208 protein-coding genes, 5 tRNA genes, 1 other RNA gene and 3 pseudogenes (2 of these 217 cut by a window edge) are annotated in these 230686 nt (G+C 67.5%); 104 read left to right on the top strand and 113 right to left on the bottom strand.

Annotated elements, in window-relative coordinates; translation table 11 throughout:
• Positions 1–1291 carry the 3' portion of a SpoIIE family protein phosphatase gene (locus ACNQS7_RS22040; RefSeq protein WP_418014210.1) on the top strand. The gene continues 929 nt to the left of window position 1, outside the view, so the window shows 1291 of its 2220 coding nt (coding positions 930–2220); its start codon lies beyond the left edge, outside the window; it ends in the stop codon at positions 1289–1291.
• Positions 1292–1308: 17 nt separating this feature from the next.
• Positions 1309–2325, top strand: a complete 1017-nt coding sequence (locus tag ACNQS7_RS22035; protein ID WP_418014209.1) for an iron-containing redox enzyme family protein — start codon at positions 1309–1311, stop codon at positions 2323–2325.
• A gap of 38 nt (positions 2326–2363) precedes the next feature.
• Here ACNQS7_RS22035 and ACNQS7_RS22030 read toward each other — a convergent pair whose 3' ends face one another.
• The 7 genes from ACNQS7_RS22030 to ACNQS7_RS22000 all read right to left on the bottom strand — a co-directional run bounded on the left by ACNQS7_RS22030 (position 2364) and on the right by ACNQS7_RS22000 (position 8631).
• Positions 2364–2579, bottom strand: a complete 216-nt coding sequence (locus tag ACNQS7_RS22030) for a CDGSH iron-sulfur domain-containing protein (RefSeq protein WP_418014208.1) — start codon at positions 2577–2579, stop codon at positions 2364–2366.
• Positions 2576–3268 carry a HemK2/MTQ2 family protein methyltransferase gene (locus ACNQS7_RS22025; RefSeq protein ID WP_418014207.1) on the bottom strand — a complete coding sequence of 231 codons (693 nt, stop codon included), beginning with the start codon at positions 3266–3268 and terminating at the stop codon, positions 2576–2578. The genes ACNQS7_RS22030 and ACNQS7_RS22025 overlap by 4 nt, the downstream gene beginning before the upstream one ends.
• A gap of 105 nt (positions 3269–3373) precedes the next feature.
• The gene (locus tag ACNQS7_RS22020; protein ID WP_418014206.1) at positions 3374–3931 is read right to left on the bottom strand and encodes a type 1 glutamine amidotransferase domain-containing protein; all 558 of its coding nucleotides are present in this window, start codon (positions 3929–3931) and stop codon (positions 3374–3376) included.
• Positions 3932–3944: 13 nt separating this feature from the next.
• Positions 3945–5114 carry a zinc-dependent alcohol dehydrogenase gene (locus ACNQS7_RS22015; RefSeq protein ID WP_418014205.1) on the bottom strand — a complete coding sequence of 390 codons (1170 nt, stop codon included), beginning with the start codon at positions 5112–5114 and terminating at the stop codon, positions 3945–3947.
• Positions 5111–6046 carry an SRPBCC family protein gene (locus ACNQS7_RS22010; RefSeq protein WP_418014204.1) on the bottom strand — a complete coding sequence of 312 codons (936 nt, stop codon included), beginning with the start codon at positions 6044–6046 and terminating at the stop codon, positions 5111–5113. Before ACNQS7_RS22010 ends, ACNQS7_RS22015 begins: the two co-directional genes overlap by 4 nt.
• Positions 6047–6149: 103 nt before the next feature.
• Positions 6150–7136, bottom strand: coding sequence for an LLM class F420-dependent oxidoreductase (locus tag ACNQS7_RS22005; protein WP_418014203.1), 987 nt, complete (start codon positions 7134–7136; stop codon positions 6150–6152).
• A 46-nt stretch (positions 7137–7182) separates the two neighbouring features.
• Positions 7183–8631: an HNH endonuclease signature motif containing protein gene (locus tag ACNQS7_RS22000; protein WP_418016093.1), complete on the bottom strand. Its 1449-nt coding sequence runs from the start codon at positions 8629–8631 to the stop codon at positions 7183–7185.
• Between the two features lie 318 nt (positions 8632–8949).
• Here ACNQS7_RS22000 and ACNQS7_RS21995 point away from each other — a divergent pair, with 318 nt between their 5' ends.
• Positions 8950–9093: a hypothetical protein gene (locus ACNQS7_RS21995; protein WP_418014202.1), complete on the top strand. Its 144-nt coding sequence runs from the start codon at positions 8950–8952 to the stop codon at positions 9091–9093.
• Here the strand turns inward: ACNQS7_RS21995 and ACNQS7_RS21990 are convergent.
• Entirely contained in the window at positions 9090–9356 is a 267-nt protein-coding gene (locus tag ACNQS7_RS21990) for a hypothetical protein (RefSeq protein ID WP_418014201.1), read from the bottom strand. The genes ACNQS7_RS21995 and ACNQS7_RS21990 overlap by 4 nt on opposite strands.
• Positions 9357–9485: 129 nt before the next feature.
• Positions 9486–9950, bottom strand: a complete 465-nt coding sequence (locus ACNQS7_RS21985) for a GatB/YqeY domain-containing protein (RefSeq protein ID WP_055578195.1) — start codon at positions 9948–9950, stop codon at positions 9486–9488.
• Here ACNQS7_RS21985 and ACNQS7_RS21980 point away from each other — a divergent pair.
• Genes ACNQS7_RS21980 through ACNQS7_RS21960 form a run of 5 tightly spaced genes read left to right on the top strand, consistent with a single transcriptional unit; the run spans position 9949 to position 15428 of the window.
• Positions 9949–11358 carry a hypothetical protein gene (locus ACNQS7_RS21980; protein ID WP_418016092.1) on the top strand — a complete coding sequence of 470 codons (1410 nt, stop codon included), beginning with the start codon at positions 9949–9951 and terminating at the stop codon, positions 11356–11358. The genes ACNQS7_RS21985 and ACNQS7_RS21980 overlap by 2 nt on opposite strands.
• 8 nt (positions 11359–11366) lie before the next feature.
• The gene (locus tag ACNQS7_RS21975; RefSeq protein WP_418014200.1) at positions 11367–12017 is read left to right on the top strand and encodes a DUF4129 domain-containing protein; all 651 of its coding nucleotides are present in this window, start codon (positions 11367–11369) and stop codon (positions 12015–12017) included.
• On the top strand, positions 11999–13156 hold the full coding sequence (locus ACNQS7_RS21970; protein WP_418016091.1) for a DUF4350 domain-containing protein: 1158 nt from the start codon (positions 11999–12001) through the stop codon (positions 13154–13156). The genes ACNQS7_RS21975 and ACNQS7_RS21970 overlap by 19 nt, the downstream gene beginning before the upstream one ends.
• Positions 13153–14106, top strand: coding sequence for an AAA family ATPase (locus tag ACNQS7_RS21965; RefSeq protein ID WP_418014199.1), 954 nt, complete (start codon positions 13153–13155; stop codon positions 14104–14106). The genes ACNQS7_RS21970 and ACNQS7_RS21965 overlap by 4 nt, the downstream gene beginning before the upstream one ends.
• Entirely contained in the window at positions 14106–15428 is a 1323-nt protein-coding gene (locus tag ACNQS7_RS21960; RefSeq protein WP_418014198.1) for a DUF58 domain-containing protein, read from the top strand. The genes ACNQS7_RS21965 and ACNQS7_RS21960 overlap by 1 nt, the downstream gene beginning before the upstream one ends.
• On the opposite strand, the gene ACNQS7_RS21955 is transcribed toward ACNQS7_RS21960, so the two are convergent.
• Positions 15429–16421 carry a stage II sporulation protein M gene (locus tag ACNQS7_RS21955; protein WP_418014197.1) on the bottom strand — a complete coding sequence of 331 codons (993 nt, stop codon included), beginning with the start codon at positions 16419–16421 and terminating at the stop codon, positions 15429–15431.
• Positions 16422–16456: 35 nt separating this feature from the next.
• Between ACNQS7_RS21955 and ACNQS7_RS21950 the strand changes: the two genes are divergently transcribed.
• Positions 16457–17323 (top strand): RDD family protein, encoded by an 867-nt coding sequence (locus ACNQS7_RS21950; protein ID WP_418014196.1) that lies wholly within the window; start codon positions 16457–16459, stop codon positions 17321–17323.
• Here ACNQS7_RS21950 and ACNQS7_RS21945 read toward each other — a convergent pair.
• On the bottom strand, positions 17320–17706 hold the full coding sequence (locus ACNQS7_RS21945) for a hypothetical protein (protein ID WP_418014195.1): 387 nt from the start codon (positions 17704–17706) through the stop codon (positions 17320–17322). The genes ACNQS7_RS21950 and ACNQS7_RS21945 overlap by 4 nt on opposite strands.
• 264 nt (positions 17707–17970) lie before the next feature.
• Here ACNQS7_RS21945 and ACNQS7_RS21940 point away from each other — a divergent pair, with 264 nt between their 5' ends.
• On the top strand, positions 17971–18642 hold the full coding sequence (locus ACNQS7_RS21940) for a PadR family transcriptional regulator (protein ID WP_418014194.1): 672 nt from the start codon (positions 17971–17973) through the stop codon (positions 18640–18642).
• A 23-nt stretch (positions 18643–18665) separates the two neighbouring features.
• Here ACNQS7_RS21940 and glpK read toward each other — a convergent pair whose 3' ends face one another.
• Positions 18666–20222 carry a glycerol kinase GlpK gene (gene glpK / locus ACNQS7_RS21935; RefSeq protein WP_418014193.1) on the bottom strand — a complete coding sequence of 519 codons (1557 nt, stop codon included), beginning with the start codon at positions 20220–20222 and terminating at the stop codon, positions 18666–18668.
• Positions 20223–20291: 69 nt separating this feature from the next.
• Here glpK and ACNQS7_RS21930 point away from each other — a divergent pair, with 69 nt between their 5' ends.
• Positions 20292–21776 carry a glutamate--cysteine ligase gene (locus ACNQS7_RS21930; protein ID WP_418016090.1) on the top strand — a complete coding sequence of 495 codons (1485 nt, stop codon included), beginning with the start codon at positions 20292–20294 and terminating at the stop codon, positions 21774–21776.
• Here ACNQS7_RS21930 and ACNQS7_RS21925 read toward each other — a convergent pair.
• Positions 21773–22186 carry a VOC family protein gene (locus ACNQS7_RS21925; protein ID WP_418014192.1) on the bottom strand — a complete coding sequence of 138 codons (414 nt, stop codon included), beginning with the start codon at positions 22184–22186 and terminating at the stop codon, positions 21773–21775. The genes ACNQS7_RS21930 and ACNQS7_RS21925 overlap by 4 nt on opposite strands.
• Before the next feature lie 10 nt (positions 22187–22196).
• Positions 22197–22649 carry a helix-turn-helix transcriptional regulator gene (locus tag ACNQS7_RS21920; RefSeq protein WP_418014191.1) on the bottom strand — a complete coding sequence of 151 codons (453 nt, stop codon included), beginning with the start codon at positions 22647–22649 and terminating at the stop codon, positions 22197–22199.
• 35 nt (positions 22650–22684) lie between these two features.
• On the opposite strand from ACNQS7_RS21920, the gene ACNQS7_RS21915 reads away from it, so the two are divergent.
• Positions 22685–23368 (top strand): class I SAM-dependent methyltransferase, encoded by a 684-nt coding sequence (locus tag ACNQS7_RS21915; protein ID WP_418014190.1) that lies wholly within the window; start codon positions 22685–22687, stop codon positions 23366–23368.
• On the opposite strand, the gene ACNQS7_RS21910 is transcribed toward ACNQS7_RS21915, so the two are convergent.
• The 12 genes from ACNQS7_RS21910 to ACNQS7_RS21855 all read right to left on the bottom strand — a co-directional run bounded on the left by ACNQS7_RS21910 (position 23362) and on the right by ACNQS7_RS21855 (position 36382).
• Entirely contained in the window at positions 23362–26925 is a 3564-nt protein-coding gene (locus tag ACNQS7_RS21910; protein ID WP_418014189.1) for a PPE family protein, read from the bottom strand. The two genes, ACNQS7_RS21915 and ACNQS7_RS21910, sit on opposite strands and share 7 nt — an antisense overlap.
• Before the next feature lie 183 nt (positions 26926–27108).
• Positions 27109–28218 (bottom strand): ergothioneine biosynthesis PLP-dependent enzyme EgtE, encoded by a 1110-nt coding sequence (egtE, locus tag ACNQS7_RS21905; RefSeq protein WP_418014188.1) that lies wholly within the window; start codon positions 28216–28218, stop codon positions 27109–27111.
• Positions 28215–29180: an L-histidine N(alpha)-methyltransferase gene (gene egtD / locus ACNQS7_RS21900; RefSeq protein WP_418014187.1), complete on the bottom strand. Its 966-nt coding sequence runs from the start codon at positions 29178–29180 to the stop codon at positions 28215–28217. Before egtD ends, egtE begins: the two co-directional genes overlap by 4 nt.
• Positions 29180–29887: an ergothioneine biosynthesis protein EgtC gene (gene egtC, locus ACNQS7_RS21895; RefSeq protein ID WP_418014186.1), complete on the bottom strand. Its 708-nt coding sequence runs from the start codon at positions 29885–29887 to the stop codon at positions 29180–29182. The genes egtD and egtC overlap by 1 nt, the downstream gene beginning before the upstream one ends.
• Positions 29887–31158 (bottom strand): ergothioneine biosynthesis protein EgtB, encoded by a 1272-nt coding sequence (gene egtB / locus ACNQS7_RS21890; RefSeq protein WP_418014185.1) that lies wholly within the window; start codon positions 31156–31158, stop codon positions 29887–29889. Before egtB ends, egtC begins: the two co-directional genes overlap by 1 nt.
• Positions 31155–32450: an ergothioneine biosynthesis glutamate--cysteine ligase EgtA gene (gene egtA / locus ACNQS7_RS21885; RefSeq protein ID WP_418014184.1), complete on the bottom strand. Its 1296-nt coding sequence runs from the start codon at positions 32448–32450 to the stop codon at positions 31155–31157. Before egtA ends, egtB begins: the two co-directional genes overlap by 4 nt.
• A 137-nt stretch (positions 32451–32587) precedes the next feature.
• Positions 32588–33226, bottom strand: coding sequence for a sensor domain-containing protein (locus ACNQS7_RS21880; protein WP_418014183.1), 639 nt, complete (start codon positions 33224–33226; stop codon positions 32588–32590).
• Positions 33227–33231: 5 nt separating this feature from the next.
• Positions 33232–33660: an organic hydroperoxide resistance protein gene (locus ACNQS7_RS21875; RefSeq protein WP_418014182.1), complete on the bottom strand. Its 429-nt coding sequence runs from the start codon at positions 33658–33660 to the stop codon at positions 33232–33234.
• A gap of 28 nt (positions 33661–33688) precedes the next feature.
• Entirely contained in the window at positions 33689–35137 is a 1449-nt protein-coding gene (locus ACNQS7_RS21870) for a catalase (RefSeq protein ID WP_055581360.1), read from the bottom strand.
• 95 nt (positions 35138–35232) lie between these two features.
• Positions 35233–35646, bottom strand: a complete 414-nt coding sequence (locus ACNQS7_RS21865; RefSeq protein WP_418014181.1) for a hypothetical protein — start codon at positions 35644–35646, stop codon at positions 35233–35235.
• Between the two features lie 115 nt (positions 35647–35761).
• Positions 35762–36139: a hypothetical protein gene (locus ACNQS7_RS21860; RefSeq protein WP_418016089.1), complete on the bottom strand. Its 378-nt coding sequence runs from the start codon at positions 36137–36139 to the stop codon at positions 35762–35764.
• 69 nt (positions 36140–36208) lie between these two features.
• The gene (locus tag ACNQS7_RS21855; RefSeq protein ID WP_418014180.1) at positions 36209–36382 is read right to left on the bottom strand and encodes a hypothetical protein; all 174 of its coding nucleotides are present in this window, start codon (positions 36380–36382) and stop codon (positions 36209–36211) included.
• 243 nt (positions 36383–36625) lie between these two features.
• Between ACNQS7_RS21855 and ACNQS7_RS21850 the strand changes: the two genes are divergently transcribed.
• Complete coding sequence (locus ACNQS7_RS21850) at positions 36626–36874, top strand: hypothetical protein (protein WP_418014179.1); 249 nt, start codon at positions 36626–36628, stop codon at positions 36872–36874.
• Here ACNQS7_RS21850 and ACNQS7_RS21845 read toward each other — a convergent pair.
• The 4 genes from ACNQS7_RS21845 to ACNQS7_RS21830 all read right to left on the bottom strand — a co-directional run bounded on the left by ACNQS7_RS21845 (position 36871) and on the right by ACNQS7_RS21830 (position 40893).
• Positions 36871–38004 carry a DUF4185 domain-containing protein gene (locus tag ACNQS7_RS21845; protein ID WP_418014178.1) on the bottom strand — a complete coding sequence of 378 codons (1134 nt, stop codon included), beginning with the start codon at positions 38002–38004 and terminating at the stop codon, positions 36871–36873. The two genes, ACNQS7_RS21850 and ACNQS7_RS21845, sit on opposite strands and share 4 nt — an antisense overlap.
• Positions 38005–38011: 7 nt before the next feature.
• Positions 38012–39046, bottom strand: coding sequence for an aspartate-semialdehyde dehydrogenase (locus ACNQS7_RS21840; RefSeq protein ID WP_418014177.1), 1035 nt, complete (start codon positions 39044–39046; stop codon positions 38012–38014).
• A 2-nt stretch (positions 39047–39048) separates the two neighbouring features.
• Positions 39049–40314 carry an aspartate kinase gene (locus tag ACNQS7_RS21835; RefSeq protein ID WP_055580286.1) on the bottom strand — a complete coding sequence of 422 codons (1266 nt, stop codon included), beginning with the start codon at positions 40312–40314 and terminating at the stop codon, positions 39049–39051.
• An 87-nt stretch (positions 40315–40401) separates the two neighbouring features.
• A complete protein-coding gene (locus tag ACNQS7_RS21830) occupies positions 40402–40893 on the bottom strand; it encodes a hypothetical protein (RefSeq protein ID WP_418014176.1) in 492 nt (163 codons plus the stop codon).
• A gap of 166 nt (positions 40894–41059) precedes the next feature.
• On the opposite strand from ACNQS7_RS21830, the gene leuA reads away from it, so the two are divergent.
• A complete protein-coding gene (leuA, locus tag ACNQS7_RS21825; RefSeq protein ID WP_418014175.1) occupies positions 41060–42862 on the top strand; it encodes a 2-isopropylmalate synthase in 1803 nt (600 codons plus the stop codon).
• Positions 42863–42920: 58 nt separating this feature from the next.
• On the opposite strand, the gene ACNQS7_RS21820 is transcribed toward leuA, so the two are convergent.
• Both ACNQS7_RS21820 and ACNQS7_RS21815 read right to left on the bottom strand, forming a co-directional pair.
• Complete coding sequence (locus ACNQS7_RS21820) at positions 42921–43343, bottom strand: hypothetical protein (protein ID WP_418014174.1); 423 nt, start codon at positions 43341–43343, stop codon at positions 42921–42923.
• The gene (locus ACNQS7_RS21815) at positions 43340–43900 is read right to left on the bottom strand and encodes a hypothetical protein (protein WP_418014173.1); all 561 of its coding nucleotides are present in this window, start codon (positions 43898–43900) and stop codon (positions 43340–43342) included. The genes ACNQS7_RS21820 and ACNQS7_RS21815 overlap by 4 nt, the downstream gene beginning before the upstream one ends.
• Before the next feature lie 166 nt (positions 43901–44066).
• Between ACNQS7_RS21815 and ACNQS7_RS21810 the strand changes: the two genes are divergently transcribed.
• Complete coding sequence (locus ACNQS7_RS21810) at positions 44067–44735, top strand: LuxR C-terminal-related transcriptional regulator (RefSeq protein ID WP_418014172.1); 669 nt, start codon at positions 44067–44069, stop codon at positions 44733–44735.
• A 9-nt stretch (positions 44736–44744) separates the two neighbouring features.
• On the opposite strand, the gene ACNQS7_RS21805 is transcribed toward ACNQS7_RS21810, so the two are convergent.
• The gene (locus tag ACNQS7_RS21805) at positions 44745–45737 is read right to left on the bottom strand and encodes a DEDDh family exonuclease (protein ID WP_418014171.1); all 993 of its coding nucleotides are present in this window, start codon (positions 45735–45737) and stop codon (positions 44745–44747) included.
• A gap of 72 nt (positions 45738–45809) precedes the next feature.
• On the opposite strand from ACNQS7_RS21805, the gene ACNQS7_RS21800 reads away from it, so the two are divergent.
• Positions 45810–47039: a MurT ligase domain-containing protein gene (locus ACNQS7_RS21800; protein WP_418014170.1), complete on the top strand. Its 1230-nt coding sequence runs from the start codon at positions 45810–45812 to the stop codon at positions 47037–47039.
• Positions 47032–47733, top strand: a complete 702-nt coding sequence (locus ACNQS7_RS21795) for a type 1 glutamine amidotransferase (RefSeq protein ID WP_418014169.1) — start codon at positions 47032–47034, stop codon at positions 47731–47733. The genes ACNQS7_RS21800 and ACNQS7_RS21795 overlap by 8 nt, the downstream gene beginning before the upstream one ends.
• Here ACNQS7_RS21795 and ACNQS7_RS21790 read toward each other — a convergent pair.
• Positions 47730–48191 (bottom strand): PE family protein, encoded by a 462-nt coding sequence (locus tag ACNQS7_RS21790; protein ID WP_418014168.1) that lies wholly within the window; start codon positions 48189–48191, stop codon positions 47730–47732. The genes ACNQS7_RS21795 and ACNQS7_RS21790 overlap by 4 nt on opposite strands.
• Positions 48192–48323: 132 nt before the next feature.
• Between ACNQS7_RS21790 and ACNQS7_RS21785 the strand changes: the two genes are divergently transcribed.
• Positions 48324–48953 (top strand): C39 family peptidase, encoded by a 630-nt coding sequence (locus ACNQS7_RS21785; RefSeq protein WP_418014167.1) that lies wholly within the window; start codon positions 48324–48326, stop codon positions 48951–48953.
• A 6-nt stretch (positions 48954–48959) separates the two neighbouring features.
• On the opposite strand, the gene recR is transcribed toward ACNQS7_RS21785, so the two are convergent.
• Together recR and ACNQS7_RS21775 are read right to left on the bottom strand one after the other, a co-directional pair.
• Positions 48960–49571: a recombination mediator RecR gene (recR, locus tag ACNQS7_RS21780; protein ID WP_055580278.1), complete on the bottom strand. Its 612-nt coding sequence runs from the start codon at positions 49569–49571 to the stop codon at positions 48960–48962.
• Between the two features lie 8 nt (positions 49572–49579).
• The gene (locus tag ACNQS7_RS21775; protein ID WP_082658828.1) at positions 49580–49927 is read right to left on the bottom strand and encodes a YbaB/EbfC family nucleoid-associated protein; all 348 of its coding nucleotides are present in this window, start codon (positions 49925–49927) and stop codon (positions 49580–49582) included.
• 134 nt (positions 49928–50061) lie between these two features.
• Here ACNQS7_RS21775 and ACNQS7_RS21770 point away from each other — a divergent pair, with 134 nt between their 5' ends.
• Complete coding sequence (locus ACNQS7_RS21770) at positions 50062–50787, top strand: Rv3717 family N-acetylmuramoyl-L-alanine amidase (RefSeq protein ID WP_418016088.1); 726 nt, start codon at positions 50062–50064, stop codon at positions 50785–50787.
• Here ACNQS7_RS21770 and ACNQS7_RS21765 read toward each other — a convergent pair.
• From ACNQS7_RS21765 to ffs, 5 genes are all read right to left on the bottom strand, one after another.
• The gene (locus tag ACNQS7_RS21765) at positions 50784–51221 is read right to left on the bottom strand and encodes an SRPBCC family protein (protein WP_418014166.1); all 438 of its coding nucleotides are present in this window, start codon (positions 51219–51221) and stop codon (positions 50784–50786) included. The two genes, ACNQS7_RS21770 and ACNQS7_RS21765, sit on opposite strands and share 4 nt — an antisense overlap.
• A gap of 71 nt (positions 51222–51292) precedes the next feature.
• Complete coding sequence (locus tag ACNQS7_RS21760; RefSeq protein WP_418014165.1) at positions 51293–51622, bottom strand: hypothetical protein; 330 nt, start codon at positions 51620–51622, stop codon at positions 51293–51295.
• A 106-nt stretch (positions 51623–51728) separates the two neighbouring features.
• A complete protein-coding gene (locus ACNQS7_RS21755) occupies positions 51729–53546 on the bottom strand; it encodes a DNA polymerase III subunits gamma/tau (protein ID WP_418014164.1) in 1818 nt (605 codons plus the stop codon).
• 246 nt (positions 53547–53792) lie between these two features.
• Positions 53793–55061, bottom strand: a complete 1269-nt coding sequence (locus tag ACNQS7_RS21750) for an aminotransferase class I/II-fold pyridoxal phosphate-dependent enzyme (protein WP_418014163.1) — start codon at positions 55059–55061, stop codon at positions 53793–53795.
• Between the two features lie 39 nt (positions 55062–55100).
• Positions 55101–55197: signal recognition particle sRNA small type (ffs, locus tag ACNQS7_RS21745), an RNA gene on the bottom strand.
• Positions 55198–55276: 79 nt separating this feature from the next.
• On the opposite strand from ffs, the gene ACNQS7_RS21740 reads away from it, so the two are divergent.
• Together ACNQS7_RS21740 and ACNQS7_RS21735 are read left to right on the top strand one after the other, a co-directional pair.
• Positions 55277–55362, top strand: a tRNA-Ser gene (locus tag ACNQS7_RS21740).
• Between the two features lie 97 nt (positions 55363–55459).
• Positions 55460–56326 (top strand): hypothetical protein, encoded by an 867-nt coding sequence (locus ACNQS7_RS21735; protein ID WP_418014162.1) that lies wholly within the window; start codon positions 55460–55462, stop codon positions 56324–56326.
• A gap of 8 nt (positions 56327–56334) precedes the next feature.
• Here the strand turns inward: ACNQS7_RS21735 and ACNQS7_RS21730 are convergent, their stop codons facing one another.
• On the bottom strand, positions 56335–56703 hold the full coding sequence (locus ACNQS7_RS21730) for a hypothetical protein (RefSeq protein ID WP_418014161.1): 369 nt from the start codon (positions 56701–56703) through the stop codon (positions 56335–56337).
• A gap of 76 nt (positions 56704–56779) precedes the next feature.
• Between ACNQS7_RS21730 and ACNQS7_RS21725 the strand changes: the two genes are divergently transcribed.
• From ACNQS7_RS21725 to ACNQS7_RS21715, 3 genes are all read left to right on the top strand, one after another.
• A complete protein-coding gene (locus ACNQS7_RS21725) occupies positions 56780–57283 on the top strand; it encodes a lipoprotein LpqH (RefSeq protein ID WP_418016087.1) in 504 nt (167 codons plus the stop codon).
• 77 nt (positions 57284–57360) lie between these two features.
• Positions 57361–59106, top strand: coding sequence for a hypothetical protein (locus ACNQS7_RS21720; protein WP_418014160.1), 1746 nt, complete (start codon positions 57361–57363; stop codon positions 59104–59106).
• Positions 59103–60461, top strand: coding sequence for a CHAT domain-containing protein (locus tag ACNQS7_RS21715; protein WP_418014159.1), 1359 nt, complete (start codon positions 59103–59105; stop codon positions 60459–60461). Before ACNQS7_RS21720 ends, ACNQS7_RS21715 begins: the two co-directional genes overlap by 4 nt.
• A gap of 2 nt (positions 60462–60463) precedes the next feature.
• Here the strand turns inward: ACNQS7_RS21715 and ACNQS7_RS21710 are convergent, their stop codons facing one another.
• Complete coding sequence (locus tag ACNQS7_RS21710; protein WP_418014158.1) at positions 60464–60838, bottom strand: hypothetical protein; 375 nt, start codon at positions 60836–60838, stop codon at positions 60464–60466.
• Positions 60839–60922: 84 nt separating this feature from the next.
• Between ACNQS7_RS21710 and ACNQS7_RS21705 the strand changes: the two genes are divergently transcribed.
• The 6 genes from ACNQS7_RS21705 (at position 60923) to ACNQS7_RS21680 (ending at position 65723) form a co-directional block, all read left to right on the top strand.
• Entirely contained in the window at positions 60923–62251 is a 1329-nt protein-coding gene (locus ACNQS7_RS21705) for a hypothetical protein (protein WP_418014157.1), read from the top strand.
• Entirely contained in the window at positions 62248–63351 is a 1104-nt protein-coding gene (locus ACNQS7_RS21700; RefSeq protein ID WP_418014156.1) for a hypothetical protein, read from the top strand. The genes ACNQS7_RS21705 and ACNQS7_RS21700 overlap by 4 nt, the downstream gene beginning before the upstream one ends.
• Positions 63352–63381: 30 nt before the next feature.
• On the top strand, positions 63382–64440 hold the full coding sequence (locus tag ACNQS7_RS21695; RefSeq protein ID WP_418014155.1) for a dihydrodipicolinate reductase: 1059 nt from the start codon (positions 63382–63384) through the stop codon (positions 64438–64440).
• A gap of 35 nt (positions 64441–64475) precedes the next feature.
• On the top strand, positions 64476–64664 hold the full coding sequence (locus ACNQS7_RS21690; protein ID WP_418014154.1) for a CsbD family protein: 189 nt from the start codon (positions 64476–64478) through the stop codon (positions 64662–64664).
• A gap of 69 nt (positions 64665–64733) precedes the next feature.
• On the top strand, positions 64734–64907 hold the full coding sequence (locus tag ACNQS7_RS21685) for a CsbD family protein (protein WP_055580265.1): 174 nt from the start codon (positions 64734–64736) through the stop codon (positions 64905–64907).
• A 165-nt stretch (positions 64908–65072) separates the two neighbouring features.
• Entirely contained in the window at positions 65073–65723 is a 651-nt protein-coding gene (locus ACNQS7_RS21680) for a cutinase family protein (RefSeq protein WP_197419946.1), read from the top strand.
• Here ACNQS7_RS21680 and ACNQS7_RS21675 read toward each other — a convergent pair.
• Positions 65718–65867, bottom strand: a complete 150-nt coding sequence (locus ACNQS7_RS21675) for a hypothetical protein (RefSeq protein WP_418014153.1) — start codon at positions 65865–65867, stop codon at positions 65718–65720. The two genes, ACNQS7_RS21680 and ACNQS7_RS21675, sit on opposite strands and share 6 nt — an antisense overlap.
• An 18-nt stretch (positions 65868–65885) precedes the next feature.
• On the bottom strand, positions 65886–66272 hold the full coding sequence (locus ACNQS7_RS21670; RefSeq protein WP_418014152.1) for a PPOX class F420-dependent oxidoreductase: 387 nt from the start codon (positions 66270–66272) through the stop codon (positions 65886–65888).
• A 131-nt stretch (positions 66273–66403) separates the two neighbouring features.
• Here ACNQS7_RS21670 and ACNQS7_RS21665 point away from each other — a divergent pair, with 131 nt between their 5' ends.
• Positions 66404–67390: an SDR family NAD(P)-dependent oxidoreductase gene (locus ACNQS7_RS21665; protein ID WP_418014151.1), complete on the top strand. Its 987-nt coding sequence runs from the start codon at positions 66404–66406 to the stop codon at positions 67388–67390.
• Here the strand turns inward: ACNQS7_RS21665 and ACNQS7_RS21660 are convergent.
• From ACNQS7_RS21660 to ACNQS7_RS21650, 3 genes are all read right to left on the bottom strand, one after another.
• Positions 67387–68166: an SMP-30/gluconolactonase/LRE family protein gene (locus tag ACNQS7_RS21660; protein ID WP_418014150.1), complete on the bottom strand. Its 780-nt coding sequence runs from the start codon at positions 68164–68166 to the stop codon at positions 67387–67389. The genes ACNQS7_RS21665 and ACNQS7_RS21660 overlap by 4 nt on opposite strands.
• Positions 68163–71318, bottom strand: coding sequence for an adenylate/guanylate cyclase domain-containing protein (locus tag ACNQS7_RS21655; protein ID WP_418014149.1), 3156 nt, complete (start codon positions 71316–71318; stop codon positions 68163–68165). The genes ACNQS7_RS21660 and ACNQS7_RS21655 overlap by 4 nt, the downstream gene beginning before the upstream one ends.
• Before the next feature lie 202 nt (positions 71319–71520).
• A complete protein-coding gene (locus ACNQS7_RS21650) occupies positions 71521–73779 on the bottom strand; it encodes an acyltransferase family protein (protein WP_418014148.1) in 2259 nt (752 codons plus the stop codon).
• A gap of 139 nt (positions 73780–73918) precedes the next feature.
• On the opposite strand from ACNQS7_RS21650, the gene ACNQS7_RS21645 reads away from it, so the two are divergent.
• Entirely contained in the window at positions 73919–75319 is a 1401-nt protein-coding gene (locus tag ACNQS7_RS21645; protein WP_418014147.1) for a wax ester/triacylglycerol synthase family O-acyltransferase, read from the top strand.
• Here ACNQS7_RS21645 and ACNQS7_RS21640 read toward each other — a convergent pair.
• The gene (locus ACNQS7_RS21640) at positions 75283–76065 is read right to left on the bottom strand and encodes an SDR family NAD(P)-dependent oxidoreductase (RefSeq protein ID WP_418014146.1); all 783 of its coding nucleotides are present in this window, start codon (positions 76063–76065) and stop codon (positions 75283–75285) included. The genes ACNQS7_RS21645 and ACNQS7_RS21640 overlap by 37 nt on opposite strands.
• Positions 76066–76890: 825 nt before the next feature.
• Here ACNQS7_RS21640 and ACNQS7_RS21635 point away from each other — a divergent pair.
• Positions 76891–79437, top strand: a complete 2547-nt coding sequence (locus ACNQS7_RS21635; protein ID WP_418014145.1) for a PE family protein — start codon at positions 76891–76893, stop codon at positions 79435–79437.
• A gap of 501 nt (positions 79438–79938) precedes the next feature.
• On the opposite strand, the gene ligD is transcribed toward ACNQS7_RS21635, so the two are convergent.
• Positions 79939–80976: a non-homologous end-joining DNA ligase gene (gene ligD, locus ACNQS7_RS21630; protein ID WP_418014144.1), complete on the bottom strand. Its 1038-nt coding sequence runs from the start codon at positions 80974–80976 to the stop codon at positions 79939–79941.
• Positions 80977–81013: 37 nt separating this feature from the next.
• Between ligD and ACNQS7_RS21625 the strand changes: the two genes are divergently transcribed.
• From ACNQS7_RS21625 to ACNQS7_RS21610, 4 genes are read left to right on the top strand one after another with little or no spacing between them, the layout of a single operon-like run.
• On the top strand, positions 81014–82084 hold the full coding sequence (locus ACNQS7_RS21625) for an ATP-dependent DNA ligase (RefSeq protein ID WP_418014143.1): 1071 nt from the start codon (positions 81014–81016) through the stop codon (positions 82082–82084).
• 37 nt (positions 82085–82121) lie between these two features.
• On the top strand, positions 82122–82715 hold the full coding sequence (locus ACNQS7_RS21620; RefSeq protein WP_418014142.1) for a TetR-like C-terminal domain-containing protein: 594 nt from the start codon (positions 82122–82124) through the stop codon (positions 82713–82715).
• A gap of 35 nt (positions 82716–82750) precedes the next feature.
• Positions 82751–83206, top strand: coding sequence for a hypothetical protein (locus ACNQS7_RS21615; protein WP_418014141.1), 456 nt, complete (start codon positions 82751–82753; stop codon positions 83204–83206).
• Positions 83207–83242: 36 nt separating this feature from the next.
• Positions 83243–83662, top strand: a complete 420-nt coding sequence (locus ACNQS7_RS21610; protein ID WP_418014140.1) for a hypothetical protein — start codon at positions 83243–83245, stop codon at positions 83660–83662.
• A gap of 130 nt (positions 83663–83792) precedes the next feature.
• Here ACNQS7_RS21610 and ACNQS7_RS21605 read toward each other — a convergent pair whose 3' ends face one another.
• Both ACNQS7_RS21605 and ACNQS7_RS21600 read right to left on the bottom strand, forming a co-directional pair.
• Complete coding sequence (locus tag ACNQS7_RS21605; RefSeq protein WP_418014139.1) at positions 83793–84278, bottom strand: NUDIX domain-containing protein; 486 nt, start codon at positions 84276–84278, stop codon at positions 83793–83795.
• Positions 84279–84283: 5 nt separating this feature from the next.
• Positions 84284–85657, bottom strand: a complete 1374-nt coding sequence (locus tag ACNQS7_RS21600) for a WS/DGAT/MGAT family O-acyltransferase (RefSeq protein ID WP_418014138.1) — start codon at positions 85655–85657, stop codon at positions 84284–84286.
• 103 nt (positions 85658–85760) lie between these two features.
• Here ACNQS7_RS21600 and ACNQS7_RS21595 point away from each other — a divergent pair, with 103 nt between their 5' ends.
• Positions 85761–86801: an AraC family transcriptional regulator ligand-binding domain-containing protein gene (locus tag ACNQS7_RS21595; RefSeq protein WP_418014137.1), complete on the top strand. Its 1041-nt coding sequence runs from the start codon at positions 85761–85763 to the stop codon at positions 86799–86801.
• On the opposite strand, the gene ACNQS7_RS21590 is transcribed toward ACNQS7_RS21595, so the two are convergent.
• Together ACNQS7_RS21590 and ACNQS7_RS21585 are read right to left on the bottom strand one after the other, a co-directional pair.
• On the bottom strand, positions 86749–88098 hold the full coding sequence (locus ACNQS7_RS21590; RefSeq protein WP_418016086.1) for a WS/DGAT/MGAT family O-acyltransferase: 1350 nt from the start codon (positions 88096–88098) through the stop codon (positions 86749–86751). The two genes, ACNQS7_RS21595 and ACNQS7_RS21590, sit on opposite strands and share 53 nt — an antisense overlap.
• A gap of 116 nt (positions 88099–88214) precedes the next feature.
• Positions 88215–88643: a hypothetical protein gene (locus ACNQS7_RS21585; protein WP_418014136.1), complete on the bottom strand. Its 429-nt coding sequence runs from the start codon at positions 88641–88643 to the stop codon at positions 88215–88217.
• A gap of 139 nt (positions 88644–88782) precedes the next feature.
• Here ACNQS7_RS21585 and ACNQS7_RS21580 point away from each other — a divergent pair, with 139 nt between their 5' ends.
• The 4 genes from ACNQS7_RS21580 to ACNQS7_RS21565 are packed head-to-tail and all read left to right on the top strand — an operon-like array spanning position 88783 to position 91695.
• Positions 88783–89841, top strand: a complete 1059-nt coding sequence (locus ACNQS7_RS21580; RefSeq protein WP_418014135.1) for a dihydrodipicolinate reductase — start codon at positions 88783–88785, stop codon at positions 89839–89841.
• Entirely contained in the window at positions 89838–90332 is a 495-nt protein-coding gene (locus tag ACNQS7_RS21575) for a VOC family protein (protein ID WP_418014134.1), read from the top strand. Before ACNQS7_RS21580 ends, ACNQS7_RS21575 begins: the two co-directional genes overlap by 4 nt.
• Positions 90329–91114 carry an SDR family NAD(P)-dependent oxidoreductase gene (locus tag ACNQS7_RS21570; protein ID WP_418014133.1) on the top strand — a complete coding sequence of 262 codons (786 nt, stop codon included), beginning with the start codon at positions 90329–90331 and terminating at the stop codon, positions 91112–91114. Before ACNQS7_RS21575 ends, ACNQS7_RS21570 begins: the two co-directional genes overlap by 4 nt.
• The gene (locus tag ACNQS7_RS21565) at positions 91102–91695 is read left to right on the top strand and encodes a TetR/AcrR family transcriptional regulator (RefSeq protein ID WP_418016085.1); all 594 of its coding nucleotides are present in this window, start codon (positions 91102–91104) and stop codon (positions 91693–91695) included. Before ACNQS7_RS21570 ends, ACNQS7_RS21565 begins: the two co-directional genes overlap by 13 nt.
• Here the strand turns inward: ACNQS7_RS21565 and ACNQS7_RS21560 are convergent.
• Together ACNQS7_RS21560 and ACNQS7_RS21555 are read right to left on the bottom strand one after the other, a co-directional pair.
• Positions 91664–92659: a D-2-hydroxyacid dehydrogenase family protein gene (locus ACNQS7_RS21560; protein WP_418016084.1), complete on the bottom strand. Its 996-nt coding sequence runs from the start codon at positions 92657–92659 to the stop codon at positions 91664–91666. The two genes, ACNQS7_RS21565 and ACNQS7_RS21560, sit on opposite strands and share 32 nt — an antisense overlap.
• On the bottom strand, positions 92659–94197 hold the full coding sequence (locus ACNQS7_RS21555) for a carboxylesterase/lipase family protein (RefSeq protein ID WP_418014132.1): 1539 nt from the start codon (positions 94195–94197) through the stop codon (positions 92659–92661). The genes ACNQS7_RS21560 and ACNQS7_RS21555 overlap by 1 nt, the downstream gene beginning before the upstream one ends.
• Positions 94198–94287: 90 nt before the next feature.
• Between ACNQS7_RS21555 and ACNQS7_RS21550 the strand changes: the two genes are divergently transcribed.
• Entirely contained in the window at positions 94288–98193 is a 3906-nt protein-coding gene (locus ACNQS7_RS21550) for a Pls/PosA family non-ribosomal peptide synthetase (RefSeq protein WP_418014131.1), read from the top strand.
• Entirely contained in the window at positions 98190–99500 is a 1311-nt protein-coding gene (locus ACNQS7_RS21545; RefSeq protein WP_418014130.1) for a M1 family metallopeptidase, read from the top strand. Before ACNQS7_RS21550 ends, ACNQS7_RS21545 begins: the two co-directional genes overlap by 4 nt.
• A 1-nt stretch (position 99501) precedes the next feature.
• Here the strand turns inward: ACNQS7_RS21545 and ACNQS7_RS21540 are convergent, their stop codons facing one another.
• The gene (locus tag ACNQS7_RS21540; RefSeq protein WP_310777040.1) at positions 99502–99888 is read right to left on the bottom strand and encodes a DUF2237 domain-containing protein; all 387 of its coding nucleotides are present in this window, start codon (positions 99886–99888) and stop codon (positions 99502–99504) included.
• Between the two features lie 76 nt (positions 99889–99964).
• Here ACNQS7_RS21540 and ACNQS7_RS21535 point away from each other — a divergent pair, with 76 nt between their 5' ends.
• Entirely contained in the window at positions 99965–100360 is a 396-nt protein-coding gene (locus tag ACNQS7_RS21535; RefSeq protein ID WP_418014129.1) for a hypothetical protein, read from the top strand.
• A 313-nt stretch (positions 100361–100673) separates the two neighbouring features.
• Here the strand turns inward: ACNQS7_RS21535 and ACNQS7_RS21530 are convergent, their stop codons facing one another.
• The 5 genes from ACNQS7_RS21530 to ACNQS7_RS21510 are packed head-to-tail and all read right to left on the bottom strand — an operon-like array spanning position 100674 to position 105407.
• Positions 100674–101639: an LLM class flavin-dependent oxidoreductase gene (locus ACNQS7_RS21530; protein ID WP_418014128.1), complete on the bottom strand. Its 966-nt coding sequence runs from the start codon at positions 101637–101639 to the stop codon at positions 100674–100676.
• 6 nt (positions 101640–101645) lie between these two features.
• Entirely contained in the window at positions 101646–102113 is a 468-nt protein-coding gene (locus tag ACNQS7_RS21525) for a VOC family protein (RefSeq protein ID WP_418014127.1), read from the bottom strand.
• Between the two features lie 9 nt (positions 102114–102122).
• Positions 102123–102872, bottom strand: coding sequence for an SDR family NAD(P)-dependent oxidoreductase (locus tag ACNQS7_RS21520; protein ID WP_418014126.1), 750 nt, complete (start codon positions 102870–102872; stop codon positions 102123–102125).
• Positions 102869–104110, bottom strand: a complete 1242-nt coding sequence (locus tag ACNQS7_RS21515) for an MBL fold metallo-hydrolase (protein ID WP_418014125.1) — start codon at positions 104108–104110, stop codon at positions 102869–102871. The genes ACNQS7_RS21520 and ACNQS7_RS21515 overlap by 4 nt, the downstream gene beginning before the upstream one ends.
• A 25-nt stretch (positions 104111–104135) precedes the next feature.
• Entirely contained in the window at positions 104136–105407 is a 1272-nt protein-coding gene (locus ACNQS7_RS21510) for a sulfotransferase family protein (protein ID WP_418014124.1), read from the bottom strand.
• 55 nt (positions 105408–105462) lie between these two features.
• Here ACNQS7_RS21510 and ACNQS7_RS21505 point away from each other — a divergent pair, with 55 nt between their 5' ends.
• From ACNQS7_RS21505 to ACNQS7_RS21485, 5 genes are all read left to right on the top strand, one after another.
• On the top strand, positions 105463–106356 hold the full coding sequence (locus tag ACNQS7_RS21505; protein ID WP_418014123.1) for a helix-turn-helix domain-containing protein: 894 nt from the start codon (positions 105463–105465) through the stop codon (positions 106354–106356).
• 54 nt (positions 106357–106410) lie between these two features.
• Positions 106411–106797 carry a YbjQ family protein gene (locus ACNQS7_RS21500; protein ID WP_055581244.1) on the top strand — a complete coding sequence of 129 codons (387 nt, stop codon included), beginning with the start codon at positions 106411–106413 and terminating at the stop codon, positions 106795–106797.
• 53 nt (positions 106798–106850) lie between these two features.
• Positions 106851–107210 carry a hypothetical protein gene (locus tag ACNQS7_RS21495; RefSeq protein WP_418014122.1) on the top strand — a complete coding sequence of 120 codons (360 nt, stop codon included), beginning with the start codon at positions 106851–106853 and terminating at the stop codon, positions 107208–107210.
• Between the two features lie 9 nt (positions 107211–107219).
• Positions 107220–107672 (top strand): TM2 domain-containing protein, encoded by a 453-nt coding sequence (locus ACNQS7_RS21490; protein WP_418014121.1) that lies wholly within the window; start codon positions 107220–107222, stop codon positions 107670–107672.
• Positions 107673–107778: 106 nt separating this feature from the next.
• The gene (locus ACNQS7_RS21485) at positions 107779–108915 is read left to right on the top strand and encodes a 1,4-beta-xylanase (RefSeq protein ID WP_418014120.1); all 1137 of its coding nucleotides are present in this window, start codon (positions 107779–107781) and stop codon (positions 108913–108915) included.
• On the opposite strand, the gene ACNQS7_RS21480 is transcribed toward ACNQS7_RS21485, so the two are convergent.
• Positions 108916–109746 carry a PE-PPE domain-containing protein gene (locus ACNQS7_RS21480; protein ID WP_418016083.1) on the bottom strand — a complete coding sequence of 277 codons (831 nt, stop codon included), beginning with the start codon at positions 109744–109746 and terminating at the stop codon, positions 108916–108918.
• Positions 109747–109897: 151 nt separating this feature from the next.
• On the opposite strand from ACNQS7_RS21480, the gene ACNQS7_RS21475 reads away from it, so the two are divergent.
• A complete protein-coding gene (locus ACNQS7_RS21475) occupies positions 109898–110422 on the top strand; it encodes a hemerythrin domain-containing protein (protein ID WP_418014119.1) in 525 nt (174 codons plus the stop codon).
• Positions 110423–110471: 49 nt separating this feature from the next.
• On the opposite strand, the gene ACNQS7_RS21470 is transcribed toward ACNQS7_RS21475, so the two are convergent.
• From ACNQS7_RS21470 to ACNQS7_RS21455, 4 genes are all read right to left on the bottom strand, one after another.
• Positions 110472–111101 carry an MmpS family transport accessory protein gene (locus ACNQS7_RS21470; protein ID WP_418014118.1) on the bottom strand — a complete coding sequence of 210 codons (630 nt, stop codon included), beginning with the start codon at positions 111099–111101 and terminating at the stop codon, positions 110472–110474.
• Between the two features lie 234 nt (positions 111102–111335).
• Complete coding sequence (locus tag ACNQS7_RS21465) at positions 111336–113018, bottom strand: PecA family PE domain-processing aspartic protease (RefSeq protein ID WP_418014117.1); 1683 nt, start codon at positions 113016–113018, stop codon at positions 111336–111338.
• Between the two features lie 249 nt (positions 113019–113267).
• Entirely contained in the window at positions 113268–113663 is a 396-nt protein-coding gene (locus ACNQS7_RS21460) for a hypothetical protein (protein WP_418014116.1), read from the bottom strand.
• 118 nt (positions 113664–113781) lie between these two features.
• A complete protein-coding gene (locus ACNQS7_RS21455; RefSeq protein ID WP_418014115.1) occupies positions 113782–130467 on the bottom strand; it encodes a PE family protein in 16686 nt (5561 codons plus the stop codon).
• 572 nt (positions 130468–131039) lie between these two features.
• On the opposite strand from ACNQS7_RS21455, the gene ACNQS7_RS21450 reads away from it, so the two are divergent.
• Positions 131040–131270, top strand: coding sequence for a hypothetical protein (locus tag ACNQS7_RS21450; protein ID WP_418014114.1), 231 nt, complete (start codon positions 131040–131042; stop codon positions 131268–131270).
• Between the two features lie 116 nt (positions 131271–131386).
• On the opposite strand, the gene ACNQS7_RS21445 is transcribed toward ACNQS7_RS21450, so the two are convergent.
• The 3 genes from ACNQS7_RS21445 to ACNQS7_RS21435 all read right to left on the bottom strand — a co-directional run bounded on the left by ACNQS7_RS21445 (position 131387) and on the right by ACNQS7_RS21435 (position 132482).
• Positions 131387–131473: transfer RNA gene (locus ACNQS7_RS21445), tRNA-Ser, on the bottom strand.
• Positions 131474–131502: 29 nt separating this feature from the next.
• The gene (locus tag ACNQS7_RS21440; protein ID WP_418016082.1) at positions 131503–131961 is read right to left on the bottom strand and encodes a nucleoside deaminase; all 459 of its coding nucleotides are present in this window, start codon (positions 131959–131961) and stop codon (positions 131503–131505) included.
• Positions 131961–132482 carry a tRNA adenosine deaminase-associated protein gene (locus ACNQS7_RS21435; protein ID WP_055580798.1) on the bottom strand — a complete coding sequence of 174 codons (522 nt, stop codon included), beginning with the start codon at positions 132480–132482 and terminating at the stop codon, positions 131961–131963. The genes ACNQS7_RS21440 and ACNQS7_RS21435 overlap by 1 nt, the downstream gene beginning before the upstream one ends.
• Positions 132483–132589: 107 nt before the next feature.
• Between ACNQS7_RS21435 and ACNQS7_RS21430 the strand changes: the two are divergent.
• Positions 132590–133533, top strand: a pseudogene (locus ACNQS7_RS21430) (prephenate dehydrogenase).
• Here ACNQS7_RS21430 and ACNQS7_RS21425 read toward each other — a convergent pair.
• From ACNQS7_RS21425 to ACNQS7_RS21405, 5 genes are read right to left on the bottom strand one after another with little or no spacing between them, the layout of a single operon-like run.
• A complete protein-coding gene (locus tag ACNQS7_RS21425; protein WP_156770924.1) occupies positions 133496–134095 on the bottom strand; it encodes a putative glycolipid-binding domain-containing protein in 600 nt (199 codons plus the stop codon). The pseudogene ACNQS7_RS21430 and the gene ACNQS7_RS21425 overlap by 38 nt on opposite strands.
• Before the next feature lie 4 nt (positions 134096–134099).
• Positions 134100–134834, bottom strand: a complete 735-nt coding sequence (locus ACNQS7_RS21420) for an ABC transporter permease (RefSeq protein WP_418014113.1) — start codon at positions 134832–134834, stop codon at positions 134100–134102.
• Positions 134831–135499, bottom strand: a complete 669-nt coding sequence (locus tag ACNQS7_RS21415; RefSeq protein WP_418014112.1) for an ABC transporter permease — start codon at positions 135497–135499, stop codon at positions 134831–134833. Before ACNQS7_RS21415 ends, ACNQS7_RS21420 begins: the two co-directional genes overlap by 4 nt.
• Positions 135499–136593 (bottom strand): ABC transporter ATP-binding protein, encoded by a 1095-nt coding sequence (locus ACNQS7_RS21410; RefSeq protein ID WP_418016081.1) that lies wholly within the window; start codon positions 136591–136593, stop codon positions 135499–135501. The genes ACNQS7_RS21415 and ACNQS7_RS21410 overlap by 1 nt, the downstream gene beginning before the upstream one ends.
• Position 136594: 1 nt before the next feature.
• Positions 136595–137524 carry an ABC transporter substrate-binding protein gene (locus ACNQS7_RS21405; protein WP_418016080.1) on the bottom strand — a complete coding sequence of 310 codons (930 nt, stop codon included), beginning with the start codon at positions 137522–137524 and terminating at the stop codon, positions 136595–136597.
• 99 nt (positions 137525–137623) lie between these two features.
• On the opposite strand from ACNQS7_RS21405, the gene ACNQS7_RS21400 reads away from it, so the two are divergent.
• The gene (locus ACNQS7_RS21400) at positions 137624–137995 is read left to right on the top strand and encodes a LapA family protein (RefSeq protein ID WP_418014111.1); all 372 of its coding nucleotides are present in this window, start codon (positions 137624–137626) and stop codon (positions 137993–137995) included.
• On the opposite strand, the gene ACNQS7_RS21395 is transcribed toward ACNQS7_RS21400, so the two are convergent.
• Positions 137992–139035 (bottom strand): phosphotransferase family protein, encoded by a 1044-nt coding sequence (locus ACNQS7_RS21395; protein WP_418014110.1) that lies wholly within the window; start codon positions 139033–139035, stop codon positions 137992–137994. The genes ACNQS7_RS21400 and ACNQS7_RS21395 overlap by 4 nt on opposite strands.
• A gap of 34 nt (positions 139036–139069) precedes the next feature.
• Entirely contained in the window at positions 139070–139678 is a 609-nt protein-coding gene (locus tag ACNQS7_RS21390) for a histidine phosphatase family protein (protein ID WP_418014109.1), read from the bottom strand.
• 86 nt (positions 139679–139764) lie between these two features.
• Between ACNQS7_RS21390 and ACNQS7_RS21385 the strand changes: the two genes are divergently transcribed.
• Genes ACNQS7_RS21385 through ACNQS7_RS21365 form a run of 5 tightly spaced genes read left to right on the top strand, consistent with a single transcriptional unit; the run spans position 139765 to position 144450 of the window.
• Complete coding sequence (locus tag ACNQS7_RS21385) at positions 139765–140793, top strand: phosphotransferase family protein (protein ID WP_418014108.1); 1029 nt, start codon at positions 139765–139767, stop codon at positions 140791–140793.
• 1 nt (position 140794) lies between these two features.
• A complete protein-coding gene (locus tag ACNQS7_RS21380; protein WP_418014107.1) occupies positions 140795–141559 on the top strand; it encodes an SDR family NAD(P)-dependent oxidoreductase in 765 nt (254 codons plus the stop codon).
• 16 nt (positions 141560–141575) lie between these two features.
• Positions 141576–142883: an acyl-CoA dehydrogenase family protein gene (locus tag ACNQS7_RS21375; RefSeq protein WP_418014106.1), complete on the top strand. Its 1308-nt coding sequence runs from the start codon at positions 141576–141578 to the stop codon at positions 142881–142883.
• Positions 142880–143482, top strand: a complete 603-nt coding sequence (locus ACNQS7_RS21370) for a TetR/AcrR family transcriptional regulator (protein ID WP_418014105.1) — start codon at positions 142880–142882, stop codon at positions 143480–143482. The genes ACNQS7_RS21375 and ACNQS7_RS21370 overlap by 4 nt, the downstream gene beginning before the upstream one ends.
• Positions 143482–144450: an NADPH:quinone oxidoreductase family protein gene (locus ACNQS7_RS21365; RefSeq protein WP_418014104.1), complete on the top strand. Its 969-nt coding sequence runs from the start codon at positions 143482–143484 to the stop codon at positions 144448–144450. Before ACNQS7_RS21370 ends, ACNQS7_RS21365 begins: the two co-directional genes overlap by 1 nt.
• A 13-nt stretch (positions 144451–144463) precedes the next feature.
• On the opposite strand, the gene ACNQS7_RS21360 is transcribed toward ACNQS7_RS21365, so the two are convergent.
• Positions 144464–146338, bottom strand: a complete 1875-nt coding sequence (locus ACNQS7_RS21360; protein ID WP_418014103.1) for an alkyl/aryl-sulfatase — start codon at positions 146336–146338, stop codon at positions 144464–144466.
• A 152-nt stretch (positions 146339–146490) separates the two neighbouring features.
• Between ACNQS7_RS21360 and ACNQS7_RS21355 the strand changes: the two genes are divergently transcribed.
• Complete coding sequence (locus ACNQS7_RS21355) at positions 146491–146961, top strand: lipoprotein LpqH (protein ID WP_055580820.1); 471 nt, start codon at positions 146491–146493, stop codon at positions 146959–146961.
• Here the strand turns inward: ACNQS7_RS21355 and ACNQS7_RS21350 are convergent.
• The 5 genes from ACNQS7_RS21350 to ACNQS7_RS21330 form a co-directional block, all read right to left on the bottom strand.
• The gene (locus ACNQS7_RS21350) at positions 146958–148460 is read right to left on the bottom strand and encodes a sensor histidine kinase (RefSeq protein ID WP_418014102.1); all 1503 of its coding nucleotides are present in this window, start codon (positions 148458–148460) and stop codon (positions 146958–146960) included. The genes ACNQS7_RS21355 and ACNQS7_RS21350 overlap by 4 nt on opposite strands.
• On the bottom strand, positions 148438–149142 hold the full coding sequence (tcrX, locus tag ACNQS7_RS21345; protein WP_418016079.1) for a two-component system response regulator TcrX: 705 nt from the start codon (positions 149140–149142) through the stop codon (positions 148438–148440). Before tcrX ends, ACNQS7_RS21350 begins: the two co-directional genes overlap by 23 nt.
• A gap of 150 nt (positions 149143–149292) precedes the next feature.
• The gene (locus ACNQS7_RS21340; protein ID WP_167544975.1) at positions 149293–149448 is read right to left on the bottom strand and encodes a DUF6131 family protein; all 156 of its coding nucleotides are present in this window, start codon (positions 149446–149448) and stop codon (positions 149293–149295) included.
• Positions 149449–149460: 12 nt separating this feature from the next.
• On the bottom strand, positions 149461–149712 hold the full coding sequence (locus tag ACNQS7_RS21335) for a hypothetical protein (protein WP_418014101.1): 252 nt from the start codon (positions 149710–149712) through the stop codon (positions 149461–149463).
• A 97-nt stretch (positions 149713–149809) separates the two neighbouring features.
• A complete protein-coding gene (locus tag ACNQS7_RS21330; RefSeq protein WP_418014100.1) occupies positions 149810–150223 on the bottom strand; it encodes an MmcQ/YjbR family DNA-binding protein in 414 nt (137 codons plus the stop codon).
• A 90-nt stretch (positions 150224–150313) separates the two neighbouring features.
• On the opposite strand from ACNQS7_RS21330, the gene ACNQS7_RS21325 reads away from it, so the two are divergent.
• On the top strand, positions 150314–151132 hold the full coding sequence (locus ACNQS7_RS21325) for a hypothetical protein (protein WP_418014099.1): 819 nt from the start codon (positions 150314–150316) through the stop codon (positions 151130–151132).
• 14 nt (positions 151133–151146) lie between these two features.
• Here the strand turns inward: ACNQS7_RS21325 and ACNQS7_RS21320 are convergent, their stop codons facing one another.
• The 4 genes from ACNQS7_RS21320 to ACNQS7_RS21305 form a co-directional block, all read right to left on the bottom strand.
• Entirely contained in the window at positions 151147–153102 is a 1956-nt protein-coding gene (locus ACNQS7_RS21320; RefSeq protein WP_418014098.1) for a PE family protein, read from the bottom strand.
• A 111-nt stretch (positions 153103–153213) separates the two neighbouring features.
• The gene (locus tag ACNQS7_RS21315; protein WP_418014097.1) at positions 153214–154548 is read right to left on the bottom strand and encodes a PE family protein; all 1335 of its coding nucleotides are present in this window, start codon (positions 154546–154548) and stop codon (positions 153214–153216) included.
• Positions 154549–154617: 69 nt separating this feature from the next.
• A complete protein-coding gene (locus ACNQS7_RS21310) occupies positions 154618–156015 on the bottom strand; it encodes a PE family protein (protein ID WP_418014096.1) in 1398 nt (465 codons plus the stop codon).
• 52 nt (positions 156016–156067) lie between these two features.
• On the bottom strand, positions 156068–157003 hold the full coding sequence (locus ACNQS7_RS21305) for a class I SAM-dependent methyltransferase (protein WP_418014095.1): 936 nt from the start codon (positions 157001–157003) through the stop codon (positions 156068–156070).
• Positions 157004–157118: 115 nt separating this feature from the next.
• Between ACNQS7_RS21305 and ACNQS7_RS21300 the strand changes: the two genes are divergently transcribed.
• Together ACNQS7_RS21300 and ACNQS7_RS21295 are read left to right on the top strand one after the other, a co-directional pair.
• A complete protein-coding gene (locus ACNQS7_RS21300) occupies positions 157119–157466 on the top strand; it encodes a nuclear transport factor 2 family protein (protein WP_418014094.1) in 348 nt (115 codons plus the stop codon).
• 5 nt (positions 157467–157471) lie between these two features.
• On the top strand, positions 157472–158506 hold the full coding sequence (locus tag ACNQS7_RS21295) for a phosphotransferase family protein (protein ID WP_418016078.1): 1035 nt from the start codon (positions 157472–157474) through the stop codon (positions 158504–158506).
• Here ACNQS7_RS21295 and ACNQS7_RS21290 read toward each other — a convergent pair.
• The 3 genes from ACNQS7_RS21290 to ACNQS7_RS21280 form a co-directional block, all read right to left on the bottom strand.
• Positions 158503–159168 (bottom strand): PE family protein, encoded by a 666-nt coding sequence (locus tag ACNQS7_RS21290; protein ID WP_418014093.1) that lies wholly within the window; start codon positions 159166–159168, stop codon positions 158503–158505. The genes ACNQS7_RS21295 and ACNQS7_RS21290 overlap by 4 nt on opposite strands.
• 167 nt (positions 159169–159335) lie before the next feature.
• Positions 159336–159408 (bottom strand) — tRNA-Arg (locus tag ACNQS7_RS21285).
• Positions 159409–159440: 32 nt separating this feature from the next.
• A tRNA-Ser gene (locus ACNQS7_RS21280) sits at positions 159441–159532 on the bottom strand.
• 82 nt (positions 159533–159614) lie between these two features.
• Here ACNQS7_RS21280 and hisC point away from each other — a divergent pair.
• Entirely contained in the window at positions 159615–160664 is a 1050-nt protein-coding gene (hisC, locus tag ACNQS7_RS21275; protein WP_418014092.1) for a histidinol-phosphate transaminase, read from the top strand.
• A gap of 60 nt (positions 160665–160724) precedes the next feature.
• Here the strand turns inward: hisC and ACNQS7_RS21270 are convergent, their stop codons facing one another.
• Positions 160725–161306, bottom strand: a complete 582-nt coding sequence (locus ACNQS7_RS21270; RefSeq protein ID WP_418014091.1) for a TIGR03086 family metal-binding protein — start codon at positions 161304–161306, stop codon at positions 160725–160727.
• 23 nt (positions 161307–161329) lie between these two features.
• Here ACNQS7_RS21270 and ACNQS7_RS21265 point away from each other — a divergent pair, with 23 nt between their 5' ends.
• Positions 161330–162154, top strand: a complete 825-nt coding sequence (locus ACNQS7_RS21265; RefSeq protein ID WP_418014090.1) for a crotonase/enoyl-CoA hydratase family protein — start codon at positions 161330–161332, stop codon at positions 162152–162154.
• Here ACNQS7_RS21265 and ACNQS7_RS21260 read toward each other — a convergent pair.
• A complete protein-coding gene (locus tag ACNQS7_RS21260) occupies positions 162141–162524 on the bottom strand; it encodes a hypothetical protein (RefSeq protein ID WP_418014089.1) in 384 nt (127 codons plus the stop codon). The two genes, ACNQS7_RS21265 and ACNQS7_RS21260, sit on opposite strands and share 14 nt — an antisense overlap.
• A 24-nt stretch (positions 162525–162548) precedes the next feature.
• On the opposite strand from ACNQS7_RS21260, the gene lipE reads away from it, so the two are divergent.
• A complete protein-coding gene (gene lipE, locus ACNQS7_RS21255) occupies positions 162549–163790 on the top strand; it encodes a lipase LipE (protein ID WP_418014088.1) in 1242 nt (413 codons plus the stop codon).
• 36 nt (positions 163791–163826) lie between these two features.
• Entirely contained in the window at positions 163827–164933 is a 1107-nt protein-coding gene (locus tag ACNQS7_RS21250) for a hypothetical protein (RefSeq protein ID WP_418014087.1), read from the top strand.
• A gap of 18 nt (positions 164934–164951) precedes the next feature.
• Here ACNQS7_RS21250 and ACNQS7_RS21245 read toward each other — a convergent pair.
• A tRNA-Ser gene (locus ACNQS7_RS21245) sits at positions 164952–165038 on the bottom strand.
• A gap of 36 nt (positions 165039–165074) precedes the next feature.
• Here ACNQS7_RS21245 and ACNQS7_RS21240 point away from each other — a divergent pair.
• A complete protein-coding gene (locus ACNQS7_RS21240; protein WP_418014086.1) occupies positions 165075–166052 on the top strand; it encodes an NAD(P)H-quinone oxidoreductase in 978 nt (325 codons plus the stop codon).
• Here ACNQS7_RS21240 and ACNQS7_RS21235 read toward each other — a convergent pair.
• Positions 166049–167245 carry a cysteine desulfurase-like protein gene (locus tag ACNQS7_RS21235; RefSeq protein ID WP_055576955.1) on the bottom strand — a complete coding sequence of 399 codons (1197 nt, stop codon included), beginning with the start codon at positions 167243–167245 and terminating at the stop codon, positions 166049–166051. The two genes, ACNQS7_RS21240 and ACNQS7_RS21235, sit on opposite strands and share 4 nt — an antisense overlap.
• Before the next feature lie 120 nt (positions 167246–167365).
• On the opposite strand from ACNQS7_RS21235, the gene ACNQS7_RS21230 reads away from it, so the two are divergent.
• From ACNQS7_RS21230 to ACNQS7_RS21200, 7 genes are all read left to right on the top strand, one after another.
• Positions 167366–169333: a DUF6541 family protein gene (locus tag ACNQS7_RS21230; RefSeq protein WP_418014085.1), complete on the top strand. Its 1968-nt coding sequence runs from the start codon at positions 167366–167368 to the stop codon at positions 169331–169333.
• 100 nt (positions 169334–169433) lie between these two features.
• On the top strand, positions 169434–169889 hold the full coding sequence (locus tag ACNQS7_RS21225; protein ID WP_231752360.1) for a bacterial proteasome activator family protein: 456 nt from the start codon (positions 169434–169436) through the stop codon (positions 169887–169889).
• A 3-nt stretch (positions 169890–169892) separates the two neighbouring features.
• The gene (locus ACNQS7_RS21220) at positions 169893–170690 is read left to right on the top strand and encodes an ABC transporter ATP-binding protein (RefSeq protein ID WP_065046581.1); all 798 of its coding nucleotides are present in this window, start codon (positions 169893–169895) and stop codon (positions 170688–170690) included.
• Entirely contained in the window at positions 170683–171597 is a 915-nt protein-coding gene (locus tag ACNQS7_RS21215) for a glycosyltransferase family 2 protein (protein ID WP_278803223.1), read from the top strand. Before ACNQS7_RS21220 ends, ACNQS7_RS21215 begins: the two co-directional genes overlap by 8 nt.
• Entirely contained in the window at positions 171594–172424 is an 831-nt protein-coding gene (locus ACNQS7_RS21210) for an ABC transporter permease (RefSeq protein ID WP_055576951.1), read from the top strand. Before ACNQS7_RS21215 ends, ACNQS7_RS21210 begins: the two co-directional genes overlap by 4 nt.
• 145 nt (positions 172425–172569) lie before the next feature.
• Positions 172570–174372, top strand: a complete 1803-nt coding sequence (locus ACNQS7_RS21205) for a PE family protein (RefSeq protein WP_418014084.1) — start codon at positions 172570–172572, stop codon at positions 174370–174372.
• A 28-nt stretch (positions 174373–174400) separates the two neighbouring features.
• Entirely contained in the window at positions 174401–175240 is an 840-nt protein-coding gene (locus ACNQS7_RS21200) for a class I SAM-dependent methyltransferase (protein ID WP_418014083.1), read from the top strand.
• A gap of 3 nt (positions 175241–175243) precedes the next feature.
• Here the strand turns inward: ACNQS7_RS21200 and ACNQS7_RS21195 are convergent, their stop codons facing one another.
• On the bottom strand, positions 175244–175945 hold the full coding sequence (locus ACNQS7_RS21195) for a hypothetical protein (RefSeq protein WP_418014082.1): 702 nt from the start codon (positions 175943–175945) through the stop codon (positions 175244–175246).
• 226 nt (positions 175946–176171) lie between these two features.
• On the opposite strand from ACNQS7_RS21195, the gene ACNQS7_RS21190 reads away from it, so the two are divergent.
• From ACNQS7_RS21190 to ACNQS7_RS21140, 11 genes are all read left to right on the top strand, one after another.
• Positions 176172–176618, top strand: a complete 447-nt coding sequence (locus ACNQS7_RS21190) for a GTP cyclohydrolase I (RefSeq protein WP_310777215.1) — start codon at positions 176172–176174, stop codon at positions 176616–176618.
• Positions 176611–177141, top strand: a complete 531-nt coding sequence (locus ACNQS7_RS21185) for a 6-carboxytetrahydropterin synthase (protein WP_418014081.1) — start codon at positions 176611–176613, stop codon at positions 177139–177141. The genes ACNQS7_RS21190 and ACNQS7_RS21185 overlap by 8 nt, the downstream gene beginning before the upstream one ends.
• Positions 177138–177635, top strand: a complete 498-nt coding sequence (locus ACNQS7_RS21180; protein WP_418014080.1) for a hypothetical protein — start codon at positions 177138–177140, stop codon at positions 177633–177635. Before ACNQS7_RS21185 ends, ACNQS7_RS21180 begins: the two co-directional genes overlap by 4 nt.
• Before the next feature lie 25 nt (positions 177636–177660).
• Positions 177661–177879 (top strand): NfeD family protein, encoded by a 219-nt coding sequence (locus tag ACNQS7_RS21175; protein WP_055581339.1) that lies wholly within the window; start codon positions 177661–177663, stop codon positions 177877–177879.
• A 26-nt stretch (positions 177880–177905) separates the two neighbouring features.
• Entirely contained in the window at positions 177906–179009 is a 1104-nt protein-coding gene (locus ACNQS7_RS21170) for an SPFH domain-containing protein (RefSeq protein ID WP_055581328.1), read from the top strand.
• 96 nt (positions 179010–179105) lie between these two features.
• Positions 179106–179591: a GreA/GreB family elongation factor gene (locus ACNQS7_RS21165; protein WP_055581340.1), complete on the top strand. Its 486-nt coding sequence runs from the start codon at positions 179106–179108 to the stop codon at positions 179589–179591.
• 83 nt (positions 179592–179674) lie between these two features.
• Entirely contained in the window at positions 179675–180040 is a 366-nt protein-coding gene (locus ACNQS7_RS21160; protein WP_156452871.1) for a GtrA family protein, read from the top strand.
• 32 nt (positions 180041–180072) lie between these two features.
• Positions 180073–181455, top strand: coding sequence for an FAD-binding oxidoreductase (locus ACNQS7_RS21155; RefSeq protein WP_055581330.1), 1383 nt, complete (start codon positions 180073–180075; stop codon positions 181453–181455).
• Positions 181456–182220 carry a decaprenylphospho-beta-D-erythro-pentofuranosid-2-ulose 2-reductase gene (locus ACNQS7_RS21150; protein ID WP_310777231.1) on the top strand — a complete coding sequence of 255 codons (765 nt, stop codon included), beginning with the start codon at positions 181456–181458 and terminating at the stop codon, positions 182218–182220. It begins immediately after the preceding gene.
• A gap of 2 nt (positions 182221–182222) precedes the next feature.
• Positions 182223–184154, top strand: coding sequence for a galactan 5-O-arabinofuranosyltransferase (locus tag ACNQS7_RS21145; RefSeq protein ID WP_418014079.1), 1932 nt, complete (start codon positions 182223–182225; stop codon positions 184152–184154).
• On the top strand, positions 184154–187408 hold the full coding sequence (locus ACNQS7_RS21140; protein WP_418014078.1) for an arabinosyltransferase domain-containing protein: 3255 nt from the start codon (positions 184154–184156) through the stop codon (positions 187406–187408). The genes ACNQS7_RS21145 and ACNQS7_RS21140 overlap by 1 nt, the downstream gene beginning before the upstream one ends.
• A gap of 16 nt (positions 187409–187424) precedes the next feature.
• On the opposite strand, the pseudogene ACNQS7_RS21135 reads toward ACNQS7_RS21140, so the two are convergent.
• The 4 genes and pseudogenes from ACNQS7_RS21135 to ACNQS7_RS21120 all read right to left on the bottom strand — a co-directional run.
• Positions 187425–187784 (bottom strand): annotated as a pseudogene (locus ACNQS7_RS21135) (hypothetical protein); the annotation flags it as partial.
• A gap of 343 nt (positions 187785–188127) precedes the next feature.
• Complete coding sequence (locus tag ACNQS7_RS21130) at positions 188128–188769, bottom strand: SDR family oxidoreductase (RefSeq protein WP_016343728.1); 642 nt, start codon at positions 188767–188769, stop codon at positions 188128–188130.
• Between the two features lie 208 nt (positions 188770–188977).
• Positions 188978–189961 carry an MDR family oxidoreductase gene (locus ACNQS7_RS21125; RefSeq protein ID WP_041927776.1) on the bottom strand — a complete coding sequence of 328 codons (984 nt, stop codon included), beginning with the start codon at positions 189959–189961 and terminating at the stop codon, positions 188978–188980.
• A gap of 14 nt (positions 189962–189975) precedes the next feature.
• The gene (locus ACNQS7_RS21120) at positions 189976–190608 is read right to left on the bottom strand and encodes a TetR/AcrR family transcriptional regulator (RefSeq protein WP_016343726.1); all 633 of its coding nucleotides are present in this window, start codon (positions 190606–190608) and stop codon (positions 189976–189978) included.
• Between the two features lie 181 nt (positions 190609–190789).
• Between ACNQS7_RS21120 and ACNQS7_RS21115 the strand changes: the two genes are divergently transcribed.
• Positions 190790–191371: a TetR/AcrR family transcriptional regulator gene (locus tag ACNQS7_RS21115; protein ID WP_055576391.1), complete on the top strand. Its 582-nt coding sequence runs from the start codon at positions 190790–190792 to the stop codon at positions 191369–191371.
• Between the two features lie 143 nt (positions 191372–191514).
• A complete protein-coding gene (locus ACNQS7_RS21110) occupies positions 191515–192210 on the top strand; it encodes a cysteine hydrolase (RefSeq protein WP_226069240.1) in 696 nt (231 codons plus the stop codon).
• Positions 192211–192285: 75 nt separating this feature from the next.
• Here ACNQS7_RS21110 and ACNQS7_RS21105 read toward each other — a convergent pair whose 3' ends face one another.
• Positions 192286–192513, bottom strand: coding sequence for an anti-sigma factor family protein (locus tag ACNQS7_RS21105; protein WP_016343723.1), 228 nt, complete (start codon positions 192511–192513; stop codon positions 192286–192288).
• Between the two features lie 393 nt (positions 192514–192906).
• On the opposite strand from ACNQS7_RS21105, the gene istA reads away from it, so the two are divergent.
• Both istA and istB read left to right on the top strand, forming a co-directional pair.
• Positions 192907–194583, top strand: coding sequence for an IS21 family transposase (gene istA, locus ACNQS7_RS21100; protein ID WP_055578112.1), 1677 nt, complete (start codon positions 192907–192909; stop codon positions 194581–194583).
• Entirely contained in the window at positions 194580–195470 is an 891-nt protein-coding gene (gene istB, locus ACNQS7_RS21095) for an IS21-like element helper ATPase IstB (protein WP_082275278.1), read from the top strand. Before istA ends, istB begins: the two co-directional genes overlap by 4 nt.
• A 131-nt stretch (positions 195471–195601) precedes the next feature.
• Here the strand turns inward: istB and ACNQS7_RS21090 are convergent, their stop codons facing one another.
• Positions 195602–196084, bottom strand: coding sequence for a YkgB family protein (locus ACNQS7_RS21090; protein ID WP_041928033.1), 483 nt, complete (start codon positions 196082–196084; stop codon positions 195602–195604).
• A 1262-nt stretch (positions 196085–197346) separates the two neighbouring features.
• Here ACNQS7_RS21090 and ACNQS7_RS21085 point away from each other — a divergent pair.
• The 4 genes from ACNQS7_RS21085 (at position 197347) to ACNQS7_RS21070 (ending at position 201856) form a co-directional block, all read left to right on the top strand.
• Positions 197347–198831, top strand: coding sequence for an aldehyde dehydrogenase family protein (locus ACNQS7_RS21085; RefSeq protein ID WP_016343721.1), 1485 nt, complete (start codon positions 197347–197349; stop codon positions 198829–198831).
• A 61-nt stretch (positions 198832–198892) separates the two neighbouring features.
• On the top strand, positions 198893–200017 hold the full coding sequence (locus tag ACNQS7_RS21080; RefSeq protein ID WP_016343720.1) for an alkene reductase: 1125 nt from the start codon (positions 198893–198895) through the stop codon (positions 200015–200017).
• A gap of 389 nt (positions 200018–200406) precedes the next feature.
• Positions 200407–200754: an ArsR/SmtB family transcription factor gene (locus tag ACNQS7_RS21075; RefSeq protein ID WP_196760141.1), complete on the top strand. Its 348-nt coding sequence runs from the start codon at positions 200407–200409 to the stop codon at positions 200752–200754.
• 313 nt (positions 200755–201067) lie between these two features.
• Complete coding sequence (locus tag ACNQS7_RS21070; protein WP_016343718.1) at positions 201068–201856, top strand: HAD-IIA family hydrolase; 789 nt, start codon at positions 201068–201070, stop codon at positions 201854–201856.
• Positions 201857–203330: 1474 nt separating this feature from the next.
• On the opposite strand, the gene ACNQS7_RS21065 is transcribed toward ACNQS7_RS21070, so the two are convergent.
• Together ACNQS7_RS21065 and ACNQS7_RS21060 are read right to left on the bottom strand one after the other, a co-directional pair.
• Complete coding sequence (locus ACNQS7_RS21065) at positions 203331–204158, bottom strand: LLM class F420-dependent oxidoreductase (protein ID WP_016343717.1); 828 nt, start codon at positions 204156–204158, stop codon at positions 203331–203333.
• A 118-nt stretch (positions 204159–204276) separates the two neighbouring features.
• Positions 204277–205023, bottom strand: coding sequence for an SDR family NAD(P)-dependent oxidoreductase (locus ACNQS7_RS21060; protein WP_087139732.1), 747 nt, complete (start codon positions 205021–205023; stop codon positions 204277–204279).
• Between the two features lie 313 nt (positions 205024–205336).
• On the opposite strand from ACNQS7_RS21060, the gene ACNQS7_RS21055 reads away from it, so the two are divergent.
• Positions 205337–206590: a bifunctional alpha/beta hydrolase/OsmC family protein gene (locus ACNQS7_RS21055; protein WP_016343715.1), complete on the top strand. Its 1254-nt coding sequence runs from the start codon at positions 205337–205339 to the stop codon at positions 206588–206590.
• A gap of 296 nt (positions 206591–206886) precedes the next feature.
• Here ACNQS7_RS21055 and ACNQS7_RS21050 read toward each other — a convergent pair whose 3' ends face one another.
• The 5 genes from ACNQS7_RS21050 to ACNQS7_RS21030 all read right to left on the bottom strand — a co-directional run bounded on the left by ACNQS7_RS21050 (position 206887) and on the right by ACNQS7_RS21030 (position 210733).
• Positions 206887–207081 (bottom strand): hypothetical protein, encoded by a 195-nt coding sequence (locus tag ACNQS7_RS21050; protein WP_016343714.1) that lies wholly within the window; start codon positions 207079–207081, stop codon positions 206887–206889.
• 373 nt (positions 207082–207454) lie between these two features.
• Complete coding sequence (locus ACNQS7_RS21045) at positions 207455–207688, bottom strand: anti-sigma factor family protein (protein WP_016343713.1); 234 nt, start codon at positions 207686–207688, stop codon at positions 207455–207457.
• Positions 207685–208326, bottom strand: a complete 642-nt coding sequence (locus ACNQS7_RS21040; RefSeq protein WP_016343712.1) for an RNA polymerase sigma factor — start codon at positions 208324–208326, stop codon at positions 207685–207687. The genes ACNQS7_RS21045 and ACNQS7_RS21040 overlap by 4 nt, the downstream gene beginning before the upstream one ends.
• Positions 208327–208814: 488 nt before the next feature.
• The gene (locus tag ACNQS7_RS21035; RefSeq protein ID WP_024637276.1) at positions 208815–209534 is read right to left on the bottom strand and encodes a creatininase family protein; all 720 of its coding nucleotides are present in this window, start codon (positions 209532–209534) and stop codon (positions 208815–208817) included.
• On the bottom strand, positions 209531–210733 hold the full coding sequence (locus ACNQS7_RS21030; RefSeq protein ID WP_136245959.1) for a hypothetical protein: 1203 nt from the start codon (positions 210731–210733) through the stop codon (positions 209531–209533). The genes ACNQS7_RS21035 and ACNQS7_RS21030 overlap by 4 nt, the downstream gene beginning before the upstream one ends.
• A 164-nt stretch (positions 210734–210897) precedes the next feature.
• On the opposite strand from ACNQS7_RS21030, the gene ACNQS7_RS21025 reads away from it, so the two are divergent.
• The 4 genes from ACNQS7_RS21025 to ACNQS7_RS21010 all read left to right on the top strand — a co-directional run bounded on the left by ACNQS7_RS21025 (position 210898) and on the right by ACNQS7_RS21010 (position 214533).
• Positions 210898–211233, top strand: a complete 336-nt coding sequence (locus ACNQS7_RS21025; protein ID WP_024637274.1) for a hypothetical protein — start codon at positions 210898–210900, stop codon at positions 211231–211233.
• A gap of 101 nt (positions 211234–211334) precedes the next feature.
• Positions 211335–212735, top strand: a complete 1401-nt coding sequence (locus tag ACNQS7_RS21020; protein ID WP_346411260.1) for an FtsK/SpoIIIE domain-containing protein — start codon at positions 211335–211337, stop codon at positions 212733–212735.
• Between the two features lie 80 nt (positions 212736–212815).
• Entirely contained in the window at positions 212816–214366 is a 1551-nt protein-coding gene (locus ACNQS7_RS21015) for a replication initiator (RefSeq protein WP_346411297.1), read from the top strand.
• Entirely contained in the window at positions 214366–214533 is a 168-nt protein-coding gene (locus ACNQS7_RS21010; RefSeq protein WP_168710572.1) for a hypothetical protein, read from the top strand. The genes ACNQS7_RS21015 and ACNQS7_RS21010 overlap by 1 nt, the downstream gene beginning before the upstream one ends.
• 213 nt (positions 214534–214746) lie before the next feature.
• Here ACNQS7_RS21010 and ACNQS7_RS21005 read toward each other — a convergent pair whose 3' ends face one another.
• The 3 genes and pseudogenes from ACNQS7_RS21005 to ACNQS7_RS20995 all read right to left on the bottom strand — a co-directional run bounded on the left by ACNQS7_RS21005 (position 214747) and on the right by ACNQS7_RS20995 (position 218574).
• Entirely contained in the window at positions 214747–216186 is a 1440-nt protein-coding gene (locus ACNQS7_RS21005) for a recombinase family protein (RefSeq protein WP_136245962.1), read from the bottom strand.
• A 15-nt stretch (positions 216187–216201) separates the two neighbouring features.
• Positions 216202–217323 (bottom strand): annotated as a pseudogene (locus tag ACNQS7_RS21000) (HNH endonuclease signature motif containing protein); the annotation flags it as partial.
• A gap of 126 nt (positions 217324–217449) precedes the next feature.
• On the bottom strand, positions 217450–218574 hold the full coding sequence (locus tag ACNQS7_RS20995) for a BTAD domain-containing putative transcriptional regulator (protein WP_418016077.1): 1125 nt from the start codon (positions 218572–218574) through the stop codon (positions 217450–217452).
• Positions 218575–218756: 182 nt separating this feature from the next.
• Here ACNQS7_RS20995 and ACNQS7_RS20990 point away from each other — a divergent pair, with 182 nt between their 5' ends.
• Both ACNQS7_RS20990 and embB read left to right on the top strand, forming a co-directional pair.
• Positions 218757–222035 carry an arabinosyltransferase domain-containing protein gene (locus ACNQS7_RS20990; protein WP_418014077.1) on the top strand — a complete coding sequence of 1093 codons (3279 nt, stop codon included), beginning with the start codon at positions 218757–218759 and terminating at the stop codon, positions 222033–222035.
• Positions 222032–225301, top strand: a complete 3270-nt coding sequence (gene embB / locus ACNQS7_RS20985; protein ID WP_418014076.1) for an arabinosyltransferase EmbB — start codon at positions 222032–222034, stop codon at positions 225299–225301. The genes ACNQS7_RS20990 and embB overlap by 4 nt, the downstream gene beginning before the upstream one ends.
• A gap of 30 nt (positions 225302–225331) precedes the next feature.
• On the opposite strand, the gene ACNQS7_RS20980 is transcribed toward embB, so the two are convergent.
• Entirely contained in the window at positions 225332–227128 is a 1797-nt protein-coding gene (locus tag ACNQS7_RS20980; RefSeq protein ID WP_418014075.1) for a serine/threonine-protein kinase PknD, read from the bottom strand.
• Positions 227129–227149: 21 nt separating this feature from the next.
• On the bottom strand, positions 227150–227707 hold the full coding sequence (locus ACNQS7_RS20975) for a hypothetical protein (protein ID WP_418014074.1): 558 nt from the start codon (positions 227705–227707) through the stop codon (positions 227150–227152).
• Here ACNQS7_RS20975 and ACNQS7_RS20970 point away from each other — a divergent pair.
• From ACNQS7_RS20970 to ACNQS7_RS20960, 3 genes are all read left to right on the top strand, one after another.
• Complete coding sequence (locus ACNQS7_RS20970) at positions 227706–228578, top strand: SGNH/GDSL hydrolase family protein (RefSeq protein ID WP_418014073.1); 873 nt, start codon at positions 227706–227708, stop codon at positions 228576–228578. The genes ACNQS7_RS20975 and ACNQS7_RS20970 overlap by 2 nt on opposite strands.
• Before the next feature lie 58 nt (positions 228579–228636).
• Positions 228637–228759, top strand: a complete 123-nt coding sequence (locus tag ACNQS7_RS20965) for a hypothetical protein (RefSeq protein ID WP_418014072.1) — start codon at positions 228637–228639, stop codon at positions 228757–228759.
• 140 nt (positions 228760–228899) lie between these two features.
• Positions 228900–230686, top strand: the 5' portion of a protein-coding gene (locus tag ACNQS7_RS20960; RefSeq protein WP_418014071.1) for a PE family protein. 661 nt of this gene lie beyond the right edge of the window; the window shows 1787 of its 2448 coding nt (coding positions 1–1787); it begins with the start codon at positions 228900–228902; the stop codon falls past the right edge of the window.

Here is a 230686-nt window from a genome sequence, read left to right as displayed (position 1 = left end):
CAAGACGGTGGAGTGGGCGCAGGCTCCCGGCAAGGCCCGGGGGCTGGTCGCCATGCTGTCGGGTGCCGGCGACGTGGCCCTGTGGCTGGAACTCGCTTCACCACGCTGGGTCAGCGCCGAGGACAAGCTGCTGGTGACAATGCTGATCGGCCACCTGAGCCTGGCCATCCAGCACGTCCGGCAGTTCGAGGCCGCACGCGTGACGTCGCTGACGCTGCAGCGGGCGATGTTGCCGCCGATGCAGCCGCCCCCAGGCTTCGCGGTGCGGTACGAGCCGGCGGTCCCGCCCCTCGAGATCGGTGGTGACTGGTACGACGTACTGCCGATCGACGAAACCCGCATCGGGATCGTCGTCGGCGACTGCGTCGGCCGGGGATTGCCGGCCGCCGCGATCATGGGCCAGTTGCGCAGTTCCGCGCGGGCTCTGCTGCTGACCGGGGCCAGACCGGCGGTGCTGCTGGAGCAGCTCGACGCCGCCGCGTCGCTGATTCCGGACGCGTACTGCACGACCGTTTTCCTGGCGATCATCGACACCGAATCCGGCGTGCTCGAATACAGCAACGCCGGTCACATGCCGGCCGTGCTGGTCCGGACGGTGGCCGGGACGCCCACCGCGACGTTGCTGCTGACCGATGCCAGCTCGGTGCCACTTGCCGTGCGGCGCAATGAGACTCGGCCACAGGCGGCCGAGCAGCTGACCCCGGGGTCGATGCTGATGTGGTTCACCGATGGCCTGGTGGAGCGCCGGCACGAGTCAATCGACGACGGGCTCGCGCGGGTCGCCGACGTGCTGACGGACACCGTCGGACTGCCCATCAGTGCCGTCGCCGACGCGGTGCTCGACCAGCTGGCACCGGTGGGAGGTTACGACGACGACGTCGCGATGGTCGTGTACCGGCACCCGCTGGCCCCGCTGCACATCGAGACCAAGGCGACCGCGGAGAACCTGGCGCCTATCCGGCGGGCGCTGACCTCCTGGCTTCGGGATGCCGACGTCTCGGAGTTGCTTTCCGCCGACATCGTCCTGGTGATAAGCGAGGCGTGCACCAACTGCGTCGAGCACGCCTACGAAGGGCACGAGCTCGGCACCATGCGGCTCGAGATGGAGTTGGGTGACGGGGCGATTCACGCGCAAATCACCGACTCCGGATCGTGGAAACCGCCGGCCGTCAACCCCGGTAACGGCGGGCGCGGCCTGCCGCTGATGCGGGTGATGAGCGAGACGATGGACATCGAGAACCGCCCCGACGGCACCACCATCGACATCGTCTTTCGTTTGCCTGACCGCTAGCGGGGTAAAAGATCGTGGTGACTCACACGTCGATCACCGTTGAACCGGCCCTGCCGGCGGCACACGGTCCCCTGTCGACGGCTGTACGCCGCATTCTGACCACTCCGGCCTCGCGTGAACCGTCTGGCCGGATCGGAGCGTCGGTGCGAGACTCCGATCCCTACGGCCTGGACCTGCAGCTCGCGTTGTACATGTGCTACGAACTCCACTACCGCGGCTTTGCGTCGGTGGATCCCGGTTGGGAGTGGAATCCGGCCCTGTTGGGGCTGCGTGCGGAACTGGAGCGCGTCTTCCTGGCCGGCGTACGCCGCGACGTGGGACCCATCGATGGCGGCCACTCAGCGGCCGCGGAGATGGAAGCGCTGACGATCGAACCGCGCGATGGCTCCGGCCCGTCGTGGTACCTGCGGGACAGCGGGACCTGGGAGCAGATGCGTGAGTACTTCGCGCACCGGTCCCTTTATCACCTCAAAGAGGCGGACCCGCACGCATTCGCCATCCCCCGCTTACTCGGGACCGCCAAGGCGGCGTTCGTCGCGATCGAGTACGACGAGTACGGCGCCGGGCGGGGTCCGCACATGCACCAGCAACTGTTCGCCGACCTGCTGGACGCGGCGGGCCTGGATTCGACCTATCTGGCTTATCTCGGCGCGGTGCCGGCCGAGGCGCTGGCGGCGGTGAACCTGATGTCGCTGTTCGGCCTGCACCGGCGGCTGCGTGGCGCCGCGGTGGGGCACTTCGCGTCGACCGAGATCACGTCGCCGCCAGGATCACGGCGGATGGTCGACGCGCTGCGGCGGATGCAGGCGCCGGAGGCGTGCGTGGCTTTCTACCGCGAACACGTGGAAGCGGACGCGGTACACGAGCACATTGTGCGAATCGACGTGGTGGGCGATCTGCTGGCCCGTGAACCTCACCTGGACGCCGACGTGGTGTTCGGGATTCGCGCGCACGCGGCGGTCGAAGACCGGCTGGCCGATGTGCTCATGACGTCCTGGCAGCAGGGAAGGTCGTCGCTGCGGCGGCCGCTGTAGGTGTTATCAGATTTCGGCGGTATCAGCTTTCGGCGTTATCAGCTGTCGGCGTTGAGTAAGCGCTCGACTTTGGGGCCGCGACATCTGCGGTGACTGGTGTCGCACAGCGGGTAGTCCTGGCTGCGCCGACAGGTGCACACGGCCACCATGAAACGATCGGATTCCACCACGTCCCCGCCGGGTGTCTCGATCCGCGCCGGGCCGGAGACCAGCACCGGCCCGTTCGGTATCACCTGTACGCGAGTCGTGCTCACGGTTTGTCTGCCCGGATCACCACGATCTGCTCCCTCCGGCAACCGCGCCCGATGCGACCGGTTTCCTCCAGCCATTGTGCTCGCGCCGTCAAGACCGGACCGAATGGGATCAGCTGTGATGCAACGACATCGGCCCTAAGGCCGGTCTCCCGCAGGGTTTGCAACGTCTGATCGACACCGGCGAGGGCCGAGTGCACCAGCAGTAGGGACCCGCCGTCAGCCAGCAACTTCGACGCCGAACCGCACAACGGGTCCAGCACCAGCCGGCCGTCCGGTCCGGCGTTGTATGCGCGGGACGGACCCGCGATCGACGCGATCGCGCTCGTGTCATCGAGTGGCGGACTCGGGACGTAGGGCGGGTTCGAGACGACGATGTCGTAGGGTCCGTGGTCTAGGGCTTTGACCCAAGAACCCTGCCGCACATCGACATTCACGCCTGCGCCGGCAGCGTTGCCGCGCGAGTAACTGACGGCGGATGGGCAGATGTCATATGCGGTCACACTGGCACAGCCCATTTCTGCCGCCGCGATCGCGACGAATCCCGATCCGGTGCACAGGTCGAGCACCCGTCGCTGGGGGATGAGACCCGTTCGTCGCATCGTGTCGACCAACAGGTAGGAGTCGTATTGAGGCTGGTAAACCCTTTCGGCGACCAGTGTTTCGACTGGCGCGGGGTATGTGGTCGTCACGGCAAGCCTTTCTCGACCCGTCGGAGGATTACGCCGTGGCGATCACGGCTCGGCGTTTTTATGCCCTCAAAATGGGGCGTTGAAACCGATTTCAGGGGTTTGTCGTTAACTGGACGAATCGGCAGACGCCTGAGCGAATTGCTGCAGAATCGTTGAACAAAAGGCGGATAAATCTCTTGGTGAGCGACTGGTGATCAGGTTGCCGTCAACCACCACTTCCTCGTCGACCACATTCGCTCCCGCATTGCGCAGGTCGGTGCGGATGCTCGGGTACGACGTCAGTGTGCGCCCGGTCACCACGCCCGCTTCCACCAGCGTCCATGGGCCATGACATATTGCGGCAACGGGTTTCCCGGACTCGACGAAGTCACGCACGAACGAGACCGCGGACTCGTCCATTCGCAACTTGTCCGGGTTGACGGTGCCACCGGGCAGCACCAGTCCGTCGTATTCCGCCGGGGAAGAATCGGACACGGTGCGGTCGACTTTGATGGTTCCGGCGGGTTCGAGATCGTGATTGCGGGCTTGGATTTCACCATGTTTCAGCGACACGATGTCTATCTGCGCGCCAGCCTGTTGCAGTGCGTCGCGCGGTTGCTCGAGTTCGATTTTCTCTACCCCGTCGGCCGCCAGGATGGCAATTCTTTTGCCGTCCAGAGTCATCGGAATCAGCTCCTTATGGATTCAGGACTACCTTGGTGCAGTTGTCCTGCTTGTGTTTGAAGATCTCGTATCCCTGGGGCGCTTGGTTCAGCGGCATATGGTGGCTGATGATCACCGTCGGGTCGATTTCACCGTTGCGGATCCGCTCCAGCAGTGGACGCATGTAGCGCTGCACGTGGCATTGTCCGGTCTTGATGGTCAACGAGCGGTTCATCACCGCGCCGATCGGGAACTTGTCCATCATTCCGCCGTAGACGCCGACGATCGAAATGGTGCCACCGTTGCGGCAACTCATCGCCGCCTCCCGAAGTGCATGTGGCCGTTCGGTTTCCAGTCTCGCAGCCTGCTTGACCCGGTCGTATACGTCCACGACGGTCGTACCGCTGCGGGCCTCCATGCCCACCGCGTCGATACAGTGATCCGGACCGCGTCCGGCCGTCATTTCCCGGAGTTCTCCGAGCACCGACGTTTCGGCGAAGTTCAGCGGCGTCGCGCCCAGTCGTTCGGCCAACTCCAGCCGGTACGGCACCTCGTCGATGACGATCACCTGTGACGCGCCGAGCAGGTTGGCGCTCACCGCCGCGAACAGTCCGACTGGGCCGGCGCCCCACACGGCCACCACGTCACCAGGGGTGATGTCGCACATTTCGGCACCCATGTAACCCGTCGGCAGGATGTCGGAGAGAAACAGCGCCTGGTCGTCGGTCAGGTCGTCCGCGATCTTCAGCGGGCCGACGTCAGCGAACGGGACCCGCGCGTATTCGGCTTGCCCACCGGCGAATCCGCCCAGCATGTGGGAATAGCCGAAGAGTCCTGCCGGGGAGTGTCCCATCAACTTCTCGGCGATTCCCGCGTTGGGATTGGAATTCTCACACAGCGAATACAGGTCGCGGTCACAAGCCGAGCACGCCCCGCAGGCGATCGGAAACGGCACCACCACCCGGTCACCGACGGCGAGGTTGTCCACTCCCTTGCCGACTTCGACGACCTCACCCATGAATTCGTGTCCGAGGATGTCGCCCTGTTTGACGGTGGGGATGTAGCCGTCGTAGATATGGAGATCAGAGCCGCAGATCGCGGTCGAGGTGACCCGCACGATCGCATCCCGGTCGTTCAGGATCTTGGGATCCGGAACCGATTGCACCTCAACGCTATTACGTCCGGCCCAAATTGTAGCCTTCATCGTTGCACCACCTTGCCCGAGGGTTGGGCCGACTGCTGATGGAGTTGTCGCCGGGCGGCTGTGCCCTCCGGCGATCCGTCGGAACGCAGTATCTGACCTGTCTCCATGATCTGCTTGAAACGCCGTAGGTCGTCGTTGACCTGCTGCTCGGGGGACTCGCCCAGCAGCGTCGCCGCCGCCTTGCCCAGCGCGCCGCCAGGCATCTGGTGGGCGAGCGTGACGCGCACCTCGGTGCCCTTGCCCGAGTGGTCAGGCGTGAACTCGACGCATCCGCTGTTCTCAATTCCGGAGCCGGGCAACGATTGCCAGGCGATCTTCTTGCCGGGCAGGTCTTCGACGATCTGCGCGTCCCACTGCACGGGCTGTCCGATCGGGGAGTTGGCGATCCAGTGTGACTGCCCGTCATCGCCTGTGGTGACGGATTGCAGGTGATACATGAAGTCGGGCAGGTTTTCCAGGTTCCGCCAGAACCCGTAAACGTATTCTGGACTTCGCATTACGGTGACCGCGGCACGCAACGTGCGGTGCCGCTGGCCGCCCGAATGGCGGGCGGAGTCGGCGCGACTGGTCCGCAGCGCGGTATAGAGGTCCGCCCCGCCGATCGCGGTGAGCGCGGCGGCGGTGATGATGCCGCGCCGCCGCCGGCCGGGTCCACGGCGGATGACTCCCGCGCCCAGGAACGCGACGTCGATAACATCACCCGCGACACGTGTCCACACCAGCTTGTCGGGACCGGCCAACAGCGCTGCGCCGTGGCCACATTCGCGCATGCCGAGGGAGCGGATAATGGTGCGGGATCGAGAGGTTTCGTCTACGCCGGCCAGTGCGGCGATCTTTCCGGGTGCCAGAATTTCGGACAGGCCCAAGCCCAAGCTGGCGACTCCCAGCCTTTTCACCAATGCCGCGGTTTTACTCGCTGCGGGATCGTTCATCAGCCAAACTCCTTGTGTCGCCGCATCGTTCCGGCGGTCGTCGGGTGGTGTCCAGGTACCCCCGCATTAGTCGCCCAAACGTGGCCCCATACGTGACGGAGACTCAGCTGGAAGCGCTGCGTAGTGCGTCCAGCAGTGGTTCGGCGGCTTCCTTGAGGAACTGCTCCTGGGATTCGCCGCCGATCTGGATGAGCGCGATATCGGTGAATCCGGCTTCCCAGTAGGACTTTGCGGCCTCGACAATCGCGTCCAGGTTCGGGCCGCAGGGAATGCTGTCTGCGACATCGTCGGGCCGCACGAACTGCGTAGCCCCGGCGAATCCCGCCGGCGTCGGCAGGTCGGCATTGACCGTCCAGCCGCCGGCGAACCAGCGGAACTGGTCGTGCGCGCGGGCGACGGCCGCGTCGCGGTCGGGATCCCAGCACACCGGCAGTTGCCCTACCACCCGGCCGGCGCCGGGCCAGCCGCCACTCTGGCGTGCGGTGCGCCAGGCATCGACCAGGCCCTGGTCGGGTTCCACGGCGATGAGGTGATCGGCCAACTTGCCGAACTTCTCCACGCCCCTGGCGCCGGCCATTGCCACACCAATGCCAGGCGGCACCTCGGGCACGTCCCACAGGCGGGCGGAATCGACCTGGAAGTAGTCGCCGCGCCAGTCCACCAACTCGCCGCCGAACAGCTCGCGGATGATCTTGATGGCTTCGCGCAGCATGTCCTGACGGCGCTCGACCGTCGGCCAGCCCTTGCCGATGACGTGTTCGTTGAGATTCTCACCACTGCCCAGGCCGAGGGTGAACCTGCCATCGGAAAGGATCTGCACGGTGGCCGCCTGCTGCGCCACGATCGCGGGGTGGTAGCGCATCGTGGGGCAGGTCACGTACGAATACAGATCGACCCGTTCGGTGGCGTGCGCGACCGCCCCCAGCACCGCCCAGGCGTTGGGTGCATGGCCTTGTGAAGTCAGCCACGGCGAGAAGTGATCACTGCAGACCTCGAAGTCGAAGCCGCGCTGCTCCGCCGAAACAGCATCGCGCACAAGCTGTTTCGGGCCCGCTTGCTCCGTCATCAAGGTATAACCGAACCGCGCCATGCCTGACGGGTACCCGGAAGGCAGCTGCGCAAACGGCGCGGACCGCCTAGAAGGGTGGGGGTTCGTTGTCGGGTGGGCCGGTGGCGGTGGTGCGGGCTTGGTGGTTGGCGCGGCGTTCAGCGGTCACGCGGGCGGCGCGGGCCTGGGCGCGGGTGCGGCGGCGGGTGGGCATCATCGCGGTGCGCTCGGCGCAGTAATCGGTGGGTGGGGTCTGGGCTTCGGGGGCGGGCATGCCGCCCACCGCGTGACACAGGCTGGGAAACAGCAGCGCAGACCCAGGGGTGGTGACGTGGGTGTCCCCGCCGGGGCTGGTGAGGATCAGGGTGCCGTCGGCGAGTTGTTTCTCGGTCCAGCCCCAGAACGTTTTCATCAGATGATGGGTGCGGCAGTAGCACTTGATGTTGCCGGCGTGGGTGGGCCCGCCCTGGGCCCAGGGGATGGTGTGGTCGAGGTCGCAGTGGGTGGCCGGCACGTCGCAGCCGGGCCAGCGGCACGTCAGATCCCGGGCCCGCACGAAATCAGCCAACGCCGGCGAGGGGTGGTAGTGGGGTTCGGGTGCAGCGTAGCCGGGGTGGATCAACGGCACCTGCTTGGCCGTCAACGCCAACTCGGCCAGCAGGTCGGGGGTGATCAGGTCCTCCCCACCGAGCAGACACGCGGGGCTGTCGCTGCGCCCGGCCAGGGTGGCGGCTTCGGCGATCACATGGATCACCACCGGGCTGGCCGGCTTTTTCCCGGCGGCGGTGCAGTCCGGGCGCGCGCATTCACAGCCCAGCCGGGTGCCACCGGCGGCCAAGGCCCCCAGGGCATCGGCGCGGCGCTGGGCCAGGGTGCGTGGATCGTTGGGGCACACGGTGGCCGCCAGCGCCGAGAGCCGCGCATCGATGGCCTTAGCATCGGTGGCGCGCAGGCGTCCCTCGATCTGCGCCACCCCGTTCAGGGGCGGGCTGATCCACACCTCCCGCTCGGCCCGGGCCTCGGTGCGGCGCCGCAGCGCATCGGCATCAGCGCGGGCCACGATCGCATCGACCTTCTGCGACAACCTCCCCCGGCTTAACGAGGGCCAGCGCGTCACCCGCGCCGCGACCGTGGCATCGACGGCCGCCAGCACGTCACGGTCTTCGATCAGATCGGTGCGGAACACGATCGTCGTGAATGCCTCATAGTCGATGTCGCCGGCGCAGAACACCGCCGCCACCTCCGGTAGCCGCTCCCGCATCGCCCGGGCATAACGCACCTTGGTCTCCGCGCGGCCCTGGCTGATCCGCAGCCCCGCCGCCACCTCCCCGGCGACGGCCTTCATCGTGTCGATCGCCCAATCCTCGGTCTCTCCACCCCGAGCCAGTCGGTAGGCGAACAACGCCCCCACCGCCACCAACTCCGCCGCCGCACCCTGATTAACCACCCGCGCCGCCCCACACACCCGCGCCACCCACCCCAGCGACTGCGCGGTCTTGCCCAACAACCCCTCGCGATGCTCGAACACCTGCCCCATCAGTGCGTCGAACCGTTCCACCCGCTCGGCCGGAGACAACTCACTGAACGGCTTCCCCTCCCAGGAGGGGCGCGGCTCGGCGGCTTTGTCGAACATACGTTCGAGTATACGCGCTTATACTGACGCATACTTTTTGGCGGAGTCGCGACTTGTAGATAACTGCGGCCTCGGCCGGAAGGTTGTGGATATGTCTCGATCGCGCCGTACGAAGGTTCCGGCCGAGGAAAAGACCCGCCTGGTCCTGGCCGCGCTGGCCGGAGAGATGACCTGCGCGGAAACAGCGCGCCGCTGCGGTGTCACCACGGTGAGGATGACCAAATGGAAGCATCAGTTCCTCGCCGCCGGCAGCTGGAAAACGAGCAACTCAAGGTCGCGCTGGCCGAAGCGACCGTGCAGTTACGGATCTGGCAGCGCGGCGCCGCGCTGATCGATCAGGTCCCTTCCACGACCTCGAAGCCCTAAGAGAGGCGGCGGGGCTGCCGGTTTCGAGGTTCTGCGTGCTGGCCGACATCCCCGAACGCACCTACCGGCGGCATCTGGCCCGGCTGCGCGGCGGCGACGTCGCCAACGGCCCGTGGCCAGCACCGGTGGTCGATCGCATCGCCGCGGGGTCGTCCGTTGCCGACGTCGGTCACCCCGGGTGCGGGTCTTGTGTGGTCGATGAGGACTTCGCTGTCCGGATCGGCGACGGTGATCTTGTCGCCGTTGGTCGATGGGCTCCCCACACCTCAAAAGTGACGAAACGTCACCGAAGTCCTGACATAGAACTGTCACCCATGTCCTGAGACATCACACACCGACGGGGTTCGGTGAGCGTTGATCGCTACTGGGGTACAGGCACGACGCGGCCCATTTCAGAGCCGGTCTTTGACCGCCGCGGACAGCCGCGACCCGTCTGCCTTCCCTTCGGCTATCCCGGTCGCAACCTTCATCACCAGGCCCATCTCCTTCATCGAAGGCGCGTGGCCGAGCGTCTCGGCAACCTGGGCGATCGCGGTTTCGACGACGTCGACCACTTCCGCATCGGTCAGCGGCGTCGGCAGATACTCGTCGATGATGCGCGCCTCGGCATGCTCGTTGGCGGCCAGCTCACCGCGACCGTTCTGCGTGTATATCTCGGCGGCCTCACCGCGCTTGCGGGACTCCTTGGCGAGCACCTTGAGCACCTCGTCGTCGGAGAGCTCCTTGGCCTCCTTGCCCGAGACCTCTTCGGTCTGAATCGCGGCCAACAGCATGCGTAACGTCGCAGTGCGCAGCTTGTCCTGCGCTTTCATCGAGTCGGTCAGGTCGGCCCGCAGCCGGGATTTGAGTTCCGCCATTCCAGAGACGCTACGCGCTGCTCCGGGGACCTACATTGAGAAATGCACCAACCGCCGACAGGATGTACCCCATGACAACCGACGACAGCCGCCGCCTACGGTGAGCACGCTGCCGCCTGAATACCCGGGTGAGGCCGCACCGGGACCGGCATACGAAACGCCGCCGGCTTACGGACCGCCCCCCGCATACGGACCGCCACCGGCATACAGACCGCCACCGGCATACGGACCGGCCCCTGGATATGGCCCCGGCTACGGTCCCCCGCCCGGCTACGGCCAACCACCGCCGGGCTACGGCCAACCCCCGCCCGGCTACGGCCAACCACCGCCGGGCTACGGCCAACCACCGCCCGGCTACGGCCAACCACCGCCGGGCTACGGACCACCGCCGCCCGGCTACGGACCACCACCGGGCTATGGCCCCCCGCCATTGATTCCGGGTGCGGTCAAGCCCGGCATCATCCCACTGCGGCCGCTCACTCTGAGCGACATCTTCAACGGCGCGGTCGGCTACATCCGGGCCAATCCGAAGCCGACCCTGGGCATCACCGCCATGGTCGTCGTCGTCATGCAGGTGATCTCACTGCTGGCGACCATCGGCCCACTGGCCGCCGCGAACTCGGTGCAGACCAACAAGTCCGAGCCCAGCCTCGGAGCCCTCGGGGCGTGGACGGCGTCACTGGGCGGCAGCGCCCTGGTCAGCTGGCTGGGCAGCATGCTGCTCAGCGGGATGCTCACCGTCATCGTCGGGCGCGCGGTCTTCGGCTCGCCGATCACCATCGCCGAAGCGTGGGCCAAGGTCCGGGGCCGGTTACTGGCCCTGCTCGGCCTGGCACTGCTGGAGGCCGTCGGGCTGGCCGTGATCATCGGCCTGGTGGTGGTGATCCTGATCGGCGTGGGCGTGGCCGCCAACGCCGGTGCAGCCGTGCTGCTCGGATTCCCGTTGCTGTTACTGGTCCTTGTGCTGCTGGCCTACGCGTATACCGTGCTGTTGTTCGCGCCGGTGCTGATCGTGCTGGAGCGGTTGCCGGTATTCGACGCCATCACGAGGTCATTCCGTTTGGTGCGCAACGGCTTTTGGCGGGTACTGGGCATCCGCGTGCTGGCGGCCATGGTGGTCGGCATCGTCGGCGGTGCGATCTCGGCACCGTTCAGCATCGTCGGCCAGGTGCTACTGATGGGCGCGTCAAGCACTACAACGCTATTGGTGGGCACCGCCTTGTCGTCCATCGGAGGAGGAATCAGCCAGATCGTCACCACGCCGTTCGTCGCCGGTGTCGTCGTGCTGCTCTACACCGACCGCCGGATCCGTGCCGAGGCCTTCGACCTGGTGCTGCAAACCGGCGCCGCCGGCGGGCCGGCCGCCGTGGAATCCACCGACAACCTCTGGCTCACCCGGCCTTACTGAGGAGCACAGTGCCCGCCATCGACATCGACCGCGATGCCGCGCACGATGCTGCGCAGCGCGAGTTGAACAAGCCGATCTACCCCAGGCCGTCATTGACCGACGAAATCATGGACAAGATCAACGAATTCCTGCTCAAGCTCATCCTGAAGACTTCGCACGTATCCGGCGGATGGTTCACCGTCACCGTGCTGGTGATCCTGGCGGCCATCGCGATCTTCGTCGCGATACGTATCGCGCGGCGCACCATGCGCACCAACCGCGGCGGTGACTACGAACTCTTCGACGCCGGCCAATTGACTGCGGCCCAGCATCGCGCGACTGCGGAATCCTTTGCTGCCGAAGGTAATTGGGCGGCAGCGATCCGACATCGGTTGCGCGCGGTGGCCCGTGAGCTGGAGGAGACGGGCGTACTGACTCCGGTTCCCGGCCGCACCGCCAACGAGCTGGCCCACGACGCCGGCGAAGCACTACCCCGTCTGGCAGCGGAATTATCACAAGCGGCAACGGCTTTCAACGACGTCACCTACGGCGAGCGTCCCGGAACCCAGGCCGCCTACCAGATGATCGCCGACCTCGACGATCATCTGCGGTCGAGGTCCGCCACGTCTCCCGTCGCCGCGCAGGCCGCGGCACCGGACTCCTGGGCGAAGGTCCGGTGACGGCCACCCTTCCCGGTGCGCCGACCGGCACCGTGCAGCAACGCCGCCCCTGGCGCGGGGTGCTGCTCACGCTGGCGGCACTGGCGATCGTCGCGTCGATCACCACCTACCTGACGGCGCCGCGACCCGGCGGCACGATGGATCCCGAAGCCACCAGCCCGGCCGGCGCGCACGCTCTGGTAACACTGCTGCGCGAGGCCGGCGTCGACGTGGTGGTCGCCGACACCGTCGCCGAGGTCCAGCGCGCGGCGCGCGCGGACACGCTGCTGTTGGTGGCGCAGTCGCAGCACCTCACCGACAATTCGTTGCTGCACGACCTGGCCGACGTCCCGGGGGATCTGCTGCTGGTGGACCCGACGTCGCGCGCCCGCGCGGCACTGACACCAAAGTTGCGCGTCGGGGCCGCCAGCAATTTGGAAAACGAGCCGAATTGCCAGCTGCCGCAGGCTAATCGAGCCGGTGCGGTCAACCTCGGCTCCAGCGACGCGTACCGGCCAACCGGCGGACTCGACCTGGTCAGCTGCTACGGCGGGGCACTGGTCAGCTACCGCGACGGGGACCGCACCGTCACCGTGGTCGGCACCAGCCACTTCATGGAGAACGACGGCCTTCTGGAAGAAGGCAACGCGGCGCTGGCCATGAATCTCGCGGGCACCCGGTCCCGGCTGATCTGGTACGCCCCACAACGGGTCGAGGGACACACGTCGGCGCCGGGATCGCTCATGGACCTGATTCCGGAGAATGTGACGTGGATGGTCTGGCAGCTCTGGCTGGTGGTGATCCTGGTCGCGTTGTGGAAGGGCCGCCGGATCGGCCCGCTGGTCGCCGAAGAACTCCCCGTGGTGGTGCGCGCCTCCGAGACGGTGGAGGGCCGGGGCCGCCTCTACCGCTCACGGCGGGCCCGTGACCGCGCCGCGGAAGCACTGCGCACGGCGGCGCTGCAACGCCTGGCCCCCCGGCTCGGCCTGGGGCCCAACGCGGCGTCACCCGCGGTGGTGATGACGGTGGCACAGCGCAGTGGCGCCGACCCGGACTTCGTCCAGTACCACTTGTTCGGCCCCCCACCGGCCAATGACTCCGACCTACTCCACCTAGCCCGAGCGCTCGACGACATCGAAAGGCAGGTCACCCACTCGTGACAGAACCGGATTCCGCCCGCGAGGCATTGCTGGGATTGCGCGCCGAGATCGGCAAAGCGGTCGTCGGACAGGAAGGCGTCGTCAGCGGCCTGGTGATCGCCTTGTTGTGCCGCGGCCATGTGCTCCTGGAAGGCGTTCCCGGCGTGGCCAAGACGCTGATGATCCGCGCCATGGCCGCTGCGCTGCAGCTGGAGTTCAAGCGGGTCCAGTTCACCCCGGACCTGATGCCCGGTGACGTCACCGGATCGCTGGTCTACGACACCCACACCGCGGAGTTCGCCTTCCGGCCGGGCCCGGTGTTCACCAATCTGCTGCTGGCCGACGAGATCAACCGCACGCCACCCAAGACACAGGCGGCGCTGCTCGAAGCGATGGAGGAGCGCCAGGTCAGCGTGGACGGCGAGCCGAAACCGCTGCCCGATCCGTTCATCGTCGCCGCCACCCAGAACCCGATCGAGTACGAGGGCACCTATCAACTGCCCGAAGCCCAACTCGACCGCTTCCTGCTCAAACTGAATGTCACACTGCCGCCCCGCGATGCCGAGATCGCAATCCTCAGCCGGCACGCGCATGGTTTCGATCCGCGCGACCTGTCAGCGATCAAGCCCGTAGCGGGACCCGCCGAGCTGGCGGCCGGCCGCAAAGCGGTGCGTCAGGTGCTGATCGCCGACGAGGTGCTGGGCTACATCGTCGACATCGTCGGCGCTACCCGCTCCTCCCCCGCCCTGCAGCTGGGGGTCTCACCCCGCGGGGCCACCGCCCTACTCGGCACCGCCCGGTCCTGGGCCTGGCTGTCCGGACGCAACTACGTCACCCCCGACGACGTGAAGGCGATGGCCCGCCCGACGCTGCGGCACCGGGTCATGCTGCGTCCGGAAGCCGAGCTCGAGGGCGCCACCCCCGACGGCGTGCTGGACGGCATCCTGGCCTCGGTCCCGGTGCCACGCTAGTGATCCTCACCGGCCGCACCGGACTGCTCGCGCTCGTCTGCGTCCTGCCGATCGCGGTATCACCATGGCCGGCGAGGGCTTTCGTGATCCTTCTGGCTGTGTTGGCGATTCTGGTCAGCATTGACGTGGTGCTGGCCGCCAGTCCCCGCCGGCTGCGCTTCACCCGATTGCCGAACGGTTCGGTCCGGCTGGGTCAACCGGTGGACGCGGGTCTGGCTATCCACAACGACGGCCGCCGCCGCTTCCGCGGCCAGGTGCGCGATGCGTGGCCGCCCAGTGCCCGGGGCGAGCCGCGGACCCACCGTTTGAGCATCGCGTCCGGGCAGAGCCAGCAGGTGCACACGCACCTACGGCCGGTTCGGCGCGGCGACCAGCGCGCCGCGCTGGTGACGGCGCGCTCCATCGGGCCGCTGGGTTTCGCAGGCCGGCAGAGTTCGCAACCGGTCCCCGGCCAGGTGCGGGTGTTGCCGCCCTTCCTGTCCCGCAAGCATCTGCCGTCGCGACTGGCGAAGCTGCGGGAGATCGACGGACTGCTGCCGACGCTGATTCGGGGGCAGGGCACCGAATTCGATTCGCTGCGTGAGTATGTCGTCGGTGACGACGTCCGCTCGATCGACTGGCGGGCCAGCGCCCGGCGCAGCGACGTCATGGTCCGCACCTGGCGGCCCGAACGGGATCGGCGCGTGGTGATCGTGCTCGACACCGGACGGATGGCGGCCGGCCGCGTCGGTGTCGACCCCACGGCGGCCGACCCGGCCGGCTGGCCCCGGCTGGATTGGGCGATGGACGCCGCGCTGTTGTTGGCGGCGTTGGCATCTCGCGCCGGTGACCATGTCGACTTCCTGGCTCATGACCGGGTGAGCAGGGCGGCCGTTTTCGGTGCGTCGCGTACCGAACTGCTTGCCCAACTGGTCGACGCGATGGCCCCGCTGCAACCGGCGCTCATCGAATCCGACTGGCGGGCAATGGTTGCCGCGATTCTGCGGCGGACCCGGCGGCGGTCGCTGGTGGTGTTGCTCACCGACCTGAACTCGACCGCCCTCGACGAGGGCTTGCTGCCGATGATTCCGCAGTTGTCGGCCAAACACCATGTGCTGGTTGCCGCCGTGTCCGACCCACGCGTCGACGAACTCGCGGCCGGGCGCAGCGACGCGGCCGCGGTGTACGACGCGGCGGCGGCCGAACGGTCCCGCAACGAGCGGCGGGCCATCGCCTCGCGGCTGCGGCGCAGCGGGGTGGAAGTCGTCGACGCACCACCCACCGACATCGCACCCAGCCTCGCGGACCGCTATCTGGCCATGAAAGCGACCGGGCAGCTCTGACTACCCGGTGGGGACGTAGTCTGGGGCGTCCTCAATATCGCCGGTCTCACCGGCAGCGACGCCCCGACGTCCGAAGTAGACGATGTAGGCGAGGAACGCCGCCTCGGCAAGGACGCCGATGGCGATACGCGCGAACGTCGGCAACGGCGACGGCGTCACCATCGCTTCGATCAACCCCGACACGAGCAACACCCCCACCAGTCCCACGGCAACCGAGACCACGCCGCGGCCTTCCTCGGCCAGAACCTGGCCACGCGGCCGATCGCCGGGCGAAATCACCGACCACCCCAACCGCATCCCCACGGCGGCGGCCAGGAACACCGCGGTCAGCTCCAGCAGACCGTGCGGCAGCAGCAAACCCAGCAGCAAGCCACCCTTGCCCGCCGGGAACATCAGACCGGCGATGACCCCCACGTTGGCGGCGTTCTGGAACAGCACGAACGGTATCGGCACGCCGAGCACCACCGCCATCGCGATGCACTTGGCAGCCACCCACGAGTTGTTCACCCAGACCTGCAGGGCGAACGCCCCGGCGGGGTGCTCGCTGTAGTAGGACTCCACGTCGTGGTTGATGAGTTGGTCGATGTCAGCCGGCGTCCCGACGACCGACTGCACCTCGGGACTGCCTGCCACCCAGAACGCCATGACCACGACCACCGCGAGGAACGCCACGGCCGTCGCCGACCACCATCGCCAGGAACGGTAGGCGACCACCGGAAAGGACACTGTCCAGAAGCGGACAAAGGTACTGGTCAAGGGGGCATGGGCGCCGGTGACCGCGGACCGGGCGCGCGCCACCAGGCTGGACAGCCGGCCGGTGATCAGCGAATCCGACGACACCGACCGCAGGATCGACAGATGGGTGGACACCCGCTGATACAGCTCGACGAGTTCATCGATCTCGGCGCCCGTCAGCGAACGCCGCTTCTTGATCAACTGGTCGAGCCGGTCCCAGGTGCCTCGATGGGTGAGCAGGAACGCGTCGACGTCCACTTGGGCAGCCTACCCAGCCTGTAGCGTTTCGAGGTATGTCGGAGGTGGTGACCGGGGACGCCGTGGTGCTCGACGTCCAGATAGCCCAGCTACCGGTGCGCGCCATCAGCGCGATCATCGACCTCACCGTCGTCTTCATCGCCTACATCGTGGGAGTGATGCTGTGGGCGGCCTCCCTCTCCCAGTTCGACGAGGCCCTGACCGTTGCCTTCTTGATCATTTTCACGGTGCTGGCCATGGTCGGTTACCCGGTGGCCATCGAGATGGCGACCCGGGGTCGCTCGGTCGGCAAGATCGTGATGGGTCTGCGGGTCGTCTCCGACGACGGTGGCCCGGAACGGTTCCGGCAGGCCCTGTTCCGCGCACTGGCCGCGGTGGTGGAGATCTGGATGCTGCTCGGCAGCCCCGCGGTGATCTGCAGCGTGCTCTCCCCGAAAGCCAAGCGGGTCGGCGACATATTCGCCGGCACCGTCGTGGTCAGCGAACGCGGACCACGAATCAGTCCGCCGCCGGTGATGCCACCGGCACTGGCCGGGTGGGCGGCGTCATTGCAACTGTCCGGACTGACCACCGGCCAGGCCGAAGTGGCCCGGCAATTCCTGTCGCGGGCGCATCAACTCGACCCGGCGCTGCGCGATCAAATGGCTTATCGGATCGCCAGTGACGTGGTGTCGCACATCGCGCCGCCGCCTCCGCCGGGCGTACCGCCGCAGTTGGTCCTGGCCGCGGTGCTCGCCGAGCGGCACCGGCGGGAACTCGCTCGCCTGCGTCCGGCCCCCGCGCCGGGCTGGCCTCAGCAGCAGGCTTGGCCGAACTACCAGCCGCCGGCACCGGGCTGGACTCCCACTCCTGCGCCGCCCGCGCAGAACCCCGAACCCGGCGGCTTCTCCTTACCCAGTTAGTACTGGGCGACGGAGGCCGCCAGTATGGCTACGTCGGTCACCAATAAAGCCAGCCCGACCAGGGGTACCGCGATACCCCCGTGCCGCTTCGCGGTGAAGACCGAGGTGACGATCACCAGGACGGCGACCAGCGGCGGACCGTAGAAGAAGACGTCGAAGCTGATCCCGCCGCCGAGGCGCGGGCAACGGTTCTGGGCGCAGGAGTCGGTACTCATCACGGCGCCGAGTGCGAAAAGCATCACGATCGCGGCACCTGGCACGGTCAGCAAGGCCAACACCCAGTTGACCCGCGACCGGGCCTTCTCGCCGTCGTCACCGTGTTGCGTCGGATCGGTGGCGCTGCCGGGGCCGGTCACGGTCCGGAAGCGGTTATTGCCATTCACCCGTCAGGTGCTACCCGGCGTTCGGGGTGTGCAAACGGTCGAGATTCGCGGCGAGTGCCCGTGCCGCCGTCACCGACCCTGCAGATTTGGTGGCGCGTACTCGCACTTTCTCCGCGGACTTACAGGCTGGATGCGCGCGGGACGGTGGATGCCCCGGGCAACACCCCGGCCCCTTGCCATCCGATAGTTTGCGATATATCGTGATACATAGTGATACACCGGAGCGCCGCCGAGGCGCTTCCCCTGACTGAAGGAAACACAGACATGAACACCCTTTTCACCCCACCTACCGGGCCCTTCGGCCCACGCCCCGGCTTCGGCTTCGGCCCCGGCGCTCGGCGGCAGGCCCGTCGGGAATTCTTCGAGAACTTGCGCGAGCAGGCGGGCGAGCACGGCGGCCCGATGGGCTTCGGGCCCGGCTTCGGACCCGGTTTCGGTCCCGGTTTCGGTCCCGGCTTCGGCTTCGGCCCGGGTGGCCGCGGCGGACGCCGTGGCGGCCGGGGCCGGCGCGGTGACGTGCGCGCCGCCATCCTGGTGCTGCTGAACGAGCGGCCCATGCACGGCTACGAGATGATTCAGCAGATCGCGGAACGCAGCAACGGGATCTGGAAGCCGAGCCCCGGTTCGGTGTACCCGACCCTGCAGCTGCTGGACGACGAGGGGCTGATCACCGCCAGCGAGACAGACGGCAGCAAGAAGCTGTTCGAGCTGACCGACGACGGTCGCTCCGAGGCGGCAAAGGTCGAGACCCCGCCGTGGGACGAGATCGCCGAAGGCGTGGACCCGGGACACCTGAATCTCCGCAGCGCCGCCCGCCAGCTCTTCGGCGCCGTCGGGCAGTCAGCCCACGCGGCCAGTGCTGAGCAGCAGCAACGCATCGTCGACGTGCTCAACAACGCACGTCGGGAGATCTACGGCATCCTCGGCGAGGACTGAGGCCCGTCGCGGCGGACCCTGGATCAGGACACGTCGACCCAGTCCAGGGTCCGCTGCACCGCCTTGCGCCAGCCCGCGTATCCGGCGGCGCGCTGGTCGTCGTCCCAGTTGGGCGTCCAGCGCTTGTCCTCCTGCCAGTTGGCCCGCAGCTCGGACGGACCGTCCCAGAATCCGACGGCCAGGCCCGCCGCGTAGGCGGCACCGAGCGCGGTCGTCTCGGCGACCACCGGCCGCACCACATCCACACCCAGCACGTCGGCCTGAATCTGCATACACAACTCGTTGCTGGTGATTCCGCCGTCGACCTTCAAGACCTCGAGGCTTACTCCGGAGTCCGCCTGCATGGCGTCCACCACGTCGCGGCTCTGGTAACAGATCGCCTCCAGCGTCGCGCGCGCCAGGTGCGCGTTGGTGTTGAACCTGGACAGCCCCACGATCGCCCCGCGGGCGTCGGAGCGCCAGTAGGGCGCGAACAACCCCGAGAACGCCGGCACGAAGTACACCCCGCCGTTGTCGGCGACCTGACGCGCGAGCGACTCGCTCTGCGAGGCGCCGCTGATGATGCCCAACTGGTCGCGCAGCCACTGCACGGCGGAGCCCGTCACCGCGATCGAGCCCTCCAGTGCGTACACGGGCTTTGCGTCCCCGAACTGGTAACACACCGTGGTGAGCAGCCCGTTCTCGGACCGCACGATCGTCTCGCCGGTGTTCAGCAGCAGGAAGTTTCCGGTGCCGTAGGTGTTCTTCGCCTCGCCGGCGTCCAGGCAGACCTGGCCGACCATGGCCGCATGCTGGTCACCCAGGACACCGGTGATCGGCACCTCACCGCCGATGGGGCCGGTATCGGACGTCACGCCGTAGGGCTGCAGCGGCGACGACGGCTCGATCTTGGGCAGCATCTCCCGCGGGATGGAGAAGAAGGACAGCAATTCGTCGTCCCAGTCCAGCGTCTCCAGGTTCATCAGCATGGTCCGGCTGGCATTGGTCACATCGGTGACGTGCACGCCGCCGCGCGGGCCGCCGGTCAGATTCCACAACACCCAGGTGTCGGGGGTGCCGAACAGCGCGTCACCCTTTTCCGCGGCCGCGCGCACCCCATCGACGTTCTCCAGGATCCACTGCAGCTTGCCGCCGGAGAAGTAGGTGGCCGGCGGCAGACCTGCCTTGCGCCGGATCACGTCGCCGCGACCGTCCCGGTCCAGCGCGGACGCGATGCGATCGGTCCGGGTGTCCTGCCAGACGATCGCGTTGTAATAGGGTCTTCCGGTACGCCTATTCCATACCAGCGTCGTCTCGCGCTGGTTGGTGATCCCCAGTGCTGCAATATCTTTCGATGATATGTTGCTGGCGTTCAGCACGGACATCAGCACCGACGCGGTGCGCTCCCAAATCTCCACCGGGTTGTGTTCGACCCAGCCGGCCCGCGGCAGGATCTGATCGTGCTCGAGTTGATGACGGGCCACCTCGGCGCCGTCGTGATCGAAGATCATGCAGCGGGTACTGGTGGTGCCCTGGTCGATGGCTGCGATGAATTCCGGCGACTCAGCCAACTCGGCCTCTCCTAGGGTGGCGTTGGACACTGCAGGTACATGATGGCGCAGTGTCGGGCCGGGTTGCGCGCGGCCCGGGAAACCTGTTCCATCGGTCAGGTGGGCGAAGAGGTCAAGCGCACCACGTATGACCGCGCACATCGGCGGGAGTACCGGCGCAAAGTGCGGGTGTGTCTCGACGTCTTCGAGACGATGCTCTCGCGTACCAGCTTCGATTCGGAGCACCCGCTCACCGGCATGGAAATCGAATGCAACCTGGTCGACGCCGAATACCAGCCGGCGATGTCGAACCGGTACGTGCTGGACGCCATCGGCGATCCCGCATATCAGACCGAATTGGGCGCCTACAACATCGAATTCAATGTGCCGCCGCGCCCGCTACCCGGACACACCACGCTGGACCTGGAGAAGGACGTACGAGCCAGCCTCAACGACGCCGAACTCAAGGCCAACGCCAGCGGTTCGCACATCGTCATGATCGGCATCCTGCCCACCCTGATGCCCAAGCATCTATCGGAGGGCTGGATGAGCGAGTCGAACCGGTACGCAGCCCTCAACGAGTCGATCTTGGAGGGCCGCGGGGAGGACATCCCCATCAACATCGCCGGCCCCGAACCCCTGAGCTGGCAGGCCGCTTCCATCGCGCCCGAATCCGCTTGCACCAGCATGCAATTGCACCTGCAAGTGGCTCCGGAAGACTTCGCCGCCAACTGGAACGCGGCGCAGGCGCTGGCCGGCCCGCAACTGGCGCTGGCCGCGAACTCGCCCTTTTTCTTCGGCCACCACCTGTGGGCGGAGACCCGCATCGAACTGTTCGCCCAGTCCACCGACACCCGCCCCGAAGAACTGAAAACCCAGGGTGTCCGGCCGCGAGTCTGGTTCGGCGAGCGCTGGATCGCCTCGGCCGTCGACCTGTTCAAGGAGAACATCAAGTACTTCCCGTCACTGCTGCCGGAACTGTCCGATGAGGATCCTGTCGCGGAACTCACGGCCGGACGCACACCGCGCCTGGCCGAACTGCGCCTGCACAACGGCACCGTGTACCGGTGGAACCGGCCGGTGTACGACGTCTCCGACGGCCGCCCGCAGTTGCGCCTGGAGAACCGGGTACTGCCGGCCGGGCCGAGTGTCGTTGACATGCTTGCCAATTCAGCTTTCTATTACGGAATGCTGCGGACCATGTCCGAAGCCGAACAGCCGGTGTGGTCGCAGATGGGTTTTCCGGTGGCGCACCGGAATTTCCTGGACGCCGCTCAACAAGGCATCGACGCGCAGCAGCACTGGCCGGGTGTCGGCGAGGTGAGCACCCAGAAACTGGTGCTGGACACGCTGTTGCCGATGGCCCACGAGGGCTTGCGGCGCTGGGGCGTCGATGCCGAAGTCCGCGACCGCTTCCTGGGCGTCATCGAGGGCCGGGCCAGAACGGGGCGCAACGGAGCCAGTTGGCAGGTAGCCACCGTCCGCGCACTGGAGGACGCCGGCATGACCCGGCCCCGGGCCCTAGCCGAGATGCTGCGCCGGTACTGCGAGCACATGCACGCCAATGAACCGGTGCATACGTGGTCCGTTCTCAGGCCCGACTAGCCGGCCAATTGCGTCAACCGCACGCTGTTGCCGGACGGGTCGCGGAACCCGCAGTCGATGCCGTACGGCATCTCATGCGGTTCTTCAGTGAATTCCACTCCGCGGGACTTCATTTCGCGGTAGGTGGCCGCGCAGTCCTCGGTGGTGAGAAAGACCGTGCCGGCGAAACCCTTCGCCATCACCTCGGCGACCTGCTGATGGGTCGCCGCGTCCATCACCGGCTCACCCGGAATGGCCATCAGCACGATGGACACGTCGTCCTGGCCGGGAGGGCCTACGGTGAGCCACCGGAAACCCAGGTCGGGCAGCGAAACATCTTGCCGCACTTCCATACCCACCTTGTCAGTCCAGTACTTCAGGGCGACTTCCTGGTCGTGCACCCAGAGGTGGGCGCTGGCGATCTTGAGCATGGTCACAACGCTACGACCCGGCCGGCCCGTGCGTCTTCTCCCCGCGTGCTGTCTTGACCCTACTGTCGGCGGGTGGGCGGGTGTCGCGCGCGAGAATGCAACTCGGCACCCGCGCGTGCACCGACGCCGGCGGGAGGCTCGCCCGGTAGGCGGCCGGCGGCAGGCCGTAGACGCGGGCGAAACTCGTCGTGAACGAACCGACGCTGCGCAGACCCACCATGACGGCGATGTCGGCGACGGACCGATCGGTGTAACGCAGCAACGCCGCCGCCCGCTCGAGCCGGCGTGTCTGCAGGTACGAGCGCGGCGACTCACCGAAGGTGCGGGTGAACATCCGGCTGAAATGCGAACGGGACAAGCCTGCGGCCGCGGCCAGGTCGTCCACCGTGATCGGCTCGGCGTAGCGGGCGTCGGCGAAGTCCTTGGCGCGGAGCAGATAACGGGCCGGCGGCAGCTGCGGCATAAGTCCCAGTATGCGACGGGCGTACGTTGGGAGCCATGACGGATCAGGTGATGGACTGGGACGACGCCTACCAGGAGAAGGTCTTCCAGGCGCCGCCACCGTGGAACATCGGTGAACCGCAGCCTGACCTTGCCGCGCTGATCGCCGCCGGAAAGGTCCGCGGTGACGTGCTGGACGCCGGATGCGGGGTCGCGGAGTTGTCACTCGCGCTGGCGGCCGCTGGTTATACCGTTGTGGGTATTGACAATTCGCCTACCGCGATTGCTGAGGCGACGAGAGCCGCGCGCGAGCGCGGGCTCACCACGGCCACTTTTGCCGTGGCCGACATCACGAAGTTCTCCGGTTATGACGGCCGATTCGGAACGGTGATCGACAGCACGCTGTTTCATTCACTGCCGGTCGAGGACCGCGACGCCTACCTACAGGCGATTCACCGGGCTGCCGCACCCGGCGCCGGCTACTTCGCCCTGGTGTTCGCCAAAGGCGCTTTCCCGGCCGAGGCCCCGTACCGGCCCAACGAGGTCGACGAGCAGGAACTACGTTCCGCCGTAAGCAAATACTGGGAGATTGACGAAATTCGGCCCGCGGCGATACATGGGAACATACCGCAGCTGCCGGACATCCCTGAGCTTCCGGAAGGGTCCCCGCACCGCATCGACGACAAGGGCCGCGTGATGATGCCCGCCTATCTGCTGAGCGCGCACAAGGCGGATCAGTAGTTCTGCAGGAAGATCCCGGCCAGGTTCGAACCGATGCTCTGCAGGCCGGACACGAAGCTGCTGACGTTGGCCGGCAGGGTACCGATGTTTCCGATACCCGACACTCCGCTGCCCAGGACCGAAAGACCTGAGGAACCTTCGCCGAACACGTTGTAGCCCGAAGCGCCGATGAGTCCCAACGGGTTTCCGCTGAAGAACCCGGACACCCCGCTGCCGTTGTTGAAGAATCCCGAGCTGTTGCCGGCACCGGTGTTGAAGAAGCCCGACGTCGTGAAGATGTTGTCGGTGGTGTTGCCGTAGCCCGGCGTCGGCGGGATCTGGAACTCGAACAGCTTCTGGCTCGGCAGGTGGATGCTCGGAATGTAGATGTCCGGCAGGTTGAAGGCGCCGATACCGAGCGGCGGAATGACCAGCGGCGGCGTGACGAAGCCCGGGAAGTCGATCTGCGGCAGGATGAACTCGCCGATGGCGATATTGGGAATCCCGATCGATGGCAGGTCGAACGCGGAGGCGATGACCTGGGGCAGGTTGAACGCACCCAGCGCGATCGGCGGAATCCCGATCTCGGGCAGCGAGAACGCCTCCGAAGTGAGTTGCGGAAGCAGGAAGTCGCCAATGGAGATCGGCGGGATCGTCAACGCCGGAGTGGAGAACTCGGGCCAGCTGATCGGCGGCAGCACGATCTCGCCGAGGTCGATCGGCGGAATGGTCAGCGGCGGGGTGGTGAATTCCGGCCAGCTGACCTGCGGCAGATCGAAGGAGCCGAGATTTATCGGCGGAATGGTCAACGCCGGCGTCGAGAACTGCGGCCAACCCACCTGCGGCAGATCGAAGTCTCCGAGATTTATCGGCGGAATGGTCAACGCCGGCGTCGAGAACTGCGGCCAACCCACCTGCGGCAGATCGAAGTCCCCGAGCTGAATCTGCGGAATGGTCAACGCCGGCGTCGAGAACTGCGGCCAACCCACCTGCGGCAGATCGAAGTCCCCGAGCTGAATCTGCGGAATGGTCAACGCCGGCGTCGAGAACTGCGGCCAACCGATCTGCGGCAGCGTGAAGCCGCTGAACTGCACTGGGTTGAAAGTGATGGACGGGATGTTGAAACCGGAGAGCCCGATCGACGGAATGATGTAGTTGCCACCGGCATTGCTGATGTTGAGAGTCGGCAGCGTCATCGCACCGATCTGGATGCTGGGGAAGCTGAATTGCTCGATGTAGCCCTGCGTCGTGAAGCCCAGCGAAATCGCATTGATATTGAAGCTACCGAGGTCAATTCGGTAGGTGGGGGCCGCGATGAAGCTCGTGTCCAGGGTAATGAGCGTCTGGTTTCCGCCTGGGACGGAGATGTTCGGGAACTGTATACGCGGGATATTGATCTGCGGAACGGTGACCGAAGGCAGGTTCCAGCCCGTGACAGTTACGGTCGGCGTCTGGAAGGGCGGAATGATTACCTGCGGTAGATTTATCGGTGGTACCGCTATGGGCGGCGTAGTGACGGACGGCAGGTTAAACCCTCCCACCGTAAGCGCCGGCGACTGGTAGGCCGGAACCGTTACCGCGGGTATACCGATCTGGGGCAGACCAAAGCTACCGATATTGATATTCGCGGGCGTCGTGTACGCCGGAATAGTGATCGACGGAATACCGATCTGCGGCAGGGCGAAATTACCGATGTTAATATTCGCCGGCGTCGTGTACGCCGGAATAGTGATCGACGGAATACCGATCTCCGGCAGCCCGAAACTACCGATATTAATATTCGCCGGCGTCGTGTACGCCGGAATAGTGATCGCCGGAATACCGATCTCCGGCAGCCCGAAACTACCGATATTGATATTCGCCGGCGTCGTGTACGCCGGAATAGTGATCGCCGGAATGCCGATCTGCGGCAGGGCGAAACTGCCGATCGTGATGGTCGACGGCGTCGTGTACGCCGGAATGGTGATCGCCGGGATACCGATCGCCGGCGTCTCGAACGCACTCAGCGCGGCGATCGGTGACAGGAAGCCGCCGATGTTGATCGGCGGGACGGTGATCTCCGGCAGGCTGAACGCGGAGACCAGGACACTCTCGGGCGAGGTGAAGGGTCCGATGTTGATCGGCGGAATGTTGATCGTCGGCAGGTCGAACGGGAGGATGCGGATGTCCGACGGCGTCGTGAACGGCGGGATGGTGATGGGCGGGATGCTGATCTGCGGGGTGTTGAAGGCGCCGACCAGGATCTGCGAGATGTCGATCGGTGGAAGCTGGATGTCCGGGGTGGTGATGGCGACGACGACGCCGCCCTGTTGGTCACCGGTCCAGCCGATGCCGTTGTTCATGTTTCCGGTGTTGAGGGCACCGGTGTTGAAATTGCCCCAGTTGGAATAACCGGTATTGGTGTTGCCGATGTTGAAGCTGCCGGTGTTGTAGGAACCGGGGTTGACGTCGCCGGTGTTGAAGCTGCCGACATTATAGGTACCCGTATTGGCGAAGCCCGCGTTGAAGGCTCCCGTATTAAATGTGCCCGGGTTGAATAGGCCGGTGTTGACCGTACCCGAGTTTCCGATACCCGTGTTGAAGCTGCCCGAGTTGAAGAGTCCGTAGTTTCCGTGGCCCGAGTTGAAGAAGCCGATGTTTCCGGTGCCGGAGTTGAACAACCCGACGTTACCGCTGCCGGAATTGAGGTTGATTCCGAATTGGTTGTCGCCGGTCAGCCCAATACCGATGTTGTTATTGCCGGTATTGCCGAAACCGATGTTGAAGTTACCGCTGTTGGCAAGACCCTTATTGCCGATGCCGAAGTTTCCGAGACCGATGTTAGACGTTCCCAGGTTGCCGAAGCCGATGCTGAAATTGCCGATGTTCGCATCGCCCAGGTTGGAAATGCCGAAGTTGCCACTGCCGATGTTGCCACTGCCGACGTTGCCGAAGCCGAAGTTGCTGGCACCGACATTCGCCCACCCGAGCGTGAGTTGCAGCGTCTCCCCGGCGGCGCTCGGAAGTCCGGCGGCAGCCGCGGGCCCGGCGGCCAGCTGGGCCGGCAGACCGGCAAGGGCTTTCAGCGGCTCGGCGAACGGGGCGAGCGCGGCGGCCGCGGCAGAGGCACCGCTGTAGTAGCCGACCATCGCGGCCACATCCTGGGCCCACATCTCCTCGTAGACGGCTTCGGCCGCCGCGATGGCCGGTGCATTCTGTCCGAACAGGTTCGAGAGCACCAGTCGCACGAAGCCGGAACGGTTCGCCTGGACCGCAATCGGATGGACCGCCGCCGCCACCGCCGACTCGAATACCCCGACCACCGCCTTGGCCTGAACCGCCGCACCCGCAGCCTGCGTAGCCGCTGAATTCAACCAACCCGCGTACGGGAGCGCCGCCGTGGCCATCGCCGCAGCCGCCGGCCCCTGCCACGCCTGACTGGTCAGGCCGGCGGTGACCGACGTGAAAGATTCTGCAGCCGAATTCAATTCAGCGGCAAGGCCGTCCCAGGCCAACGCCGCATCCAGCAGCGGGCCGGGACCGGCGCCCGTGAAAAGCCGAAGCGAGTTGATCTCAGGTGGCAGCACTGAAAAATTCATCGGCGGAAGCACCCCTCATCACTGGATCGATCGCCAAGCGGCGAATCGCGCGAGCGTTAGGAAGCCCACCCCTAACGACCCGTTTGCATTCGAAGGCAGAAGTTACTCCACACATGACCAATATGCACGCGGTTCGTACGAAAAATTTTGTGTTACAGGCGGAGCAATGTCTCCGGTATGAGCTCAGGTCGAAGCGGTAGCAGCCGTCGCCTCGATAAGCGCTTCGGCGAAAGTTTCCAGGTCTTCCGCTGCCGTGTCAATATGCGGAGAGATCCGCAGCACCGGGCCGGTCAACTCCATCGGGGCACGTTGCACTCCCGCGTAGGTGGTCAGGATGCGGCGCTCGGCAAGCAACCACTCCCGCACCTCGTTCGGGTCGGCGCCCTCGGTGGGCGCCAAAGTGGTTATGGCGCTTGGCTCTTCGACCTCTTCGACCACCACCCAGCCGTCAACGTCGGCCAGCAGCCTGCGGGCGATGCCGCCCAACTCGGCCAGGCGCGCCCGGATCCGCTCCGGGCCGCACGCCAGATACTCGCCCACCGCTACCGAAAAGCCCACTCGCGCCGCCACATTCGCCTCACCGAAACCCAGTGGTACCCGCGGGATCAGCTGCTCCATCAGCTCGGGCCGCAACGCCAGCACCCCCACGCCCCGGGGCCCTGCCATCCATTTCCGCGACGACGAATACGTGGCGTCGGCTCCCACCGCGCAGTCGATCTGCCCCAGCGCCTGCGCGGCGTCCACCACCAACGGCACGCCGAGCTCGCGGCAGAGCTCGGCCATCATCGCCAGCGGCTGCACGGTGCCCCGGTGGCTGGCCACCGGTGTCAGGTGAACCAGGTCGGGCGGGTTGTCTTCCAGCTGGTACGCCGCATCGTCGATCGCCAGCCGGCCGTCGTCGAGGGCAGGAAGCTGCCGCACCTCGAATCCGTGCGCCTCCATCAACGCCAGGTTGGGCCCATACTCGCCGGGCAGGCAGGCCAACGTGCGCCTGTCCCGCGGCCAACTGCTCAACAACACGTCCAGCGCATTCAACGAGCCGGTGGTGTAAACCACCTCGGCATCGAGCAGGCCGCAGAGCTTCGCGACTGCCGCACGCCCCGCGTCCAGCACCGTGGCCGCCGCCTCGGCCGCCACGTATCCGCCGACCTCGGATTCGTGCAGCGCATGCTGGGCCGCGGCGTCGAGTGCCGCCAGGCTCTGTCGCGAGCAGGCCGCGTTATCCAGATGCAGCCCGGCAGCGGGCGGCCGGGACTGGCGCCACTGCTGGGCCAGCTGTTCTGGATGGCTCACTTGGCGGCCAGCGACAGGCCGAAATCACCCGCCTCGTCGGTCCACCAACGGATCCTCCGCAAACCTGCGGCGGACAGCTCGTCGCCCACCGCGTCCGGGCGGAACTTGCACGAGACCTCGGTAATCATTTCCTCGCCGGCGCCGAAGTCGACGGTCAGGTCCAGCGCGTCGACACGTACCCGCTGGGGACGGGTGGAGCGCAGCCACATTTCGATGCGCTCCTCGTCGCTGTTCCAGCGTGCTACGTGTTCGAACGAGTCGACGTCGAAATCCGCGTCGAGTTGCCGGTTGATCACCGCAAGCACGTTGAGGTTGAACCGCGCCGTCACGCCGGCCGCGTCGTCGTAGGCCCGTACCAGCCGGCCGGTGTCCTTCACCAGGTCGGTACCCAGCAGCAAACTGTCCCCGGGCTGCATCACCGCGGACAGCGAGGCGAGGAAGTCGGCGCGAGGCTCCGGCGTCAGATTCCCGATCGTCGAGCCCAGAAACACGAACAGCCGCCGCCCACCACTGGGTATTTCGGCCAGGTGCTCCTCGAAATCACCACAGACCGCGCTGATTTCGACACCTGGATACTCGTCCTGGATGGCACGGGCGGCTGCCGACAATACGCTGGCATCGACGTCGAACGGTACGAAGCTGCGCAACGACGCACGGTCGCGCAGTGCATCGAGCAGCAACCGGGTCTTTTCGGATGTCCCGCTGCCCAGCTCGACCAGGGTGTCGGCCTGGCTTGCCGCGGCGATCTCGGCGGAGCGGGCACGCAGGATCTCGGCCTCGGCGCGCGTCGGGTAGTACTCCGGCAGCCTGGTGATCTGGTCGAACAGGTCGCTGCCGGCCGCATCATAAAACCACTTGGGCGGCAACGATTTGGGCTGCTGTTGCAGGCCCACGAAGACGTCGCGGCGCAGTGCGTGCAACGCGGAGTCCTCGGCCAGATGGTTGGACAGCGTGAGCGTCATCAGGATCCTTTCGAGCGGTTCAACGCAGTCAACTCGACGCGATCGCCGGTGACTTCCACCAAGTGCCGGTCGGGTATGTCTTCCCAGTCCGGGTCGTCGTCGTAGGGTTCGCTGGCCAGCACCACGCCGTCAGCACGGCGCAGGATCGACAAGGTGTCCCCCCACGCCGTGGCAACCAGCCGAGAACCGTTGGCGGCCATGATGTTCAGCCGGGCCAGCGGATCGGCGGCACCCACCTCGACGATGGTGTCGCCCAATGCGTCCAACCCACGAGCGAAGATGGTGGCGGCCAGAACCGCACTGTCACAGACTGATTCGGCCGTGGCAGTGAGTGGTAAAACGGCACGGTCGACAACGCCGTTGTGCGACAACAACCACCCCCCGTCGGTGAACGGCGCGGTGGCGCTGGCTTCGAGCGGCATGCCCACGGTCGCGGAGCGCACCGCGGCGACCACGCAATGACTCCGCAACACCGGCGCAACCGACTCGAACGAGACGTCACCCCACAGCGGCGCGGGGCTGCGCCAGCGTCGCGGCGCGGGGTCCGGGCAGTCGTCAAAGAAGCCGACGCCCCAGCCGTCGGCGTTCATCAGGCCGTGCTTCTGCCGGCGCGGGGCGTATGACTGCACCCGCAGACCCTGCGGTGGGTCCAGGACCAGTGAGGAGACGCTGACCGGTGCACCGAGCCAGCCCAGATGACGACACATCAGGCGTCCCAGGCCAACCGGACACCCGAGAAGATCTGCCGACGATAGGGATGGTCCCAATTGCGGAAGCTGGGACGCAGGATGGACTGTTCGACCGCCCATGAGCCGCCGCGCAGCACCCGGTAGTCGCCGTCGAAGAAGGGCTGGGAGTAGCGCTCGTAGATCATCGGCACGAATCCCGGCCAGGGACGCAGCGGCGAGCTGGTCCATTCCCATACGTCGCCCAGCAGCTGCTCGACGCCGTACGCCGACGCGCCGGCCGGGTATGCGCCGACGGGCGCGGGCCGCAGCGCGGTGCCACCCAGATTGGCGCGCTCGGGCGTCGGCGGCTGGTCGCCCCAGGGGTAGCGCCTGCGGGAGTTGGCCGCCGGATCCCAGGCGCACGCCTTCTCCCACTCCACTTCGGTGGGCAGCCGGGCGCCCGCCCAGGCGGCGTAAGCCTCGGCCTCGAAATAGGAGACGTGCTGCACCGGCTCGTCGCCGGGGATGTCCTCGATGTACCCGAACCGGGCGCGGGTGCCGGCGTTCCAGAACTGCGGGCCGTTCAGGCCGGCCTGCTGTCGATGCTGCCACCCGCGTTCGGACCACCACCGCGGCTGCGCGTAACCCCCGTCGTCGATGAAGTCGCGCCATTCGGCGTTGGTGACGGGTACCCGTCCGATCCGGAAGCTGGGCACCTCAATGGTGTGGGCAGGCCGCTCGTTGTCCAGCGAGTAGGGCTCGGTGGCGGCGTCGACGCCCAGAACGAACGGCCCGCCGGGCACCAGCACCGACGTTCCTGCCAGGTCGGGCCGTCCGGCGGGGACCTCCGAGGTCTCCTGTAACAGCGGCGCGCCGGTACGCAGGTTCAATGCCTGAAGCATGGTCTCGCCGTGCTGATTTTCGTGGCTGATGACCAGTCCGAACTGGAAGTCTCCCGCGTCCGCCGGCAGAGCGTCCAACGCGTCCAGTGCGGCATCGCGGACCGTGCGGCAGAACGACCGCGCCTGGGCCGGCGACAGCAGCGGAAGGTCCACTCGGCTGGCGCGCGAGTGCACGAACGCGTCGTAGAGTCCTTCGATCTCCGGAGGCAGCATGCCCGGCCGATCCGGGTTGCCGCCGCGCAGCAACCACAGGTCTTCCTGTTGACCGATATGCGCCAGGTCCCACACGAGTGGGCTCATCAGCGGGTCGTACTGCCGGCGAAGTTCGTCGTCGTCGAAATCCACCAGCCGCAACGTCCGCGCGCGGGCCCGCTCCAGATCGCCGGCCAACTGCTCTCGTGCTGTCACTGCTCCCCTTGCGCCGCGCGGGCGGCCTGCGCGACCGTGGCGGCGATTCCATGTTCGATGACGCGGTCGGAGAAGTCGTCGGCCGGACATCGCCCGGTTTCGACGTTGAGCATCAATTGCTGCATCGTGTCGGCGAGTTCGGCCGGAGCCCGCTCGGCGGCGATGGACAGGCACCGGTTGGCGGCCGCGTACAGCCGCCGATCGCGCAGTCCCAGCCGCGCTGCGGTGTCCCAGGAGGTGGCGACCGGTTCGACGGCCTCGGCGGCCAGGTCAGCGGCGGCCGGATCGTCGAGCAGGGTCGTCAGCGTGAAGACCAGCGCGGGCCAGACCGCGTCGGGAACGCTGTCGAGGTAGCGGATCTCCAACCACTGCCTCGGCCGCACCGGAGGGAACAGCGTGGTCAGGTGATATTCCAGGTCGGCGATGGTGGGGTGGCGGTCGCCGAGCAGCACCCGGCCATCCACCCAGTCGGTGAACGGCACGTAATACGTGACCGCCGTCGCGTCCGGAGCATGGACCATCATCACGGGCGCCTTCAGCGCGTACCGGGCCCAGTCGGTGCCGGGATCGTCCCCGCTGACGCCCAGCACGGGGCCGCAGCGCGCGGAGTCCATCTGGCCCCACACCCACTGCCGGGTGGACTGCCAACCGGAGAACTCGCCGGCCAGCATCGGGGAGTTGGCCGCGATGGCGATCATCGTCGGACCCAGCGCGTGCGCCAGGCGCACGCGATCGGCCCAGCCCGCCTGCGGTCCGGCGTCCAGGTTGAGCTGGATCGACGCCGTCGAAGTCATCATCGCCGCGCCGGCCGCTCCACTGTCGCTGGCGGCGAAGAACTGTTCCATGGCGCGATACCGGGCACCCGGGTTGATCCGCTCCGGCGACCGCAGCGGGTCGGCGCCCAAGAAGACCAAACCCAGACCAGCCTCGGCCAGCGCGCTCCTCAGCACTGCCTGGTCGCGGGCCATCGCATCGATAGCGGGCAGCACGCCGTCGGCGGGCGGACCCGAGAGTTCGACGGCGCCGCCCGGCTCCACGGTGACGGCGCTGCCGCCCGGGAGCGGTTTGAGCCACTTCAGCACGGCGCTGATCTCGTCCCAGCTCGGCCGGCGCAGCGGATCGGCCGGATCGAAGCAGTGCGCTTCCAGTTCCAGACCCACGCGTCCCACCGGTCCATCGACAAGACAGCCTTCGGAGATGTGCTCCGCGACGGCGGCCGAGCTGGTCAGCTCGGCGTTGGCCACATCGATGTCGTCCAGCTGCGGACCCGCGGTAGCGGCGATGCGCGTCATTTCACGATCCCTCCGGGGCAGCTGGATGCGCAGCTATCGAAACGATAACCACCACCACTTCATCTTCCAGAGAGCACCGACATATTCCCGACCTTTTCAGCTGCACGAGGGAGATGGATACCCAATTCTCGCCTCGGCTACTGGCCCAGCGCGTTCTGCATCGCCCCGGCCAACACGTTGACTGCCGGGCCGGCGTTGCCAGATTGGCAGACCTTGGCCTGGAGCAACACGTTTTCACGCAGCCGGGTTTGAACGAAGCACCGGCGATCGGTTCCCGCCTCCTGCTTGGTCCAATTCGCGTCGGTGGCCCCGGCCGGGCCGCCGGAGAACGACCACACCTGGGTGGTGCCGTTGTCGAGATGCATCGCGGTGGTCTGACCCGAGCAGCCCACCGTGCGATCGACGACGCGGTGGAAAGCCCGGTCGGCCGCGCCGTTGGTGGCGAAGACTCCGACCGCCTGCTTGACGAGGTGATTCTGGTCGCTGGCCGACGTCTGCGCGGTGGCCCCGTTGAACGCTGCCAGGTCGGGGTCGTTGTACACCTCGGGCAGTCCGATCTCCGCCCAGTTGTTACAGACCGGCAGATCCACCGAGTAGGCCTGGAACGGCTCGGTGAACACTGCTTCCCACCCCATCGGGGCGCCGACGATGTTGCCGACCGATCCTTTGCCGAGCACGGCGTAGGACACCACTCCCGGTTCCGACGGATGGGCCGCAGCGCTGGCCGCGCCGCCGATGGCCAGGCCGATGCCCACCGCTGTGACGGCAAGCCGCATCCGGCTTAGACCCGGGCCGAGACGGTGACGTCGACGTTGCCCTTGGTGGCCTTGGAGTACGGGCACACCTGGTGGGCCTGGTGGACCAGGTCGTCGGCCGTGCCCTGCTCGAGCCCCGGCAGGTGGCCGACGATCGCGCCGGTGAGCCCGAACCCTCCGTCGGAGTCCTTGCCGAACCCGATCTCGACCGTGACGTCGGTGGCGTCATCGAGCTTGACCTTCGCCTTGCCCGCCACCAACCTCAGCGCACCCAGGAAACAGGCGGCGTAGCCGGCGGCGAACAACTGCTCGGGGTTGGTGCCCTCGCCGTTGCCACCCATCGCCTTCGGTGGGCGGGTGTCCAGGTCGACGCGACCGTCGTCCGACTTGACGTGGCCGTCGCGGCCGCCGCCCGTCGCCGTGGCTGCCGTGGTGTAAACGACTTCGATGCTCATGGGCTCGATCATGCCAGCCGCGACCGTGTCAGCCGAGGTTCGCCCGGACCCCCTCTTCGACCTTCTTACCCAGATCGGGGTCCACATTGCGCCAGTACTCGAAGACCCGGGACAGCACCGGCTCCTTCACACCCTTGGACACATGTCCAATGATGTTGTGAGCCAACCTATCCCGCGCTTCGTCGTCGAGAACCTCGCGGACCAGCGTGCCGGCCTGGCTCCAGTCGTCATCGTCGGGACGCAACGTGTAGGCCGCACGGATCATTTCGCCGTCGGCCTGCCAGCGCACCTCGGCAGCACGCGCCGGATCTGCGTGCGGGCCGCCGAAAGAGTTGGGCGCGTACACCGGATCGGTCGCGTTCTTGATCCGCATGGCCCCGTCTTTGGAGTAGCTGTTGACCTCCACCTTCGGCGTATTGACCGGAATCTGTTTGTAATTCGTGCCGAGCCGGGCCCGGTGTGCATCGGAGTAGGAGAAGCCGCGCGCGAGCAACATCTTGTCGGGGCTCAGGCCGGTGCCGGGGACGATGTTGTTCGGTTCGAAGGCCGCCTGCTCGATTTCGGTGTGATAGTCGGTGACGTTGCGAGTCAGCGTCAGCTTGCCGACGTCGATCAGCGGGTAGTCGCCGTGCGGCCACACCTTGGTGAGGTCAAAGGGGTTGTAGCGGTATGTCTTTGCCTCCTCGAACGGCATGATCTGCATCTTGAGCGTCCAACTCGGGAAGTCGCCGCCTTCGATGGTTTCGTACAGATCGCGCTGGTGGTAGTCGCCGTCCTCGCCGGCCAACCGGTCGGCGTCCTCCTGGGTCAGGTAATCGACCCCCTGGTCGCTGATGAAGTGGTACTTCACCCAGAAGATCTCGCCGGCGGCGTTGATCCAGCTGTAGGTGTGGCTGCTGTAGCCGTTCATGTGGCGCCAGGTCTTGGGGATCCCGCGGTCGCCCATCAGCCAGGTCACCTGGTGCGCCGATTCCGGCACCAGAGTCCAGAAGTCCCACTGCATCGTGTGGTCGCGCAGATTGGTTGCCTGCATCCGCTTTTGGGAGCGGATGAAGTGCTGGAACTTCATCGGATCGCGGATGAAGAACACCGGCGTGTTGTTGCCGACCATGTCGAAGTTGCCCTCCGACGTGTAGAACTTCAGCGCGAAGCCCCGCGGGTCGCGCCAGGTGTCTGGGCTGCCCCGCTCGCCCGCCACCGTGGAGAACCTGATCAGGGTGTCGGTCTTGGTGCCAGGCTGAAACACCGCTGCCCTGGTGTACTTGCTGACGTCATTAGTGACCTCGAAGTGGCCGAAGGCGCCGCCGCCCTTGGCATGCGGTTGGCGCTCCGGGATGCGTTCCCGGTTGAACTGCGCCATCTGCTCAATGAGGTAGTGGTCCTGCAGCAGAATCGGGCCGTCGGGACCCAGGGTCAGCGACTGCTCGTCGCTCGGGGCGGGGCTGCCGCCGTCTGTGGTGGTGTAGCGTTCCGTCATTTTTCGCAATCTCCTCTACCTGAACAGTCGAAAAACCAAGCGTCTGCGGAAAACTCGATTCACTCGCTGGTTCCCCGCTACGCGCCGAGGCGAAACTAGGGACGACTGGGCGCGGTGCTGGGCGCCGGCGGTGCGGAGGTAGGCGTTTGACCGGGGCTCGCACCGGGTGCGCCGGGACCACCCGGACCGCCGGGGAAGCCTGGGGCCATCCCCGGTGGCGGCGGGCCACCCGGGTACCGGAACTGCCAGCCAGGACCGCCATATCCGCCGGGACCGTCGGGGTGGAACATGCCATGGTGGTGGTGACGGTGGTAGTAGCCATGTCCGCCGCCGAAGATCATGGCAGCGGTGAACAGCAGGGTGGATGCGATGAATACGATCCCCGCGACGATCACTACCCAGGCGGCGACCACGTAAAGGCGCGGCGGCTTCTCCCGGTACACCGGTCTGGGCGGCGGCGCGGTGTCGACCGAAGCCGGTCGGGCTGTGGGTTCGGGTGTATCACTCATACCTTCGAATATGGTCCAGCCCAGCAGCAGCGTAAAGGGGCGCGGTCACAAAGTTGCCGTGAATTGATGAAGCCCGGCGCTCGCGGTTGAGCGCCGGGCTGTCAGTGGAGTGCGTTCAGCGACCAGGTGTGGGTGAAGGCGTGACGGACGGGCTGACCGAGGACGGAATCTGGGCAGGTCCGCCAGGTCCGGTGCCCGGGCCGACCTGCTGCTGGCCACCATTGGTCGGGAATCCCGAGCGGTGCATCATCGCCGGGTGGTGCTTGTGGTGCCGGTGGTGTCCCCCGCCGTGCCCGGCGGCCAGGCCCAGCCGGAACCCGGTGAAGAAGATGACCGAGACGATGAAGACGATCCCGGCGACGATGGCCACCCACGCCGCGGCCTTGAAGACCTTGGGTGTCCGGTGTTCAACCCGCTCAGCGGGCGGTGGGGGTGCTACTGCGGTCGAAGTCCGCGCAGTGGGGGTGTCAGAAATTTCGCTCATGCCACGAATGATCAGTGCCGAACAGTAGTGACCGCTATGCGCCGGTTATGTACCAGCTGTGAGCATCGAAACCACGTCTCACCTGGCCGAACCCGGAAAGCTGGACAGCGCCTTGGCCGCGACGGCACCGTCTCGCCACGACGATGGATGCCGGCGGATCGCCGCGTCAACCTCGACTGCCCGCCGTCGTGCGGCACGCCACCTGTGATGAGACTGCAGGGGGATGACGTTCGTCTCCGGAGTTACCGCCATGGTTCTGATCCCTTCGCAGGTGTTGCACTTCCATTCGAACAAGCAGTGGGGCGAGCCGATAGGGACCGAAGTCCTCACTGTCACTGAAACGAAATCTCTTCTCGACATTCAGGCAATCAGGAGACAATCGGCCTGATTGACGGGTTCTACCTGCGGGTATAGCCCGATATGTACGCCGCGAAATTGCACACGCGCCAGTCCCCTGCCACACACCATTTCCGGACGCTCGCAGCTGCCGCGGGAATGAGCGTGGCAGCGTGGTGCGGCACCGGGATCGCCCACGCGGACGACAACCACGAGCGTGAAGCCTGCGCGCTGATGGATGACAGCGCCACCGCCGTCCATCTCGGATACGGCGAATCGACCCTGCAGTACGCATATGCGGTGCTCTCCACCAAGATGCCGGCTGACGCCGCGGCGCACGTCCTGTACACGGCAACTCGCAACCAGTGCCCCAACCACGCGGCCGACCTGCCGCCCGGCTGGCGCTAGCCCTTGAAGGGATTGACCGCGTACTGAATCACCCGGTAAGGGGCCTCCCGGCGCGCGTCGGTGTCCCACTGGCTGACGAAGATCCGCAGTTCATCGAGGGTGGAACCGGGTGAGATGTAGCCGCCGTAGGGCTGCGAGAGCCGGTTGTCGTACGGCGGCGGGAGACTTTCGGGCGGATCGGGCCATTCGTCGTCGTGTTGGACGACCGTGGTCACCGGGGCCGAACCCAACGCGGTGGGATCGGCGGCCACCCGGACTTCCATATCGCCGGTGGTGGCATTGAAGTACGACAGCACTGTCATGCCGTCGATCTGTTTGATGCTCATCTCGCCGACCAAGTCGGGCCACAGCGGTGTCGGCGTCTTGTTCCACCCGCCGCCCGGCCCGGCCGCCCAGCCCTGCCAGCGGGACCGGTCGGTGAACGCCTCCGGGGTGGCCCGATACAGCACCACCGGCTGGCGGCGCGTGAAGCTGTTGGCCACGATGTACACCCACCCGGTCGGTGAGTCCGGCCGGGGAATCGGGTCGTAGTAACCGCTGATCTGCGTCTGCCGGCCGCCCTGGTAGGGCGCGGTGCGCACCGAACCGGGAACGGTCTCCCAGCCGCCCAGGGCGGGGTCGACCCGGACCAGCCGCGAGTTCAACGGGTCCAGGTTTTTCGTCGTAGCCACCATCAGGTAGTTGCGCCGGTTGATCTGCACCACTCCGGCGGGCAGCTGCGATGCCCCGGGCGGTGTGGGGTCGGCGAGCAACGGTCGGCTGATGCCGGTCACGCCCGTGTAGCGAACGCCGTCGGGGTCGTCGACGGACGCAGTGTCGACCCGTAAGGCCACCGGCGCATACCAGCCGCCGTATCCCACACCCTGCCCGGCGAAGCTGTCGCCGCACACCTGCAGTAGCTGGCTGGGGAATTCGACGAACTCACACAGGTCGGTCGCGCCGATGCCGTAATCGGCGGTGGGCGTTCCGGTGCCGGCCGCCGGACCCATCCGCAACACCTGACCAGGCGCCAGCGGCTGCAGCACCGGCTGCGGGGCCGGGGCCGGCGGGTCGGCGCGCGCGGGCCAAAAGCCTTGCGAGGCAATGCAACACAAAACCAGAGCGCACCGCGCGAGCAGGGCGGAGCGCACCCGTCGTCTACAGCTCGGCGGCCAGCAGCTCGGCGATCTGGATCGTGTTGAGCGCCGCCCCCTTGCGCAGGTTGTCGCCCGAGACGAACAGCGCCAGGCCGCGCCCGTCGGGCACTCCCGGGTCCTGCCTGATGCGGCCGACCAACGATTCGTCGACGCCGGCGGCGGCCAGCGGCGTCGGGACGTCGACCAGCTTCACACCGGGCGCAACGGCCAACAGCTCGCGGGCCCGCTCCGGCGAGAGCGGCCGGGCGAATTCGGCGTTGATGGACAGCGAGTGGCCGGTGAACACCGGAACCCGCACGCAGGTACCGCTGACCAGCAGGTCCGGAATGCCGAGAATCTTGCGGCTCTCCGAGCGCAACTTCTGGTCCTCGTCCGTCTCACCCGAGCCGTCGTCGACCAACGACCCGGCCAGCGGCACCACGTTGAACGCGATCGGCGCCACGTACTTGCTGGGCGGTGGAAAGTCGATGGCACTGCCGTCGTGCACGAGTTGCTCGGCGTTGTCGATGACCGCGCGTGCCTGCGTCGCCAGCTCCTCGACACCGGCCAGGCCGCTGCCCGACACCGCCTGATAGGACGAGGCGATGAAGCGGGTCAGGCCCGCCTCCTCGTGCAGCACCTTGAGCACCGGCATCGCCGCCATGGTGGTGCAGTTCGGGTTGGCGATGATGCCTTTGGGCCGCCGGTGCGCGTCCCGGGTGAAGTTGACCTCGGAGACCACCAGCGGCACGTCCGGGTCCTTGCGCCACGCCGACGAGTTGTCGATCACCGTCACGCCGGCGGCGGCGAACCGCGGCGCCTGCACCTTCGACATCGCTCCCCCGGCGGAGAACAACGCGATGTCCAGCCCGGTCGGATCGGCCGTCTCGGCGTCCTCGACCTCGATCTCCTGGCCGCGGAACGCCAGCTTGCGGCCCTGCGAGCGGGCCGAGGCGAAGAACCGGACGCTGGTAGCCGGGAAGTCGCGCTCGTCGAGCAACGTGCGCATCACCTGGCCCACCTGGCCGGTGGCACCGACAACACCTACGGCAACCATCGCTACCGACCCGTCCCTGCGTACACCGTCGCCTCCTCGTCGCCGCCGAGCCCGAACGCTTCGTGCAACGCAACGACGGCCTTATCTAGTTCGGTGTCGCGGCAGAGGACCGAGATGCGGATCTCGGATGTGGAGATCAGCTCGATGTTGACGCCGACCGCGGCCAGCGCCTCACAGAAGGTGGCCGTGACGCCGGGGTGGCTGCGCATGCCGGCGCCGATCAGCGAGACCTTGCCGATGTGGTCGTCATACAGCAGTTGCAGGAAGCCGATCTCTTCTTTGAGCGAGTCCAGCTTGGCCACCGCGACCGGTCCGCTGTCGCGCGAACAGGTGAAGGTGATGTCGGTCTTGCCGTCCTCGACCTTCGACACGTTCTGCAGCACCATGTCGATGTTCACGTCGGCGTCGGCAACCGCCCGGAACACCTTGGCGGCGTATCCGGGGATGTCGGGGATCCCGACGATGGTCACCTTCGCCTCGCTGCGGTCGTGGGCAACGCCGGTCAGGATGGGGTCTTCCATGGCTATGTCCTTGATCGATCCGACGACGACGGTGCCCGGCTTGTCCGAGTAGGAGGACCGTACGTGCACGGGAAGGTTGTAGCGGCGGGCGTATTCGACGCAGCGCAGCATCAACACCTTGGCTCCGCAGGCCGCCATCTCGAGCATTTCCTCGAAAGTGACCGTGTCCAGCTTGCGGGCGTTGGGCACGATGCGCGGGTCGGCACTGAAGATGCCGTCGACGTCGGTGTAGATCTCGCACACGTCGGCGCCCAGCGCGGAGGCCAGCGCGACGGCGGTGGTGTCCGAGCCGCCGCGGCCCAAGGTAGTGACATCGCGGGTGTCCTGGCTGACCCCTTGGAACCCGGCGACCAGCACGATCCGGCCCTCGTCGAGGGCGGCCTGCAGCCGGCCCGGGGTCACCTCGATGATCTTCGCGTTGCCGTGCGTGCCGGTGGTGATGACGCCGGCCTGGGAGCCGGTGAACGACCGGGCCTGGGCGCCCAACGATTCGATCGCCATGGCGACCAGCGCGTTGGAGATGCGCTCGCCGGCGGTCAGCAGCATGTCGAGTTCCCGCGGCGGCGGCACCGGGCACACCTGTTGGGCCAGGTCCAGCAGTTCGTCGGTGGTGTCGCCCATCGCCGAGACCACGACCACGACGTCGTTGCCCTGCTTCTTGGTCTCCACGATCCGCTCGGCAACTCGGCGGATCCGGTCGGCGTCGGACACCGAGGATCCGCCGTACTTCTGCACGACGAGCGCCACTGAAATCTTTTCCTGTCTGGGACGGGCCTGCATTAAGTCCACAACAGAATACGTGGCGGCGCATCTTGATTTACGCGGCGCCGAGGATCACAACCACCCTGCCCCGTCGTCGTCCTCGAGGCCCCTGGCGAATCGAACCAACCGCTGGAACCACCCCGGACGCCGGTCCAGCCAGGGGTCGAACCATTCCCCCGAGGCGAACTTCGCGACGCCGACCGCGGTAATCACGGCGAACAGGAGCCCGAAGCCGGCATAGATCACGCCGGAGAACACCACGAACGCCTTGTCCTGATGGACGCGGATATCGATGCTCGAGCCCTGTTCGTGGCGGTGAGCGGCCGTCCCCTGCAACTTCTCGACGTGAGACCGTCCCGCCGCGTCCCAGGTGACCGCGCACGCGAAACCCACCCGCTCGTTGACGCACGAAACGACCTGCGCCTGCCTCGGTGTGCCGACGACGTAGGAGTAGTAGTCGTAGGCGGCCACGCCGAAGAACCCCAGCGTCACCGCCACTCCCCCGGCGGCGAACAGTCGCGCTACATAGCTGCGAAGGCGGGCCAACGGCACGCGGGGGTACATGGCTCACATTTTGGCCGATGGGCCGGGCGCGGTAGAGTTCACACCGTGCAGCGGGTGCTCCTTCTCGGACGCCGCGACGGGGTCTGATCCAGACCGGCTTCCCGTCGCGGGTGTTCGCGATGCGCCGGTCTGAGGTTCCTTCTCAAACATCCCTGGAGCAACGACCGTGACCAATCCCGATTCACCCGACGCTTACGTTTCAGCGCGCACCATCCACAAACCCGCCGGCCCGCCCAGGCCCGGCCAGCCGGCGTGGAATCCGCAACGCGGTACCGCGATGCCGGTCCACCGGTACCGCCCGTTCGCCGACGAGGTCGAGCCCATCCGGGTGGCCGACCGCACCTGGCCCGACCGCGTCATCGAGAACGCACCGCTGTGGTGCGCGGTCGACCTGCGCGACGGCAACCAGGCACTGATCGACCCGATGAGCCCTGCGCGCAAGCGCCGCATGTTCGACCTGCTGGTCCGCATGGGCTACAAGGAGATCGAGGTCGGATTCCCCTCGGCCAGCCAGACCGACTTCGACTTCGTCCGTGACATCATCACCGACGGTGCCATTCCGGACGACGTCACCATCCAGGTGCTGACCCAGTGCCGGCCCGAGTTGATCGAGCGCACCTTCCTGGCGTGTGAGGGCGCGGCGAACGTCATCGTGCACTTCTACAACTCCACCTCGATCCTGCAGCGTCGCGTCGTCTTTCGCGCCGACCGGGCCGCCGTGCAGGAGATCGCCACCGCCGGCGCACGCAAGTGTGTCGAGGAGGCGGCGAAGTACCCGGGCACCCGCTGGCGGTTCGAGTACTCGCCGGAGTCCTACACCGGGACCGAACTGGAGTACGCCAAGCAGGTGTGCGACGCCGTCGGTGAGGTGATCCAGCCGACTCCGGACAACCCGATCATCTTCAACCTGCCGGCCACCGTCGAGATGGCCACACCCAACGTCTATGCCGACTCGATCGAGTGGATGAGCCGCAACCTGGCGCGCCGCGACTCCGTCATTTTGAGCCTGCACCCGCACAATGACCGCGGAACGGCGGTTGCCGCGGCCGAATTGGGCTATCAGGCCGGCGCCGACCGGATCGAGGGCTGCCTGTTCGGCAACGGTGAGCGCACCGGCAACGTCTGCCTGGTCACACTGGGGCTCAACCTGTTCTCCCGCGGCGTCGACCCGCAGATCGACTTCTCCAACATCGACGAGATCCGTCGCACGGTCGAGTACTGCAACCAGCTGCCGGTCCACGAGCGTCACCCCTACGGCGGCGACCTGGTGTACACCGCGTTCTCCGGCAGCCACCAGGACGCCATCAACAAGGGTCTGGACCAGATGAAGTTCGACGCCGATGCGGCCGACAGCGATGTCGAAGACATGCTGTGGCAGGTGCCGTATCTGCCGATCGACCCCAAGGACGTCGGGCGCACCTATGAAGCGGTGATCCGGGTCAACTCCCAGTCCGGCAAGGGCGGGGTGGCCTACATCATGAAGGCTGACCACGGACTGGCCCTGCCGCGCCGGTTGCAGATCGAGTTCTCGCAGGTCATCCAGAAAATGGCAGACGGCGAGGGCGGTGAGGTGTCGCCCAAGGAGATGTGGGAGGCATTCTCCGAGGAGTACCTGGCCCCGATCCTGCCGCTGGAACGCATCAAGCAGCGGGTAGACGCGTCGGAGGAAGACACCGGCACCACCAGCATCGCCGCCACCGTGAAGATCGACGGGACGGAGACCGAGATCAGCGGCACCGGCAACGGCCCGCTGGCCGCGTTCGTCGACGCGCTGGGCACGGTCGGGTTCGACGTCGCGGTGCTGGACTACTCCGAGCACGCGATGAGCGCCGGCGACGACGCGCAGGCGGCTGCCTATGTGGAGGCTTCGGTGGCCGGCAGGACCGTCTGGGGAGTCGGCATCGCGCCGTCGATCACCACCGCGTCGCTGCGGGCCGTGGTGTCGGCCGTCAACCGGGCGTCGCGCTAGCGACAGGGGCGGGCCCGGCCCCGCCGGGGCAGGGAGGCCGGGCCCGTGCTTTGAGGGGTCAGACGGCGAGCAGTCGCTCGAAGAACTCGCGGTAGTGCATGAGCGCGAGACGCAGATCTTCGGTTGACGCCTCCTCACCGCGTGACCACTGTTCCTCCAGCCGCGAACGCGCATGAGCGAATCCGGTGGTGAGCTGGTCGACCAGATCGGAGACCAACACGTCGGCCTTCTGCACGCAGTCTTTGGGATCGTCGACGAAGGCCGCCTGTACGCCGGCCCAGCGCGCCCGCAGATCCGCGAGGTCCGCGTCTCCGAAAAGTGTTTCCTCCGTTGATGATCGGCTGGTCTCGTGACCAGCCTCGGGCGACTGTGGCTCCGGCGCCGCGGGTGCCTGCTGCGGCGGCTGGGTGTCGTCGTATGCAGCCCGCTGGGTGTCGTCGTATGCGCCGCTGGTGTCGGTTCGCTGATCGTGCGTAGTCATTTCTTTGCCTCCTGTGATGTTGTCTCCAAAAGCTTTTCGAACAGCGCCCGGTAATGGACGAACGCTTCTCGCTGCTGTTCGGTGCTGACCTCGCCGTGCTGTTGCGAAAGATGAACAGCATGCGCGGCGCGGTAGTTGTCGACGATCTGCGGATGGTCCACCGAAATGTCCGCCGCGCGCTGGTCGAAATCGTCTACGGGATAGCCCCTTTCACGCATCACATCGGTAACCAGCCGATCCGCGACGCCGACGGCGGCGGTGGGGTTGTCGACGAACGCCGTCTGCACCTGATTCCAGCGGGTGGTGAAATTCGACCGCGCGGCAGGAGGCAACGGGACAATGTCGAGCATCTCGTGCTTGTGTTCCCGCGCGATCAGCTCCTTCTCCGCTGCTTTCTGGCCTCCGGTCTCCGACACCAGGCGCTCGTATTCAGGGCCGTAGTGCTGTCTCAGTCGCTGTGTCCTGCGACGATTCATGGCGTAGCCGACCGCGCCGATCAGTAAGGCGACGGCGATTACGGCGAAGACCGCAATCAAAATCGTTTCCCAAGTGGGCATTTCGCGCTCCTCTCGTACATGTGTTGAATAGCCGTCTGTCCCGGGGCTAAACGTCGATCGCGAAATCAGAAGTAATGCCGGGCAGCCACGTTGGGGCAGTGACTAATTCAGTCGACCACCCTTACGGGGGGTACCAATACACCCCTAAGGGGGTAATCTCCCCGGCATGCCGCCAGCATCCGGCACACCGATCACCATTGCTCTCGTCGACGACTACGACGTCGTCGTCAAGGGCGTGGCCAACATGCTCGACCCGTACCGCGACCGGATCGTGATCGCTGAACTCGACGCCTCCATGCCCCTCGAGGACACGGTGGACATCGTCCTGTACGACTCATTCGCTCAGCCGGAATCCGATCACGAGGAGATCGCGCACCTGGTCGCCAACCCTCGGGCACGTCGAGTTGTGGTGTACACCTGGAACTTTCACCCCGATCTCGTCGAAAGTGCACGACAGCACGGGGCGCACGGCTATCTGTCGAAGACCCTGCCGGCACGCGAACTCGTTGCCGCCCTGGAGGCCGTGCATTCCGGTGACGTCGTGATCAGTGAGGTGGCGATGCGGGCCCGGAGCGCACCCGGTCTCGACTGGCCCGGCCGCTGCGAAGGACTCAGCGACCGCGAGGCGGAGATCCTGGCGCTGATCACCCAGGGCAAAAGCAACGCCGACGTCGCGCGGCTGACCTACCTGAGCCCCAACACGGTGAAGTCCTACATCCGCACGATCTACCGGAAGATCGGAGTCGAAAGCCGCACGCAGGCCGTGCTGTGGGGCGTCGACCACGGGTTCACCCCGGACCACCACCGCATCGACCACTGGCGCGGCGGACCCTAGCAACCGGCGTCAGAACAGCGCGAACTGCTCGTCGACCATCGCGGTGTCCGTGAACTCCTCCATGCTGCGACCGCCCACCACCGCGCCGACACCGTCCATGAACTGCACGTCGGAGACCACCGGCACACCCAGCTGCAGGGCGTGATAGCCCTTGCCCTGTTCGGGCGCGGGTTCGTTGCACACCACCAGGGAGGTCTCCCGGTCGACGTCGTCGCTGTAGGCCAGCCCGGCGTACAGCATGCGTTCGACGAGTTCCTCGTGGGTCCGTCGCACCTCGGCTGCCAGCGCCACCCGCATGCCCTGGACCAGGGGCCTGCCCCGGACGAAGCGGCCGGGGTTGAGAAACGGGCAGGGCATCCGGGCGGCCAGCGCCTTCAACGGCCGCAGCTCGTCATGCGTCACCCGGCCGTTGGGCCAGCGGTGCCGGGTCACCGGCCGCACCGGCAGCCAGATGTCGCGGTCCCGCGCCCGTTGCAACGCCGGAGCCAGGATTCCGGTCAACACCATCGCGTCGTCGAAGGCGTCGTGCGGCCGTTCCTGGGTGACTCCCCAGTGCGCGGCCAGCGTCTCCAGCCGAAGATTGTCGACGCCGAGTTCCAGGCGCCGGGCCAGTTCGACCGTGCACATCACGGAATCGACCGGTAGTTCCGCCTCGGCGATCTCGGCTTCGGCGGCCAGGAACGAGTAGTCGAAGGCGACGTTGTGCGCCACCAGCGTGCGGCCGCGCAGCACGTCAACCAGGTCGTCGACGATCTCGGTGAACTGTGGCTGATCTTCGAGCATCGCGGAGGTGAGCCCGTGCACGTGGGTGGGACCGGGATCCACGCCCGGGTTGAGCAAGCTCACAAATGACTGTTCGACGCGGCCGTCGGCGTCCAGGCCCAGCGCCGCGACGCTGATGATCCTGGCCTGACCCGGGCGAAAGCCCGAGGTCTCGACGTCGATGACGGCCCATCCCGCGTCCGGCTCACGCGCCGGGCGACCCCAGGACATCCGGTTCATGCCATGAGAATGGCACGTCCGACCGACATCGCTGGGTCGCTGCCGCGTCGTGTCGGCGGTTAACCTGCACGCATGATCACGACTCGCGCACGTCTGGCTCTTGCCGCCGGGGCAAGCGCGCGGTGGGCGTCGCGCGTCACCGGCCGCGGGGCCGGCGCCATGATCGGCGGGCTGGTGGCGATGACTCTGGACCGGTCGATCCTGCGGCAGCTCGGGGTGGGCCGTCGCACCGTCATCATCACCGGCACCAACGGCAAGTCGACGACCACCCGGATGACCGCGGCGGCCCTGGGCACGCTGGGGGCCGTGGCCACCAACGCGGAGGGCGCCAATATGGACGCCGGGCTGGTGGCGGCCCTGGCGGCGGATCGCCGGGCCGGATTGGCGGCTTTGGAAGTCGACGAGATGCACGTGCCGCACGTGTCGGACGCGGTCGAGCCGACCGCCGTCGTGTTGCTCAACCTGTCGCGCGACCAACTGGACCGGGTCGGCGAGATCAACGTCATCGAACGAACCCTGCGAGCCGGCCTGGCCCGCCATCCCAATGCCGTCGTAGTGGCCAATTGTGACGACGTGCTGATGACCTCGGCCGCCTACGACTGCCCCAACGTGGTGTGGGTGGCCGCGGGCGGCTCCTGGTCGAACGACTCGGTGAGCTGCCCGCGCAGCGGTGAGGTGATCGTGCGCGAGCAGGGCCATTGGTACTCCACCGGCGCCGACTTCAAACGGCCCAGCCCGCAGTGGTGGTTCGACGAGCAGACGCTGTACGGACCCGAGGGCCTCGCCGTCCCGATGCGGCTGGCACTGCCGGGAGCGGTGAACCGCGGCAACGCAGCACAAGCGGTCGCGGCCGCTGTCGCGCTGGGCGCCGACCCGCGCAAGGCGGTGGCGGCCGTCTGCATGGTCGACGAAGTCGCCGGGCGGTACCGGACCGTCCGGGTCGGTACGCATGACGCGCGGATCCTGCTGGCCAAGAACCCGGCCGGGTGGCAGGAAGCGCTGTCGATGGTGGACAAGCACGCCGACGGCGTGGTGATCGCGGTCAACGGGCAGGTTCCCGACGGCGAAGACCTGTCGTGGTTGTGGGATGTGCGCTTCGAACACTTCGAAGAGACCCGGGTGGTGGCCGCCGGCGAACGCGGCACCGACCTCGCGGTGCGACTCGGGTACGCCGGCGTCGAGCACACCCTGGTGCACGACACGGTGGCGGCCATCGAGTCCTGCCCACCCGGGCGGGTCGAGGTGGTCGCCAATTACACCGCCTTTCTGCAGCTGAACCGGAGGTTGGCGCGGCGTGGCTGAAACTGTGCGGATTGGGCTCGTCCTGCCCGACGTCATGGGCACCTATGGTGACGGCGGCAACGCCGTGGTGCTGCGCCAGCGGTTGCTGCTGCGGGGCATCCCCGCCGAGATCGTCGACATCACGCTGGCCGATCCGGTGCCCGACTCGCTGGACCTCTACACACTCGGCGGCGCGGAAGACTACGCCCAGCGATTGGCCACCCGGCATCTGCTGCGGTACCCGGGTCTGCAGCGGGCGGCAGAGCGTGGTGCCCCGGTGTTGGCGATCTGCGCCGCGGTCCAGGTGCTCGGCCACTGGTATGAGACGTCGTCGGGTGAGCGGGTGGACGGCGTCGGCATGCTGGACGCGACGACGTCGCCGCAGGAAAAACGGACCATCGGCGAGCTGGTGTCCAAGCCGCTGCTGCCCGGTTTGACGCAGCGCTTGACCGGTTTCGAGAACCACCGCGGGGGGACGGTGCTGGGACCGGCCGCGTCGCCGCTGGCCGCGGTCACCAGGGGCGCGGGCAACCGGGCCGGCGACGGTTTCGACGGCGTGGTGCAGGGCAGCGTGGTGGCGACGTACATGCACGGGCCGTGCCTGGCGCGCAATCCGGAGCTTGCCGACCATCTGCTCAGCCAGGTGGTGGGCGAGCTGCCGCCCCTGGAGCTACCCGAGGTGGACCTGCTGCGCCGGGAGCGGCTGGGGGCCTAGAGCGCTTGGAGCCAGTCGCCCAGGCCCTCGAACGCGGGGCTATTGGCCAGTGCCGCATACAGGGGCGTGTCTGCCGCCACCGCATGGCCGACCGCCGGGGTGATCTGCGCCTCCGCCGCCACGGGCCCGCCTGTGCCGCCGCCGCTCACTACGGTCTCGGCCTGCAACGCCGCCTGGTTGGCGGCGTCCACGGTGGAGTAGGACTGCGCGCCAGACCTCAGCAGCTGCACGAACTGGTCATGGAAGACCGCGGCCTGCGCGCTCAGTTGCTGGTACGCCTGGCCGTGCCAGCCGAACATCGCCGATAGCGCCGCCGACACCCCGTCGGCACCCGGTGCCGGCACGGCGGTCGTCGGCGCCGCCACCGCGGCGCTGGTCGCCGCAAGGTTGGATCCGATCCCCGCCAGGTCCGCCGATGCCGCCTCAAGCAATTCCGGTCTTGCGCTTACGAACGACATCGCCATCCCTTCTGCCGCCGACGGGGTTCGACGCGGCGGCTCAGTAATGCATGTCGTCCGTCGTGCCCGAAGCGTTATCAGAAGGGCGCGACGGATTTAGAATTCACCCGGGGGCTGAAGAAACGGATCGCCATGGCCCCTGGTTTCAAGACGAGCGCTGCCGCAGCGGTCGCTCTCGCGGCCGTGGCCTGCTCGCTGCTCGGATTCCCCGGCACGGCCCGGGCCGATCCGAGCACCGGCGGGATGCACGGTGACCCGGGCGCCGCCGCACCCTACTGGCGCTACCAGAAGCAGGACCGCGACTGCGGGGAGATGGCCGTGGCCGACGTCATCGGTCAGATCACCGGCAACCAGATCTCCGAGGAGGAGATCGACAACGCGGCCGGGAACATCCCCAGCACAGCCCATGCCGGACCGATCTACACACCGGGGAACAGGACCAGCAACCGGGACCTCCCGGTCCTGCTGGCGCATTACGGCATCCCGTCCGACGAGACCAGAAGCGACACGGCCGCCCTGGAACGTGCCCTGGACCAGGGCCGCAAGGTGATCGCCGGGGTCAACAACAGAATCCTGTGGGACGAGGGCGGCGACCGCAGCCGGGAGAACCACTTCGTGGTCGTCACCGGGATAGACACCCGAACCGGGGTGGTGCACGTCAACGACAGCGGGATCAAGGCCGGGCGCGACGAACAGATTTCGCTCGCCACCTTCGAGGCGGCATGGGCCACCAGCGGCAACTTCGCCGTAGTGACCAGGTGACCCGGCTCAGACCATGGCGCGGCGACCGGTGAGTGCGCGACCCAGCGTCAGCTCGTCGGCGAACTCCAAGTCACCGCCCATCGGCAACCCGGACGCGATGCGCGTCACGGTCAAACCGGGGATGTCGCGCAGCATCCGCACCAGGTAGGTGGCGGTCGCCTCGCCCTCGGTGTTGGGGTCGGTGGCGATGATCACCTCGGCGATGTCGACGTCGTCGACGCGCTGACCGATGCGGGTGAGCAACTCACGGATTCGCAACTGCTCGGGCCCGATTCCCGACAACGGATCCAGCGCACCGCCCAGAACGTGATACCGACCGCGGAACTCGCGGGTGCGCTCGACGGCCTGAATGTCTTTCGGCTCCTCGACCACGCACACCAGCGAGCCGTCGCGGCGTGGATCGGCACAGATCCGGCACCGCTCGTCGTCGGACACATTGCCGCAGACGGCGCAGAACCGGACGCCGTCGCGGACCTTGCCCAGCACCGCGGTCAACCGATCGATGTCCGGCGGCTCCACCGACAACAGATGGAAAGCGATGCGTTGCGCGCTCTTGGGTCCGATGCCCGGCAGCTTGCCGAGCTCGTCGATCAGATCCTGAACCGGTCCCTCAAACATTCCGCAGTTCAGACCCCCGGCACACCGGGCGGCGGTCCCGGAGGGGCGGGCGGCCGCATGCCACCGGCCAGGGCACCCAGGCGCTCCTGCGCCATCGTGGTGACCTGCCGGGACGCGTCGCCCATCGCGCCGACGATCAGGTCCTGCAGAGTCTCGATGTCGTCGGGGTTGACGACCTTCGGGTCGATCGTCACGCCGACCACCTCACCGCTGCCTTTCACGACGACCTTGACCAGACCCCCACCGGCCTGACCGTGCACCTCGGAGTTCGCCAGCTGCTGTTGGGCTTCCAATAGTTTCTGCTGCATCTGCTGCGCCTGCGCCAGCAGCTGCGACATATCGCCTCCGGGTTGCATGACAGTCCCCTCGCATCTTGGTCTCGAGTTGGTTTCGCCTGCGGTTGTCGGGCGATTTGAAACATTCAGCGTAGTCCGCGCCGCGTTACCTTGGCGCAGTGGACGTACCTGTAAGCCTGCGTGTCGGTTTGGCCATGTTCGTCGGGGTGCTCGTCGCCGCCGTCATGCCGCTCATGCCCAAAGCCGCCGCGGCGCCAGGCAGCCTGGCCGGCATGGTGGTGTTCATCGATCCCGGCCACAACGGCGCAAACGACGCGTCCATCGGACGTCAGGTACCCACGGGCCGGGGCGGCACCAAGGACTGCCAGGCCAGCGGAACGTCGACCAACAGCGGATATCCCGAGCACACCTTCACCTGGGACACCGCGCTGCGCCTGCGCGCCGCGCTCAACGCGCTGGGGGTGCGCACCGCGATGTCACGCGGCAACGACAACGCGCTGGGCCCGTGCGTCGACGAACGCGCCAACATGGCCAACGCGCTGCACCCCAATGCGATCGTCAGCCTGCACGGCGACGGCGGCCCGGCGTCCGGCCGCGGTTTCCACGTCAACTACTCGGCCCCGCCGCTGAACGCCGCGCAGGCGGGGCCGTCGGTGCAGTTCGCCCGCGTCATGCGGGACCAGCTGCAGGCGTCGGGCATTCCGCCGGCCAACTACATCGGCCAGGGCGGCCTGTACGGGCGAGCGGATCTGGCCGGACTCAACCTGGCCCAGTACCCGTCGGTCCTGGTGGAGCTGGGCAACATGAAGAATCCCGCGGACTCGGCGCTGATGGAGTCCGCGGAGGGCCGGCAGAAGTACGCCGACGCGCTGGTGCGCGGCGTCGCGGGATTCCTGGCAACCCAGGGGCAGGCTCGCTAGCTCTCGAGTTCCTTCTTCAGGTTGTCCAGCACCTCGCCCTGGATCTTCTTCAGCCCAAGCGGTGCGAACGTCTTCTCGAAGAAACCTTTGACACCGCCGGCACCCGTCCAGGTGGTCGTCACGGTGACGCTGGAACCTGGCCCGGCCGGCGCCACCGTCCAGTTGATGACCATGGACGAATTGGTGTCCTTTTCGATGACGGTGTGACCCGCGACGTCGACGTTCACCTGCACGTCGCGCACCCGGGACTTGGTCGCCTGCAGCCGCCACTTGGCGACCGTGCTTTTCCCCTGGCCGCCCTCGAGCACCTCGTAATCGCTGTACTGCGGCGAGAGGATCTTCGGGCGGACAGTTTTATAGTCGGCAACCGCGTCGAGCACCTTCGCGGGCTCCGCCTGGATCAAGACGGTGCTGGTTGCTTTCACCTGTCCCATCAGGTGTCACTCCTCTGCTGAGTAGCCGTTGTCGTGGACCACCATACGTAGGGCGGCGCTGCGGGACTGCATCAATTGCCCTCCATCAAGGCGTACAGCCACGTGAAAAGCGCGAAACCGATCAGCGCAAGGACCCCCAGCGCGATCCCAGCCATGAGCGCAGCGCAACCCAGCACGATCCCAGCGATCGCGAAGCGGCTACCGCTGGCCTCGCCGCGCCGGCCACGGCTCAGGGCAGCACCCCCGACCACCACCGCCACGGCGCCCGCGATCGCCCCACCGAAAATCGGCCAGGGCTTTCCCAACAGAAACGCCGTTAAGTCCACCGCCCAGGCGATGACCGCGATCACCAACGCAGCCGTCCCGAGACCGTTCTTCGGGCGGTGCGCGGATTCGGTCATCGTTGTGACTCCATGGACCGCTCTCGTTCAGGTCGACTGTCGGAAATATTGCGCTACCTCGACGGCACCGGAAAAGGGTCTTTCGGCCTCGGGTCGGGTGACGCCGTCAGCCCTCGATGCGGCGGGCGCCCAACTCGCTCTGCAGCAACTCAAGGGCGACCTCCTCGGGGTCGCGGCGCGGCTGGGACGGGTCGCTGCGGCCGGCTTCGGCGAGCATGCTTTCCTCGTCATCGCGGTCATCGCGCGCAGCGAAATCCGGCTCGGGCGCGGGCTCCTCGACCTTGGCCGGCGCCGCGCTGATATCGGCCGCGGCGGGCGGACCGGTTTCGCAGCGCACCCGCCAGTTCACCCCGAGGGCGTCTTTGAGTGCCTCGACGATGACGTCGGCGTTGCGTTGTTCGGAGAGCCTCCTGGCCAGCGGCGCCGCCTCGTGGGTGAGCACGAGCGTGTTGTCCTCGACGGCGAGAACCGTTGCGCCAGATAGCATGACGGCGGTGGTGCGGCTGCGCTCGCGGACCTTGTCGCGCACCGTCGGCCACATACTGCGTACCGCCGCCGCGTTCAGTTCGCCGGGGGCCGGGGCTGAGGCGGCCGGCGCGGGCGCCGGTGGTGGTGTGGGTGTGGGTGGCGGCGGTTCCGGCTTGGGCTCCGGCGCCGGGGCGGGTTCGGGGGGCGGCGCGGTTGGCCGCTGGACCGAGCGGCGCACCGGCGCGGGACGGGCCGGGGGCGCAGCGGCGGCGGCTGGTTCGGCATCGGTGGCCGGGATAGACATGGCCAGCCGTGTCTCGATGCGTTCGACACGTTGCAGCAACGCCGACTCGGCGTCGCTGGCCGAGGGCAGCAGCAGCCGCGCGCACACCACTTCCAGCAGCAGCCGCGGCGCCGTCGCGCCGCGCATCTCACCCAGGCCCGCCTGGACCACCTCGGCGTACCGGGTCAGGGTGGCCGGGCCGATGCGGGCCGCCTGCTCGCGCATCCGATCCAGAATGTCCTCGGGCGCATCGACCACACCGCGGGCTACCGCGTCGGGCACCGCCTGAAGCACGATGAGGTCGCGGAAGCGCTCCAGCAGATCGGTGGCGAAACGCCGCGGATCGTGGCCCGCATCGATCACCGACTCGACGGCCCCGAACAACGCCGCGGCGTCGCCCGCGCCCAGGGCGTCGACGGCATCGTCGATCAACGCCACGTCGGTGGCGCCGAGCAGGCCCAGGGCCCGCTGGTAGTGCACCCGGCCGCCGTCGGATCCGGCCACCAGCTGATCGAGTACCGACAGGGTGTCCCGGGGTGACCCGCCACCGGCCCGGATGACGAGCGGATACACCGCCTCGTCGACGATTACGCCTTCCTGCTCGCAGATGCGGCCGATCAGCGCCCGCATCGTGCGCGGCGGCAGCAGCCGGAAGGGGTAGTGGTGGGTGCGCGACCGGATGGTCGGCAGCACCTTCTCCGGTTCGGTGGTGGCGAAGATGAAGATGAGGTGTTCGGGCGGCTCCTCGACGATCTTGAGCAGCGCGTTGAAACCGGCGGTGGTGACCATGTGCGCTTCGTCGACGATGAAGACCCGGTACCGAGACTGGGCCGGGGCGTAGAAGGCGCGGTCGCGCAGTTCGCGGGTGTCGTCGACGCCGCCGTGGCTGGCCGCGTCGAGTTCGACAACGTCGATGCTGCCGGGTGCGTTGGGCGCCAGCGCCTGGCAGGAGTCGCAGACGCCACACGGAGTCGGCGTCGGGCCCTGCTCACAGTTCAGCGATCGCGCCAGGATGCGCGCCGAGGATGTCTTCCCGCAGCCGCGCGGGCCGGAGAACAGGTAAGCGTGGTTGATCCGGCCCGCCTGCAGGGCGACGGACAACGGCTCGGTGACGTGCTCCTGCCCCACCACCTCGGCGAAGGTTGCCGGTCGGTACTTGCGGTAGAGAGCCACGTGAGCAGGCTACCGACGCCCGGTGACGATGCGCGCCCCGGAGGGCGTGAGGAGGAGGCGGGCCATTGAGGCGCGCCGGTGACGATGCGCGCCCCGGAGGGCGCTCTCCTGTGCACTCCCGCGATGAGTGTGCGCGTACCGCGATACCCGTCGGCGTGTCGCCACAGTGGACGCACACGCGATGCGGAGGATGCACACTCAAGCCCCGCCCGGTGACGATGCGCGCCGTGGGCGCAGAGCCAACAACTAGAGCAGCGACTCCGTCGCCGCCAGCAGGGCACAGGTCGACAGCCCGTCGACCGCGTCGCGGAGGTCCGTCAGCGACGGGAACGACGGCGCGATCCGGATGTTCTTGTCCTCCGGATCCTTGCGATACGGAAAGGACGCGCCCGCTTCGGTGACCGCGATGCCGGCGTCCTTGGCCAGCGCGACGGTGCGGCGCGCCGTGCCGGGCAGGACGTCGAGACTGACGAAGTAGCCGCCTTTGGGGTCGGTCCAGGAGGCGATCTTGGAGTCACCGAGGCGCTCAGACAGGATCTCGGCCACCAGAGCGAACTTCGGCGCCAGGATCTGCTGGTGGCGCTGCATATGCAGCCGCACCCCGTCGGCATCGCCGAAGAAGCGCAGATGCCGCAGCTGGTTGACCTTGTCCGGACCGATCGACCTTTTCGCGGCGTACTGCAGGTACCAAGCGATATTGCCCAGCGAGCCGCCGAAGAAGGCCACCCCGGCACCGGCGAAGGTGATCTTCGAGGTGGAGGCGAAGATGTACGGCCGGTTGGGGTTGCCGGCCTTAGTGGCCAGGCCCAGCACGTCCACCTGGCGGACGAAGTCGTGCGTCAGGGTGTGCACCGCGTAGGCGTTGTCCCAGAACAGCCGGAAGTCCGGCGCCGCCGTGCGCATCTGCACCAGCCGTCGCACGGTCTCCCACGAATAGGTGATGCCGGTGGGGTTGCCGAACACCGGAACCGTCCACATTCCCTTGATCGCGGGGTCGGCCGCGACCAGTTCTTCGATCAGGTCGACGTCCGGGCCGTCCTCGACCATCGGAACGGGAATCATCTCGATCCCCATCGTCTCGGTGATGGAGAAATGGCGGTCGTAACCGGGAACCGGGCACAGGAATTTGACGGCCGGCTCGTCCTTCCAGGGCCGCGGCGAGTCCACACCGCCATGCAGCATGGAGAAGACGACGGCGTCGTGCATGAATTCCAGGCTGGCGTTGTTGCCCGCAATCAGGTTCTGCACGGGCAGGCCGAGCAGTTCGGCGAAGATCTCGCGCAGCCCGGGCAGCCCGTGCAGGCCGCCGTAGTTACGGGTGTCGGTTCCCTCCGCATCGCGGAAGTCGTCCCCGGGCAGCGTCAACAACCGGTTGGACAGGTCGAGCTGCTCCGGTGAGGGCTTTCCGCGCGTCAGGTCCAAAGACAATTTCTTGGCCTGCAGGTCCGCGTACTCCTGCTGGTGGCGCGCGTGCAGAGCCGAGAGCTCTTCAGGGCTGAGGGACTCGAACGACACCAGGGACCCTTCCCATCGAAACCGCATGTCAAGCGTGGGCATAAGGGGACCCCGCGCACCCGACAGAGCCCATTGACCCTTGCTGCCTTCCGGCCCTGGGGGAGTTCACAGGATAGACGCCGCGCGGGGTCCAACGGCGAGTGTAGTACCTGGCTTTCTCGGCGCGGCGGCGGCCGCGAGAACACCCGGCTCGCATCAGCAGCTACCATGACCACGGAGGATTCGCCTAGTGGCCTATGGCGCTCGCCTGGAACGCGGGTTGGGTTAACAGCCCTCGCGGGTTCAAATCCCGCATCCTCCGCTGTACGGTCTGCCGTTTGACCAGGACCGATACCGGAACCGGCTGTCGGGCCCGGTCAATTTTCGGCGGCTTGGGTTCACCAGCTTGAGGGAGTGGTATGGGGCGCAAGGTCGCCATCCTGTGGCACGCATTGTTCACGATCGGCGCCGGCGTCCTCTACTTCTATTTCGTCCTGCCGCGGTGGCTCGAGCTGATGGGCGACATCAGCAGTGGCGCGGGGATGACGCTGCGCATCGTGACCGGTGCGCTGCTCGGCCTGGCCGCTTTGCCGGTGGTGTTCACGCTGTTGCGCACCCGCAAGCCGGAATTGGCCGTGCCTCAGCTGGCGCTGACCATCAGAACCTGCTCGATCGTCGCGCATGTGCTGGCCGGGGTGCTGATCATCGGCACCGCGATCAGTGAGCACTGGTTCAGCCTCGATACCGCCGGCCAGTGGTTGTTCGCGATCTACGGTGCCGCCGCGGCGATCGGGGTGCTCGGGTTCTTCGCGTTTTATCTGTCGTTCGTCGCTGAGCTGCCGCCCCCGCCGCCGAAACCGATCAAGCCGAAGAAGGTCAAGGAACGCCGGATCCGCGGGAAGAAGCGCGGGAAGGCCGGCGTGGCGGTGGCCGAGGACGACGAAGACGAGGACGAGGACGCCGAAGACGAGGACGCCGAAGACGACGACACCGGGGACACCGGGGACGCCGAGGACACCGAAGAGACCTCGGACCAGGAAGAGGACACGGAGACCGTCACCGCCGAAACCGAAGACGAGGCTGCCGCCGAAACCGTCGAAGCGCCCGCCCCGGTACTGAGCGAGGAATCGGCGCCGGATGAGGCGGCCGCGGAGACCGTCGAAGCGCCGGCTCCGGCGTCTGAGAAGACGGTCGAGTCGTCCGCGCGGTTACGTAACCGCCGCCCCACCGGCAAGACCTCGCACCGCCGCCGGCGCACCCGGGGCGGCGTCGCCGTCGAGGAATAGTTCCTGCGCTACACCAGAACCACCGGGATGTCGGTGTTCTCGTCGGTGTGATAGCTCGCGCACACCCGGTGGTAGCCGTCCGCGATCTGCAACGGGACACCGGTCGCATAGTTCCCGCGGATCAGCAGAATGGGCGACAGCGGTTGCCCCTTCTTGATCTTGGCCAGGTCCGCGGCGACATGGGGGTTGTCCGCGTCGAGCAACCTCAACTGGGCGGCCCGGAGTATGTCCTTGGCTTTCTTGTGCACAACGTCACCGGCCCGGAGTTGTGCGGTCAACTCGTTGACGGTGTGCGCGTCGGCCACCAGTGCCAGATAGTCGGCGGCGGCCGGAAAGTCGTGACTCTCCGGCTTTTCCAGCCACTTCACGCTTGCCACGCCGCAACCATAATTGGGATCGGTAGCGGCAGCGGCGATCTGTACTACTCCCATGACGACGCCATCGGGGCGGCGCATGACGGAAGGAAGTCCAGTGAAGCGTGTTATCGCGGTGGCGATCGGAACCCTTGGCTGCGCGTCGGCGCTGGTCGGATGTTCCAGCGGCGGCCACAGTGCCACCCCGGCGTCGAACGGCCCGGCGAGCGTGGCCACCAACGGCGGCGCGGGAACCGAGGTCAAGGTCGGCGGCTCGGACCTGCCGGGCCTGAACCCCTCCTCGGTGACCTGCGTCAAGCAGGGCGGCAAGATCAACATCGGCAGCGGTTCGACCGGCGGCCAGCAGGCGCTGGCGGTGGTGATGGCCGACGGCAACCCGCCCACTGTCGAGTCGCTGGCCATGGTCGTCGACGGCAACGCCCTGTCGGTCGCCGACAACATGGGTTCCAAGGTCGGCTCGGCCAAGGTGTCGGTGGACGGCAAGACCTACACGATCACCGGTCAGGCTCAGGGCGCTGACCTGAAGAACCCGATGGCCGGAATGATCACCAAGGACTTCAACATCAAGGTCTCGTGCGGCTGACGAGGGACGGTTCGGAGCGGCGGACGTGCACTGCACGTCCGCCGTTCCGGACTGGACGCAGGACTTATGATGCAGCCGTGTCGATCTCCGACGACATCGAGCGTGCGCTCGAGCAGGCCCACAGCCTGGCGTTTGCGGCCGACGAGGCCGCGGCCCGGGAGCTGCTGCTGTCGCTGATGCCGCGGATCGAGCAGGAGGATCGCGACGATCTGCTGCTGGAGGTCTTTGCTCAGCTCGGCGCCGTGTACCTGGTACGGGGAGCCAATGACGGTGTGCGCGAATGCATTCAGCGCATCCGGGAGCCCCTGGCGATCTATCGGGGCATTCGGGCCGGCGCGCTGCCGGAGGCGGCCGAGAAGGTGCGCATGTCGCAATCCGAGATCGACCGGATGATTTGCCGCTACTCGCGACGGGCGCAGTTCCTGCAGACCGGGTTGGCCGCGGCCGAGGGCGACCATGAGCAGGGCCTGGCTGCCCTGGATCTGCTGAGCGAACCCGGCCCCGATCTGGCCGATCTGGCCGACGAACACGCGAACCTGATCACCCACGCCCGGGTCCTGTGCGCGACGGCATTGTGTGACGATGACCTGCACCTGCAGTCCGCTCCGATGTGGGAACAGGTGCTCGAAGTCCTGGACCGGTCCACCGCCGGCACCGAATATGCCGAGTACATATGGGTTCTGGCGGCCACCGGGTACGGACGATTCTGCATCGAGACCGGGCGTCTACCGGAAGCCGAGCCCTGGTTGCGTCGCGCGGGAGCGCGTGCCGAGGCCAGAGGATGGCAACTGGCCGACGCACGAACGAAATTGGAGCGGGCGGCGGCCTGCTGGTCGGTCGGCGACCACGTCATGACCGAGCAATTGGCCTCGGAGGCTTATCAGGTGATCAGCGGATACGCACGGGCACACGACGTGTCCCGCTGCTGGCTCTACCTCGGCCTCACCCGTCTCGGCAGCGGCGCCCTCGAAGAAGCCGACCGGTGCTGGGAACAGGCCGAACAGCATTGGCGTGAACTGGGCAAGCCCCTGTACCTACACCGCATCCTGCTGCAGCGCAGCTGGATTGCGATTTTCTGGGGACGGTTCGCCGAGGCTGTCGAGCTGATCGCCCAGGCCCGCGAGCTGCTCGACTCCTCCCCGCGCAGCAGCTGGCTGCAGTACGCACTGCTCGACAACCACCTCGGCACGGTGTGGCGGGCCGATGCGTTGTCGGACATGGGATTCGACGGATCGGGCGACCCGGAGGAATCGTTGCAGGAAACCGAGGCACGACAGGCCGAGTCGCTGGGAATCCTGCGTGGCGAAGTAGGCACCCCCGAGTATTGGCGCGCGATGAAGAAGCTGGAACAGGCCGCCGAACTCAAGGTGCCCGCCGCACTGGCCGTCGACTCGGTGCGTTATTCGATCGCAGACGCCGATGCACGATCACGCTGGGCGGCACGCATTTCGGCACCCGTGCTGGCAAGCGCCTTCGCCGTCGCCTGGGAGTGGGAGAACACCCAACTGATCAGCGAATTGGTCGAATACCACAGCGCGCGCGGGACTTTCAACGCCGAACACCAGGAGCGCCGGATCGGCGAGTGGGAGTCGATCGCCGCTGCGCCGGGGTTCATCGAAGCCGGCGACGAACTCACACCGGCCATCGCGGCTGCGGGTCCGTCCGGGGCGCAGGGGGATTCGCTGACCCGGCTCGGACCGTTGCCCCCATTGCAGATGCAACCCGGGACGACGGCAATCATGAGTCACTATCGCGAATTGGCGCTGCAGCGGTACGGCCATGCGGTCACCGCGCCCGAGCCGGCGTGGGCGACCTGGCCGTGAGCGATCCTGACCGGCAAACCCTGGTATTGCGGTATGCCGACGTGGGGATCGCCACCTACGCGAGCCTGTGGGTCGTCGGCGAGCCGTCGCGAACCGTCAACTGGGTGGTGGAAGAGCCAATCCTGTTGGCTGCCTTGGAAGAACTGGGCGGGGCCCTACCCGAGCCGCACGAGGGCGAATCCCGTCGCGACGCCATCGAGAGGGCGCTGTCGCGCGGGGCGTTCGCAACACCGGATACCGAGTTGACGGCGGCTTACATTCTCGGGGTGTTGCTGATCGGTGCCGCCGGCTGGCAACTCCTGGCGGAGTGTGCCGAGTCGAAGCGCCCGGCGCTGTTCGTCTCCCCCAGCGCCCGGCTGGCCCGGGTGCCCTGGGGGCTGCTCGCGCTGCCGAAATCCGGACCCAGCAAGGAGGAACTGGTGCGGGCCCGCCAGGACGCGATCACCGCCAGCGGCCGGGTCGCGGCCCGGATCCCCTGGCAGCTGGTCAATGTCACGGAACATACCGACGGCTACCGGCTGATGGAGCTGGCCGAGGTGCTGTTGGCGGTGCCGCAGAACATCGTTCACGCGCCGCGCACGGCCGCGCGCTGGGACGACAGGCGGGACGGCCCTCCGATCCTGATTCTGGATCCCCGCGTGCCGGGGCAGCGGCCGGACTCGGCCCTGGGCTCGGTGCTCGGCAGGCCATCGGAGCACACACCATTGGCGCGGCACTTCGCCGAGCTGATGCAGCGGCGCGCGGTGTTACCCCACGCCCGAAGTTCGGTTGAACTCTTCCGCCGCCAGGACGCTGACCGCAGGTGGCTGGCGGAGTTGTTGCTCGAGAATCCGAGCCGGCTGGTCTATGTCGGACATGCCAGCTCCGCCGATGGCGAGTCGGGCCGGGCCGATGGGGCGGCGCTGCATCTGGCGTGTACCGCGGCCGTACCCGGCGACGCGGCGGCCATCGGCAATCACCGGCCCTTGACCGCATCGGATCTGATGTCGCTGCGCCTGCCGATGCCGCCCCGGGTGGCACTGTTGGCCTGCGCCTCGGGCGGCGACTACCAGTTCGACGAAGCGACCGGACTGGTCGCCGCGATGATCCTGGGCGGGGCGCAGTTGGTGACCGCGACCCTCTGGTCGCTGCCCACCACCGCGGCGTATCGCCAATTCGCCACGCCCATCGGCGATCCCGACCCGATGGCCGATGTCGTAGCCGCCGTCGATGCGGCGCACCAGGAGCCCGATGCCGGGTGCGCCGTAAATCGTTGGCAGCGTGCGCAAATGCGCCGCTGGCGGGACGGGGATGTCACCGCCAGCCCGGTGCACTGGGGCGCGCTGGTCACGTTCGCCGTTGACGGTGCGCGATGACGTCAGACCAGCGCCAGACCCGATGCCCGCACGGCCAGCATGTCATCCGGCAGCGAAAGCTGTTCGCGCGCGGCGGGATCGAAAGCGACCAGCATCACCAGCCCGGGACGTAGGGTGGACAGGTCCGCTTCGGATTCGTGGTCCGCCAACCGGCCGACGAAAGTGTCGCCGTGCACGCTCGAGACCTCGATCCAGATCTGGCGCTCTCCGCCAACGACTTCCGGTTGGTCGTCGACGACCGTGCGCACCGTACCCACCCCGACGGCAAGGCCGTCCGAGCCGCTGCGTACCCGGCGGGCGATCCGAGCGCCCCACACCGCGGAGATCGCCGCGGCGACGATACCGGCCACTGCTGTCCACAACTGGTTGCTGTTCATGCCATCAGCTTCGAGGCACCCGAGGGCTACCGAACCCAACTTTTCGAGTACCGGAATTTTTGCCGGTGCCCCTATTCTGTGGTCATGAGCGCCGATCCGCAGGCCCAGCCTGCCGCCGACAGCCGGGTGGCGGGTCAACCCCGCCGCGCGGTGATCGACCGGGCCTGGCGCGCAATCGGTCCCGGCGTCGAGGTGCTCAGCAGCGATGACGGCGGCCCGCTGACCCGCACCGTCAAACGCATCATCGACCCGCTGGTCCTGCGCCTGCGGGCCAACCCGCAGTTCTCCACACCCGTCGTCGGTGCCGACACCGCCGCCGAGATGCACGACCTCATCGTCGGTAACGGCGCTCAATTGCGTTTCGCCGCAGCCTGGTTCGAGGTGCTCAAACTCGAGCGTCGCAGGCTGCGGATTCGCAGCGGCAACGCCCAGGAACTGTACTTCCCGGTGTGCTTCGAGCTGGCGGTGACCAAAGGCGCACCCACGCCACAAGATCGCGAGGCCGCCGCCGCGGTCCTGCACGAGGTGCACCAGGGCCGGGACCGCACCGCGATCGAGGTGCTCAACGACTACGTGGCCGATCCGGGCGTCGTCGCCGCCCTGGCGGCTCAGCTGGAGGCCAGCTGGGGCGACGTCCGGGCCGAGGCGGCGGTGGTGGAACCGTTCCTGGCGGCGCTCAGCACGGTGCTCGGCCCGGCCCGGAGCCACACCGCGGCCACGGCTCGCCAACGGGTGTGGTCTTCGGTGATCGCTGATGCCACGCCCTACAACCTGGGCGCCCTAGTCCGGGTGGACGGGGCCGAACTGCCGTGGTCGATCGTCGAACTCGGCCTGAGTTCCGTTGCACCGCAACGACAACCGCGGGTGGTCGGCGGCTCCGACAGTGACCGGCCGCTGGATCGCGCGGTGGTGGACCGGGTGCGTTCCACGCTACGGCGGGCCCTGGACCGCGACGCGTTGCCGGATGTCCCGTTGCTGTGCGAAGAGGAGGTCGACCGGGCCTGCGCGCCGTGGGGGCTGCTGGCCGAGGACAAGCAGGCAACGCTGGTGGCGGGCATCGAGGTTGCCGGCGAGCTCGCGCCCCTGGACCGGTCGGTGACCAGCCGTTATGCGCTGGCCGCGCAGATCCAGGCGCGGCTGCGCAAGGAGGCTTACGTGTTGCATGCGCGGCGCTATCTGGCCGAGGGCGGGCCGATCCATCCGCGGCAACAGCAGGTGGTCGACGACCTGGCCAGGTATCGGCAGCCGTATCTGAGCCGGCTGTGGGCGCGGCTGCACGGACGCGATGTGTGGCAGGAGCCCTGCGAGGACGTCGACGACGTGCGATCGCTGCTGGAAGGTGTGGCCAGGTCCGTCAGCCTCGACCATCGGCAGCGCATCAAGTCCATGCTGGAACTGCAGGTGGCCGGATGAGACTGGTGGGGTCCGTGGAGCAGCCGCTGCCGCTGGTGGCGGTCCTGGAAGTCAGCGGCGCGGTGCTGACGTGGGTCGTCGACGATCCGGCCGGGGCTGACGCCGCGCAGATCAACTTCATTGACGCCGCCCGCGCCGACTGGCTGTGGCAGGTGGTCGGCGCCTCGGGCCACGTCGCCCTGCTGTCGTCCGCCGGGGAAGCTCAGGAAGCCGGCAGCCTCGACATCGCCCCGGGATCGCTGGCCCCGCTGCACCGCCTGGCCCTGGGGCATTGGCTGCGGCGCTGGTGGCCGGCGAGCCAGCGCGACGGCATCCCCGCCCTGGACCGGGCCCTGCTCGACGCCGAGGTGGCGCTGCTGACGGCCGGCGCCCAGGGCTATTTCACCGACGACACCCTGGATTCGGATGTGTCCCAACTGCTCGCTCCGCACGCCGCGGCCCTGACAGGCCACGCTTTCTCCGACGATTCGCGAGTGCGCGAAATGGTCCGCGCCGGTGCCGAGCTGGCCGACGAGGTCGGCCTGGAAGGCGAGGACTGGGCGGAACTGTCGGTCGCAGTGGAGGAATCGGCGACCGCACTGACCACGCCTACCGGGTTCCGTGACGACTACGCGCTGGCGGCCGGTTCGCAGGCGGGCGCCGGCCCGCGCGCGGCGATCGGACGCGGCGTCGCGTCCATCAACTGGGGCGCGGTACCGCCGGGCATCTTCGACGCCGCCGAGGACACCGTCGACTGGATCGTCGAGGCGGCCGGTCCGGCCGTCGTCGCCGTGGTACGCGCGGCCGTCATCGGCCCCGAGCCGGCCACCGATGTGGCGGTCCGGGTCCGCTCCGGCGACATCAGCGGCGCCGGCGCCCTGGACGCGGGCGGCCGGGCCACCGTCCCCCTGGTCGACGGGCAGCGCGGCGGGCTGACGGAATCGGTGGCCTGGAACCACGATTGGCCGACGACGTCGGTGATCATCGGCGCCCCGATGAGCGAGACGAGCGAACCGCGGGAGGCCCGGGACCGGATTCGCGCCTGGGTGCGGGCCCGGCTGGACCAACCACCGCCCGATGCCTACCTGGCCGAAGTCTTGGCGAGCGAGTCTTCCTATTGAGAGTTGCCCCCGCTTCCCTATGCTGAGCGAGTGCCCAACACTTATCGCGTCGTGCAGTGGACCACCGGGAATGTCGGCAAGAGCTCGCTGCAGTCGATCGTCGCCAACCCGCAGTTCGAGCTGGTCGGCTGTTATGCGTGGTCGCCGGACAAAGCCGGCCGCGACGCCGGCGAACTGGCCGGCATCGAGCCCACCGGCGTGGTCGCCACCAACGACGTCGACGCGCTGCTGGCCCTGAAGCCGGACTGCGTGGTCTACAACCCCATGTGGATCGACGTCGACGAACTGGTCCGCATCCTGTCGGCGGGCGTCAACGTGGTGACCACGGCGTCCTTCATCACCGGACACAACCTGGGCGACGGTCGTGACCGCCTCGACCAGGCCTGCCGGCAGGGCGGCTCGTCCATGTTCGGTTCCGGGGTCAGCCCGGGATTCGCCGAGTTACTCGCCATCGTGTCGGCGATGGTGTGCAACCGCGTCGATAAGGTCACCGTCAACGAGGCCGCCGACACCACGTTCTACGACTCGCCGGACACCGAACGCCCCGTGGGCTTCGGCCAGCCGATCGACCACCCCGAGTTGGCGCAGATGGCCGAGAAGGGCACCGCGATTTTCGGCGAGGCGGTCCGGCTCGTCGCCGACGCGCTCGGAATCGAGCTCGACGAGATCCGGTGCGCTCCCGAGTTCGCCCAGACCACGGCCGATCTCGAGATGGCGTCGTGGACCATCGCGGCGGGATGTGTCGCGGGCGTCTACATCAGCTGGCAGGGCATCGTCGCCGGCCGCAGTGTCATCGACCTCAACGTACGGTGGCGCAAGGGCCAGACGCTCGACCCCGACTGGAAAATCGACCAGGACGGCTGGGTGATCCAGATCGACGGGCAGCCGACGGTGACCACCAGGGTCGGCTTCCTGCCGCCTCCGTATTTCGAGGCCACGACGCTGGCCGAGTTCATGGCACTCGGTCACATCATGACGGCGATGCCCGCGATCAACGCGATCCCCGCGGTGGTCGCGGCGGCCCCCGGCATCGTCACCTACGCGGATCTTCCGCTGACTCTGCCCCGCGGCACGGTGCCCACCAAATGAGCATGAAGCCGCCGGTCAGCGGGTATCCACAGCGCATGGCTACCAACAATCGATTGAGCAACACAGCGCAGTACTGGGGCGGCAGGGCCAAGGAGACCCTCGGCCGGCTTTCCGGCAACCGGCGCACCCGGTACGAAGGCAAGCTGGACCAGGCCAAGGCCAACGTCAAGGACACCGGTCTGGACATCAGAAACGCATTCCGGCGCCGCCGGGCTCGGTACTGAGGGGTTTCGGAACCCGGCACATTCGGGTACATCCCTGCAGTCAGCCGATAAGCGAAGAAGGAGCCGCGCATGAGCGCCGAAGACAAGATCAAGAACAAGATCGAGGACCTGGGTGGTAAGGCCAAAGAAGGCGTCGGCAAGGCCACCGGCGACCGCAGCACCGAGAACGAGGGCAAGTTCGACCAGGCCAAGTCCAGCCTGAAGGACGCCGGCGAGAAGGTGAAGGACGCCTTCAAGAAGTAGCGTGCTCGCCGAAAGGCGTTGTTCGACAATCGCATAGAGCTGCCCCGCGCGGATCGGCCGAATCCGCGTGGGGCAGCTTCAATGATTGAGCCAGCGATTTCTGGCTATCCCTTATTCATGGTTGGTTTTAGACGCCCGCTGGCCGCTGCCGGGGCACTGGTGGCGATGAGCGGTTCCCTGTTGATCGGCGGGCCGGTACCGGTAGCCGCCGCCGCGCCCTGTCCTGATGTCGAGGTCGTGTTCGCCCGCGGCAGTGGCGAACCCCCGGGCGTGGGCGGCGTAGGCCAGTCGTTCGTTGACTCGCTGCGATCCGACATCGGGCCGAAATCCCTTGGTGTGTATGCGGTCAACTACCCCGCCAGTACCGACTTCGGCAGTAGCGACTTCCCGCTGACCGTGATCGACGGTATCCGCGACGCCGGGTCGCATATCCAGTCCATGGCGTCGAGTTGCCCCAACACCAGAGAGGTGCTGGGCGGCTACTCCCAGGGCGCGGCGGTGGCCGGCTTCGTCACCTCGGCAGCCGTGCCGGCCGGGGTACCGGCCGCCGCGGTTCCCCAGCCGCTGGCGCCGGAAACCGCGAATCATGTTGCCGCGGTTGCGCTGTTCGGCACGCCGTCACCGCAATTCCTGAGCCAGTACAACGCCCCGCAAATCGCCATCGGCCCGCTCTACCAACCCAAAACGATCGAGCTGTGTGCCGACGGAGACACCATCTGCAACGGCGGCGGCACCACCCCCACCTTCGCGCACACCACCTATCCGGTGAACGGAATGACCGGGCAGGCGGCCGACTTCGCCGCGGGCAAGCTATAGCTCGTTCCGGTCGTCCTCGTCGTCGGTTTCCGGAGTCGGAAGCGGCGGCGACGTCTTCAGCCAGTCACGCAGCCGAAGCAGCCCGTTGATCACGATGGCGAGACCCAGCAGGACCAGCGCCACGACGATGATTGCGGTGGTCACCACACCATGGTGACAGGCTCAGGCGGCGGGTTTCACCTCGAGGCCGACATGCACCTTGTCGATGCCACCGCGCACGATGGAGTGCGGCAGAAACCACCAGGCGTGGTACCAGTAGCGCCGCAGTACCGCGTTGTAGACCTGCCGTGTCTCCGACTTCGGCAGAACGCGGGCCACCCCTTCGACATCCTCGCTCTTGGGCTTGCCCAGCGACCCGCTCTTGGCGATCGTCACCCGGGGAGTGTTGCGAATCCGCTTGACCTTCCACGACTCGTCATCGGTGATGATCAGCAACCGGTCGCCGTCGGGCACGCCCCAGATCGCGGTCGGCTTGGGGCGACCGTCCTTGGTGAAGGTGGTCAGCAACAAGTACTTAGACTTGATGACATCTGTGAATCCGACGGCCACGTTTGCCTCCTGGCTCAAATTTGACCAGGTAAATACCCAATGCGCCGGGCGCAGAAACCGCCGCACGCTGTGATGCGGCGCACCACCACCCCAGCGAGCGGCGCCGGGGCCGGCGGTTGCAGAATGCCACCATGCACGTTCTGGTTACCGGAGGCACGGGTTTCGTCGGCGGCTGGACCGCCAAGGTCATCGCTGATGCCGGGCACGACGTCCGGTTCCTGGTGCGAAAGCCCGAACGGCTGCAGACATCTGTTGCCGCACTGGGCGTCGACACATCGGACTTCGCCGTCGGTGACATCACGGACCGCGACTCCGTTCGTCAGGCGCTGCAAGGCTGCGACGCGGTGGTGCACAGCGCAGCGCTGGTCGCGACGGATCCGCGCCAAACCGCCCAGATGCTCGCCACCAATATGGAGGGCGCACGCAACGTCCTGGGCCAGGCCGTGCAGCTCGGACTCGACCCGGTCGTGCACGTCTCGAGCTTCACCGCCCTGTTCCACCCGAATCTCGAAACGTTGACCGCGGACCTGCCCGTGGTCGGCGGGACGGATGGGTACGGAACGTCCAAGGCGCAGGTCGAGATCTACGCCCGCGGGCTGCAGGACGCCGGCGCACCGGTCAACATCACCTACCCCGGAATGGTGCTGGGCCCGCCGGTCGGAGATCAGTTCGGCGAGGCCGGCGAAGGAGTCAAGGCCGCGTTGCAGATGCACGCGATCCCCGGACGCGGCGCGGCCTGGATGGTGGTCGACGTCCGCGATGTGGCCGCGCTGCACGCGGCGCTGCTGGAACCCGGACGCGGGCCACGCCGATACATGGCCGGCGGCCACCGGCTCCCGGTCGCCGCCCTGGCGAGAACACTCGGCGAGGTCAGCGGCACCACGATGGTGCCCGTTCCGGTACCTGACACCGCCCTGCGGGCCGCCGGATCGATCTTCGACTTCGTGGGACCCTATCTCCCGTTTGACAACCCGATCACCGCCGCGGGCATGCAGTACTACACCCAGATGCCGGAATCCGACGACTCGCCCGCCGAGCGTGAACTCGGCATTCATTTCCGCGATGCCCACACGACGCTCGCGGATACTGTTGCCGCGCTTGATGATTCAGAACACTAGCCGACTGGGATCGCGGCGGCCGGGATCGGCACTCCCCGCACCCCCACGTCGATCCGGAGCAACGCGCCGATCGTGGTGACATAAATTACGCTGCCTGCGAAGGCGAGCGAGGACACGAACCGTCCGGGCACTTCGACGACCTCGTCAAGGCTGCCGGCAGAGTCGAAACGTGCGATGCCGCAGCCACTTCCGAGCGCCGCCCAGACGCCGCCCTCGACGTCCACCGCCAGCCCGTCACACTCCCCGCGGGGGGCCCCGGCGAATTCCGACGCGCCCCCTGGTCCGATGACGCGTACCCGCGCCGCCGCGTATTCGCACACGTACAGTTGGCTGCCGTCCGGAGCGTACCCAACACCGTTGGGCCACAGCAGGTCTGACACGAGAGGCCGGCTTGTGCCGTCGGGCGAGATCTGCACCAGTTCGGTGGGTCCGGCCGTCTCACCCCGCGCGGGCTGATGTCGCAGGACGCCGGCGACCACCGACCCGTCCGGAGCCACGGTCAGATCGTTGAGTCCGGTGGCGCCGTCGGCCGACCATACCGTTCGCAACCCCGCGGGTCCGGCGTGGGCGAGATCTCGCCCGCTGACCAGCAATCCGCCGTCGGCATGCACCGCGATGCCGCCGATGCCCCGCCGCTTTTCCAGCACTTCCGACACACCCTCGTCCGACCACCGGTAGACGCCGCCGGCCGTCGTGTTGGCGAACAGCACCGAGCCGTCGGGCAGCGGCCGCGGCGCCTCGAGAAGTCCATCCGATTCCCACAGGACTTCGGTCACGGCATCGACTCTGCCCAGACGATGTGCCCCTCGAACCCCAGCGCCACCGCCATCGCGAGGTAGCGGTCGGCCAGCTGCGCGTATTCGTCGGCGTGGCCGTTGGCGCGGGCCAGCATCGCCCGCATCCGCAGCAACCAGATGTCGCGGACCGGCAGTTCCTGCTCGTGGCGTTGCTCGGCGACGGTCTTGATCGCGGCCGTGGCTTCGGCGACATCACTGTCGGTGCCTCGATCGAGCAGCGTCTCAACCAGGACCGCGGTGGCGGGGATACCCCAGGTCAGCAGCTGTCCTTCGCGGACCAGATGCTCGACGACCGCCCGCAATTCGGCGATCGCGTCATCGCGGTACCCCCGTCGCGCCCGATCCCGCGCCGAGTAGACGTTGACGATGGGCAGCTCGGAGAGATTGTGCCCCTGCCGCTGGAACAGTTCGGTGACCTCGGTGAGCAACAGCTCCCCGCGGTCGTGCTGCTCGGCGGTCTCGCGATGCACCAGAGCGACGCCCAGCGTCAGCCGCGCGAAGGCCAGCGCGAAGTTGTCACCTGACCGCTCGGCGATGCGCAGTGCGCCCTCGATTTCGCGGACCGCGCGGACGTCGGGCCTCAGCACACCGGCCGGTATCGCCGGAAAGTAAACGTAGGCAACGGCTCTGGCGTAAGACAACGGGTCGGCTCGGCGGGCCATGTCCAGACCCTGACGCAGGTCGTCCCGCCAGCCGGCGCGCCCCAGGCAGTAACAGGCGATCGCCCGCGTGGTGTGCGCGATGGCCAGCGGTGACCCGATGATGAAGTTGCCGCGGGCCGGATCGCCGTCGGCCAGGTCGATCACCCGCTCGGACCACTGCAACACCTGGGACCACTCGGCGCTCTCGCCCTTGGCGTAGATCGGCGCGAAGGACAGCCCCACCGTCAGCGTCGGATCGTCGACCGCCTCGATCAGCGTCATCGCCTCGGACGCCAGCCTCGACGCCTCGCGGATACGCGCCTGGTAGGCCAGGCCGATCACCATCCCGGCCATGGCGATGGCCAGCGACGCCTTGTCCCCCGCCGCACTGCACAACTGGCGCAATTCCTCGAACCGGTCGCCGGCATCGGCGTGCACCCGCCATGCGACGCCGCACAACATGGTGCGCGGGGCGATGCGCAACGCCGCCCGGTGCGGCACATCGGCGGGCAACGCATCGGCGATCTTCTGCGCGCGTTCCCAACTCAGCAGTGCCGACGCGATATCGCGATTGGTTGCCCAGTTCGCCGCCCGCATGTGCCAGCCATAGGCGGCGAACCCGTCTCCGGCCGCTTCGAGGTGCTCGGCGATCAACACCGCATGTTGATCGACCGTCTGCGGCTCCCGCGCTTCGATGGCCTCGGCCAGTCGCCGGTGTAACCGGGCCCGGTCGGCTTTCAGCTGGGCTTCGTAGGCCACGGTCCGGATCAGCGGATGGCGGAATGCGTAGGCCGGGTCGGCGGTGAACCGCACCTGGTGCACCAACTCGGCGGCCAGGAGTTCCTCGATGCTGGGATCGACGCCGAGGCTGGTGAGCAGGTCGGCGGAGAACCGGGACCCGATGATCGCCGCGGCGCTGAGGGTGTGTTTGGCCGCGGGGCTGAGCCGGTCGATGCGGGCGGCGATGGTCGCCTGCAGGGTGGGCGGCACGCGTACGTCGGCGACGTCGGTACGGCAGACGTAGTCGCCGCGCTCGCCGCCGAGCACGCCCCGCTCGGCGAGTTCGCGGGTGATCTCCTCGGCGAACAACGGGTTGCCCGCCGCGCGCGCGGCGATCACGTCGCCGATCGGTGCGACGGAGGGATCGCGGCCCAGCAACTCGGAGACCAGCACCGAGGCCTCGGAATCGGTGAGCGGTGCCAGTGCGAACGTCTGGGCGCCGGCGACGAGCTGCAGCGCGCCCTGGTAGTCGGGGCGGTACGTGAAGAGCACGATCGAGGGAGTCTGGGTGACCACCGTCAGCAGATCCGCCAGCATGGATTCGCTGGCGTCGTCGATCCAGTGCACGTCCTCGACGAGGAAGATCGCCGGCTGGGTCCGCGCGAGTAGATAGGCGTTGAACAACGCGGTCAGCCGGCGCCGGCGCGCGTCCGGGTCGATCTTGGGCAGTGTCACCTCGGGGTCCGCGACACCCAGCAGATCGCACAGCAACCACAGGTCCTGCGGGTCGGCGTCGGGCATGCCCTGCTGAACACGTTGACGCGCCGCCTCGTCGGCCAGCCCGTTCGTCTGACTGACCGATCGCAGCAGACGCTCCATCACCCGGAACGGGACATCGGTGGCGTGCGATTCGCAAAAGCTGCCGAACACCTCCAGGCCCCGGTTCTGCGCCAGCCGGACGGTCTCACGCACCAGCCGGGTCTTCCCGATGCCGGCCGGACCGCTGATGCCGACGACCGACCCGCGGCCGGCTGCCGAGCGATCCAGCATGGCCGCCAGTGCCGCGACTTCCCAGTCGCGGCCGACCAGTGTCGACACCGGGACGTCGGCGCGTTCCTCGGGCGTGGTTACGCTGAGCAACTCCCGACCGGTAAGCGCTTCGTCGGCGCCTTTGACGTGAACCCGCTGCGGCTCACCCAGCACCGTCGCACCCTCGACCAGTCGTGCCGTGGATTCGCTGACCATCACCCCACCCGGCGCAGCCACCGACTCCATCCGCTGGGCAATTCCGACCTGCTCGCCTACCGCGGTGTAACCCAAAGCGCCGGAACCGATTTCACCGGCGATCACCTCGCCGGAGTTCAGGCCGATGCGCAGTTGCAGCGCCACATCCCCGTCGAGTTCGGCCGCCAATCGTCGGGTTGCGTCCTGGATTCCGAGGGCGGTCAGGCACGCCCGCAGCGCGTGGTCCTCCAGCGCCGCAGGTGCGCCGAACAGGGCCATGATGCCGTCGCCGGTGAACTTGTCCACCGTGCCGCCGTAGCGCTGCACCACCGCCGACGCCCGGGTGACCAGTTGAGTCATGATCTCGCGCAGACGTTCCGGACCGACCGCCGCCGCGATGTCCATCGAATGCACCACGTCGGCGAACAACACGGTCACCTGCTTGTACTCCGCCTGCGAATCGGCCGACGAGACCGGCGCGCCACACCCGTGGCAGAACCGCGCGTTTGCCGGCGGTTCGGTGCCGCACTTGCTACAGGCCGCCACGGCTTGTCAGATTAGTGCAATCGAACTGTTGTTGGGGGACCAGGAAATGAGCGACGCGACCCACCGCGGGGACACCACCGGGTTGCTGTGATCGATCCCTACCACCTGCATGAAGGGCGTCATCGAAGCCGACGACTGCGTCCCGTACAGGAAGCGGGTGCCTGACGCGGCGCGCGACGCACCGACGACGTGGTCGCCTGGATCATCCGTTAGCGACGAGCGCGCGGTCGGACAATGCCGCGAGAGCCGGCGCCAGCAGCCTGGAGTATTCCAGCGTCAGGTGACCCGCGTCGACGTAGACCAGGGTGTTGCCGATGATGACGGGGCAGCGCTGCTTGGTGCAGAACAGATCGGTGAGGTCGACGTACTGTCCCCCGCCGGCCTTGACGGCCGCGGCCTCGGCCGCCATGCCGTCCCGGTCGAACGCGAACGACATCGGCGGCGAACACAGGGTCGCGTCGGTGAGGTGCTCGGACAGGCAGCCCGGCACCGCGGCATTCAGATGCGGCAGCGGCCCGAGCACCATCACCTTGGCGCCGATGCCGCGCAGCTGCTCCGTCAGTTTCTTGAGGCCGTTGACCCAGGCTCCGTCGTACGAGGAGAAGCCCGAGAGGAATCCGTTGCTGTGGGTGGCGGTGTAACCCCGGAACACGCTGAGTACGACCAGCTTCGGGTGTTCGGCCCGCAACCGGGACATGATCTCGCCGCGCCACTGCTCGCAGTGTTGGAGGTACTCGACGATGGGGGCGACGAAACGGTTGGCGATGGGCAGATCCATCATCGGGCAGGCCGCCTTGGCCATCGCTTCGATTCGCCAGGGCCGTTGCTTGCCGACCTCCCTCAGCGCCGGAATCCACATCGAGGCATGCGAGTCGCCGATTACTGCCACCGTCGTCTTGGAGGCTTTGTCGCCCATCGCGCACTCGGGCTGTCCGGCCTGAATCGGCAGGCGCAGGCAGCCGTCGAACATCATCTGGCCAACTTCGCCGGCCGCGTCCGCCAGCGACGGGCTCAGGTTAGAGGGCACGTCCTTCAATTCGGCAGATGCCGCGACGGCAGCCTGCACCTGGCCGAACACGTTCTGTACCGCCGCGTCGTAGGCCGCGATGTCGTCCCCGGTGGGCAACGGCGGCGGGTTGATGGTCAGCGGCGCGGCCACCGCACCGCGCGCGACCGCGACGGGCATCGGGATCGACGACACGTACATCAGCAACGCCACGCCCACCAGCGCCGCGAGCGTGGTGGCGAACCCGCCGACGGCCAGGCTCTTCATCGGCGACTTGTGCAGCACGGTGGCGTAGCGCAGCGGGTTCTCCACATAGCGCAGGGTGAGCCATCCCAGCCCGCCGGAGACCACCACCGCCGCGACGAACTTGCCGAACAAGCCCAGCGGGTGGCCCACCACGATCGGGGCGAACACCAGCACCGGCCAGTGCCACAGGTACCACGAGTAGGACAAGCGACCGATCGCCCGCATCGGTGACCAGCCCAGCATGCGCCCGGCGCCCTGATTCGGTGTGGAGCAACCGGCGCCGAGCAACAATGCGGTGCCGAGGACTGGCAACAGCGCCGCGGTGCCCGGGTAGGGAATGTCGGGGGTGTAGAAGACGCAGGCCGCCAGCACCATGGCCGCGCCGATCCACCCGATGGTCACCGCGGCCCGCTCCGGGAGCCTGCTCCACTGGTTGGCCGTGAGCGCCACCAGGGCGCCCAGCGCCAGCTGCCAGGCCCTGGTGAACAGCGAGAAGTACGCCGCGAGCGGCATCACGTAGGTGACCAGCAGCGACAGCAGGAACGAGGAAACCGCGATGAACGTGACGAGCACCAGGAACGGCGTCTTGGACGGGATTCTTGCGGACGCTTCGTCGGTCTTGTCGTCAGTCTTCTTGCGTCGGCGCAACCGCCGGATCAGCCATGCCAAGCCGACGATCATCGGCGGCCACAGCAGATAGAACTGTTCTTCCACGCCCAGGGTCCAGTAGTGCTGGAACGGCGAAGGCGCGCCGCCGGCGAAATAGTCGACCTGCTGGACGATGAACCAGAAGTTGGGGACGTACAGCGCGCATGCGATGGCGTCCTTCAGTGCGCTCTGGGCCTGCACCACGGGCAGCAGGAACGCCGCGGCGATCGCGGTGATGACGCCGATCGTCGCCGACACGGGCAGCAGGCGCCGCGACCGCGCCCCGTAGAACTTCTTCAGCCCGACGGTGCCAGTGGTGCTCACCTGTTTCCAGAGCTGGCCGGTGATGACGAAGCCGGAGATCTCGAAGAAGATATCCGGGCCGACGAAGCCACCGCTGACACCGGGCATGGAGATGTGCCAGCCGACGATGGCCAACAGGGTGAAACCGCGCAAACCCTCGATGTCGTCGCGGAATCCGCTCTGGGGTGTGTGCTTCGCTTGCGCGTCCGGCGACGGCAGCACGCTACGAGCGGAGCTCACGTTCTCGGACTGACGCACGATCCCCCACTGTATATAAGTGGCCGTGAATACAAGCCTGAACGGCGGCAAGTGACTAAAGGGTGGCGGAACGGGGCCCAAATGCCCTCGCGGCAATCACGGGCACAGCGCAGCATCTCCCCTGGACAGGAGATGCGCGATGACCAAACCGATTCCGCCGCTCGACCTTTCATGGCTGCTGATCGAGTCACCGGGCAGCACCACCCACGTCGGCGCGATGTTGCTGTTCCAGAAGCCGTCCGACAGCGAGTCGCTGGTGCGCGAGATCGTGGACTTCTACCGGGCCTGCTCGCCGGCGCCGCCGTTCAATTACGTTCCCGAGCTGCTGGGCCGCGGCGGCCCCCATTTCCGCGAAGTGGACAACTGGGACCCGCACTATCACGTCGAGCACCTCGCACTGCCGGCCGGATCCAGCTATGACGACCTGCTGCGCCTGGTCGCCGACCTGCATGAGGCGCAACTCGACCGCAGCCGGCCGCTGTTCCGCTGCTGGATCATCGATGGTTTGCCGGACCGGATGTTCGCGATCTACACCAAGACCCATCACTGCATCATCGACGGCGAGTCCGGGCTCAAGCGGTTGTACGACGGCCTGAACCTCTCCGACGAGCCGACCATCCCCAAGCCCGCTTTCGCGCTCGACGTGCCGGCGCCCGCGCCGCACCCGCCGACACCGCTCCTCGGGCGCATCACCGACTCGATCCGGGGCGCGCTCACCCAGGTCGGGGCGCTCAACCAGGTGTCGGTCACCGCGTTGCGCAAGGTGTTCGCCGGTATGTTCCGGTCCCACCTCGAAGGCAGCCTGCCGTTCGCGGCGCACCACGCCCCCACCAACGAACCACTCAAGATCGGGCGCAGCTTCGCCACGCTGTCGCTGCCGCTCGAGGAGATGCACGACATCGGGCGGCACTTCGGGGCCACCCTCAACGACGTCGCGGTCAGCATCGTCGACGCCGGGTTGCACGCCTACCTGCGGGAGACCGGACGCGCCTTCGGGCATCCCTTCATCGCGATGTGTCCGGTGTCGCTGCGGGGCGGCGACGACACGGCGATCGGGACCCGGGTCTCGGCCCTGTTCGTACGGCTGGGTGAACCCGACGTCGAGATGACGGACCGGATCGGGCAGGTGGCGTCGTCAGTGGCCGCAGCCAAGAAGGAGTTGGCCGCCATGTCGACGGAGGCGGCGATGACCTACGCGGTGGGACTGGTCGCGCTGGCGGGCCTCGGCTCCTCCACCCATCTGGACCGGATCGCCCATCCGGCGTGCAACCTGGTGATCTCCAACGTCGCAGGCGCCAAGGAGACCAGGTACCTCAACGGCGCACGCCTGCTGGGTATCTACCCGGTCTCCGCGCTGGCCGCGTCGATCGGCCTCAACGCCACGCTGGCGTCTTACCACGACAGCATGGACTTCGGCTTCATCGGCAATGCCGCCGCGATCGACGACATGTCCCGGCTGGCCCACCACACGCTGCACGCCTACGAGGAGCTGAAGAAGTCAGCTCACAGCGTGGGAACGAACCCGCCGTCGATCCGGTAGTCGGAGCCGCTGATGTTGCCCGCACGCTCGCTGGCCAGAAACAGCACGAGGTCGGCGACTTGTTCCGGGGTGGTGAAGCGGCCGGTGGGCGTGTCTTCCAGAATGTTCGCCAGCACGTCGCCGGCGAGTTCCCCGTTCGCCTCGGCCAGCCCCTCCGCCAGACCGCCTTCCGTCCACTTTTCAGTGAGCACCAGTCCCGGGCTGATTGAGTTGACCCGAATGTTCAACGGCCCCAATTCTTTTGATAAAGCCTTGGCAAGGTTGGTGACGGCGGCCTTGGTGGCGCAATAGTCGTAGGTCACCGCGCCGGGGTAGTAGGCGTTGATCGACCCGATGATCACGATGGAGCCGCCGCCGCGCCTTTCGATCTCCGGCAGCGCCGCGCGGGTGGGCCGCACGATTCCCATCATGTTGAGGTCCCAGGACGCCTGCCAATCTTCGTCGGTGATACCGACGAAGCCGCCCGGGCGTGGAGTGGCGCCGCCGACGTTGTTGACCAGGATGTCGATGCCACCTCGACCGGCGGCCGCCCCGATCAGCTCCTGCGCACCGTCGGGCCGCGACAGGTCGACCGACACGTAGGTGACTTGCCCGGCCTCTTCCATCGCGGGCAGTTCCTTGCCCGGCGTTCGGGAACCGGCCACCACATAGGCGCCCGCACCGACCAGCGCTTTCGTCACCGCCAGGCCGATGCCCTTACTGGCGCCGGTGACCACGGCCGTCTTACCCGCCAGACGCAGATCCATCTCACCCGCTTCGCCGATATCCGGCTCACAGAATATGCATGCGACGACGTATCGGGTCCGGTTATCTCATTTCTTGCGGTCGGTATCCCGCGATGGCTGCACCCGCTTGGGTTCGAGCGGCATCTTCGGAGTGCCTACGCGCTCGCGGCCATGCTCACCTGCGTAAATGCAGGTCACTGAGCTATGCCATGCGGGAAGTTATCGGGCGAGAACTCGCCCGCTTTGGCGCTGCCATGAAGCCGCCTGTCCTGACAGTATCCAGCAACACAGTCGATGGAGGGGATGGCCTAAATGCGGCACTGTGTTCCATGTTGAGCTGCAATAACGCGTGTTACTGCCTCAAGTGTCCGCGCTCGTCCGCAGCGGACGATTGCCTTGATCGAGCCGGGGTCGCCGGTCTGACGTTTACCGCTTCCGCACTCAATGCGGAGCCTCCGCATCGGGTTCGTCCGCCGATCTCGATGAGGTCAGCCCGGTTCGTACCCGGGAACGGCTAAGCGTCGGGGTGCGAGAGATCCTGACGGGCCAGCCGACAATTCCTCTTCGAACCAAGTCGAAAGCGATCGTCAGCTCGTCCGTTCGGGATTACCTGGTAACACCTCGCCGTGGCTCTCTTCGCTCACAGCGGAGTCGTACCCGCTCGTCGACGTGCTGCACGTGAAGGCTTGGGGCGCTGACGATAGCGCTGTCATGCGCTGGTCACGACCAGACTGACGCGACTCAGCACTCCACCAGCCACCTTTAAGTAGTCGATCACTTAAGCCCGTCCCGTCGTTTCAGGTGACGATTGATTGCGCGGCCCGGACGAGCTAAGGGTGGTCAGACATGTCGTTTGTGATCGCGGCGCCGGAGATGATGACAGCGGCGGCAGCGGATTTGGCCGGTGTCCAATCGGCCCTAAGCGCAGCTCACGCAGCTGCGGCAACGCAGACGACTGCGGTTCTTGCCGCGGCCGAGGATGAGGTGTCGGCAGCCATCGCAGCGCTCTTTTCCGCCCACGGCCAGGATTATCAGGCGCTCAGCGCGCAGGCGGCGGCGTTTCAGGAGCAGTTCGGGCGGGCCGTGGCCGCGGGCGCGGATTCGTATGCCAGTGCGGAGGCCGCCGCTGCCACGCCACTACAGAGTCTGCTCGAGCTAGTCAATGCCCCTTTCTTGACGTTGACCGGGCGTCCGCTCATTGGCAACGGCGCCGACGGGGCCCCGGGGAGCGGGGCCAACGGTGGGGCCGGTGGGTGGCTGCTGGGCAACGGCGGGGCTGGCGGCTCGGGCGCGAACGGCCAAGACGGCGGTAGCGGCGGGGCCGCCGGTCTGCTGGGCACCGGCGGGGCAGGCGGGGCAGGCGGGGCCGCAACGGGTGCCGGCAATATTGGCGGGCTCGGCGGTGCCGGCGGTGCCGGCGGGCTGCTGTACGGGAATGGCGGGTTCGGTGGTGTCGGCGGAACCGGCCTGACCGACGCGGCGGGTGGTGCCGGTGGCCGCGGCGGGGTCGGCGGGCTGTTGGGCGCCGGCGGGAACGGCGGCGCCGGCGGCTTCGGCAACGGGCCTGGCGGGGGCGCCGGTGGGGCCGGTGGGGCCGGTGGGATTGTGGCCGGGCTACTCAGCGCGGGCGGTGGAAACGGCGGTGTCGGCGGGGACAGCGTCAGCGGCCCCGGTGGTGCGGGCGGACCCGGCGGCACCGCCGGTCTGCTCGGGCCCGGCGGGGCTGGCGGTGCTGGCGGATCTAGCCAAGCCGGTGTCGGCGGGCTGGGCGGGGCCGGCGGCGATTGCGTACTGGGCGCCGGCGGCTTCGGCGGGGCCGGCGGAACCAGCCAGGATGGGGTCGGCGGGGCTGGCGGTGCCGGCGGCAATTGCGTAGTGGGCGCCGGCGGCTTCGGCGGGACCGGTGGGGCCGGCGGCATGCAGGGCGGGGCTGGCGGGGCTGGCGGCAACGGCACTGTGCTGGTGATCGGCGCGGCCGGCGGGGCCGGCGGCGCCAGCGTCCTCGGCGCCGGCGGGAACGGCGGGGCCGGCGGGAATGCCCTTCCGCTGTCGCTGTTCAATGGCGGGTCCGGCGGCGCCGGCGGATCGAGCTTGAGTGGTCCCGGTGGTGCTGGCGGCGCCGGCGGCAACGCCCTGCTCTTCAACGGCGGCAACGGAGGCAACGGTGGGACCGGCACAACGCTGGGTGCCACCGGTCTCGGTGGCATCGGCGGGCTGATGGGTGTCGACGGCTTCAACGCACCTGCCAGCACGTCGCCTCTGCACAACCTGCAGCAGCAGGTGCTCAAGGCCATCGACGCGCCCGTCCAGGCGCTGACCGGGCGCCCACTGCTCGCCAACGGCGCCAACGGGGCTCCGGGCACCGGGCAGCCCGGCGCGCCCGGCGGGTGGCTGCTCGGCTCCGGCGGCGAGGGCGGCTCAGGTGGGCCGGGCCTGAATGGCGGCGCCGGCGGGGCCGCGGGGCTGCTCGGTCTGGCCGGTAACGGCGGGGCCGGCGGAAACTCATCGACCGGCAACGGCGGGGCCGGCGGGGCCGGCGGGCCCGGCGGCTTGGATTATGGCGGCGCCGGCGGCAATGGCGGGCTCACGACGGCACCAGGCGCATTCGGTGGGTCCGGTGGGGCCGGCGGATGGAGCGGATTGACGGGCTACGGCGGGGCTGGCGGGGCCGGCGGGGCCGCAATCGGCATCAACGGCACCGGAGGGACCGGCGGGACCGGTGGGACCGGTGGTCCGCTCGGCGTGCTGCTCACTGGCGGCCAAGGCGGACCCGGCGGGGTCGGCGGATACGGCACCCTCACCGGGGGTGCGGGCGGACACGGCGGCGACTCCGGCCCGCTCGCCGGACCCGGCGGCGCCGGTGGAGCTGGTGGGATGGGCATGAGCGTCGGCGGCGCCGGCGGCAATAGCGGCAATGCAGGCCTGCTGTGGGGCAACGGCGGGGTCGGCGGGACCGGAGGGTTCGGCGACGTCACAGGTGGCGCAGGGGGGCACGGCGGCAATGCCGGCCCGCTGTTCTCTAGCGGCGGGACCGGCGGCAGTGGCGGGAACTCCAATGGCACTGGGGGTGCCGGCGGGATCGGAGGCAACGCCCTGCTACTTGGCGACGGCGGCACCGGGGGCACCGGCGGCTTCGGGGTTGCGGCTGGGGGTGCCGGCGGGGGCGGCGGCACCGCCGGCCTACTGGTGGGCAACGCCGGCGCCGGCGGCGCCGGTGGGGACTCGGGGACCGGCGGGACCGGCGGGAAGGGCGGGACCGGCGGCAACGCCTTAGTGATCGGCAACGGCGGCAACGGCGGCAACGCCGGCCGGAGCACCACCGCCGGCACCGCCGGCACCGGCGGCACCAGCGGGCTGCTGCTCGGACTGAACGGGATCAACGGGTTGCCGTAGCCAGGGCCGACCCCTAGGGCTCCCAGTCGTCCTGCGGCGGCTTAGGTTCGCCGCTATCAGAAGTCGTTCTCTTCTAGCCACAGCTTCGCGGCGTCGTCATCGCTGAACGTGATCCGATCTTCCGGGGTCACAATCACCCGCTGCGGGAGATCACAGACACCTGCCCAGCCCGCGGCCCATACAGGATCGAAACGTGACCATGTCGAATCCGGTGGGCGATGTGTCGCCTATGCGGTCGAAGTCGCGGCCAAGCGGCGCTAGCGCGTTAAGAGCCGATGAGTTGCGCGGCCTACTTGGTCAGGGTCGAGAGATCTGCTGGTAGTCCACGCTCGGCCAGCCACTGGCTGAAGTATGTGATGGATTGGCCATACAGGACGAGGTTGCGGTCGGCTTCCCTGCGACGCGCAGTGCGGCTGAAGCTGGCGCGCGGGGATTCGAGAGTCTCGGACACCTATCAAGGCTCGGGCAAGTACATGCCATGCTAGCGACACCGCCACATCACTACGGCTTGTCTTCCCTTCTCAAATCCGTATCTCGGCTCGGCTGAACACGCTTCGGCTCCCCCGGCATCTTCGGATAGTTCGGCGGGTAGGGCATGTCACCCAGGCCGCGCTCCTCGTCTGCCTCGACCATGTCCAGCAACACCGCGATCGACTGGGCGTCATCGTCCATGCCGGCCCAGGGATCGTCGCGGCGCGCAACCAGGCCGGGGACGGTCGCCATGGTGTAGTCGTCCGGATCGGCACCGGCCAGCTCGTCCCAGGACAGTGGCATCGAGACGGTCGCGATCGGGGTGCGCCGTACCGAATACGGCGAGGCCATGGTGCGGTCCCGGGCGTTCTGGTTGAAGTCGATGAAGATGCGCTCGCCGCGTTCTTCTTTCCACCACGAGGTGGTCACCCGCTCCGGAGCACGGCGCTCGACCTCGCGGGCCAGCGCGATACCCGCCCGGCGCACCGCGATGAAATCCCAGTCGGTGGCGATCCGCAGGTACACGTGGACGCCGCGTCCCCCGGACGTCTTCGCATAACCCGTCAACCCGAGCTCGGCGAGCAGCGGCCGCAGCACCTCGACGGCGACCGTCCGCGCGTCCTCGAACCCGGTTCCCGGCTGCGGGTCCAGATCGATCCGCAACTCGTCGGGATGCTCGGTGTCGGGGCAACGCACCTGCCAGGGGTGCAGCGTGACGGTGCCCATCTGTGCCGCCCACACGATCGCGGCGGGCTGGGTGACCATCAGCGCGTCCGCGGTCCGGCCGGACGGGAAGGTCACCCGGCAGGTCTGCAGATAGTCGGGATGATGCTTGGGCACCCGTTTCTGGTAGATCTCCTCGCCGTCGATGCCGTCGGGGAATCGCTGCAGATGAGTGGGGCGGTCCCGCAGCGGGGCGAGCATCGGCCCCTGGGACACGGCCGCGTAGTAATCGATCAGCCGGCCCTTGGTGCCGTTGGAGCCGAGCTTGGGGAAGTAGACCTTGTCACGATTGGTCACCCGAACGGCGATGCCGTCGATGTCGAGTTCTTCTGCTGCGGCAGCCATATCCACAGTCCAGCATGCCGCACGCCAGAATGAACCAATGGACTTACCCGTCATGCCGCCGATTTCGCCGATGCTGGCCAAGTCAGTGAAGGGCATTCCGCCGGATGCGTCCTACGAGCCGAAGTGGGATGGCTTCCGGTCCATCTGTTTTCGCGACGGTGTCGGTGTAGAGCTGGGCAGCCGCAACGAGCGGCCGTTGACCCGCTACTTTCCCGAGCTGGTCGCGGCGGCGCAGGCCGAATTGCCGCCGCGCTGCGTCATCGACGGTGAGATCGTCATAGCAACAGCTCGCGGCCTGGATTTCGAAGCGCTGCAACAACGCATCCACCCGGCCGACTCGAGGGTGCGGATGCTCGCCGAGCAGACACCGGCTGCGTTCATCGCGTTCGATCTGCTGGCCCTGGGCGACGACGACTACACCAGACGCCCATTCGAGGAGCGGCGCGCGGCGCTGGCCGAGGCGCTGGCCGACTCCGGCCCGTCCTTCCACGTCACGCCGGCGACCACGGATCAGGCCGTCGCGCAGCGCTGGTTCACCGAGTTCGAGGGCGCCGGTCTGGACGGCGTGATCGCCAAGCCGCTGACCGTCACCTATCAGCCGGACAAGCGCGTCATGTTCAAGGTCAAGCACGAACGCACCGCGGACTGCGTGGTCGCCGGCTACCGGGTCCACAAATCCGGCAGCGACGCGGTCGGCTCGCTGCTGCTCGGGTTGTACCAGGACGACGGACAACTCGCCTCGGTCGGTGTGATCGGCGCCTTCCCCATGGCCGAACGCCGACGCCTGTTCGGCGAGCTGCAAGCACTGGTCACCAGCTTCGACGAGCACCCCTGGAACTGGGCCGCACACGAATCCGGCGAACGCACTCCCCGCAAGAACGAGGGATCTCGCTGGAATGCCGGCAAGGACCTGTCTTTCGTGCCGCTGCGGCCCGAGCGGGTGGTCGAGGTGCGCTACGACCACATGGAGGGCGCGCGCTTTCGCCATACCGCTCAGTTCGATCGGTGGCGTCCCGACCGCGACCCGCGCTCGTGCACTTATGAACAGCTTGAGCAACCGCTGACCTTCAGCCTGGGCGACATTGTGCCCGGCCTTGGTGAGAAGTAGTTCTCGAAAGCGGCGCTCGAGTCGTACGGTAGAGCACATGCGGCCGTCGCAGCGACCGGACGTATCCCCGGCTTCCATCCCCGCGGACCTGCGCGCGCGGGTGATGCCGGCAGTGCTCGACGAATTGGCACGTTGGGGCGTCGAGCGATTCAGCGTGGAAGCCATGGCGGAGCGCCACCGCCTCGATGTGGCAGCGATCTATCACTATTGGGGCAACCGCCAACAACTGATCGTCGACGCCGCGGTGCGCGATGCCGAAGTGTTCCGCGCGGCGTTGGATACCGGGTCGTTGCGGGGTGACCTCCTTGCTCTCGCCCGCACCCTCGCCGCGGATGTCAACACGCCGATCGGCCGCACCTTCCACCGGGTGATGGTGATGGACAGCCGTGCCGGACATCACGACGGTGAGACCCGAATGATGTTCTGGCAGCGGCGTTTCAGTGTCCTCCGCTCGGTTATCGACCGGGCCCGGGAACGCGGCGAACTGCGGGATGGCGTGCACACCGTGGCGGCAATTCAGATCGTGACGGCCCCGATCTATGTTCGCAGCCTCTACATGGAGAATCCCGTCGACGACGGCTACTGCGTGGCCATCGCCGACCTGGCGTGGCATGCGCTGCGCAAACAATGACGGGTCCGGGCACCCGCGGCCTTTAGGATATCGAAATGCTGCACGTCTCCGCACTGTTCGTTCCGCGTAATGCCGCGTTCAACGAACAGGGCGCCATCGATGCCATGTCCATCCCCATGGCGTGGTTCCAGGTTGATCAAATGCCTTTGTGGGCAACGGTCCCGGTCGTTCTGGTGGTACACGCACCGGCGGGCGGCGATTACGACCCGGAAATTCACGTCGTGTGCAAAGACCCGTCGGGGGCTCCCCGCGGATCGCTGCGGGCGGCGTGGCACTGGCCGGACGATGGCAATCGCGCCTCCAAGTACCGGTGCTTCACTCAAGAACTCTCCTTCCCGGTGGAGACCGAGGGCGAGTACACCCTCGGGGTCTACTACGACGCCGAGGGCAAGTTCGAACTTTCCACGCCGGTGCCGATGTCCATCCTGCTGGCCGAGACGGAGCAGCCCGCGGACAGCGGCGAAACAACTTTCAGCGAGCCTGCCGAATAGGCCGGCGCGCGGCGCCGGCACCCTTAAGATGTCGCAATGCATGTAGCCGCTTTGCTCGTGGCGGGCTCCGCCAACATCGACGATTCCGCGATCGACGCCACCCGCGTGCCGATCACCAGCTACGAGGTCAACCAGACCCCGGTGTGGCTGACGGTCCCACTCGTACTGGTGGTGCACGCACCCTCCGGTGGTGATTTCGACCCGGAGTTGTTCATCGTCTGCAAGGACCCCGGCGGGACGATCCGGGGCACGGTTCGCTCCGCGTGGCAATGGCCGGACGAGGACAAGCCGTCCAAGTACCGGTGTTTCACTCCCCAGCTGTCGTTCGCGATCGAGACCACGGGCGAGTACACCATCGGCGTTTACCACGACGCCGAAGCGCTGCGGCCGATCGCGACTCCGATACCGCTGATGATCAACATGGCCGGGGTGCGCCCCGGACGGAACGGCAGCTAGACCGCCGGGGTCGCAGTACTCGCTGTGATCGGGCGGCGGGCTTGTCGCTTCGAGTGTGCGCCTACCGCTTTGAGCGTGCGCCTACGTTGCTCGCTCGACGTTCTGACCACCGTAGCCGCACACTGGACGGTCAGGCGCCTTCCGACATCCCTGCCAATTCGGGGTGCGCCATCAAGTGATCCAGGAAAATTCGCTGACCCTTGAGCAGCTTGTCGCGTGCCTGCGCCACCGGAAACCAGTCGACGCGGTCCACTTCGGGAAATTCCCGCATGCGCCCCGAGCGGCGCGGCCATTCCACTTCGAAGGTGTTGCTGCGCGCATCGGTGATATCGAGGTCGGCTCGGACCGCGAAAGCCGTCACCACTTTGCCGCTGGGCTGCTTCACCGGCCCGAAATCCAGTCGCGGCCCATCGGGCGCCGGCAAACCCAATTCTTCGGCGAATTCGCGTTGGGCCGCCGCCCATGGATCGTCGCCGTCGCCGTACTCGCCCTTCGGAATCGACCACGCGCCGTTGTCCTTGCGCGCCCAGAACGGCCCGCCCGGATGCGCGATCAGAACTTCGACGACGCCGGCGCGACAGCGGTACAGCAGCAGCCCCGCACTCAGCTTCGGCATGCCGGTCAGACTCCGACGGCCTGCTCCAGATCCTTCAGCGAGGTCTCCAGGTGAGCCAGTAACCGCTGCAGATGGGGCACGCTACGGCGGCACCCGACGAGTCCGAAGTCCAGATTGCCGGCGTTGTTGACCAGGGTGATGTTCAGTGCCTGGCCGTCCGGGATATTGGACAGCGGGTAGCTGCCGTCGAGCTTGGCGCCGCCGTAGTAGAGCGGGTCACCCACCCCGGGCACATTCGAAATGACGATGTTGAACGGCGGCGGCACCGCCGAGAGGAAGCCCGGCACGCCCGCGAGCGTCAACGGCGCCATGTTGAGTGCGGACAGCGCCAGCACCTGGTACGACGGCAACTCCGCGAGCACCTTCTTGTTGCGGCGCATGGAGTCACCGATGATCTGCAGCCGCTTCGCGGGGTCCTCGACATCGGTGGCCAGATTGCACAAGATGCTGCCGACCTTGTTGCCGCCGCTGTCGGCGTCGGCTTCCGAGCGCAGGCTGACCGGCACCATGGCCACCAGCGGCGTGTCCGGCAACGCGTCTTGTTCGAGCAGGTAGTAACGCAGCGCGCCGGCGCACATCGCGAGCACCGCGTCGTTGACGGTCACGCCCGCAGCCGCTTTGACGCCCTTGATCCGGTCCAGGGACCAGGACTGCGCGGCACACCGACGGGCGCCCCCGACCTTGACGTTCAACATCGTGTGTGGCGCGGCGAACGGCAGCGTCAACTGCTGCTCGAACAGTGCGGCCCGGGCCAGCTTGAGAGTCGAGGGGGCAACTCCCACAACCGATCCCGCCATCTTGACCAGAGCGCTCAGCGGGTTTGAGCCACTGCCGCCGGCCTCCGGCTTAGGCGCCCGGGGTGGTCGCGGCAGGTTCCACATCGCCTTCACGTGGCTGTCATCGGGATCCGTGGACATGGTCCGCTGCATCAACTTCACCGCCGAGACGCCGTCGATCAGCGCGTGGTGCATCTTCGTGTACATGGCGAAGCGACCGTCGTTGAGGCCCTCGACGACGTGCAGCTCCCACAACGGGCGGTGCCGGTCCAGCAGGCTGGTGTGCAGCCGCGAGGTCAACTCGAGCAGATCACGCACGCGACCCGGCGAGGGCAGGGCCGAGCGCCGGACGTGGTAGTCGATGTCGACGTCGTCGTCGTAGGCCCAGGCGACCCGGGCGATGCCGCCCCCGATCGTGGCCGGGTGCTTACGGAACGTCGGCTGAAATTCGTCGTTGGCGACCAGCTTCTCGTAGAACTCCCGGACGAATTCCGGACCGGCCCCCTCCGGTGGCTGGAACAACGACAGGCCGCCGACGTGCAACGGATGCTCCCGGGATTCGGTGAACAGAAACATCGAGTCGGTCGGCATCATCAGTTCCATGCCCGCTATTAGACCCTGAGATGCACATGCAAAGTAGGTGTTGTGGAAATCGGTGACGTTAGTCCCGCCGGTTCCCGGCGCCTGGCTGACACAATCACCAGACATGTCGGTGGTACGCGGGACCGCGCTCTCGGATTACCCGAGACTCGTCGCCGAGTTGGGTGGTGACCCGGCAGCCCTGCTGCGATCCACCGGTATCCGGGAACAGGATGTCGGCGACTACGAGGCGTTCATCCCGATCCGGGCCATCTTCCGGGCGCTGGAGACGGCCGCGGAGGCAACGGCCACACCGGATTTCGGGCGCCGGCTGGCTGAAGGTCAGGGCATCGAGATCCTCGGACCGGTGGGCGTGGCGGCCCGAACGGCGGCAACGGTGGCCGACGCACTGGCCATTTTCAGTACGTTCATGGCGGCATACAGTCCGGCGATCGTGGTGTCCATCGCCCCGTTGACCGACCCGGGGCGCTCATTCATCGCGCTCGAGTTCCTGCACGACGAGGCGATCGCATTCGCACAAACGACGGAACTGGCGCTGGGCGTCTCGCTCGGGGTGTTGCGCCTCCTGATGGGCGCGAGCTTCACCAGCCTCTCGGTGCATCTTCCGCATCACCCGCTCACTCCGAAAGCCGCCTATACCAAGTACTTCGGCGCGACGCCCTACTTTGCGCAACGCAGTGCCGGCTTCACGGTAAGCACGGCCGACCTGGCCCGCACGCTCAACCGCGACGATCTCGCCCACCGCGCCGTCGTCGACTACCTGAGCAGCATCACCCCGCTGGGCGCCGGGCTGGTGGAGTCGGTGCGCACCATCGTGCGGCAGCTGCTGCCCACCGGGGCCGCGACCCTGGACGTGGTGGCCGAGCAGTTCCATCTGCATCCGAAGACGTTGCAGCGCAGGCTTGCCCGCGACGGTACCACCTTTGCGGTCTTGGTCGACGAGGTACGCAAGGACATCGCCGACCGCTATCTGCGGACCACCGGCATCAGCCTGACGCACCTGGCCCGCGAACTCGGTTACGCGGAGCAGAGCGTGCTGTCGCGCTCGTCCCGGCGGTGGTTCGGGACAGGGCCGGCGTCCTACCGCAGCCAGGTCACAGGCCGACAGCCCGTTGCAGCTCCTTCAACGACGTCTCCAGGTGACTGAGCAACCGCTGCAGGTGTGGAATGCTGCGGCGGCAGCCCACCAGCCCGAAGTCGAGACTGTCCGCGGTGCTGGTCAGGGTGATGTTGAGCGCCTGCCCGTTCAGCGTCAGCGACATCGGGTAGTTGCCGACCAGACGTGCTCCGTTGAGGTATCGCGGCTCGCGCACCCCGGGCACATTGGATATGCACACGTTGAACGGCGGCGGTGTGGCCCCGGCCAGGCCGGGCAGTGTGTTCAGCGCGGCGGGGCTCAACAGCAGCAGCGACAACGCCAGCGCCTGGGCACGCGGGAGCTGCGACAAGACCCGCTTGTTGTCACGCATCGAGGTGTGGATCGCGTGCAGGCGCTCCGCCGGATCGTCGAGGTGGGTGGCCAGGTTGCACAGCACCGCGCCAACCATGTTGCCGCCCAGCGCGTCTCGCTCGTTGCGCAAGCTGACCGGAACCATCGCGACCAACGGCGCATCGGGCAGCGCGTCGTACTCGTCGAGGTAGCCGCGCAGCGCACCGGCACACATCGCCAGCACGACGTCGTTCAGGCTCACTCCCGCAACATCTTTGATCTCTCTGACCCGATCCAACTCCCAGGACTGCGCGGCGCACCGGCGCGCTCCTCCGACGGCGACGTTGAGCATGCTCCGCGGCGCACCGAACGGCAGGGTGAGCTGCTGCTCCAAGAGCGCGGCCCGGGCCAGCCGCAGCGTCGAGGGTCCCAGTCCCGCAATCGATCCCAGCGTGTCGCCGGCCTGCCGCAGCAGGCCGCGGGATCGCTGCTGGAGGCGCGCGTGCCGGGGCACCGGGTTCCATGCGGTGCGGAAGTCGGTGCTGTCGGGGTCGGTGTTCAGCGACCGGTGCATCAGCGTCAGGCCGGACACCCCGTCCACCAGGGCGTGGTGCATCTTGGAGTAGACCGCCAACCGCCCGTCCCGAAGTCCCTCGATCACGTGCGTCTCCCACAACGGGCGGTGCCGGTCGAGCAGGTTGGCATGCAGCCGTGAGGTGAGGTCGAGCAGGTCGCGGACCCGGCCCGGTGCGGGGAGAGCGGAACGGCGCACGTGGTAACTGAGGTCGACGTCGCCGTCCGTCGACCAGCCGAGGTTGGTCAGCGCACCATGGAAAGAACTGGGCCGCCTGCGAAACAGCGGAGCGACGTCGTCACACTCGAGCATCGCCCGGTGGGTCTCCCGCGCGAATCCGCGCGCCCTGCCTCTGGGCGGCTCGAACAGTTGCAGCGCGCCGACGTGCAACGGATGTTCCCGCGATTCGGCTGACAAGAACAGCGCGTCGACCGGTGACATCAATTCCATGGCGTGCTCCTCATGAGCACACTCTGCGACAGCACGTGGCGACGTGTCTTGACAGCAGAGGACAACTTCTTGACAGTTCAAGACACCCTGGCAGAACCGAGGTGCCCCTATCCGACCGGCGTGACCCCGGCGTTGGACAGGGTGAAGCCGCGACCCGACGCGGTGCAGGTGACACCGTTCGTGTCCGATCGGCAGGTGAAGGGCCCGACGCCGGCACTCTGCCCGTACGCGAGCACCGGGGTGCCCTGTCCGGCGTTGCCCAGGCAGGTCTCACCGGTGCAGGTCTTGAACGTTCCGGCAGGCGTCATACGGACCGACTGGGGCGGCGAATCGGACTGGCAGTACGCCTCGTCGGTGATCCCGCTGTCACGTTGGAAGTTGAGCTCGCAGCCGATGTTGCGCGAGGGCAGCAAGAAGGAGCACCAGGTGGAAGTGCAGACCGGGTTGTCGGCGGCGGCCGGTGGCGCCGGAAGGCACGCGCCGGCAACAAGGATTCCGAACGTTGCGACTATCGCTCGATTCAGAGCTCGATTCATGGTGGCCCCCCGACCCCGACGGCTGGTGCCTACGCAAGCTAACAGGTCGGCGGGTCGCGGGTGGCCGCTTTCGGAAGATGCGTCCTGACAGTTACTGTCAATAAGTCACGATCTGCCACCCTGCCCTTCGGAGGTGCCGATGAGTAGCCCAGCCAAGTTCCGCGTCATCCAGTGGGCAACCGGTGGCGTCGGTAAGGCCGCCATCGAATGCGTGCTGAACCATCCCGAGCTGGAACTGGCCGGCTGCCGGGTGCACAGCGCCGACAAGAACGGCGTCGACGTCGGACACATCCTCGGCCGCGACGAGCTGGGCGTCACCGCGACCACCAGCATCGACGACGCGCTGGCCATCGATGCCGACTGCGTGATGTACAGCCCGCTGGTGCCCAACGACGAAGAGGTCATCGCGATCCTGCGGTCCGGCAAGAACGTCGTGACCCCGGTCGGCTGGGTGTACCCCGACCTGGAGAATCCGCGCGTGCGGGCGATCGCCGACGCGGCGGTCGAGGCCGGGGTGACACTGCACGGGTCGGGTATTCATCCGGGCGGCATCACGGAGCGTTTTCCGCTCATGGTGTCGTCGCTGTCCTCGGCGGTCACCCACGTCCGCGCCGAGGAGTTCTCCGACATCCGTACCTACAACGCACCCGACGTGGTGCGCCACATCATGGGTTTCGGGGGAACCCCCGAGGAGGCGATGCAGGGTCCGATGGCAAGCCTGTTGGAAGCGGGCTTCAAGCAGTCGGTGCGAATGATCGCCGACCACATGGGTTTTCGCATCGAGCCCAACATCAGGACGATTCAGGACATCGCGGTCGCGACCGGCGATATCGACTACGAACCGATGACCATCGCCCCCGGGACGGTCGCCGCACGCAGGTTCCGCTGGCAGGCGCTCTCCGACGGAGAACCGGTGATCACCGCGGCGGTCAACTGGCTGATGGGCGAAGACAACCTGGAACCGGCCTGGGAGTTCGGCGAGCAGGGCGAGCGTTTCGAAGTCGAGATCACCGGCGATCCCAGCGTCAGCCTCACTTTCAAGGGCCTGCAGCCGCAGACGATCGCCGAAGGGCTGCAACGTAATCCGGGGGTGGTCGCCACCGCCAACCACTGCGTCAACGCCATCCCCTACGTCGTCCCAGCCGAACCCGGCATCAAGACCTATCTGGATCTGCCGCTGATTGCCGGACGCGCATGACCGGCGTCGTCGGCGACGCAACCTTCTGCCACCTCGTCATCGGCGTCACCGACATGGACCGCGCGCTGGCCTTCTACCGCGACGCGCTGGGCATGGAGGTCGTCTTCGAAAGTTTGATCTCCGGTGAGCCTTTCGATGCGGTCCTGCATGCGACGCGCAAGCAGGAGGGCCGGGTCGTCGGCGGCCTGCTGGGTGGGCTGATGATCGAACTGCTGTCACTGGGCGTCCAGCCGCGCGGACCGGCACATCGTGGGGTCACCGGCATTCACAATTTCGCGCTGTCGGTCCCCGACCTCACCGACACCCACCGCCGGCTTGCCGGAGCTGGTCATACGCCCGAGCAGGAACCCTTCGAAATCGGCGGAGTGCGAATGTTTTTCGTCAAGGACCCGGACGGGACCACAGTGGAGTTCATCGAACTTCCCGGCGGTGCGCGCAGCACCTACGAGATGCATCGCGGAATCCCGCTGCGGCTGGGGCCGGCACGATGACGCTTTCCCGGAGTTACTCTCACCCGGAATCGCTGCGCGGGCATGTCGCGATCGTCACCGGCGCCGCGCAGGGCGTCGGCAAGGGTGTGGCCGCAGCCCTGCTGGAGCGCGGCGCGGCGGTGCTGGTGGTCGACATCCTCGCCGAGAAGCTGGCCGCGACGGCCACGGAGCTCAAGGAGATCGGTGCGGTCGAGATGGTGGTCGCCGACCTGCGCGACCCGGACAGCGCGCCACGGATCGCCGGCGCTGCCGTCGAGGCATTCGGCACCGTGCACGGACTGGTCAACAATGCGATCGCCACCAACGAGCCCAAGAGATTCGTCGACATCACCTTGGACGACCTGGCGCTCGGCTACGAAGTGGGCCCGCGCGCCTCGTTCCTGCTCATGCAGGCGGTACACCCGTTGATGGTCGGCGCCGGCGGCGGTTCGATCGTGAACCTGGGCTCGGGCACCGGAACCGGCGGTGAACCCAAGTGGGGCGGTTATGCGGCCGCCAAGGAGGGCATCCGTGGCCTGTCCAAGGTCGCCGCCCTGGAATGGGGACGCGACAACATCCGCGTCAACGTCATCTGCCCCTTCGCCGAATCCGACGGTGTCAAACTGTGGAAGCAGTACGCGCCCGACGACTACGCAAAGGCCGTACGCCGCGTCCCGATGAAGCGGATCGGCGACGTCCGCACCGACGTCGGCGCACTGGTGGCGTTCCTGCTCGGCCCCGACGCCACGTTCATCACCGGGCAGACCATCCACGTCGACGGCGGAATCGGCTGCTTCCGATGAACTTGCGCGACCGTCAGCGCGCGCAGATCCGCGCCGACATCCGGCGCGCGGCGTTCCGGTTATTCGTGGAGCGCGGCTACGACACGGTGACGACTGAGGAGATCGCCACTGCCGCAGGCGTTTCACCGCGCACCTTTTTCCGGCACGTGCCGACCAAGGAAGAGTTGCTCCTCGGCCCCATCCGCCACGGCGGCGCCGAAGTGGTGAACCTGCTGGAGCAGCGCGGGGCCGGTGAGGCACCGGACGTCGCGCTGATCAACGCCATCATCACCCGGACAAGGTCATTCGGGGACGTGGAGAGCGAAGAGTGGCGAGAGGCGCTGCTGGTGGCGCCGGGACTGCTCGGTAAGGTCACCCTCTACACGCAGGCCGACCGGGAACGGGCGGTCAAGCTGATCGCCGAGCGCATGGGCGCCGATCCCGACGCTGATCTCCGCCCCGGCCTGCTGGTCCAACTCGGCTTCGCGGCAGGCGATTTCGCGTTCCAGCGGTGGATCCGTCGATCAGGGAGCTCGCTGGACAGTTACGTCACCGAAGCGCTGCAGGCGATCAGGAGTCCGTACTGGGGTTCGCGATCCTGACCGGCGCGCCGTCCAGCCACGCCACGACGGCATCGACGGTGTCGGCGTAGAAAGCCCCCAGCATCTCACGGGTGACATAACCGAGGTGGGGTGAGAGCGTCACAGTCGGCAGCGCACGCAGCGGGTGCAGTTCCGGAAGCGGTTCGGTGTCAAAGACATCGAGACCCGCCCCGGCGATGCGGCCAGCCTGTAGGACGTCGATCAGGGCCGGCTCGTCGACGATCGGGCCACGAGAGGTGTTGATCAGGAAGGCGTTCGGCTTCATCAGGGCCAACTCGGCCGCGCCGATCAGGCCGCGCGTGCGTTCGGAGAGCACCAGGTGGATGGAGACCACGTCGGACTGGGCGAACAGCGCGTCCTTGTCGACCCGCCGCGCGCCGGCCGCCGATGCCGCCTCGTCGGTGAGGTTCTGGCTCCACGCGATAACGTCCATTCCAAAGGTGTTGGCGTACTGTGCCATCCGTCGGCCGACCCGGCCGAGACCGAGCAGCCCCAGCGTCTTGCCGTGCAGCGTCATCCCCGTCGTCGTCTGCCACGCACCCTCGCGCATGCGCCGGTGCTCCTCGGCCAGGTTACGCACCGTCGCGATCATCAGGCCCCACGCCAGTTCCGGAGTGGCATCCCGGACAGCCGCGAACCTCGGATGGGCGAAGTTCGAATGGGCCACCAGGACGCCGTGTTCGGTGGCGGCCGCCATATCCAGGTTGGGCAGGCTCCGGCCGACAATGGTGATCAGTTTCAGGTTCGGCAGCCGTTCGATGAGGCTGCGGGGCAGCGCCATTCGCTCCCTGAGGGTGCACAGCACCTCGAATGGCCGCAGTTGCGCGGCGGCCTCGTCCTCCGTCAGATGCCGGTCGAATACGGTGATGTCGGCGCGCTCGCGCACCGGGGACCAGTCGGCGAGGTCGAGCGCGACACTCGCGTAGTCGTCGAGAACCGCGACCTGCGGCCGGCGGTGGCCCATCATTGACCTTCCTGGTGGGCGGCCGGAAAACTCTGGCCCCGTTGCGGTCCCGCGTAATCCCGCCAGGCCGCCCACATGCTGCGGTGCAGGCCGGGAACGACGTGCGGGTGCGGACCGTCGATGACGAGGGCGGCCTCGTCGTCTGAGTAGGACGGCCATCCCGGCGTGCCGCTGCGAACGAACTCGATCCAACGCTGTTGCACGCAGTCGCTCATGGCGCGATAGCGGCCGCGCTCGCCGAGCGTCAGCAGTTGCACCGCCGGTATCTCGCAGCCGAATACCAGTGGCACATCGGTGGCGTGGATCGCACCCATACCGATGAGCCGCAACAGAAACGGCGCGTAGTCGAGGCGGTAGAGGTAGGTCGGTGCATGGCGGGCGTGTCCCTCGGCCACCGCGACCATCGGACGCACGAAGAAGCAGTCGCCGGCCAACCGGGTCAGCGCCGCGCGGCTCGGATAGTCCGGGTAATGGGCAAGCACCTGTGCCCGCGCCGCGGGATCGGTCGCGGCGAACATGCGGTCCACCCGGGCCGCCGTCGTCGGAACGATGTCGATGAACTGCCGTACCGGCCCCCAGCCCGCATGACCCAACTCATTACGCATGGAACCGATGAGCAGTGGCACGCGCTCGGCCCGGCCTTCGGTGATCGCCGTCGTCGGATCCTCGGGCAGGAAGTCGCCGTCGATGACCGGCGCCAACGACATCTGGCACGGAACTTCGCGTGCCGCCGCCAGCATCACCCTGATCGCCGCCGCGGTGATCGCCGTGGCAGGCGCGTCACGCAGCGTCGCGGCCGCAGTGTCTGCGTCGGCGCCGAGCGCCTCGACGCACCGGCGGGCGGTCGCGGCGGCCTGCTCCGGTGTGCGCACCGCATCGGGTACCGGACTCTGCGCAATGGCCCGGTGGAACAGGCCCCGGGAGGCCGGCAGCATGAGGTGGGTCAGGACGGCGCTCCCACCGGCGGACTGGCCCCACAGGGTGACGTTGCCCGGATCGCCACCGAACGCCGCGATGTTGCGCCGGACCCACTCCAGCGCGGCCACCTGGTCGCGCAGGCCCAGGTTGGACTCGAAATCCGCTGCGTATCGGGAGAAGTCGACAAATCCCAGGCCGCCGAGCCGGTAGTTGACCGTGACCAGCACCACACCGAACTTGGCCACCAGCGCCTTGGGGTCGTGCACCGGCAGGGCGGAGGTGCCCTCGAAATAACCGCCGCCGTGAATGAACACCAGCACCGGGCGGGACGGTCCGCTCCGATCGGCAGGAGCACAGACGTTGAGCGTCAGGCAGTCCTCGTGCTGAACCTGGCGCTTCAACAGGCCGAGCGGCGAACTGAGCCGGTGGGAATGCGCGGCGTAGCCGAACCTGGTCGCATCGAGCACGCCGGTCCAGGGTGAGACTGGCTGCGGCGCCCGGAAGCGCAACATCCCGACGGGCGGGGCCGCATACGGGATCGTGCGCCACAGGTTGACACCGCCGAAACGGCGCCCGCGCACGACGCCCGACTCCGTGGCTACCTCCGGAGCGCTTGCCATCGTCACCTCCCTGCCGTATCAGTGTGCCAACCTCGCGCGAGCGCGTCGCGGCGCTCTCGACGCGGCGGCGACGTAGGTAGGGTTCCATGAGTGCCCGAGATCCCCGCGCAGTACCTGCTGTCGGCTGACGCACCGAGTCCGCGCACGCTGATCGACATCATCCGGGCCACCGCGGCTCGCTACCCGGACGCGGCGGCGATTGACGACGGAGAAGTCCAGCTCACCTACAGCGAACTGATCGAGGACATGACCGACAGCGTCGCCTGGCTGGCGGCCCGGGGTATCGGACGCGGCGACCGGATCGGCATTCGGATGCCCTCGGGCAGTTACTCGCTCTACACGGCGATCCTTGCCGTGCTGGCCGCCGGCGCCGCCTATGTCCCCGTCGACGCCGACGATCCCGACGAACGGGCCGAGCTGGTCTTCGGGGAAGCCGATGTAGTGGCTGTCATCACCGACAAGGGCATCGAGCGCACCCAGGGCGCCTCCCGGGGCTGGCGGGCCGAGGCCCCGCTGGCCCGCGACGACGCCTGGATCATCTTCACGTCCGGATCCACCGGAACCCCCAAGGGCGTCGCGGTCAGCCACCGCAGCGCCGCCGCCTTCGTCGACGCCGAAGCGCAGATGTTCGTCCAGGACAGCCCGATCGGGCCGGGTGATCGGGTGCTGGCCGGACTGTCGGTGGCATTCGACGCGTCGTGCGAGGAGATGTGGCTCGCGTGGCGGCACGGCGCCTGCCTGGTTCCCGCACCGCGCTCGCTGGTGCGCAGCGGGATGGACCTGGGGCCCTGGCTGGTCACCCGCGACGTCACGGTGGTCTCGACGGTGCCCTCGCTCGCGGCGCTGTGGCCCGCCGAGGCGCTGGAAGCGGTGCGGCTGTTGATCTTCGGGGGCGAGGCGTGCCCGCCTGAACTTGCCGAGCGGTTGGCCCAGAATGCCCAGGAGGGTCGCGAGGTGTGGAACACCTACGGCCCCACCGAGGCCACCGTGGTCGCCTGCGCCGCCCGGCTCGACGGGTCGGGCCCGATCAGCATCGGCTTGCCGTTGCGGGGCTGGGACCTGGCCGTGGTGGACGGCGAGGGCCGGCAGGTCGGTTACGGCGAGACGGGCGAGCTGGTGATCGGCGGCGTGGGCCTGGCCCGCTACCTCGATGAGGCCAAGGACGCCGAAAAGTACGCTGCCATGCCGACACTCGGATGGAAGCGCGCGTACCGCAGTGGCGACCTGGTACGGCTGGAGGCCGACGGGCTGTTCTTCTGCGGGCGCGCCGACGATCAGGTCAAGGTCGGAGGCCGGCGCATCGAGCTCGGCGAGGTGGACTCCGCCCTGGTCAATCTGGCCGGGGTCAGCGGAGGCGCGGCTGCGGTGCGCCGGACCGCCACCGGCACCGCGGTGCTGGTGGGCTACGTGGTGAGCACCGACCCCTCCTTCGATATCGCCAAGGCGCGCAAGGAACTTGCCCAGCACCTGCCCGCGGCGCTGGTGCCGCGACTGGTTCTCATCGAGGAGTTGCCCACCCGCACGTCGGGTAAGGTCGATCGCGACGCGTTGCCGTGGCCGCCGCCGGGAAGCACCGACACCGAGGAGGCCCCCGACCTGGCCGGCACCGCGGGCCGGTTGGCCGAGATGTGGCGGGATCTGCTGGGCGCCACGGTAACCGGTGAGGAAGCCGACTTCTTCGCGCTCGGCGGCGGGTCGCTGGCCGCCGCGCAGTTGGTCTCCACGTTGCGGCAGCAGTACCCGCAGATCACCGTCGCGGACCTGTACGACCACCCCCGACTCGGCTCGCTGGCCAACTTTCTCGACGAGTTCGGTCCCCCGCCACAAGTCCATGAGCGGTTGGTGAAGCCGACACCGCGTCTGACCCAGCTGATCCAGACCGTGTTGACGGTGCCGCTGGCGACTTTGACGGCACTGCAGTGGATTACCTGGCTGGCGTTGGGGAACAACATTGCTCGTGCTCTGCATCTGGTGCCCTGGACCGTGGCGGTGAGCTGGTGGTGGGTGGCGAGCGCGTTCGTCTTGTTCGTCACGCCGCTGGGCCGGATGGGGATAGCGGTGCTGTTCGCCCGCATGTTGCTGTTCAACGTCGCACCGGGCAGCTATCCCCGCGGCGGGTCGGTGCATCTGCGGGTGTGGTTCGCCGAACGACTGGCCGAGGCCGCTGGTGCGGAAAACCTGGCCGGCGCACCATGGCTCGTCTACTACGCCCGGGCGCTGGGCGCCGAGATCGGGAAGGGCGTGGACCTGCATTCGGTTCCGCCGGTGACCGGCCTGCTGACCGTCGGCGAACGCAGCGCGATCGAACCCGAAGTGGACCTGCGCGGGCATTGGGTGGACGGGGACCTCTTCCACGTCGGCACCATCACCATCGGCAATGACGCGACGATCGGCGCCCGCACCACCCTGCTGCCCGGCGCGGTCGTCGGCAAGAACGCCGACGTGGCGCCGGGCTCCGGCGTGACCGACAAGATCAAGAACGGCCAGTACTGGAAGGGGTCGCCGGCGGCCAAGTCCGGCCGGGTGAAGCACCCGTGGCCGGACGAGCGGCCCGCGCGAAAGTCGTACTGGGTGGCCGGTTACGGGGTTACATCGCTGGTGCTGGCCGGGTTGCCGCTGCTGGCCCTGGCTGGGGGCCTGGCCATCATCGGGGTGGCCGTCCGGCACACCCGCACGCTGTCGCAGGCCGTGCTGCCCGCGCTGCTGTGGACGCCGTTGGCGGCGCTGGCCGGGTTTGCGGCGTACGCGTCGATAACGGTGGTGGCCGTCCGGATGCTGTCGATCGGGCTGCGCGAGGGCTACCACCCGGTGCGCAGCCGCGTGGGTTGGCAGCTGTGGACCACCGAACGGTTGATGGACGCCGCGCGCACCTACCTGTTCCCGCTGTACGCCAGCCTGTTCACCCCGGTCTGGCTGCGCATTCTGGGCACCCGGGTGGGCCGGGGCACCGAGATCTCCACGGTTCTGCTCACCCCCAAGTTCGCCGTCATCGAGGACGGCGCATTCCTGGCCGACGACACCATGGTCGCCTCGTACGAGCTTGGCGGCGGCTGGATCTACGCGGCCGAGACCACCGTCGGGCGGCGCGCGTTCCTGGGCAACTCGGGCATCACCCAACCGGGACGCCGGGTCCCCGACGACGGCCTGGTCGCCGTCTTGTCGGCGACGCCGCCGAAAGCCAAACGAGGCTCTTCGTGGCTGGGCAGTCCCCCGATGCGGTTGCGCCGACGGCCCGCCGAAGCCGATGAGGAGACGACGTACCATCCCCCGACCCGGTTGAAGGTGATGCGGGCGGCGGTGGAGATCTGCCGGCTGTTGCCCGTGGTGGTGACGGTCGCGATCGGAGTGGCGGTATTGGGCGCATTGCAGGCGCTGACAATCACCTTCGGGATCTGGTGGGCGGCGCTGGCCGGTGGCCTGGTGTTGCTGGCGGCGGGCGCGGTCGCGGGCCTGGTGACGGTCGCGGCGAAATGGGCGCTGGTGGGGAGGATCCGGGCCAGTGAGTTCCCGCTGTGGTCGTCGTTCGTGTGGCGCAACGAGTTGGCCGACACGTTCGTGGAAACCGTTGCGGCGCCGTGGTTTGCGCGCGCTGCCAGCGGTACCCCGGTGATGAGCCTGTGGCTGCGCGGGCTGGGTGCGGCGGTGGGGCGCGGGTGCTGGTGTGAGACGTACTGGCTGCCCGAGGCGGATCTGGTGGTGCTCGGGGAGGGCAGCACGGTCAACCGCGGATGTGTGGTGCAGACCCATCTGTTCCACGACCGGATCATGCGGATGGACAGCGTGGTGCTGGAACCGGGCGCCACGCTGGGCCCGCACTGTGTCGCGCTGCCGGCCGCACGGGTGGGCGCCGGAGCCTCGGTCGGCCCGGCGTCGCTGGTGGTGCGCGGTGACGAGGTACCGGGATCGACTCGCTGGCAAGGCAATCCGGTCCGGCCGTGGGTGAGTCGCAAGAAGGGCCGCAAGAACGCGGCGGACGTCAAGGACGACGCCGCGTGAAGTCACCGGCTAAGCAGCAGGGTGTGGACCCGTACCTGCCGCAGAACGGCAACTTCGGCTACACAGTCTCGCGCTACGAGCTCGACCTCGAATACAAGGTCGCGATCAACCGGCTCTCGGGCACCGCGACCATCACGGCGGTGACGGTGGCCGAGTTGGGCGAATTCACCCTCGACCTGTCGAGCGCGCTGTCGGTGTCCCGGGTCTCGGTGAACGGCAAACGCGCCGCCCGCTTCGGCTGCCGTGGCGGCAAGTTGCGCATCACGCTGGAGTCGAAGTTGCCGACCGGCGCCGCGATGACCGTGGTGGTGCGGTACGGCGGCAGCCCCAAGCCGCTCCGAACCCTCTGGGGCGACGTGGGATTCGAGGAGTTGACCGACGGCGCCCTGGTCGCCGGGCAACCCAACGGGGCGGCATCCTGGTTCCCCTGTAACGACCATCCCAGCGCGAAGGCAGCCTTCCGCATCCAGATCAGCACCGAGAGCGGGTACCGGGCCATCGCCAACGGCAAGCTGGTGTCGTCCCGGGCGCGGGCTTCGCAGACCGTCTGGACCTATGAGCAACCCGAGCCGACATCGACCTACCTCGTCACCCTGCAAATCGGTGTGTACGAGTCGATCCGGCTGGCCAGGACACCGGTGGCGATCCGCGCGGCGCTGCCCGAACGCCTCCGGGACAACTTCGACCACGACTTCGCGCGCCAGCCCGACATGATGGAGTTGTTCATCGAGTTGTTCGGCCCCTATCCGCTCGCCGACGGATACACAGTCGTGGTGACCGACGACGTGCTGGAGATTCCGCTTGAAGCGCAGGGCATTTCGATCTTCGGCGCCAATCACTGCACGGGTAGCCGGGCCAGCGAGCGGCTCATCGCGCACGAGTTGGCGCACCAGTGGTTCGGCAACTCGGTGACCGCGCGGCGGTGGCGCGACATCTGGCTGCACGAAGGGTTCGCGTCCTACGCCGAGTGGTTGTGGTCGGAGCGCAGCGGCGGGTCCACCACCGTCGCACTGGCCCGTTACCACCTGGGACAGCTGCGCCAGAAGCCGCAGGATCTGCTGCTGGCCGATCCCGGGCCGCGGCACATGTTCGACGACCGGGTGTACAAGCGCGGCGCCTTGACCCTGCACGCGCTGCGGGGTCAGCTGGGTGACGAAAATTTCTTTGCGCTGCTTAAGGATTGGACGACCCGGTATCGGCACGGCACCGCCAGCACCGAGGACTTCACCGGGCTGGCGGCCAACTACAGCGACGAGTCGCTGCGTCCGCTGTGGGATGCCTGGCTGTACTCGACCGAAGTCCCGTGACTTACAGATTCGCCAGATCGTCCGGCACGTCTACCGCGTGTTCTTGCAGGACCTCGAGTGGCACCACCTCGAGGGTGCGCTCGTGGGTGGAGGCCAGCACCACCGGGGCTGCGCACCCGTCGTTGTGGGCCCGCAGCCAGTTGCGCGCGGTGACGCACCAGCGGTCACCCGGCAGCAGCCCGGGAAACCGGTACTCGGGGACCGGCGTCGACAGGTCGTTGCCGATCGACCGCTGGTGCTCGAGGAACTCGGCCGTCACGACGGCACAGATGGTGTGCAATCCGCGGTCCTCGTCGCCGGTGGAACAGCAGCCGTCCCGGTAGAAGCCGGTGACCGGCTCGGTGCCGCACGGTTCCAACGGGCCACCCAGCACGTTGCGATCAGGCATGCGCTCAGTATTGCTCGTTGTGCCCGAAAAGTAAGCGGAGTTCGGCGCCTTCAGGTGCTGCGGTAGGTTCAGCGGCGTGATACTTACGGGCGCTTTCCTGGCCGATGCGGCTGCCGTCGTCGACAACAAACTCAATGTCTCGGGTGGGGTGCTGTCCCGGTTTGCGCTCGGACCCGACCGCTCGGCCCGGTTCGTGCTGGTGGTGCTGACCCAGGCGGAGCCGGGTAGCACCGACCGCACGCTCAAGATCGAGATGCGGCCGCCGACGGACGATGACCCGATCCGGTTGGAGTTCGAGGTGCCCGAAGCGTCCGTCGCCGAGTTCCCCGGGTTCGCGTTCTTCGAGCTGCAACTGCAACTTCCCAGCGACGGTCGCTGGGTGCTGGTGGTGACCGGTGGGACCGGTGCGATCTCGCTTCCGGTGCTGGTGACCGAGTTCGCGCCGCCTTCTGCGCCGTCGTTCGGGCTGTAAATCTCCGGCGCTCGCGTCATGCGGCGCGAGCGACCCCAAAATGCCAGCCGCCGCGGCGTGTCCGCGGCAACACGCGGGCGCTCGCCACACCCAGGGCAAGGCCGCCGCGGCCCGCCCCGGCGCGAGCGACCCCAAAATGCCAGCCGCTGCGGCGTGTCCGCGGCAACACGCGGGCGCTCGCCACACCCAGGGCAGGGCCGCCGCGGCCCGCCCCGGCGCGAGCGACCCCAAAATGCCACCCGCCGCGGCGTGTCCGCGGCAACACGCGGGCGCTCGCCACACCCAGGGCAGGGCCGCCGCACTCCGCGAGACCTCAGGCGAGCGCGGGCAGCACCACGTCGGTCAGCAGCTGCACCGACTTCCACGCCTCCTCGACGGGCATCCCACCGACCAGCGGGTGTAGCACCACCGGGCCGTAGTAATCGGCAGCGCGGACCTCGGCGATCAGCTGGTCAGGCGTCAGGAAGCGGTATCGCCCCGACGCCCGCACCTCCTCGAGAGTCTGGACTCCGGGCAGATGCATCAGGGACCGTTCGTCCGCGGACCAGCCGCCGTAGGTGACCGCTTCCCAGAGGATGTGCCCGCCCAACTCGGCCCAGGCCCACTCCGGGTCCTCGTGCAAGTAGATCATTCCGCGATTGACCGGCCCGGGCATGATGACGAACGGTTTGATGCCGGCTTCGGCGCACAGTTCGCGATAGTGGGCCGCGACCTCGGGCAGATGGTCGGCCAGGCTGAGCGGGAGCCCGAACCGCGCCGCGCGCCGCGCCGTGGCACGGGAGCCGCCACCGACGTACAGCGGCGGATGCGGCCTGGTCCAGGTTCCGGTGCAGACGCCGTCTTCACCGCCGGACCAAACCGCCAGCATCCGCTCCACCAGAGCATCCATCAGCTTGCCGCGTCGGGTGAATTCCACTCCGAGTGAGTCGAATTCGACAGTCCGGTAGCCCAGACCCACCGTGGTGTGCAACCGGCCGCGGCTCATGTTGTCCACGAGCGCGATGTCCTCGGCCAGTCGGACCGGATTCCACAGCGGACCCAGCGCGCAGTCCACGCTGGCGATCATGGTCGACGTTCGCGCCAGAAACATGGACGCGGCCATGATCGGATTGCAGCTCCAGCCGTGCCCGGTGGCGTGGTGTTCGTCAACGCTGACCGTGGTGATCCCGCGCGACTCCCCGAACTCCGCCAGTTCCAGAGCCGCATTGAGCAATTCACTCTGCTTGCGCGGATTGCCCTGCGGCGAAGCGAAGTTGAACCGCAGCACCGTGAGGATCATGATCGGCTACTGGACCATCGACTGCAGGAAGGCGGGAAAGTCGCCGAACAGCGCTCGGTCGACGATCTCGATGCGCGTCCCGCCGGCGTCGACGTAGTAGGCGAACATCGACAGCTTCGAGCCGGGCACGTCGCCGGTCATCTCGAGGGAGAACCCGTTTTCTTCCAGACTCGCGGCGGTCTCGTCGAGGTTGTCGGTGAAGTAGCCGAGATGGTGAATGGCGTTGCCGGGTGCCGCCACCCACGGTGTCCCCGGTGTCTCCTGGATCAGTTCCAAGTACGGGCTCTGCACGGAGTAGACGAAGTTCGAGGTCAGTTCACGGGTGCCCGTACCAGTGCGGAAGGGCAGCGTGAAGCACATCGGCTTGATCCACCGATAGCCGGCCAGCGCGGTGAACCGGGCCATCGCGGCGTTGAGGTCGGGTACCACGATGCCGGTGTGGTACAGGTCTTCTGGTCGAAGTGCGAGCGCCATATTCCGTCCTCAGATGCAGTCCGATGCGCCGTCGACGACGAACACCGCACCGGAGGTGTAACTGCTTTGTTCGGTGCACAAGAAGGCTACCGTGGGCGCTATCTCGCCGACCTTTCCGAACCGCTGCAGCGGGATGTGCCCCAGTTCGGTGTCCATCAGTTCGGTCACCGAAAGCATCGGCGCGGTCATCGGGGTTTCGACGGCACCCGGCGCCACCGCGTTCACCCGGATCCCACGGGACGCCCACTTCACGGCAAGGTTCCTTGTCACACAGATGATTCCGGCCTTCGCGGCTCCGTAGCCGGGGACCAGAGGGACGGCGCGCAGCGCCGACATCGAGGCCAGGTTGACCACGCTGGCGCCACCGGCGGCAGTCGAGGCCTGCAGCGCGCGGCGCAACCCGACCGTGAGCCGGTACGGTCCGGTCAGATTGAGCTCGACCGATGCCGCGAAACCGTCCGGCTTCGATTCATCGAGTCCACCAGGGAAATTCGCACCGGCGTTGTTCACCAGCACGTCGAGTTCGGGGAACCGCCCCGTCAGCGCGTCAACGGAGGCCGGGTCGGTGATCTGCAACTGGTGATACGTCATGCCGGACAGATCGGTGTCATATTCGCCGGCGTCGGCCTTCGTTCCGGTGATGGCGACCCGGGCACCGGCATCCCGGAACAGGCTGGCGATCCCGTGACCGATCCCGCTGGTGCCGCCGGTGATCAGGGCGGTGGTCCCGGTGAAGTCGAAACTGACCCGTGCGGTCATGAGTTGCTCGCTATCTGTTGCTTGAGCCAGGCTGTCTCCCAGAAGTTTTCGCTGGCTGCCAGTAGGTCTTCGTGGGCTTCTCTGAGCACTTCACGGGCTCCCGGGTGGTCGCGGGCGACGAGCTCGGCGAGGTGGATGGCGTGCAGCGGCCGGCCCGCGCACAGGTGGGCCCGTGCGCGGTCGACGAGTGCGTCGGCACCGGCGAGTTCGACGATGTCGGCGGCCACTTCGTCGAACCCGACCGGATAGAGCTCAGTGGTCGAGCGGTGGTGAAACCAGCCGGAATAGTTCTCCCAGATGGCCCGCACGTCCCAGGGGACCTTGCCATAGCCCTGCCCCACTTCGAGTTCCGGGGGCAGGGTGATCTCCCGCATCAGGGTGCCGACGTCTTTGCCGGCGTTCATGCCGGCGACGGTCTGGTCGTGGATGTGCTGAATCGCGTTGCGCAGCCTGGCCAGTTCAGAGTCGATGCGCTCTGCGCCGACGATCGGGCCGAAGTGGCCGGTGACCAACAGTTCGGGTTGCAGCTCGCGCACCCTTTCCACCGATGCGATCGCCGTCAGAGCGTCGCGGTACCGGTCGCCACGGATGGTGACCAGGTTGGGGATATGCCCGAAGATGGGACCGAAGGTATTTCCGCACAGACAGATTCGCTCTTCGGGTAGCCACACCACCAGCGAGTCGCTGGTTTCTCCGCCGGGCACGGCGATCAGTTCCAAGTGGCGGGTGCCCAGCTGCAGGGTCAGCGTGTCGTCGAAGTCGAGATCGACGGCGGGAACACTCTGTCCGGGCAGCTTTCTGGTGCCCAGTCGCTGCTGGATGGCCTGAATGCCGGTGGCGAGCGTGTCTTTGAAGGCGAAGGCGCTGCGGCTGGCGCGATACGGGATGAGACGTTCGTTGTCGTCGCGCCACAACTTCCAGTTCGCTTGTGCGACAACGGTGGTGTCGGGGTCGCGGACGCTGTCCAGTCCCCCGACATGGTCGACATGGCCCTGCGTGAAGATGATGTAGCGCACCGGCGAGGAGTCGACGGCGTCGAAATTGGCCCGGTGCACCGGCCCCTCGAAGCCCATCCCGGTGTTGACGATCACCCGGCCTTCATCGGTGGTCAGCAGATAGGCGTTCGACAATCCCGGGGAGCACCAGAGCCCGGGGGCGATCTGCTCGGCCCGCTCCGCGGACGCCGGGCGCATGGCGTCGGCGCCCGGGCGGCTTCGATACACGGGTTCGGATGTCATGTGCCTCCTTCATTCGGCGTCTCCTTCATTCGGCGCGGACGTCGAACCTGTCGAAGTAGAAGTCGAAGCGCGCGCGGAGTTCGTCGGGCGAGATGCCGAAGTGGCGTTGCAGGTCGTAACGAATCCGGCCGTGCTTACCGCGGGGATTACCGTCCAGGTACTTCTGGAAGTGTCGCTGCACCTTGTCGGTCAGTTCGGTGCCGGCACGGCGGTAGAGCTCACTCAGCAGCGGCATTTCGTTGCCGTTGAGCTGGTGGAAGCTGATGTCGATGCTTCGTTCGTCCGGCACCAGATCCCGGTCCCGCACGCACGCGCTGAGCAGCCGGTGCACGCGGTCGCTCCAGTAGTCCAACAGCCACTCAGGTTCGATGCTGGTTCGGCGCAGCCGGTCGGAGTAGGCCATCATGGTGATCGCTGACTGGATCACCGCGACCGGATCGCGATGAGTGAAGGCGACGGTGGCGTCTGGGAACGTCGCCATCAGCGGGCCGAGTTGTTCGCAATGCTGCGGGCTCTTGAGCACCCAGGTGCGTGGGCCGCGAAGAAAGGTCAACGCCTGCAGCACTTTTCGCAGGTACCGATAATGCTTCCGCTGGTCCAGGGCCAGATAGTAGTCTCGCCAGTCCGGCACGCGCGCATGCCATTCGAGCACGTACGAGGCCAGGTCCAGGTCGAGGATCTCGACTTCCTCCTCGATGGCCTCCGGGAAGCGGTCGTGCATCGCGGCCACCACGGGGGCGCTGATCATGAGCGCGTCGTGTTCCTGCTTGCACCGCGTGTAACGCGGATCCACGCCGAACGTGTCCGGCCCCTCGCCCGGGGCGGGCATCGGATCCTGACTCTCCCAGTAGGGCAGCGCGCGCCGGCGGGGGTCGGCGGCGATGAGGTTGACCAGGTGTGTGGTGCCCGAGCGCGGCATCCCGACGACGATGATCGGATTCTCGATCGGTATCGATTCGATCTCCGGATACCGCTTGATCAGGTCGGTCAGCGACAACCGGTTGCGCAGCAACCGCACGACCCGCTGCCGCAGCGTGGACCGGGAGAGTTGGCGCAGCCCCTCGTCGTTGTCGATCGCGGCCACGTGCGCCTGCAGCCGGCCCGTGAGGCCACCGGTGTCGTCGAGATCCGAGGCACCCGCGCGGTTGCGCGCTTCGGCGAGCATCTTGTCGATATCGAACTCGACGTGGCGGCTCTCGGTGTATTCCAGGATCTGGCGCTGGACGTCGGTCAACCGGGGCGTCGTCAGGTCATCGAAGTCGATCTGGTCAGTGATCCCGACACCCGCTGCTTCCACCGCTGCACTCCCGAACCTTTTCCTGTGTCGAATAATCGATATAGGATTCGAAAATATGACGGCAACGCTAGACGGGGACGCCACGCAACGTCAACCCGCATCCCCTCCCACCGAGCGGGTGGTCGCCATCATGGAGCTGCTCGCATCCCAGCCCGCGCGCGGATTCACCCTCGCCGAGATCAGCCGGGAGCTGCACATCAGCCGCGCCACTGGTCACGCCATCATGAGCACTCTGACCAGCCGCGAGTGGGTGGTACGGGCTGCCACCGGCGCCTACTCGTGGGGTCCCGGCATCGCCTCGTTGAGCACACCGGCCCCCGAGCTCAGGCACCACGGGTTACTGCAGCGCCTTGCCGAATCGATCGGAGCCGAGGTGTTTCTGGCCCGGCGGGAAGCCAATTCGCTCGTGGTGATCGACAGCGCGGGTGAGACCGCATCGGGCATGCACGTCGACCGGGGCTTGCGGATGCCGCTGGTTGCGCCCTTCGGCCGCGATTATCTGGCCTGGAGTTCCACCGCCGCGCAGCACTCCTGGCTGGCGGGCGCGGGCAAGCCGACGCCCGCCATGTCGCGCCGAATCAGCCTCGTTCTCAACGAGATCCGCGAGCGCGGCTACGTCATCGAACGCCTCAGCCGGGAGTACATCCGGGTATACACCGCGTTGCGCGCACTGGGCTCCGACGGGGAACCGGACGCCATCACCGTGCGATTGGCACGCGCACTGGCCGACCTGACGGTGATCGACATGGTGGCCGCCGAGCTCGCCGAACCCGGCCTGCACAACATCGCCACCATTTCCGCGCCCGTCTTCGATGCGGACGGCATCGTCACCATGTCTGTCAGCGCCGCACCGTTCACCGAACTCAGCGGTGCGCAGGTCGCCGATCTCGGCGAGCAGGTCCGCATCGCGGCGCAAACGATCGCAGAATGCGTCGCGCATCCGGCCTGAGCGGTAGCCTGCAGCGGGAATCGACCCCGTTCCCCCTGACGGAAAGGCATGCCGGTGCTCGTGGTCACAACCAATGACATCCCCGGCTGGGAAATCCAGCGCGTCTGCGGCGAAGTCTTCGGACTGACCGTGCGGTCCCGAAATGCGTTCGCGCAGTTCGGCGCCGGGTTCAAATCAATGTTCGGTGGCGAGTTGCAGGGCATGACCAAAAATCTGGCCGAGAGCCGCAACGAGGCGATGGCCCGGCTGATCAACGAGGCTCGCGCCAAGGGCGGCAACGCCATTGTGGCGATGCGCTTCGACACGACCGAGCTCGGTGATGTGTGGACCGAGATCTGTGCCTACGGGACGGCGGTGCAGGCGGTGCCGGTGACCGACGGCGCCCGCTACACCGCGTCCCAGCTGGGGTACGGCGGCGGCGCACCGCAGCCTCAGCAATAGCCACCCCGCCCCTCGGCCGTGCTTCTCTCAGGCCGCAGCGGTAGTTTCAGCCAGTGATAGTCGGGGCCTTTTTGGCCGAAGCTGCTTCGGCGACGGACAACAAACTCAACGTCTCGGGCGGCGTGCTGCTGCGATTCACAGTCGAGGACGATCGGCTGGCCCAGTTCCTGCTCGTGGTGCTGACCCAGGCGGAGACCGGCAGTCCGGAGCGGCGCGTCGACGTGGAGATCCGCCCACCCACCGATGACGAGCCGCTGAACATCGAATTCGAGTTGCCCGAGGCCGCCACCACCGCGGAACTCGGTTTTGCGATCTTCCCGATCGAGGTCAAGTTGCCCGTCGACGGCCGCTGGGTTCTGGTCGTCACCGGCGGCGCGGGCATGATCTCGCTTCCACTGATCGTCAGTGGTTAGGTAGAGCCGATGGGAACGCCGAACTACCCCGGAAACCCCGAGCAGCAGCCGCCCTGGGGCCAGCAGCCCTACGGCTATCAGCCACCGCAGCCACCGCAGCCACCGCAGTACACACCCGTTCCGCCGGTCCCGCAATATCCGGGCTATCCGGGTTACGCCGTCGATCCGCAGGCGCCGTTCGGACGTGACCCGGCCACCGGGATGCCGCTGTCAGACAAGTCCTCCACCACCGCCGGACTGCTTCAGCTGTTTTTCGGCGCCTTCGGCGTCGGTCGCTTCTATCTGGATTCCACCCAGATCGCGGTGATTCAGCTGTGCCTCGGCCTGTCCGGTCTGCTCTTCACCGTCTTCTGCATCATCGGCCTACCGGTGTTCCTCGGCGTCGCCATCTGGGGCTTCATCGACGCGATCATGATCTTCACCGGCAGCGTCACCGACAGCTACGGCCGCAAACTGCGCTAGCTCGCTCATCCCGAAAGTGACAGCGGGATAACAATTTCCACCCTCAAAAGGTCGCGGGCCGGTATGCCGCGCGGCGTGCGCCGGGTTCCGAACTTACCGTCGCTGGGTGCAACGCCGAACCGCTCTCAAGCTGCCGCTGGCGCTGGCGGCCGCCACAGCGCTGAGCCGGACGCCACGCGCGTCCGCCGAGGCGGGCCGCTGGCCGGCCGACCGTGCGCACAACTGGTATCAGGCGCAGGGCTGGCTGGTCGGCGTCAACTACACCACCTCGACGGCCATCAATCAGCTCGAGATGTTCCAGGCCGGGACCTATGACCCACGGCGCATCGACAACGAGCTGGGCGCTGCACGGTTCCACGGGTTCAACACGGTGCGGGTGTTCCTGCACGACCAGCTGTGGGCCCAGGACCGGGCCGGTTTTCAATCCCGGCTGGCGCAGTTCGTCGGCATCGCCGCACGCCACGGCATCAAGCCGCTGTTCGTGCTGTTCGACTCCTGTTGGGACCCCTTCCCCCGCATCGGACGGCAGCGGGCACCCCGGCCGGGGGTGCACAACTCCGGGTGGGTGCAGGGTCCAGGCGCGGAGCACATCGACGACCCCCGCTACGCCGGTGTGATGCAGGAGTACGTCACCGGCGTGTTGAGCCAGTTCCGCAACGACGACCGCGTGCTGGGTTGGGACCTGTGGAACGAACCCGACAACCCGGCGCGCGAGTACCGCAAGGTGGAGCGCAAGGACAAGCTGGACCGGGTTGCGGCGCTGCTCCCCCAGGTATTCCGCTGGGCACGCGCGGTGGATCCGGTGCAACCGCTGACAAGCGGTGTGTGGCAGGGCAATTGGGGAGATCCCGGCGCTCGCAGCGCCATCGCCGGAATCCAGCTCGACAACGCCGACGTGATCACGTTCCACAGCTACGCCCCGCCGGGAGAGTTCGAGGGCCGCATCGGTGAACTAGCGCCACTCGGGCGTCCGATCATCTGCACCGAGTACCTGGCCCGGTCACTGGGCAGCACGGTGGAAGGAATTCTGCCGATCGCCAGGCGGCACAACGTCGGCGCGTTCAACTGGGGCCTGGTCGCCGGCAAGACCCAGACCTACTTCCCGTGGAGTTCGTGGGACCACCCGGCGACCGCGGTGCCCAAGCAGTGGTTCGCCGACCTGTTGCAGCCCGACGGGCGCCCGTTCGCGGACGGCGAGGTGCAGACGATCCGCAAGCTGGCCGCCGGGCGGGATCGGGAGTGATCAGGCGGGTGGATCGACCGTCCCCATCGGGCGGTGGTAGGCCGATTCGACCATTGGGCGCCACTGCAGATCGTGAATCCTCTTGTTCTCGGCCGACTCGATCCGCCAGGTGACCATCGGCAGGTAGTACGTGGCGGGCGCTCCCAGGATGTAGGTGGCGTTGCCCTCGACGTACGACTTGTTTCCGGGATCGGTCAGGCTGAGATTGCTGTAATCCAGGTGCGGGCCTCGCAATTCTCCCTTGCCGGCAACGAAGTTGGACGCCACTCGGTTGAAAAGCGCGACGGAATTGGACAGGTCGGCCGGGCAGTCCGCCCAGAAATCGTATTGACGCGTCAGCACTTTGACCGTGTAGCGGGTATCGGCCGGAAATCCCCGGCCGCCATATGCGGCGGTGCATCCGCTGTTGGAGATGAAGGTACAACCGCCGTATTTGTTCTCCGGGTCGCCGGTGAGAACGAATGTCACCGTCGCGGGATCGATGTCGCTACCCGGACCGTACCGGCGCAGCCAATCGTCTTCCACTTGCGCGCCTTCGCTGTGGCCGAGGACGATCTTGCGGCCCGGCGTGGAGTGCAACAACTGGTTGAGCACGTCTGATCCCTGGTGCACGAAATAGGCGTTGGGCAGATTTGTGTAGGGGACTTTGACTTTCACGTTCGGCGCCGCAAATAACTCGCCGCGTAACCAGTTGGAGGGCAACGGTAAAAAGGCCGGGTTTATGGTCAGTACCGTGGCAGCGGTGGATTCGTCTGCCGCTCTGGCCTTTACCGGCGCGATTGCGCCGATAACAACTATCGACGCCAACGCGATTGACGTCAGCAAACGCATCACCGGTGCCACCCCATGCCTGGCATATATATCATCGCCGGCCTCAAAACCATTGCGGTGACTGGTCAATCGTGACGGGAATGACGCAGGGTCGCGATCTAGCGAGGGTAGTCACAGTTTGGCCGGTGCACCGCGGGTGAACTACTGGACCATGGCGGACATCATCGACCTCATCTACGCCGATCACGACTGGATCCGGCGTCAGTTCTTCCGGCTCGACGATGCGTCATCGGACGACGACCTCGCAGCCATCTGGGATATCCTCAGTGCCCGCCTGGACGTTCACGCCGAGGCCGAAGAAGCGGTGTTCTACCCAGCGCTGCTCAAGCACGGCGGGCATGACCATCCCAGCAATCCCGAGGGTGACCCGGAAGACGAGACCGAGGACGCCATCACCGACCACAACGCGATCCGCGACGCGGTCCGTCGCTCGCGCCGGCTGGAGCCCGGCAGCACCGAGTGGTTCGAGGCCGTTCACGAGGCCCGCGAGCAGAACGGTAAACACCTCGACGAGGAAGAGCGCGAGGCCATGCCTGACTTCATCAAGAGCGCCTCTCTGGAGCTCCGCAAGGAGCTGGCCATGCAATGGTTGCGGTTTCACGCTGAACGCGAAGCGACCAAAGGTGTCGACAACCGGGATAAGGACGCGGGCGAATACATCGATAAGCATTCATGAGAAACCCCGGCCGGGGGCCGGGGTTTCTGCCTCAACTCGGGTCGACTTGTCAGCGTGTGTAAATACAGTGCGCGTCTCCGCCGACCGGTTTCTCGGCCACCACCTTGCCATTGAGGGTGATGCGGCATCCAGGATTGGATTGCTTGCCGGTCGCGACTACCTGCAGCATCGTGACGTCGGCGCCGACGGTGGTGGTGCGCTTGAAGGGAAGTGGCGCATTGCTGTACAGACCGGTATCGGGGTCGGTGACGACGGAGTAGACGTCGCCCGGCCCGAACGCCTCGAACACCACATTCCCACCAGCGGGCGACTGAGGTGCTGCGACCCGGGATGCGGCAGCGGCGTTGTCCGCCAACGTTGCCGAGCGCTCGTCGGGGGTCACGCAGATGGTGTCCCCGTCGAACGCCTCGCGCCAGACGTAACCGTTTACGCAAGTGTTCGGACCGTAGGCGCCGCCGTTGGGCGACCGGTGGTTGGTGGGGTTGGCATTTTCCTGCTGGGTGCGGGTGCGCACCGCGGGCGTGACGCAGACGTGGTCACTGGGCCGGGCTTCGCGCCATACGTAACCCGAAATGCAGGTGTCCGGCGCAGCCTCCGCGGGCGCCGGCACGGCGACGGCGATGAAGGCGGTGGCGGCGCACATCAGCAGCGGCGGTATGGACATACGTGTGGTTGACATGGATTTCCTCCCCAGGATCCCTTCGGATCCGATTGACGAGGGTCGATCGACTTCCGGATCGACCCGTTCTCGGTTCGGGTTGAAAATTAACCTCGGGAGTTTGCGCAATTCTTGCGCAAAACTTGGAAGGGCCCACCGATCTCCGGGCGCCGGCGCCAGCGGGCACGCCGCGATTAGCGTCAAAGTCGTTGGGGTGGAGCGCAACTCGAAACGCCGAAGACTCCGCGTCGCGACCTAGTCTGTCGACGGCAGATTGAAGAATATCGTCCCGCCGGTGGGGCTGTAGGAGAAGTAAATGGGCATCTGCGTGAATATGTAATTGCCGGTATTGAAGTCACCCGCCGTGACCTGTACGGCATCCGGAGACGCACTGACGGTTTCGGTGTACAACGTGGTGTAGCCCGTCTCAGTCGGCCCGGGAACCCGGACCGTGATGGTCGTCCCAGCGGGCAGGTACTCGCCCGCCGAATAACCCGGGACGAGGGCTTCCGGAATGTCCCCGTCCACGCCGCCGCTGTCGACGTACGCGCCGCTGGTCGCCTGGAAAGCCCCACCGTTGACCGATATTTGGAATTGGTTGGTGATCGGCGCTCCGGAAACCGCGGCAAATGGGTTCCCCGGATTGGGACCGAAGACCATCTCCTCGCCAGGTTGGTTGATGAGCACTCCTTGGCCGAGGATTCCGGGCAGCTGCTGCACGGCGCTGGTCTGGAAATGCGGCAGACTCGTCGTGTTGGCTCCGACGCCGAGAAGGCCTTCCGGCGTGTCCGGCACCCCGTTGAATGTTTCGGAGGTGATGACGCCGATGGTCATGGGTCGGGTGATGATTCCGTGGCCGAAGTTCAGGGACGTCGTATATGTGTCGTAATGCACGACGGTTTCCTGTTCAGGCGTTCCGAACGTGTATATGCCTGATCCGGTGGACGGACCTAACGACGCCAGATCCACATCCGCGAGCGGGATCAAGGTGGTGGTAGATCCGGTGTCCACGGACACCTGCACCATCTGTCCGTCACCGACGGCGACGTAAACCTTGGGCCGGGTGCCTTCTACTTCGAGGTCGATGGCGGCTTGACCACCGGCCTCGCCGGTTGCCCCCGAATGACCGCCCAACAGGCTGCCCGGTCCGCCCTGTCCCCCGGCGCCCAGCACGCCACCGGTTCCGCCGGCTCCGCCGTTGCCCAATAGCCACCCGCCACGACCGCCGGCACCGCCAGCGGCAAGCTCCCCGCCCATCCCGCCGGCACCGCCGTCGCCGAAGAACAGCGCGCTGCCCCCCGCACCCCCAGCAGCTGTGGGACCGCCCAGCCCGCCGACGCCGCCGTTGCCCCACAGCAGCCCGCCGCGGCCTCCGATCCCGCCCGGCGCAGCCCACCCGCCGGCGCCCCCGGTGCCACCGGTGCCGATCAGACCGGCTGCGCCACCGGCGCCGCCGGGTGCTCCTTCGGCCGTGCTCTCCCCACCGGTGCCGCCGTTGCCGAGCAGCAATCCGCCCGCCCCACCCGCCGTCCCCACGCCATCGGCGTCGGTGATGCCATCGATCCCGTTGCCGATCAGCGGCCGCCCCAGCAGAGCGTTGGTCGGCGCATTGATCAGTGCGAGAACGTCTTGCTCGAGGACCTGCAGGGGCGCCGTGTTGGCGGCCTCGGCGGCCGCAAAAGCGCGCGCGCCGGCGTTGAGGGACTGTACGAATTGGCCGTGAAACGCCGCGACCTGCGTACTCAGCGCCTGGTACGTCGACGCCTGTTGAGAAAACATCGCAGCGATAGCCGCCGACACCTCGTCGCCGGCAGCGGCGAGCAACCGCGTGGTCGGCGCGGCAGCGGCCGCATTGGCCGCGCTGATCGTCGATCCGAGTTTCGCCAAACTTGTTGCGGCATCCGTTATTAATTCTGGAGACGCAATAGCAAACGACATCGCCCACCTCCGGCAACCCGTGTCATCGAGTTGTCGCCCCCCGAGTGCGACACAGCGATGGTAGCGATTTTCCCGCGGTGACGTGCATCTTTGCCGGAAGAATTCGCATTTCGGCAGCAGCGGAGGTCCTGGTCGGCGGTCAGCGCTGATGCGTCCGAGACGTCACATCCATGCGGTTTGCAACTCGGGCCGCTACACCGATAAGCATTCACGAAACCCCGGCAGGTGACCGGGGTTTTCATGCTTGATTTACGGATGATCGCCGATGCGGCAATTGGTGAGATTGGGGTCGCAATAGAGGCCGACCGGTGGACCTGGCTTCGGTGGCGGGTTGTCCCCGTCCCAAATCATGTTCGACACATTGCCCATGCCCGGATAAAGGTAATAGTAGGTGTGACATACCGTCATGTCCCAGCCGCGGAATGGGTCGGTGACGTGGTTACCGGTCGCCGGTAGGGGTTCGCCTGGGCACCACTGCTTCGGCGGGCCCCAACCATTGTCGTCGGTGGCGAACGGACCGGGGTATTGCGGAACGGGACCGGGATGGGCCGCAGCGATACCGGCGGCCATACCCAGGCCGGATACCGCGAGACCGCCCTTCAGCAATGCCCCACGGATTTTTCTTAAGTTGTGCGGAGTGCGCATGGTGGGCTCCTTTCCCCGTCGGGCTGACATTAACCCCGGCGGTTAGCGCGATTCTTGCGTTCGAAGAATGGGAGAAAATCCCCTTTACGCTCGAGGTTTTCGTTTTGAGTGAATTCGCTCATCCAGGCAGACCTGGTTGACCGGGAGCGCCGGGATCGGAAGGACTTCCACCCGCGCCCTTTCCACCGGTGCCGCCGGACCCGCCGGCACCGCCGTTACCGCCGACGACTCCTGTGCCGCCGTTGCCGCCATTTCCACCGTTCCCGCCCGCTCCACCCTGCTTGCCGTCGCCGCCCAAGCCACCGACCCCGCCGGTACCGCCGGCACCGCCGTTACCGCCTAAGGTGGCGCTACCACCGTCGCCCGCTCGACCCCCCGCACCACCGGGACCACCGGAGGTGAAGATCGTGTCGCCGTTACCGCCGATACCACCCGTGCCGCCGGTGCCGCCGACACCGCCGACGCCCCATTCGGTCCCACCACCGGTACCACCGGCTCCACCCGCGCCTGCGGCTCCGCCGTTGATGAAGATCGCTCCACTGCCGCCGTTGCCGCCGGTACCGCCTTGACCTCCGGCACCGCCCACACCGTTGCCGAATGCAAAGCCACCCGCGCCGCCGTTGCCGCCGACAACGCCGGTCTGGCCACCGGCCGTCGTCGGGTGACCAGCGTTACCGCCCGCACCTCCGACGCCGCCGTTGCCATAGGTTCCAGTGGCGCCGGTGGCCCCGCCATCGGTACCGGCACCACCTGCCCCGGCGAAACCGCCCGAGCCGCCGGTACCACCGGCGCCGCCAGCCTGGGGATTGATTCCGTCGCTGCCCGCCGCGCCGGCACCACCGACACCACCGGTGCCACCGGCGCCACCTTTGCCGCCGTTACCGCCGCCGACACCATTGACACCGGCGCCGCCCGCACCGCCCTGGCCACCATTGCCGCCTTGGGAGCCAAAGCTGCCGTTAGCTCCTGGGCTGGCACCGTTGGCTCCGGCGCCGCCCACGCTTCCGTTGCCACCGTCGCCGCCGGTGCCTCCTTGGCCGGCATTGCCTGCGGCACTAGAGCCGTTGGAACCGGCCGATCCTGCCGCACCGCCGGTTCCACCGTTGGCACCGTTCTGACGGATGCCACTTGGGGGGAGCACGGAGTCGCCACCGCGGCCCCCGACACCGCCGTTGCCACCGTCACCGTTGCGTCCGCCGATTCCTCCACCGTCACCGCCGGCCCCGGCGGCCCCGCCGGTGCCGCCGGCCCCTCCACCGGCGGCACCGAGACCGCCGTTGCTGCCGTTAGCGCCAGCTCCGCCATTGCCTCCGGCTCCGCCCTTGCCACCGTCGCCGGCGATGCCGGCAGCATTAGTGGCCTGTCCGCCGACGCCACCCTTGCCGCCAGCACCACCCGCGGCACCAACGGTGCCGCTGCCATCGATACCGGCGCCGCCGCCACCACCGGCACCGCCGTTACCGGCGTCACCACCGTTGCCGGCAGTACCGAGACCGGTTCCTGCAGCGCCGCCATTCCCGCCGGTACCACCGGCGCCGCCGACGCCGGCTATGCCCGTACTGGAGCCACCGGCACCGCCGCCACCACCGGCCCCGCCGTCACCGCCGCTGCCGTTGAGGCCGCCTATGCCACCGGAATTACCGCCGGCGCCACCGGTCCCACCCGCACCGCCAGTACCACCGGCCGCGCCGGTGTTGAACCCGGCACTCAACCCGGCACCGCCGGCCCCACCTGAGCCACCTTTACCGCCGGCACCGACCGAACCCGCGGCACCGGCGCCGCCACCGGCCGCGCCGCCAGCACCACCCTGACCGCCATTTCCACCAGCGCCGCCGACGAGCGCACTGTCGCCACCGGCACTGCCGTTTCCACCAGCACCACCGGCACCGCCGGCGCCGTTAACACCGCCCGCACCGGCACTGCCACCCGCGCCACCAGCACCACCAGCGAACCCGTCTTTGCCGGACTGGCCCGCGCCGACTGCAGCACCGTTGTCACCAGCCCCACCGGCACCGCCGGCGCCACCATTGCCCACCGCACCGGCGCTACCGGCGTTACCACCGGAGCCACCGGTCCCCGCCGCGCCGCCAGCACCCGCCGCGCCGCCGGTTCCACCGGAACCACCGTTACCGCCCGCCACACCAGCACCGATACCGCTGGCGCCAGCACCGCCATTGCCGCCAGCACCGCCAGCACCGCCAGCACCGCCGTCGCCGTTGGCGTTAAAGGATGTAATGCCGCCGCCACCGGCACCACCGGCACCACCTGTACCGCCACCCGATGCGGCCGTACCCGAGTCACCGGGATTGACACCAGCAATACCGTGCGCGCCGGCACCACCGGCACCGCCGACACCGCCTGCGCCGCCCTTACCCCATGCCCCCGAGGTACCGCCGCCACCGGCGGCACCCGCTAGACCACCGGTCCCGCCAGCACCACCATTGCCTCCGTTGACACCACTGGCGCCCTGGGCGCCAGCGCCGCCGACACCGGCGGCACCGCCGTCGCCACCGTCGCCACCGATGCCGAGGACCCCGCCAGCGCCGCCGAATCCGCCCGCGCCGCCGTCGCCGCCGCGAGCACCGGCAGCGCCGCTGCCATCGATACCCGCGCCACCGCCATCTCCGGCCCCGCCCCCACCGCCATTTCCGCCCTTACCTCCGGCGCCAAGGCCAAAGCCCGCGTTGCCACCCCCACCCCCGTCGCCGCCGCGGCCAGCCGCGCCCGTCACGGTCGTGCTGGAGCCACCAGCCCCACCTATACCGCCGGCCCCACCGGCGCCACCATCGCCGTTGACACCACTGGCGCCACCGGAATCACCTCCGCTGCCGCCCACACCGCCGGCACCTCCGTTGCCTCCAACTGCGCCGGTCCCGAAGCCGCCGCTCAGGCCGATACCACCCTTACCGCCGCTACCTCCGTTTCCGCCATCTCCATCGACACCCACGCCGCCGGCACCGTTGCCACCGGCACCGCCAGCACCACCATTGCCGCCGGCACCACCGGCACCGGCCGTTGCCGCGCTAGCGGCCCCGGCGCCGCCAGCACCACCATTGCCGCCATCACCGCCGGCCCCGTTGACGCCGCCGGCCCCGGCGGCGCCGCCGGCCCCGCCAGCACCGCCCGCACCGCCGGCAAATCCGGCCTGCCCGGGCGCACTCGCGTTATCACCAGCGCCACCAGCGCCACCAGCACCGCCAGCACCGCCGACGCCCGCGCTTCCTACGGCGCCTCCGGTACCAACAGCACCCGCCAGACCACCGGCGCCAGCAGCGCCGCCGGCGCCCCCGGCACCAGCAGCACCACCGACAGTGCCCGCACCGACACCGCTAACGCCGTTACCTCCGGCTCCGCCAACACCGCCGGTGCCGCCCACGCCACCGGTGCCGGACTTGCCGACCGCGCCCGCGGTGGACCCGGCCCCACCGGCACCGGCGTTACCGCCCACCCCGCCGGCACCACCGTCGCCGCCCTGACCGCCGGACAATCCCTGGTTGGCGCTGTTGTCGATACCCGCGCTACCGGTGCCGCCCGTGCCGCCGACACCACCATCACCACCCACACCGCCGGCGCCCTGGACCCCGCCGGCCCCGACACCCGCCGCGCCCCCGACACCACCGGCACCGCCCTGACCACCGGCCGCACCGACCCCGCCCGCGTCGCCGGCGTTGACCCCGGCCGCACCGAAGCCACCTGCACCACCGACACCACCGGTGCCACCGACACCACCAGTGCCCGACTTGCCGTCCGCACCGGTCACCGACCCAGCGCCGCCGGCGCCGGCGTTACCGCCCACCCCGCCGGCACCACCGTCACCACCCTGACCGCCGAACAATCCCTGGTTGGCGCTGTTATCGATACCCGCGGCACCGGTGCCGCCCGTACCGCCCTCACCGCCGTCACCACCGACACCGCCAGCGCCCTGGGTGCCACCGACACCGGCGCCCGCGGCGCCACCGACACCACCGGCACCGCCCTGACCACCGGCCGCACCGACACCACCCGCGTCGCCGGCGTTGACCCCGACCGCACCGAAGCCACCCGCACCACCCACACCACCGGTGCCACCGGTGCCACCAGTGCCCGACTTGCCGTCCGCACCCACGCTGGACCCGGCCCCACCGGCACCGGCGTTACCGCCTTGCCCGCCGGCACCACCGGTCCCGCCGGCACCGCCGGCCACCCCTTGCAGAGCACTGTTGTCGGTGCCGGCGCCACCAACACCACCGACACCGCCGACACCGCCGTCACCACCCTGGCCGCCGGCACCCTGCACACCACCACTACCGGCACCGGCCGCGCCACCGACACCACCGGCACCGCCCTGACCACCGGCCGCACCGACCCCACCGGCGTCGCCGGCGTTGACCCCGGCCGCACCGAAGCCACCCGCACCACCGACCCCACCGGTGCCACCAGTACCACCATCACCGGACTTGCCGTCGGCACCCACGCTGGACCCGGCCCCACCGGCACCGGCGTTACCGCCCACCCCGCCGGCACCACCGTCGCCGCCCTGACCGCCGAACAATCCCTGGTTGGCGCTGTTATCGATACCCACGGCACCGGTGCCGCCCGTGCCGCCCACACCGCCGTCACCACCGACACCGCCGACGCCCTGGACCCCGCCGGCCCCGACACCCGCCGCGCCACCGACACCACCGGCACCGCCCTGACCACCGGCCGCACCGACCCCACCGGCGTCGCCGGCGTTGACCCCGGCCGCACCGAAGCCACCCGCACCACCCACACCGCCGGTGCCACCGGTACCGCCATCACCGGAGTCACCGGCGGCCCCTGTCACCGACCCGGCGCCGCCGGCGCCGGCGTTACCGCCCTGACCGCCGCTGCCGCCGTCGCCGCCCTGGCCGCCATACAGTCCTTGGTTGAGGCTGTTATCGATACCGGCGGCACCGGTGCCGCCCTGACCGCCCACACCGCCGTCGCCACCGGCACCGCCGGCGCCCTGGGTGCCGCCGAGACCGGCACCTGCGGCGCCACCGACACCACCGGCACCGCCCTGACCACCGGCCGCACCGACACCACCCGCGTCGCCGGCGTTGACCCCGACAGCACCGAAGCCACCCGCGCCACCCACACCACCGGTGCCACCCAGGCCGCCATCACCGGACTTGCCGTCCGCACCCACGCTGGACCCGGCGCCACCGGCGCCGGCGTTACCGCCTTGCCCGCCGGCACCGCCGGTGCCGCCGACCCCGCCGGCCACTCCTTGCAGAGCACTGTTGTCGGTACCGGCGCCACCAACACCACCGACACCGCCGACACCACCGTCACCACCGGCACCGCCGACGCCCTGGACCCCGCCGGCCCCGACACCCGCGGCGCCACCGACACCACCGGCACCGCCCTGACCACCGGCCGCACCGACGCCACCCGCGTCGCCGGCGTTGACCCCGGCCACACCGAAGCCACCCGCACCACCGACACCACCGGTGCCACCGGTACCGCCATCACCGGACTTGCCGTCGGCACCCACGCTGGACCCGGCCCCACCGGCGCCGGCGTTACCGCCCTGACCGCCGGCGCCACCGTCGCCGCCCTGACCGCCGAACAATCCCTGGTTGGCGCTGTTATCGATACCCACGGCACCGGTGCCGCCCGTGCCGCCGACACCACCGTCGCCACCGACACCGCCGGCGCCCTGGGTGCCGCCGAGACCGGCGCCCGCGGCGCCACCGACACCACCGGCACCGCCCTGACCACCGGCCGCACCGACACCACCGGCGTCGCCGGCGTTGACCCCGGCCGCACCGAAGCCACCCGCACCACCCACACCACCGGTGCCACCGACACCGCCAGTGCCCGACTTGCCGTCCGCACCCACGCTGGACCCGGCCCCACCGGCACCGGCGTTACCGCCCACCCCGCCGGCGCCACCGTCACCACCCTGCCCGCCGAACAATCCCTGGTTGGCGCTGTTGTCGATACCCACGGCACCGGTGCCACCCGTGCCGCCGACACCACCGTCACCACCGACACCGCCGGCGCCCTGGGTGCCGCCGAGACCGGCGCCCGCGGCGCCACCGACACCACCGGCACCGCCCTGACCACCGGCCGCACCGACCCCGCCGGCGTCGCCGGCGTTGACCCCGGCCGCACCGAAGCCACCCGCACCACCGACACCACCGGTGCCACCGGTGCCGCCATCACCGGACTTGCCGTCCGCACCGGTCACCGACCCGGCCCCACCGGCGCCGGCGTCACCGCCCTGACCGCCGGCGCCGCCGGTGCCGCCGACCCCGCCGGCCACCCCTTGCAGAGCGCTGTTGTCGGTGCCGGCGCCACCGAAGCCGCCCTTACCGCCCACACCGCCGTCACCACCAGCACCGCCGGCACCCTGCACACCACCGCTGCCGGCACCGGCCGCGCCACCAGCACCACCCTGACCACCGGCCCCGCCAGCAGCCCCGGCAAACCCGGCTCCACCGTCGGGCGCCCCGCCAATACCCTGACCACCCGCGCCACCCACACCGCCGGTGCCACCCAGGCCGCCATCACCGGACTTGCCGTCCGCACCCACGCTGGACCCGGCCCCACCGGCACCGGCGTTACCGCCCTGACCGCCGGCACCGCCGGTGCCGCCGACCCCGCCGGCGACTCCTTGCAGAGCACTGTTGTCGGTGCCGGCGCCACCGAAGCCGCCCTTACCGCCCACACCGCCGTCACCACCAGCACCGCCGGCACCCTGCACACCACCGACACCGGCACCGGCCGCGCCACCAGCACCACCCTGACCACCGGCCCCGCCAGCAGCCCCGGCAAACCCGGCTCCGCCCTCGGGCGCCCCGCCAATACCCTGACCACCGGCGCCACCGACACCGCCGGTGCCACCGGTGCCGCCATCACCGGACTTGCCGTCCGCACCGGTCACCGACCCGGCCCCACCGGCGCCGGCGTTACCGCCCACCCCGCCGGCACCACCGTCGCCGCCCTGACCGCCGGACAATCCCTGGTTGGCGCTGTTATCGATACCCGCGCTACCGGTGCCGCCCGTGCCGCCGACACCACCATCACCACCCACACCGCCAGCGCCCTGGACCCCGCCGGCCCCGACACCCGCGGCGCCACCGACACCACCGGCACCGCCCTGACCACCGGCCGCACCGACCCCGCCCGCGTCGCCGGCGTTGACCCCGGCCGCACCGAAGCCACCCGCACCACCGACACCACCGGTGCCACCGACACCACCAGTGCCCGACTTGCCGTCGGCACCCATGCTGGACCCGGCCCCACCGGCACCGGCGTTACCGCCCTGACCGCCGGCGCCACCGTCACCACCCTGCCCGCCGAACAATCCCTGGTTGGCGCTGTTATCGATACCCACGGCACCGGTGCCGCCCGTACCGCCGACACCACCATCACCACCGACACCGCCGACGCCCTGGACCCCGCCGGCCCCGACACCCGCGGCGCCACCGACACCACCGGCACCACCCTGACCACCGGCCGCACCGACACCACCCGCGTCGCCGGCGTTGACCCCGACCGCACCGAAGCCACCCGCACCACCGACACCACCGGTGCCACCGACACCACCAGTGCCCGACTTGCCGTCCGCACCGACGCTGGACCCGGCGCCACCGGCACCGGCGTTACCGCCTTGCCCCCCGGCACCGCCGGTGCCGCCGACCCCGCCGGCGACTCCTTGCAGAGCACTGTTGTCGGTGCCGGCGCCACCGAAGCCGCCCTTACCGCCCACACCGCCGTCACCACCAGCACCGCCGGCACCCTGCACACCACCGACACCGGCACCGGCCGCGCCACCAGCACCACCCTGACCACCGGCCCCGCCAGCAGCCCCGGCAAACCCGGCTCCGCCCTCGGGCGCCCCGCCAATACCCTGACCACCGGCGCCACCGACACCGCCGGTGCCACCGGTACCGCCATCACCGGACGTGCCGTCCGCACCGGTCACCGACCCGGCCCCACCGGCACCGGCGTTACCGCCCACCCCGCCGGCACCACCGACGCCGCCCTGACCGCCGGACAATCCCTGGTTGGCGCTGTTATCGATACCCACGGCACCGGTGCCGCCCGTGCCGCCGACACCACCATCACCACCGACGCCGCCGGCGCCCTGGACCCCGCCGGCCCCGGCGCCCGCGGCGCCACCGACACCACCGGCACCGCCCTGACCACCGGCCGCACCGACACCGCCCGCGTCGCCGGCGTTGACCCCGGCCGCACCGAAGCCACCCGCACCACCCACACCACCGGTGCCACCGGTACCGCCATCACCGGACTTGCCGTCCGCACCGACGCTGGACCCGGCGCCACCGGCACCGGCGTTACCGCCCTGACCGCCGCTGCCGCCGTCGCCGCCCTGGCCGCCATACAGTCCTTGGTTGAGGCTGTTATCGATACCGGCGGCACCGGTGCCGCCCTGACCGCCCACACCACCGTCGCCACCGACACCGCCGGCGCCCTGGGTGCCGCCGAGACCGGCGCCCGCGGCGCCACCGACACCACCGGCACCGCCCTGACCACCGGCCGCACCGACCCCGCCGGCGTCGCCGGCGTTGACCCCGGCCGCACCGAAGCCACCCGCACCACCGACACCACCGGTGCCACCGGTGCCGCCATCACCGGACTTGCCGTCCGCACCGGTCACCGACCCGGCCCCACCGGCGCCGGCGTCACCGCCCTGACCGCCGGCGCCGCCGGTGCCGCCGACCCCGCCGGCCACCCCTTGCAGAGCGCTGTTGTCGGTGCCGGCGCCACCGAAGCCGCCCTTACCGCCCACACCGCCGTCACCACCAGCACCGCCGGCACCCTGCACACCACCGCTGCCGGCACCGGCCGCGCCACCAGCACCACCCTGACCACCGGCCCCGCCAGCAGCCCCGGCAAACCCGGCTCCACCGTCGGGCGCCCCGCCAATACCCTGACCACCCGCGCCACCCACACCGCCGGTGCCACCCAGGCCGCCATCACCGGACTTGCCGTCCGCACCCACGCTGGACCCGGCCCCACCGGCACCGGCGTTACCGCCCTGACCGCCGGCACCGCCGGTGCCGCCGACCCCGCCGGCGACTCCTTGCAGAGCACTGTTGTCGGTGCCGGCGCCACCGAAGCCGCCCTTACCGCCCACACCGCCGTCACCACCAGCACCGCCGGCACCCTGCACACCACCGACACCGGCACCGGCCGCGCCACCAGCACCACCCTGACCACCGGCCCCGCCAGCAGCCCCGGCAAACCCGGCTCCGCCCTCGGGCGCCCCGCCAATACCCTGACCACCGGCGCCACCGACACCGCCGGTGCCACCGGTACCGCCATCACCGGACTTGCCGTCCGCACCGACGCTGGACCCGGCCCCACCGGCGCCGGCGTTACCGCCCACCCCGCCGGCACCACCGTCGCCGCCCTGACCGCCGGACAATCCCTGGTTGGCGCTGTTATCGATACCCGCGCTACCGGTGCCGCCCGTGCCGCCGACACCACCATCACCACCCACACCGCCAGCGCCCTGGACCCCGCCGGCCCCGACACCCGCGGCGCCACCGACACCACCGGCACCGCCCTGACCACCGGCCGCACCGACCCCGCCCGCGTCGCCGGCGTTGACCCCGGCCGCACCGAAGCCACCCGCACCACCGACACCACCGGTGCCACCGACACCACCAGTGCCCGACTTGCCGTCGGCACCCACGCTGGACCCGGCCCCACCGGCACCGGCGTTACCGCCCTGACCGCCGGCGCCACCGTCACCACCCTGCCCGCCGAACAATCCCTGGTTGGCGCTGTTATCGATACCCACGGCACCGGTGCCGCCCGTACCGCCGACACCACCATCACCACCGACACCGCCGACGCCCTGGACCCCGCCGGCCCCGACACCCGCGGCGCCACCGACACCACCGGCACCACCCTGACCACCGGCCGCACCGACACCACCCGCGTCGCCGGCGTTGACCCCGACCGCACCGAAGCCACCCGCACCACCGACACCACCGGTGCCACCGACACCACCAGTGCCCGACTTGCCGTCCGCACCCACGCTGGACCCGGCCCCACCGGCACCGGCGTTACCGCCCTGACCGCCGGCGCCACCGTCGCCGCCCTGCCCGCCGAACAATCCCTGGTTGGCGCTGTTGTCGATACCCACGGCACCGGTGCCGCCCGTGCCGCCGACACCACCGTCACCACCGACACCGCCGGCGCCCTGGACCCCGCCGGCCCCGGCGCCCGCGGCGCCACCGACACCACCGGCACCGCCCTGACCACCGGCCGCACCGACACCGCCCGCGTCGCCGGCGTTGACCCCGGCCGCACCGAAGCCACCCGCACCACCGACACCACCGGTGCCACCGGTGCCGCCATCACCGGACTTGCCGTCCGCACCGGTTACCGACCCGGCCCCACCGGCGCCGGCGTTACCGCCTTGCCCGCCGGCACCGCCGGTGCCGCCGACCCCGCCGGCCACTCCTTGCAGAGCACTGTTGTCGGTCCCGGCGCCACCAACACCACCGACACCGCCGACACCGCCGTCACCACCGGCACCGCCGGCGCCCTGCACACCACCACTCCCGGCGCCCGCGGCGCCACCGACACCACCGGCACCGCCCTGACCACCGGCCGCACCGACACCACCTGCGTCGCCGGCGTTGACCCCGACCGCACCGAAGCCACCCGCACCACCGACCCCACCGGTGCCACCGGTACCGCCATCACCGGACTTGCCGTCGGCACCCACGCTGGACCCGGCCCCACCGGCACCGGCGTTACCGCCCTGACCGCCGGCGCCACCGTCACCGCCCTGACCGCCGAACAATCCCTGGTTGGCGCTGTTATCGATACCCACGGCACCGGTGCCGCCCTGACCGCCCACACCACCGTCACCACCGACACCGCCGACGCCCTGGACCCCGCCGGCCCCGACACCCGCGGCGCCACCGACACCACCGGCACCGCCCTGACCACCGGCCGCACCGACACCACCGGCGTCGCCGGCGTTGACCCCGGCCACACCGAAGCCACCCGCACCACCGACACCACCGGTGCCACCGGTACCGCCATCACCGGACTTGCCGTCCGCACCCACGCTGGACCCGGCCCCACCGGCGCCGGCGTTACCGCCCTGACCGCCGGCGCCACCGTCACCCCCCTGACCGCCGAACAATCCCTGGTTGGCGCTGTTATCGATACCCACGGCACCGGTGCCACCCGTGCCGCCGACACCACCATCACCACCGGCACCGCCGACGCCCTGGACCCCGCCGGCCCCGACACCCGCGGCGCCACCGACACCACCGGCACCGCCCTGACCACCGGCCGCACCGACACCACCGGCGTCGCCGGCGTTGACCCCGGCCACACCGAAGCCACCCGCACCACCGACACCACCGGTGCCACCGACACCACCGTTGCCGGACTTGCCGTCGGCACCCACGCTGGACCCGGCCCCACCGGCACCGGCGTTACCGCCCTGACCGCCGGCGCCACCGTCACCCCCCTGACCACCGAACAATCCCTGGTTGGCGCTGTTATCGATACCCACGGCACCGGTGCCACCCGTGCCGCCGACACCACCATCACCACCGACACCGCCGACGCCCTGGACCCCGCCGGCCCCGGCGCCCGCGGCGCCACCGGCACCACCAAGACCGCCGTCACCACCAGCAGCGCCCACGCCGCCGGTCGCCCCCGCACTGGTCGCGGCCGCACCGAAGCCACCCGCACCACCGACACCACCGGTGCCACCGGTGCCGCCATCACCGGACTTGCCGTCCGCACCCACGCTGGACCCGGCCCCGCCGGCACCGGCGTTACCGCCTTGCCCGCCGGCACCACCGGTGCCGCCGACCCCGCCGGCCACCCCTTCCACGCCACTGTTGTCCAGGCCCGCGCCACCAGCACCGCCCGTGCCACCGACACCACCATCACCACCGGCACCGCCGGCACCCTGCACACCACCACTACCGACACCCGCGGCACCACCAAGACCACCGGCACCACCGGCACCACCGGCCGCGCCATCGCTGCCGAGCCCACCACCCGCAACCCCGGCCGCGCCGAAGCCACCGCCGCCGCCGACCCCACCGGCGCCACCGATACCACCATCACCGGACTGACCGTCCGCACCGGTCACCGACCCGGCGCCACCGGCACCGGCGTTACCGCCCACCCCACCGACACCACCGGTGCCGCCAACGCCGCCGGCCACCCCTTCCACGCCACTGTTGTCCAGGCCCGCGCCACCAGCACCGCCCGTGCCACCGACACCACCATCACCACCGGCACCGCCGGCACCCTGCACACCACCACTACCGACACCCGCGGCACCACCAAGGCCACCGGCACCACCGGCACCACCGGCCGCGCCGTCACTGCCGAGCCCACCACCCACGGCACCGACAGCACCGAAGCCACCCGCGCCACCGACACCACCAGCGCCACCGACACCACCATCACCGGAGTCACCGTCCGCCCCCGTCACCGACCCGCCGCCGCCGGCACCGGCATTACCGCCCACCCCACCACTGCCGCCGTCGCCGCCCTGGCCGCCATACAGACCCTGGTTGAGACTGTTATCAATACCGGCGGCACCGGTGCCGCCCTTACCGCCCACACCACCGTCGCCACCGGCACCGCCGGCGCCCTGGGTGCCGCCGAGACCGGCGCCCGCGGCGCCACCGGCACCACCAAGACCGCCGTCACCACCAGCAGCGCCCACGCCGCCGGTCGCCCCCGCACTGGTCGCGGCCGCGCCGAAGCCACCGCCGCCGCCCACCCCACCGGCGCCACCAGTACCGCCATCACCGGACTTGCCGTCCGCACCCACGCTGGACCCGGCCCCACCGGCACCGGCGTTACCGCCTTGCCCGCCGGCACCACCGGTGCCGCCGACCCCGCCGGCCACGCCTTCCAGAGCACTGTTGTCGGTCCCGGCGCCACCAACACCACCGACACCGCCGACACCACCATCACCACCGGCACCGCCGGCACCCTGCACACCACCACTACCGACACCCGCGGCACCACCAAGGCCACCGGCACCACCAAGGCCACCGGCCGCGCCGTCACTGCCGAGCCCACCACCCACGGCACCGACAGCACCGAAGCCACCCGCGCCACCGACACCACCAGCGCCACCGACACCACCATCACCGGAGTCACCGTCCGCCCCCGTCACCGACCCGCCGCCGCCGGCACCGGCATTACCGCCCACCCCACCACTGCCGCCGTCGCCGCCCTGGCCGCCATACAGACCCTGGTTGAGACTGTTATCGATACCCGCCGCACCTATACCGCCCGTGCCGCCCACACCACCGTCACCACCGACACCGCCGACACCCTGGGTGCCGCCGAGACCGGCGCCCGCGGCGCCACCGGCACCACCAAGACCGCCGTCACCACCAGCAGCGCCCACGGCGCCGGTCGCCCCCGCACTGGTCGCGGCCGCGCCGAAGCCACCGCCGCCGCCGACCCCACCGGCGCCACCAGTGCCACCATCACCTGACTTGCCGTCCGCACCCACGCTGGACCCGGCCCCGCCGGCACCGGCGTTACCGCCCACCCCGCCGACACCACCGGTGCCGCCGACCCCGCCGGCCACCCCTTCCAGCGCACTGTTGTCGGTCCCGGCGCCACCAGCACCGCCAGTGCCGCCGACACCACCATCACCACCGGCACCGCCGGCACCCTGCACACCACCACTACCGACACCCGCGGCACCACCAAGTCCACCGGCACCACCGGCACCGCCGGCCGCGCCGTCGCTGCCGAGCCCACCACCCGCAGCCCCGGCCGCGCCGAAGCCACCGCCACCGCCGACCCCACCGGCGCCACCAGTACCACCATCACCGGAGTCACCGTCCGCACCGGTCACCGACCCGACGCCGCCGGCACCGGCATTACCGCCCACCCCACCGCTGCCGCCGTCGCCGCCCTGGCCGCCATACAGTCCTTGGTTGAGGCTGTTATCGATACCGGCGGCACCGGTGCCGCCCTGACCGCCCACACCACCGTCGCCACCGGCACCGCCGACACCCTGGGTGCCGCCGAGACCGGCACCCGCGGCGCCACCGGCACCACCAAGACCGCCGTCACCACCAGCAGCGCCCACGCCGCCGGTCGCCCCCGCACTGGTCGCGGCCGCGCCGAAGCCACCGCCGCCGCCCACCCCACCGGCGCCACCAGTACCACCATCACCTGACTTGCCGTCCGCACCCACGCTGGACCCGGCGCCACCGGCACCGGCGTCACCGCCCTGCCCGCCGGCACCGCCGGTGCCGCCGACCCCGCCGGCCACCCCTTCCAGAGCGCTGTTGTCGGTGCCGGCGCCACCAGCACCGCCCGTGCCGCCGACACCGCCCGTGCCACCGGCACCGCCGGCACCCTGCACACCGCCACTGCCGACACCCGCGGCACCACCAAGTCCCCCGGCACCACCGGCACCACCGGCCGCGCCGTCACTGCCGAGCCCACCACCCGCAGCCCCGGCCGCGCCGAAGCCACCGCCGCCGCCGACCCCACCGGCGCCACCAGTGCCGCCATCACCGGACTGACCGTCCGCACCGGTCACCGACCCGGCGCCACCGGCACCGGCGTTACCGCCCACCCCGCCGACACCACCGGTGCCGCCAACGCCGCCGGCCACCCCTTCCACGCCACTGTTGTCGAGGCCCGCGCCACCAGCACCGCCCGTGCCACCGACACCACCATCACCACCGGCACCGCCGGCACCCTGCACACCACCACTACCGACACCCGCGGCACCACCAAGGCCACCGGCACCACCCTGACCACCGGCCGCACCGTCGCTGCCGAGCCCACCACCCACGGCACCGACAGCACCGAAGCCACCCGCGCCACCGACACCACCAGCGCCACCGGTGCCCCCATCACCGGAGTCACCGGCGGCCCCTGTCACCGACCCGGCGCCGCCGGCACCGGCATTACCGCCCACCCCACCGCTGCCGCCGTCGCCGCCCTGGCCGCCATAAAGACCCTGGTTGAGACTGTTATCGATACCCGCCGCACCTATACCGCCCGTGCCGCCCACACCACCGTCACCGCCCTGCCCGCCGGCACCTTGCACACCACCGACACCGGCACCCGCCGCGCCACCCGCACCACCGGAGCCGCCGTCACCGCCAGCCGCACCCACGCCGCCGGTCAGCCCGGCACCGGCACCGACCGCACCGAAGCCACCCGCACCGCCGACCCCACCGATACCGCCGACACCGCCATCACCGGACTTACCGCCGGCACCGAAGGTCGACCCGGCCCCACCGGCACCGGCGTCACCGCCCACCCCGCCGACACCACCGGTCCCGCCGGCACCGCCGGCCACGCCTTCCAGAGCACTGTTGTCGGTCCCGGCGCCGCCAGCACCACCGATGCCGCCGACACCACCATCACCACCGGCACCGCCGGCGCCCTGCACACCACCACTACCGGCGCCCGCGGCACCACCAAGGCCACCGGCACCACCCGCACCGCCCGCGGCGCCATCGGCCCCGGCTCCGCCGTCCGCGGCACCGGCCGCCCCGAAGCCACCGCCACCGCCGACACCACCAGCGCCACCAGTACCTCCATCACCGGACTTCCCCGCAGCCCCGGCAACAGAACCTGCCCCACCCGCGCCGGCGCTGCCGCCGACACCGCCGAAGCCACCGGTCCCGCCGGCACCGCCGGCCACCCCTGCCAACGCACTGTTGTCCGCACCGGCGCCACCCACACCACCGGTGCCACCCACGCCACCATCACCACCGGCACCGCCAACACCTTGCCCGCCAGCGCTCCCCAACAGCAGCCCACCGGTGCCACCGGCGCCCCCCGCACCCGCGGTGCCCCCAGCGCCGCCGTCGCCGCCGGTCCCGGCGGCGATGCCAAGACCAACGCCGCCGCCGCCAGTACCGCCGGTGCCACCCACGCCACCGGCGCCACCGGCTCCACCGGCGCCGCCCGCACCGAACAACAACGAGCCGCTGCCACCGCCGACACCACCGGCACCGCCACTACCGGCCGCGCCACCAGCACCGCCGACAGCTCCGGGTGCTGCGCTGTCCATGCCAACCCCACCCTGACCACCGATGCCGCCGGCCCCACCAGCACCGCCGGCGCCGAAGAACAATGACCGCGCCACGCCACCGACGCCACCAGCGCCACCGTCGCCGGCGATGCCGCCCGATCCGCCACCTATGCCTCCGGCGCCACCGACGCCACCAGCGCCACCAGCGCCCCACAACCAGCCCCCACTGCCGCCGGCGCCACCCACTCCGCCCGCCATACCGACCGCACCAGCGCCGCCAGCGCCGCCAACACCACCAGCGCCGATGAGGCCCGCGGCCCCACCGGCTCCGCCGTTAAGTCCCGTTGCCCCTGATCCACCATTGCCGCCGTTGCCCCATAGGAGGCCGCCGGCCCCGCCGGCCTGCCCGGTGCCCGCGGCCCCATCCACGCCGTTGCCGATCAGCGGCCGACCCAACAACGCCATCGTCGGAGCATTGACCGCCCCCAACACCTGCTGCTCGACAGCCTGCAACGGCCCCACATTGGCCGCCTCTGCAAACCCATAGCTACTCGCGCTCGCAGTCAGCATCCGCACGAAGTCGTCGTGGAAGACCGCCACCCGCGCGCCCGCCACTTGATACTCCCGCCCGAGAGAACCAAATAGCTCCGCGATCGCCGCCGACACCTCGTCACCCGCCGCCGGCAGCACCTCCGCCGTCGCCCCCCAAGCCGCCAGGTTGGCTTGCCTCAGGCCCGCACCGACCGTGGCCAAATTTCCAGCAGCCGCACTCAGGGAATCCGTAGACGCGAAGACGAAAGACATCAGACAACCCCTTAGTCGCGGTCACAATATGAAGAGAGAAGGCCAGGGAAAATGGCGCCCAGAGCGCACCATACTCATTATTTTTTCGTTGCGATATAGATCACTATAATTTCATCGGTGCTGCTAGATGGCCATGTTATGCGGTATTTTCTTGCCTGTCTCAGATGAGCCACAGATGTCTTGGGTGGCTCTCTTGTGGTCGATTCCCCAGCCAGTAGATTTGGCGAATCTCCGTATATACCGGGCTCCTTTTGTCACTTTCGAGAGTAATTCGCATTAGGCAAGTCGAAAATGTTGCGGGTACGACATTTCCGTCTCAGGCAGCCTCGACAGTGACCTGTTATATGAGGTGCGCACACAGAGACGCTGCGTCGGATCCAGGAGCCTCACCCCGCTCGGGAGGACTGGCCGACGCGGCCGCTGATGGCGGGCATGGGCACAACTCAGTGATGTTGTGTCAGCAAGGAGTCGGGCTGACGCAGCTACGACCGCCTACACCAGCCGAGTCCCGGATCAAACACCGGGCTGAGACATCCCCCGCGGTAGCAGAGATGTGTGGGTTCACTACACAGGTGACAGATGAGTGGGGTTCATTGGTGACACCTGGGCAGACGACACGCCACCCCGCCACCAGCTACACCGCCCGACCCAAGGCCACCCCCGGGCAACGCCTAGATCCCCACAACCGCGTCCGCTCCGACCGCATCGGCATCGGCATCGGCATCGGCATCGGCATCGGCCGAACCCACGCCCGCACCCGCGAAACATCAACGCCGCCACCGGCGAACTTCTCCGCCAGCTAACCCTCGACCCCACCAGGGACTACCAACCCCGCAGCACCCCCTACCGGACGCCCAAAGAAAAAGTCCGAACCCTAAAGAGGGTTCGGACTATCCGATGTCTTGAGACATCACATGAGCGGTGGCGGAGGGATTTGAACCCTCGGACGGTTTTAGCCGTCACACGCTTTCGAGGCGTGCTCCTTAGGCCGCTCGGACACGCCACCGCCGAGCAGCTTACCGAACCACCCGCCGCTCACCCCAATCGCTGCCGGGCGAAGAACTCTTCGAGCGGCGCGGCGCACTCCGCGGCCAGCACGCCACCACGGACTTCGGGTCGATGATTCAGCCGGCGATCCCGCACCACATCCCACAGCGAGCCGACCGCCCCGGTCTTGGGCTCCCACGCTCCGAACACCAGCCGCGCCACCCGCGCCAGCACCAGAGCCCCGGCGCACATGGTGCACGGTTCGACGGTGACCGCCAGCGTCGCGCCTTCCAGCCGCCACCCGTCGCCCAGCTCGCGCGCGGCCGCCCGCAGCGCCAAAATCTCGGCGTGGGCGGTGGGATCGCCGTCGGCTTCACGGGCATTGACCGCCTGAGCCAACAAGGCCCCGTCGGGTCCGACGACGACGGCGCCGATCGGCACATCACGAGGTCCGGCCCTCCGGGCGACCGCCAACGCGGCGCGAATGAGCTCTTCGTCGGAAGAGATCACCGACCGAGACGGTCGATCACCGCCGACAACTGCTCGGCGAAGCCCATCTCTCGCGCAATCCGGCCGAGTTGCTCGTCTGCATACAGGTCACTCTCGTCGAGGATGACGCCCAGCACCGCCTCGGGCAGCCCGATGTCCGACAGCAACCCCAGGTCGCCTTCCTCGAACGGTTCGGCGTCCTCGAGGTCGTCGGGATCGATTTCGGCGTCCAGGCTGTCCAGCACCTCGGCGGCGATGTCGTAATCCAGCGCGGCGGTGGCGTCGGAGAGCAGCAACCGGGTTCCGGACGGCGCCGGACGCACGATGACAAAGAATTCATCGTCGACATCCAGCAACCCGAATACTGCGCCGGAACTTCGCAGCTCCCGCAGTTCGGTCTCGGCGGCCGACAAACTGGTCAGCGCTTTGGGGCCCAGCGGCGCGCAGCGCCACTTGCCCTCTTCGCGCACGACCGCGACGCCGAAGCCATCGGGGGTGTCCGTGGACGGGCCTGCTGCTGAAGCCCGTTGTGCTCCCATGGCCGCCTACGCTAGTCCCTGACCTGGCCGGTGGCCAGATGAAGCCATCCCAAGCAGGCCGCTACGGACCGAACTGTGCCAACCTTGTCTTTGTGGGGAAGACACCGGTGTGCGTTCTGGGGCTGGGTCTGATCGGTGGTTCGATCATGCGGGCCGCCACCGGGGCGGGCCGTGAAGTATTCGGCTACAACCGTTCGGTCGAGGGCTTTCGCGGCGCCCGGTCCGACGGGTTCGACGCTTCCACCGACCTCAACGAGACCCTGGCCCGGGCCGCAGCGCGCGACGCCCTGATCGTGCTCGCCGTGCCCATGCCGGCCCTGCCCAACATGCTGGCGCACATCGGCGAGTCGGCCCCCGACTGCCCACTGACCGACGTCACCAGCGTCAAGCAGGCGGTGCTCGACGAGGTCATCGCGGCGGGCCTGTTGCCGCGCTTCGTCGGCGGACATCCGATGACGGGCACCGCGCATTCGGGCTGGACGGCCGGTCACGGCGGCTTGTTCAACCGGGCACCCTGGGTGGTCAGCGTGGACGACCACGTCGACCCTCAGGTGTGGTCGATGGTGACGGAGCTGGCCCTGGACTGCGGCGCCGTGGTGGTGCCCGCCAAATCCGACGAGCACGACGCCGCCGCGGCCGCGATATCGCACCTGCCGCACCTGCTGGCCGAGGCGCTGGCGATCACCGCCGCGGAGGTCCCGTTGGCCTTCGCCCTGGCCGCCGGCTCGTTCCGGGACGCCACCCGGGTCGCGGGCACCGCACCGGACCTGGTGCGCGCCATGTGCGAAGCCAACACCAGCCAGCTGACGCCGGCCACCGACCGCATCATCGCACTGCTGGGCCGCGCCCGCGAGTCGCTGGCGCACAACGGCTCGGTCGCCGAGCTGGTCGACGAGGGTCACGCGGCACGCACGCGGTACGAGAGTTTCCCCGCTCCGACATCGTCACCGTCGTCGTCGGCGCGGACGGATGGCGTCAGCAGCTGGCCGCGGCCGGCCGGGCCGGCGGGGTGATCAGATCCGCTCTGCCAACCCTGGATAGTCGACGATGAAGCCGTCGGCGTCCACGACCACGGTCGTGTCTGCCACCGGCGACCGCAGCTTGATCGCGTCCAACCGGCCCTCGCTGGTGTAGCTCACGGTGGCGGCGTCGACCGTCATCTCCGGCACGTTCACATAGACCATCGGCAGCACGACCGAATCGGCCCGCTCGTGGATGCCCAGCCGCCGAATCGGAAGGGCATTGAAGAACGGGCTGAACACCAGGTCGACGTCCAGGGCGCCGTTGTATGCCGAGCGTCGCTCTCCCTGGTGGTCCGTGATCAACCACATGTTCTCTTCGTCACGGGCGATGGCGAGCTGGCGTTCCCGCTCAGCAAGCGAGACGGTCAGCCCGAACCGCTTGGTGGCACCCTTCTCGTCCGTCTGCAATTCGTAGAAGGCGCCGAAGGCGGGATTAGTGGCGGTGGCCGCGGCCACGATGCGGCCGTTGGCCTTTATTCTCTTGCCTGACAACTGGATTCGCACAGATTCCATGCGCGAGATGTCTTGCGCACGCCAGGTCAGCATCTGCGGCCAGGCGCTTGGAGTCGGATCAGAGGAGGCTGCGGTCACGTCTCTACCGTAGGACGTGTTGGTCAACCGCGGCGTGTTTGTCCCCAACTGCCGCATCACAGCCACGATCGCGCCTGCTCAACCGCCCACTGCCGGGTACCGAAGCCCACACCGCCAACGCCATCACGCCGTCGAGGACCAGCGCCAGTACCGCGACCATCAGCGCCCCGACCAGTGCGATGTGAAACTGCCGCTCCTTGATCCCGTCGATCAGATACCGACCCAGTCCACCCAGACTCGCGTAGGCGGCCACCGTCGCGGTCGCGACCACCTGCAGGGTCGCACTCCGCAGGCCGCCCAGCATCAGTGGCAGCGCGTTAGGGACCTCGGCGCGGAGCAGCACCTGACGTTCGGACATGCCCACGGCGCGCGCCGCGTCGACCACCAACGGGTCCACGCCGGCGATCCCCGCGTACGTGCCCGCCAGCACGGAGGGAATGCCAAGCAGCATCAGCGCCACGATCGGTGGCCCCAGACCCAGCCCGTACAGCAGCACCCCCAACAGCAGCACGCCCAGGGTCGGCAGCGCGCGCAGGCCGTTAACCGCACCCACCACGAGCAGTTGGCCGCGGCCGGTGTGCCCGATGACCAGCCCGACCGGAATGGCGATAACGGCCGATGCCAGCACGGCGAGCGCGGTGTATTCCAGGTGTTCGCAGGTGCGCGCCGCCAGGCCGGCCGGACCGGTCCAGTTGCCCGCGGTGGTCAGGAAGGAGAGCGCCTGCGCGATGAAGTTCACCGGGCGCCCCCCACGATCGGGGACCTGATCCGGCGGCCGCGCTCCCAGGGCGTGATCAGGCGGCCGGTCACGCTGATCAGCGAGTCGATGACGACGGCCAGCGTGAACATCGCGATGATCCCGGCGACGATCTGCTCGCTCTTGTTCATCTGGAATCCCGCGGTGAACCAGCTGCCGAGGCCACCGACCCCGATCACCGAACCGACCGAGACCATCGCGATGTTGGTGACCACCACCACCCGCAGCCCGGCCACTAACACCGGGATCGACAGTGGCAGTTCAACTTTCAGCATCCGGGCCAGTGGCCCGTAACCGATGGCGATGGCCGCGTCGCGCAGTTGCCCCGGAACCGCGTCCAGAGCTTCCAGGACCGCCCGCACCATCAGCGCGGTGGTGTAGGCGCTGAGCGCGACGATCACGTTGGCCTCGTCGAGGATCCGGGTACCGATGATCAGCGGCAGCACGACGAACAGCGCCAGCGACGGGATGGTGAAGATCACGCTGGCCGACACCGTCGTCAACCGGCGCAGCAGTGAAGCCCGCTGAACCAGCAGTCCGAGTGGCACCGCGATGGCCAAGCCGATCGCCACCGGTATGAGCGACAGGCGCAGATGAATGACGGTCAGCGCCCACGCGGTGCCCAGATGCGTCAACAGGTAGTGCATCAGGCTCGCCGCCGGACCTGCGCAGCTGCCAGCACGTCGGTGGCCAGTACGCCACCGATCACCTTCTCGGCCCGGTCCACGGCGACACCCACCGACGACGGCGAGGACAGCGCCGCGTCCAGCGCCTGACTGAGGTTGCCGTCGATGTGGAAGACCGAGCCCACCGCTGTCATGGCCTCGGCCAGGGGCTGACCGCCGCGGTGCCGGCCCAGTCCGTCGGCGTCGATCCAGCCCTGCGGTGCGCCGTCAGCATCGACGACCAACGCCCAGCCGTCCGGCAATGCGGCACCCGCCAGGTCGTCAGCCGGGATCGTGGCGATCTGGTGCACCGGCAGGCCGGCCGCGTCGATCAGCTGAAGCCAGCGGTAGCCACGGCCCAGGCCGATGAACTTGGCCACGAAATCATTGGCCGGGCGCGCGAGCAGTCGCGCCGGCTCGTCGTACTGCTGCAGGACACCGCCCGATCCGAACACGGCGACACGGTCGGCTAGCCGCAGCGCCTCGTCGATGTCGTGCGTGACGAAGACGATTGTTTTGCGCAATTCGCTTTGCAGACGCAGTATTTCGTTCTGCAGTGTGTGCCGGACCACTGGGTCGACGGCGGAGAAAGCCTCGTCCATCAACAGGATTGGCGGGTCAGCGGCCAGCGCCCGCGCCACGCCCACGCGCTGCTGCTCGCCACCGGACAGTTGCGCGGGATAGCGCGAGGCGAGTTTCGGATTCAGCCCGACGCGTTCCAGAACCTCATAGGCGGCGGCGCGAGCGGTGCGTCTGGACTGACCCCGCAGCACCGGCACCGTCGCGACGTTGTCGATAACCCGTTGGTGGGGCATCAGACCCGCGCTCTGGATGACATAGCCGATGCCGCGACGCAGCCGCACCGGATCAACCGTCGACACGTCCCGGCCGTCAACGGTGACGGTTCCCGAGGTGGGGTCCACCATCCGGTTGATCATGCGCAAGGCGGTGGTCTTGCCGCACCCGGAGGATCCGACGAACACGGTCAACTTGCCTTCGGGCACATGAAGACTCAGCCGGTCGACCGCCGTTGCGCCCCCGGGGAACACCTTGCTGACACTGTCGAAGGTGATCACGTCAGCGCTCGATCGGTCGATCGAAACCGTTGTCATGCACCCATTTACGAGCCGCCTGGTCGGGGTCGGCACCGCCGTTGCCGGCGACCGCCGCGTTGAGTTCGGCGATGCCCCCGGTGGTCAGCCGGGCCGAGACCGCATCCAGCACATCCTTGAGACGGTCCGACTTCTTCTGCGAGTTCACCAGCGGCACAATATTTCCGGCCAGGAAATTATGTTCGGGATCCTCCAGCGCAACCAGGTGGTCCTGCACCACGGCCGGCGAGGTACTGAAAATGTTTGCCGCTGTGGCTGTCCCGTCGACCAGAGCCCGCACCGTCACCGGGCCGCCTCCGTCGTTGATGGTGATGAAGTTGCCGGAACTGATGTCGAGTCCGTACTTCTGTTTCAGGCCGATCAACCCCGACGGGCGGGTCGCGAAGGCTGACGGCGCGGCGAATCTCACCTCGGCGGAATGGGCTGCCAGGTCGGCGATGGTCTTGAGATGCCATTTGGCGGCGGTCCCCGCGGTGACGGTCACGGTGTCGGTGTCGGAAGCCGGCGACGGCGTCAGAATCGAGAGATCACCGGGCAGGCGTTGGTAGAGCTGCAATTCGACCGCATCGAGAACCGTGGCCTTCGAGTCCGGTTCGAAATAGAGCAGTAGGTTGCCGATGTACTCCGGCACCAGGTCGATGGAGTGGTCTTTGAGAGCTGGGATGTAGGTCTCACGGCTGCCGATCCCCATCCGTCGCCCGACGTCGAAGCCGTTGGCATGCAGTGCCTGCGCGTAGATTTCGGCGACGATCTGCGATTCCGGAAAGTCACCCGAACCCACCACGATGGATTTCGGTCCGCCGGCGCCGGACCCGAACGGATCGGGATTGCCGCAGGCGGCCACCGGGTACACCACCAACCAGACAACCACTGCGGTCATTGCGCGCCGCAGCATTTTCACCCTGCCGAGACTACGTGCCCGCACCGCCACGGCGCGTGAGGAGTTTTCCTGTGATTTGGTTTCATTCCGCGCCGGATAGAGAAAGATGAACGTATGACCAGCACCTCTCCTGGCTCGGTTCCGCCGGATGTCCCTGGGCCCGACCATGCGCCGTCCCGCAAGACGCCGCCGCCGCAGTCCCGTCCGCTGCCGAAAGACAAGGCGTCCGCGTTCACCCGGGCCGGCGCCCTGTGGTCGTCGCTGATCGTCGGGTTCCTGGTCCTGATCCTGCTGTTGGTCTTCATCGCCCAGAACACGTCGCCCACCGCGTTCACCTTCCTGGGCTGGCACTGGACTCTGCCGCTGGGTGTGGCGATCCTGCTGGCCGCCGTCGTCGGCGGATTGATCACCGTCGCGGTGGGTACCGCCCGGATCATTCAGCTGCGCCGCGCGGCCAAGAAGAACTTGACCGCCGCCGTCCGCTAAGACAGCTTGGCGATCTCGGCGAGTCCGCGCGAGATCAGCGGCGCCACCACCTCGGGCGCGTCGTCGGAAGACTGGCCCTCGGCCTGCTCGGACATGCGGCGGCGGAAGTCGATACCCGCGGCGATGATGGCGAGCTTGAAGTAGGCGAGGGCCATGTAGAACTCCCACTGCCCCAGCGGCTGCCCGGACACCAGCGAGTACCGGTCGGCCAGCTCGTCGGCCGACGGCAGCAGCGGCGACGTCCAGGCGGCCGGGGTGTCGATGATCAGATCGAGCGCCGGGTCGCGGTAGACGCACATGAGCGCCGCGTCGCTGATCGGGTCGCCCAGAGTCGAAAGCTCCCAGTCGACTACCGCGCGAACGATCGTCGGGTCGTCGTTGTCCAGGATGGTGTTGTCGATCCGGTAGTCGCCGTGCACGATCGACGTCCGGCTCTGCTGCGGAATCGCTTGCTGCAGCGCCGAATGCAGGCGCGCGACGTCGTCGTCGCGGCGGTCCTCGGGTAACCGGACCAGGTCCCACTGCGAACCCCACCGGCGCACCTGGCGCTCCAGGTACCCGTCGGGTTTGCCGAAGTCGGCCAGCCCGACGGAGGCGGGGTCGATGCTGTGCAGGTCGACGAGAACCCGGATCAGCGAATCGACGCAGCCGTCGATGGCGCGGCGGCCGAGCGCTTCGAGTTGCGAGCGGCGGCGCACTACCTGCCCCTCGACGAATTCGACGATCTGGAACGGTGCGCCCAGCACCGTGTCGTCCTCGCACAGGGCGATCGCGCGGGCTACCGGCACCGCCGTGTCCTGCAGCGCGGCCACCACCTTGAACTCGCGGGCCATGTCGTGCGCAGACGGCGTCAGGCCGTGTAGCGGCGGACGCCGGACCAGCCAGCTCGTCGCGTCGTCATACACGCGGAACGTCAGGTTGGAGCGGCCGCCGGAGATGAACTCGCCGCGCAACTCACCGGTGCGCGGGATGTCCAGTGAACGCAGATACCCGTCCAGCGCAGCCAGCTCGAGGCCGTTGAGTCGGTCCACCGATGTCACCGCACTTGTTTACCAAAGCCCGGACGGCCGCGGGTCACCACCTTTGGTTTCGGGGCAGCAGGTCCCACACGTGCTCGGTGGCGTTCACCGTCGCCACCGTGGCCTGCCCGGTCCGGGAGAAGAGCAGCCGGGTCACCGAGGCGTAGTCGATAGGGAACGACAGCAGCCGGGCCGTGCCCAGTATTTCGTGCAGGATCACGTTGATCACCCCGCCGTGGCTGAATGCGGCGATCGTCTCGTCGGGGTCGGCGGCGGCAACCAGGTCGTCGACGGCGCCGCGCACCCGGGCGCGGAAGGCGTCCTCGTCCACGGTGCTGGGTAGGTGCCCCTGGGCCATGCGGGCCCACTCGTCCGGGAACTCGGTACGGATCTGCTCGATCGGAATGTAGGACGTCAGGTCACGGTCGTACTCGGCCAGTCGATCCTCGATGTCGATGTTCAGCGCGCGGGCCTGCGCCAGCGGCTCGGCCGTCTGAATCGCGCGCCGTTGCGGGCTGCTCACCACCCGCGAGATGGGAAACCGGGCAAGCGCTTCCGGCAACCGCGCGACCTGCTGTAAACCGGTCTCGGACAGGTCGGGATCGGCACCCTCGCCGTGTTCGCTGCGCAGCGGCAGCGCATGCCGGACCAGAAGCAGTTGCATGTGCCAAGCCTTGCATGCGGTCACGCGGCGACTTGCCGACCCGTGGAGAATGCTATTCTCCATACAGAGAGTGGGGTGTGCAGACAATGGTGGCTGCGAGCGGGATGGAATTGGATGCCGGCGTCCTCGGCCACTGGCTCGACTCGGCGGATGCGCCGGGGCACGGTGAGGAGCCCGTGCTGGAGCAGCTCAGCGGCGGATCGCAGAACACCCTGTATATGGTCCGGCGCGGGGCCGAGCGGATGGTGCTGCGCATGCCCGGCCCGCGCGCCGACGCCGCGCGCATCGACGGCTTGCTGCGCGAAATCCGACTGGTCCGGGCCCTATCCGGCACGGATGTGCCGCATGCGCAGCTGATCGCCGCCGACGAGACCGGCTCGGTGCTGGGTATGCCGTTCTACGTGATGAGCGCGATCGACGGCTGGAGCCCGATGGACGGCGGCTGGCGAGCACCATTCGACACCGACCTGACGGCGCGCCGCGAGCTGGCGTTCCAGCTCGTCGAAGGCGCGGCCAGGCTGGGCCGGGTGGACTGGCGCGCCCAGGGGCTCGAAGGCTTCGGGCGTCCGGACGGATTCCACGAACGCCAGGTCGACCGGTGGCTGGCCTTCCTCGATTCCTACAAGGTGCGCGAGTTGCCCGGGCTGGAGGAGGCAGCGGACTGGCTGCGCCGCAACCAGCCCGCGCACTACACGCCCGGGATCATGCACGGCGACTACCAGTTCGCGAACGTCATGTTCGCCCACGGGCCGCCGGCCCGGCTGGCCGCGATCGTGGACTGGGAGATGACGACAGTCGGCGACCCGCTGCTGGACCTGGCGTGGGCGCTGCTCGGGTATGACGGTGAGGAGCCCCGCGCCGGCGGGTTCTACCTCGACATGGCCGGAATGCCCCGCCGGGGCGAACTGCTTTCGCACTACGAGTCGATCAGCGGACTGTCTACCGAGAACATCGACTACTACCTGGTGTTGGCGAACTGGAAACTGGGCATCGTGCTGGAGAAGACCTACGCTGCGGGGGTGCGCACCGGCAAAGTCGACCCGAAGATCAAGGATGCGTTCGAGGCGATGATCCCGCAGTTGATCGCCACCGCCGCCGAGTTGACGAGGTCCTGAGATGGGTTACGCCGACCAGCTTTTCGACCTGACCGACCAGGTGGTGCTGATCACCGGCGGCAGCCGTGGACTCGGGCGCGAGATGGCGTTCGGGGTGGCGCGTTGCGGCGCCGACGTGGTGATCGCCAGTCGCAACATGGACAACTGCGTCGCCGTCGCCAAGGAGATCGAGGCCGAGACCGGTCGCACCGCCCTGCCCTACCAGGTGCATGTGGGCCGTTGGGATCAGCTCGACGGCTTGGTGGAAGCGGCTTATGACGCGTTCGGCAAGGTCGACACCCTGATCAACAATGCCGGCATGTCACCGTTGTACGGCAAGCTGTCCGAGGTCAGCGAAAAACTCTACGACTCCGTGTTCAACCTGAATCTCAAAGGCCCCTTTCGGCTTTCGGCTTTGGTGGGCGAGCGGATGGTGGCCGCGGGCCGTGGCTCCATCATCAACGTCAGTTCGGCAGGCTCGCTGCGCCCGAGTCCGGACATCATTCCTTACGCATCGGCCAAAGCCGGACTCAACGCGATGACGGAGGGTTTCGCGCGCGCGTTCGGCCCTACCGTCCGAGTGAATACTTTGATGGCCGGACCGTTTCTGACCGACGTCAGCAAGGCCTGGAACCTCGAGGAACGCGACACCGACATGTTCGGGCACCTGTCGCTGCGACGTGCCGGAAATCCCGTCGAAATCGTAGGCGCCGCACTGTTTCTGGCGTCCGACGCGTCCAGTTTCACCACCGGCTCCATCGTGCGGGCCGACGGCGGCATTCCCTAGTAGTCAGGAGTAATCGATGGCATGGGACTTCTCCACCGAGCCGGAATTCGAGGAAAAGCTCGCGTGGGTGCGCGATTTCGTACGTGAGGAAGTGGAACCGCTCGAGGTGCTGTTCCCGGGCTGCGAGTTCCTGCCGCTGAACGACGAGCGCCGGCGCATCGTCGACCCGCTCAAGCAGCAGGTGCGCGATCAAGGTCTGTGGGCACCGCATCTGGGTCCCGAACTCGGCGGTCAAGGGTTCGGTGCGGTCAAGCTGACGCTGATCAACGAAATATTGGGCCGCAGCCCGTGGGCGCCGATCATCTTCGGAACCCAGGCACCCGACACCGGCAACGCGGAAATCCTGGCCCGCTTCGGCACCCGCGAGCAGAAAGACCGGTACCTGGCCGGTCTGCTGTCCGGGGAGATTTTCTCCTGCTTTTCGATGACCGAACCGCAGGGCGGCGCCGATCCGCGGGTCTTCACCACCCGCGCCGTGCGCGACGGTGACGACTGGGTGATCACCGGACAGAAGTTCTTCTCCTCCAACGCCTCCGTGGCCTCGTTCTTCATCGTGGTCGCCATCTCCGACCCGGACGTGCCCGTGCACCACGGCGCGTCCACGTTCCTGATCCCGGCCGGGACACCGGGTCTCACCATCGAAGCCAACCACCATCTGGTCGGCGCGGACCCGCACGAACCCGGCCATTCACTGGTCCGCTACAACGACGTCCGGGTCGGCGCGGACGCACTGCTCGGCGAACCGGGCCAGGGCTTCCTGATCCTGCAGACGCGATTGGCGGGCGGCCGCCTGCACCACGCCATGCGCTCCATCGGCATGGCGCAGCGGGCCATCGAGATGATGTCGCGCCGGGCGAAAAGCCGCTTCACGCAGGGCAGTTCACTGGCCGACAAACAGCTGGTGCAGGAGTTCGTCGCCGACTCGCACACCGAGCTGATCCCCTTCCGGCTCACCGTTCTGCACGCCGCCTGGCTGATCGACAACGGCGACGAACGCGCGGCCCGCGCCGAGATCGGCGTCTGCAAGATACTTGCTTCCCAAGTGCTGAAATCGATTGCGCTGCGAGCCATTCAGGTGCACGGAGCCCTCGGGCTCAGTGATCAACTGCCGCTGGTCAACGTGCTACTCGGCGGCATCGCACTGGGCCTGGCCGACGGGCCGACGGAGGCGCACAAGGTCAACCTGGCCCGGATGCTGCTCAAGGGCTACCAGGCCGAAGAAGGCGACTGGCCCAGCGAGATGCTCGACATCCGCCGCGAGGCGGCGCGCAAGAAGTACGCCGGGCTGATCGATCGCGTTCCGGCACTTCCTGATTCACCGTGACCGATCGGGTGCGCGCGGCTGTGGGACGCGCCCTCGACAACCGGCAGCGCGAAGCCACCGAGGAAGTGGAGCGCATCCTGGCCGCCGCGGTACGGGTGATGGAGCGGGTGGCTCCCGAACCACCGCGCGTCAGCGACATCATCGCCGAGGCGGGATCGTCGAACAAGGCCTTCTACCGCTATTTCGCGGGCAAGGACGACCTCATCCTGGCTGTGATGGAGCGCGGCATCGCGATAGTGGTGTCTTACCTGCAGCACCAGATGGCCAAGGAGGCCCGGGCGGAAGACAAGGTGGCCCGCTGGATCGAGGGGACGCTGGCGCAGGTCGCCGACCCGCACTTGATCAGCATGAGCCGCGCGGTGGCCGGGCAGCTGTCGAACTGGCTTGCCTCCGACCGGGAGATGATGCGCCCGCTGCGCGATCTGCTCACCGCGCCGGTCACCGCGCTCGGTAGCACCGACATCGAGCGCGACGTCGAGGCGGTCTACGGTGGCACGGTCGCCATGATGCGGCGGTATGTGGGATCGGCTGACCGGCCGGGCCCGGAAGACATCGAGCACCTGGTGAAGTTCTGCCTGCTCGGGCTGGGAGTCCGTTGATGCGCGCCATCCTCTGCAATGCCTACGGCCCTCCGGAGGAGTTGGCGCTGGCCGAAGTTGCGGACCCGGTGCCGGCGCCTGGGCAGTTGCTGGTGCGGGTACATGCCGCGGCCGTGAATTTCCCGGACGTGCTGTTCATCGCGGGCAAGTACCAGATCAAGATCCCGCCGCCGTTCATCCCCGGCAACGAGATCGCCGGCGAGGTCGTGGCCGTCGGCACCGGAGTGACCACCCCGTTGGGTCAGCGGGTGTTCGGCACGACGTTCGGGGCGTTCGCGGAGTTGGCGGTGCTGGATGCGGCGACTGCCGCTCCGGTCCCAGACGGCGTCGACTTCGCCTCCGCCGCGGCGTTCGGCGTGACCTACCGCACGGCGTATCACGCGTTGCGCGCGGTCGCCCGCATCGCGCCGGGGGATTGGGTGGTGGTGCTGGGGGCGGCGGGTGGAGTGGGCCTGGCCGCCGTCGACCTGGCCGTGGCGATGGGCGCGCGGGTACTGGCGGCGGCGTCGAGCCCGAAAAAGCTGGACCTGTGCCGGGAGCGCGGCGCCGAGGCCACCGTCGATTACGACAACGAGGACCTGAAGCTACGCATCCGGGAGCTGACCGGCGACGGTGCCCGCGTGGTGCTGGACCCGGTGGGCGGATCGTATGCGGAGCCCGCGCTGCGCGGCCTGGCCCGCGGCGGCATGTTCGTCACGCTCGGCTACGCGGCCGGATCCATCCCGGCCATTCCGCTGAATCTGGTGATGCTTAAAGACATCACGGTTCGGGGCATGGAGATTCGCACCTTCGCCGACGACTATCCCGACGAGTGCGCCCGCGATATCGCCGAGCTCTCGCAGATGTTCGCCGACGGCAAGATCCGGCCCTACATCGGCGCGCGGTTCCCGTTGGCGGAAACCGCTGCGGCACTGCGCTTTGTCGCCGACCGCAAAGTGCTGGGCAAGGTCATCATCGACGTCGCCTGACCTGCGCGAGCAACTAGGGGACCACGATGTTGAAGTTGGGGTCGGGCTGATCGAGCACCGCCAGCAGCGACTGCAGTGCACCCTGGTCTCCGGACACCTCAAGACCAGGTGAGGTGAAGTCGCCCATCGCCACCCCGAGAAGCCGGAACTTGGTGTCCAGCTTGACCGTAACCGTCGCGGTCCCGGGGTCGGCGGGGACCCGGCGCTGCACCAGCACACCGTTGCGCAACGCCAGCCGGTAGTTGGCGTCCAGGTCGGCAAAAGTGATGTCGATCGCGATGTCCAGATCCCAGCTGCGCGGGCCGTTCACCCGGATCGCGAGTCCGTCGAAGATCTGCTCCGGCGTCAACTGGGACAGCAGGCTCAGCGAGGTCGCCTGGGTCGCCGTCCCGAAGTTGCCGACGCGCAACTCGGTGGCCCCGCTCATGAAGAAGTTGCGCCAGGTCGCATTCTCGGCACCGTAGCCCAACTGCTCCAAGGTGTCCGCATACAGCTCGCGGGCCGGACCGTGATGTTCGTCGGTGAACATCGCATGATCCAACAGTGTTGCCGCCCAACGGAAATCGCCGGAGTCGAAGGCGGCGCGCGCCAGCTCGACGACCCGGTCGATGCCGCCGAGAGCCTCGACGTACCGCGGGCCCAGCGCCTCGGGCGGGTGCGGCCACAGCCGGCCCGGGTTGCCGTCGAACCATCCCATGTAGCGCTGGTAGACGGCCTTGACGTTGTGGCTGACCGAGCCGTAGTAACCACGCGCATGCCAGGCCTGGTCCAATGCCGGTGGCATCTGGAACATCTCAGCGATCTCCACACCCGTGAAGCCCTGGTTGAGCAGCCGCAGCGTCTGGTCGTGCAGATACGCGTACAGGTCGCGCTGTAGCGAGAGGAATTCGACGATGTGGTCGTGCCCCCAGGTGGGCCAGTGATGCGACGCGAAAACCACGTCGGCGCGGTCGGCGAAGGTGTCGATCGCCTCGGTGAGATACCCCGACCAGGCATGCGGATCGCGAACCAGTGCGCCGCGCAGCGTCAGCAGGTTGTGCAGGTTGTGGGTCGCGTTCTCGGCCATGCACAATGCCCGGAATTGCGGGAAGTAGAAGTGCATCTCGGCGGGAGCCTCGGTGCCCGGCGCCATCTGAAACTCGATCTGCACACCGTCGACGGTGTGCGTCTCCCCCGTCTTCTTGATATCGATGGTCGGGACGATCAGACCGACCTCGCCGGTCGACGGAGTCTGACCGAGCCCACAGCCCACCTGTCCGGAGGGTCCACGATCCAGCAACGTGCCGTACATATAGGTCGCGCGGCGCGTCATCGCCGGTCCGGCATAGACGTTCTCCTGCACGGCGTGTGTGGTGAAGCCCTCCGGCGCCAGCACCGCCACCTTCCCGGCATCCACGTCGGCCTGCGACGCAACCCCGAGCACACCCCCGAAATGGTCGACGTGGCTGTGGGTGTAGATGACCGCCACCACCGGCCGGTCGCCGCCCCGGTGCGCGCGATACAACCCCAGCGCGGCCGCGGCCACCTCCGTAGACACCAGCGGGTCGATCACGATGACTCCGGTGTCGCCCTCGATGAAACTGATGTTGGAGAGGTCGAATCCCCGAACCTGATAGATCCCCGGCACCACCTCGTACAGGCCCTGCTTGGCGGCCAGCGTCGACTGCCGCCAGAGGCTGGGGTGCACCGAGGTGGGTGCGGACCCGTTCAGGAACGAGTACACGTCGTTGTCCCACACCACGCGGCCGTCGGCCGCTTTGATGACGCACGGCGTCAGCGCGGCGATGAAGCCGCGATCGGCGTCGTCGAAATCCCTTGTGTCACCGAACGGTAGCGCATGCCGGCTATGTGCCGACTCAATTGTCGCGGTAGGAGGCTTGTGATCCACGGCACTACCTTGCCATTAATCGGGCCGCCCCGAGCCACAACTCGCGTGCAAATTAATTGTCCGTGGACCCTAGCCATTCCAACCAGTTAAGTCGCATACTGCCGGGGCGGTCCGCAATGACGCTGGACCGCTACAACGGCAAAGGAGCACAGGTGAAGCGTGGACTGACGGTCGCTGTGGCCGGGGCGGCCATTCTGGTCGCGGGTCTTTCGGGATGTTCGGACAACAAGTCGAACACCAGCAGCGGTTCCTCGAGCGCGACGTCAAGCGGAGGCGGCGGGGCCTCCGGAACGAAGGTGATCATCGACGGGCAGGACCAGCACGTGACCGGCACGACCGTGTGCACGACGGCGGCCGGCAACGTCAACATCGCGATCGGCGGCCAGGCGACCGGCATCGCCGCGGTGCTCACCGACGCCAACCCGCCCGAGGTGAAGTCCGTCGGGCTCGGCAACGTCAACGGCGTCACCCTCGCGTACACCTCAGGCACCGGACAGGGCAAGGCCGAGGCGACCAAGAACGGCAACGCCTACAAGATCACCGGTACGGCCACCGGGGTTGACATGGCCAACCCGATGTCGCCGGTGAACAAGCCCTTCGAAATCGACGTCACCTGCTCCTAATGTGATGATGCGGGCGGTTGCCGACCATTGACCGGCAACCGCACCGCGAACTCGGTATGGCCGGGTCGGCTGTTGACCGTGATGGTTCCCCCGTGTGCTTTGACCACGGCCGACACGATCGCTAAACCCAGTCCCGTACTGCCGCCCTTGCGCGAGCGTGAGCTGTCCCCGCGCGCGAATCGCTCGAACACCTCTGACTGCTGCGCCGCCGGAATCCCGGGGCCGTTATCGATCACCTGCAGCAGCGTGTGCGTCGGCTCGGTTCCCAGCCGGGTGGTGACCACGGTGCCCGGCGCGGTGTGAATGCGGGCATTCGCCAGCAAATTAGCCATTACCTGACGCAGCCGCGCCTCGTCGCCGGTCGCCATCACCGGTTCGGGCGGCAGGTCGAGCTCCCACTGATGTTCCGGGCCTGCGATATGCGCGTCGCTGACGGCGTCCACCGCCAAACGGGACAGGTCGACCGGCTCACGTTCGAGCGGCCGGCCGGAATCCAGCCGGGCCAGCAGCAGCAGGTCCTCGACCAGACGCGTGATCCGGTCGGTCTCGGACGCGACCCGGCTCATGGCGTGCGCGACGGCCTCCCGATCGTCACCCATGCGTTGAGCCAGTTCGGTGTAGCCACGGATCGCCGCCAACGGCGTACGCAGTTCGTGGCTGGCGTCGGCGACGAACTGGCGCACCCGCGTCTCGCTGGCCTGCCGGGTCGACAGCGCGGCTGAGATGTGATCCAGCATCCGGTTGAGCGCCGAACCGAGTTGCCCCACTTCGGTAGAGGGGTTCGCATCGGCTTCGGGCACCCGCACCGGCAGCTCCACCTCACCGCGGTCCAGCGGCAGGTCCGCCACTTTGGTCGCGGTCTGGGAAACCCGCTGCAACGGCGCCAGTGCCCGCCGGATCGTCACCACACCCGCGGCGGTCGCGGCGGCCATGGCGATCAGCGTGACGATGCCGAAGATGACCAGCATCCGAAACCCGGTGGCGTCGATGTTGGACATCGACAAGCCGGTCACGATCACGTCGGCCCGGTTGCGGCTCGGCGCGGCCACCACCCGGTAGCGGCCGAGACCGTCGAGATTCAACGTCACCGGCGAGCGGCTGCCGGCGATCTGCTCCAGCTGGTGCTGGGCGGTCGGGGTCAAAGCCGCCCGGGTGCCGCTACTGGTCAGATAACCCGCGTCCAGCGTCGCGCCGTCACTGACGACCGCGGCGACCATGCCGGCGGGCTGACCCGGAGCGTCCAGGAACCTGGGGCCCGGACCGGTCTTGGGTACGCGCGGCTCGTGGTGCCGGGGCGATTCGGGATACAGCAACGAGGATCGGTACGAGGTACCGCTGAGCTGGCTGTCCAACTGCGCGAGCAAATGGTGGCGCAACGCGAGTTCTGTTGCGGCGGTGATCCCGAGGCACACGACGGCGAGGATCGCGACCTGCCCGACGATGAGGCGCCGACGCAGCGACCAGACCCGCGGGCTCCTAGCGCGCCGGCTTGAGGACATACCCTGCGCCGCGCAGCGTGTGGATCATGGGTTCGCGACCGTTGTCGATCTTCTTGCGCAGGTATGAGATGTAGAGCTCGACGATGTTGGACCGGCCGCCGAAGTCATAGCTCCACACGCGGTCCAGAATCTGCGCCTTGCTCAGCACCCGCTTGGCGTTGCGCATCATGAACCGCAGCAGTTCGAACTCGGTGGAAGTCAACGAGATCGGTTCACCTGCCCGGGTCACCTCATGGCTGTCCTCGTCTAGGACCAGGTCACCGACGACCAGCTGGGCGCCGCTGTCGACGGTGGTGACGCCGGTGCGTCGCAGCAGGGCGCGCAACCGCAGTACCACTTCTTCGATACTGAACGGCTTGGTGACGTAATCGTCTCCGCCGGCGGTCAATCCGGCGATACGGTCTTCCACTGCGTCCTTGGCCGTCAGCAGCAGCACCGGCAGCCCGGGATTCTCCTGGCGCAACCGGTGCAACACGTCCAGGCCGCTCATGTCCGGCAACATGACGTCGAGGACGACAACGTCTGGGCGGTCGGTGCGGGCGGCGGAGATGGCCGAAGAGCCGTCGCCGGCCGTGACGATGTTCCATCCCTCATACCGCAGGGCCATCGACACCATCTCGGCCAATACCGGTTCGTCGTCCACCACCAGCACGGTGACCGGTTGACCGTCGGCGCGGCACATGACCACGCGCTCTGTTCGGGGAGCCGCCACGAGTTCCAGTATCCGCACCCGACTGGGCCGAGGCTATGGCATTCCTATGCGCCGACTGTGAAACGAAAGAATCCCGTGGCCGCAGTCTGCGGTCACGGGACCTTCCCGGTGTGCCGTTGGTCAGTACCAGTTTCGCCTGCCGGCGACGGGACGGCCGACGGAGCCCATGGCCCACATGACCGCACCGACAACGAGCAGGACCACTCCAAGCACTGTCAACAAATGCACCCCGAAGACGAAACCGAGGATGAGTAAGAGTGCGCCGACGACAATCATTGGAATTTTCCTTTACCTAGCAGGGACATAACTGACTGATTGCATTGCACTGGGTTGGGGCAACTTGGGAGCGTGGCAATCTTTAACTTTCGGATTCACGCCCATGTAATTCAGTGGCCCCGCTATCACCGTCACTGCAACGGTTCCCAGTGAGGCACAACTGGTTTCCTCGCCCTTGAAGTAGTCACGCTGCCAGGCCGCGAGGACCCCTATGAGCAGCCACACCAGGACTATTACCCCGAGAATTCCGCGACCGCGATACATAGAGACCTCCGTTGTTCCCGAAACAATTTGGCGTCCCCAGAGCGTTGCCCGTTGTACTCACGTCTAAACATCAAAACGGCGCTAGGGTGGCGCGTAATCAACCGCCCTGCGCGGCGAGCCAGGAAGCGGCCCGCCTATTCGACGCGCGGGACAACCAGGCGTCCTGAATCAGCTCGGTCAACTCGGTCAGGCTGATTTCGGCCAACCGGCTCGACCGCACCAGCACCGAGGGGTGCCCGTCAAAGTGAGAAGTGCTGAAGAACGGCGATTCGGGGTCCTGGATCAGGGCGAGCTTGTCGCTCTCCGACTCCACCCACAGCATGATCACGTCCGCCCAGCGCTCACCGCTGTCGGGATCGGCGCAATCGGGCTGCGGAGTGCGGAAGAAGACGAACGACTTCCCGCCCACCTGATAAATCGAATTGCCTTTGGGCCCCTCGAGCCGCTTGACGTGTGGCATGGCGGCAGCGATCCGATGCACGTCGCCGACCGTGGCGGGTCGATCAGCCATACCGGCGACGATACCGGTCCGCGACTGACGGTCCGCGACTGTAGCATGGGCAACCGGTAAAAGGGTTGCAGCGGAGGGAGATACGGCACGGTGACTGATACCTTGTTCGCCGACGTCTCGGAATACCAAGTGCCGGTTAATGACTCATATCCGTACCAGGTGCTATCGGTTCGCGTCAGCGACGGCACCTACCGGGACCATAATTTCTCCCGCAACTACGCCTGGATGCGCGGCGCAATCGACAGTGGCCGGCTGACATTCGGCATCGTCTACACCTACGTCCGGCCCAATTGGCAGGCCAACGCCGACACCGTGCGCGCGATGATCGACGCGGAAGGCGGCCTGCACCCGCGGGTTGCCCTGATGCTCGACGTCGAGTCCGGGGGCAACCCGCCCGGCGACGGGTCCAGCTGGATCAATGCTCTGTATTGGAATCTGGCCGACTACGCGGGCTCGGCTGCCCGAATCATCGGATATGCCAACGCATATGACTTTTTCAATATGTGGCGGGTGCGCCCGCCCGGGCTGCGCGTGGTCGCGGCGGGATACGGGTCGAATCCCAATCTGCCCGGGCAGGTCGCGCACCAGTACACCGACGGCAACGGCTACAGCCCGAATCTTCCGCAGGGCGCGCCGCCGTTCGGCCGCTGCGACATGAACTCCGCCGACGGGCTCACCCCGCAACAATTCGCCGCCGCGTGCGGCATCACCACGAGCGAAGGATGGCTGATGGCTCTTTCCGACGACGAACAGACCGAACTGCTCAACAAGGTGCGCGACATCTGGGACCAGTTGCGCGGGCCCGACGGCGCGGGCTGGCCCCAGCTCGGGCAGAACAGCCAGGGGCAGAACCTGACTCCGGTCGACGCCATCGCCGCGATCAAGAAGGATCTGGAAAACCCGGCTTAGAACCGGGCCGAACGCTAGCCCGGTATTCCGGGAATGCCGAACAGGATTCCTCCGGTACCGCCACCACCGTCTCGCCCGTCGGACCCGGCTAAGCCCTGCGGAGGAGCTCCGGCACCGCCGGGCGCTCCGGCGCCACCGGCCCCGCCACTGCCAATCAGGCGGGATGGCCCACCCGCCCCGCCGTTTCCGCCATTCCCGCCCGACACGTTGGTTTCGCCGGAGCCGTCTTCGGTCAACGAGGTACCGCCCGCGCCACCGGCGCCGCCGGCACCACCGTTGCCGTAGAACCATCCACTGGCGCCGCCGTTTCCGCCGGCGCCGCCGTTGGCGCCGATTCCGTTGTTGTCATTCGGATCGGCAACCGCGCGGCCGCCCGCACCGCCCTGCCCCCCGGCTCCACCGTCGCCGACCAACAACCCGCCGCTGCCACCATTACCGCCAGTGCCGCCAATGCCGCCGATCAAGTCGCCGGCGTTCCCGCCGTTGCCGCCGGCGCCGCCGGCCGCACCCGCGGCGAACAGCCCACCATCGCCACCGGCTCCGCCTCCGCCGCCCGCACCGCCGGAGAGCCCCACCGATACGTTTCCTGCGCTGTCGATGTAGCGGCCGATACCGCCGTCCCCTCCGTGTCCGCCACGTCCGGCAGCCCCGGAGAGCCACCCGGCCCGCCCTCCGCTGCCGCCGGACCCGCCGGCGCCGCCCGTGCCGACACCGGGAGCAGTGGGATCGTCGACGAAGTTCGGACTGAATAGACCGGCGCGACCGCCGGTGCCGCCCGCGCCACCCGCACCCCCGTTGCCGATGAGACCGGAGTCGCCGCCGGCTCCGCCGGCGCCGCCGAGTCCACCGGAAAAGCCGACAGGTGCGCCGGCACGGAAGGCAGCCGCGTCCGCTCCGGCGCCGCCGTTGCCGCCGGCACCACCATCGCCCCACACCCAGCCACCGCGGCCGCCACCGCCGCCGGCACCGCCCGCGCCACCGTCGGCTATCCCGACCAGGCCCCCGGCGCCGCCGTCACCCCCAACGCCGCCGGCACCGAAAAACCCTGCCGCGCCACCAGCTCCGCCGGCGCCTCCGGCGCCACCGCGCACTCCGATAGCGGCCACATTCCCATCACCACCGATGCCGCCCTGCCCGCCGGCACCCGCGTTGCCGAACAGCAAACCGCCGGCCCCGCCGTTGCCGCCATTACCCCCGCTGCCGGCATTGGCGCCGAATCCCTGATTAGGAAGATCGATGCCGCCGGCGGTACCACCGCTACCGCCGGCCCCTCCGCGTCCTCCTGTACCCCACAGTCCGGCGGCACCCCCGGCGCCACCGAGGCCTCCGTTGAAGCCATTCGCCCCCGGTGCACCGGACAATGCGGCTCCACCGTTTCCGCCGGCTCCGCCGTTGCCGTACAACCAGCCACCGTGGCCTCCTGCGCCGCCGGCCGCATTCGGCCCTCCTGCACCGCCGGCGCCGCCATGGCCGACCAGCCCCGCCGCACCGCCGGCACCACCCGCCGCGTTCGCCGTGCTTTGCGAAAATCCTCTGCCCCCGTTGCCAAACAACAATCCGGCGGCGCCGCCGTCGGGATTCGTGGCCGTGCCGTCAGCGCCGTTACCGATCAACGACCGCCCGAGCAGGGCCTGTGTGGGTGCATTGACGACGCCGAGAATGTTCTGTTGCAAACCCTGCAGGGTGACGTTGGCTGCCTCGGCCGACGCATAACCATCGGCGGCCGCACTCATCGTCTGCACGAACTGCTGGTGAAAGTTTGCGGCCTGCCTGCTCAGCGCTTGAAACCGCTGGGCATGCCCGGAGAAGAGCGCGGCGATGGCTGCTGACACCTCGTCGGCACCCGCAGCGAAAATTCTTGTCGTGGGCAGCGCGGCAGCCTGACTGGCCGAGTTGAGAATTGCCGCCGTCGCCGCGAGATCCGCCGCGGCGGTGGTCATGATCTCCGGAGCCGCATAAAGATACGACACGGTCGCTCCTCTTCAACGATGCTCAGAGCCGGACAGGCCGATTCAAGCAGACGGCCGCCCGTCACCGAAAGGGTGAAAAGTGTTACTAGAACGGCGTTCTGGGCCCCGTCATCAGGGCGTCAAGCCGGGAAGTCCGTCGGCGCCGTTCTGCAGCTTGCCGACGCCACCGATGCCACCCGCTCCCCCGGCACCGCCAGGGCCCGGCAACCGGGCAGGCGCGCCGCTGCCGCCGTTGCCCCCATTGCCCCCCTGCGCGGCGAACAGCGTGGTGTTGGACGGACTGGTGTAGATCGCGGCGCCTCCCGCGCCGCCCTGGCCGCCGGCACCGGGAGCACCCCACACCCAACCACCGGCGCCGCCGCTGCCGCCGTTGCCGCCCGTTCCACCAATTCCGCCCGACGCGCTGAAGTCGAAGATCGAGTTGGGATGGATCAGTACCGAGCCGCCGACGGCGAGGCCAGGCCACCCGGGGAAGCCGCCCGCCCCGCCGACGCCGCCGACGCCGCCCGCACCGAACAATCCCGCCGCACCTCCGGCACCGCCGTCGCCCCCGATGCCGGCAGGCCCGTTGGACACACTGATGCTGCTGATGCTGTCGAGGAATCCACTGCCCCCGTTGCCACCGCTCCCACCGGCGCCGGCATTGCCGAACACCAGTCCGCCGCGGCCGCCGCTGCCGCCGTTACCGCCCATGCCGGCGGCGGGACTTCCGACGGGGCTGACCCCGCTGTTGCCTCCCACGCCGCCGGTACCGCCCGCCCCTCCGGATCCGAACAGGCCCGCGGCACCACCGGCGCCGCCCGCTCCGCCGTTGCCGGCCTGCGCGGCAGTTGTGGCCGTGGCGCCCGCGCCGCCGGCACCGCCCATTCCACCGTTGCCGTACAACCAGCCGCCAGGCCCACCCGCGCCGCCGGCCGCACCCGTCCCCCCGGCGCCGCCGGCGCCGCCGTTGCCGACCAGGCCCGCAGCGCCGCCGCTACCGCCGGTGGCGCCGACTGCGGACTGCGAATAACCTTTCCCGCCATTGCCGTACAACATTCCGCCCGCGCCACCGTTCGGACTGGCGGCCGTGCCGTCGACGCCGTCACCGATCAGTGGCCGCCCGAACAGGGCTCGGGCGGGTGCATTGATAGCGCCGAGAATGCCCTCCTGCAGCGTCTGCAGTGACGCCGCCTCGGCGGACGCGTAACTTCCGGCCGCCCCGGTCAGCCTCTGCACGAACTGCTCGTGGAACGCCGCGAATTGACTGCTGAACGCCTGGTACTGCTGTGCGTGGCCGCTGAACAGCGACGCGACGGCTGCCGAGACCTGGTCAGCCGCGGCCGCGGCGACGCCCGTGGTGTTGGCCGCGGCCTGCAGGTTGGCGGCGTTGAGGACCGAACCCACATCAGCGATGTCGCTCGCCGCTGCCGCGAGCATCTCCGGAGCTGCTATCAGATCCGACAAGGCACCCCCCTGTCACTCGGTTTCTCGGTAGATCGCGGATTTTGACGCGCGCGTTACCGCGCCTGCCGGTTACCCGGCGGGTCCGACAGGCCCGTCCGGTCCGCGACCACCGAACACAGTTCCGCCTCGGCCGCCCTGGCCGCCAGCGCCTCCCGGCCCGCTGCCGAGAGCACCGGGGAAGCCGCCGGTTCCGCCGGCCCCACCCGCGCCGCCGAGGCCGAGCAGTCCAGCGGCACCGCCTATGCCGCCCACTCCGCCGACCCCCCCGGTGGACCCCTGCAGGGTGACTGTCGTGCGGATGTACGTGGCGGGTCCGCCACCGCCGCCTGCACCACCTGCCCCACCGTGGCCGTACAACCAGCCGCCGCCACCGCCGGCCCCACCGTTGCCGCCGGCCCCGGCGTTGCCTTGGTAGGTGATCGTTACGGGCATAGGCCCGTTGACGATCGAGATCGCGGGAGTGCCCGGCGGCGCAATGATGTTGTCTGGGCCGGGGAATCCCCCGGCGCCGCCGGCACCTCCGGCTCCGCCGCAACCGAACAGTCCCGCAGCGCCACCCGCGCCCCCCTGCCCGCCCACCCCTGCGGTGGCCGTCGCCACGTTGATGGTGGTGCCGTCGTCCAGGAAGGGGCTGCCGGCGTTTCCGCCCAAGCCGCCGGCCCCGCCGTTTCCGTAGAGCCAGCCGCCGTGTCCGCCCGACCCCCCGCTGCCACCACTCCCGGCGGCAAGCGGGCCGGCGATATTGACGCCCGTGCTGCCACCTAGTCCGCCGGCACCGCCGGCGCCACCCGTCCCCAGCAGGCCAGCAGCGCCGCCCGCACCTCCGGCGCCCCCGTTGCCGGGGGCGGCGGTCCCGGTCCCGGCAGCACCCGCTCCGCCCTGGCCGCCGGCGCCGCCGTTGCCGTACAGCCAGCCCCCGTTTCCGCCGGCGCCGCCGGCCGCGTTGGCGCCGCCCGACCCGCCCCTACCACCGTTGCCGATCAATCCGGCCGGACCACCCGCCCCGCCCGCTACGTCGGTGGCGGTCTGCGAATAGCCGTTGCCGCCGTTGCCGTACAACAACCCACCGGGACCGCCGTTCGGGCTGGCTGCCGTCCCGGCGGCGCCGTCACCGATCAGAGGCCGGCCGAACAGCGCCTGGCTCGGCTGGTTGATCAAGTCGAGCAGCGGCTGCAGCGGTCCGGCGTTGGCCACCTCGGCGGCGGCGTAGGAGGCGGCACCCGAGCCCAGCAACTGCACGAACCGCTCGTGGAAGGCGCTGGCCTCAAGACTCAGCGACTGGTAGCGCTGGGCCTGTCCGGCAAACACGGCCGCCACCGCGGCCGAGACCTCGTCGGCACCGGCGGGCAAAACCGCGGTGGTCGAAAACAACGCGGCGGTGTTGGCCGCCGTCAGCGCCGAGCCGACACTTTGGAGGCCCGTCACCGCCGAAGTCAGGAGCTCCGGCACCACCGCCACATACGACATGGGCGCACGATAACTGTGTCAACCGGCGCCGGTCAGGAAATTGCGGGGAGTTCTAACGGTTCGCAGAGACGAACAGGGTGGGAGGCATGGCAACCTCGGCGCCGTCGGCGACATCGCGACCGTAACGGGCCATCAATCCGGGGAAGTCCACCGCCGAGGCCTCCCAGCCCCGTTCGCGCAACCACTCGGGTAGAGCGGTGCGCTCCTCGGCGTACCAGAGGTCTTCCACCACCGGCATGTCGGCGTCGGTGACCTGAGCGGCCACCGCGCGCATGCGCTGCATCTCGTCACGTTGGCGCGCCACCAGATCGGGGTCGATGAATCCCTCCCCGGGAACGTTGGAAGCCAGCCAGCTGCCGGGCGCGCTGAGCGCGTCGATCCGCTCGAACAGCAGGTCCTGGGCCTGGGCGGGCAGGTAACGCACCAGTCCTTCGGCGGACCAGGCCGACGGCCGGCGGGGGTCGAACCCAGCTTCCTGCAACGCTTTCGGCCATTCCTGTCGTAGATCGATCGGGACATTGACCAGTTGGGCCGTCGGCGTGGCGCCGTGCCGCTCCAAGGTGGCGGTCTTGAACTCCAGCACCTTCGGCTGGTCCAGCTCGTAGACCACAGTCCCGTCCGGCCACGGCAACCGCCAGGCGCGGGCGTCCAGACCGGCGGCGAGGATCACCACCTGCCGCACGCCGGAGTCGACCGCCTGCAGGAAGAACTCGTCGAAGAACGCCGTCCTGGTGGCCATGAAATCGACCAGCATCTGCGCCCGCGCCTGCACCTGCGGGTCTATCTCGGATGCCTGAGCCAGCAGCTTGGGGTCGGCGTACAGGCTCCACATGCCGCCACCGACCGCGTCCAGGAAAACCCGGGCGAACGGGTCCCGGATCAGCGGATTCTCACTCTCGGTCTCGGCGGCCCGGGCGGCGGCCACACCGAGCGCGGTCGACCCCACGCTCTGGGTGATCTCCCACGAATCGTTGTCAGTGCGCGGCATGCCGGCCCCCTCGCCAGAAGTAGTGAGTTTCGCAAACTATTCTTCCCGCCGCGGGCGCCGCGCGCCGCTCCCCTACCCTTTTTCCCAGACGGTCTACAGGTTGCAAGGGAGCACCATGACACGCACGCCGCAGGAAGTGTTCGTCCACCACGGAAAGGCACTCGTCGCCGGTGACCTCGACGAGATCGTCGCCGACTACTCCGACGACTCGGTGGTGATCACCTCCGCCGGCGTTGCGCGAGGTCGTGACGAGATCCGTCAGGTCTTCGTCACGCTGCTCGACGATCTGCCCAGGGCGGACTGGGATTTGACGACCCAGGTCTTCGCCGGGGACGTGCTCTTCCTCGAGTGGGCGGCGTTGGCCGCGGGCAGCCGGGCCGACGACGGCGTCGACACTTTCGTCTTCCGCGACGGCATGATCTGGGCGCAGACCGTCCGCTACACCCTCCAAGGCACCGCATGACAGCGATGGACACGGACGCCCTGAACGCGGTCGCTCGGTGGATGACGGAGCAGGGTCTGGGCGAGGGACCCCTGCAGGACGTGACCGCGGTGACGGGCGGCACCCAGAACGTCATGCTGCGCTTCACCCGATCCGGCCGGCCCTACGTGCTGCGACGGGGTCCACGGCACCTGCGCCCCCGCACCAACAGCGTGATTCTGCGGGAAACACGCGTGCTGGCCGCGCTGGCCGGCTCCGATGTGCCCCACCCCCGGTTGATCGCCACGTGCGACGACACCGCCGTGTTGGGTGACGCGGTCTTCTATCTGATGGAGCCGATCGACGGGTTCAACGCCGGGGAAGGATTGCCGGAACTGCACGCCGGCGATCCCCAGGTGCGGCACGGCATGGGGCTGTCGATGGCCGACGCGCTCGCCAAGCTCGGCGCCGTCGACCACGTCGCCGTCGGCCTCGCGGACTTCGGCAAGCCGGAGGGCTTCCTGGAACGCCAAGTGCCACGCTGGCTTTCGGAGCTCGACTCCTACCAGGAGTACGACGGCTACCCCGGTCCCGACATCCCCGGCATCGCCGAGGTGTCCGGCTGGCTGGAGCGCCATCGGCCGACCCAGTGGACGCCGGGCATCATGCACGGCGACTACCACGCGGCCAACGTGATGTTCTCCCGCACCGGCCCCGAGGTGGTGGCGATTGTGGATTGGGAGATGTGCACCATCGGCGACCCGCTGCTGGACCTCGGCTGGCTCCTGGCGACCTGGCGCCAGGATGACGGGTCGAGCGTGTTCAGCCACGCCTTGGGCGGTGCCGATGGCCTGGCCAGCACCGACGAGCTGCTGGAGCGCTATGCCGCGAACACGACGCGCGATCTGTCGCACATCACCTGGTACACCGTGCTGGCCTGCTTCAAGCTGGGCATCGTCATCGAAGGCACGCTGGCCCGCGCCTGTGCGGGCAAGGCCGAGAAGGCGGTCGGGGATCAGCTGCACGCGGCGACCGTCCACTTGTTCGAGCGGGCGCTGACGCTGATCGATACGCAGGACTAGCGGGCGAGGGTCTCCTGCCGCCGGGCGCCGAGGTCGCGCTCGGTGCCCCTGCCGCCGGGCCCGCCCTGGCCGAACGACCTGCCGCTGCGTGAGCGACCCGCGGCGATGGCGCCCGATGCGCCGGCCGAGCCGGCTCGTCTGCCGGCCATCGGCGCGGTGCCGGCCAGAGGCCCCGTCGCGACCGGCCGGACAGTGCCCGCGCCGGCACCGGCACCCCGGCCCGGCGCGACGCTGCCACGGTTGCCGGACAGCAATCCAATGGACCTGCCGCCCCGCGCGGGCGCCGACCCGATCCCGGCGCCGCCGGCGGGTCCGATCAGGGACTGCACCGGCGTGGTCGTGCTGGGCGCCGACTGGTTGACAGGCTGCAGTGGCTTGGCGTTCGCCCCCTCGGCGGAGGCGTAGGCATTCGACGAGGCGTTCATCGCCTGGACGAACTGGTCATGCAGCTTGGCCGCCTGCACCCCCATCGCCTGATACTGCTGGGCGTGCGCGCCGAAGACGCTGGCCATCGCCGCCGACACCTCGTCGGCCCCGGCTGCCATCACGCTCGTAGTGGGGATCGCCGCCGCGGCGTTGGCCGCGTCGAGTGTCGAGCCGAGGCCGGCCAAACTCGACGCAGCCTCCGACAGCAATTGGGGCTGTGTAAACAAGAATGACACGACGGCATCCCCCGGACTTTTCGACGTCTGGAATGCCGAGAATGCTATTGAAAACGCGCAGGTAGACCAAGTGTTGAGATCTGCTGGATGCCGGATCGTTATTAGACCGTTATATCGGGCGCCGGCCTTGTAAAAAGCCTGGACACACACCGGTACGAGGCGTGAAGCGCGCCCGAAGGGATTCGAACCCCTAACCTTCTGATCCGTAGTCAGATGCTCTATCCGTTGAGCTACGGGCGCCAGTGTTCAGTTGTGGTCTAGCAGGTGTTGCGTGGCGGAGGCGAGAGGATTTGAACCTCCGGTTCCCTTTGAGGGGAACAACTCATTAGCAGTGAGCCCCATTCGGCCGCTCTGGCACGCCTCCATGGCCTTCCAAAGGGTACCCGACCCCGGATACCGAAGCCGCCGGAGGCATAGCGTACACAGCCGCGACATATGCTGTCGAAGTGACCGCCCGCCTGCGGCCCGCGCTGGCCGGGCTGCCTGTTTACGTTCCTGGCAAGACCGTGCCCGGTGCTATCAAGCTCGCCAGCAACGAGACGGTGTTCGGCCCGCTACCCAGCGTCCGCGCCGCGATCCAGAACGCGACCGACCTGATCAACCGCTACCCCGACAACGGCTGCGTGCAGCTCAAGGCCGCTCTGGCCGAACATCTCGGTGGCTTCACGCCGGCACACGTGGCCGTCGGCTGCGGCTCGGTCAGCCTGTGCCAGCAACTGGTGCAGATCACCGCGACCACGGGCGATGAGGTGGTGTTCGGCTGGCGCAGCTTCGAGCTCTACCCGCCGCAGGTGCAGGTCGCCGGAGCCACCCCGGTGCAAATACCGCTGCGCGACCACACCTTTGACCTGGACGCGATGCTGGCCGCCGTCACCGACCGCACCCGGCTGATCTTCGTCTGCAACCCCAACAACCCGACCTCCACGGTCGTCGAACCCGACGCGCTGACCCGCTTCGTGGAAGCCGTCCCGCCGGACATCCTGATCGTCATCGACGAGGCTTACGTCGAATACATCCGCGACGGCATGGCACCCGACAGCCTGGGTCTGGTCCGCGCCCACGACAACGTCGTCGTCCTGCGCACCTTCTCCAAGGCGTACGGCCTGGCGGGCCTGCGCATCGGCTACGCCGTCGGGCACCCTGATGTGATCACCGCGCTGGACAAGGTCTACGTCCCGTTCACCGCGACCAGCGTTTCGCAGGCTGCCGCCATCGCGTCGCTGCAGGCGGCCGACGAACTGCTCGAACGCACCGACGCGGTGGTCGCCGAGCGGCGACGGGTCAGCGCGGCGCTGCGCGAGGCGGGCTTCGAACTGCCGGTGTCCCAGGCCAACTTCGTCTGGCTGCCGCTGGGCCCTCGCACGTGCGACTTCGTCGAGCGGGCCGCCGAGGCGCTGATCGTCGTGCGCCAGTACGGCTCCGACGGCGTCCGCGTCACCATCGGTGCGCCGGAAGAAAACGATGCCCTGCTGCGGTTCGCCCGCGGCTGGATCTGACGGGCCCCGCAGCCCACGCGACTGTGAAGCTGGCCGCACGTTCGGCGAAGATGGACCGCGCTAGCCGGGATTGCGGCCGGTGAACGCGATCAGCCGGGTCAGCGGGTCAGCGTCGTCCGCTACCTCGACCGGGTCGTCGAATCCGGCCGCGCCGCGTTGTTCCGGCCTGATTACGGTGTGCGCTAAACCCAGCACGTAGTCGGCCAGCGAATCCGGGGCATCCACCTCATGCCCGACGGCGCGCGCGTAATCCCAGGCATGCACCAGAAACTCGAGAGAGAAGACGGCGACGGCCACCCGCGCGGGCATCGAGCCGCCCCCGAATGCGACCTCACCGTCCAGACCGTGCCGGTGCCAGGCGTCCAGGGCGGGACGTGCGGTGCTGACGACCAGCTGCTCCACCGACTCGGTGTCCTGCGGCACCTCGAACCGCGCGCCGACCATGCCGCCCAGGCTGGTGATCGATCGGATCAGATGCGCGGTGAGGTCCTTGACGTTGTACTCCGAACACGGCGTCTGCTTGGTCTTGTCGGAGCCGGCCACGGTGTGCAGCACCTGCTGCAGCACCCCCAGCGTCAACTCGGCGCTGCGCAGCTCGTCGGTGGGCGGAGATTCGGGGCCGGGGACCAAGTCGTCGGGCATACCCGCCACGCTACGGTCTCGATATGGGCGAAACATACGAATCCGTCACCGTCGAGATCAAGGACCAGGTAGCGCAGGTGACGCTGATCGGTCCGGGCAAGGGCAACGCGATGGGGCCCGCCTTCTGGGCTGAGATGCCGGATGTGTTCGCGGCCCTCGACGCCGATCCGGACGTCCGCGCCATCGTCATCACCGGGTCGGGCCGGAACTTCAGCTACGGCCTGGACGTGCCGGCCATGGGCGGCTCATTCACCCCACTGCTGTCCGGTGAAGCCCTGGCCGGACCACGTGCGATCTTCCACCGCGAGGTCAAGCGCATGCAGGGCGCCATCACCGCGATCGCCGACTGCCGTACCCCCACGATCGCCTCGGTGCACGGCTGGTGCATCGGCGGCGGCGTCGACCTCATCTCGGCGGTCGACATCCGCTACGCCAGCTCAGACGCCAAGTTCTCGGTGCGCGAAGTCAAGCTGGCCATCGTCGCCGACGTCGGTAGCCTGGCCCGCCTGCCGCTGATCCTCAACGACGGACACCTGCGCGAGCTGGCGCTGACCGGCAAGGACATCGACGCGGCCCGCGCCGAGAAGATCGGCCTGGTCAACGACGTCTACGACGACGCCGAGGCCACGCTCGCGGCGGCCCACGCCACCGCCGCCGAGATCGCCGCCAACCCCCCGCTGACCGTGCACGGCATCAAGGACGTGCTCGACCAGCAGCGCATCTCGGCGGTGTCGGAGAGCCTGCGCTACGTGGCCGCCTGGAACGCGGCGTTCCTGCCGTCCAAGGATCTGACCGAGGGCATCTCGGCGACATTCGCCAAGCGTCCGCCGCAGTTCACCGGCGAGTAACGACCCAGAGGGCACCTGCCAGCCACCCGGTCGCCAGAATCAGCCCGGCGAACTCCAGCCATCCCACCGTCGCGCCGTCGCGATGACCGGTGTCGACCAGATGGCTGAGCGCATGCAACGCCCAGTGCGCGGTGGCGAACGCCAGCGCCGGCACCCGCCAGGCCGGCCAGCGCAGCGCCGCCAGCAGCAACAGCCCCAGCGGCAACTCGAAGGATGCGTTGTCGAAGATGTAGTGGTCGTTGCGGACGCCGAAGGCGCCGAGGCTGTCGAAGAAGGCGCCCGGCGCCACGATCATGAACAAGCCGAGACCCACCGAATAGAACCCGAACACGAGCAGGATCACCTCGACGTAGCGCGAGCGGGCTTGCATGGCTTCAAAGCTAGGCTGACGCAGATGAGTTCGACACCCGATGGCCGGATTCGTGTGCCGGCCGACCTGGACGCCGTCACAGCGATCAGCGCAGAAGACCATTCGGAGATCGACAGCGCCACCGTCGAAAGGATCTGGCAGGCCGCCCGGCACTGGTACCAGGCCGGCATGCACCCGGCTATCCAGCTCTGCATCCGGCGCAACGGGAAGGTGGTGCTCAACCGCGCGATCGGCCATGGCTGGGGCAACGCACCCACCGACGAACCCGACGCCGAGAAGATCCCCGTCACCACCGACACCCCGTTCTGCGTCTACTCGGCGGCCAAGGGCATCACCGCAACCGTGGTGCACATGCTGGTCGATCAGGGCGTCTTCGCGCTTGATGACCGCGTCTGCGAATACATCCCCAGCTACACCAGCCACGGGAAGGACCGGACGACGATCCGGCACGTGCTCACCCACAGCGCGGGAGTCCCGTTCCCCACCGGTCCCAAGCCGGACCTGCGCCGCGCCGACGACCACGAATACGCGCAGGAGCAGCTCGGCAAGCTACGGCCGCTCTACCCGCCGGGCCGGATGCACATGTACCACGCGCTGACCTGGGGCCCGCTGATGCGCGAAATCGTCTACGCGGCCGCCGGCAAAGACATCCGCGACATCCTCGCCGCGCAGATCCTGGATCCGTTGCACTTCCGGTGGACCAATTTCGGCGTCGCACCGCAGGACATCCCGCTGGTCGCGCCCAGCCACCCCACCGGCAAACCGCTTCCGCCGGCTATCGCGGCGATCTTCCGCAAGGCGATCGGCGGCACCGTGCACGAGATCATCCCCTATACGAACACTCCTGCGTTTCTGTCGACCGTGGTGCCGTCGTCCAACACCATCTCCACCGCGCACGAGCTGTCCCGATTCGCCGAGATCTGGCGCCGGGGCGGCGAACTCGACGGTGTTCGCATCATGAGCCCGGAACGGATGTACGGCGCCGTCCAGGAATCCCGGCGGTTGCGGCCCGATGTCGCGGTGGGGCTGATGCCGGCCCGCTGGGGCACCGGTTACATGCTGGGCACCGAGCGGTTCGGACCGTTCGGCCGCAATGCACCACAGGCGTTCGGCAATCTCGGCCTGGCCAACATCGCGATCTGGGCCGACCCGGCGCGTGGCATGTCCGCCGGTTTGATCAGCAGCGGGAAGCCCGGCAAGGATCCCGAGCTCAAGCGCTACAAAGCCCTGATGGACACGATTGCCGCGTCGATTCCACGCGTCTGAACGTTTGTCCCAGGCCTGCGCGGGCAACCACCGCGGATGGATTCCGAACGCTTCCGCCAGCTCCTGGACACGCGCGGCCCATTCGTGTCGATGTACTTCGAAGACACGCATAACACTCCCGACGCCGACGAACAGCTCGAGCTCAAGTGGCGCGCGCTGCGTGACCAACTGGAAAGACAGGGCGTCACCGACGAACTGACCGCCGAGATCGAGCGCGCGGTGATGGACCTGCGGCCAGCCGTCGGCTGGAGCGGCCGTGGAGTGGTCGCCGGCGCAGACGGCGTCGTCGTCAACGAGCACCTGCTGCGTCCGACCGCGACGACGGTGGTCCGTGTCTCGGAGCTGCCCTACATCGTCCCGATCGTCGAGCACGGCTTCGTCACCCCCGCCTATCTGCTGATCGAGGTCGATCATGCGGGCGCCGACATCACCATCCACATCGACGGCGTCTTGGAGACAGAGACCGTCGACGGTGGCGGCTATCCGGTGCACAAGGCGTCCGGTGCCGAAACCGCCGGATACGGCGACCCGCAGCAACGCACGGACGAAGCCGCCCGCAAGAACATCCGCGCGGTGGCCGACCGTATCGCCGAGCTGGTGGACGGGACTGCGGCCGATGCGGTGTTCGTGGTCGGCGAAGTCCGTTCTCGCTCCGATCTGGTCAAGGCTCTCGCCGACCGGGTCCGGGACCGCACGGTGCCCCTGGAAGTGGGAGCACGAAACAGCGGACACGACATCACCGAGGTGCAGAGCCACATCGACGCCTGGTTCACCAAGCAAAGGCTGCGCGAAATCGACTATGCTGCACAGCGTTTCGATGCCGAAATGGGCCGGCAATCGGGGCGCGCCGCCGAGGGCCTGGACGCCGTGTGCTCAGCGCTGCGCGAGGGTGCCGTGGAAACGCTGATCGTCGGCGAGATCGGGGACGCCACGGTCGTCACCGACGAAGGACTCACCACCGTTGCGCCGAACCACCAGGTGCTCTCTGAGCAGGGCGCCGCGCCCGCCAAGACGTTGCGCGCCGATGAGGCGCTGCCGATGTTCGCGGTGTCGGCCGGGGCCTCGCTGGTGCGCACCGACGAGCGCATCGATCCGGCCGACGGCATCGCCGCGGTGCTGCGGTACGCGCCGACGCTGCACTGAGGACCTCTGGCAAGTGAGCGGTGGCGGAGGGATTTGAACCCCCGGACGGTTTTAGCCGTCTCTCGCTTTCAAGGCGAGTGCATTAGGCCGCTCTGCCACGCCACCGCAGATAAGGGTAGCGGTGCTTGTAGCGTGGCCAGCATGCGCGCCATCGTCGCCGAAACCGCCGAGCGGTTGGTCTGGCAAGACGTCCCGGATGCCTCCGCCGGACCCGGTGAAGTACTGATCAAGGTGGCAGCGGCCGGCGTCAATCGCGCCGACGTGCTGCAGGCCGCCGGCAAGTACCCGCCGCCCCCGGGCGCCAGCGAGATCATCGGCATGGAGGTCAGCGGGACCATCGCCGACGTGGGCGCCGATGTCACCAAATGGACTGTTGGGCAAGAGGTTTGTGCCCTGTTGGCCGGTGGTGGCTACGCGGAGTACGTCGCCGTTCCGGCCGGACAGGTGCTGCCGGTGCCGGCGCCCCTGGACGTTGTCGATGCCGCGGGCGTCCCCGAAGTGGCCTGCACGGTCTGGTCGAACCTGGTGATGACCGCCCATCTGGGGCCTGGCCAGCTGGTGCTGCTGCATGGCGGGGCCAGCGGCATCGGCAGTCACGCGATTCAGGTGGCACACGCGCTCGGCGCCCGGGTGGCAGTCACCGCCGGCTCTGCGGAGAAGCTCGAACTGTGCCGGGAACTAGGCGCCCAGATCGCCATCTCCTACCGCGACGAGGACTTCGTCGCGCGGCTGAGGCAGGAGAACGACGGCAGCGGCGCCGACGTGATCCTCGACATCATGGGAGCGGCCTACCTGGACCGCAACGTCGACGCGCTGGCCACCGACGGGCAGCTGGTGATCATCGGCATGCAGGGCGGGGTGAAGGCCGAACTCAACATCGGCAAACTCATGGCCAAACGGGCCCGCGTCATCGGCACCACGCTGCGCGCCCGCCCGGTCAGCGGGCCGAACAGCAAGAGCGCCATCGTCGACGCGGTGACGACCTCGGTGTGGCCGATGTTCGCCAGTCAGCGGGTGCGGCCGATCATCGGCAAGCGCCTGCCGATCCAGGACGCGGCCGAAGCGCACCGCCTGCTGCAGTCCGGCGAGACGTTCGGGAAGATCCTGCTGACGATCTAACCCAGCGAAGCCAGCGCGCGCACCAGCTGATCCACCTCGGCCATCGTCGAGTAGTGCGCCAGGCCGACGGTCACCGCGCCGCCGATGTCGTTGACCCCCAGCACATCCAGCACGCGGGAGTTCGCATTGGCGATGGCCAGAATCCCGTTGTCGGCCAACCGTTGCACCACCCGGTCGGCGGGCACTTCGTTGACGGCGAAGCTGATCACCGGTATCCGCGATTCGGGGCGGCCCAGCAGGATCACCAGCGGTAGCGACCTTAGCGACGCCATCAGGTAGTCGTAGATCCGGCTCAGGTACGACGACGCGGACTGCATCGAGACCGACAATCGCTCCCGCCTGCTGCCCCGGGCCGACTCGTCCAGGGCGGCGAGGTATTCGATGCTTGCGACGACGCCGGCCAGCAGGCCGAACTGGTGCCCGCCCACTTCCAGGCGCTCGGGCCCGGTGGCGTACGGGTTGGTGGAAACCGAACTGAACGTGTTGATCAGCGCCGGCTCGCGGAACACCATCGCCCCGATCGGCGGTCCGCCCCAGTTCACGGCGTTCACCGCCACCACGTCGGCTTCGGTCTCCTTGATGTCGATCAGCCGATAGGGCGCCGCGGCTGAGTGGTCGACAACCACCAGGGCACCCACGTCGTGGGCCAGCTTTGTCGCTGCCCGCAGGTCGGTGACGGCGCCCAGCGTCCCGGACGCCGAGGTGACGGCGACCAGCCGGGTGGATTTGTTGATCAGGCTCTCCCACTGCCACGTCGGCAGCTCTCCGGTCTCGATGTCGACCTCGGCCCACTTGACCTTGGCGCCGTAGCGGTGGGAGGCGCGCAGCCAAGGCGCGATATTGGCCTCGTCGTCCAGACGGCTGACGACCACCTCGTACCCGAGGCCGGCGCGGGCGGACGACGCCTCGGCCAGCGAGGCCAGCAGCACGGCGCGATCGGCACCCAGCACGACACCGCTGGGATCGGCGTTGACCAGATCGGCCACCGCCTCGCGGACCGCGTCCAGCACCGCCGCGCTGCGCCGCGCCGACGGGTGCGCGCCCGCGGTACTGGCGCCCGACCGGCGAAAGGCCGTGGACACCGTGGTTGCCACGGAATCGGGGATGAGCATGCCTGTCGGCGCATCGAAGTGCACCCATCCGTCACCGAGCGACGGGTGCAGTCCGCGCACCCGGGCGACGTCGTAGGCCATGCCAGCCACCTTAGAGCTAACGCAATTTCCACAAATGGGTGTCGGTAGCGGATGCGCCATAGACGTTCCTGCCGTTACCGGCCTCCCGAGTCAACTCACCCGGGCAGCCATACTAGTCGAGTGAGCTTGTGCTTCGGAACGCTGATCGCATTGGTACTGCTGATCGCGCCGGGCGCCATCGTCGCACGTATTGCGCAGTTGAATTGGCCGATCGCCATCGCGGCCGGACCAGCGCTGACGTACGGCGTAGTGGCGCTGGCGATCCTCCCCTACGGCGCGCTCGGCATCCCGTGGAACGGCTGGACCGCCTTGGCGGCGCTGGCCGTCGTCTGTGTGCTGGCGACGGTGCTCCAGCTGCTGCTCGCCCGTTTCCGGGATAAACAGGCTGAGGCGCGCGCAATCAATCCCGGCCCGGCGATCGTCGTCGCGGCCGGTGTGCTGCTGGGAGTCGTGCTGATCGCCTGGGCCGCGTTCAGCGGCATCCCGCACTGGCAGTCGATACCCAGCACCTGGGACGCGGTGTGGCACGCCAACCAGGTGCGCTGGATCCTCGACATCGGCCAGGCTTCGCCCACCCACATGGGCGAGCTGCGCAACGTCGAGACCCACGCGCTGCTCTACTACCCGTCGGTCTTCCCCGCTCTGACCGCCGTGTTCTGCCAGTTGACCGGCGCGGCGGCCGCCACCGGCTACACGCTGAACTCGCTGGCGGTGGCCATCTGGCTCTTCCCGGTCAGCGCGGCCGTCCTCACCTGGCGTGCGCTGCGCACCCACACCACCGAGTGGCGCACCGCGGTGACCGCGGCCACCGCCGCCGCGCTCTCGGCGTCGTTCACGGCGGTGCCCTACGTCGAGTTCGACACGGCCGCGATGCCGAACCTGGCGGCCTACGGGGTCGCCATTCCGGCCATGGCCCTGATCACCTCGACGCTGCAACACCGCGACCGCATCCCGGTGGCCATCCTGGCGCTCGTCGGCGTCTTCTCGGTCCACATCACCGGCGGCATCATCGCGGTCATTCTGGTGGGCGGCTGGTGGCTGTTCGAGGCGCTCTGGCACCCGGTGCGGGGCCGCGTCCGCGACCTGGCGGTGCTGGCCGGCGTCGGGTTCACCTCCGGGGTGATCCTTCTACCTCAGTTCCTGAGCGTCACCAAGCAGGAAGACATCATCGCCGGCCACTCATTCCTGACCTACCTCAGTAAGCGACACGGCCTGTTCGACGCCGTATTCATGCACTCCCGACATCTCAACGACTTCCCCTACCAATGGGGCCTGAGCGTGCTGTGCGCCGTCGGCGGGTTCATCATGCTGGCCAAGAAGATCTGGTGGCCGCTGGCCGTGTGGCTGCTGTTCATCGTGATCAACGTCGACGCGGGCACTCCCCTGTGGGGGCCGCTCGGTCGGGTCGCCGGGGCAGTCGGCGAGTTCTTCTACAAGGACCCGCGCCGCATCGCCGCGGCCACGACCCCGCTGTTCAACCTGATGGCGGCCATAGCGCTGGTCACGATCGTCGCCGGGGCGGTCGCCCTGGCCAAGCGGTTCGTGCAGCGGAGAAAGCCGCTGCCGTCCCGATTCTGGGCGACGGCGACCGCGGCGCTGCTGATCGGCATCAGCGTGGCCAGTGCCTGGCACTACTTCCCGCGGCACCGGTTCCTGTTCGGCGACAAGTACGACTCGATCATCGTCGACCAGCGCGACCTCGACGCCATGGCGTACCTGGCGAAGCTGCCGGGCGCGCACGACACGATGATCGGCAACTCCAACGTCGACGGCACTTCCTGGATGTACGCGGTGGCCGGCCTGCATCCGTTGTGGACCCACTACGACTACCCGGTGCAGATGGGGCCCGGCTACCACCGCTACATCTTCTGGGCCTTCGCCAAGAAGGGTGACTCCGATCCCCGGGTGGTGGAGGCGATCAAGGCCCTCAACATCCGTTATGTCCTAGCCAGCGGCCCGACGATCCGAGGGTTCAAAGTTCCCGAAGGACTATATTTTCTGGACAAGTCGCCGTACTGGAACCTGATCTACGACAACGGCGGCGCCCAGATCTACGAATGGCACGGCGACACTCCGGTGCACCCCTAGACCACAAACAAGGACGGTGATTGCGTTGGCCAACGGCAACGACGACCACGCCGACGACAGCGACGGCATCGAGGTAATTGGCGGAGTCGACCCGCGATTGATGGCGTTGCGCGAAGAGGACGACTCCGAGGAACGCTCGCTCACCGACCTGGTCGAGCAGCCCGCGAAGGTGATGCGGATCGGCACCATGATCAAGCAGCTGCTCGAAGAGGTGCGCGCCGCTCCGCTGGACGAGGCCAGCCGCACCCGGCTCCGCGACATCCACGCCACCAGCATCCGCGAACTCGAGGACGGCCTGGCACCGGAACTGCGCGAGGAACTCGAACGACTCACCCTGCCCTTCAACGAGGACAGCGCGCCCTCGGATGCCGAGTTGCGGATCGCACAGGCACAGTTGGTCGGCTGGCTGGAGGGGCTGTTCCACGGCATCCAGACCGCGCTGTTCGCCCAGCAGATGGCCGCCCGGGCCCAGCTCGAGCAGATGCGGCAGGGCGCACTGCCGCCCGGGATCGGCAAGCCGGGCCCGCACGGGCACGGCACCGGACAGTACCTGTAAGCCGTGTCGAGCGGTCCCCACATCGAGACCCGCGACGCGTGGGTCGAGTTCCCCATCTTCGACGCCAAGTCGCGTTCCCTGAAGAAGGCCTTCCTGGGCAAGGCCGGCGGCGCTATCGGCCGCAACGCCTCCAACGTGGTGGTCATCGAGGCGTTGCGCGACATCACCATGTCGCTGGAGCTCGGCGACCGCGTCGGGTTGGTGGGCCACAACGGCGCCGGCAAATCCACTCTGCTGCGGCTGCTTTCGGGCATCTACGAACCGACGCGCGGCTGGGCGAAAGTGACCGGGCGGGTGGCGCCGGTGTTCGATCTGGGTATCGGCATGGATCCCGAGATCTCGGGCTACGAGAACATCATCATCCGAGGCCTGTTTCTGGGGCAGACCCGCAAGCAGATGCTCGCCAAGGTGGACGAGATCGCCGAGTTCACCGAATTGGGCGATTACCTGTCGATGCCGCTGCGCACCTACTCGACCGGTATGCGGGTGCGACTGGCGATGGGCGTCGTCACCAGCATCGACCCGGAGATCCTGCTGCTCGACGAGGGCATCGGCGCGGTGGACGCCGAGTTCCTGAAGAAGGCGCAGTCCCGCCTGCAGAGCCTGGTGGAACGCTCCGGAATCCTGGTGTTCGCAAGCCATTCCAACGAATTCCTGGCCCGGCTGTGCAAGACGGCGATGTGGATCGACCACGGCGTGATCCGGCAGAGCGGCGGTATCGAAGACGTGGTGCGCGCCTACGAGGGCGACGACGCGGCACGGCATGTGCGCGAGGTACTCGCCGAGACCGCGCGTGAGTGACCGGGTCTTCGCCGTCGTGGTCACCCACCGGCGTCCCGAGGAACTCGCCCGCTCGCTGGAGATGTTGTCCACCCAGACCCGGCCACCGGACCGGATCATCGTCATCGACAACGACGCCTCCGGTGACAGCCGGGTGCACGATATCGTTGCCGCACAACAGGTCCCGTCGATCTATCTCAACTCCCGGCGAAACCTGGGCGGCGCGGGCGGTTTCGCGCTCGGGATGCTGCTGGCGCTGGCACACGGGGCGGACTGGATTTGGCTCGCCGACGACGACGGCCGGGCCGCGGACACCGCGGTGCTGGCCACCCTGCTGGCGTGCGCCGGAAAGCACGGGCTGGCCGAGGTGTCCCCGATGGTCTGCAACATCGACGACCCGGAGGCTCTGGCTTTTCCGTTGCGCCGTGGACTGGCGTGGCGGCGTCGGGTGAGTGAACTGCGTACCGAGCCAGGCCAGGACCTGCTGCCGGGAATCGCGTCTCTGTTCAATGGCGCGCTGTTCCGCGCCTCGACGCTGGAGGCCATCGGGGTACCGGATCTGCGGTTGTTCATCCGCGGCGACGAGGTGGAGATGCACCGCAGACTCGTGCGATCCGGCCTTCCGTTCGGAACCTGCCTGGACGCTGTGTACCTGCACCCGTGCGGCTCGGATGAGTTCAAACCGATCCTGCGCGGCCGTATGCACACCCAATACCCCGATGACACCAACAAGCGGTTCTTCACCTACCGCAACCGCGGTTACGTGCTGTCCCAGCCGGGGCTGCGCAAGCTGCTGTTCCAGGAATGGGTGCGGTTCGGCTGGTTCTTCCTGGTGACGCGCCGCGACCCCAAGGGGCTGCAGGAGTGGGTCCGGTTGCGCCGGCTGGGACGCCAGGAGAAGTTCGCACGGCCCGGAGGTTCCTCATGACGTTCATCGACGCCGCTGCGCAATCCAAGACGTTCGCCCGCGCGTGGGGTGATCTCACCGCCGGGTTCCGGCGTCACGAACTGTGGCTGCATCTGGGCTGGCAGGACATCAAACAGCGGTACCGCCGTTCGGTGCTGGGGCCGTTCTGGATCACCATCGCGACCGGTACGACCGCCGTCGCCATGGGCGGGCTGTACTCCAAGCTGTTCCATCTCGATCTGTCCGAGCACCTGCCCTACGTCACGCTCGGGCTGATCGTATGGAACCTGATCAACGCCGCGATTCTGGAAGGCGCCGACGTCTTCGTGCACAACGAGGGTCTGATCAAGCAACTGCCGACCCCGCTCAGCGTGCACGTCTACCGGCTGGTGTGGCGGCAGATGATCCTGTTCGCCCACAACATCGTGATCTACGTCGTCATCGCGATCATCTATCCCAAGCCGTGGTCGTGGGCGGACCTGTCGGTGCTTCCCGCGCTGGCGCTGATCATGCTCAACTGCATCTGGGTGTCGCTGTGCTTCGGCATCCTGGCAACCCGCTACCGCGACATCGGGCCGCTGCTGAACTCGGTGGTGCAGTTGCTGTTCTTCATGACGCCGATCATCTGGAACGACAACACACTTCGGCAGCAGGGCGCCGGGCGCTGGTCGAAGATCGTCGAACTCAACCCGCTGCTGCACTACCTCGACATCGTGCGGGCGCCGCTGCTGGGCGCGCCCCAGGAGTTGCGGCACTGGGCGGTGGTGGTGGTGCTGACCGTTGTGGGCTGGGTGATGGCTGCGTTCGCGATGCGGCAGTACCGCGCGCGGGTGCCGTACTGGGTCTGAGAACGCGGCCGCTCCTCCAATAGGGGGAGCACATTTCATCCCTCGAATCGTCCCGCCGGCCGAGGGACCTGCGACGCGATGTGCCTCAGGGTGGGAGTCGGAGCAATCGGCTCGGTTACCGAACTCGCGTCGAGGGGATCGTGCGATGTCGTTTATGTTGGCTCGTCCCGAAGCACTGGCCGCCGCGGCGGCGGACCTGTTGGATGTCGGGACGTCGGTGAGTTCGGCGAACGCGGCGGCGGCAGCCCCGACTACGGCGGTCCTGGCAGCGGCCGCCGATGAGATCTCGCATCAAATCGCCGCGCTCTTCAGCGCTCACGGTCAGGCATATCAGCTGCTCAGCGAACAGGCCTCGGACTTCCACCACCGATTCGCGCAGGTCCTGAGCGCCAGCGGCCTTTCGTACGCAACCGCCGAGGCCGGGAATGCCTCGCCCCTGCAGTCCTTCGGGCAGGCGGCGCTGGGCGTCGTCAATGCCCCAACGCAGGCCTGGTTGGGACGACCCCTGATCGGCGACGGCGTCGCCGGCGGGACCGTGAACGGTGTGGGCCAACCAGGCGGAGCCGGGGGCTTGTTGGTCGGCGACGGCGGCGCGGGTGGGGCGAGCACCGCTCCCGGCGCGGCCGGCGGCGCGGGCGGCAGTGCAGGCCTGATCGGTAACGGCGGCGCCGGTGGTCGCGCCGGAGCCGGGGCGGCCGGCGGCGGCGGCGGGACGGGAGGGTTGCTGTACGGCAACGGCGGCGCCGGCGGCACCGGCGGTGCGGCAGTGGCCGGGGTGAACGGGGGAATGCCCGGACGCGGCGGCGACGCGGGCAGCGCGATCTGGTTCGGCAACGGCGGCAGCGGCGGGCAAGGTGGCACGGGACTGGCGGGGGCCGACGGGCTCAATCCGACTCCCACCGGCAAGGCCGCTCCCGAAGGAAGCTACGGCGCCAACAACGCTGTCAACAGCAATGGCTATTTCTCGGCGGGAGGGGGCACCGGCGGCGCAGGTGGCACCGGCGGTCCCGGAGAATCCGGCGGTCAGGGTGGAGGCGGAGGTACCGGCGGTGCCACCGTCACTGGCAGCGCGGGCGGAAATCTTCCGATTGCCATCGGGGGCGCCGGCGGGAACGGCGGATTCGCCGGTGCGGGTGGGACCGGGGGCTCCGGCGGAGCCGGGGGTGCTGCTGTACTCAACGACGGCACCTCCACCGCCGCGTACGCCGGCGCGTTCGGCGGACCAGGCGGACTGGGAGCGCCCGGAGGGGAGTTCGGCGGATCGGGTGGCGCCGGCGGGAACGGTGGCGAAGCGTCGGCCTGGGCCCCGAACTACCGCGCGAACGCTTATGGCGGCTACGGAGGAACCGGCGGACACGGTGCTTCCGGCGCCAACGGTGGCGCGGGCGGAAGGGGTGGCAGCGGCGGCAGCGGCGGTCATGGCGGTCTGTTCGTCGGCAACGGCGGCAGCGGCGGAAACGGCGGGGGTGGCGGCACGGGCGGTCTCGGCGACCTCGGTGGCGCGGGCGGACGCGGTGGCAACGGCGGCGCCGCCTGGCTCAACAGTGTCCCGAGCGGGACCGAAGGAAATGGTGGAGACGGCGGCGCCGGCGGCGACGGGGGCAGTGGTGGAGACGGCGGCGCCGGCGGAAGCGGCGGCCAGGGGGGCGCGGGTGGTGCGCTGTGGGGCTCCGGCGGGGTCGGCGGACATGGTGGTCTCGGTGGGGCCGGCGGCGGCGGTGGTCACGGCGGTGACGGAGGTCATGGCGGTGTGAGCGGAGGCACCGGCGGTCAGACCGGCCACGCAGGTGCCGCGGGTGACGGCGGCAGCGGCGGCGCCTCCGGAGTCGGCGGCAGCGGCGGTGAGGGCGGCGCCAGTGGCGTCCTCGGCGGTGGCCCCGGCGCGAGCGGCGCCATAGGCGGAACGGGCGCTGTAGGTGCCGACGGTCTCGGTGGCACACCCGGCTAGACCGCTTGCCGGCCGGTAGGTTGGCGCAATGAGCGTTCCGGGCCGCAACAAAGTCGACGCCAGCCTGCTTTCCGGTGTCTCCGAGACAGCCCTGCTCACGTTGAGTGGCCGGGCTTTCCAGGCCGCCCACCCGGACGCGATCATCGACGACCCGATGGCCGTCAAGCTCGTCGAATCCATCGACTTCGATTTCGACAAGTTCGGCCGGCGCAAGGGCCAGGAGATGGCGCTGCGGTCGTTGGCCGTCGACAGATGCGCGCTCGCCTACCTCGCCGCGCACCCCAGGGCCACCGTCGTCGCCCTCGCCGAGGGCTTTCAGACCAGCTTCTGGCGGCTGGACAGAGCATTGCCTGACGCTCAATTCCGTTGGGTGTCAATCGATCTGCCGCCGGTGATCGAGCTGCGCCGACGGCTGCTGCCACACTCGCCGCGGATCACCGAGATCGCGCAGTCCGCGCTCGACTACAGCTGGATGGACCAGATCGACACCGCCGATGGGGTGTTCATCACCGCCGAGGGGCTGTTGATGTATCTGCAGCCTTCCGAGGCAATGGGTTTGATCACGCAGTGCGCCAAGCGTTTTGCCGGCGGGCAGATGTTCTTCGACGTACCGCCGACCATCGTCAAGAAGGTAGCGAAGAAGGGCATGCGCTCGTCCAAGCACTACCGGGTGCCGCCGATGCCGTTCAGCCTGTCACCACGCCAACTGGCGGATCTGGTGAACACTATTCCCGGCATCCGCGCCGTGCACGATGTGCCGATACCCGCCGGGCGCGGCTGGTTCTTCGGGCGCGCCTACCCGGCGCTCTGGGAGTTCCCGCCACTCAAGCAATTCCGGGGCGCCTACACCTTGCTCGAATTCGGCTGACGCTCAGCGGGTTTCCCGCGTCACCACCAGCTCCTGGTTGCCGGTGGCCCAAGCCTGCTGAAAGACGTCGAGCGGCACCACCTCGTCGGCGCGGGTCCCGCTGTCGTTGAGGTGCACCATGCCGTTGACCAGGTCGACACCGGTCACGACGACGGCGTGGTCGCTCATCGGGTTGCCGCGGTTGTCTCTGGTCTGGATGGGCAGGCCCCAGATCATCTCGGCGTTCACCCCCGCGATCACCTTGTGGCCGTCGGCCAGGTAGTGCTCGAGCGCCTCCATGCCGGAGTCCAGCCCGGTCATCGGGGCCTCGTCCTGGCTGGTGGCCACCCCGTAGATGCCGTACTGCGCCAGCAGCAACGGAATGTCACCGGGGTCGGTGCCGTTGCCCGCGCTGTACATCGGACCCCGGTGGACGCGGCTGCCCAGCCGCTGCGCCACCGCGACGATCTCCTCCTCGGAAGGCTGGCGACGGGTCAGCTCGCCGATCACATCGGCGGCGGCCATCAGGGCACAGTCGTCGAAGGACTGCTTGCGCCAGTACTGGGCGGCTGCGGAGGGGTTGCCGTACATCCGAGGAGCCTCACTGTGCGGCGCGGAAGCGGCGGCGTGGGCCAGGCCGGTCGCCAGGCCCAGGGTCACCGCCACGCCGGCGATGGCCAGGGTGACCCTGGCGACGGAGCCGCGGACGTTCTCGATGATGCGCATGAGAGAAGGCTCGGACGCCGTCCTGTTGAGAAGCTCTGCAGATTCTTGGGGCCGGCCCCTCCGATAGGTGGAGCGGATTTCATCCTTCGAATCAGCTACCGGACCGAGGGACTTGCGGCGGGCCCGGGACAGCGGGCATCCACGGCTGAACTGCGGCGCGATACCGCCAGGAACGCACCAAGGATCCTTTTAGAATCCTCCAAGGCCGCACCCGGAAGCTGTCGCGGTGCCTCAAACACTCGTCCGCCCCGACAGCGCGGTCCTGCAGCTGCGGCTCGACCGGCCCGTTCTGCTGCGCCCGATCCCGTTCCAGGCGATCTGCGAGCAGCACCTGCTGCCGTTCTACGGGGTCGTGCACATCGGCTACCTGCGCGGGGACCAGGGGTTGAGCCAGGCTGAGCTCACCCGGGTCGTCGACGCCTGCGCGATCGGCGTGCAGCTGCAGGACAAGATGACCACCCGCATCGGCCTGTGGCTGCATCACCAGTTCGCCCCGCGCGGCCTCGGAGTCCTGGTGGAAGGCGGGTACGCCTGCACCCCGGTGCGCGAGGGCGCCGCCCTTGCCGGACCCACCACCACCATGGCCTTCTACGGCTCGATGCGTGACAACGCCGACCAACAACGCGAATTCATCACCCTCGCCACCAGAAAGAAGATCAATCACCATGCCTGAGATCGCCTTCGCCGGCCCTGCCCAGACCGCCACCATGCACCGCGATGACGCGCCCGTGGGACGCACGGCGCGGTTTCACCTGCGCAAGCGATTCGGTGGCCTGAACTGCTGCCGCCGGTCCTGGTCCGACAACGGCAAGCGCCTGTTCCTGCACGGCTACTCACTCAGCTTCGAGATCGAGTTCGCCTGTGACGAGACCGAACCCGGCGATCAGGTGCTCAGCTCCGATTGCCTCGACGACATCCGCGCCGCGCTTGCGGCTCAGTTCGGGCACACCACGCTGATCGCTACCAACGACCCGCAACGCGACCTGTTCGAGCTGCTTGCCGAACGTGACCTGGTCGACATGCGGATCGTGGACAGCACCGGCCTGGAGGCCTCCGGCGCCTGGGTGTTCGAGACGGTGGAACGCATCGTCGCCCAGGCGACGGGTGGCCGGGCCTGGGTGTCGCGAATCGACGCGCAGGAGAGCGGCAGCCGGGTCTTCACGCTCACCGCATTGCCGGTGAAGGACTGGGTGTGAAGGCGCCTTTCGCGCTGCTTGTGGTCACCGGCCTGATCTGCGCCGGCTGCGGAACAGCCACGGCCGCACCCGATCTCGATGCTTTCCTGACGAACCTGCCGGCGACTCTCAGCGCTGCCGGGTCCCCGGATCAGCTACGCGCCGCGCTCGGCACGGCCCCGCCGGAGGTCTCGCAGGGCCCCGGCACCACGTTGCGGTTTCCGGGCCGGGACGCGCAGTGGTTGGTGACCGCGTGGCGCCTCGACCGCGTCTATGCGGTCGCCACCGATCCACACCAGCAGAGCTGGCAGTTGCTGCGGTACGGGCAGGACGTGCCAGACCCGAACGGCACGCGTATCGCGTTGGTACCGATCACTTTCGGCTCCTGGACCGTCCGTCCGCGATTGGCCGGGCGGCCGGCCGGGCCGCTGCCGGATGTGGTGGCGGGTGCGTCTCCGGCGTACGACATCTCGGCCCACTCCGCACAGGTCGTCGGAATCGACATCGACATGTGACCCCTCGACAGTGCAGGATGCGACCGTGAGCGCCTCTGTCGTCGGCTGTGTGGGCACCCTGATCGTGCCGACGCGCGGCGCCGAGGGCGCCGGCGAGGTATTGCTGAACGTGCGCGGCACCAAAGAGACATTCCTCGCCCGCTCCGACGAACCACTACCGAAGGGCACCCAGGTGCTCGTCGTGCAGGCCCACGGGCCACGAACCGTCGTCGTCGAGCCCTGGCACGACCCGACTTTCACCTGAATATCCAAAACGCAAGGAGTACAACGATGCTCGGATACCGAGTGCCCGCGCCGGACGAGGCAATGCTCATTTCAGGCGGCAAAGCCAAGGGCAATGTCCCGTTCCGGGTGGTGACCGGCCACGGCGCCTTCGTCGTCCCGTTCTTCCGCAAGGCCGCCTTCCTGACGCTGGCGATGTGCGAGGCCGAGGTGGCCGAGAAATGCGTCACCCAGCAGGGCATCACCCTCAACGTCCGGGCCGTCATCGCGTTCAAGGTGGGCAACGACCCGGAAAGCATCATCGCCGCCGCGCAACGATTTCTGTCCGAACAGGACCAGATGTCGGTCCTGACGGGCCGGATCTTTGCCGGGCACCTGCGCTCGATCATCGGCTCGATGACCGTCGAGCAGATCATCCGGGAGCGCCAGAAGCTGGCCACCGAGGTGCTCGACGGCTCCAAGGAGGAGATGGCCCGCATCGGCCTCAACGTCGACGCGTTGCAGATTCAGTCCATCGACGACGACGGGCTGGGCTACATCAAGGCGATGTCGGCCCCGCACAACGCCGCCGTGCAGCAGCAGGCCCAGATCGCCCAGGCGCAGGCCAACCAGAAGGCCGCCGAGGCCGAACAGGAGTCGCAGCGCAAACAGGCCGAGTTCGCCCGCGAGACCGCCATCGTGAAGGCGCAGTACAAGGCCGAGGTGGACAAGGCACAGGCGGAGGCGGCTCAGGCCGGCCCGCTGGCAGAGGCCGAGGCCCAGCGGGAAGTGCTGGCCATGCGCACCGAACTCGCCCAGCGGGCGGCCGAACTGCGGCAGCAGGAGTTGGTCGCCGAGGTGGTCAAGCCCGCCGAGGCCGAAGCCGAGCGGGTGCGCATTCTGGCCGTGGCCGACGCCGAGAAGATGAAGATCCAGGCCGAGGCCGCCGCCTCGCACAACCGGGTGGCGCTGGACCGGATGATCATCGACCAGCTACCCGAGATCGTCGACAAGGCGGCGCGCGGACTGGCCGGTTCGAATCTGACCGTGCTCAACGGTGCCGAAGGGATCAGTCAGGTGACCAGTGGCCTGGTGTCACAGGGTCTGGCTATCTTCGATGCCGTACGCAACGGGCTCTCCCAGTACGACGAAGACGAGGGCGCGCCGGCGTGATACGCGCCGGTAAACGCCTGAGGGATATCAGTGACGGCCGGCCTTTTGTGGTGTATCACTGAAACGCCCGATAGGTGCTCGGCGAAAGGGGTGGTCGTGAGCGAAGAAGCCCAGTCCACAGATCTGGCAGCGGCAGCGCGCGACAACCTCGCCGCCGAACTGGCCCGGCTCAAGCAGCGGCACGACCGCCTCGAAATCGAGGTCAAGAACGACCGCGGCATGGTCGGTGATCACGGAGACGCGGCCGAGGCGATCCAGCGCGCCGACGAGCTGGCGGTGCTCGCCGAGCGGATCAACGAGCTGGACCGGCGGTTGAAGTCCGGGCCGCCGAGCTCGGAGGACTCCGACACGCTGCCCGGCGGTACCGAGGTCACGCTACGCTTCGCCGACGGCGAAGTGGTCACCATGTACGTGATCTCGATCGTCGAGGAAACGCCGGTCGGTCACGAAGGCGAGACGTTGACCGCCCGCAGCCCGTTGGGTCAGGCGCTGGCCGGCCATCAAGCGGGTGACACGGTGACGTACTCCACGCCGCAGGGCCCCAGCCAGGTCGAGCTGCTCTCGGTGAAGCTGCCCACCTAGACTCCCAGTCGATGATCCCGCCGCCGGAGCCAGATGCCGAACACCCGGAACAACACCAGCATCTGCATCTGACGACCCAGGCGTTGCGCTTCATCATCACCGGTTCTTTCTCGGCGGTCGTCGACTTCGGGCTCTATCTGATCCTGTACAAGGGGCTCGGCGTCCAGGTCGACCTGGCCAAAGCCACCAGCTTCATCGTGGGCACCATCACCGCGTATCTGATCAACCGGCGCTGGACGTTCCAGGCGTCGCCGAGCACCGCGCGGTTCATCGGGGTCATGGCGCTGTATGCGATCACCTTCGCGGTGCAGGTCGGTCTCAACCATCTGTGCCTGGAACTGCTGCACTACCGGGGCTGGGCCGTGCCGGTCGCGTTCGTGGTGGCGCAGGGCACCGCGACGGTGATCAATTTCATCGTGCAGCGCACCGTGATCTTCCGCATCCGCTGACCCTTGCCGGGGGCGCGGTACCCTCTTTGACGATGTCGAGCAGCGAATTGGCCACTACACCGACCCGGCTGACCGGGTGGGGACGAACGGCACCCTCAGTGGCGGAGGTGCTGCGCACCCCAGATGTCGAGGTGATCGCAAGGGCGGTGGTCCGCGCAGGCGAGTCAGACGGCCGGGGCGTGATCGCCCGCGGGCTGGGCCGGTCCTACGGGGACAACGCGCAGAACGGCGGCGGCCTGGTGATCGACATGTCGGCGCTCAACAAGATCCACTCGCTGAACGCCGAAACCAAGCTCGCCGACGTCGACGGCGGCGTCAACCTCGACCAGCTGATGAAGGCGGCGCTGCCGCTGGGACTGTGGGTGCCGGTGCTGCCGGGCACCCGCCAGGTCACCATCGGCGGCGCGATCGGGTGTGACATCCACGGCAAGAACCACCACAGCGCCGGCAGCTTCGGCAACCACGTCCGGTCCATGGACCTGCTGCTGGCCGACGGCGAGATCCGGCGGGTGACGCCGGACGGCGACGAAGCCGAGTTGTTCTGGGCCACCGTCGGCGGCAACGGGCTGACCGGGATCATCCTGCGCGCCACCATCGAGATGACCCCCACCGAGACGGCCTATTTCATCGCCGACGGCGACGTCACCGCCACCCTCGACGAAACGATCGCCCTGCACAGCGACGGCAGCGAGAACAACTACACCTACTCCAGCGCCTGGTTCGACGCGATCAGCGCGCCACCCAAGCTGGGCCGCGCGGCGGTTTCCCGCGGCTCGCTGGCCACCCTGGACCAGCTGCCCGAGAAGCTGCGCCGCAATCCGCTGAAATTCGATGCGCCGCAACTGTTCACGTTCCCCGACATCTTCCCCAACGGGCTGGCCAACAAATACACGTTCGGGCCGATCGGCGAATTGTGGTACCGCAAATCCGGCACCTACCGGAACAAGATCCAGAATCTGACGCAGTTCTACCACCCGCTGGACATGTTCGGAGAGTGGAATCGCGGCTACGGTCAGGCGGGCTTCCTGCAGTACCAGTTCGTGGTTCCCACCGAAGCCGTCGACGAGTTCAAGCGGATCATCCGCGACATCCAGGCCAGCGGGCACTACTCATTCCTCAACGTGTTCAAGCTGTTCGGCCCGGGCAACCAGGCCCCGCTGAGCTTCCCGATCCCGGGCTGGAACATCTGCGTCGACTTCCCGATCAAGGCCGGCCTCAACGAGTTTGTCAGCGAACTGGACCGGCGGGTACTGCAATTCGGCGGCCGGCTCTACACCGCCAAAGACTCCCGGGTGAGCGCCGAGAATTTCCACGCCATGTACCCAAGGATCGACGAGTGGATCGCGGTGCGCCGCAAAGTCGATCCCACCGGCGTTTTCGTCTCCGACATGGCCCGACGTTTGGAGTTGCTGTAAATGGTGCTCGACGCAGTAGGGAACCCTCAGTCCATCCTGCTCCTCGGAGGCACCTCTGAGATCGGGCTGGCGATCTGCGAGCGGTACCTGCAGAACGCCAAGGCGCGAATCGTGTTGGCAGCCATGCCCGAAGACCCGGGTCGTGACGCCGCGGTGGCTCAGATGAAGGCCGCCGGCGCGCGGTCGGTGGAGCTCGTCGACTTCGACGCCCTGGAGCCCGACACCCACCCGAAGGTGATCGACGAATGCTTCAACAACGGTGACATCGACGTGGCCATCGTCGCGTTCGGGTTGCTGGGTGACGCCGAGGAGCTCTGGCAGAACCAGCGCAAGGCGGTGCAGATCGCCGAGATCAATTACACCGCAGCGGTATCGGTGGGTGTGCTGCTGGCCGAAAAGATGCGTGCCCAGGGCTTCGGCCAGATCATCGCGATGAGCACGGTGGCCGGTGAGCGGGTGCGCCGATCCAACTTCGTCTACGGGTCCACCAAGGCCGGACTCGACGGCTTCTACCTGGGTTTGTCAGAGGCGTTGCGCGAGTACGGGGTTCGGGTGCTGGTGATTCGGCCGGGGCAGGTGCGAACCAGGATGAGCGCCCACGTCAAGGAAGCACCACTGACCGTCGACAAGGAGTACGTCGCGAACCTGGCGGTGAACGCGTCGGCAAAAGGTAAGGAATTGGTTTGGGCGCCAACAGCATTCCGTTACGTGATGATGGTGTTGCGTCACATCCCGCGGAGCATCTTCCGCAAGCTGCCCATCTGAGCATGCGCAACGCGCTGGCCACCCTGGGCCAGATGACGCTGGCGACGGTGGTGGCCGTCGTGGTGTCGGTCGTCTCGCTCGCGGCGATCGCCCAGGTGCAGTGGCCCGCCTTCCCGTCGTCGAACCAACTGCACGCGCTGACCACGGTCGGCCAGGTGAGCTGCCTGGCCGGGCTGCTCGCCGTCGGCTGGGTGTGGCGGCTGGGACGCTTCCGGCGCCTGGCCCAGCTCGGCGGGCTGGTGTTCGTCTCCGCGTTCACCGTCGTCACGCTGGGAATGCCGCTGGGCGCCACCAAGCTGTACCTGTTCGGCATCTCGGTCGACCAGCAGTTCCGCACCGAGTACCTGACCAGGCTCACCGACAGCCCGGCGCTGCACGACATGACCTATATCGGGTTGCCGCCGCTGTACCCGCCGGGCTGGTTCTGGATCGGCGGGCGCGCGGCCGCGCTCACCGGGACGCCGGCGTGGGAGATGTTCAAGCCGTGGGCGATCACGTCGATCACCATCGCGGTCGCCGTTGCGCTGGTGCTGTGGTCGCGGATGGTCCGCTTCGAGTACGCGCTGCTGCTGACGATCGCGACCGCGGCCGTGACGCTGGCCTACAGCTCGCCGGAGCCCTACGCCGCGATGATCACGGTGCTGCTGCCGCCCATGTTTGTGCTGACCTGGTCGGGCCTGCGCGCCGCCGGACGCTCGCCTGACCCTGCCGACGGTGCAGCCAGCCTCACGCTCGGCGAGGACCGGGGCACGCGTGCGGGGTGGGCGGCTGTCGTCGGCGCCGGCGTCTTCCTGGGGTTCGCAGCCACCTGGTACACCCTGCTGGTCGCCTACAGCGCCTTCACGGTGACGCTGATGGCGCTCGGTCTCGCCGTGTCACGCTGGCGTTCCGGCGGCATCAGAGCCGCCCTCGACCCGCTGCGCCGGCTGGTGGTCATCGGCGTGATCGCGGCAGCGATCGCGTCCATCACCTGGCTGCCTTACCTACTGCGCACGTTGAGTTCCCCGACCAGCAACAGCGGCAGCGCCTTCCACTACCTGCCCGCCGACGGCGCCGAGCTCACCTTCCCCATGCTGCAGTTCTCACTGCTGGGCGCGGGCTGCATGCTGGGCACGCTGTGGCTGGTGGTGCGGGCACGGTCGTCGGTGCGCGCCGGCGGCCTGGCGATCGGTGTGCTCGCGGTCTACGCCTGGTCGCTGCTGTCGATGCTGACCACCCTGGCGCGCACCACGCTGCTGTCGTTCCGCTTACAGCCGACCCTGAGCGTGCTCCTTATCGCGGCCGGGGTGTTCGGGTTCGTCGAGGCGGCTCAGGCCCTGGCCGCACGCAGCCGGGCAGTGCTGCCGGTGGCGGCGGCGCTGGGTCTGGCCGCAGCGATCGCCTTCAGCCAGGACATTCCCGACGTGCTGCGACCGGACCTGACGATCGCTTACACCGACACCGATGGCGACGGGCAGCGGGGTGACCGGCGACCGCCCAGCTCGGAGAAGTACTACCCGGCCGTCGACGCCGCCATCCGGAAGGTCACCGGCAGGCCGCGCGATCAGACCGTGGTGATGACGGCCGACTACAGCTTCCTGTCGTTCTACCCCTACTGGGGCTTCCAGGGGCTGACGTCGCACTACGCCAATCCGCTGGCCCAATTCGACAAACGCGCCGCGCAAATCGAGAGCTGGTCGAAGCTGAAGACCGCCGACGAGTTCATCCAGGCGCTGGACAAGCTGCCGTGGCCACCGCCGACCGTGTTCGTCATGCGGCGCGGAGCCGGGAACACCTACACCCTGCGGCTGGCCGAAGATGTCTACCCCAACCAGCCCAATGTCCGTCGCTACACGGTGGACCTGAAGGCCGCCCTGTTCAGCGACCCGCGATTCGCCGTCGAGACCATCGGACCGTTCGTAGTGGCCGTCCGTAAGCCGGTGCCGAACGCCTGATGCTCACCGAAGAACTACCATCTACCTCCGTGGGCGACGCGGGAGCAAACTACCGGATCGCTCGACTCGTTGCCGTGGTCGCCGGACTATTGGGAGCGGCGCTGGCGCTGGCAACCCCGCTGCTGCCGGTCAAGCAGACCACCGCCCAGCTCAACTGGCCCCAGAACGGCACCTTCGGCAGCGTCGAAGCGCCGCTGATCAGCTATGTGGCCACGGACCTGAACATCAGCGTGCCGTGCCAGGCCGCCGCCGGGCTGGACGGGCCGCAGAACGCCGGCAAGACGGTGCTGTTGTCGACGGTGCCCAAGCAGGCACCCAAGGCGGTCGATCGCGGCCTATTGCTGCAACGGGTCAACGGCGACCTGGTTCTGATCGTGCGCAACGTCCCGGTGGTGACCGCCCCGATGAGTCAGGTGCTCGGTCCGGACTGTCAGCGACTGACGTTCACCGCCCACGCCGACCGGGTCATCGGGGAGTTCGTCGGCCTCAAGCAGGGGCCGACCACCGAGCATCCCGGGGCGCCGCTGCGCGGCGAGAAGAGCGGCTATGACTTCCGGCCTCAGATCGTCGGGGTGTTCACCGACCTGACCGGACCGGCTCCCCCGGGCCTGAGCCTCTCCGCGACCGTCGACAGCCGTTACAGCAGCAGCCCCACGGCGCTGAAGATGGCCGCGATGATCCTCGGCTTGCTGCTGACGGCCGCCTCCCTGGTCGCGCTGCACGTCCTGGACACCGCCGACGGCACCCGGCACCGCCGGTTCCTGCCGTCGCGCTGGTGGTCGGTGGGCGGCCTGGATGCGCTGGTGATCGCCGTACTGGTCTGGTGGCACTTCGTCGGCGCCAACACCTCCGACGACGGCTACATCCTGACCATGGCCAGGGTGTCCGAGCACGCCGGCTACATGGCGAACTACTACCGCTGGTTCGGCACCCCCGAGGCGCCGTTCGGCTGGTATTACGACCTGCTGGCGATGTGGGCGCACGTCACCACGGCCAGCATCTGGATGCGGCTGCCTACCCTCGTGATGGCGCTCACGTGCTGGTGGGTGATCAGCCGCGAGGTCATCCCCCGGCTGGGTGACTCCGTCAAGAAGAGCCGCGCCGCGGCGTGGACGGCGGCCGGGATGTTCCTGGCGGTCTGGCTGCCTTTGAACAACGGCCTGCGTCCGGAGCCGATCATCGCCCTGGGCATCCTGCTGACCTGGTGCTCGGTGGAGCGGGCGGTGGCTACGAGCCGGCTGTTGCCGGTGGCCGCGGCGTGCATCCTCGGTGCGCTAACCCTGTTCTCCGGGCCGACCGGAATCGCCTCCATCGGTGCGCTGCTGGTGGCGATCGGGCCGTTGCGGACCATCCTGCATCGCCGCTCCAAGCGATTCGGCCTGCTGCCGCTGATCTCGCCGATCCTCGCGGCCGCCACGGTCACCACGATCCTTATCTTCCGGGATCAGACGTTCGCCGGCGAAGCCCAGGCCACCGTGCTCAAGCGCGCCGTCGGCCCCAGCCTGAAGTGGTTCGACGAGCACATCCGCTACGAGCGGCTCTTCATGCCCAGCCCGGACGGGTCGGTGGCGCGCCGGTTCGCGGTGCTGGCGCTGATCCTCGCGCTGGCGATCGCGGTGGCGATCTCGTTGCGCAAGGGGCGGATTCCCGGTACCGCGGCCGGTCCGAGCCGCCGCATCATCGGCATCACCATCATCTCGTTCCTGGCGATGATGTTCACCCCTACCAAATGGACGCACCACTTCGGGGTGTTCGCCGGGCTGGCCGGTTCGCTGGGGGCGCTGGCGGCGGTGGCTGTGACCGGAGCCGCGATGCGCTCCAGACGCAACCGCACCGTGTTCGCCGCCGTCGTACTGTTCGTGATGGCGATGTCGTTCGCCAGCGTCAACGGCTGGTGGTACGTCTCGAATTTCGGCGTGCCATGGTCGAATTCGTTCCCCAAGTGGCGTTGGTCGCTGACCACGGCGCTGCTCGAGCTGACGGTGATCGTGTTGTTGATCGCGGCGTGGTTCCACTTCGTCGCCACCAACGACGACGGGCCGCCCAAAACCCGGCTCGGCGCCCGCCTGACACGGTTCACCCAGTCCCCGTTGGCAATTGCGACATGGTTGCTGGTTCTGATGGAAGTCGTGTCGCTGACCCAGGCGATGATCTTCCAGTATCCGGCGTGGTCGGTGGGCCGGTCGAATCTCCAAGCGCTGACTGGAAAGACGTGTGGTCTGGCGACCGACGTGCTGGTCGAACTAAATCCCGAGGCCGGCATGTTGGCGCCGGTGTCCGCACCGGTGGGCGACGCGCTGGGCGCGGGCCTCTCGGAAGCGTTCACTCCCAACGGGATTCCCGCTGACGTCTCGGCGGATCCGGTGATGGAACGGCCGGGTGACCGCAATTTCGCCAATGACGACGGGGTGATCACCGGCACCGAGGCCGGCACCGAAGGCGGTACCACCGCCGCACCGGGCATCAACGGCTCCCGGGCCCGGTTGCCGTTCGGCCTCGACCCGGCGCGCACCCCGGTGCTGGGCAGTTGGCGCGCCGGCATCCAGGTGCCGGCGATGCTGCGATCGGGCTGGTACCGACTGCCGCCCAAGGATGAACGACACAAGACGCCGCTGCTGGTGGTGACCGCGGCCGGCCGGTTCGATGCCCGCGAGGTTCAGGTGCAGTGGGCCACGGATGACGAGGCCGCAGCCGGAAAGCACAGCGGTTCAATGGGATTCGCCGACGTCGGGGCGGCACCGGCCTGGCGCAACCTGCGCGCGCCGCTGTCGGCCATCCCCGACTCCGCCACGCAGATCCGCATGGTGGCCGACGACGACGATCTGGCCCCGCAACATTGGATCGGGCTGACTCCGCCGCGAGTGCCGCAGCTGCGCACGCTGCAGGACGTGGTGGGTTCGGCGGATCCGGTGTTCCTGGACTGGCTGGTGGGGCTGGCGTTCCCCTGCCAGCGGCCGTTCGGGCATCAGAACGGTGTCGACGAGACACCCAAGTGGCGGATCCTGCCCGACCGCTTCGGCGCCGAGGCCAATTCGCCGGTCATGGACAACCTCGGCGGCGGACCACTGGGCATCACCGAATTGCTGACACAATCGACCACCGTCGCCAGCTACCTGAAGGACGACTGGTTCCGGGACTGGGGCGCCCTGCAACGGCTCACGCCTTTCTATCCCGACGCCAAACCGGCGCGGCTGGAGGTGGGGACAGTGACGCGCAGCGGGTTGTGGGACCCGGCGCCGCTGCGCAAGAGCTGATGGGCCGGGGGCCCACTTAGAACGGTGGGGGTTCGTCGTCGGGTGGGCCGGTGGCGGTGATTCGGGCTTGGTGGTTGGCGCGGCGTTCGGCGGTCACCCGGGCGGCGCGGGCTTGGGTGCGGGTGCGCCGGCGGGTGGGCATCATCGCGGTGCGCTCGGCGCAGTAATCCGCCGGTGGGGTTTGGGCTTCGGGGGCGGGCATCCCACCCACCGCATGGCACAGGCTGGGAAACAGCAGCGCGGAGCCGGGGGTGGTGACGTGGGTGTCCCCGGCCGGGGAGGTCAGGATCAAGGTGCCGTCGGCGAGTTGTTTCTCGGTCCAGCCCCAAAACGTTTTCATCAAGTGATGCGTGCGGCAGTAGCACTTGAGGTTGGTTACAAGTCGTTGATCTACCTGCTTCTTGCCTGCATTCTCCCAGTATGGCGCTGGTGAGCGTGAGCAAAGCTGGGTGAGCGTCAACGTACGTACTGAAGCCCGTACACGATCTATGGGGTTGTGCCGCCTCCTCTGAGTGAAGTCTCTTCAGATGTTGTCATCGCCTGTGGAGCATGCAGCCAATGACGATCCGCTTGGCCTGCTCGTACACGACCTAGGCGGTCTAGTGCTCCCGCGAGGGTGAACTTGCGCCGCCCGACGCAGGCAGCGACCACAGGCCCAGAGTTCGCATTGCGCCTGGACTATCCAACTATCCAACGGCTCTTCCCGATCGCGTCCGGAATTACTGCCATGCAGGCTTGTCGGCGTCGGTGCCTGGCTTGTTTACTCCCAGTGAGCCGTGGAGTTCTTGTGAGGGATCGGTAATCAATCGTACGACGAGTGCCGCGATGCTTTTTCGGGATACCTCGGTGCCTTTGAAAGGTTCTCCTTTCTGGGTGATCTCGTAGTCCACTTCGTCTTTGTCTGTAAGCCATGCGGGTCTGATGATTGTGTAGTCAAGGCGCGAAGACTCGATCACTTTCGCCGCTGCGGCGTAGGTTTCGAGATAGCCGCCGTCGAGCATCCGGTGGTTCCAACGGCCAAACTCGCCGGGGACTTCGTCGTAGATCCCTAGCGTCGAGATCCAAATGAGCCTTCGCACGCGAGCGCCCTCAAGCGCAGTGACGACCCCACGCGCTTGGTCCACGATATCTTTACCGCCAAGGTTGGCATAGACGATGTCCTGTCCCTCGACCGCTTGTTTCAGGAGACTTCCGTTAAGGACATCACCTTCTACTGCCGTTGCGCGGAGGTCGGGCAAGTCGTGCAAGCGTTGGTCGTTCCGTAGGTAGAGGGTGAGATTCACGCTCTCGTCGTGGAGCAGTTCGCGTACTACGATTTGCGCGATTCTGCCTCCGGCACCAAGTACAAGAACTCGTGTCATGAATGCTGCTCCTTCCGTCGTCGTGTCTGGTGGGCGTTATAAGCGGCCATCAAGGTATTTCCTACTCGGCCAAGTCCGGCACGACAGATACTGGCGAGCTGGCGGCCCCTCGGTTGTGCTGATCGCATGCTGCGGGAGAGCACGTGCCTATCGTGCAGGTAACCCGTCAGCTCTAGCGACTATCCCGCACTGCTCCAGCAAAGGGGAGTTAGCGATTCACGTCAACGATGATGCGGCCCCTCACTCGGCCCTCAAGAAGATCTGTTGAAGTGGAGATAGCGTCAGTGAGGCCGATCTCGTGGCTGATCTCTCCTAGGTGTCCGGTGTCGAGGTCCCTGCTCAGCCGGCCCCACGCTGTGACGCGTTTGGCGTGGGGCTGCGTGACACTGTTGATACCCAACAGGCTCACTCCGCGCAGGATGAATGGCGCAACAGTGCTTGGGAATTCCATGCCTTGAGCCATGCCACACGCGGCGACGGCTCCCTCGGCACTGGTGGTGGCACACACATTAGCCAGTGTGTGGCTGCCCACGGAGTCGATAGCGCCGGCCCAGCGCTCGCTGCCCAAGGGGCGGCCCGGTTCGGCGAGTTCGGCTCGGTCGATCACCGTAGCCGCACCCAACCTCCGCAGATAGTCTGCCTCAGCGAGGCGGCCGGTTGCCGCGACGACCGTGTAGCCGTTGCTCGCGAGCAGCGTGACCGCGATGCTTCCGACGCCGCCACTGGCACCGGTGACGAGTACTTCACCGTCACTAGGGGTGACCCCGTGTTGTTCGAGTGCCATCAGGCAAAGCATCGCTGTATAGCCCGCAGTGCCGATGGCAGTGGCCTGCGCCTCGGTGAACGAGGGGGGGAGTGGCACTAGCCAGTCCGCCTGGAGCCGAGCGATCTGTGCAAGCCCTCCCCAGTGGGTCTCGCCCAGTCCCCAACCGTTCACCAGAACGTGATCACCGGGTTTGTAGCGCGCGTCATTGCTGGCCTCAACGACGCCGGCTAAGTCGATTCCCGGGACCATCGGGAAGCGACGGACGACGGGGCCCCTACCGGTGATGGCCAGGGCGTCTTTGTAATTGAGGCTGCTGTATGCGACCCGGACGGTCACTTGCCCCTCAGGTAGGTCGTCGCTGCCGATCCGCCGCATTTCCGCACGGTAGTCCGTGTTGGTCTTCTCAACCACAATCGCGCTGAACATCGTATTCCCTTCTCCTACGCGCGGGCACATGCGAGGAATCCACTGAAAAACACGTCGAGCGGTTCGACTGTCCGAGCGAGTTTGGTGCGCAATACCGCTCCCTCCCAACCGATCCAGAAGAACCGTGATAGCGCGGCGCAGTCGGTGTCGGCCGGAAGATCTCCTACGTCAACGGCCAGTCGCAGGCAGTCCTGTAAGCGCTGCTCCCAGTCCTCAAGTGTTTCTTCGAGTTTCGTGCGATAGCTCTCGGGAAGTGTCCGAACTTCTTGCCCAAGATTGCCAACAAGGCATCCACGATCAAACCTGTGTCTGGCCATTCCGGCTTTCGCGTCCTCGACGAAAAGGGTCAGACGTTGCAGTGGTGGCAGACTGTCGTCCAACAGCCAGCGATCAAGTTTGCGCGCGAAATACTCCGCGTAGCTCTGCAGCACCTCCAGACCGAATGCGTCTTTGCTGTCGAAGTAGTGATAAAACGAGCCCTTCGGTACATCGACGCGCTTGAGCACCGATTCAATACCTGTCGCAGTGAGGCCCTGAGCAGTCAGGATTTCCATCCCGCAGCGAAGCAATGCTTCCCGCGTGTCTTCGTGGTCACGGCTGACTTTTGGCGGCCGTCCACGACGAGGCCGGACAATGGAAGCGCTCATGTGATGAGATTAGACCGATTGTCTCTAAATGTCCACGGGGGCGTTCAGCGCCCGGTGAGTTCGTGCTGCGCAATGGCGCACAAAAAATGCTCACTTGACCGGATATGTGCGTCTGGACGCGCGTGGTCGAGTTGGTGCCGTGCACGGCCAAGGTCCCTGTTCGGTCAGTTACTCTGCTCCTGTGCCTCGCCCGGGGAACCCGGATATCCGCAGACGGTTACTCGCTAGTGGACTCGAGCTCTTCTATGCCCGTGGCGTCAACGCGACAGGTGTCAAGGAAATTGCCGATCGTGCCGACGTACCGAAGGCGGCATTCTACACGTACTACGAGAGCAAAGAAGCCTTTGTTGTCGCAGTGCTAGGCCAGTACTGGCTCGAACTTCAGGACCGGTCGGGATCCTTGCTGCTAGGTCGCGGGACACCGGTTCGCCGCCTGCAACGCTACTTCGCGGTGATTGCCGACGAGCACGAGCGCCACACCTTTATGCGCGGCTGCCTAATTGGCAATCTCGCGCTCGAAGTCTCAGCCACCAGTGCGTCGGTCCACGAAAAGCTACGCGGCATTGTTTGTGTTTGGGAGCACGAACTGGCCGCTGTTTTCACAGAGGGAACGCCTCAACGGCGTCGCGAAGTCGCAGGTTTGATTATCGAAGCGTGGGAAGGGGCAGTGCTTCGCGCCAGGATCGATCGCACCCGCGCTCCATACGACCGTTTCTCACGAATAACCTTGCCGCAGTTGGTGGGTTTGGTCGGCACGTCCTGAAGTCCCGCCTCCATCATCGAGGTCCGAAAGGCCGGACTTGTTGATATCCGACCGGTCGTCTATTTATACTTTCCGGGCGCTGCCGTGTGTCGCGCACTAGCGCCCGATAGGAAAGGGACTCCCATCCAATGTCGACTTCATCCGTGTACGACGAGCCCGCAGAGCCCGGACTTCCGCCATCTGGCTTCCAGCTTGACGTGACGCACGCTGCGCTCGTCGTGACTGACCCGCAGAACGACTTTCTCAGCCCCGATGGTGCAACATGGTCGGTGTTCGGCGCCAGCGTCGAAGACAACGACACTGTCGAGCACATCGACCAACTACTGTCAGCTGCCAAGAGCGCGGGGATCACGGTTGCGATCTCTCCGCACTATTACTATCCATCCGATCAGGACTGGCAATTCGGCGGACCGCTTGAGCGCTTCATGCACAGTGTCGGTATGTTCGCGCGGACGCATCCGCTGCAGCTGGAAGGGTTCGACGGTTCGGGCGCGGACTATCTCGAGCGGTACAAGAACCGCATCCTGGACGGAAAGACGGTGGTCGCTTCTCCCCATAAAATCGTGGGTCCGCAGTCCAACGATCTCGTACTTCAGCTTCGCAAACGCGGTGTGACCCAAGTTCTTCTGGCTGGAATGGCCGCGAATCTGTGCACCGAAAGCCATTTGCGTGAGCTGATCGAACAGGGTTTCGAGGTTGTCGTCATCCGTGACGCGACTGCGGGTGCACGGTTGCCCGAAGGCGACGGATACTTGGCCGCCCTGATTAATTTCCGATTCCTCGCCTCAGCTATCTGGACCACCGATCAAGCGGTGGCTGAGTTGGCGCAAGCCACCTAAAGACCGATGGGCGCTGACGGCAGCAAAGTTGGTGTATCCATTGTTGCTGAGCTGAACTCGGTTGCCCTGCGAAGCTCAGCGGCGCCGTTGGTGAAAGTGCGCCGATAACGTATCGCGCAGCGTGCGCTTGAAGCCGGCCACGGGGATCTGATTCAAGATTGCGATCGTCGATATGTATTGAGTGCGATAGTTTGCGCATCCGTCGCACTCGGACAGGTGCGTTTCGAGCCTCACGTGGTCGCTCGAACCGAGCGAGTCGTCCAGGTATTCGGTGAGTAGTTCGGCGAGTTCGTTGCATCTCATCTGTCTGCATCCTTTCATGTAGTACATGAGCGACCGGCTCGCCGGCGACCATGCTCCCCGGTGCTTGAGGAAAAATTCCCGAGGATGGCTTCGTTGCTCCGACTCCTCGTCCAGTTTCTCGTCGCCAAGGGACTGCGACCTTTCCTCCTATGAAAGTTCGCAGACAGCTCTGTGAACCTAGGTGACTGATCCTGGGAAGAGCCGATTCCTTTGTGTAAGAGGCCTTCCTGTAGGGGGCCTTCGGCGATTGGCTATGACAGTTTGATTCAGGACCGGTGTGACGGCCTGATTCAGGACCACCTTCTTTCAGACCGGTGTGTTGTGACGGTTTGATTCAGGACCACCCTCGACGGTTGGCGTGTCGATTATTGGCTCGCTGTCGGAGGGTTCCGGATGGGAAGTCGTGTGGAGCTGTTCGCCCAGATACGTAGGGACGCCCGGGTCGAGGGTTTGGGTATTCGGGCGCTTGCTCGTAAGTACAAGGTTGGCCGGGATACGGTCCGGCACGCGTTGGCGAATCCGGAGCCGCCGAGGCGGAAGACACCGGTGCGGGAGTCGCCGAAACTGGGCCCGCTCAAACCTGCGATTGATGCGATGCTGCGGACCGATCTGGATGCGCCCCGCAAGCAACGCCACACTGCGACAAGGATTTGCAATCGTCTGGCCGATGAACACGGCGTTGAGGATGTGTCGTATTCGTCGGTGCGTGACTATGTCCGGGTCCGTCGTGCGGAGATCATCGCCGAGTCCGGTAAGCAGGCGCAGGAAGCGTTCGTGCCGCAGGAACACCCGCCCGGCGCTGAAGCTGAGGTTGATTTCGGCGAGGTTCACGTCATCCTCGCTGGTGTCAGAACCCGCTGCTACATGTTCGTTTTCCGAATGTCGATGTCCGGCAAGGCAGTCCATCGGGTGTATGCGACTCAGTCGCAGGAGGCGTTCCTCGAAGGCCACATCGAAGCATTCGACGTGATCGGCGGCATCCCGGTGCGCCATATCCGCTACGACAACTTGAAGTCTGCGGTCACCTCGGTGGTGTTCGGCCGCGGTCGGGGCAGGGTCGAGAACGACCGGTGGGTGCTGTTCAGATCGTTCTACGGGTTCGACCCGTTCTACTGCCAGCCGGGAGTGAAAGGCGCCCACGAGAAAGGCGGAGTCGAGGGCGAGATCGGACGTTTCCGCCGCACCTGGCTCACGCCCATGCCGGAAGTGGACTCGCTGTCAGAGCTCAACGACTACATCCGCCGCTGCGAAGCACGTGAGGATCATCGGCGGGTCACCGGCCGGCTGCACACCGTGGGCCAGGACTTCCAGACCGAACGAGAACATCTCGCCGCTCTGCCTGCCGAGCGGTTCGACCCGGGGCTGGTGCTGCATCCACGGGTGGACCGGTCGGCGCTGATCACGGCGCGGTCGGCGAAGTACTCGGTTCCCGCCCGGTTGATCGGACGCAAAGTCAGGGTGTCGCTGCGGGCCTCGGAGTTGGTCGTCTTCGACGGCCGCACTATCGCCGCACGCCATGAACGCGTCACGACCCGCAACGGGCAATCGATCAACCTCGACCACTATCTGGAGGTGTTGCACTGCAAACCCGGCGCGTTGCCCGGCTCCACCGCGCTTGCTCAGGCCCGCGCCGCCGGCACTTTCACCGCAGCGCACGAGGCGTTCTGGCAGCAGGCCCGCCGCGTCGACGGCGATGCTGGCGGGACTCGCTCGCTAATCGACGTGCTGCTGCTGCACCGCAGCATGCGCGCTACCGATGTGATCGCCGGGATCCACGCCGCCCTGTCGGTCGGTGCCGTTTCAGCGGATGTGGTCGCGGTCGAAGCACGCCTGCATGCCGCCGGTGGTGGTCTCGAATCAGACCGTCACGCCGGTAACCATGCCAATACCGTCGATTACCGGGTCGTCAGTCTGACCCAGCGCCGCCTGGCTGATCCAGCGACCGTGATCGCCGGCCTGCCACCCGACACCCGGCCGCTGCCTGACGTCGCGGCCTACGACGAGCTGCTCCAACGCAGACCCCCAACACCGCCACCCGGTGACGGAATGGAAGGAACGACTGGATCATGAGCACGGCCACGAAAGTCACCAACACCCTGCGCCGCCAACGCGGGATGACCCCACAAGCGGCCCAAGCCGCCGTCGATTCCGCATGCCGACGCCTGCGGTTGCCGACCGTGCGTGCGGTGATCGACGAAGCAGTGAAAGTCGCCGAGCGTGAACAGCTCACCTACCACGGCTTCCTCGCCGAACTGCTCCTGGCCGAATGCGATGACCGGGACCGCCGATCCACCTTGCGGCGAGTCGCAGCGGCCGGGTTTCCACGTCAGAAATGGTTGGGCGACTTCGATTTCGACGCCAACCCAAACATCAACGCCGCCACCGTACATACCGTCGCCCAAGGCGATTGGATACGCCGAGGCGACCCGCTCTGCCTGATCGGCGACTCGGGCACCGGCAAGTCCCACCTGCTCATTGGTGTGGGCACCGCCGCCGCCGAGCAAGGCTTCCGCGTCCGCTACACACTGGCGACCAAACTGGTCAACGAACTCGTCGAGGCCGCCGATGAAAAGCAACTCGCCCGCACGATCGCCCGCTACGGCCGCGTCGATCTTTTATGTATCGACGAACTCGGCTACATGGAACTCGACCGCCGGGGCGCGGAGTTGCTGTTCCAAGTACTCACTGAACGCGAGGAAAAGGCGTCAGTAGCCATCGCATCCAACGAGAGTTTCTCCGGCTGGACCAAAACCTTCACCGACCCCCGACTCTGCGCCGCGATCGTCGACCGACTCACCTTCCACGGCACCATCATCGAAACCGGCACCACCTCATACCGGCTCAGCCATACCCGCGGTAGCAGCTCGCGATCACAGCCTACGAAGACGCCTGAGCCACCACCTCCTCGCCGAGGTGGTCCCGAATCAAGCCGTCACAGTGGTCCTGAGTCAGGTTGACATAGAGAGGCGATCGGTGTCCTGACGTAGTCGCGTGCGAGGCGTGGCGTCGTGGGGCTTGCAAGTCGACAACTTGCACGAAGCCGCCCTCGTCACCCGCACGAAGCGAGGTGACGAGGGCGGCTTCGGCCTCAGCGGCGTGTGAGTGCATCGACCAGCGTCCAGGCAGAGATTCCGAGCAGTGCGACGTCCTTGATCAGGAACTGACCAGTCGACGACAACACCGGGAAACCTCCTGCTGATGCTTCGAATGCACCAGGCGTACTGAGCACGAATGTCAGTGTTGTGGCGAACATGCCGATGGCCATGAGGCTACCGATCGCTGAGAGTCGAGGGAACCACGGTTTGACGGCGAGCAAGACCGCGATTGCGATCTCGACTACACCGAGTAGCGACGAAAAGGTGGTGATCGAGAAAATGTCGTACAGCCAAGACATGAAAGGGCTGTTCGACACGAATGGCGCGATGCCGTTGGCTTCGTACTCTGTGAACTTCAGCATGCCGATCCAGGCGATGACGACGACCAGCCCGTACCGTGCCAGGCCCGCGCCGCCACGTGCTACTGGCGACTCTGGGCGCACGCCGGCTTGAATCTGCTCGCGGATGGTAGCGATCATGATGACTCCCTTGCTAGTTGGGTTGACTACACCACTGAGTGCTATGCACTTCGGAAAGCGTTACAGCGCTTCCGTTTAGGTGGGTGTGCCGTACGTCATAGTTCCTGCGGGGATCTTGTGGGTCGAGACCGACGACGCGGATTGCGAGGTCTCGCCCTCGACCATTTGGGTGCCCACGCCCTTCCGCGCGGCGCTGCGGTCGTCGACGCCAAGTTCCTTTAGTCGCGGTAACCCCAGAAGTCGGCTTATCCGCCCCGTGTCGGCGCAATCGACCAGCACAGCACGGACCATTTAGCAGCGCAGCGCGGTCAGGGAAAACGCCGGCGTGGTCTGTCGGCCCTCGTAGTGCCGATTTGCTGTGTCGCGACTAACGGCCGAACAGATTTGGCGACCAATCTGCTTTGAGCAAGGCGATGAACGCAACCCTAAACGCACTGACCGCCACCAGACAGTGCTGGGTCTCTCCAGTTTTGGGCGACCTTGAGAGGCTATCGACGGCTAGGAGCGATGGTCCGACCATGTTGCGCAGCAACCGTTTCAGGCGGTAGAACACCGAATGCAACACGGTGCACACCCTGGCGAGAACGACCGCGAGTGTTCGCACTGCAGGTTCATCGGGTTCTGCGCCCCATCGGACTACTTGCCGGGTGACCTGCAGGCCAAACCGCCGATGCTGACCGGGTTACAATGATTCTTGCCTTGGCTTAGGCATGGTACACATGACGAGGTCGACGATGCTCGGCAAGCTTGCGGCGTTGCAGCAGACCTCGGCCCAGGAAGTAGACGCTGCGCGAGAATCGATCAAGTGGCCACCGCACCGCCGGCTTGGCACCGCCTCCCAAGCACTTTGAACCACCCCGGGTTTGATGCGCGTCAAACCTGGGGTGGTTCACGGGTTTTCGTATCGTTGCCGATTTCATTCGACTGCGGGTTCCTGGCCGGATGGCACGGTCGAACCTGCGCAGTTCGGCGAGTCCCTATTGAGTGGGGATCGTCCGAGTTAAGCCGCGCAGCAGAGCGCACCTCAAGCACGGTCACGCACCGACGGCCACCAACCAGCCGACCCGGCGGTGTTAGCGCAGGAAGACACCCCCTTTACGCCCATCTGAATATCGCGCTATTGGGATATTGACGTATCTCGATATCTAGGTTAGGGTTGGTGGCACCACGTCGTCAGGGGTGGTGAACAACGAAATCACGGAAGAGGTTGAGCCGGTTGTACTTCCGGCCCGCCCGCCAATCAGAAGGAGAAGCGCGCCATGTCCACGTCCCAGTATGCTCCGGACCGCAGCTACGGAATGTTCATCGACAACCAATGGGTGGACGCGGAGTCCGGGGAGACGATCGAGAGTATCAATCCCGCGACGGGTGAGGTGCTGACTCGTATTCCTAGTGGAACAGCCGCTGATGTCGATCGCGCGGTCCAGGCGGCGCAGCGTGCGTTTGCGGGCTGGAGGGCGACCACGGTGACGGAACGGGCGAACGCGTTGAACAGGATCGCCGACCTGCTGGAGGCTGACGCCGAGCGTTTCGCGGTCCTGGAGTCGCTGGATGTGGGCAAGCCGATTCGCGAGTCGCGCGTTCTCGACGTGCCCATCGCCATTGATCACTTCAGGTACTTCGCCGGAGTGATTCGCAGTCACTCAGACGAGGCGGCCGTGCTTGATGAACAGACCCTCAGCCTCGTGCTGAGCGAACCGCTTGGTGTGGTTGGTCAGGTGATCCCCTGGAACTTTCCGTTGTTGATGGCAGCCTGGAAGATTGCCCCGGCAATCGCCACAGGGAACACCGTGGTGATCAAGCCATCGGAGATGACGCCGGTCAGCATTTCCGAACTGGCAAAGATTTTCGCGCAAGTTCTTCCCCCCGGTGTCGTCAACATCGTCACCGGCACAGGGCCGGTTGCCGGCCAGGCCGTGCTGGATCACCCGACGGTACAGAAGCTGGCATTCACCGGTTCCACCCGAGTCGGCTACACCGTCGCCGAAGCCGCAGCCAAAAGACTGGTACCAGCAACGCTGGAGCTGGGCGGCAAATCGGCGAATATCGTTTTCCCCGACGCGAATTGGGACAAGGCCGTCGAGGGGGCAGCCCTGGCGATTCTATGGAATCAAGGCCAAGCCTGCGAATCCGGAGCTCGCCTCTTCATTCACGAGTCGATCTACGACCGTTTTATCGACGAACTAAAAGCCAAGTTCACCACGGCCCGCGTGGGGGATCCCCTCTCACCAGACACCCAGGTGGGCTCGTTGATCAGCAAAGCCCAGCTGGAGCGCGTGTTGGGCTATGTAGAAACCGGTCGTGCTGAAGGTGCCACGGTTTTGACGGGTGGTCGCCGGCTCACTGGCGGGGACTACGATTCCGGATTCTTTGTCGAGCCGACAATATTGGTCGATGTGCGCAACGATATGCGCGTTGCATCGGAAGAGATCTTCGGCCCCGTTCTCGTTGTTATCCCATTCAAGGACGAGGATGAAGTTATCGCCTTGGCCAACGACTCAGAATACGGACTCGCCGGCACAGTGTGGACCCAAGACATCAACCGTGCACTTCGCGTGGCACGCGCGGTGGAGACCGGTCGGATGTGGGTGAACACGGCCCATGAGATCCCTGCGCATGCACCCTTCGGGGGCTACAAGAAATCCGGTCTGGGCCGCGAAGCCTACAAATCCATGCTTGACGCGTACACCCACAAGAAGAACATCTACGTGAGCATGAACGAAGCTCCGCGCGGACTGTTCTAAATCGCGTATCCCATCGCTGCACAAGATTGAAACCATCACACCAACACCGGAAAGAAAAGAAATGAAAGACTCAGTGCTGTTCACCGCTACCAAGCTCGGCCCCTATGAGGTCAAGAATCGCATCGTTCTTCCCCCGTTGACCCGTTCGCGCAGTTCGCAGCCCGGCAACGTACCCAACGAACTCATGGCGGATTACTACACGCAGCGCAGTGGTGCCGGGTTCATGGTGACCGAAGGTACGCAGATCGAACCGCGCGGGCAGGGCTACGCCTGGACACCCGGGATCCACAACCTTGAACAGGTTGCGGGTTGGCGCAAAGTCACCGATGCGGTTCACACCGCCGGTGGGGTGATCTTCAACCAGCTCTGGCATGTGGGACGGGTGTCGCACACCTCGTTGCAGCCCGACGCCGGCGCACCGGTCGCCCCGTCGGCCATCACCGCGGACGCCGTGAAGGTTTTCGTCGAAACGGGCCCGGGAGCCGGAGCGCTGGCGCCGCCGTCGCCGCCGCGGGCTCTGACGACCGGCGAGGTCAAAGACGTCGTGCAGCTCTACGCCGACGCCGCGCGCAATGCTCTCGACGCCGGATTCGACGGGGTGGAAATCCACTCAGCCAACGGGTACTTGGTCAACCAGTTCATGTCCACCCATACCAACCACCGCAACGACGAATACGGCGGTTCCCTGCAGAATCGCCTCCGGTTCCTGCGCGAGGTGGTCGAGGCAGTTGCCGGCGTCGTCGGTAAAGACCGTCTGGGTGTGCGGTTTTCGCCATTGTTCACCACCACTGGCGAAGACCGTGTCTACCTTGGCCTTGTCGAAGATGACCCCCATGAGACCTACATCGAGGCGGTAAAGATCCTCGAAGAGGTTGGCATCGCATACGTGTCGTTGGCCGAGGCCGACTGGGACAACGCTCCCGAAATGCCGGAAAGCTTCCGTGTCGCAGTGCGCGAAAACTTCAGCGGAACCATCCTACTGGCGGGCAAGTACACCGCCGAACGCGCAGTCCGTGCCATTGAGGCTGGCTGGGCCGACTTGATCGCCTTCGGCCGACCGTTCATCGCCAACCCAGACCTGCCCGAACGGATCGCCAACGACTGGCCGCTCAACACCCCCGACCCGAGCACCATGTACGGCGGCACCGAGAAAGGCTACACCGATTACCCCACCTACCGTAGCTAGTAACCGAACCACGTCTTGCCGTGCAGTCGATCAGGCTGCACGGCAAGACGAGTCGCACCTCGGATGCTCCGCGGCCCAGCCGAACCGCCTACGAGAAACGTTTCATGCGGACCCAACCGCGAAGCCGCCAACGAGGTACGACATGCGCCGACGACGATCACCGATGGGCCGCGCAGCGTTCTGGCCAACTACCCAGCGCATCGGCACAAACTCGCAGGTACGCTAGTCCCTATACACGACAGGATCCGCAACATGTCTGTTCTCCAGCTCCCGGTGTGTCGAACTAGCAACGCCGCCACTGGATGTAGGCCCACGTTTACTAACTACTGTGCAACATCCTTCAGATCGGCGGCCCACCCGCGTAGCATGACCACGAAAGGGATCATAAAATGCTGAGCACTTCACCTGAACGTACTAATTCCCAGAATTCAATAAGTATTGATGTCAACGAGGCATTGAAAGCCCTCGATAACCCTACCCGATTAACGATACTCAGTTGGCTCAAGGATCCGCGAAAAAATTTTCCCGAACAGGATATCGATCCACAAGAAGTCGGCGTGTGCGTGAGTATCATTCAAAAACATGTCGGCTTATCACAGTCGACAGTGTCGTCATATATGGCAGTTCTGCAACGCGCGCAATTGGTAACCTCCCGACGGATCGGGCCCTGGACATACTACAAAAGGCACGAAAAGAATATTGAGTCGCTGCTGGAAGCCTTGAATGCGCTGATTTAACCGCTGCGCGCTCTCCTTCGCTGACCAACTGAGCACGAGCCAGCCAGGTAATAGCCTGCGGTAAAATCGACAGCCGTCATTTCACTTTTAACTGAACACGCGAGGACGCGGGGCTACCATCATTAACTGAGACGGCTTGATATTGCTTCGCGCAGCCCAGCCCGGCATCCACGTCAACGCCATACCGTTACAGAGGCAACTCCACTATGTCACCAAGTTCTGACAAACAGATCGGCGCCGCCCCAATCGCTCTTCCCGAACGTTCTCGATACATCCGGCACATGCGGCAGGTCAGTCATTTCGCGGAGTATCGATGATGCCAACGCCTGTAGTATTCAGCGACCTGGACGGTACGCTATACGTTGGTGACGAGCTCGTTCCCGGCGCGCCTGAGGCTGTGACAAGACTCCGAAACATGGGTTGCACGCTCCGTTTTCTCACCAACACCGATACTGTGCCACCACAGACCCTCCAAGAAACACTGCGCGAGCGCGGATTCGACGTTCGTGTCGGCGAAGTTTTCACCCCCGTATCCGCTGCCCTGCAACTCTTTGAAGCAACGCGCGGCCGGATCAACGTATTGCCGGTGGTGTCAAGCGCCTTGCTTCCGACATTTGCCCCCTACCGCCACGCCGGCGGTGCGATCACCCATGTCGTCGTCGGCAACACTCACGACACGCTAACGCATCAGCTACTCGACTTGGCGTTTCGCGCTCTCGAGCGCGGTGCGACCCTTATAGCACTCCAAAGAGGGAAGTATCGAAAACGCCCCGACGGCAACCATATCGACACCGGTGCGATCACGGCAGCACTTGAGCACGCCACCGGCGTCACCAGCAAACTCCTCGGCAAACCATCACCAGAATTTCTGCGATCCGCCGCAGCGAGCGTGCCCGTCAAGCCGAACGCACTCTGGCTGATCGGCGACCAACCCGCCAACGATATTGCCATGGGAAACGCGGTAGGCGCACACACAATCCAGGTACGCACCGGCATGTATGCCGACCAAATCGACCTTACCCAGACACATCCCGCAGAAACCACTCTGGACTCCATCGTTGACATGCCCGCTTGGCTAACGCGCAACGAGCACCAGCACTGATAGCCATCTAGCCGTACGACGGTGCCTGCGCTGTGAGTGTGGTAGTAACCGGTGTACGCGGCTTTACGGCCCGTGCCGCCAGACGTGCTCATCCACCCCGCGCACCGCCACGCCATCCAAGCGGGCCTGGTCAGCGATGAGCAAACCGCTGGCCCACCGTCAGTTCGGCTGGGAGCGCCCCGCGGCGCCTTCGGCTCACACCGGACCGCCTATGACCGATCAACCGAAAGGACCGCTGGCACTGGGAAGCCCGTCCCACCCGGCGCCACGAGACCAGCAACCGCGACCCGCCCACAAGCCTGACCCCGTCAACTGCGACCCGGAGTCCGGCGACCATCGCCTTGGACGGAAATCGAGACTAAGACGCCCCAATACCATCTTCCTAGATATAGCGATATCGCGATATCTAGATTAGAATCGTAGGAGTGACGCTCCGATCGGCAATTAATCTGCGAGGGCCGCAACTGACGCGGTGCCCAGCGAAAGTCGCCCAGCTGCTACTTGCCGGGTCGGCGTGCGTCGCTGCGATAGTATTCGCCGCAACGGCGACAGCTGAGGATTCTGCTAGCGATGCTGGAGCTGAATCGCCCAGCATCAGAATGACACTCGGCGAGACGACGACCAAGACGACGGCTCCTTCTGAACCTCGCACGCCGTTCGCTGAGCCAGCCGTCAAGGCAATGGTGCCCTGCGGATTCACATTCGGCTGCTGAGCGTGCCCAAGAGACTGCCAAGCTCGTCCCAATCGATCCAAACGACAGACCCAGTCTAGCCACCCGGATCTTTCATCCGAAACCCGTGAAGTGAAAGGTGTTTCGTGATCAGCAAGGACATGCCTGAGGCTGGGCGCCCGTCGCTGATGGCCATGTCTAACGATTTGACCACCAAGGTGGCAATCGCCTTCGAGGCTATCGGTCAGCCGACGATGCTGCGACTGACCATGTCGATGACAGCGCAGCAGTGCAACAGCCTTCGATGCTGCGGTGTTGGACATATAGCATTGACCTGCAACTTATTTGGAACGAGATGCTGTAGCAGGGGCTGACCAGATAATCGACTGTGACCACACCGCAGTGGACGTTGGAGCCACTCTGGTCCGGGCAAGTGTAGATGCCGGTCAGCCGTATCAGGGACCGACTTGGTGCGAGGGCTCCCTCGTCGGGACACCTTGGCGCACTTGGTGTTCGATGTCGTCTTTCTTGGTCCACTGAGAAGGGTGACCGGGTAGATGCCCAGATTGCCGGCGGACTAGCTCGGTGAAGTTCGCCGAGAGCGTGGAGGCATCGACAATAGGGGTCGAGATGCCAGGGAAACGGAAGAAGTACGACTAGGAGTTCCGTGAGGGTGCGGTCCGGATCGTCGAAAAAACGGGTAGGCCGGATCGCCCAGGTTGCTCGTGACCTGAGCCGTATGAGGGCACGCTGGGTAGCGCGGACACGGGCGGCCCGCGAGGGTCGCGGTGAGCTGACCCAGTCTAGCTGTATGTATCGCGCCAGTGGATCATATCTTTGAGTTCGCGAAAGTCGAATCCGTCTGCGTTCGGGTGGATTTCAGTGGTAAAGAACGTTACCCCCATACTCGCAAATGCGTCGGCGTCGGCGCGGCCTGTCCAGTGCACTGCGCGTTCAATCGCCGACTCATCGCGCCCTACTACCTGTGCCAACTCGCCAAGCAGTGCATTCTTACGCCGGTACTCGGCGGGGCTGGCGAACGTATGCCAGATGTCGGCGTACCGTGCCACCAAAGGCAGCGTGCGGCGCACCCCCATGCCGCCGATGAGAATCGGGATGCTGCGTGTCGGAGCCGGTATCAGTTTGTCGAGCCGCTCGCTTATGCGTTTCAGGCTGCTCTCGAATAGGTCCATCCGTGACTTGACGGTACCGTACTCGTAACCGTAAACGACGTAATCCTTTTCATACCAACCGGATCCAATCCCCAGAATCAGGCGGCCATCGCTGATGTGATCGACTGTGCGGGCCATGTCAGCGAGAAGATCCGGATTGCGGTAACCGACACCAGTTACGAGCAAGCCGATCTCGGCGCGTGAGGTGATCTCGCCCCATGAGGCCAGCGACGTCCAGCCTTCGAAATTATTGACGTCGGGCTGCACGGGTAGGAGCTCGGGCAACCCGTCGGAGGTCGGGGCGGTTGCGGGCTTGTGGAAATGGTCGTAGCCGAAGATTGCGTCTACGCCGAGTTGTTCGGCGGTGATCACTGCGTCGCGCCAGGTGCGGTAGTCAGGGGTGTCTCCTGGCCACAGCTGCACACCGACGCGAACAGGCAGGTTCCGACGGTTAGACATATTGACATACCTCATATTTCAATGGGATGCGCAGGACACGCACTAATCGATGCGCGCCGCATTCGGCGCCCGTGTGATCGGAATTGATGGCAGCATGGACTGTGCAGTTAGCTGGTGTTCAGACGGCGGTGCGGCCGCCATCTACAGCGAGGGTGACCCCGTGGATGTAGCTGGCTTGGTCGCTCGCCAAGAACACAATCGAGTTGGCGATTTCTTCAGCCTGCGCGGGACGGCCCGCGGGAGCAGGGCCAACCAGTCCGCGAAGCCCCTCACCCATAGCAGCGGTGCCTTCGGTGAACGTCGGTCCGGGGCTGACCGCATTGACCCGTATGCCCCGCGGTCCGTACTCGGCTGCCCACGTTTTGGTGAGGGATACGACCGCGGCCTTGCTGGCGCCGTACAGGCTGGTTCCGACGTTTCCGTACTCGGCAACCATCGTTGTGACATTGACGATCACGCCATTGCTGCGTTCGGCCATCTTGGGGGCTAGTTCGGCAACCAAGAAGAACGGAACGCGGACGTTGAGATCGAACACCGCGGTGAAATCTTCTTCGGTCATCGATTCGGTGGGTCCGAACGGATAGACGCCGGCGTTATTCACCAGCACATCGACATGGCCGAGCCTTGTAATAGCGTCAGCAGCGAGCAGCCTCGCGGATTCGGCGTCGTGCAGGTCACTGCTGAGAAACTCGGCCTTGCCACCCGTGGCCTCGATCTCTCCTACTAGCTGTTGCCCACGCTCCGCGCTCCGGCCTGACACGGCCACTACGGCACCGTGACTAGCCAGAGAGACGGCAACAGCCCGCCCGATTCCGCTAGTTCCGCCGGTGATGAGAACGCGTGCCTCGGACAGTTGCACAGCCATCGTTCATCCTGCTTTCTTATGGTCGACCGGATTGTGTGCCGCGGCCAAGGTTTCTTCGTACGATCACATGCGACCAATGAGTGTGCGGACGACGGTCAAGCGTTACAACTCTCGGCCGTCCCGCAGAGTGCTATAGGGTTCAGCGTGGCGATGCTCGCGCTGGAACACCGTGTGTGCAGGGTCTGCTGGCAAGCCGATCCCGAGTGGAAGGACAAGTATTGCGTTCGTCGGGCTTAGCACCCCGCCCCCGCGATCTGGACACCGCGGGCGGACTGACACATCCGCCAGTTCTAGAAATGAGGAGGTCGTCCCGATGAGCAATTCAGAGCGCGTGACGTTCGCTGGCAGTAGCGGCTCGCTGTCTGGGCGACTGGAGACTCCAGAACAGCCACCCACGACGTGGGCGGTATTCGCACACTGCTTTACCTGCGGAAAAGACAACTCGGCTGCGGCGCGAATCTCTCGTGCCCTCACCGGCAGTGGTATCGGCGTCCTACGCTTCGACTTCACGGGGTTGGGGGACTCCGAGGGCGACTTCGCCGCGACAGGATTCAGTTCCAATGTCGATGACTTGGTGTGTGCAGCCGACTTCATGCGAGCGAGCCACGGTGCGCCAACGATGCTGATTGGGCACTCCCTCGGTGGGGCTGCGGTGCTTGCGGCGGCGTCGCGAATCGATGACGTCAATGCCATTGCCATCATTGGTACACCGGCAGATCCCGGTCACGTAGCGGGCCTGCTGCGCCAGTCATGCGACGACATCGCGGCAGGTGAGGCGACTATATCTATCGCCGGTCGCGAGTTCCGTCTGCAGCAGCAGTTCCTCGATGACATCGCAGCACAGCCCCAGCGGGAACGTATCCGAGCGGCCGACGCTGCACTCCTAGTGTTGCATTCGCCGACCGACCAGGTGGTCTCAGTCGACAATGCCCGAGAGATCTTCGACATCGCGCGGCACCCCAAATCCTTTGTGGCACTTGACGGCGCTGATCATCTGCTCAGCTGCCGTGACGACGCCGAGTACGCCGCTACTGTGATAGCTGCCTGGGCTGGCCGTTACCAGAAGCACCGTGCGAGCACAGGTCTGACTCGCAGCGACCCTCCGCCGGGTGACGACGGTGTCGTACGGGTCGCAGAGCGGGGTGATGCGAGAAATCTCACCCAGGACATCACGGTCGGTTCTCACCGCCTTGTTGCAGACGAACCTCGTCCGATCAGCGACGACATGGGCCCCACCCCGTACGACCTATTGCTCGCCGCGTTGGGAGCCTGTACGTCGATGACGATCAGGATGTACGCCGAACGCAAACAATGGCCACTGGAAAGCGTGGTTGTCGATGCCCGCCATTCCCGTGTCCACGCGCAGGACTGTGCCGGGCTCGACAAAACGAAAGGGTTCATCGATCGCATTGAACGCAACATCATGTTGCAGGGACCACTGAGCGCCATCCAACGCGACAGGCTCATGGAGATCGCCAGCAGGTGCCCAGTGCACCGCACTCTCCGCTCCGAAGTGGACATTCGCACGACCGGGCGACTCCGTGATAGTAATCATTCCCAGCTTTGACCAGCATCCTCCATCATCGGCGGAGTCGCCCGCGGAGCCCGAAGCACGAATCGTGGGGGCCGCGAACGCTTCATCGCATGAGCCCATTGCGTCCCGTTGGCGTAGTGCGGATTAATGTCCGGTACAGAAGTGGTAACAGGGTAGTTTGCGCGAATGCGCATCCGACCGGGCACCGTGGTGCGCCGGAACCCGCCCACAGGTAGCCTGAACCCCGCGGCGATGAGCTCGAAACGACTCACTTGTGTTGCTGTGCCGCAAAGTACGCCGATACTTTTTTTCACGAACGCGATATCGCGTTACTTCTCGGCGATCCCCGCACGCAACCGGGTGCCAACTCGGCACGCTCGACCGCGGTCAGTCACCATCCGGTGAAACCTGTGCGCATCGGTGGCAGCGCCGTCCCGGAGCCATTCGGCCGCCACCCATTTACGTAACAGGTGCTCGTGAACATTGAGTTCCCGGCCGATCTCGGCGACCGGCTGGGCCACCATCAATCACCCGCCGAGCGGTTTGAACCTTGAACTCCGCCGTAAACGACCGACGAGTCCTGGACATACCCCATCCTCCCAGCGGAACCCCGTGCCCCCGCTATCTCGGGTGTCCACTGAAACTGGGGAGGCTCACCACACGCCAACGCCCGGGTGACCAAGAGCGCAAGCATGCAAATAGTTGCGCACGAATAGGTTTGGTCAAGTTAATCCCGACGAAGCCCGCTGTGACCTTCGCAAGCCGATGCCCGAGTCAAACAGCGATAAATGCTACCAACAACTGTAGGCGCCAGCCCCGCGCGATCGCGCGTGCTTGCCAGGCGCTAGGACTGCATCATTTGGCGCGCAGGTGGCACTCTGTGGTTGTAACAGGGCGTCACCGCCAATCCTTGAAAACCTCAAGTAGCTGCGCGCGGAATTCCGGTGCCAACTCGCTTTCACGGATCCGGCCCAACGTGCCGATAGTGACCCGAAACTGCTGCAGGTAGTTATCGCATCCGTCGCATTCGAGCAGGTGCTCATCGAACCGTGCCCGCGTTTCGAGGTCGAGTGAGCCGTCCAGATAGGCAGTGACAATTTCGACGAGCTCGTTGCAATCGAGTGGGTTCACGACGCATCTTTCAGATAATTTTCGAGAGCCGCTCGAATCACCGCACGGCCACGATGAAGCAGTACCCGCTGGTTCGCAGCGCTGATCTCGAGTAGTGCACAGACCTCATCGGAATCGAGACCGAGCATGTCGCGCATCGTCACGACAATGCGCTGACGCTCGGGCAGCGTATCGAGATTGCGCTTGGCGACGTCGGTGAGTTCCCTGCTCAGAGCCGAGCCCTCAGGGGTGTCCGGGAAAGGCGTCGGTGTCTCCTCCGCCTTCCAGTGCCCGGGCAGCTCGTCGCCAGCAGCACGGAACCGCTCGGGGTCAACTGTGCCGCCGGTGAACGCTTTGATCTGAGTGTCGACGTGCCTGCGTTCCTTGAGCCCTCTAGCCTTGGCGATATTGACAAGAACCGTAAAAAGCCAAGTACGTAGGGACGACCGTCCCTCGAATCTGTCCAAACCCTTAAGGAGCGCGATCCACGTCTCCTGCACGACGTCCTCGGCATGCTGCTCACTCGGCACGTAACCACGCGCCACCCGCAGCATCGCCGGAGTGTGACGATCGACCAACCGAGCAAAAGCTCGATGGTCGCCGGCGCGAAGTGCAGCGACCAAAGCGCCCTCGTCTTCCGAAACCGTGGCTGCGGTCATGGTCACTCAGCGACTGTACTCTACCGGTATAGCGATGGCGCTACCGTCGGCTCAGCCATACCCGTCATACTTCTATTGACCGGGATTCCCAATCAGGTGCGAGCTGAATTGCCTACATTTCGGCAGAACTGCGCTCTCGAACGACTTGGTGAAATACCTGTAAAGTTCGGCCGGACGATGCGGCCGCGAGGTCTCGCCCTTGATACCAGTAAAGAAAGTCCTCACGTGCGAGGTCAGGGCATGTGTCCCACGGTGGCCGGCGGTCTGGCCCGGCTCTGGTCGCCGCGCGAGAGGCGCAAACGCCGTTGGCCTGGCGGTGGCAGGCGCGAACACGGCCGGTGTTCTCACTGAGTGGTGGGCGCTGGTCTGGTGCTCGGCGGCGGACGCAGGGCGCAGTGGAGCGACCGGCGCGGACGGGAGCGCCAGCGGACGGAAGCGAAGGGAGCGCAGCGAAGCCCGGAAGGTAGCCGCCGAGCTGTCGCTTGTGCTCAACGTGTGGTGAGGAGTTCGATCAGGGTGTCGGCGTTGCGGCCGAGGTGGTCGAGGGCACTGCTGCCCTTGGCGGCGGTGGCCTGGGATGGTGAGCCGATGACGCCGGTGGGTGCGTAGGCGTGGATGCCGAGGCTGGTGAGGTAGCGGCGGTCGTTGGCGGTGTGGTCGCTGGTCTGCCAGCCGTCGCGCAGGTAGTCGGGATGGGTGGCGAGCAGGATGGAGGTTTCCAGTTCGCCGGCGTGCATGTCGTCGTGGTTGCTGCTGTGGATTCCTGCGGCGGCGCGGGCCTCGGTCCAGTCTTCGCGGCTGGGGTAGAGCCCAACCTTGACGGGGTTCTTGGGGTGGTTGGCTTGTTGGACGACGTTGGTGAGTACCGCGTTGCCGCCGTGGCCGTTGACGACGATCAGCCCGGCGATGTTCTGCTGTGCCAGCGATTCGATGATGTCAGCGACGATCGCGGCCAAGGTGGTGGCGCTGATGCTCATGGTGCCGGGGTAGGCGGCGTGTTCATGGGAGCAGCTGAACGCGACCGGTGGTAGCTGAAATACGTTGTGGTGCTGACTGATTGCGGATGCGATGGCAGTGGCGATGAGGGTGTCGGTGCCCAGCGGAAGGTAGGGGCCGTGTTGTTCGAATGAGCCGACCGGCAGCACCGCGACCGTGTGGGTGGCCGCGGGGTCGGTGGTGGTGGTGTCGGGGATGATTCGACGGCTCACGGGGTGACTCCTTGGGTGGCGTTTTTGATGCGGCCGGCAAGCTGTTGCAGGATCGGGTCTTTGTTTCGCCGTCGACGGTCTCGCACGATTGTGCCTGCCCTGGCCAGATGAATCCTGGCTCGCTGCGAGGGCGCGGCCAGGTAGCCCGGGATCGCTGTGGCGGTCAGTGCCAGTGCTTGCTGGTATTCGCCGGTGGCGATGTAGGCGTGCAGGAGTCGCATATCGGCCACGGTCTGATCGCGGTGCTGCTGTGATGTCCAGGCGTGATGGTGCCCGGCGAGCAGGGTTAGGGCTTTATCCGGGTCACCGATGCGCAGGTAGCCGGAGGCGATCTCGCTGGCGACGTAGGCGCCGTGGGCATAGATCGCATGATCATGCGGGTGGGGTTGCAGGTCACCGAGTTCGAGGGCTGCGGCGGCGTGGCGATGAAATCCCCGCTCATTGTGATTAGCCAGCTCGGCAAGGGCCTGTTGGCGGGCGATGCTGGCGGCCAGGCGACCCACGTCGTGGCCGTCGATGAGGTCGGCGGCATCGGTGGCCAAGGCGGTGGCCAGGTCGGGGTTGGTGCGGGTGAGAATGTTGGATTGGCGCATCAAGATCATGGCGTTGAATGCCGGGCCGGCCGTACGTAGGTGCAGGGCTGCGGTGTGGGTGAGCTTCTCCGCGGCGGCGTGATCTCCGAGGTCTTGGGCGATCCACCCGGCAACTTCGGCGATAGCCCCAGCGGCGCGCCGCATCTCTGCCTTGACCTGCGAGGGTGCGTGGGCAATCAGGGATTCGATGGTGACCAGATCGGATTCCACCAGGGGGCGGGCGTGTTGGGGGCCGAAGGTGTGCTCAGCTTGGATGTGGGCATGTTGCTGGGCCTCGATGACGGCGAGTACGTCACGGTCGACGGGTAGTTGTATCAGCAGCGGGTGCGGCAGCTCGGTGGCGATCGGCACGCTGAACATTTCGTCGGGTTCGACGCCGAACACCGCGGCCAGGTCTTCACGCCACAGCGGGCCGAGCATTCCGGTCCGCTCGATCTGGGCGATTTTTTGCCGCAGGGATTCCCGCGCGGGCAGTTCGGGATCGCCGCGTAGCTTGCGCACGTTTTCGACCTCGATCGCCAACTCACGCAAGCTGTAGCCGTAGCGTTTGCGGGCTTGGCTGAGCCGCTGCGCATTGAGTGCCCGGATCGGGTCGACTGCGGCCATGGCTTCGATCATGCCGCATACATCAGCGCAGGTCAGCTACGTGTGCGCGTGTGCGGTCATCACCAGTATCACTGCCTGTCACTTCCGGGCGCATCCGGGATGGCGCTGTCCTTGAGTGGCGGCCGAACAGACCGCGCCAACACCGCAAGGAAGGACAGCAATCCATGAAGTTACGTATCGACACCACCGGGGTGACGTTCCTCTGTACTCGGATTCCCGAGCAGCGCACGAATTTCGACACCGGTGCACCGCGCGTGGACAAGGCCACCGGGCAGGCGTTGTGGCAGGTGCAGCTGATCGCCCTGGACGCCACCGGCGGTGAAGTGCTGGCGGTCACCGTGGTCGGGGAACCGAAAGTCGTTGTCGGCCAGCCGGTGTCTGTGACGGGTCTGGTGGCGTTGCCGTGGTCGCAAGACGGCCGCTCGGGCATCGCGTACCGCGCCGAAGCCATCACCGCCACCGACCTCGCCACCGTCAAGACGGGCCAGCAGGCCCGGTAACCGCAGGCCGGCCCGGCAGCCCCGCGACAGCGTGCGCCTATGGGCTGCCGGGCCGACGCTCCCGCCCCTTCTTTCCCCGTCGTAAGTGAAGGCAGACCGTCATGTCGAATAGTCCAAACCGTAAGAACCACAACAACAATCCATCACCCGATGATGACTGGATCGGCGAGCTGATCGTCGGACTACTCAAAGCCGCCGGGTATCTGCTGTGGTGGGCAATCCTGTTTCCCTCCCTGAGCATTCCCACCGTCGTCGCCATCTGGGTCGGTTTCAGTCACGGCGCCCGAGCCGGCGTTTTGACCGCCGTTGTGGAGGCCGCGGCATACCTCGGCTGGTGGGTGTGCCAGCCGGCCTCATTCACCCGGTGGGTCAGCGCTCCGCTGCGGCAGCGTTTCTGGGCGTGGTGGCGTTATCACCGCAACTGGGAATCGGTCTGCGCCCTGCACGGCCTGACCGCCAAACTGGGTGAACGCACGTTGGTGCCTGCCCTGCAATCGGTGCGGATCGGCCATCACGCCGACGTGCTGATCGTCAAGGTGGTGACCGGCCAGTCGATTGCCGACTGGCAGAAACGTGCCCTCGCACTGGCGGCGACCTGGGACGCGGAGCGGTTGACGATCCGCGCCACCACGCCGGGCCAGCTGCGGATCATCATCGGCCGTGGGGATGTGCTCGGCCAGCCGACCGCGGTGCCCATGCCAACCCCGGGTTCGGCGGTCGATCTGGGCGCGGTGCGGGTCGGGGTCACCGAATCACGGCGCTGGTGGCACCTACCGGTATTGGGCCAGCACATCCTGGCCGCCGGTGCCACCGGAGCCGGCAAAGGCTCGGTGTTGTGGTCGCTGATCGCCGGGCTGGCACCCCACGTTAAAACGGGGCGGGTGCGGTTGTGGGTGATCGACCCCAAAGGCGGCATGGAACTCGGTGCCGGCGCGCCGCTGTTCGCCCGGTTCTGCTACCACACCGGTCAGCCCACCGTGGAACTGCTGCGCGAGCTGGTGGAGCTGATGCAGACCCGCGCCACCCGGCTGCGCGGGCACACCCGCCTGCACACCCCCACCCTCGCTGAGCCGTTGATCGTGCTGATCATTGATGAGATCGCCGCGCTGACCGCCTATGTCACCGACCGCAAACTTCGCGCCGAGACAGAACAACTCCTCGGCCTGCTGTTGTCCCAGGGGCGTGCGGTCGGGATATCGGTGGTAGCCGCGGTGCAAGACCCGGCCAAAGACACCCTGCCGGTACGGCAGTTGTTCACCGTGCGGATCGGGCTGCGGATGACCGAGGCTACCCAAACCGCCATGGTCTTGGGCCAAGGAGCCCGCGATGCCGGCGCCGATTGCGACCTGATCGCTGATACCACCCCAGGCATCGGGTACGTGATGATCGATGGCACCGCGGACCCGATACGGGTCCGGGCCTTTCACGTCACCGATCGCGATATCACCTTGTTGGCCCGCACCTTTCGGGCACCGCGTTCAGGCGAACAGGGAAATCGGTGAAGACCGTAACGAGGCAGAGCCCGGTGATCGTGCTGCCGGGCCTGCCGGCCACCATCGATGCCGATGCGGTGATCACCCAGATGTGCCGGCGCGCCTCCTCACCCGGTTTCGGGTCGTGGTGGCGGCGAGTGGAATCGGTCGGTTACTGCGCCCACCCGATCCAGCTGCTCGGCGCCGACACCGCCGGGCGTCAGCATACGGTGTGGACGCGCTGCAACAACCGCCGTCACGCGGTGTGCCCGTCATGCTCAGACCTCTACGCCCGCGACACCTGGCAACTCGTGCACGCCGGAGCCGCCGGCGGCCACCACGACATACCCGTCGAGGTCGCCAACCGTCCGCAAGTGTTCACCACCTTGACCGCCCCCAGCTACGGGGCCGTGCACAACGCCACCGGAACCCCGTGTCACGCCATACCCAACAGGTCGGCGGGCCGCTGCCGGCACGGAAACTGCCTGCGCTGCACCATAATCCACAGTGTCGATGACCCTCTGGTGGGCCAACCATTGTGCGCGGACTGCTACGACTATCTGGGACATATCTTGTTCACCTGGCATCTGCCCGAGCTGTGGCGGCGGTTCACCATCGCACTACGGCGCGCCGTGGCGAGGCACCTGAAAACAGTTGGCGTCAAGCCCGGCTCGGTGCGGGTCAGCTTCGTCAAAGTCGTTGAATTGCAAGCCCGCGCCATCCCCCACATCCATGCCCTGATCCGGCTCGACCCGCCACCCGCCACCAACGACACCACGAAATCAGGTGACCACGATCGTCACGGCCCCGCCGCCCCGCGGGGTGGTGGGGTGTCTCGTCCAGTAGCCGAGCAGCATCCCGGCTGGTCGTCACCGATCACCGCCGCCGAGCTGGCCGCCTTGATCCAACACGCTGCCAGTCGCGTCAGTATCGACGTGCCCGCCGGCGACGACGATTACCCCAACCCGGGCGGGGTGCGCACGGTGCGGTTCGGCACCCAAATTGATACCCAACCATTGACACCCGAACCAATAACCGCAAGCGATTCCGAAGTCGACGACACCGCAGTCGCTTCGGCCTCGCGGTTGTCGCCGCGCAGGGTTGCGGCATATCTGGCGAAATACGTCACCAAATCCCTGCACGACTTCGGCATCACCGCGCGCCGGCTGTCCGCAGAAGCGATCGGCGAACTCGACGTTACTGAACATGTGCGGGCCATTTTGTCCACCATCGCCGGACTCGCCGAACACCCAGCGTCCGCGGGTCCGTCGTTGGCGGGGATTGGGCGCTGGCTGCACACCCTGGGCTACCGCGGCCACATCACTACCAAATCGCGGCGCTATTCGACCACCATGGGTGCCCTGCGCGCCGCCCGCGCCACCTGGACCCGTAACCAGATAGCCAAACATTCAGGGCGACAGGACGATACGCAATCCGCCCATTTCGCTGACGACGTGACGGCGAGCACAGGCAGGCAGCAGCAACCGATCGACACCGATGAGATGCTGTGGGAGTTCGACCGCGCCGGACACGCCAGCGCCGGTGACCGCGTCCTGGTCATCTCCGCAGCCCTGCGCCACATCAGCGCCCGCATCACCGGTATCACCGAATCCCGGACTGTCTCCACCCGCATCTCGCCGCCACCACGCGGGGCAGGGTGATGGCCACGACGCCCGCGGGCGGCGCCGCCAACAACCACGATGCCGGCCCGCTGCACGAGCGCCCGGAGTTCATAGCCTGGCTGACCGCCTCATGTGAACGCCAAGCCCTATCCGTCACCGTCACCGACCCCACCACCCTGGCTGCCATCGCAACCCTCCTGCGCTGAGCAGGCAAAGGCACCGTACCGTCACCGGCCAACCGGATAGACGACGAAAGTTATTTCAACACAACCCTTCCCGGCGATAAGAGCATTCCTGGTGTCTGGGCTGGTGGGCCGTCCAGGCTCGAAGCTGGCTTCGACCGCGTGCGGCTTTGGCCTTGACGGCCCACCAGCCCACACACTCGGCACTCGCCAGGGAGCATCCGCGACGCCGAAAACCTAGATGCGCCAATGGGGTTGCACGCGGTTAATGTCGAGACTGCGGGAACCGGGGGTGCCCGGTGCGATCACCGCGTGATCCAGGATCGATTTGACGATGCTCCGCTGGCGTTCCACGTCGAGGTCCGGCCATTGGCCGCGCAACGCCCCACCGGTGCCCGCCAACTCATAAACCTCACTGGTATCGGTAGCCTCAGCGATGTGACGCCTGGCCTGCTGGATGCGGCTGGTGATCGGGTCGCGGGCCGCGATCCACTCCCGCGCGCTGATCGCGCCGTCGGCATACAAACCGGCCAGCTCATCGAGGCGCGATTGATCGGCCTCCACGGCCGCCGCCAACGCAGCCACATCATGATTAGGGCTGGCTTTGCCGGCCAACACCTTCGCCAGATCCCGAGAATCCAGGCGGGTCAACACCGCATCAGTCAACAACGCCTCAACCGGTTCGGCGACCACCGTCAGCCGACCACAGCCGCCATGATCGGGTCCTTTCAGACAAACATAGCGGCGCACCCGATGATCGGGATTACTGTGCCGGGCTTGCGAATACAGCCGATTACCGCAACGCCCACACCGCAGCATCCCTGACAACACATATGTGCGCGCCGCCCGCGTCTTGGTCACCGACCGCGCCGCGATACGCGCCAAGATCCGGTCCCGCTCCGCCGGCGTAATGATCGCCGGCCATTTCGCAGGCCCGATCACCTCACCACGATGCTCCCGCAGCCCGGCGATACGGCCCGAGCACAGGATTTGGCGCACCGCCGAGGTCTGCCACGACTTGGCCACCGCCGGGGAAACGCCGGAGTCGTTGAGCCACACCGTCAACGACAACAACGACTGGCCCGCCAAGTAGCGGTCCACCATCTCACGCACCACCGCCGCCTCCGACGTCCGCAGCGTGATCTTGTCGTCCTCGTAGCCGAACGGGCGCACCGAGCCGTGCGGTAGTCCCTGTTCGGCGTTCTGCAACATCTTGCGGCGAATACGTGCGGACTTGCGCCCGGACTCCTTGGCGGCGAACGCGGCGAAAATCCGGGCCATGAACAACCCGTCATCGTTACCCAGGTCAATATCGGCGGTCACGGTAGCCACGTCTCGCACACCCACCGACTCACACAAAGCGACAAACTCTTCCAACTCCACCGGTCGGCGATGCAACCGGTCCAAGTTGTAGACGATCACCGCATCCCGCGCCCCTGATGCCAGATCGGCCAGCATCCGCGCATACTGCCGACGCGGCTTGCCCGAGAACGCCGACACATCGTTATCGACATACTCATCGCCAACCGGCCAACCGCGGTCAGCAGACAGCTTGCGGCAATCCTCCAACTGCCGCGCCACCCCCAACCCGGTGCCCTCCACATCAGCCGAGATACGCGCGTAAATCGCCGCCGACCGCACCCCAGCCCGCTGACCAGCGGATTTCATCTTCGCCATGGGGGTATATTAGCAGCATCTAACCTTGCCGGCGTGGGTGGGCCCACCGGAGGCGTAGGGGGTGGTGTGGTCGACATCGCAGTGCGTGGCCGGCACATCACAGCCCGGCCAGCGGCACGTCAGATCCCGGGCCCGCACGAACGCCGCCAGCGCCGCTGAGGGGTGGTAGTGGGGCTCGGGTGCGGCGTAACCGGGATGAATCAACGGGACCTGCTTGGCGGTCAACGCCAACTCGGCCAACACCTCGGGGGTGATCAGGTCCTCGGCGCCCAGCACACACCCCGGGCTGTCGCTGTGGCCATCGAGGGTGGCCTGTTCGGCGATCACATAAATCACCACCGGCGAGGCGGGCTTGCGCCCGGCCGCGGTGCAATCGGCGCGCCCGCATTCACAGGCCAGCCGGGTGGCGTTCGCGGCCAGCGCCCCCAGGGCGTCAGCGCGGCGCTGGGCGGCGGTGCGCGGATCATTCGGGCACACCGTGGCCGCCAACGCCGTCAACCGCGCATCCACGGCCTGGGCATCGGTGCTGCGCAACCGCCCCTCGATCTGCGACAGCCCGTCGGACTCCCCGCCGATCCACACCTCCCGATCAGCCCGGGCTTCGGTGCGCCGGCGCAGCGCATCGGCATCGGCGTTGACGACGATCTGGTCGATCTTCTGCGACAGCCGCCCCCGGCTCAGCGAGGGCCACCGTGTCACCCGCGCTGCGACCCGCTCATCCACCGCCGCCAGCACCTCGGGGTCCTCGATCAGATCGGTACGGTACACAATCGTCGAGAACGCTTCCAGGTCGATGTCCCCGGCACAGAACACCGCCGCCACCTGCGGTAGGCGCTCACGCATCGCCCGGGCATAGCGCACCTTGGTCTCCGCACGGCCCTGGCTGATCCGCAACCCTGCGGCCACCTCCCCGGCCACCGCCTTGAACGTGTCGATCGCCCACTGACCCCGCTCAGCCCCCGGCACCAACCGGCAGGCGAACAACTCCCCGATCGCCACCAACTCCGCGGCCTGGGCCTGATTGACCACCCGCGCCGCCGCACCGATCCGCGTCATCCAGCCCACCGATTCCTCGGTCTTCTCCAGCAGAGCCCTGCGGTGGGCCAACACCTCCAGGTAGACGTCATAACCTTCCATCCCGGGGGCGATGAACGGCAGCCGATCGAACATACTTTCGATTATACGCGCCTCTACTGACTCAAGCTTTCTGGCAGGGTCGCGTCTTGTGGATAACCGCGGCCGACAGGCAGGCGCCACAGCACCTCAGGCAGGCCGGATCTCGAAGACGAACTCGCATCCCCCGATGCTGACGCTGTCGCCATGCGCCAAAGTGGCGCTGCCCCGGATCAGTTCGCCCCGCACTTCGACACCGTTCGTCGAGCGCAGATCGGTGATCACGAAACCCGACCCGGTATCGGCGATGACCGCGTGGTAGCGACTGACGTCGTTGTCGTCGAGCACGATGTCGTTGTCGGCCAGCCGACCTATCCGGGTGGTCGCGCCGTTGAGCTGGTACCGATGGCCGAACCGGTCGCACAGCGCCGCGACGACCGACGTCGACAGCGTGGTCCTGGTGTCGATGCGGCTGCGTTTGCGGGTGCTCTTGGCGGCCTGCTTGATGACGATCGGTTCCTGGCGCAGGATCCGCTCGTGCAGGGTGCTGACCGTCGGCCCGGGATCGATCCCCAGCCCCTCGGCCAGCGCCGTCTTCAACTGCCGGTAGGCACCGAGTGCGTCGGACTGCCGCTCGGTGACGTAATAGGCGGTGATGAGCTGCGCCCACAGCGGCTCGCGATAGGGATGCTCGGCGGCGAGCGCCTCCAGCTCACCGATCACGGCGGCGGCACGCCCACAGGCGATCTCGGCTTCTGCCCGCGCGCTGTGCGCGGCGACCTTGTCCTCGAGGAGCTTCGTGGCGAACGGGGCGACGAAGTCGAAGTCGCGCAGGTCATCCAGCACCGGGCCGCGCCATTCGGCCAGGGCCGTGGACAGGTGAATGCTGGCCTCCTCGAACCGGCCGGCGGCGGCCGCCTCAACGCCGGCGGCCTTGGCGGCGGTGAAGCGACCCAGGTCGTAGTCGGTGTCGGCCACGTTCAGCTGGTAGCCCGGGGGCGCGCTCGCCAGAACCCGCACCGGGTCCGCGCCACCGTCGCGCAGCAGCCGCCTCAGGTTGGAGATGTGGGACTGGATGCTGGTGCGCGCCGCGGGCACCGGGGAGCCGGCCCACACGGCATCGATCATCGAGTCAACCGACACCGGCCGGTTGCGATCGATCAACAGCACCGCCAGCACCGCCCGCTGCTTGGCAGCACCGACGGACACCGGTACACCGTTCACCAATAGTTGCAGCGGGCCCAGCACACCAAACCCGAGAGCCGAGTTCGTCATCGCGCTGCCAGCCTTCCGGGTCATCGAGGGTCCTGGCCATTATCTGGGTGTAATTGTGACGTCTGCGGGCCGCCGATAGGCAAAGGCCCACCGATTTGATTCCGGCGCGCGCCGAGCCTGCGAGCTGCAGCGCGGCCCCGCGTCCAAAACGGACTCAGTGACGTCGCCTACGATCGAGCCTCGTGTCCCCCGACGGTAATGAGCGATCCCACCGGATCGCCCGGTTAGTAGCCGTCGTCTCCGGCATCGCCGGTCTGCTTCTGTGCCTGCTGGTTCCGCTGCTTCCGGTGCGACAGACGACGGCGGCCATCCTGTGGCCGCAGGGCAACACCCCGGACGGCAACATCAGCCAGATCACGGCTCCGCTGGTGTCGGGCGCGCCGCGCGACCTCGACATCTCCATTCCCTGCTCGGCGATCGCCACCCTGCCGGCGGCCGGCGGTCTGGTGGTGTCCACGCTGCCCACCGAGGGTTTCCAGACCGGCAAGCACGGTCTGTTCGTGCGCGCGAACAAGGACTCCGTCGTGGTGGCGTTCCGCGACACCGTCGCCGCGGTCGCGCCCCGCGCCCAGATCGCGGCGGGCGGGTGCAACGTGCTGCACGTCTGGGCCGACGCCGGTGGCGCGGGCGCGGACTTCGTCGGGATCCCGGGCGCCGCCGGTCGTCTGGACCCCGAGAAGAAGCCGCAGGTCGGTGGGATTTTCACCGATTTGAAGGTGCCCGCACAGCCCGGGTTGTCGGCCAGGGTCGACGTGGATACCCGGTTCATCCTGCAACCCACCGCGCTCAAGACGCTGGCGATGGTGCTGGGGGCGCTCGCGGTGCTGGTCGCCATCGCGGCCCTGGCGGCGCTGGACCGCCTGAGCAGGGGTGACACATTGCGCGGCTGGCGGCCCCGGCTGCCGAGGTTCAGGTCCGGTCTGGCCACCTGGCTCGCGGACGTCGTGGTGATCGGGACTCTGCTGCTCTGGCACATCATCGGAGCCACCTCGTCGGACGACGGCTACAACCTGACCATCGCGCGGGTGGCGCCGAAGGCCGGCTACAACGTCGACTACTACCGCTACTTCGGCACCACGGACGCACCGTTCGACTGGTACTTCGGGGTGCTGTCCAAGCTGGCCGCGGTCAGCACCGCGGGGGTGTGGATGCGGCTTCCCGCCACTCTGGCCGCCATCGCCTGCTGGCTGCTGATCAGTCACTTCGTGCTGCGCCGCCTGGGCCCGGCGCGGGGCGGGCTGGGCGCGAACCGGGTCGCGGTGTGGACGGCGGGCGCGGTATTCGTCGCGGCCTGGATCCCGTTCAACAACGGGCTGCGGCCGGAGCCGCTGATCGCGCTGGGCGTCATCCTGACCTGGATTCTGGTGGAGCGTTCGATCGCGCTGGGCCGGTTGGCGCCCGCCGCCGTCGCGATCATCGTCGCCATGCTCACCGTGACGTTGGCCCCGCAGGGTCTGATCGCGGTGGCGCCGCTGCTGACCGGCGCCCGCGCCATCGCCCAGACGGTCCGGCGCAGGCGTGCCACCGATGGCCGGCTGGCGCCGGTGATCACCCTGGCCGCGTCGTTGTCCCTGATCACCGTCGTGGTTTTCCACAGCCAGACGCTGGCCACCGCCGCCGAGTCGGCGCGCATCAAGTACACGGTGGGGCCGACGATCGCCTGGTACCAGGACTTCCTGCGCTACTACTTCCTCACCGTGGAGAGCAACGCCGACGGCTCGATGTCGCGCCGGTTCGCCGTGCTGGTGCTGCTGCTGTGCATGTTCGGGATGTTGTTTGTGCTGCTGCGCCGCGGCCGGGTGGCCGGGCTGGCGACCGGGCCGGCGTGGCGGTTTGTGGGCACCACCGCGATCGCCCTGCTGCTGCTGACGTTCACCCCCACCAAGTGGGCCATCCAGTTCGGCGCGTTCGCCGGGCTGGCCGGCGCGCTGGGCGGCCTGACGGCGTTCACCGTCTCCCGGATCGGACTGCATAGCCGGCGCAACCTGGCGCTCTATGTCACCGCGCTGCTGTTCGTGCTGGCCTGGGCGACGTCGGGCATCAACGGCTGGTTCTACGTCGGCAACTACGGCGTCCCCTGGTACGACATCCAGCCCGTCGTCGCCAGCCACCCGGTGACCTCGATGTTCCTGACGCTGTCGATCCTGACCGGGTTGCTGGCCGCCTGGTACCACTTCCGGATGGACTACGCCGGGCACACCGAGGTGAAGAACAACCGGCGCAACCGGGTGTTGGCGTCCACGCCCCTGCTGGTGGTTGCGGTGATCATGGTGGCGGGCGAAGTCGGTTCGCTGGCCAAGGGCGCGGCGTTCCGGTACCCCCTCTACACCACCGCCAAGGCCAACCTGGCGGCCATCACGTCACCGACCAGCTGCGCGATGGCCGACGACGTGCTGGCCGAGCCCGACTCCAATGCCGGGATGCTGCAGCCCGTTCCGGGGCAGGAATTCGGTCCCGACGGTCCGCTCGGCGGCGTCAACCCGGTGGGCTTCAAGCCGGAGGGCGTCGGCGACGACCTCAAGTCCGACCCGGTGGTGAGTAAGCCGGGCGTCGTCAACTCCGACGCCTCCCCGAACAAACCGAACGCCGCCATCACGGACTCCGCCGGAACGGCCGGCGGCAAGGGGCCGGTCGGCGTCAACGGCTCGCACGCCGCGCTGCCCTTCGGGCTGGACCCCGCGCGCACTCCGGTGATGGGCAGTTACGGCGAGAACAACCTCGCCGCACGCGCCACTTCGGCGTGGTACCAGTTGCCGGCCCGCCGGCCGGACCGGCCACTGGTGGTGGTCTCGGCCGCCGGCGCCATCTGGTCCTACAAAGAGGACGGCGACTTCATGTACGGGCAGTCGCTCAAGCTGCAGTGGGGCATCGCCAAGCCCGACGGCAGCACCCAGCCCCTCGGTGAGGTGTTCCCGATCGATCTGGGACCGCAGCCGGCCTGGCGCAACCTGCGGTTTCCGTTCGCCTGGGCTCCGCCGGAGGCCAATGTGGCGCGCATCGTGGCCTACGACCCGAACCTGAGCTCCGAGCAGTGGTTCGCGTTCACGCCGCCGCGAGTGCCGGAGCTGGAACCGCTGCAGCGGCTGATCGGGTCGCAGAGCCCGGTGCTGATGGACATCGCGACCGCGGCGAACTTCCCTTGCCAACGGCCGTTCTCCGAGCACCTCGGCATCGCGGAGTTGCCGGAGTACCGCATTCTGCCCGACCACAAGCAGACCGCGGTGTCGTCGAATCTCTGGCAGGCCGCGTCCACCGGTGGGCCGTTCATGTTCACGCAGGCGCTGTTGTGGACTTCCACCATCTCGACGTATCTGAGCGGCGACTGGTACCGCGACTGGGGCTCGGTCGAGCAGTACCACCGGCTGGTCCCCTCCGATCAGGCACCCGAAGCCACCGTCCAGCAAGGCGTGACCACAGTGCCCGGCTGGAGCCGGCAAGGACCGATTAGGGCTCTGCCATGACAAGTCCCGCCGCGCCCTCCCCCGCGAGCAGTCGCAAATTCGCACAGAATGGGGCGGATTCACGCGAGTTTGTGTCTGCTCGCGAGACGAAGGTGACCCGGTGGGTGGCGACGATCGCCGGGCTGATCGGGTTCCTGCTGTCCGTCGCGACGCCGTTGCTGCCGGTCGTGCAAACCACCGCGATGCTGAACTGGCCGCAGAACGGCCAGCTCAACAGCGTGACGTCGCCACTGATCTCGCTGACCCCCGTCGACTTCAAGGCGTCGGTGCCGTGCAGCATCGAGCGCGACATGCCGCCCAGCGGCGGCGTCATCCTGGGCACCGCCCCCAAGCAGGGTAAGGACGCCAACCTCAACGCGCTGTTCGTCGTCGTCAGCGCACAGCGGGTCGACGTCACCGACCGCAACGTCGTGATCCTGTCGGTGCCGCGGGACCTGCTGCGGTCACCGCAGTGCGAGCGCATCGATATCAGCTCGACGCACGCCGGCACATTCGCCGAGTTCATCGGACTGAAGGATCCGCGCGGCGCCCCGCTGCGCAGCGGTTTCCCGGACCCGAACCTGCGCCCACAGATCGTCGGGGTGTTCACCGACCTGACCGGCCCGGCGCCGCCCCAGCTGAGTCTGTCGGCAACCATCGACACCCGGTTTTCCAGCACGCCGACCACGCTGAAGCTGCTGGCCATGGTCGGGGCGATCGTGGCCACCATCGTCGCCCTCATCGCGCTGTGGCGCCTTGACCAGCTGGACGGCCACCGGATGCGGCGCTGGATCCCAGCGAACTGGCGCACCTTCACCTTGCTCGACGGCGTGGTGATCTTCTCCTTCCTGTTGTGGCACGTGATGGGCGCCAACTCCTCGGACGACGGCTACATCCTGGGCATGGCGCGCGTCGCCGACCGCGCCGGCTACATGTCCAACTATTTCCGCTGGTTCGGCAGCCCCGAGGACCCGTTCGGCTGGTACTACAACCTGCTGGCACTGATGACGCACGTCAGCGACGCCAGCATCTGGATGCGGCTGCCGGACCTGGTCGCCGGGTTGCTCTGCTGGCTGCTGCTCTCCCGCGAAGTGCTGCCCCGACTCGGCCCGGCGGTGGCCGCCAGCAAACCCGCCAACTGGGCGGCGGCGATGGTGCTGCTCACCGCCTGGATGCCGTTCAACAACGGCCTGCGGCCCGAAGGCATCATCGCGCTCGGATCGCTGGTGACCTATGTGCTGATCGAGCGGTCGATGCGCTACAGCCGTTTGACGCCGGCCGCGCTGGCCATCATCACCGCGGCATTCACCCTCGGCGTGCAACCCACCGGGCTGATCGCGGTCGCCGCCCTGGTGGCCGGCGGTCGTCCGATCCTGCGGATCTTTGTGAAACGCCGTCGCATGGTCGGCACGTTGCCGCTGCTGTCGCCGATGCTGGCCGCCGGCACAGTCATCCTGACCGTCGTGTTCGCCGACCAGACGCTGTCGACGGTGCTGGAAGCCACCCGGGTCCGCAGCAAGATCGGCCCCAGCCAGGCCTGGTACACCGAGAACCTGCGTTACTACTACCTGTTCCTGCCGACCGTCGATGGTTCGCTGTCGCGCCGGTTCGGCTTCCTGATCGCCGCGTTGTGCCTGTTCACCGCCGTGTTCATCATGCTGCGCCGTAAGCGGGTGCCCGGGGTGGCCCGCGGGCCGGCGTGGCGGCTGATGGGTGTCATCTTCGGCACCATGTTCTTCCTGATGTTCGCGCCCACCAAGTGGGTGCACCACTTCGGTCTGTTTGCCGCGGTGGGTGCGGCGATGGCGGCGTTGACGACGGTGCTGGTGTCGCCGTCGGTGCTGCGCTGGTCGCGGAACCGGATGGCGTTCCTGGCCGCGGTGTTCTTCGTGGTGGCGTTGTGTTTCGCCACCACCAACGGCTGGTGGTACGTATCCAGCTACGGTGTGCCGTTCAACTCCACCATGCCCAAGCTCGGTGGAATCACGGTCAGCACAGTCTTTTTCGCGCTGTTTGTGCTGGCGGCTGTCTATGCGGCCTGGCTGCACTTCGCGCCGCGGGGCAGCGGCGAGGGGCGGTTGGCCCGGCTGCTCACCACCGCCCCGGTATCGCTGGCGGCCGGCTTCATGGCGCTGGTGTTCGTGGCGTCGATGGGGATCGGGATCGTCCGGCAATACCCGACGTACTCCAACGGCTGGTCTAATCTGCGGGCGTTTGCCGGCGGCTGCGGACTGGCGGACGACGTACTGGTCGAGCCGGACACCAACGCGGGCTTCATGACGCCGCTGCCCGGCAATTACGGACCGCTGGGTTCGCTGGGCGGCAGCGACCCCGTCGGCTTCTCCCCCAATGGGGTGCCCGAGCACACCGTCGCCGAGGCCATGGTTATGAAGCCGAACCAGCCCGGCACCGACTACGACTGGGACGCTCCCACCAAGTTGAAGACGCCCGGCATCAACGGCTCGACGGTGCCACTGCCGTACCAGCTCGACCCGGGTCGGGTACCGCTGGCCGGCACCTACACCACGGGTGCCCAGCAGCAGAGCCGGCTGGCCTCGGCGTGGTATCAGCTGCCCAAGCCCGACCAGGCTTCCCTGGAGAGCCATCCCCTCGTCGTCATCACCGCCGCCGGCAAGATCGCCGGCAACAGCGTCCTGCACCACTACACGTCCGGCCAGACCGTGGTGCTGGAGTACGCGCGGCCCGGACCCGGTGCGCTGGTGCCCGCGGGCCGAATGGTGCCCGACGACCTGTACGGCGAGCAGCCCAAGGCATGGCGCAACCTGCGCTTCGCCCGGGACAAGATGCCCGCCGACGCTGTGGCGGTACGGGTGGTGGCCGAGGACCTGTCGCTGACGCCGGAAGACTGGATCGCGGTCACGCCGCCGCGGGTGCCGGAGCTGCGGTCGCTGCAGGAGTACGTGGGTTCGACGCAACCGGTGCTGCTGGACTGGGCCGTGGGGCTGGCGTTCCCGTGCCAGCAACCGATGCTGCACACCAACGGTGTCACCGAGATACCGCGGTTCCGCATCACCCCGGACTACAACGCCAAGAAGCTGGACACCGACACCTGGGAGGACGGCGTCAACGGCGGCCTGCTGGGCATCACCGACCTGCTGCTGCGCGCCCATGTGATGGCGACCTACCTGTCGCGTGACTGGGCCCGCGACTGGGGGTCGCTGCGCAAGTTCGACACGCTGGTCGATGCGCCGCCGGCGCGGCTGGACCTGGGCGAGGCGACGCGTAGTGGTTTGTGGTCGCCGGGGCAGATCCGGATCAAGCCTTAACGCGCCGGCGAGGCAACCCCCGCAGGCTGATCACGCCTTGGGTAGCTTCAGCACCCGGTTCTTGCCGGACTCGGCGACGTAGAGATTGCCGGCGCCGTCCACGGCCACCCCGCGCGGACCGTCGAGGCTGGGGAACGGCAGCACCGTCTGGGTAGCGGTCCCTGCTGCCAGCCGCACCACCCGACCGGTGCCGGCGTCGGTGACGAACACATTCCCGGACCCGTCCACCGCGACACCCCAGGGGTTGACGAGACCGAAGAAAGGCGCCGTCGTCTGGGCGCCGGTCGCCGCGACCAGCTTGATCACCCGGCCGTTCTCGAAGTCGGCAACGTAGACGTTGCCGGCGCTGTCGACCGCAACCCCCTCGGGGTTCTCGATCGCGGTGATCGGCAGCACCGTCTGAGCGCCGGTGCCGACCGCCAGCTTCAGCACGCGGTCTTTCAACCTGTCGACGAGATAGAGGTTGCCGGCCGCGTCCAGCGCTATCCCGTGTGGGCCGCTGTGGTCGAGGTTGAACACCGTTTGGGTTGCGCTCCCGGCCGCCAGCTTCAGCACACGCTCGCCATGCGAGTCGGTTACATACACCGCGCCGGAGCTATCGAGGGCTACTCCGACAGCGTTTAGAAGGCCGCTGAACGGCAGCACGCTCTCATCCAGGGTTCCCGCATCGAGCTTCACCACCCGGTCGTTCCCGCTGTCGGCGACATACACGTTGCCGGCGGCGTCCGCCGCCACCCCGAGTGGACCGTTCAGGCCGGCGATAGGGAGCGCGACCTCGACCGCTGTCGCCGACGGCGGCGGGGCCGGCTTCGAAGCCGCCGAAGAATCGGGCGCCCGGGTGCCGGCGCTGTGGACGCGGACGGTAACGGTGACGACGACGGCCGCGACCAGAGTGACCAGGACGGCGCCGAGCGCGATCCGCGCCCGCGGGCTCATCCGGGTGAACAGCGGCGGTCTTGCCGCGGCGGTCGCCGGGGCCGGGGTGGCGGCCAGGGTCGGGGCGCTGGCGGTCTCGGGATCGAGCGGCGCTTCTCGGGCAGCGGCGGCCAGTTCCGTGACGGTCTGGTACCGGTTGCCGGGCTCTTTGGCCATGCCTTTGGCGATGACGGCGTCGAGTTCGGCCGGCAGGTCGGGCCGGGTCGCCGACGGCCGCGGCGGCGGCAGTGTCAGGTGCGCGGTGACCTGACTCTCCAGCGATTCACCGGGGAAAGGCCGGTTGCCGGTCAGGCACTCGTACAGCACACACGTCAGGGCGTAGATGTCGGCGCGGGCGTCGGCTTCTTCGGCCATCAACCGCTCCGGTGCCATGTAGGGCCAGCTACCGATCATCTCCCGGGAACCGGTCAGTCCGGCGTCGTCTGCGCCGCGGGCGATGCCGAAGTCGATCAGGTACGCGAAATCGTCCTCATCGACCAGGATGTTGCCCGGTTTGACGTCGCGGTGAACCAGCCCGACCTTGTGCGCGGCGCGCAGCGCCTGGGCGACCTGCTCGATGATGTGTACCGCCCGCTGCGGCGCCAGCGGTCCGCTCGACAGCGTCTCTTCCAGGTCGCGCCCCTCGACCAGTCGCATGTCGACGTACAGCCGGCCATCGATTTCGCCGTAGTGGTGGATCGGGATGATATGCGGGTTGTTGAGCTGCGCGGCCGCCTCCGCTTCGCGGCGGAACCGCTGCAGGAACGTCTGGTCGGTGGCCAGCTGCGGGGGCAGGAGCTTGATCGCGACGACGCGGTTGGTCTCCGTGTCATAGGCGCGCCACACCTCACCCATGCCGCCCTGGCCCAGAACGCTCTGCAACCGGTAGCGCCCGAAGTGCGTCGCCTGCACGGGATCACCATAAGCCCCGATTTAGCTCGCGTGGGGCAATGACGGCGTCTGGCCGACGACATTGCCACCGGCATCCAACGGCTGTAACTGGTAGTAGCCGTCGCTGGCGCCGTTCAGCGGCAGAGCCGTGTCGTACCCGGCCCAGTCGAAGGTGGCCAGCACCGTCATCGCGGAACTTTGCTGGCCGTGCCGCAGCCGCCAGCTGCGCACCGCGGTGGCTCCGTTCCACACGGCGTGCACCGTGTCGCCGGTGAAGACCAGGGGCTGCGCGCGCAGCAGCGTGGTGGTGCGCCCGGCCGGGTCCAGGCGAATCCACTTCAGGCTGCTCGGCACCCCGCCGCCGCCGGTCTGGCATATCCCAGCGAAGGGGACGACGTGCTCGAGGGCGCGGCGGGTTTGCTGTCCTGCGTCCCGCAGGCCGCCGCCGCGGCGGTCAGCGCGCCTCCCGCCGCGATACCGAATTGACGCCGTGATATCCCGCCGGCCATCGATCTCCTTCGAAGAGTTCGCGTCTGCGGCTGTTGCCGGGGCTATCAGATCAGCCGGCGCTTCGGGGCGGGATGAAACACTGGAAGGCATGTGGGCGAAGCGCATTGGCATCACCGTGCTGGTGAGCGTTGCGTCCTCCGGATGCGCGGCGCCCCCGCCGGCCGGGCCGGGCTCGGCCGCCCGATCGAACTACGTCGCGATGGGTGACTCCTTCGCCGCCGCGCCCGGTGTGCCCGAGCCGGCCGCCCCGCGCGGCTGCCACAAGTCCACCAACAACTATCCGGCCGTGCTGGCCCGCCGCCTGGACGCTGCCGCGTTCCATGACGTCACGTGCAGCGGAGCGACGACCGACGATGTCGTCAACCGCGAACAGCGGACAGACCACGGACTGATCCCCCGGCAACTGGACATGGTGGGGCCACCGACCGACCTGATCACGATCACCATCGGCGCAAACGACGTCGGACTGGCCGGTGATGCGGAGTCGTGCGAGGTCAAGGCCGCCGACCCGAAGCCGTGCGCCGCCGCGTTCGTCGTCAACAACATCGACCGCCTCTCGGGCAGCATCGGCGAGCAGGTCCCGGTGTGGGCCACGATGATCGATCAGCTGCGCGCCGATGCCCCCAGAGCACGCATCATCCTGGTGGGCTACGGAATCTTCGTCCGCCCCGGTGGCTGCTTTCCCAGCCAACCGCTGCTGCCCAACGACGCCAACTATCTGCAGGCCAAAGTCGACGAACTCGACGATCGACAACGACAACTCGCCAACGACAAGGGTGTGGAGTTCTTCGACACGCGGTCGATGTCCGTGGGTCATGACATGTGCGCGCCGCCGGGCGAGCGCTACGTGGAGGGCTACGTCACCGAAGGCAACAGCGTGCCCCTGCATCCCACCGCACTGGGTGCGGTGGCCGTCGGAAATGCGCTGACCGACTATCTGGTGTTGTCGGAAAACCGGTAAGCGCGCCGCCTGGCGAGCGCTGAAGTCACATTTCTGGAATCGCATTCCAATTGCGCTCATGTCCGCACGAATACTGGCGATTTCCGGTCAGCGCGTGCAAATTTCAGCTAACCTCGCCATCGAGCGCATCGTGTCGAGCCCTGCGGGCGGGCTGATACCAGCACGCTTTATCGAGGCGTGAAGAGCCAATCGCCTACGGCAATCCTCCACCGAGTCGACGACGAAATCCTGCGCAGCGCGGCCTATCTGGCTTTCGGGTGCCTATTCGTACCCGAGATAGCCTGTTGCCCAAGGGTTCCTGCTGAATTGAAGGGATCTTTCGTGTCATTTGTCTTTGCTGCACCGCAGGAACTGACCACCGCTGCGGACCGGGTCGCGGCAATCGGGTCCGCGCTCGGATCGGCCAATCGGGCCGCGGCGGCCACCACCAGCGAAGTGGTCGCGGCGGCTGGTGACGAAGTCTCGGCCGCGATCGCGGCCGTATTTTCAAGCCAGGGCCGGTCGTATCAGGCGCTCAGCAGACAGGCCGCACTTTTTCATGACCAGTTCATAAGGTCATTGCTGACTGCCGGAGCCAATTACGGCGTCGCAGAGGCGGCCAATAACGGTCTATTGCAGGGAATCGAAGCCGACCTTTTGGGTGTTGTGAATGCCCCCACCAACGCGATTCTGGGACGCCCGCTGATCGGCAACGGAGCCGACGGGGCCGCCGGCACGGGCCAGGCCGGCGGCGCCGGCGGAATTCTGTGGGGCAACGGCGGCGCCGGCGGCTCCGGCGGAATCAACCAGCCCGGTGGCCGGGGCGGGGACGGCGGGCTGTTCGGCGCCGGCGGCGTCGGTGGCGCCGGCGGGTCAGGGGCGGCCGGCGGGGCCGGCGGAGCCGGCGGCTGGCTGTACGGCTCGGGCGGAGCCGGAGGGGCCGGCGGTGTGGCGTCTGCCTCCGGCACCACCGGCGGGATCGGCGGCAATGGGGGGCACGCCGGGTTGATCGGCACCGGAGGCACCGGCGGAGCGGGTGGTGCCGGTGCCGTCGGTGCGGGCGGTACCCCGAGCGGTAACGGCTTCAACGGCGGTGGCGGCGGTAGCGGCGGCAGTGGTGGTGCCGGCGGTCTCCTGGCCGGCGACGGCGGGGCGGGTGGCACCGGCGGAGCCGGCGGCACCGGCGGAGCGGGTGGCGCCGGTCTCGAGGGTGCCGCATCGACGAATCCGCTCTACGCAGGCGCGAGTGGAGGAAACGGCGGCAACGGCGGGATCGGCGGCGCAGGTGGTAGCGGAGGGGCCGGCGGTACCAGCGGCTTGTTCGGGTCCGCAGGTGCTCAAGGCGTCGGCGGAACAGGCGGGAACGGCGGGAACGGCGGGACGCCCGGTGACGGCGGTACGGGCGCCGCAGGGAGCTGGTCGGTGAACAACGGGGTGGGCGGCGCGGGCGGCATCGGGGGCAATCCCGGAGTCGGAGGCGCCGGTGGCATCGGCGGCTCCGGATCGACGGCAGGAAGCGACGGGGTGGGCGGCCAAAGTCCGGCGATCGGGGGCGACGGCGGCCATGGCGGGACAGGCGCCAACGGTGCGGTGGCCGGCCAGGCCGGTGCGGCGGGAGGCCGGGGTGGCAACGGCGGATCGGCCGGAAACGGCGGCGCGGGCGGCAACGGGGGCAATGGCGCAGCCGGCAACGCCACGGTTCGGGCCGGAGGCGCCGGCGGGGCGGGAGGTGACGGCGGAGCTGCCGGCGGCACCATCGGCAATGGCGGCGCGGGCGGTAACGGCGGAATCGGCGGCAACAGTGGCACCAGCAGCGGCACCTTCCCCCCCGACATCGTCAGTGGCATCGGCGGACAGGGTGGCGCCGGCGGCGCGGCGGGCACTATCGCCGGCAACGGTGGCGCCGGCGGTGACGGCGGAGCGGGTGGCAACTCCGACGGATACTTCGGCGCCCGCGGCGGCAACGGCGGTGCCGGCGGAACCGCCGGTGCGTTCACCGGCGACGGCGGCGATGGCGGTGCCGGCGGGTCGGGTGGGGCCGGCAGCCTCACCGGCAACGGCAGCGGCAGGCTCAGCGGCAACGGCGGCGCCGGCGGCACCGGTGGCGACGGCGGTTTCGGCGGCCTGCA

The sequence above is a fragment of the Mycobacterium sp. 23 genome (genome assembly GCF_048287075.1).
Taxonomy (GTDB): domain Bacteria; phylum Actinomycetota; class Actinomycetes; order Mycobacteriales; family Mycobacteriaceae; genus Mycobacterium; species Mycobacterium gordonae_B.
Note: the sequence above shows the minus strand (reverse complement) of the source record. Positions and strands in the feature narration are given on the sequence as shown.

Coding starts and splice junctions, on each gene's coding strand:
- ACNQS7_RS21435 (WP_055580798.1), bottom strand. CDS start 132,482: ATGGGAGCACAACGGGCTTCAGCAGCAGGCCCGTCCACGGACACCCCC.
- ACNQS7_RS21830 (WP_418014176.1), bottom strand. CDS start 40,893: ATGTACCCCCGCGTGCCGTTGGCCCGCCTTCGCAGCTATGTAGCGCGA.
- ACNQS7_RS21140 (WP_418014078.1), top strand. CDS start 184,154: ATGCTCACCGAAGAACTACCATCTACCTCCGTGGGCGACGCGGGAGCA.
- ACNQS7_RS21775 (WP_082658828.1), bottom strand. CDS start 49,927: ATGCAACCCGGAGGCGATATGTCGCAGCTGCTGGCGCAGGCGCAGCAG.
- ACNQS7_RS21390 (WP_418014109.1), bottom strand. CDS start 139,678: ATGCAACTGCTTCTGGTCCGGCATGCGCTGCCGCTGCGCAGCGAACAC.
- ACNQS7_RS21015 (WP_346411297.1), top strand. CDS start 212,816: ATGTGCCGGCGCGCCTCCTCACCCGGTTTCGGGTCGTGGTGGCGGCGA.
- ACNQS7_RS22010 (WP_418014204.1), bottom strand. CDS start 6,046: ATGAACGATCCCGCAGCGAGTAAAACCGCGGCATTGGTGAAAAGGCTG.
- ACNQS7_RS21625 (WP_418014143.1), top strand. CDS start 81,014: ATGGACTTACCCGTCATGCCGCCGATTTCGCCGATGCTGGCCAAGTCA.
- ACNQS7_RS21105 (WP_016343723.1), bottom strand. CDS start 192,513: ATGAGATGCAACGAACTCGCCGAACTACTCACCGAATACCTGGACGAC.
- tcrX (WP_418016079.1), bottom strand. CDS start 149,142: ATGTGCCGCGCCGACGGTCAACCGGTCACCGTGCTGGTGGTGGACGAC.
- ACNQS7_RS21805 (WP_418014171.1), bottom strand. CDS start 45,737: ATGAACCGGATGTCCTGGGGTCGCCCGGCGCGTGAGCCGGACGCGGGA.
- ACNQS7_RS21155 (WP_055581330.1), top strand. CDS start 180,073: ATGTCGAGCAGCGAATTGGCCACTACACCGACCCGGCTGACCGGGTGG.
- ACNQS7_RS21820 (WP_418014174.1), bottom strand. CDS start 43,343: ATGACTACGCACGATCAGCGAACCGACACCAGCGGCGCATACGACGAC.
- ACNQS7_RS21685 (WP_055580265.1), top strand. CDS start 64,734: ATGAGCGCCGAAGACAAGATCAAGAACAAGATCGAGGACCTGGGTGGT.
- ACNQS7_RS21530 (WP_418014128.1), bottom strand. CDS start 101,639: ATGATCCTCACGGTGCTGCGGTTCAACTTCGCTTCGCCGCAGGGCAAT.
- ACNQS7_RS21130 (WP_016343728.1), bottom strand. CDS start 188,769: ATGACACGAGTTCTTGTACTTGGTGCCGGAGGCAGAATCGCGCAAATC.
- ACNQS7_RS21005 (WP_136245962.1), bottom strand. CDS start 216,186: ATGGCGAAGATGAAATCCGCTGGTCAGCGGGCTGGGGTGCGGTCGGCG.
- ACNQS7_RS21455 (WP_418014115.1), bottom strand. CDS start 130,467: ATGTCTTTCGTCTTCGCGTCTACGGATTCCCTGAGTGCGGCTGCTGGA.
- istA (WP_055578112.1), top strand. CDS start 192,907: ATGGGAAGTCGTGTGGAGCTGTTCGCCCAGATACGTAGGGACGCCCGG.
- ACNQS7_RS21920 (WP_418014191.1), bottom strand. CDS start 22,649: ATGCCGCAGCTGCCGCCGGCCCGTTATCTGCTCCGCGCCAAGGACTTC.
- ACNQS7_RS21065 (WP_016343717.1), bottom strand. CDS start 204,158: ATGTCTAACCGTCGGAACCTGCCTGTTCGCGTCGGTGTGCAGCTGTGG.
- ACNQS7_RS21700 (WP_418014156.1), top strand. CDS start 62,248: ATGAGACTGGTGGGGTCCGTGGAGCAGCCGCTGCCGCTGGTGGCGGTC.
- ACNQS7_RS21080 (WP_016343720.1), top strand. CDS start 198,893: ATGAAAGACTCAGTGCTGTTCACCGCTACCAAGCTCGGCCCCTATGAG.
- ACNQS7_RS21645 (WP_418014147.1), top strand. CDS start 73,919: ATGACCAAACCGATTCCGCCGCTCGACCTTTCATGGCTGCTGATCGAG.
- ACNQS7_RS21270 (WP_418014091.1), bottom strand. CDS start 161,306: ATGCCCGACGACTTGGTCCCCGGCCCCGAATCTCCGCCCACCGACGAG.
- ACNQS7_RS21605 (WP_418014139.1), bottom strand. CDS start 84,278: ATGCCGAAGCTGAGTGCGGGGCTGCTGCTGTACCGCTGTCGCGCCGGC.
- ACNQS7_RS21085 (WP_016343721.1), top strand. CDS start 197,347: ATGTCCACGTCCCAGTATGCTCCGGACCGCAGCTACGGAATGTTCATC.
- ACNQS7_RS20965 (WP_418014072.1), top strand. CDS start 228,637: ATGTCCGCACGAATACTGGCGATTTCCGGTCAGCGCGTGCAAATTTCA.
- ACNQS7_RS21025 (WP_024637274.1), top strand. CDS start 210,898: ATGAAGTTACGTATCGACACCACCGGGGTGACGTTCCTCTGTACTCGG.
- ACNQS7_RS21595 (WP_418014137.1), top strand. CDS start 85,761: ATGTCGGTGGTACGCGGGACCGCGCTCTCGGATTACCCGAGACTCGTC.
- ACNQS7_RS21770 (WP_418016088.1), top strand. CDS start 50,062: ATGTTCGTCGGGGTGCTCGTCGCCGCCGTCATGCCGCTCATGCCCAAA.
- ACNQS7_RS21575 (WP_418014134.1), top strand. CDS start 89,838: ATGACCGGCGTCGTCGGCGACGCAACCTTCTGCCACCTCGTCATCGGC.
- ACNQS7_RS21030 (WP_136245959.1), bottom strand. CDS start 210,733: ATGGCCGCAGTCGACCCGATCCGGGCACTCAATGCGCAGCGGCTCAGC.
- ACNQS7_RS21580 (WP_418014135.1), top strand. CDS start 88,783: ATGAGTAGCCCAGCCAAGTTCCGCGTCATCCAGTGGGCAACCGGTGGC.
- ACNQS7_RS21610 (WP_418014140.1), top strand. CDS start 83,243: ATGCATGTAGCCGCTTTGCTCGTGGCGGGCTCCGCCAACATCGACGAT.
- ACNQS7_RS21615 (WP_418014141.1), top strand. CDS start 82,751: ATGCTGCACGTCTCCGCACTGTTCGTTCCGCGTAATGCCGCGTTCAAC.
- ACNQS7_RS21225 (WP_231752360.1), top strand. CDS start 169,434: ATGGCGTTGCGCGAAGAGGACGACTCCGAGGAACGCTCGCTCACCGAC.
- ACNQS7_RS21305 (WP_418014095.1), bottom strand. CDS start 157,003: ATGCCGCGCACTGACAACGATTCGTGGGAGATCACCCAGAGCGTGGGG.
- embB (WP_418014076.1), top strand. CDS start 222,032: ATGACAAGTCCCGCCGCGCCCTCCCCCGCGAGCAGTCGCAAATTCGCA.
- ACNQS7_RS21985 (WP_055578195.1), bottom strand. CDS start 9,950: ATGGCGGAACTCAAATCCCGGCTGCGGGCCGACCTGACCGACTCGATG.
- egtC (WP_418014186.1), bottom strand. CDS start 29,887: ATGTGTCGTCATCTGGGCTGGCTCGGTGCACCGGTCAGCGTCTCCTCA.
- ACNQS7_RS21480 (WP_418016083.1), bottom strand. CDS start 109,746: ATGCGTTTGCTGACGTCAATCGCGTTGGCGTCGATAGTTGTTATCGGC.
- ACNQS7_RS21385 (WP_418014108.1), top strand. CDS start 139,765: ATGGTGGCTGCGAGCGGGATGGAATTGGATGCCGGCGTCCTCGGCCAC.
- ACNQS7_RS21365 (WP_418014104.1), top strand. CDS start 143,482: ATGCGCGCCATCCTCTGCAATGCCTACGGCCCTCCGGAGGAGTTGGCG.
- ACNQS7_RS21120 (WP_016343726.1), bottom strand. CDS start 190,608: ATGAGCGCTTCCATTGTCCGGCCTCGTCGTGGACGGCCGCCAAAAGTC.
- ACNQS7_RS21950 (WP_418014196.1), top strand. CDS start 16,457: ATGTCGGAGGTGGTGACCGGGGACGCCGTGGTGCTCGACGTCCAGATA.
- ACNQS7_RS21910 (WP_418014189.1), bottom strand. CDS start 26,925: ATGAATTTTTCAGTGCTGCCACCTGAGATCAACTCGCTTCGGCTTTTC.
- ACNQS7_RS21490 (WP_418014121.1), top strand. CDS start 107,220: ATGGGAACGCCGAACTACCCCGGAAACCCCGAGCAGCAGCCGCCCTGG.
- ACNQS7_RS21235 (WP_055576955.1), bottom strand. CDS start 167,245: ATGGCCTACGACGTCGCCCGGGTGCGCGGACTGCACCCGTCGCTCGGT.
- ACNQS7_RS21925 (WP_418014192.1), bottom strand. CDS start 22,186: ATGCTCAAGATCGCCAGCGCCCACCTCTGGGTGCACGACCAGGAAGTC.
- ACNQS7_RS21760 (WP_418014165.1), bottom strand. CDS start 51,622: ATGACCGAATCCGCGCACCGCCCGAAGAACGGTCTCGGGACGGCTGCG.
- ACNQS7_RS21300 (WP_418014094.1), top strand. CDS start 157,119: ATGACACGCACGCCGCAGGAAGTGTTCGTCCACCACGGAAAGGCACTC.
- ACNQS7_RS21475 (WP_418014119.1), top strand. CDS start 109,898: ATGGCGGACATCATCGACCTCATCTACGCCGATCACGACTGGATCCGG.
- ACNQS7_RS21295 (WP_418016078.1), top strand. CDS start 157,472: ATGGACACGGACGCCCTGAACGCGGTCGCTCGGTGGATGACGGAGCAG.
- ACNQS7_RS21265 (WP_418014090.1), top strand. CDS start 161,330: ATGGGCGAAACATACGAATCCGTCACCGTCGAGATCAAGGACCAGGTA.
- ACNQS7_RS21375 (WP_418014106.1), top strand. CDS start 141,576: ATGGCATGGGACTTCTCCACCGAGCCGGAATTCGAGGAAAAGCTCGCG.
- ACNQS7_RS21010 (WP_168710572.1), top strand. CDS start 214,366: ATGGCCACGACGCCCGCGGGCGGCGCCGCCAACAACCACGATGCCGGC.
- ACNQS7_RS21555 (WP_418014132.1), bottom strand. CDS start 94,197: ATGGCAAGCGCTCCGGAGGTAGCCACGGAGTCGGGCGTCGTGCGCGGG.
- ACNQS7_RS21590 (WP_418016086.1), bottom strand. CDS start 88,098: ATGTCACCGGTCGACGCGCTGTTCTTGTCAGCCGAATCGCGGGAACAT.
- ACNQS7_RS21690 (WP_418014154.1), top strand. CDS start 64,476: ATGGCTACCAACAATCGATTGAGCAACACAGCGCAGTACTGGGGCGGC.
- ACNQS7_RS21335 (WP_418014101.1), bottom strand. CDS start 149,712: ATGTATCGCGGTCGCGGAATTCTCGGGGTAATAGTCCTGGTGTGGCTG.
- ACNQS7_RS20970 (WP_418014073.1), top strand. CDS start 227,706: ATGTGGGCGAAGCGCATTGGCATCACCGTGCTGGTGAGCGTTGCGTCC.
- egtD (WP_418014187.1), bottom strand. CDS start 29,180: ATGACGCTCACGCTGTCCAACCATCTGGCCGAGGACTCCGCGTTGCAC.
- ACNQS7_RS21865 (WP_418014181.1), bottom strand. CDS start 35,646: ATGAGTGATACACCCGAACCCACAGCCCGACCGGCTTCGGTCGACACC.
- ACNQS7_RS21850 (WP_418014179.1), top strand. CDS start 36,626: ATGAGCGTGGCAGCGTGGTGCGGCACCGGGATCGCCCACGCGGACGAC.
- ACNQS7_RS21815 (WP_418014173.1), bottom strand. CDS start 43,900: ATGCCCACTTGGGAAACGATTTTGATTGCGGTCTTCGCCGTAATCGCC.
- ACNQS7_RS21640 (WP_418014146.1), bottom strand. CDS start 76,065: ATGGATCTGCGTCTGGCGGGTAAGACGGCCGTGGTCACCGGCGCCAGT.
- ACNQS7_RS21350 (WP_418014102.1), bottom strand. CDS start 148,460: ATGTCCTCAAGCCGGCGCGCTAGGAGCCCGCGGGTCTGGTCGCTGCGT.
- ACNQS7_RS21185 (WP_418014081.1), top strand. CDS start 176,611: ATGCCTGAGATCGCCTTCGCCGGCCCTGCCCAGACCGCCACCATGCAC.
- ACNQS7_RS21380 (WP_418014107.1), top strand. CDS start 140,795: ATGGGTTACGCCGACCAGCTTTTCGACCTGACCGACCAGGTGGTGCTG.
- ACNQS7_RS21880 (WP_418014183.1), bottom strand. CDS start 33,226: ATGCGGCTTGCCGTCACAGCGGTGGGCATCGGCCTGGCCATCGGCGGC.
- ACNQS7_RS21340 (WP_167544975.1), bottom strand. CDS start 149,448: ATGATTGTCGTCGGCGCACTCTTACTCATCCTCGGTTTCGTCTTCGGG.
- ACNQS7_RS22000 (WP_418016093.1), bottom strand. CDS start 8,631: ATGGGGCAGGTGTTCGAGCATCGCGAGGGGTTGTTGGGCAAGACCGCG.
- ACNQS7_RS21020 (WP_346411260.1), top strand. CDS start 211,335: ATGTCGAATAGTCCAAACCGTAAGAACCACAACAACAATCCATCACCC.
- ACNQS7_RS21415 (WP_418014112.1), bottom strand. CDS start 135,499: ATGCACTACCTGTTGACGCATCTGGGCACCGCGTGGGCGCTGACCGTC.
- ACNQS7_RS21460 (WP_418014116.1), bottom strand. CDS start 113,663: ATGCGCACTCCGCACAACTTAAGAAAAATCCGTGGGGCATTGCTGAAG.
- ACNQS7_RS21145 (WP_418014079.1), top strand. CDS start 182,223: ATGCGCAACGCGCTGGCCACCCTGGGCCAGATGACGCTGGCGACGGTG.
- ACNQS7_RS21310 (WP_418014096.1), bottom strand. CDS start 156,015: ATGTCGTATGTGGCGGTGGTGCCGGAGCTCCTGACTTCGGCGGTGACG.
- ACNQS7_RS21260 (WP_418014089.1), bottom strand. CDS start 162,524: ATGCAAGCCCGCTCGCGCTACGTCGAGGTGATCCTGCTCGTGTTCGGG.
- egtA (WP_418014184.1), bottom strand. CDS start 32,450: ATGACGCGCATCGCCGCTACCGCGGGTCCGCAGCTGGACGACATCGAT.
- ACNQS7_RS21665 (WP_418014151.1), top strand. CDS start 66,404: ATGCACGTTCTGGTTACCGGAGGCACGGGTTTCGTCGGCGGCTGGACC.
- ACNQS7_RS21620 (WP_418014142.1), top strand. CDS start 82,122: ATGCGGCCGTCGCAGCGACCGGACGTATCCCCGGCTTCCATCCCCGCG.
- lipE (WP_418014088.1), top strand. CDS start 162,549: ATGAGTTCGACACCCGATGGCCGGATTCGTGTGCCGGCCGACCTGGAC.
- ACNQS7_RS21560 (WP_418016084.1), bottom strand. CDS start 92,659: ATGGGCCACCGCCGGCCGCAGGTCGCGGTTCTCGACGACTACGCGAGT.
- ACNQS7_RS22005 (WP_418014203.1), bottom strand. CDS start 7,136: ATGGCGCGGTTCGGTTATACCTTGATGACGGAGCAAGCGGGCCCGAAA.
- ACNQS7_RS21210 (WP_055576951.1), top strand. CDS start 171,594: ATGACGTTCATCGACGCCGCTGCGCAATCCAAGACGTTCGCCCGCGCG.
- ACNQS7_RS21995 (WP_418014202.1), top strand. CDS start 8,950: ATGGAAGCATCAGTTCCTCGCCGCCGGCAGCTGGAAAACGAGCAACTC.
- ACNQS7_RS20995 (WP_418016077.1), bottom strand. CDS start 218,574: ATGACGAACTCGGCTCTCGGGTTTGGTGTGCTGGGCCCGCTGCAACTA.
- ACNQS7_RS21060 (WP_087139732.1), bottom strand. CDS start 205,023: ATGGCTGTGCAACTGTCCGAGGCACGCGTTCTCATCACCGGCGGAACT.
- ACNQS7_RS21540 (WP_310777040.1), bottom strand. CDS start 99,888: ATGCCTGATCGCAACGTGCTGGGTGGCCCGTTGGAACCGTGCGGCACC.
- ACNQS7_RS21940 (WP_418014194.1), top strand. CDS start 17,971: ATGAACACCCTTTTCACCCCACCTACCGGGCCCTTCGGCCCACGCCCC.
- ACNQS7_RS21040 (WP_016343712.1), bottom strand. CDS start 208,326: ATGACCGCAGCCACGGTTTCGGAAGACGAGGGCGCTTTGGTCGCTGCA.
- recR (WP_055580278.1), bottom strand. CDS start 49,571: ATGTTTGAGGGACCGGTTCAGGATCTGATCGACGAGCTCGGCAAGCTG.
- ACNQS7_RS21470 (WP_418014118.1), bottom strand. CDS start 111,101: ATGTCAACCACACGTATGTCCATACCGCCGCTGCTGATGTGCGCCGCC.
- ACNQS7_RS21070 (WP_016343718.1), top strand. CDS start 201,068: ATGATGCCAACGCCTGTAGTATTCAGCGACCTGGACGGTACGCTATAC.
- ACNQS7_RS21875 (WP_418014182.1), bottom strand. CDS start 33,660: ATGAGCATCGAAGTCGTTTACACCACGGCAGCCACGGCGACGGGCGGC.
- ACNQS7_RS21635 (WP_418014145.1), top strand. CDS start 76,891: ATGTCGTTTGTGATCGCGGCGCCGGAGATGATGACAGCGGCGGCAGCG.
- ACNQS7_RS21725 (WP_418016087.1), top strand. CDS start 56,780: ATGACGGAAGGAAGTCCAGTGAAGCGTGTTATCGCGGTGGCGATCGGA.
- ACNQS7_RS21785 (WP_418014167.1), top strand. CDS start 48,324: ATGGCCCCTGGTTTCAAGACGAGCGCTGCCGCAGCGGTCGCTCTCGCG.
- ACNQS7_RS20975 (WP_418014074.1), bottom strand. CDS start 227,707: ATGCCTTCCAGTGTTTCATCCCGCCCCGAAGCGCCGGCTGATCTGATA.
- ACNQS7_RS22020 (WP_418014206.1), bottom strand. CDS start 3,931: ATGACTCTGGACGGCAAAAGAATTGCCATCCTGGCGGCCGACGGGGTA.
- ligD (WP_418014144.1), bottom strand. CDS start 80,976: ATGGCTGCCGCAGCAGAAGAACTCGACATCGACGGCATCGCCGTTCGG.
- ACNQS7_RS21680 (WP_197419946.1), top strand. CDS start 65,073: ATGAGCGGTTCCCTGTTGATCGGCGGGCCGGTACCGGTAGCCGCCGCC.
- ACNQS7_RS21915 (WP_418014190.1), top strand. CDS start 22,685: ATGACGGATCAGGTGATGGACTGGGACGACGCCTACCAGGAGAAGGTC.
- ACNQS7_RS21840 (WP_418014177.1), bottom strand. CDS start 39,046: ATGGTTGCCGTAGGTGTTGTCGGTGCCACCGGCCAGGTGGGCCAGGTG.
- ACNQS7_RS21330 (WP_418014100.1), bottom strand. CDS start 150,223: ATGGCTGATCGACCCGCCACGGTCGGCGACGTGCATCGGATCGCTGCC.
- ACNQS7_RS21810 (WP_418014172.1), top strand. CDS start 44,067: ATGCCGCCAGCATCCGGCACACCGATCACCATTGCTCTCGTCGACGAC.
- ACNQS7_RS21200 (WP_418014083.1), top strand. CDS start 174,401: ATGAGCGTTCCGGGCCGCAACAAAGTCGACGCCAGCCTGCTTTCCGGT.
- ACNQS7_RS22015 (WP_418014205.1), bottom strand. CDS start 5,114: ATGAAGGCTACAATTTGGGCCGGACGTAATAGCGTTGAGGTGCAATCG.
- ACNQS7_RS21125 (WP_041927776.1), bottom strand. CDS start 189,961: ATGTTCAGCGCGATTGTGGTTGAGAAGACCAACACGGACTACCGTGCG.
- ACNQS7_RS21520 (WP_418014126.1), bottom strand. CDS start 102,872: ATGACCGCACGGGTCAGTTTCGACTTCACCGGGACCACCGCCCTGATC.
- ACNQS7_RS21505 (WP_418014123.1), top strand. CDS start 105,463: ATGACGGCAACGCTAGACGGGGACGCCACGCAACGTCAACCCGCATCC.
- ACNQS7_RS21250 (WP_418014087.1), top strand. CDS start 163,827: ATGGATTCCGAACGCTTCCGCCAGCTCCTGGACACGCGCGGCCCATTC.
- ACNQS7_RS21790 (WP_418014168.1), bottom strand. CDS start 48,191: ATGTCGTTCGTAAGCGCAAGACCGGAATTGCTTGAGGCGGCATCGGCG.
- ACNQS7_RS21735 (WP_418014162.1), top strand. CDS start 55,460: ATGGGGCGCAAGGTCGCCATCCTGTGGCACGCATTGTTCACGATCGGC.
- ACNQS7_RS21240 (WP_418014086.1), top strand. CDS start 165,075: ATGCGCGCCATCGTCGCCGAAACCGCCGAGCGGTTGGTCTGGCAAGAC.
- ACNQS7_RS21400 (WP_418014111.1), top strand. CDS start 137,624: ATGACCAGCACCTCTCCTGGCTCGGTTCCGCCGGATGTCCCTGGGCCC.
- ACNQS7_RS21150 (WP_310777231.1), top strand. CDS start 181,456: ATGGTGCTCGACGCAGTAGGGAACCCTCAGTCCATCCTGCTCCTCGGA.
- ACNQS7_RS21870 (WP_055581360.1), bottom strand. CDS start 35,137: ATGACGGAACGCTACACCACCACAGACGGCGGCAGCCCCGCCCCGAGC.
- ACNQS7_RS21525 (WP_418014127.1), bottom strand. CDS start 102,113: ATGGCGCTCGCACTTCGACCAGAAGACCTGTACCACACCGGCATCGTG.
- ACNQS7_RS21465 (WP_418014117.1), bottom strand. CDS start 113,018: ATGTCGTTTGCTATTGCGTCTCCAGAATTAATAACGGATGCCGCAACA.
- ACNQS7_RS21205 (WP_418014084.1), top strand. CDS start 172,570: ATGTCGTTTATGTTGGCTCGTCCCGAAGCACTGGCCGCCGCGGCGGCG.
- ACNQS7_RS21195 (WP_418014082.1), bottom strand. CDS start 175,945: ATGCGCATCATCGAGAACGTCCGCGGCTCCGTCGCCAGGGTCACCCTG.
- ACNQS7_RS21050 (WP_016343714.1), bottom strand. CDS start 207,081: ATGGTGGCCCAGCCGGTCGCCGAGATCGGCCGGGAACTCAATGTTCAC.
- ACNQS7_RS21570 (WP_418014133.1), top strand. CDS start 90,329: ATGACGCTTTCCCGGAGTTACTCTCACCCGGAATCGCTGCGCGGGCAT.
- ACNQS7_RS21055 (WP_016343715.1), top strand. CDS start 205,337: ATGAGCAATTCAGAGCGCGTGACGTTCGCTGGCAGTAGCGGCTCGCTG.
- ACNQS7_RS21515 (WP_418014125.1), bottom strand. CDS start 104,110: ATGACATCCGAACCCGTGTATCGAAGCCGCCCGGGCGCCGACGCCATG.
- ACNQS7_RS21075 (WP_196760141.1), top strand. CDS start 200,407: ATGCTGAGCACTTCACCTGAACGTACTAATTCCCAGAATTCAATAAGT.
- ACNQS7_RS21585 (WP_418014136.1), bottom strand. CDS start 88,643: ATGAATCGAGCTCTGAATCGAGCGATAGTCGCAACGTTCGGAATCCTT.
- ACNQS7_RS21170 (WP_055581328.1), top strand. CDS start 177,906: ATGCTCGGATACCGAGTGCCCGCGCCGGACGAGGCAATGCTCATTTCA.
- ACNQS7_RS21855 (WP_418014180.1), bottom strand. CDS start 36,382: ATGGCGGTAACTCCGGAGACGAACGTCATCCCCCTGCAGTCTCATCAC.
- ACNQS7_RS21765 (WP_418014166.1), bottom strand. CDS start 51,221: ATGGGACAGGTGAAAGCAACCAGCACCGTCTTGATCCAGGCGGAGCCC.
- istB (WP_082275278.1), top strand. CDS start 194,580: ATGAGCACGGCCACGAAAGTCACCAACACCCTGCGCCGCCAACGCGGG.
- ACNQS7_RS21600 (WP_418014138.1), bottom strand. CDS start 85,657: ATGGAACTGATGATGCCGACCGACTCGATGTTTCTGTTCACCGAATCC.
- ACNQS7_RS21405 (WP_418016080.1), bottom strand. CDS start 137,524: ATGCTGCGGCGCGCAATGACCGCAGTGGTTGTCTGGTTGGTGGTGTAC.
- ACNQS7_RS21800 (WP_418014170.1), top strand. CDS start 45,810: ATGATCACGACTCGCGCACGTCTGGCTCTTGCCGCCGGGGCAAGCGCG.
- ACNQS7_RS21710 (WP_418014158.1), bottom strand. CDS start 60,838: ATGAACAGCAACCAGTTGTGGACAGCAGTGGCCGGTATCGTCGCCGCG.
- ACNQS7_RS21705 (WP_418014157.1), top strand. CDS start 60,923: ATGAGCGCCGATCCGCAGGCCCAGCCTGCCGCCGACAGCCGGGTGGCG.